Raw genomic sequence first — 230,686 nt, 5'->3', positions numbered from 1 at the left:
CCGCGCCAGCTCCTCATAATAGGCTTCCATGGTAATACTGGCGCCAAATGCCGGGTCGGTCAGTCGCTGATAGCGCCACTCCTCCCAGCGCTCCCGTTCCTCGTCATTCAGAGTCTCGGGGAAGTTCCGCGCCCGCAGGCGAAAGAGTAGTTCCGGCAGGCGTGAATCGGTAAATGTCACCTGCCCCGCCAGCGCCTCCGGGCCGCGACTGGCCAGGGCGTTGTGCAACTGTCGGCAGAGATCGCGATCGGCATCGTTCATAAAGCCGTCGTAGAGGCGCGCCTCGACATCTTTTGCCGGAAATTCACCGTCAAGAAATACCCGATGCAGTTTTTCTGTCAGGTCCAGCTCACGAAGCACCTGCCAGTTGGCCTCGCAGGCAGCCTTATCGATGCCGAGCTCTGCGGCGCGCTGGTCCGAAAGCATATTGGCCGGTGCCAGCACCGGGCAGCGGTTCAGGTGGATAAGCTTGAGTCCTGCGGGCAGTTCACCCTCACCCAGCTTGTCGCGAGCGGTGTAGAGGCGTTCGCGCAGGTTATCCGCATCCAGGTCGAGAATGGGCTGCGGGTCCATGCCGAGGTTTACACAGATGACCGCGTTGCGGTTTACCGGGTGCATCGCCAGCGGCAGCACATAGGTGAGGTGTCCCTGACTTGCGGGTACCTTGCCGGACACATGCAGCAGCGCCTTGCGCTCGCGAGGATTCAACAGTTTCGCCACTTCCTGCTTGCGGCGCAGATTGAAAACGTAGTCGTAGAGACGCGGCTGGCGGTCGCGGATCAGCCGCGCCATGTCGATGGTCGCGCGCACGTCCGAAAGCGCGTCGTGGGCGCCCTCGTGGCTGATACCATTAGCCGCGGTGAGCTCCTCCAGACGGAAGGACGGCACCCGCACCCCGTCCGCAACTTCGCGCTCGGGCCAAACGATACCCTCTGGGCGCAGTGCGTAGGTGAGACGTACCATATCGATGATGTCCCAGCGGCTGTTGCCCGAACGCCATTCCCGTTCATACGGATCCAGCAGGTTGCGGTAGAGTGTGTGGCGGGTGACCTCGTCGTCAAAACGCAGACTGTTGTAGCCCACACCACAGGTACCGGGCGCCCCCAGCTCATCGAGGATACGGCGGATAAATTCAATTTCCGGCAAACCTTCGGCAAAGGCTTTCTGCGGTGCCAGCCCGGTCACCAGCGCCGCCATTGGTTGCGGCAGGCAGTCGCTCGCGGGCCTGGCATAGATCATCAGTGGTTCACCGACGATATTGAGGTCTTCGTCGGTGCGGATACCGGCAAACTGGGAGGGCTTGTCTGCACCGGGATCCACCCCCCAGGTCTCGTAATCGTGCCAGTAAAGTGTGCTCCCCATGCTTCGCCACGCCCCCTTGCAATTCGAAAAAGTCAATTCGAGAAAGCCGCCATGGTAACCCAACTGGCGCACCTTCTGTCCGAACACCGGTTGCAAAGCCCCCACCGCCCATTAAAATCCCGCCTTCTTCTATATTGTCCAAGACTTCCAATCCGGATTGCGCTCACCTATGAACATTCGCCAGCAGCTCAACGACATCTTCCAGACCGCCATGACCGCCGCGGGTATCCCCGCCGAGTGCAGCCCGGCGGTGGCACCTGCCAAGAAGGCCGGCTTTGGTGACTACCAGGCCAATGGCGCTATGGCCGCAGCCAAGAAGGTGGGAACCAATCCCCGCGAGCTGGCGGCGAAGATCGTCGACAATCTGGGCGAGCGGCCGATGATCGAGAAAGTCGAGATCGCCGGTCCCGGCTTTATCAACATCCACCTGAGTGATACCTGGCTGGCGGGCACCCTCGCCGCCTCCCGCACCGACGAGCGCCTGAATATCGCCAAAGTGGCCGAGCCCCAGACCGCGGTGCTGGACTACTCCCACCCCAACCTCGCCAAAGAAATGCACGTGGGCCACCTGCGCACCACCATCATCGGCGACGCCCTCGCCCGCCTGCTGGAGTTCCAGGGCCACAAGGTGATTCGTCAGAACCATATGGGCGACTGGGGCACCCAGTTCGGCATGCTGCTCGCACACCTGGCGGATCAGATGGAAAATCAGGATGCTGAGGTGGCGCTGGCGGATCTGGAAGTGTTCTACCGTGAAGCCAAAGTCCGCTTCGACGAGGAAGAAGGCTTCGCCGACCGCGCCCGCGAATACGTAGTGAAACTGCAGGGAGGCGATGCAGACTGCCTGAAGCTGTGGCAGCGTTTTATCGACATTTCCATCAGTCACGCCGAGGAAATCTACGAAAAGCTGGACGTCACCCTGCAGCGCAAGGATGTGTACGCTGAGAGCCAGTACAACGACGACCTGCCGGTACTGGTGAAAGACCTGATGGACCGCGGGATCGCGGTAGAAGACCAGGGCGCAATTGTCGCCTTCCTGCCGGAAATGGCGGACAAGGAAGGCAACCCCAGTGTCGTGATCATCCAGAAACGAGGCGGCGGCTACCTCTACGCCACTACCGACCTGGCCGCGATCCGCTATCGCGCCAACGTACTGAAAGCCGACCGTATTCTGTATGTTGTCGACGCGCGCCAGTCGCTGCACCTGCAACAGGCATTCACCGTAGCCCGCAAAGCCGGCTATATCGCCGACGACCAGACCCTCGAGCACTGCGCCTTTGGCACCATGATGGGCGACGACGGCAAGCCGTTCAAAACCCGCAGCGGCGGTACTGTGAAACTGGCAGCCCTGTTGGACGAGGCCGTTGAACGCGCCACCGCACTGGTAGCGGCAAAGAACCCGGAGTTGAGTGCTGAACAGCAGGCGGAAATCGGCCGCGTAGTAGGCATTGGTGCGGTGAAATACGCCGACCTCAGCAAAACCCGCACTAACGACTATGTGTTCAACTGGGAGTCCATGCTGGCATTTGAGGGCAACACGGCACCTTACCTGCAGTACGCCTACACCCGCGTTCGCAGTATTTTCCGCCGTGCCGGCATGGAGCCGTCAGCACTGACCGGAGCGATCCAACTCGGTACCGATGCTGAGCGTGCCCTCGCGATCAAATTGAATCAGTTTGGCGAAGTGCTGGATCAGGTGACCAAAGACACCTTCCCTCATGTTCTGTGTACTTACCTGTACGAACTGGCCAGCGCCTACATGGGCTTCTACGAAGCCTGTCCGGTATTGAAAGAGGGAGTCTCGGAAGAAGATAAGCTGAGCCGACTGCAGCTGTGTGACCTGGTGGCCCGCACTTTGGCTACCGGCCTAGGCCTGCTGGGTATTGAAGTACTGGAGCAGATGTAAAAGCCATCTGCAAACGCAGAATTAGCAGGTTATCGAATATAGCTTAACGATCGGCGCTTTCCGGCATTATCCGGGAAGTGCCTGCCGCAGCTCCTGCTCCAGCAGCTGCCGGGCTTTGGCCAGATCCGAGTCCCGAATCAGCCACAGCTCGGAGTTCCAGGCCAGCTCGATTTCGATTTTCTGACCAGACCATTCCCGCACTTCGCTTTCCGGTTCGTCACCGTGCCTTTTTTCAGTCGCTTCCGCACGAATTTTCTGGGTCAACACGGAACAGCCCGCAGACTCCAGAAGATTTCGTAAATAGCTGCCAAGCAGCTGATCGTTCGTCGTAAAAATTTTGCTCGCCATTGTGCGAATGGTTAACCGCTCCACGCCGGGGCTTGTGCCTCGACGCTCTCTTTCCGTTGATCAAGTATTCAGCTCCACTAGCGTCACCGTGACATCAGTGGCGGCCGGGAACAAAACAAAAGGGTTACTTAAAACATAGACCAGCACCTGGGCGGGCGGAGGTCTGGGCGAGAACGGCAGGAATAAGACGCGCCAGTTCTTTTCTTTTGCGGGCTGGTGCCACCAAGGTTAGCAGAGACTCAGGCTAGCGGGGTTTGACCAGCTCCAGCGGTAGCGGCGGACCCTTCTTCCTGGTGTTTGCGGGGTCTGAAGAAGCACTGTCGGCGGTGGAAAGCGGTGGCAGGGAATCCGTATACAGCTGGAATTTATTTTTACCGTGACGCTTGGCGTGGTACATCGCCATATCCGCCTTCTGCAAGATGGCTTCCAGGGTATCTCCCTGCTCATTGACGGCCACAACCCCCACACTCATGGTCACAGACACCAGGTGCTCGTCGATTTTCACCGGCTGCGCCACCGTATTGAGCATTTTTTCCGCCAGTATGCGGTAAGCATCGGGGTCCTTGAGATCCCGCACGAACACACAGAATTCGTCGCCACCAAGGCGCGCGACAATATCGCCGCAGCGCATGGCGCTAAGTAAACGCCGGGCGATCACACACAACAGCTCATCCCCCCCCTGGTGTCCGAGGCTGTCGTTGACCTGCTTGAAGTCATCCAGATCAATAAAAAACAGATAGCCCCGTTCGCTCACCGACGCAGGCTGATAGCGGCATAACTCCAGATAAAACTCCAGCTGCTCGAGCAGACTGTAGCGATTGTCCAGCCCGGTGAGACTGTCGTGCATGGCGATCCGCTCCAGCTGTGCAGTCTTGCGGCTCACCATATCGTTCATATCTTCCAGCTGGTCACATACGGTCAGCCCGGTGTTGTCCAGTACGTCCAGCTCATCGTATCGATCCAGCGGCTTGTGCACCGGGCGGATCAACTGGCGGGCATCGCTGAAGCGACCGTTGGTCAGCAGTGGCAGGGCCTCTGCCAGGCGCCGCAGGCGCACGATCGGTCGCCACAATGCACCAGCCACCGCGGCACTGAAGATCAGCGCTCCCAGGACCGAAAACAGCAACAATAACTGCACGGATTCTTCGATGTGCGATACCTGACTGGAGACATCCTCCACAAACACAAACTGAGCCCCGTCCTCGTCCACATCCACACTCATGGTCCGGATATCAAACTGGCGGTTATCGAATTCGAATGCCCGCGCGTGTTTCAGGCCAGCGAGTTCGCCCATCTCCGCAGCCAACCGATTCAACAGCGGCAAGGTGCGCTCGCGGGAAGTCAGCGCCAGCACATCCCGCCGCCAGTTGCCGAGATAGCGAGCGTCTGGCTCCGGGGGCGCCTCCGCGCGAACAGCGGACAATATGCCTATATCCGAACCGGTCATTTCCCGGAAGCGTCGCATCTGCCGGGACAGGGTGCGATCCACCTGCAACACGTAATCTCCACCACGTGCGCGCATAGGCACGGACAAGCTCTGCACACAGATGAGATCACAGCGCATCAGCTCAAGAGACTGGCCACTGAGGAGTACCTGACTCAGCTGTTCCGCCGTTAAATTGCCGTGAGGGGACCCCCAACTCAGCACAGGTTCTTCCGCGGCATCGTAAATTTTGAGGGAGTGCAGGTCCCAGCTCTGTTGCAACAACTCCCACTGCCGGTCCAGAGCACTGCTCAACTCATCGCGGGAAGACAGGCGACCGCGAGGGCTAAGGGCAATCAACTCCGCCAACCGCGACAGCTCCTGGCGCGACTCCTGCAGCAGCCCGGATACCTGAAACTGGAAATTGAGATGGCGATGCTCGCGATTTTTCGCCAGCAGGGACTGCAGGCTGCCATTGCCCAGCAGAATGAAAAACAGGCAGATGGCCACCACAAGCAGCAGGGAAAAAAGACAGGCTTTGAAGCGCAGGGTATTCAGATTTGCCAATGGCAACACGATCGGACCCCCATCCTTAGGGTTTGATACGGCCGGGTCAGGCTCCTTGTCACAGGGTGCGACGACCTTTTGCGACTGCGTTGCCGCTACGTTGCAGCTACATTACTACTAGCATGGCGGCCCGCCGCACGATATCCGCGACGCTATTCTGGTAAGACTTCAGTGACAGACTTCCAGTACAGAAGAGCCACCGGCTACACCTTTAATTATCCAGTCATTATGGCGCACATCTGCCGCGGCGCCGGGGTTTCTGCCGCCTACCAGAACAAAATAACGCCAAATGCACCAAAACAGGATATCTGTCACAAATATGCCGCTCCTCCAGCACACCTTTAACCTGCCTGGCCACCAATTGCTCGTAAACACTCTCGTTGCTAAGATGCGCGCCGGCCACAGCCCCGTAACAGCGGGACGCTGCGCTGGCTGATCAGCAATTGGGCAGTAAAAGTCTGCCACACCAGAATTGCCGGATACCGCCTACAGGAACTTCCGGTGACTGGAACCAACAGTCAGGAATGAGACGGATCGATACACCTGATCCGCTTTGCTATTTTTTACCGGTACTTTTCCCGGCAGCCAGTGGTCAAGACTTTCGGCATGGACCACCAGGCGCCGGCAACACATTCAGTGTTTACAGGAATCCACCCATCATGACCCAGCCTTCCCTCAAGCAGTTGGAACAGCACGACGCCTTTATCCGCCGCCACATCGGCCCGGACGCCGCGCAAACCCAGGCCATGCTCGACACCCTCGGTGTTGCTACCCTGGATGAACTGATTGAAAAGACCGTTCCCGCCGCCATCCGCAAGTCAGACGCACTGAACCTGGCGGAGGCCGTGGACGAGCAGGAAGCGCTGGCGGAACTGAAAGCACTGGCCAGTCGCAACAAGATTTTCCGCACCTTTATTGGTATGGGCTACCACGACACCATCACCCCCAACGTGATCCTGCGTAACGTGCTGGAAAACCCGGGCTGGTATACCGCCTACACCCCCTACCAGCCGGAAATCGCACAGGGCCGCCTCGAAGGCCTGCTGAACTTCCAGCAGATGATCATGGACCTGACCGGCATGGAACTGGCCAACGCCTCCATGCTGGACGAAGGCACCGCCGCTGCCGAAGCCATGGCGATGTGTAAGCGCCAGGTCAAACGCAACAAATCCAATACCTTCTTTGTCGATGAAGACTGCCACCCGCAGACTATCGCCGTGGTAAAAACCCGCGCAGAGCACTTCGGCTTTGACGTACTGGTAGGCAACCCGGAAACCGACCTGCCGGAAGAATTGTTTGGCGCCCTGTTCCAGTACCCCGGCTCCACCGGCGTGGTGCGCGACCTCACCGACCTCATCGCCAAGGTCCACGCTGCGGACGCACTGGTGACCGTGGCCGCTGACCTGATGAGCCTGGTTGCCCTGAAAGCGCCGGGTGAAATGGGCGCAGACGTGGTGGTCGGCTGCAACCAGCGCTTCGGTATCCCCATGGGCTACGGCGGCCCGCACGCCGGTTTCTTCGCCTTCCGCGAAGCTTACAAGCGCTCCGCCCCCGGCCGTATCATCGGTGTTTCCGTGGACAGCAAGGGCAAGCGCGCCCTGCGTATGGCCATGCAGACCCGCGAGCAGCACATCCGCCGCGAAAAGGCCAACTCCAACATCTGTACCTCCCAGGTACTGCTGGCAGTAATGAGTGCCTTCTACGCGATCTACCACGGTCCCGAAGGTCTGAAGACCATCGCCGCGCGTATCCAGCGCCTGACCGACATCCTGGCCGCAGGCCTGCAGCAGTCCGGTTTCAACCTGACCCATGACAGCTGGTTCGATACCCTGGCCATCAACGTGGGCGACAAACAATCTGAAATCTTCGCGCGCGCCATCGCCGCCGAGATCAACCTGCGCAAGGTCGGGAACGACGCGCTGGGTGTAAGCCTGAACGAAACCACCAAGCTGGCGGACATATCCGAGCTGCTCGCCGTATTTATCGGTGGTGACCACAACCTGGACCTGGGCAAGATCGACAGCGATCTGGTCGCCAAAGGTGTTGCCGGTGTTCCTTCCGCCCTGCAGCGTACCAGCGACTTCCTGACCCACCCGGTCTTCAATACGCACCACTCGGAGACCGAGATGCTGCGCTACCTGAAGACTCTGGAGTCCAAAGATATCGCCCTCAACCACAGCATGATTCCGCTGGGTTCCTGCACCATGAAGCTGAACGCCACCGCGGAAATGATCCCGGTGACCTGGCCGGAATTCGGCAAGCTGCACCCGTTTGCCCCGGCAGACCAGGCCGAAGGCTACCGCGAAATGTTCACTCAGCTGGAAGCCATGCTGGCGGAATGTACCGGTTACGACGCGGTGAGCCTGCAGCCGAACGCCGGCTCCCAGGGTGAATACGCCGGACTCGTTGCGATCAAGAAATACCTGGAAGCCAAGGGCGAAACCCAGCGCGACATCTGCCTGATCCCGGCGTCCGCGCACGGTACCAACCCAGCTTCCGCCATGATGGTCAGCATGAAGGTGGTCGTGGTTGCCTGTGACAACAAGGGCAACGTGGACATCGCCGACCTGAAGGCGAAAGTAGAAGAGCACGGCGACCGTATCGCCGCACTGATGGTCACTTACCCGTCCACTCACGGTGTATTCGAGGAAGGCATTCGCGAGATTTGCGAGCTGATCCACAATGCCGGCGGCCAGGTATACATCGACGGCGCCAACATGAACGCCCTGATCGGTGTAGCGGCTCCGGGCAAGTTCGGTGGTGACGTATCCCACCTGAACCTGCACAAAACCTTCTGTATCCCCCACGGTGGTGGCGGCCCCGGCATGGGCCCGATCGCCGTTGGTGAGCACCTGAAACCTTATCTTGCCGGCCACCCGGTAACCGAGGTTCCGGGCAATGATCCGGTGAACGGCACCATTTCTGCCGCGCCCTGGGGCTCCGCGAGTATTCTGCCAATCAGCTGGATGTATATCCGCATGATGGGTAAAACCGGCATGAAGCTGGCGACCGAGACCGCGATCCTGAACGCCAACTACGTGGCCAAGAAGCTCAGCGCCCACTACCCGCTGCTGTACAAAGGCAGCAACGGTTTCGTGGCTCACGAGTGTCTGATCGACCTGCGCCCGCTGAAGGAAGCCAGTGGCATCACCGAAGAAGATATCGCCAAGCGTCTGATGGACTTCGGTTTCCACGCGCCCACCATGTCCTTCCCGGTTGCCGGCACTCTGATGATCGAGCCGACCGAATCCGAAGCCCAGGAAGAGCTGGATCGCTTCGTGGAAGCGATGGCGATCATCCGCCAGGAAGCGGAAGACGTGGCCAGCGGTAAGTACACCGCGGAAGACAATCCGCTGCACAACGCACCGCACACTCAGGACGACATCATGGCCGACGAGTGGGCTCACGCCTACAGCCGCGAAGTAGCCGGTCGCCCGGCGGCCTGGCTGAAGCACCACAAGGTGTGGCCGGCCTCCAACCGGATCGACAACGTATACGGAGACAGAAACCTGATCTGCTCCTGCCCGCCGGTTGAGAGCTATATGGACTAAGAGCTATATGGACTAATTGTCCCAACAAAAAAAACCGGAGCACTGCTCCGGTTTTTTTATGCAACCTACACCGGTATGCAACTTACGCCGAAAAGAGTCAGCTCGCAAAAACCGGGCGCTTGCGGTACCAGCGCGCCACACCAATCGCAAGTACCAGCACACTCAACACCACCACACCGGCGAAAATTTCCACCGAAGTCTCACTTACACTACCCGCCCAACCCGCTTCCGGCATGACACCGGTCATCCGGTAACTGATCGCCGCCATACCGGTGTAGTGCATACCGCACACAGCCACCCCCATCACCAGTGCACTCGCAAATTTTTGCAACCCGCCCTGCATATTGAAGGCCATCCACAGTGCTGCAAACGAGGCCACTACGGCAATGATTACGGAGATAAGGATAATATTCAGGTTGTAACTGACTTCCGCCGGCATCAGCATGGCAGCCATTCCGTAGTAGTGCATACCAGCGACACCGGCTCCCATAAACACCGCGGCGGGCAACAGGCGATCGATACTGAATCGGCCTGAACCGCAAACCCACATACCGAAGGTGCAAGCCGCAATCGCAATCACCAGAGACACCGCTGTACCCCAGACGTCATAGGCCATTCTCATTTCCGTCTGCAGTGCCAGCATACCCACAAAGTGCATCGACCAGATGGCACCACCGCCCAGTGCCAGCCCGGCGCAAAGTATCGCGGTGCGCCGCTGCGCCCGGGTCGCCGCTGCCGGGATCGCCGTCACCAGCTGTAGTGCTGCGAAAGATCCCAAAACAGAAATGACATAAGAAACGAAAACAATCGAAAGATTGTATTGAGAGAGCATGACTGGATTCTCCGAAAACACCTGAGAGTAATATGAGGATAAGAGACGCAGAAGATCAGCTGCGCGGAATGACTAGTTTACGCAGAGAAACACGAAACAGATTACCGGCGACATCATATCAAGAGGGAGCCGCCATAGCGCTGCTGTTGCCAACAAGTAAATCAAATTGCCTGTAGCGATTGCACGTTGACTGGAAAGGGAAACACAAATCGCAAAAGCCAATCACTCCCGGCTCAGCGCATCACGACACTCGCCACGCACCTCCCCACCCTGCCGCGAGACAACCCGGTCAATGACGAAATAACCATCCCGGCAAAAGCGCGTCTCCTTCAGTTTCAAATCCAGCGCGTGATCGAAATCCAGCATCTGCCGCCGCTGCCCGTGAGCCATTCCGACACCGCTCGGCATATTGCCCCCCATTGACGGGCGCTCGGTAAATGGCCCGGGAATGGCCGGTATTGCCGATTCCAGTGAATAGGTAAAGCGCTTGGATCCATTGGCAGAAATTTCGGTGTGGAAGGATTCTTTCAGTCCGGGGTTTGGGGCAGATGGTTTACTGGCACAGCCTGTCAGAGCCAATAAAGCAGAAATGGTGGCGATATAACGGATAAACATTCATTCCCCTTTTGTAGCTTCTTGTAGCTTCTTATTTTGTCACCCCGACCCCGAGCCGGGATCCGACGGTCACAATACTTGGGCCGGTTTAGTTCCGCAGGAGCCTGCCTGCAGGCGAACAGTACCGAGCGCTGGGGCATTCGCCTGCAAGCAAGCTCCTACAGTCTAGTGCGGGTAACCGGGTTATTTAAATACCACGGTACGGTTGCCGTGGATAAACACCCGCTCTTCCAGAACCAGCTGCAGCGCGCGACTCAGCACCTGCTTTTCCACATCGCGCCCGGCGCTGGCCATGGATTCCGCGGAATAACCGTGGTCCACATGAATCACGTCCTGCTCGATGATCGGCCCTTCATCAAGGTCATCGGTAACAAAATGCGCAGTGGCACCGATGATCTTAACGCCCCGCTCGAAAGCCTGCTGATAGGGCTTGGCGCCGATAAATGCGGGCAAAAATGAATGATGGATATTGATGATGCGGTTTTTATAGTGGGCCACAAACTCGGGAGTGAGCACTCGCATATATTTGGCGAGAATCAGATAGTCCGGCTGGAAGCTGTCCACCAGTTCGGCGACCTGCTCTTCGTGCTGCGTGCGTTCCAGGTCCTCCGCTGGCAGCCAGTAAAAAGGAATATCAAATTTTTCCACCAGTGACTGCAAGTTGTTGTGGTTGCCGATCACCGCTGCGATCTCCACATCCAGCGCCCCGGAATAACACTTCATCAGAATATCACCCAGGCAGTGCGACTCCTTGGTGACCATCAGTACCACGCGCTTGCGGCCGCTGGCCACCAGCTTGCGCACGGCCCCGGTTGGCAGTGCCAGATCCAGGTCTTCCAGCAGCGTGGTATCGTTGAAATTCCCCTCCAGCGCCGTGCGCATAAAGAAGCGTCCCTGGGCGCGGTCGACGAACTCGTCGTTCTTGGTGACGTTCAACTGGTGCTTGTAACAGATGTTGGTGATCTTGGCGATCAGCCCTTTGGCATCCGGGCAGTCCGTTAGCAGTATCTTCTTTTCCATGGGCAAAAATCAGACTAATTATTCAGACTGCTGACTATACACTATGTGCATTCGTGCACCTGCCTCGCAGGTTATTAATCGATCATTTTGGGGAGAAAACCGGAACATTTATGGACAAGCAACTCTTCGGCGAGCACCTGGCCACACTGCGCAAGCGCTACGATGAGATTCTCGAACAGTGCGGTTTCGAGACCCTTAACGTTTTCAGTGGCGCGCCCTCGGTGCAGTTTCTGGATGACAATTACTACCCGTTCCGGGTCAACCCCCAGTTCAAGGCCTTGGTACCGATTACCGACAACCCGCACAGCTGGGTGATCTATCGCCGCGGGCAAAAGCCCAAGCTGCTGTTCTATCGCCCGGTGGATTTCTGGCACTATGTGCCGCCGGCCCCCCAGACCTTCTGGAGCGACGAATACGATATCGAGCTTCTGGCCAAGCCCGATGAAGCAAAAGTATTTCTGAGCGGAGAAAACGCTGCGTTTATTGGTGAAACCGGCAAACTGGAAGGCTGGGACATCGGCGAGCGCAACCCGCAGCATCTGATCGATCGCCTGCACTGGGCCCGGGCCTACAAGACGCCGTACGAATTCGCCTGCCTGCGGGAAGCCAACCGCATCGCCGTGCGCGCGCACAACGCCGCGGAAGACGCCTTCCGTGCGGGGGCGTGTGAGTTTGAAATCAACCTCGCCTATATGAAGGCCGCCGGCCAGGGTGAAGGTCGCCTACCCTACGGCAATATCGTAGGTCTGAACGAGCACGGTGCAATTCTGCACTACACGCACCTCGGCACCGAGCCACTGCCGGAAAGCGAGCGCCGCAGCTTCCTGATCGACGCCGGCGCAGACTGCAACGGCTACGCGGCAGATATCACCCGCACCTATGCCTACCGCGACGGAGTATTCGCAGAGCTGGTTGCGGCAATGGACGAGAAAGAACAGCAACTGGTAGCGGGGCTGAAGCCGGGCACCTCCTACGTGGACCTCCACCGCGAGTGCCACCTCAAGATTGGCCAGCTGTTGCAGCAATTCGGGATCATCAAAACCGCCCCGGAAAGCGCCGTAGAGTCCGGCCTCACCAACACCTTCATGCCCCATGGCCTCGGCCATTTCCTCGGCCTGCAGGTACACGATGTCGGTGGCCACCAGACAGGGCCAGAAGGTGGCAAGATACCGCCACCGGCGGAATACCCCTTCCTGCGCACCACCCGCACGATTGAAGAAAACCAGGTTTTCACCATCGAACCCGGCCTCTACTTCATCGAGAGCTTGCTGGCAGACCTGAAAGAATCCCAGCTCGCGGATGAAGTGAACTGGGACAAGGTGGAAAAGCTGCGCCCGTTCGGTGGCGTGCGCATTGAAGACAACGTCATCGTGCATGCAGATAGCATTGAGAACATGACGCGGGATTGCTATTAAAAAATTGTGAACCGCCCTGCAGGAGCCTGCCCACAGGCGAACATGTCCGGAGCTGCGGACGGTTCGCCTGCAGGCAGGCTCCTACGATTCGAGGGGTATCAGTAATCGAGAGGTATCACGCGATTTCGGCGCGCACGGTGCGGGTGGCTTCCACCATATTCAACAGCGCCGCCCCCACTTCCGACCAGCTACGGGTCTTCAAGCCACAATCCGGGTTCACCCACAATTTTTCCTGCGGAATCACCTCCAGCAACTGCCGCAGACGGCTTACCAACTCCGGGCGCTCCGGCACATTGGGCGAGTGGATATCGTAAATTCCCGGACCTATTTCATTCGGATAGCCGCCCTGATTGTCTAACGCGGAACCTCCGGCAAACGCCTGCAGCAAACGCAAATCCGATCGCGCAGACTCGATGGTGATCACATCTGCATCCAGCGCCACAATCGCATCCAGGATCGCGTTGAAGTTGGAATAGCACATGTGCGTGTGGATCTGGGTTTCCGCCTGAACTTCACTGCAGCAATAACGGAAACAACCCACCGCCCAATCGAAATATTCCCGGTGCTCGGATTCCCGCAGCGGTACCCCTTCGCGCAGAGCCGGCTCGTCGATCTGGATGATGCCAATACCCGCCGCTTCCAGATCCTGCACTTCCTGACGCAGCGCCCGGGCAATCTGTAAACAGCTTTCCGCGCGGGGAATATCTTCCCGTGGGAAAGACCAGTTCAGGATGGTTACCGGGCCAGTGAGCATACCTTTTACCGGCTTCTTACTCAGGCTCTGTGCATACTGACTCCACTGCACCGTCATCGGATTTGGACGGGAAATATCGCCGGCAATAATCGGCGGTTTCACACACCGGGATCCATAGCTCTGCACCCAGCCATTACCGGTATGGATAAATCCGTCCAGTTGTTCGCCAAAATACTCCACCATATCGTTGCGCTCGGCTTCGCCGTGAACCAGTACATCCAGCCCCAGAATTTCCTGGCGACGAATGGCCTCGGCAATTTCCGCGCGCAGATGATCGTGGTAGTCCTGCGCAGAAATTTCCCGATTGCGAAACTGCTTGCGCACCAAGCGCAATACATCGGTCTGCGGGAAAGAGCCTATGGTGGTTGTCGGCAACGGCGGCAACTGCCAACGGTGTTTCTGCACTTCGGCCCGCTCCGGATATTTCTGCGCGCGCCAGGTATCGGCAAGCTCCGCCACAATCTCGGCCTGCGGGCGGCTCTCGGTAGCCGTAACCGCCTCCAGTCGCCCGGCACCCGGCTGCAACGCCTGCTGCAGGCTACCCAGTTCGGTCAGCTTCTGACGGCTGTAGGCGAGCCTGGTTTTTTGCGCTGCCGGCAATGTGGTTTCGGTTTCCAGATCAACCGGCGTATGCAACAACGAGCAGCTGGCAGAAAGCCACAGGCGGTCGCCGAGCTTTTCCGCCACTGGCTGCAACTGCTGTTGCCAGCGCGCGAGATCCGTTCGCCATACATTGCGGCCGTTAATTACACCAACGGAGAGTACCTGGTTGTCGCGCAGCGCTTTTACCGCAGGCACCAGTTCTGCCGGCGCCCGCACCGCATCAATATGCACACCATCCACCGGCAGGTCGAACGCCAACGGCAGGTTTTCCCGCAGGGGAGAAAAATAGGTCGCCAGTAGTAACTTGCTGCCCGAGGCTTTGCCGAGCACCTCATATGTGGGCGCGAATGCGTCGCGCCACTGGACGGGCAGATCCAGCCCCAGAATCGGCTCGTCGATCTGCACCCACTGCGCAGCTGCGCTTGCCAGCTTCGCCAGTAATTCCTGGTAACGGGGCAGCAGTCTGGGCAGCAGGCTCAGAGCATTATCCACTCCCCGCCCCAACCACAGGTATGTCAGCGGGCCAATGATCACCGGCTTGACGTTGTGACCCAGCTGTTGCGCTTCCCGCACCTCTGCCAGCAGCCATTCCGGGTCAAGGGTGAACTCCTGATCGGCAGTAAATTCCGGTACCAGGTAGTGGTAATTGGTATCAAACCATTTGGTCATGGCGCTCGCTGCCACCGGCTCACCGGAGGGGGCTCGGCCACGGGCCAGCCGGAAGTACTGGTCCAGCTTGTTGTCTGCCGCTCCCCTGGCAAAGCGCTCTGGCACCACACCGAACAACAAGGAGTGGTTGAGTACCTGGTCGTACCAGGCAAAGTCCCCCACAGTGGTCAGCGCCAATCCCGCACTTTGCTGGGCCCGCCAGTTCTGGCTGCGCACCTGCGAGCCAACCGCCAGCAGTGCCTGCTGGTCGATACTGCCTTTCCAGTAGGCTTCCTGTGCCCTTTTCAGCTCACGCCGGGCACCGATACGTGGGTAGCCGAGGATATGTGTTTGAGCCATTTGTTGTCCCTTCTTACTTCCGTTGATGATTTATCTGCGGGGGAGCGCTGGACGCCGGCATGACGAGCACCCCTAAATTCGGAGTTGATTCTGCAGCCGGGATCATATTCAATCAATTTCATATTTTTTGCTAAAAACATGAAAAAATCTAAACATGATCGAACTGAGGCACCTGAAAACGCTTACCACCCTGCGCGAGACCGGCAGCATGGTGCGTGCGGCGGAACGCCTGCACCTAACCCAGTCCGCCCTTTCCCACCTGTTCCGGGAAATGGAAGACCGCCACGGGCAAGCGCTGTTCATACGCAAGTCGCGCCCCTTGCGCTTTACCAGTGCGGGCCTGCGATTGCTGCAACTGGCGGATGATGTGTTGCCAAGGGTAGCCGTCGCGCAACGGGATATTGCGCGGTTGGCGTCCGGGCAGGCCGGGCGATTGAACATTGCGATCGAGTGTCACAGCTGTTACCAGTGGCTGATGCCCACCCTTGATGCCTATCGCGACGACTGGCCCGAGGTGGAACTGGACCTCTCCAGTGGCTTCCACTTCGCCCCCCTGCCCGCACTGATGCGCGGTGACCTGGATCTGGTGGTTACCAGCAATCCCGATCCTTCGTTGAAGGGGGTGCATTACGAGCCGCTGTTCAGCTTTGAAATGTGCCTGGCGGTCAGCCGCAAACACGCACTGGCGGAACGGAAATGGGTAAGCCCGGAAGACCTCACCAATGAAGTACAGATCACTTACCCGGTGGAGCGGGAGCGGCTGGATATTTTCCAGCACTTTCTGGAGCCGGCCGGCATCGAACCGGCCGCGGTGCGAACCGTAGAGCTGACGGTTATGATGGTGCAGCTGGTCGTCAGCGGCCGAGGCGTCTGTGCACTGCCAAACTGGGCGCTTTACGAATATTTACAGAAAGGACTGGTGAATCAACTTAGACTGGGAAAAAACGGTCTCTGGAGTACACTCTACGCCGCGGTGCGGGAAGAAATGCTGGAACAGGCATTTCTGCGAGATTTTTTCGAAACCGCACGAACCACCTGTTTTAATACATTGAACGGTGTACGCGCAGCCGGCTGATACCCCGCACGGCTGTCAAAAATAACCAATAAGGAACACTAGGGAACTACCATGGCTTCTACCCCCAACAGCTGGAGTCCAGCCATCAAAACGCTGCACTGGACCATCGCCTTCTTTATTCTTTTCGCCTGGGGCTCCGTCGAGCTGCACGAGTTTTACGAGCGGGACGACCCGATGCGCGGCTGGTGGATGGTGTTGCACTTCTCTCTCGGTTTCTCGGTACTTTTCCTCGGCCTGCTGCGCCTTTACTGGCGCGCGACCCACGGCCGCCCGACCCTGTATGGCAGTGGCTTCCAGAAACCGATTTCGTTGCTGGTACAGAGCCTGATGTACGTCATCATCATTGGCATGCCCCTGACCGGCCTACTGATGCGTCAGTTTGCCGGAAGAGACACCACCTTGTTCTGGCTGTTCGAATTGCCCTCCTTCGTGACAAAAAATGTCGACCTCGCCAAGCAGCTCGGTTTTATACACAAGGAATTTTTGTGGAATGCGCTGCTGGTGTTGCTGGTACTGCATATCGGCGGTGCGCTGTGGCATCACCTGTTCACCAAGGACAACACGCTGCGGCAGATGTTGCCGTTTGGGAAAGTGAAATAAAACGTGACGTAAATCGTAAGGAGTGTTGGGCACGCCGCTCAACTACCGGGAAAAAAAGTAAAAAAAAGCCGCCCAATGGGGCGGCTTTTTTCATTCGGGATGATCAATCCCGCGGCATCTTCGGCTTGCGTTTTTTAGGAGCAAACTTCGGCTTGCTGCCCGTTCCAGCCTCTTCCTCAAAACGGGTAATATTCATCGGACGGCCATTCACTCGCACCTTTTTCAGATGAGTGAAAATCTCCTTCGGCATCCCTTCAGGCAAATCCACGGTGGTGTAGTCCGGATAAATCTCGATACGCCCGATGTAGGAGCTATCCAGATCCACCTCATTGGCGATAGCGCCAACCACACTGCCCGGACGTACGCCGTGCTCACGTCCCACTTCGATGCGGTAACGTTCCTTGCCCTCATCCGGCCCCGGAATCTTGCGGCTGTCCTTGTCGAACCCTTCGCGCTTTTCACGCTTGTTGCGCTTGCGGCTATCAAAGTCATCGTCGGAATCGCGACGCTTGCGCTCGCGAGGCGCGGGCTCGCGCTCGTCCAGCAGCAACGGCTGGTCACCCTGAGCCATCGCGGCCAGAGCGGCAGCTACATCCAGGGGGTCCACATCGTTAGCAGACAAGTACTGATCCACCAGATCGCGGAACGGTGCCAGATCACGGCGGCCAGCCAGGGTGTAAGTAATTTTCTGCTGGAATTTTTCCATACGGGAAGCATTCACCGCAGCCGCCGTCGGCAGATCGAGACGCTCGATCGGCTTCTTGGTGGCGCGCTCGATGGTGCGGAGCATACGCTGCTCGCGGGGTGCGACGAACAGGATCGCATCACCCTCGCGCCCGGCACGACCGGTACGGCCAATACGGTGGATGTAGGCTTCGGTGTCGTAGGGAATGTCGTAGTTGATCACGTGACTGATACGCTTCACATCCAGGCCACGCGCCGCAACGTCCGTCGCCACAACGATATCCAGCTTGCCCGCCTTGAGCTTTTCAATCACCTGCTCACGCATCCCCTGCGCCATGTCCCCGTTCAGGGCAGCGCTGGCGAAACCGCGCGCGGCAAGCTTGTCGGCAATCTCGACAGTCGCGTTTTTGGTGCGCACGAAAATGATAGTGGCGTCCACCGGCTCGGCTTCGAGAATCCGGGTGAGTGCGTCCATCTTGTGCAGACCACCCACCGGCCAGTAACGCTGGCGGATGGTTTCGGCGGTCTCGGTTTTGACCTTGATCTTTACGTCCACCGGGTCACGCAAGTGATCGCGGGCAATACGCGCGATTTCGCGGGGCATGGTGGCGGAGAAGAGGGCAATCTGGCGCTCTTCCGGAATCTGTTCCAGCACCCACTGCACGTCATCGATAAAGCCCATGCGCAGCATTTCGTCGGCTTCGTCCAGCACCAGAGTCTTCAGGTTAGACAGATCCAGGGTGCCCTTGCGCATATGGTCCATCACCCGGCCCGGGGTACCCACGATCAGCTGCACGCCGCGCTTGAGCTGCTGGATCTGGCCGCGGTAGTCAGCACCGCCATAGATAGGTGCAACGTGAAAGCCTTTGAGATTGGCGGCATAAGACTGGCAGGCCTCGGCCACCTGAATGGCCAGCTCGCGAGTCGGCGCCAGTACCAGTGCCTGGGGGCGCTTGCTTTTCAGATCCAGGTTCGCCAGCAGCGGCAGCGCAAAGGCCGCGGTCTTGCCGGTACCGGTTTGCGCCTGACCCAGTACATCGCGCCCTTCCAGCAGTGACGGAATAGTCATCGCCTGGATGGGAGACGGAGTTTCGTATCCCAGCTTGGTAACAGCGTCGAGAATTTCAGTAGGCAGGCCCAGCTGGTCAAAACCAGTTGGCATTGAATTGTCGGTCATTTTGAAATCACTTGAATATATAGAGAGCCGGACCGGAGCATCGGTACCATGAACCCAATAGGACCCAATGAGGTAACCATAGCGCACGATCGAAAATTGCTGGGCAAGGCGAAGAAGCCTATTAATAGCACCGCTATTTCAAGCTCATTCAACTCAAAGACAGGGGCCTGTGGCGAGGAGGTCTGCTACCCATGATGACTAATGTCCCCTTCGGGGCCGCACTTTGGGCAGGGACAAGAGGCGCGCAGTCTACCAGTTTGGCGCAAGAGTGCCAGTTTAATTTTTGAGCGGACGTTGCCAGCGAGATGAATAGGAGCCCTAACTGTTGGGCGCGTCGCTTCGCTTCTTTGCCCAACCTACATGGAAGTGTGCCACTACAACGTAGCTACGCAGGTTGGGCAAAGCGCAGCGTGCCCAACAAGCCGAACCTGGATTACGACACTTTGCAGGAACCTGCCCCCAGGCAGGCACCTACAAAGAATTTAGTTGAGTGTGGCGAATGGACAAGGTCACAGCTATTCGCCAGCTAACAGACTCGCGCAAATACGAATCCCGTTATGCAACTACCGCAGTTTTAGAGCTTTGGATCTGGAGAAATTCTTTCAGGTCACTGCCAATTTCATTGTGATGCATGCCGTATTCAAATTGAGCTTTCATATAACCGAACTTGTTACCGCAATCATGGCTATGGCCTACGATGCGGTACGCTTCTACGGTCTGCTTTTTGAGTAACTTATCGATGGCATCGGTCAACTGAATTTCACCACCGGCACCAGGCATGGTGTTTTCCAGCAGGTTCCAGATTTCTGCAGACAGGACATAGCGCCCTACTACGGCCATATTGGAGGGCGCAGCGTCGACTTCCGGCTTTTCCACCATGCCATCGATCTTGGCTGTGCCACCAACTTGCAGGTCGGCGCCAAGACAATCGACTACACCGTATTTACTAACCTGGCTCCACTCTACCGGCTCCACCATGATCTGGCTGGCCTCAGTGGACTCAAAGTTTTTCACCATATCCGCCAGATTACTGACACTCAGGTCGGCAGCGTACTTGTCGATAAGCACATCCGGTAGAAGAACAGCAAACGCGTTATCCCCTACAACCGGGCGCGCGCAGCTGATTGCATGCCCCAGACCTTTAGCCTCGGCCTGACGCACAGAAATCACGGTTACATCTTTGGGGACGATAGAACGCACTTCTTCGAGCAACTGGCGCTTCAGGCGGTTTTCCAGCTGGGCTTCCAGTTCGAAGGAAGTATCAAAGTGGTTTTCAATGGCGTTTTTACTCGCGTGAGTCACGAGTACGATTTCCTTGATTCCTGCGGCAACCGCCTCGTTGACCACATACTGGATCAGCGGCTTGTCCACAATCGGCAGCATTTCTTTAGGGATAGCTTTAGTGGCCGGGAGCATGCGGGTACCCAAGCCCGCGACAGGAATTACTGCCTTTTTAACACTTTGCATTTTCTTCTTTCCTATTAACGCTAAAACTGATTCGGCAGAGTACGAGTACCAACCAACACAAACCGCAACAAAGCAGGCAAATGCAGTAGAAAGGAAAACAGGTGAGAAACTGCAAGATACGCAGTGTTAACCGCTACCGGATAAACCGGGTACCTCTACTCTTTTACCAAGCCTCTCTGCCCCAAGCGACGTTGATCACTTTTTGGACAAATTCAATTCCTTTGATGCGCCTTGCAGGCTTGCCTTAATCCCCAGGACGGCCCCGGTTATACCGGGCTTATTGGATTACCCCAAGTACTCACAATAAAATTCTTCAATACTTTTGTGGTCATTTTTCACCCAGCACAAGCGCTTATCACTGTGTGACTGGCTTCACACTTTAGCAGTAATTTATGACAATTCAAGGATGCGTAGGCACAACCTAAATACAGCCCAAATGACCCAGCACAAAAAAGCTGCCCACTAAAATTAATCGCAAGATATATACCAACTGACCAATTGCAGTGATATCCAGGGAGAGGGGGTTACACGCTGAATAGCCACGTTAAGCCGCGAGATAATCCTCTTTACGCTCTTCGGCAGACTCGAACGCAGAAGCTTCCGCGACTTTTGTAGCAATCACAATACGTCGCACCGCAGCCTCGACCGTTTCATCCATGAGTTTGTAAAAACTACCGTCCAGCTGGGTCCGCTCGTAAAGATAAGTCCGAAAAGCATTGAACAGGGCACTATTGACCGGTGTCGGCTGCTGCCAGAATGTATCCAGCTCGCCCTGATGGGTCATTTCCGGCATGTCGTACATCGCGCGCCCAAGAGTAACGGTCGGCACCCGGTGAAGCAGTGAAGAAATACCAACCGTGCTGTTAATCGTAACTACGCCCTTGGCGTGGTCCAGTAGGGTCGGCAAGTGCAGATCATGGCAATAGACCACACGCCCACTTATTTTGAGGTCATGGGCAAGCTTGCGGATCAATCGCCCATAGTGGCAAAAACCGCGATCCATCGGATGATGCTTGATTACCAGCAATTCATGAGCCTGTGCGTTCGCTGTGAAGGAGGCCATTACCTGCTGGATAGATTCTTCGATTGACGCAAAATCCGAGTGTTCACGGATCTGAAAATCATCTGCCGTTTGCAGTGGGTAGAGGAAGTACTCCCCACTGTGGTTTTGCACCAGAGACTCGGTGTAATTACGCTGGGTAATTTTGTACAAGCCCTTGCGGTAAAGACTGCGCAGCCAACAACCAGCCTCCTGCCAACAGGACCTGGGACGATGGTGAAGGTACGAAGGGAAGTGCCTGCTGGTGAGGCAAGTAACCATGTAATAAAGGCTGGCATACACCGCCCGCTGCCAAAAAGTTGGCCCTACATGCAACGAAGACTTACGGCCTCTTGGACGATAGGCCTTGACGGCCCGTTGCGACCAGTCCAGGGGGGAAAATGCGTTGACGCCATCAGACTCCATGGTCACGAAATCCGGCCGCAGGTATCCCTCTTCAAAGGCCCAGAACTTAATGCCCAACTCATCACACACCGCACGGGCTTCGCGATGATAGAAGCGACAATCCCCGTAGACAACGACCGTGCGAATCCCATTCCGGCGGATATAACCGTACAGATACTCAGGCCAGCCAGCCGGGCCACCGGAGTAATCCACCATTTCATCCGCCCAGCCGAAGACGCGGTCGCCACCGTTGAAATTTATTTTGTGGGTTTTTGTACCCTGTGCAGACAATTGGCGCGCGCAACGGGCAAAAAATGGCCCAAGCGGCCCCTGTAAAAACAAGACCCCAGACATGCTCCCCCACATAGCCCCATAGCGCTATATCAGCCGCTCCCCCGGGACCTACCTGATATTCTTGTCAATTAATAAATGCCAGCCCCAAAACGATGCAGGCAAAAATAGATCCCAGGCCCCCAAACGACCAATTGCGACAAACTGTGCAAAAATGACGCAAAATTTTACACATTTTGCGCGACCCTGTCGCGCCCTATTTTGAGGCGCCCCTCACGTTCTGGTGAATTTCCCGCCAAACTTGTGCTGTTCACCACTGGCCATTCTCGGCCCATCCAATCGCGCCAAAACACGCTCCCAGACAGATTCAAATACTCTGGCCGTTGGCTTTGGCCAAAAAGTAAACAGTGGATTGAACGGGTTATCCCGAGCCTGCATCCAAACCGTCATCCGGTAGGATTTATCGATCGCTTCACCGCGCCGATGAAATCCATGGACATTGGCCACGACCAGAGTGTTCCTGGGCACGCAGAATTTTTTCGGTGCAAACCCCATTTCTGCCAAGTCGGTCTCACTCACTCGGAATGATCCATCCCAATAACGCCCTGGCTGCCTTTCGTCTCCGAGCTTACAGGCTTCAAGGCTCTGCCGATATTCCCACTTTAATCTCCGCCAACTGAGACGGTGGGAACCCGGTGCATAAATAAAGGGCCCATTGGAATCATCCACATCATCCAGGTATAACCAGCCTTTCACACAGGGGTGGAAAGTATCCGCATGCATATCCCGCTGCGGATCTGCTCTGGGCGTTACATTGGCCCGATTACACAGGTTCTCTACATAAAAGAGCGGCGGCCGATTTTTGGAAGAGCAGTAGCGCATCAGCTTGTCCAGCGCCGGCATTTCCGCAAATGCCCGCATCGCGGGCAATTTTGTGCGTACTGGTCCGGTCATAAATGCCCGCTGGGTGAGAGTCGTCCCCTCTACGGTTTGCCGTATTTCACCATAAAATTGTTGCAATTCACGGGCCAGCTCCTGAAATTCGTCTTCAGGCAAGAAGTTGTGCTTGAGTATATAGCCCTGCCGAACAAACTGAGCACGGTCCTCCGCCGGTACCAGCGGAGACAGCAGTGAAAGGCGAAAGCGAAATAACAGATGCGCAAGCACCACCCGGATAACATGCAAGCCACAGAGATTCAGCCAGTAGCAGCCAATAATCGGGTTGTTCTTGAAGCTCTTACCCCAGGACAGCAACTCAAGCAGCCACTGAGGTAACAGGTAGATTTTTTTGAAAAATCTGGAATTCACACAAATCTCGATCGCTAAACTTTCTTCAAGCCCGAAACTGCAAATCCCCGCTATACGGACACGTGCCGATATTCAGCACTGAGGAGCATCTATACATGGATCCCGGACTAAGTCAGGGATGATGCGATGATGAAGGGCTAACTGCTGCCCGGTAGGACCTTGCCTGCAAGCGAATAAATTGGAACCTGGAAAGGTTCGCCTGTAGGCAGGCTCCCACAAAAGAAGTCTTATAGGTTGGGCAAAGCACCGCGTGCCCAACACTCCAAGACCAAACAACTACTTCCTGAAAAACCGATTCCGCACCACCCGGTACATGGATCGGCGCCATCCTGCCGCGCTTCGCGCTTTAACCAAGGCCTCTCGCTGCCCCCGCAGTATTCCTACCGCGGTCTCAACATCCACAATATCCCCGCTTTGCGGGTCTACATAGGTCGGGTACAGAATCAACGTCGCAGCAACTAACTCGCTCAGTGACAACTTCCTGCCCCGTTTCTTGCGACAACGACCAACAGCAGCCAGTTCCTGCAGCGCCTCCGGTCCACGCTCTCCACTACGCCCTAACAGGCGGTCATCCGTAAGACCCCACCCCGCATAAAACGGCAGGCCGTAAGTAACGACCTTTACCCCACGTAACAGAGCCTCGAAACCAGTGAGCGAGCACAACGTATGCACTTCATCCACCTGCTCCAGCAGCACCGGCATCGGCAACTCGGTCACCAGGCAATCGAACAATCCGTCCGCTTTTTCCTCCAGTGCGCCAACACGCCCGCCAGCCAGCACATCCGGGTGTGGCTTGTAAATCACGTATGCCTCGGGGTTTGCTCGACGCACTTCTACCAGCAACTGGCGATTGGTTTTTAGCCATGGTGATCCATGGGCAATAGACGCGTCCGACTCCACCTGGCCCGGCACCAGTATGGTGACCCTGTCTCCAGGTAGCGTGAGAGCCCGCCCTTCCGCCTGGGTACCAACGTTGTACTTGCTTAGCTGCTGCTCGACCAGCTGATCGCGTAGCCGCCCCGCTCGATCCAACAAATCCGGGCAGAATTCCACTTCACTGAGGATCTTCTCCAGATCAGAACGCGAGGTCGCATCGTAATAAATACCACCGGCATCCAATACTAGCGAAAGTGGACGCACCAAATCGGACCCAAGTCCCACCGATCGCAAAAAACCATCTTCCAGACGCCACAACCGCAACCTTTTTTTCTTGCAGGTTTCTGCGATGGCCCCGGGAAGGCTACTCGCCCAGACAGCGACCTGAGAGTCACTCGCGCGGCCTTCAAGCGCCTTTTTACTTCGCTCGGCGAACGCCATACCTGAAGGCCGCCCCAAAAAGTCAGGCACAAATCTGCGCTTCCACGGTGAAAACCCAAGAGCCAGCCAGTTGCCTTGCAACCGTTGATACTGAACTTTCTGCTCCGCAATCAGACGCATCGTGTCTTCGAGTTCGCAACGCTGCCCGGTATAAGGATTTACATACCGGCAGTAACGCAAATATGCCGCAGCAAATACTTGCTGTAGGGTCCGGCTATGCCCTCGACGCGGACAGGTTTGCCTATCCTCGGTCAGCCCCCAGCCCGCATAAAACGGCAAGCCGAAACAATGCACCGGCTTGCCCGCGAGAAGTGCGTCGAACCCCATCTGACTGGTGACCACATAAACGCGCTCCACGGCATGCAACAACGACCAGGTGCAGATATCCTCAGACCAGAGCCTACAATTGTATCTCTCCGCTGCCTCCAGCAAATAGCCCCGCTTCTTGCCAGCAATCACATCAGGATGAACCTTAACAACAACTTCGGCGGTCGGGTTATCACGAACCGCACGGTCGAGCATGGCCAAAAACGCCTGCTCGTCGGCACCACCATAGGTGACTGAAGCGTCGCCAAAAGTCTGGTCCACCACCAGTACCCGTGGCCGCGAATCTGGCCAGGCCACTTCCCTTACCGGCCCGTGGCTGTATTTGGAAAGGCGATATTGTCGGAGCAGACCCATACAGTGGTCAGCTCGCACAAGTTCCCGGTCAGAGAAATGCGATTCAATGATCAGGGATTCAAGGTCACTCGGGGTCGTCGCGTCGTAATAAATACCAGAGTAATCTACGGCAAGGCTATGCAGCGGCGCGCCGTCTACGCCCAGACCATATGACCGCAGAAAACCATCCTCAATCTGGATCAGAGGCAAGCCAGCGCGACGAGCAATTCGACGCGCGCGATCTGCACTGGGTTTGCGGCCCCAGGCAACGATCCTGGAAATCTCCCGTCCCGGACGCAGCCAGAAATAACGGCAAGGTGACTCCAAAAGCACACTCAAATAAGGAAGCCGGCGCATCCCCCCCGAGCAGAAACCGATTACAGACACTTTCGCGCCTCTTCCAGTAAGCGAGTCCGGAGGTCACCGTCTCTCGCAAGCCGCAAAACCCCATCCACCCAGGCACCTTGCTCCATCGGCAAAAGCAGGCCATTGCTCTCATGCGTAACTGCAGATCCGTACACTGGCCCCTGCGCGTAAATTCCAACGGCACCAGAAAGGGTGATATCCAGAAACTTGGTGTGCGCGCGGGCGCGATTAAACGGGGTATCCAGCAGTGGCGCGAGTCCGATGGTTCGGCCAGGACGCTTGATCAAAGCCTGATAGCTGGGCCACTTCATGGGGTGCAGTACATGTACCCGCTGCACTCCGCGAAACAATCGATTGACCGCGCTATCGCCAATCACCTCAAATACCAGCCGCTCGTCACGCTCCAGTATCTCGGCAATGACTGGCCGTAACCATTCCAGATCCGCCCCATGGGATGCGGAACCATGGTAGAAAAGCGTAATCGGCCCATCTAGCATGTCCGTCTCATCATCTCGGTGCACCAATGACAACAATGCCTCCGGTACCTGCGGCGAAAGTAGTTGTGGTTGCCACTGTGCATAGCGTTCTTGGAGATAAGACGTAGAAACCAGCAGTTTCGCCCCCAATGAGCGCAGCCAGCGCTGATGTCGCCAAGTAAAACGCAACAATTTCCATTGATAACGCAAAGGCATACGAGCAAAAGACCGCCAGCTGAACAGATCGTCGTCCATAAAGAAATACACCCCCGCGAGCTGATCACGACATACGGTGATCAGGCGACGCCAAGCCGCAGGGATATAGCGAACGAACAGTACGTTAGTACCATGTAACTGGTCTGCGGCGGGAAGATCGACAAACTGGCGACGCTCAACGATTTGGCCCATGGACTGTAGGTAGGGCAGCACGAAGTAATCGGAAGACGGGTTCGCATTTTCCTCCACAAGGATCCACCGACCGAGAGATGAGGATTTGGCTTCCGCGATCAATGATTTATCAGGAGCTATCAAATTGATAATTCTTCTATTAGGTACAAATCATCATCCCGCTTGCGGAGAATGCAAAGCCTTCAGAATGAAAGGGAGCTAATTCTCCGCTTAATGCGGCAGGAATAAAAATTCTGTTGGCGAGCTAGGATAAAAGGGATATTGCTTTATTGAAGGCCTCCGTTGTCTCCGCAGCCTTATGGCCTTCGCCGTGAGAAAAAAACACCTCTGAAAATCGCTTGTCACTATATTCGGAACTGGTAGTTAACGCGTCCCTGAATAACTTGAAGTGAATTTCATAGTGGTCCTCATCTAGAACATTCTGAACATATATAATCCGATTCTTGGCCAGCTTATCAATATTTTCGATAAGGTTAATCCTGTCCGGGTAAAGTTCCAGGGCTTCCGCTCTATCCTCAAGCTCCAAACAAGTTCTCAAATATCTCTCGACAAGATTTTTCCCGTACTTGGTGATATCTACCTGAGGATTAATACAAATAGTAGATATCTCTGGCAGAAACAAGCCCAGTCGCAAAGCTGCAAAACCGCCGCCACTGGAGCCATAAGAAACCAATTGATTGGAATCCAAGTCGAGTTGTGTGCAAATTTTCCCCAAGATCTCGGCAATGTTAACCATTGGATCATGGTTCTTGGTGCCTGCATACCAAGCTAATCCCAACTTTGGACTAAGGTACAAAGAGGGATCAGAAAAATAGACGACGTGCCCGGGAAAATGATCAGCCCAGCTCCAGCGCTGGAAGACCGGCGGATCATTCTTGCTGCGCAGTGCATCACCGGAGAAAAGAACAAACAGTCGATCCTGCGTACTTTTCTTTGGTTTCCAAAAAAAGTCGTAATTAAACCCATCAATTTCAGTGGTATAAAGACCCTCATTGAACTCATCTAACAAAACGCCTTCAAATGTATGACGGGTCACTTCCGCAAGATCTTTAACCCCCGTTTTACCCATAGTTTTAGGGACACTTACAACTTCTGCCAATTCGCCAGTCATACTTAACCCCAAAATTTTTTTTAGTTTCAAACGGAATACGGGAAAAAAACGATAAAAAACTTCAACATTCATTCTGATTCAAAACATAGTTACTTACTGGTATTGGAAGCAGCAGACACCTCGACTTCTCCCACTCTCTAAGAGAGAGGAAATACCAGCGGCAACATCACCAACACGGTTATGGAGTATGCGATGGTCAATGGCAGACCAGCGCGTATAAAGTCTTTCAGGTGGTACCCACCAAGGTTCTGCACCATCAGATTGGTCTGATAACCGAAAGGCGTAAGGAAACTGGCACTGGCTCCGTAAGCCACCGCCATCACAAAAGGCGTCCAACTAACGCCGAAACTCTCAGCCAAACTCCAAGCCAGGGGGAAGGCCAGCGCAGCAGCGGCATTATTTGTCATCAACTCCGTCAGAGCCAAAGTCAAAATAAACACCCCGATCAACGCCAAATAGGGACCACCACCCTGTACCAGACCCCGGAGCCCCTCGGCCAGTGCTGTAGCAAGGCCACTACTGGAAAATGCGTCCGCCAGCACCAGCGCGCTGGCGATAATGAGCCAGATCTGGAACGGGAAGCGGCGCTGCAATTCTGTAGTACTCACAATACCGAGACCGATCATTCCACCCAGCAGTAAAACCAGTCCTTTCAATAACGGGAAAATACCAAATGCGGCGCCTGCCACTACCGTGGTAAAACCAATGGCCAGCAGCCAGCTGTCCCGGCGCGAGAGTTGCCGCTGCACACCATTGCCGCTTACCACGTAAAAGTTCTTATCAATATTCCGGTGGTGCTTGAAGTCAGGCCCCACAGCGAGCAGCAAGGCATCGCCTGCTCGCAGTTCAATTTCCCCTAACTTACCTGAAAGTCGCTCACCACCCCGGCGCATGGCTACGACTGCCGCATCAAATCGGGTACGAAACTGGCTACTTTTCAGGGTCTCTCCCAGAATACTGGAGCTGGGAGTCAGGACGACCTCGAGCAGATCAAGCTCAAGCTTCTCATCTTCCAGACCAAAATGATGCAGTCCTGGAATATCCTGCAGCCGCCCCATATCGCGCACATCGCCACTGAATATTAACTTGTCGCCAGACTTGATAATCTCAGTGGGAGCCACGGGCGTAATCGTGCGGCCGCCGCGTACGATCTCTACCAGATAAAGGGTTTCAAGCTGACGCAGTCCGTTTTGCTCAACCGTTTTTCCATCCAGAGGGGAATCATCGGTCACCTCAGCTTCCAGCAAGTACTCGGTAACCACCTCCTGACCACCTCGCCCCCGCGGCAACAGGTGGTTGCAAAGCATCAACACAACAAGACCGACTATCGCTGCGGCCAACCCTACCGGCAAAAATGAAAAGAAGCCCAATCCCGGTTGCCCGCGATCAATCACGAAGCTGTTGACGATCAGGTTCGTAGACGTGCCTATCAGAGTAAGCGTCCCCCCGAGAATAGCCGCATAGGACAGCGGCAGCAGCAGCTTGCCCGCCGGATGCCGTCGCTGGCTCTTGACCGTCGACGCCAGGGCAGCGACAACCGCCGTATTGTTCAGAAAGGCAGAACTTACCGCTGTTGCACCGACAAGACGTAACAGGCTGAGCCTGAGAGAGCCGTTGATTAAACGATCAGAGATCACTCGGAGCCATCGGGCCTTTTCCAAGCCTATGGACACAAGCATCAGTGCGACCAGAGTGACCAGACCGGGGTTTACAGCCTTATGAAGCACTGATTCCGCCGGTACCAGCCCGGTTACAAAGCAGACTGCCGCCCCCGAAGCAAAAATCAACGCCGGCCGAAAACGGGTAAATATAAGTGCAGCAATTACCAAGGCAAAAATGCCGGCAACGACGGTCTGAATCAAAGTCATACGAATTCACAGACGGTAAGTCGGAACAAAGAAAATATTTTTATACAGGCCAATATTTAAATACGATTCCCCGCGCGACGTAGCCACATGAAGCTTGCTCTCCAGTCTGCCAGATCGCGGCGCTCACAGCTAACTTCGCGGTATTGGTCCAAACCAACCCTCTACGCCCCATAATAGAAAGCAAATGGCTATCGAACCAGCGGTACATCCCGCCTCTCGTTCAAGCCGAGAGAAAAGTCTTCTCGGGTGTAAGTCAGGAACGGGCTGTAACAGGGATCCAGGCCTAGTTTTTCCACCCATTTCTCACGCAAATAGCGTGCCTCCCGGTCAAAACGGTTACGTTTTTCTCTGGTGTTATCAATCCCACGACTGATAGATTCGTGATGATACAACTCAGCCCAGGGCGTCCACACATTGCGATATCCTGCCTGGCCAACTTTCAGACAGAAGTCCACGTCGTTGAACGCTACTTTCAGGTCCTTTTCGTTGAGACCGCCAACATCTTCGAATATTTTTTTGCGCACCAGAAGGCAGGCTGCTGTCACAGCGGAAAAATTCTGGGTACTCACCAGTCTATTCATGTAGCCAGTGGAGCCGCGATGGTGAAACTTGTGAATGTGTCCAGCAAGACCACCAAGCCCAACCACAACGCCCGCGTGCTGTATGCGCCCATCGCCATAGCAAAGCTTGGCCCCAACACAGCCAACTTCCGGCCTGACCACATGGCCAACCATTTCGGAAAGCCACTCCCGGCTAATGACTTCAACATCATTATTGATCAGGCCAATGATATCGCCCCGCGCATGCCGAGCTCCGAAATTGTTGATCGCAGAATAATTGAACGGCTCGTTAAATGGCAGAACCCGCACATTCGGAACGGATTCCAGCTGTGCAAAATACTCGAGCGTCTCGGCTTCCTCGCTCTGGTTGTCGAGGATCAGGATTTCATAATTGGAATACGTGGTTTTTTCCAGAATGCTGTCTATACATAACCGAAGTACCGAGAGCTTGTCTCTGGTCGGTACCAGCAGTGAAACCAGAGGCTCCGGCTGCGGCACCGGCCATGTAACCTTCACCACGTCTGCATGGTCTGGAACTTCCAGCGTTACACCCGGAATACCTGTTTGCTTAAAGCGACTATCCAGGACCCGCCGACTACTTTCCGCATAACTACGGGAGCCTGGTGCGGCAAAACGGTGAAGAAGCACCCTTGGAACATGTGCGACCTCAGCCTCGGGATCCTCGAGAGATCCGACAACAGCCAGCAAAAGATCAAGATCCCAAGCCAATTCACTGGCAAAGCTGGGCGTCCCGGCACTTTTAAGTACACCGGGGCTGTAAACCACAAACTCTCCGATATAGTTCTGAGAAAATAACAGCTCTGGGTTCCAGGCCGGCTTGAATACCGGATCTACCCGGCGACCGGATTCGTGCAACCAATCTTCATCGGAATAAAAGACACGAGCATGAGGGCGAAGCTGAACCGCTCGCACCAGGGTATCCAGCGCCCTGGACGCCAATTGCGCTCTAGGGGGGCAAATCAGGTGGTAGTTATTGGGCTCAGCCTCTAGAACCGAGAGCCAATTTGCAACACTCTCCACCTGCACCCGTTCATCCGAGCGCGCGAAGGATTGCAGGAATTCCCGGTCAGCGACCGACAAGGAAGACGGCAGGAATAGCCAGGCTCGCCAATGGCTCCAGGTCTGATCTTTGAGAGAGGTAAGCAAGCGCGTGACAGCCTGGGATGTATCTCCCTCACCCACAGGAATCAATAGCGAAAGCTTCGGTTTCGCCCCAAGCCCGAATTGCCGAATCTTGAGCAACCTCGGCTCAACGTTCGCCATCCAGTCCCGATAAGAAACACGGGCGCCATTCGGCGCAAAGGTCGCATTGTAGCGAACCCAACGGTCAGCCATCCGTTGAGGTACCGTCAGCAACCGGCGAGACAATCGCACTTTCATTCTGTCCAGTGCGAAGACAGCAGAGACTCTGATCAGGCTTAATTTCTTCAGGCGATATTTACCCGCACAGGCGGCCGGGGAGAACAGCAGTTGCTCCCCACCTCTGGCAGACCAAATCAGACGCTTGGCAATACGTCCACTACGGGTGGGAAGCCGGAGATTTAACGCCTTACGCCCGTCCTCACGAACAAGCGTAAAACTTGCATCCAGATAGCTGTGCTCGGACTCGGCCAACAGCTCGACCATATACCAGCCACGACCAAGACGCAGGCCGTCAGCTACTACAACAGAACATTTCGTATCCGAGGTGCAGACAACCTCGCCAGAATCACGCTGGACAGTGGAAGACGGAGATTCAGGGCTCAACAGCGGTAACAGGTTATATCTTGATAGATGTGGGACCATGTATCTAGGACGCTTAGCCCCCATAAACTACCTCTCTAGCGACCAATCACACGCGGCAGCCGTAGACCGACCGCGCTTTCAATACAACCCCCGTTTCAAGGGCCCAGGGCCGATGTACGACTACAAGCCGACATCGAGCAAACCGCCGAGTATAGCAAAACTCGGCAGAACTGAGCCCAATTCACTCCTCAAAAAATTGGTCTGCCCGCGAGCGAAGAAACCGCTCTAGGTATTGACAATTGTTATCCTAACCCCAACTTTTCCCCGCACTTTCGGAACAGGCGTACCAGTTGCCGTGCCACCCCCTGGGACGCCGGGGCAGAAAACATCTTCAACATGTACTGAGATCCCTGCTCACCTGGGAGTGACTCACACTCCTCCAGCTCCCAGTCCTCAAAGTCGTAGCCCATGGATTCCATATAAGGCTTGAAAATCGGCCGAAAAAACTGAACATCCTCTGCCGTAAACCAGCGCCTCCAATTTCCATGCGCCTTCGTTCTCACCACGCGTTTCAATCCCGACGATACAGATACATTGGTAGCGACTGGCATACCGAGATATTCTTCGAGGCGACTCAGGTTGCCATCGACCAGATCCTCATAGCGGAATATCAGCCAATCATCTCCGGCTGCGTCAACGAATTCCGTCACAGCCCTGTAGGCAGCCTTCATACGGTAGGGAACCCCCTGAAAAGCTCCGGGATTCTGGTGCAACAGGAAAGAGACCGGCAAATCTCGCGGATGCTTTTCCTTATGCAGGGTCAGGCGCAGCACACGGGAAAAGCGCTCCGGATCGGGGGAGTGCGATGCATTCCACCTGTAGAACAAATGACTCAGAAGACGGTCGCGAGGATCCCGTGTTATAAAAATTTTCTTGTCGAAATACTTCTGATGCTCCAGCACCTGCTCCGGGGGAACTCCGGAATCAAACAAGGTCTTGACAACTTCTGTGTCTGTGGAAACAGCCATGCAATTCCCGCCCTTATCGAGATAGCAAAGCTCGCCACCCTCTTCTGACAGGGCCTTGGGTTCAAAGACTTCACCGCTCGCCTTTCCCAGTCGACGCTCCAAAGACGCCTTCACTATCGCCGCCAGGAAGGTTGTACCCGACTTGCTCAAGCCATAAATCAGAACACGCATATTTTCACTACCACAGCGACCTCAAACTGCATTGGGTCGGAATTACAATTCAAAACAACCTGATCGCCGTTAACAATAATTCCGTTGTCGCACACTGAACCATCGCGATCGAACATTGACAGACTCTCAATCGACCCCAGGTGCCAACTGCTCCAGTACCTGTCGAAGACTGGCCACCAGATTCGCCTCACCGAATGCAACCTGCACACGCTGGCGACCGGCCTCACCCATTCGTTGACGAAGTTTTTCTGTCTCGACCAGCGTCATTACACAATCCGCAGCGACGTCAACATTCCCGTAGGGTGCCAGGAAGCCCGTTACCCCATTTTCAACCAGTTCTGGGATCGCTCCCCAGTCATACGCAACAACAGGCAATCCGGCTGCCATTGCCTCCAGAACCGTTCGCCCGAATGACTCCTGAAATCGGGAGAAATTAACCACAATATCAAGACTACCAAGGGCATCCTGGGGAGAGCCGACATATCCGGCAAACACAAGATTTGTTGGTAAATCTCCCACGGATACCCTCTCCCGCAGCTCTCGGATCAGCTGAGTGTCCGGGCCAAATAGCCAAAACTCTAACTTGGCACCAGATAGCTGAAGGCGGGCCGCCACGGCTACAAAATCGGCGAGCCCCTTTTTAGGAAGATTACTGCTAAGCATCCCCACCCTGACTACCCGGGACTCCACGTCAGGTCCACACCTCCGCGGCAAGTCAGCGAAGCTATCCACATCGACGATATTGGGTACAACAATCGCGCTCTCGGCACTAAACGACTGCGCCACAAAAGCCGAGTTCACGACCAGAATATCGGCCAATTGCCTGACGCGTTGCACCAGCTCCGGCGCACCGCTTCCGAGTGCTGTACACAATGCCTCGTCCTGTGCGGGCAGCTCCCGGACATGGACCACCGCAGGCACATGCAATGCTCTCGCCGCCAGCAGGGGCTCGTCCAGAACCAGGGTATTTGCGTATAGCGCCGACGCACTGTACTGCACAAGAATTCGCGAAAAATGGTCAACTGTTTCCTGACAGGAACCTCGCGATGCATTCCACCACCGGTAGGGTACCACCTCAAGTATCTGGACGTACTCACGAAGTACCTCAAGATACTCTCGGTTAACCGCGCAGGGGACAACTGCCACCAGGTTGACACCAAGCTTGCAGAGCCCCCGCAACACATCCACTAGACTGCGCTCGGCCCCATACAGATACTCTCCGGCTTGGTGTGCACACACTACCAGTGTCGGCGTATCTGAGCGCCACTCGCGCACGCCTTCTGTACCAGCCAGCGCCTCGACGCCGCTCGACCGACCGACAGAGATATAGTGCCCAAGAGCGGGCAGTCCAATTTCCTTGGCCGCAGGATACCGGTAAAAATAGCCGGAAGTACTGAAGCCCGGACCGGGGTCGCGGCCCTCTGCACTTCCAACATCCCAAAAATGATCAAAGAGATCGGTTACCGTTCCCTGCAAGTCGGGATACTGCTCCAGATACCAGAGGTAATCAAAATAGCCGGACTGCCGCACCCGATCTTTCAAGCATCCGGACTGATTGGCGCCGTCACCAATACACATCTCAGCTGGCGCAGGGAAAGGGCGCGAGTCAATCTCCGCCCCCATATACAACCCGCCATCCCTGTGCCACTGCCGGGAGGCTTCCAGATATGACTTTCGGTGTCCCCTTAGTGGCGGGACCAGGTCGCTACGGGATGGTGCATCGCTGACCTGCCGCAAGAGCAAGGGCACTTTCGCCAACACCGCCTCCACAGAGGCTTCACCATAGCGACACAATATACGCTCTAGGTATTCGCGATACCCACCGGATTTAACCGGATCCAGGTAGCCGATCCTGGAGACCGCTGAGCGTCGAAACATCAGCGACGATGGATCGCTTCTGATCCAGGTATCTTCAAGCCACCCATAACCGAAAGCCAGATCAGCAGTAGCCAGCGTACTGTGACAAACACTTCCGATAGAGGATTTTTGCCCAAGAATTGCGTGAATCTGCAGTTCGAACCGTCGCGGATGCGACCAGTCACCGGGCTCCAGGAATGTGACGAATGCCCCCTTGGCCTGCTCAAGCCCGGTATTACAGGCAGCGTACTTGCCCCGGGCACCATCGTGGCGATACAGACGAATAGGCGCAGCTGTCTGACCAGCCATCTCCGTAACAAGCCGCTCCAGCCCCGCCCGACTGGCCTCACAACTGCCGTCGTCGACAACAATGATTTCCATATTCGGCCAGGTCTGCCGCAGGATACCCCTCAAATCCTGCTCAGCCTGCCCTTCGTTATTGCAGGCAGGGATAACCACAGACAGTAGTGGAGCATTTTTCCCCGGTGCGGCATTTTCGCGCGCACCGGCAGCCAGAGACTGAAGGCCCCGAACTTCTCCATCGACAACATTGTCGACAACAGTGGTAACGCCCAGCGATGAATACAGCCTACCCAGAGCACTGACCCGCTGCGCCTGCTCCATGCCACCAATACGCAACAAATCAAAGTCCGCGCAATTCGAGAACCGGCTCATTGCGCACTGCAGTACCTTCTCCGCCTCTGCGCTTCTATCGCAGTGCTGTAGAGCAGCCACATAAAGAAGCCAGGGACCGGGATACCCGGGTGCACTTTCCGCCTCGGCAATGGCACCCTCAAGCCATGAAACAGCTTGCGTCCAGTTTCCCTCTGACGCGAACCAGCGCCCCAGTGCCCAGGCAGCGCGATAACGCTCAGCACTGGCGGACTCTGTATCGACAGCCAACCGCTCCAGCCTCGGCAGCATCATGGCTTCGCCACCACGCCACAAGTGGTAGTCAAAGGCTACCGCTCTGTTCGCACTGGGGATCCTGGCCTCCTTACGGCCACGCTGAAGAAAATGCAGCCATGGGGATACGCCGGCGGCAGCGACATCCGGGTAAGTCTTGAGGTACCAGGCAGGATCAAATTCCTGCGCCGTGATACCCGCCGAAAAAGTATCAAAAAAGCCAGGTTCGCAAGCCCGCTTGCGCTGAAATAAAAGCCGCTTTATTCCGGCAAGCACAAACGATCACTCCTTGTATTCAGGTAATGGCTGGCAAACATTAAATGACCCAATTATCTTTAACCCGGTTACTCAACCGGGAAATTCAGCAGCTCTGGTCTGAAGTGCCTGATTGCATCCTTGAACGCCTGCCTCTGGAAACGCTCCTCAATCGGCATACGCAGAAAAGCCTTGTACAGACGACGAGAATTGTAGCCAGCGAACGTAGTAGCCATGGCATCGGTCTCAGCAATAGACTGAGAGCCCCACCCGCTCATCCGGTGCTCCCAGTAGAACAGATCGTTCAGGTCAACTCCCTGAACCTCGCTGAAATCGGAACTATCAATAAAATGCTGGAAAGCGGCACGGACAAAAGGTGAACCCTGTAACACGCCATAGGCTCGCGAGAAATCTTCCGTACGAGCAGCACTAATTTCTCCTGCACGTCCCTGGTAAAACCCTCTCAAAATTTCACCGCCAAAGCCCCGCGAATAGCTCAAGCGCTTACCAGGAAACATTTGAGAAAACGCATCAAGTAGCTGGGTGTGGGAAAACGGGCTATTCAAGCGTGAAAAACCGGTATTCTGGCGAATAGCCTGGAAGGACTCCGAGAAATATTGTTCCTTCATCTGATCAAATTTGATTTTAACGGTTACATGCTCAAGTCCCTGGGAGCTGGCAATATCGCGGGCCAATGCAATGTCCTTGGAGTTGCCGCCATTCTGATCTCCACGATACATGGTAAATGGCGTCATCGACATACCCTTTGCTGCAAGGGCCGCGAACAGAGTTCGGCTGTCTAGACCTCCAGTCAATCCGAAAAGCTCATGATCGAATGCAGACTTGATATAGTCACCGTACCCGTCGAGATACTGGATAAACAGTTTGGATGGCGCGATATATTCGTGGCTTTCCGGTCGCGGCCAATAGCGCTCCGTGCGCCCTTGGAAAACGTTCAGACGGTGGTTGGCCGGGCAGTAAAAGATATTTTCATAGATCGTACGGAGGCCAGGCAAATACTTCACATCCCGTTTCCGGTAGGCGTCGCTGAACATGAAGTACATGGTGTTGAAGTCAACAGGCTCTGCGGTAACTTCTCCGAGCAGGCAGGAGTGTGACGCGATCACCCCGGGCATCTGGGCATTGTAATATATCGACCTGGCGCCGAAGGCATCGTGATAAACAAACCACTCCCTGCCATGCTTGACCAAAATCAGGAAACGACCGGAAAGATTATCGAGCCGCTCCAAAAAGGCCGACTCATCGGCCGCGAGAGCGCAAAGGTCATCTGCGATTTGCTGGGCATCAAACTCCTTCAGAAACGGGTCGAAAACCTCACCGATGAGCATGAGCTGGCTTCCGGAAACCGATGAGGAAACCTTCCCCACTTTCGGGTCATGAGCAACGACCCAATCATCCCAATGGCTTGTATCCCAACCAGAGATCGATTTCAGCTGGCTGATATTGGGCTCGGCTGTGCCCTTGATACACGCAATAAATCCGAATTTATACAAGTATTGAGACGCATGTACCCCGGTAAAAAAACCACCATCGGACCTATTGGGATACAACGGTACAGCATCAACGCTAAATCTGGGGTCAACCGAAGTTGGCTTTCTGCGAAGCCGCCCCTGAATCCAATCAAACATCTGAAGAACCTTAAATGTTTAGGCGTCCATGACTCCGCCATTATTAAAATAGGTCTTTATTTCCGCCTGTTCACCGAATAATTCACCGGCGGCGTCCTCCACCTTTTCCAATCCATCAACCTCTACAGCATGGGTTGGAGGGTATTCCCACAAACTGCCATCCATCATAACGACAAGCGGCGCTGAAATCCGAAGCCCAACATGCGCGAAGGCAATATCGAACTCATGACACAGGGAAAATACCTCATCCACAATGGACGCCCCATGCCACCCAACGTAATTCGGCCAATGGAAGAGTACTACACGCTCCCCGCACTCGACCCGGGACCGGATAGCATCAAGCAGGCTATGAAGCTTTTTGCCTCGAACAGAAAAATCAGCAACAAGCAGAACATCAAATTCTCTGGGCGTACCCCTACAAATTGCGAGCGGTATTGGGAAGTCGCGCCCGGCACTGGATCCCGACACAGGCTTGCCGTCATTCTGACGATGCCACCAACGGGCAGACTCCCGGTATACCCGACGCAAGCCGTAGTGGATGGTTTTGACATGTGTAGCCTTGGTGCGCGTGAGCGTGGTGTCATCAGAGAGCGCAAAAGACAAGGGCGTGCTGGGCAATACACTTACTATGGCATCATGGCCGTAGTGGTGCTCAAGCCGCCACAAGAACTCAGTATCCGCAGCAACATTCACAGCGTCCCACATACCAACCATATCCAGCGCCGACTTGCGAATCAGAGCCGATGAATGATTTTTTTCTACGAAGTTCTCATCCAACAACCAGGGGCCAACAAACGTCATATCACCCAGAACACGTACCCAACTACTGAACGAAGCGACCTTTTCCGGGTTGTGGAGCAATGGCTGAAGCTGGCGCTCGAGCTTTTGCGGATGGGACCAGTCGTCACTATCGTGTACCGTCACAAACTCACCGCGCGCCAACTTCATACCTTCATTACGCGTCGGATAAGCGCCCATATTCACGGAATTTGCCACATACCTCACACGAGGATCGCGTTCTGTATAAGCTATCGCGACCTGAGCCGTGTTATCACTACTGCCGTCGTCGACGATAATGACTTCCAGCGACTTGAGTGACTGCTCCAGCAGACCATCCAGAGCAATTTGCAATGTAGCGCTGGCGTTATATACCGGCATAATCACACTGACCAACGGCTTATCACCTGCCGAAGTGTGATCAACAAATGCTGGCACTGCCGCTTCACTGGAAAGGTTGTCAAGCGCGAGATCTCTGCTCTCATCCTTCAACCGGGCGCCAGCCAGACCTACGCGATAGAAAATCTCATTGAGCGCACTGAGGCGTTGCGATAACTGATCGTTAGCCCGAAGAGCATTCGAACGAACAAAAGGCAGGGTAGAACCAAAGCCCAGAGAATAATTTTTGTCTTCAAGCAGTGGCAGTATTGCGCCAAACTCCCCGAGCAAAGAGTAACATTTAGCCAAACCGACCAAGGTGCGGCGGCTTGCGCCCTTCCCCGAGATCGAGATTGACTCTTCTACTCGCGGCAGCGCCTCCTCGATGTCGCCATGGGCAAACAACCATGCCGCCATATGCCAGGCCGCCATGCTGTCGCCTTTCTGCTCGACACGACGCTCCAACTCAGGCCATGCCAAGTGATAGAAACCGCCCCACATTCTGGACTTAAGGGCAGACGAGGAAACAGGCTTACCCTCGGCTATGGATTCCACATTTGCCCCGTGATAGGGCAACCGACCTTCGCTCTTTCCATACTGGACATAGTGCAACAGGGGGTTGACCTTGGCAGACTTTACATCCGGATTGGCACTCAAATACCAATCCGAGTCGAAGTCCGCACTGGGATCACGTCCTACGAAGCCGCCAACCAAGATATAGTCCTGGATAAGCTCCTCAGGCGATTTGAATTGAACAGCCGTAAAACTGCATTGACTACGATAGAATGGCTCATCAAATAAGCCACTATCTCTTATCAGTTCAACCTCACCATGGCCGACCGGCACGCCCTTTTTTTCAAAGACAGAACCAAGCCCCTTTACGACATCCTTGAAAATTGACCGACTTTCGGCTTCAGAGCTTTCCGACCAAAATTTTTCCAACTCGGAAAGCCGCGCACGCTGCCTAGCCATCTCAGTTCTCAGGCGTTCAATCACCTCGAGCGCCTCCAAAAAATTTTTGGGTTGTTCGAACTCTTGCATCAGCTAGTCTCTGCGTGAAACTGGTTAAATCAGCTTGATTACTTAATCTTTATGAAGTTTTTTGCGCCGGTACTAGGCTCTACCGTACCGGTCTTCCATTCTGACGATATCGTCTTCCCCAAGATAGGAACCACTTTGCACTTCGATCAAATCGAGGGGTATCTTTCCTGGGTTTTCTAGGGAATGGACATGTCCAATCGGGATATACACTGACTCGTTTTCAGACACGAGCTTGCTAACCCCTTCAATCGTTACCTTCGCCGTTCCAGCAACAACGATCCAATGCTCTGCACGGTGATGATGCATCTGGACTGACAGTTTTTCTCCTGGCTTTACCGTGATTCGCTTTACCTGGTACCGGTCACCACTATCGACGGAGTCATATTTACCCCAAGGACGATAAACTTCTCTATGCAGGTTATGCTCATTACGACCGCCATCCTTGATACGTGCCACAAGATGTTTGACATCCTGAACCTTCCCTTTGTCCGCAACGAGAATCGCATCCTTGGTTTGAACGATCACAAGATCATTAACACCTAAAGTGGCAACTAATTGGGATTCAGAATATACGTATGTATCAGAACTCTGCTCCAGAATAACATCACCAGAAACCACATTTCCGAAGCTGTCTTTCTCACCGATTTCCCACAGGGCCGACCATGAACCAACATCACTCCAGCCCGCACTCATTGGAACAACAACGGCAGAATTTGTCTTCTCCATAACCGCATAATCGATAGAATCCGATGGACAGCGAGAAAATTCATCGGCGCCGATACGCACGAAATCCAAATCCTCATTGATATTCTGAAAAGCCGCATCGCAAGCAGAATAGATTTCGGGGCTGTATTCGCGAAGTTCCTCAAGGTAGCGACTAGCTTTGAACATGAACATTCCGCTGTTCCAATAGTGTTCCCCACCCTCCAAGTAACACTCTGCAGTCTCTAAATCCGGCTTCTCAACAAAGTCAGCCACACGGAAAGCATCAATTGAGAGGCTATCACCGCGACGAATGTATCCATATCCGGTTTCAGGTGCGGTGGGCACAACCCCAAACGTCACAAGATACCCGTCATTTGCGAGTGCCTCTGCGGCAGAAATCGCACGGTGAAACTCAGAGCAGTCATCTATCACGTGATCTGCAGCCATAACCAACAATACCGCATCACTATTCGACTGCATGGCCTTCATAGCAGCAACAGCAATGGCCGGAGCGGTATTTTTCCCTATGGGCTCAAGAATAATATTGTGATCAAGATGTCCCATCTGACGCAGCTGTTCGGCAGCAATAAATCGATGCTCTTCACTACAGATCATCATTACCTCAGCTGCATCAAGCCCATCGAGACGAGTGAGGGTTTCCTGCAGCATCGTTCTCTCACTGGAAAAGCTGAGAAACTGCTTCGGAAACATCTTCCGTGACAACGGCCACAAACGAGTGCCGCTTCCGCCGGCCAAAATAGTTGGATAAATCATTTATAAGCCTGAAAAAAAACAATAACTTTGGAAGTTGGTTATAACTCTCAAGACATCAGCACAACAATCACATTCACTCTAACGAATGAAATATTGACTTAGCTGATCGAACCCTGCTTTTCACATTTACACAATTCCCAAGCGAATCGAAGCTACAAATATAGAACGAAACACAATTCCCACAAGAATCAAGTGCGTATGCTACTTACAACAGCAACGCAACAACCAAACTTACATTCAAAAACAGTAAAACCGAACATTTAACAAGATCGATTCCCACGCGTACAGGAAAAGAAGTCATCCAAAGCTTCTCGTGCTTCTTGAGCGTTTGGCACGAGATCATACAAGCTACTACTTCCCTGCGAACCCTTTAGAATTCTCTCGCTTAGAACGGTGTCATTTTCCAAATCAACATTAGACAAACCAACGAAGTCAAAAACAGAATTAACTTTCCTGCTTTTTTCGGACATATCACCTACGTAGAGATCCTCAAAGTAGACAATTTTATAGTTCATTGATTCGGACTGCATTTTTTTTAGCAACCAATCCAGATACATTGCGCAGTGCGCGCCGTGCTTAATCATCTGGTCAACTGGAAAATCATTAAGTGTTTGTTGGCCACTCGCAAATTTTTCATACCCACCACTTTTTGCTTTCCCCTTACCCCAAACATCAGTCTGCTTTGCCAAAAACAGCGAAAACAATCGAGAAACCTCGTCCTTTCTAACCAAAACGATGTGTCGGTAATCACGCAAATGACTTAACTTCAAAACCAACTCGTTGTTAAAAGAAAAATCATGCAACTCGAAACAATGCTTGATCAAAGGACGTTTTTCGAGCACACGGTCAAGCATTTTTCCTGCCTGCTCGACGTTTTTTCGTCTAAAGTTTTTAGTAATTTCACCAAGTGACCGTTCGCCATTAAACGGTTCATGATCGATAGCTTGGAACTTTGACTCATCAAATAAGGCTGTGGCTAAAGAGGTACCACCAGTCCGCTGGAAGGTCCAAATGAAAAAAGGGTTAGACATAACATCTCCATAAACAGCTGGCTGCCCACAGCCAAAAAAAACTAAAAAAATAGATCTGGAAAACGCCTACACGGAAACTAAAGCAATGAATACCGAAGAATCTGGGAGACTGACGAAGCCACATACGACAACCGTCACCTAATTAAATATACATTAACCAAAAATGAATCCGGATAGGCGAATCTGGCAAGCATCGGGCAACTAAACCTCATTTGAAACTAAGATAACTCATCGCTTCTCTAGCCAAGCCAGCATTCTTTAACGCCTCGTAGAATTCATCCCAATTAGCAATTTTATCTTCTGTAGCTGAGTCATCTTGTCTTCCAATAAGGCTCTGCTCGTCGACTAAAGTGGCATCAAAACCAGCATCGGTATTGAGCTCAGATTCATGCTCAGCAGCGCCAACCCAGGATTTCAATAAATCACGCCAATGAATTGCGCAAGCCTCATTCCCGATATCAATGTCGTCTTCATAGGTTACCTGGTGAACTTTTAAGCCCTTTTTTGACATCACGCTATAAACGAGCGAATACCAATCCAATCTTGGCTGTCTCCAACGCATATATTGATCAACATTAAGAGCAGGCTTTACACCTGTAGTTCTGTTCTGAACGTAAGACTTAGTAATTTTAGCTTTACGAAAAGAGATAAAGCTGTCCACACACCGACGTTGCAAAATAACAGGAGTAAATCCCGGAATAGTAGCAAGAGCCTCCAACCCCTCTTTAACGCCTATTAAATGATCGTTAAATATCTTCAGGTACACAGCTTTCTTACCAGCCAACCGAGCAAAATCGACCAGAGCCAAGACAGTTTCTTTAGGATGAGATCGAATCCAGCTAGAAAACTCAGCATCATCGGGCTTAGAAAGGTCCCGAGCGCCAGTTTTGTGCCTATCATTTATGAAACGGCAAGTCTCTTCAGACACAGAGAAGGCCTGCTCTGGGTGAAAAATCTCGGCGTAGACATCAACCTCCGGCAAGTTGCGCAAAACATTCGCCAGGTAATTTGACCCCGTTCTAGAAATTGAAAACAGGCAAACTACCTTTACGTCAGAACACAAAGAATTCATAGCTTTTCTCGATCACTCAATATCATCAAACTAAATTTAGGAAATAGGAGCTTGAAACAACCTTCTATGTGAGAATTATCATGCAACTTTACCGAATAGAGGAAATATTCTTTCAGGCAATTTACAATCTAGGAAATCACACAGCTCTACAAAACCATCTCCTTTATATAGGTCAAAATACAGGAGGTCATCAGACCTTCCATCAGCAGAAAACCACTGCTTTACACGCTTTAGATGGTTATACTTTTCTTTCAGCCACTTTTCTCGTTCTACATTAACAAATGAACCCACATAGTCGCCACTTTCAAGCGCACTCTTATTTCTGCCAACGTGCCTCTCCCGATCCCGCAACCATTCCTCGTCATCTCGGCAAGTGTAAATAAATTTGCTTCCCGGGTAAGCGCTGTAAAAATATTCAAAATATTGAATTATTGGCCATACATCACTAAATACATCAAAGTACGAAGCGTCACCTAAAGGATCTCTCTTTCCCGCCTCAATTGCATTCAGAAGTGAAAACTGGAACTTTTTTGCCTCCTCCATCCTTGACTTAAGGGATCCAACCTCTGGAGCCCAATGTAAGGAATTAAGCCCCATAACTTGGAATGCTCGATGCAATATCGAGGTGCCAGTAGCATTCATGCCTATAACAAATATTTTACCGTCGCTCATATTACCCCCGTAACCCCACTAAAATCTGCTGCTATTAATTTAGATTGAGAAGCTAGTCAAACCTGAATCTTCGATCTTGTACTTCGAGAATGGGGTATTGCGTAAAATATAGTTACAAGCATCCTGAAATGATGCCGCAAAAATGTGATCCCCCTTCACCTCCAGTTTATCCGCCGAAATAAATTTAATTACATTCCCCCTATCCCAATGATTAACCTCTGGAGTTTTTCCAAGGCTATCAACATTAACCAGCAGCAGTTTTTTATTTGTTGGTGTCGGAATTAAGTAAGGAGACGAAAACTTGTACGAGTAAGGATTGTAAATACATGTACGTATGATTTTATTAAGGCTTCCCAGCATCCGAGTAAGATTAATCTTTGTTTCACTATGGTACTGGTCAACAGATTTTTCATTGGCGCCTATACTTTGCTGAGCAAGCGAGTATATTTTGTAGTGCCGAATTGGCAACAAAAACTCACACTCCAAATCTTTTGGAGTTCGTTTAACGCCATCAATAATTAAATCGTGGAACCCCTGGTTCAGGTGCATCTTTTCACGCCACCTGACCAATGGAAATTTTCGAAGACTATCGAGTGAACCGTTACAGCGATAACGTATATCCAGAGAGTATGCCCACGAAGAATGCTCCCCATAACTCCACACTGCTGTGTTATGTTGAACATATCGATGCTGTAAGTTTGCAGGCCGAAATTGATAATATTTACAATCATCCAAAGTAATATTATTTGCCTGTAAACCACTTCCTACGTATTCACTACCGCCGGGGTAAAGGTCCAATAAATAGCCAGAAAAATACTCCCGCCCATGGCCAGCCACGAATTCTAATGTTTTATTTCTTGATTCCGAACCAGCGCTGACCAACTCGACATACTCGTCGCTATCAACAATATATGTCCACCGACTCTGGCAATACGAGTTCAGTAGAATCTCCATCCAAAGTGTCTTAGCAAACTTAAACTGACCAACGACTGGCGACCAAACAAATACGTCATCACAATCTTTAAAGGTTTCAGAAACAGGTTCAACCGAGCCATCGTCTATCAGGAAAAATGAATCAACTCCAATAGACTTGTAGTATTCGTACCACTCCTTCAAGTTTGGCTCATTTTTTATGCACGAAACCAGACACACCGCACCAACTTTAGAGGTGTTTGGCTGATTTGACTCACATTTTAGATACCACTTCCTTAGAGTTTCAACGTCAATGGAGGAAACGATTTCCTTCTGACAATTTGAAATCTCAGAAATGTACTTATCCTTTAAATCATGGGATGACGTATTTTTTATATACGACAACAAATGGTTGTACACTGAAGCCAAACGCAATTTGGCATCGTCTTGCACGTAGTTGGAATTATGTTCACCTACCGCCGCGCGATCACTTTCAAACCGGTTCGCGCCTGTATCCTCAAGCTCGATCTGTTCAATACTGATTGAGCTCTCTTCAAGAAAACGCCGGAACGGATGGCTCTTCTTGATAATGTTTTTACCTTCGCCTTTATAACAGATATATTTTGTGCCAGGCTGGTTCACCAGGACACTGAGCATTGCGTCCATTTCATCCCACTGACGAGGTAAAAAGTCTTCGTCATACCCCCACTGCAGGTAGTCTTCCATCCTTATGGAAATACGCCCACAAGTTCCATCACCCCAGTCTCCCTGGAACTGGTGAAAAATACACTTGTATTGATACCGCTGGAAAATATCCAGAATATGTCGCCCACCCCGATAACCGGTAAAGTTATCGCCATCGAGGCTCGCGTAAATTTTCCCACTTACATAGGGTTTAAAGGCATTTTTCGCCTTACCGAAGTGCCAGAATTCCAGATCTTTCAGGTGATAGAATTTGAGGTATCCAGTTGCCAATTCATTTTGGAACTCGCTTTCCACCCACTTTGCAGTGCCGTCGTCATGATCAAATGATATGACGATAAACTCAACGATATCGCAATCCTCGCGGTTATCCTCAAGGTTTTTCCTCAAGGTCGACTGGATATCACCCAGGCGATTCATAACCGGGATACAGAAAGAAACTTCTATTGCGCTATTTTCAATTTTTCTGTCCATAGACACCTCAGAGTCCCTCGACTACTTTGTAAAATCCACTCGAAAAGCTTTCGGCTGTATGCTGGCAACCGTTATGAGCCAGCCTTCCCATTCTCTGTAGCTCAGACGCACTTTTACCATATGCGGTCTTCAGCGAACCTATCAGGCCCGCGATACTTCCGTCGTAAAGAAGCCCGTTATCACCGTCGACAATTTTTTCCTGGAACATTCCTATCCGCGGTGCGATACATGCTTTCTTGTGAGTAGCTGCCATGTAGTAACTACCTGAAATCAGAATCTTTTTATACGTCAGCACGCTAAACTCGCAGCTCTTGTAGAGAAAGTTCACTTCTGCATCAGATAGATTTCGGGAGATATAGAGGAAATTGTCCGGGTAGCATTTAGTCAGAACTTTCGCCTTTTCCGTAACCTCTGGATCCATCGGGCGACCAGCTACAACAAGCCGAGCATTCTTATCACCAGAAGACAAGATTGCGCTGAATGCATCCAGCAGGTCTGCAACCCCCTTGTATGGACGAATCATTCCCAAAGATAGCGCAAAGGACTTTCCTCGACCTGACCATGCGGAAAACTCAGAAGGCTCCTTTAGATCTTCACTACCCTCGACAGGATCTGGATAAAGAGGGTGCTCGAGAACTACGGCCTTTCTCTTTATTTCGACACCGAGATAAGCTTCCATGATTTCGATCGTATTGTTTGTATGCACCAACACACAGTCACAAAGCTCAACAAGCGCCTTCATCAACTCAATCAATAATGGCGAGATATGCTCAGGTTGGTCATGATCAATTTGATTATGGATAGTCCACAAGATCTTCACACCGAGGCACTTGTAGAGCTTCAGTGTTCCGAGATAATTTCGCAGTTTGATTTTTGCTTCTTGAGAATTTTCAGCGCCAGCAAATACCTCTTTAAGCCAATGGACGTGGTACACGCGATTTTCGGCGGCAAGGAAATCCAGGCTATTTTTGTATGCATCGGAGGAGGACGGCTCATATTTCGAGCTCTCGGGCTGGCTAGAGCCATACAGTATTCCCTGATAGGGGTTTCCCCGGTAATCGGGATAAAACTTGACCATCAGTTTTTGGTCTTTTCTACCGCCAGAAAAGCCTGTTTTTTCATTCAGCTGCTCGGAACGAAGCTGCTCGAGCAGGAGCCACCATTGCCCCTGATCAGTTTTATATGCAGATGAGAACTGCTTCGCAGCTTCCGCATATTTTTTATTATAAAAATAATCCCTGGCTAAGCTTAGATTTTCAGTCGACATCTTCTAACTCACGAAATACAAATTGTTTGTTGTTACGACCACACGCCGCAATCCGTCACGCGGCTCCTGGCAGCATTCTCGAATCCCAACCAGGTTCGAAATGCCCTCCCCGGACTCAAGGTCTTCCCCAATAGAACGGCCTCTCCTGGCAATGAAGATGCTCGTCATATGAGGGGATCCCCTACTTTTAAACCTCGAATCCTTATACGACCACAACGCCCCCTACATACCCCAAAACCAATCCCAATAAAACTGCGACGAAAGCACTAAAACCGCGCTCATTCACCAGTACTTTAAGCAACCTAAAGTTGAAGCAGTCAGTGCAACAGCCTAATTTGCCTTCCGGAGCGAAGTCATTCGCTTGGTATCTCGCTTGATCGAGATATAGTGGAACAGCGGATTAACTCCAGCCTCAACCACCTCAGGATGTAATTTTTTATACCAGCTAGTTGAAAATACACTGTTAGGATCTCTATCTTCATCGGCACCATGCCGTACATAGTGCTCTACCGGATCCAAGCCATCTTCGGCGACATCAGGGTACTCATTCAGGTACCAGTCATCATCGAATAACATGGATTCTTTGATGACCCTAATAACCTTTTTGATCGCATGCTTTTCCCTTCTCTGCGACGATGAGATTTGCTTCAGCGGTGAGATCACCCTCCAGGCACCACTGCTCCTCATCTGCTCTATTTCATCCTGCAAAGAGTTCAATTTTTCCCGGGCGGCTTCCAATTCCTCAATTAGTGATACGTTCTCTGCCAAAAGTGCCTTTTTGGCGTTACTCAGCTTCTGGAGTTTTAGATTTTTCTCTTCGATCTTTTCTTGTAAGACATCTGCTTTATCCTCACTCTCCAGTTCCGCGAGCTTTTCCTTTGCCATACTGAGCTCAGCATTTGCTTTGCTGAGCTCATTATTTGCATTACTCAGCTCAGCATTCGCGCCCTGTAGATCAGCTTCAACAAGCTTCTTGCGACGGCTCAGGCCCAACAGCTTAGCGTTCTTTTCTTTTATCAAGTCGCTCATAGTCTGAACGTCGCTATTTTCGTATTCCATCAGCTGGTGATAATAATGCTCGAGCTCTTCCTGAGTGTGGTGGAGCTGCTGCGTAAGTAAATTGACTTCCGCTTCCATCAGTTTAAGCTGATTGCTGGTATCGACCGTTACCTCCAGGCTGCCAGGCAGTTGGCCACCTTTCCGCAGGTTATCCAGTTCACTGTGTGCCGCCTGAAGACTACTGGTTAATTGCTCAATCTGCGCAGCTTGCTCTGACAGTCTGAGGAGTAATGGGCGTCCGGAGTCGCTTCCATAAACGTTTAGCTGTTGATAATAAAACTCAAGTTCTTCCTGGGTATGATGCAGCTGCTTATTTAGCAGCTCGATTTCCTGATCACGCAGGTAAAGATTACCTTCGAGCTCCATGATTTCTTTCTTCGCGAGCCCTCCAGCTCCTATAGAGCTCAGTGAGTCGTAAATGGCATCCACATCAAGGCTGTCCATAGAACGACCACGACGCCCCTTAAGAGAAGTGCGGAGTTCCAACTCCCGGAGTACCGGAATCAATCTATCAGTACATGCCACCTTATGGGCAGCCAGTAGATTGTTCAGCTCTGTACTCTCAACCCCTTTAAGTAGTGCAACAGAGGGCAATGCGATAGAACGTTGAAAGCGTGTTTCAAGCAGCACCTTCACATCTTCTTGGTCAGATTTAACGATGGACAGGTCCAGTAAAACTGAATTACGGCTGGATTTTTTATAAAGCTCCAGCAACAAGCCAATACCCTGCTCCCAGGCTTCAAGCGCGTCTTCCGGTCGAACGCCCAGATCCATAGCCGCCGCCAATGCACTTTCTGCGTTTTCATAAATCAGCAGGGTCGTAGCTCCGTCCTTTGACGTATTGCAACCAATAAAACACGACGGAGGCTCTTCAAAAAATGGTCCATTCTGGTTTGAAGCAATGCCCAGGGATTCGGCCAGTGCCTTTACATAAGGCAATCTTGTCGCCGGGACTGCATTAACGATCAAGCTGATTTCTGAGTCGCTCATATCCGATCTTTTCGTTATCAAATTTTATATATTCATGGCCGAGCGTTCCTCGGCACGCTTAATTAATCTGTACCGAACAGGTCTCGTGTATAGACTTTTTCACCGACACTTTTAAGGTTGTCAGTTAAACGATTAGCCAATATCACATCTGATTCTTTCTTGAATACCTCAAGGTCATTCACCACTCGCGAACCGAAGAACTCCTCTGCTTCAAGCACTGGTTCATACACAATAACTTCGATCCCCTTCGCCTTGATTCGCTTCATAACGCCCTGCATCGCACTCGCCCTGAAATTATCAGAGCCAGCTTTCATAATCAGTCGATATACCCCGACAACTTTCGGCTTGCGCTTAATGATGCTATTAGCGATAAAGTCTTTTCGCGTTGTATTTGCATCTACAATCGCCTGAATCAGGTTATTGGGCACATCCTCATAATTTGCGAGAAGCTGTTTAGTATCTTTCGGCAAGCAATAACCACCGTAACCAAAGGAAGGGTTGTGGTAATGCTGCCCGATTCTCGGGTCGAGCCCTACGCCCTGGATGATCTGGCGTGCATTCAAACCGTGGGTTTCCGCATAGGTGTCCAGCTCATTAAAATACGCTACCCGCATTGCCAAGTAGGTATTCGAGAACAACTTGATCGCCTCCGCTTCAGTACTATCTGCGAACAGGATTGGCACATCTTTCTTGATAGCTCCCTGTTGCAACAGCCCTGCGAACTGTTCTGCACGAGCGGACCGCTCACCTACAACGATGCGCGACGGGTGCAGGTTGTCGTATAGCGCCTTTCCTTCACGCAGGAATTCAGGTGAAAAAATGATGTTATCCGACTCGAACTGCTCACGGATTCGCTGGGTATAGCCTACCGGGATCGTTGACTTGATCACCATTACCGCTTGAGGATTAATATCAAGAACATCGCGAATTACCGATTCAACACTTTTTGTATTGAAGTAGTTTGTTTCAGGATCGTAATCCGTCGGCGTTGCAATAATGACAAAATCAGCACCATCGTAGGCGCTATATTTATCGAGCGTGGCGGAAAAATTCAGATCGTTCCGCCCCAAGAACTCATGCACCTCCGCATCTTCGATGGGAGACTCATTTTGGTTCAGCATTTCTACCTTTTTTGCATCAACATCCAATGCAACAACTTCGTTGTGTTGCGCCAGGAGGAGAGCATTTGAAAGGCCAACGTAGCCAGTACCTGCAACTGCAATTTTCATGAATTAATAATTTCTATATTTAGTCAATTTATACGATTGCCCATGGTCACGGTGATCAGAAAGACAGCACCGCCGCTGTGCCCACCGCAATCCGGTAAAGGATCTCGGTTATATCCTTGGTAACCTGAATCTCGCTGGACTTGATCTTGGGCATAATCATGATTTCATCACCCGCGCGCAGCGTTCCGCGGAGCCGGTTGTCAAAATCGTTGTCTTCAATGCGGCTGATGGTTCCGTCCAGGTGCAGGATGACCAGCTCGTCCTGATTGGCGTTGTTAGTAAATCCACCGGCCAGCTCAACATAGTCTTCCAGGGTACGCTTTTCGTTAAACACCAGAGAGGTCGGGAATACCACCTCGCCAACGATGGAGATCGTCGAACTCTTCGATGGCACCACCAGCTCGTCACCGTCTTCAAGGAGCATTGCATTGGCGTTAGAGGTATTGGCCAATACCACCTGGCCACGCGGCTGAGCCTTTCTGGCCTTGGCGATGAAGTTCTGAATCATCGTTGCGGTTTCTTTTTGTGCGCCCCGTTCTTCAGAAGTTGCCGGTTGCCTTGTCAGAGCTTCCATCTGCAGTGCATCAAGAGAACGCTGCAGCGCCGCTTTTTGTCGCTCTGCGACACTTTTTCTGTACAGCTGTACCGAGAATGGGTCAGCGTTGGATCGGAACTTCAACTGGACCATCAAGTCGTCCAGTGTCGCGCCGTAGGGAAGAACAAATGTCGCTGGGCCGTCCAGCTCGCCACTCACTTTGATGGAAATAGATTCGATATCGCTGTCTTTTACCAGTTCAACTACAGCGCCGGAGTACAAAGGTGCCGACAGCGCGTCCTCCAACGGCATATAACTTGCCTGTTGACGGTCATCGACGACCTGAGTGATCCGGGCAAAATTGGCGAGTGGATCAGGCTTGGCGATCAACAACATTTCGCCAAGCTGCGTACTGGGGCCTTTAAACTCGATCTGAGCGGGTGTCTGTACCGCTCCTTCTATGGTAATGCTGCCGTTGCGCGGACCGACAACAATAGAGTCTCCATTGCGTAACTGGAGTGCAGGCATGGTTCCCGCCACCAGAAAGTTATATAGATTGATGTTTTGTATTAACTGGTTATTTCGCAGTACGTTTACATCAATAAAACTACCACTTTCCTGAGCGATACCACCGGCACTATCGATGTAGTAAAGAATCGAGTCCGAGGAGTAGCCGTTATATAAGCCGGGGCGATCGACAAAGCCGGTCACGAAGACTTTTACCGGCTGGCTGGCTTCGAGATTTACATACGCCTGTACGTTACTTTTGAATACCCGCTTTACATGTCGCAGGACGAAGCTGTTGAGCTCACTGTTCTCAACGCCCGCTACATGCACCGGCCCAACTTCAGGGATAAAGATATTGCCCTGAGGATCTACCGGTAATGTAGCGCTAAACGTGTAGGCACCCCATAGCTGCAGGTTGATCTGGTCACCCACCGCGATACGATATGAAGGGTTGAAGCCGGTAAATGGTTGATCCTTGAACGCCCCCTGGAACAGGGTCGCACCAAAAACAGGAGCGGTAGCTTCTAGAGCAAACGCTTCCTCTTCCTTCTCCAGTTGCTGTGTTTCGAGCGCATAGACTGCGGGGGCCAGCAGGGCAGCTCCCGCCAGAAGGGTCATAATGATTTTTTTTGATGCCATTTTCATTTTTCCAACAGCTTCCCAAGGCCTGTATCGATGGGAGCCAATTCCCTTGTCGATCATCAAATTAGAAAAACCAGAAGCCACAGATTAAATCCTGTGATCCCTGATACTAGCCACGAGCATTTTTCCAATCCCGTATAGAAGCAACAAGACAACTGCCAAGCTGATCAGGTTATACAGCTTACGGGGAAATTCAGCCTCTTCCGGCAACGACGGGCTAGTCACCGTCATCAAATGTTTCAGGTTATTTGAGGCTTCCATTCGCGCAGTTTCCAGGCCTTTTAGCGCCGTCTGATAGGCATCCATGGCAAATTGCATTTCCAGCTGCAAATTCTGGAACTCCGCACTGAGGCTATTCAAGCGCTCACCTTCGTTCTCTACCGGCTCCTGAACTTCACCGACAAGGCGAACTTTTTCCTGCTCAATTTGCGACTCTAACGCTTCTATCTCGGTTTGGATGGAAACAACTTTCGACGAGTCAGAGTTAAGGTATGCCTTGGACGCGGTTAACTGTGTTCGAAGTCCGGACAATCTCGCTTCCATTCCCTGGATAATACCGCTGACCCCCTGAGCCGCAGCTTCTGGGCTTACCATCTGGTGACGGTTCTGGAAACTGAGTACCTGTTCCTTAGCCGTCCTTAATTTATCTTTTGCCCGATCCAGCTCCTTGCGGACAAACTCGACCTGCTTGAATGCCAGCTGGTTACTCAACTCATTCACAAAGTCTTCCGACTGGCTCTTTAGCAGTTCAACCTGGCGGCGTGCAAATTCTGGCTCGAAGGCCTGTGCCGAGATGGTGATAATTCCAGTTTTTTCGTCGAAGGTTGCGCTGACGTGCTCCCGGTAATACTTAAGAAAATCTTCCTGGGAAGCATCTCCAGCCAAACGCGAAAAGAAGTCGTACTGGTCACTTTTGTAGTAACTGCCCAGTTCTAGCTTTTTATCAAGCGCCAAAGCCATGTCCAGTGACTGAACATAATTGACCACTAGATAGGCGTCCTGGCTCTCGCTAATCCCGCCCGGAACGAGGAACCCCAAAGAAGAAGAAATGGTTTCTTCAGAGCCGTTTTCCTTGACGATGATCTGGGTAGTGCTGACAAAGCGCTCAGACACCCAAAACAGGTAATATCCCCCGACCAGCAGTAATGGCACCAACACAAACAAGATCAACCCTTGCCAGCGCCGCCAACCCTGCCTCGAAGCTTTTTTCTCAGTGCCGACGGTTGGCTCGTTTTGCGCAATCCGCGCGAATACGCCCTTAACTGTATTCGCCGCATGTTTCAGCTTTGGTAGCGACCGGTTTTGCGGTGGCTGAACTGAGGCAGATTCCCCTGACTTCATTGTGTGCTCTTGCATTTTTTAACGTTTCACGTTTTCTGGGCTTAATTAGCCTTAGCAGGCGATACCCCAGCCAGGTAAAGTTCGATTGCCTCCTCGAGGTTCTCGTATACTTTCAAACCGGTGTCCCCGAGGAATATCCCCACTTCGCAATTTTCTTTCAGGGTACTCATGCTGTGGGCCACGATAATAAAGTTGGCGCTCTTGCGCTTCTCCGCAATCACCTCGCGGCATTTTTGCTTGAAGTGCGCATCTCCAACAGACATCACCTCATCTACGAGGTAACAATCAAACTCCACCGCGATACTGAGCCCGAACGCCAAGCGCGAGCGCATACCAGATGAATAAGATTTGACCGGGGAATCAAAATAGTTGCCGATCTCCGCAAACTCCTGAACCTGATCCAGTACTTTGCGCTTACTCTGCCCCCAGATGCCGTGCAACCCACAGATAAACGCTGCATTCTCGCGGCCAGTCATACTGCCCTGAAAGCCACCAGACAACCCCATTGGCCAGGAAATACGCTGGTCAGTCACAACACGGCCGGAATCGGGGTAGTCAATTCCGCCCATAATACGCAGCAATGTTGATTTCCCCGCGCCGTTGCGCCCGAGAATGCCGATATTCTTCCCTTCCGGAAAGCATGCATTTACGTCCCGAAACAGGAACTTTCGGCCATTCGAGGTACGGAATGACTTGGTCAGATTGCGCAACTCGATCATTGGCTACGCACCAAATCTCGCCACTGCGTCCGGTAGACAAGCAAGCCAAATGCCAGGCTACTGATGGATATCATTGCCAGGTATTTCACATCGCCAAACAAGCCGTGATAGCTGGTGAACAGCCCTTCCCTTGTCAATTCCACCATGTGCAGTACGGGATTCCAAACGAGATAGGCATGGTACTCTTCTGGAATCTGCTCGAGAGAGAAGAAGATCCCAGACAAGAAATACATGGGCCGCTGGATCATGGGCGCGAACTTTGCAGCCTCCGGGTACTTTTCACCAACCACACACAAAGTGAGACTGAGCCCCAGGCAAAAGGCCAAAAACAGAAGGTTGATCACAACCAGTAGAAGAAAGCTGTTGAACGTGGTCGAAATACCAAACCACGCGAAACCACCGAGCAACACAGCGAAGCTGCCGATGTAAATAACAAACTCCAGCAACACCCGCGTGACCACTGCGTCAAAAGGTCTTAACTGACGATAATTGAATAAACCGCGATTTGACTGAACGGCAGTCAGCCCTTTGCCGAAACAATGAGAAAAAAACAGAAAAGGGGCGATACCGCCCAGCATGAAGAGTGCCGTCGGAATGCCGGGGTAGAACTCCCGACCACGAAAACTGAAGACCGCAGCCAGAACCAGGATGTGCATCGCCGGCTCCAGCAGTACCCACGCGTAACCGAGACGCCACTTGCCAAAGCGGGTCTTCATCTCGCGAATCAGAAGCGCAAACATGACGTCGCGCTGGATCTGCCAAGGGTTGCGGCGGATGGTTGGATGCATTGTTGTAAGGTACGTTCTTCGGATTCTTATCAAATTGTCGCCGTTGATTCCCCCAAGGCGACCCCCGGTTCTCCGGGAAAGCTTGCTCTAGAGATCCGTCTCTCTGCTTCCAAGCCACAATTTAAAATTGTGACCCACATCCTTTTAAGTAAGCGCGGAATTCTACTCGAACTACCCCCCTAAATCACCCGCCAAGCAATTACAGATCATTACACTTGAACTGTATTTGCGACTGGCCAGTACGGCAGCGTCATAAGCTGAAGACCACATGCGAAAGCATTTGCAAGATTCCGACCACAATGGCGTGAAATAATTCACCAACCCACCAGCAAAACGTCATCGACAAAAACAAAAAAGCCGCATCCTTTCGGATGCGGCTTTTCGTATTTGGTGGAGCTAAGCGGGATCGAACCGCTGACCTCAACACTGCCAGTGTTGCGCTCTCCCAGCTGAGCTATAGCCCCAAATTCGGGTTGCTTTCGCGTTGCGTTTCCGTCGAAAGCGGGCGCATTTTAACAATGCATCGATCGGTGTCAACAAGAAAAACAACTTTTTAATCAATTAGTTAGGTGACTGTTGGTTTTTGGTGTTTAGGAGCCTACCCCGTCGTCCCGGCGGAGGCTGGCATTCTGTTGCGGGATGAGACTCCGCGGTTCGCCTGCGAGGCAGGCTCCTACAGATCTTCCGTTCTTCGTCATCCCGGCAAAGGCCGGGATCCAGCTGTGTGTCAGGGTGCCGGCCTCCCCGCCCGGCACCATAAGGATCAAGGTCAAAGCCCGGCGTACTCTTTCTCCCAGCGCTTCAACACTTTCTTGCCCGCGCCGCCGAGGACGTCGATGGCCTGCCGCAGGCGGGCGCGGCTGAGGTCTGGGCCCAGGAGATCCATGGCGTCCATCACGGAGAAAGAGGCCGTGGTGCCACTGATGGCGACGAACAGGGGCGCATTGAAATCCTTGAGCTTGACGCCCATCTGGGTGGACAGCTCTTTCATCGCCGCGAAGATGTTGTCTTTGCTCCAGCTGCGCAGCGCTTCCAGACGCCAGAGGGCGAACTGCAGGACCTTCTTCTGCTCTTCCAGCTCCAGTTTGCTATCGGCAAAGCTGGCTTCGGTGAGTGACAGCTTACCGGCGGCGAGGAAGCTGACCAGGGGGGCGAAGTCACCGAAGGTTTCCATACGGCCCTTGGCGTGAGGCAATACCTTCATCAGGTTATCGCGGTTCAGCAGCCAGCTCTGCAGACGGTCAGCCAGGGCCTCATCTTCCAGCTCGCGAATCCACAGGCCGTTGAGCCAGCTCAGTTTCTCCACATCAAATACCGGGCCGCCGAGGGAGACACGCTGGATGTCGAACTGCTCGAGCATTTCCGCCAGGGTGAACTTCTCACGCTCGTCAGGCATGGACCAACCCATACGGCCGAGGTAGTTCAGTAGCGCTTCAGGCATAAAACCGGCGCGCTGGTAATAAAGGATGGATGTAGGGTTCTTGCGCTTTGACAGTTTGGTCTTATCCGGATTGCGCAGAAGCGGCAGATGACACAGCATCGGCATTTCCCAGCCAAAGTATTCGTACAGCAGCTTGTGCTTGGGCGCGGAGTTGATCCACTCCTCACCGCGCAGTACGTGGGTGATTTCCATCAGGTGATCGTCAACCACATTGGCCAGGTGGTAGGTGGGCATGCCGTCGGACTTGAGCAGAACCTGGGCATCGACCTGGGCCCAGTCAATCTCGATAGGACCGCGCAACAGGTCTTCCACGACACAGGTACCGGATTCCGGGACGCTCATACGCACAACAAAGGGCTCGCCGGCCGCTTTGCGCTTTTCCACCTCTTCTGCTGGCAGCGCCAGGTCGCTGGGCTTGAGGGTTACCTTGCCGGTTTCCTGCAACTGAGCGCGCAGCTGCTCCAGCTCTTCCGCGGTGCGGTAGCAGTGGAAAGCGTGCCCCTTTGCCACCAGCTCATCACAGTACTTTTTATAGATATCGCCGCGCTCACTCTGGCGGTAGGGACCGTGTGGGCCGCCCACATCCGGGCCTTCCTGCCAGTCCAATCCCAGCCAACGCAGACTGTCGAGAATCGCCTGCTCGGATTCCGGGGTGCTGCGCACCTGGTCGGTGTCTTCAATGCGCAGAATAAACTGGCCACCTTGAGCCTGGGCGAAGCACTGGTTGAACAGGGCGATGTAGGCGGTTCCTACGTGGGGATCACCGGTGGGAGAAGGAGCAATGCGGGTTCTTACGGTCATGTTTCGCCTGATTGGGTTGATTGGAATCACGTTGGCTGATTTGAAGGCGCGGCATTATATCGTTGCGCTCTCAGGTCGCACAGGGGATCTGCCGCTTCCGCACACATCCAAAGCAAATAACACGATTCCTGCCTGCCCTATAGCCATGTAGCACCCGGGGTGTAGCGCCTGGTGCTCACCGCCCCGCCAGCAATACGTGGCTTAGAAGCAAATATCCCGTTGCAGGCGATCTCCCCATCTGCAAGTCGAGTCCCCAAGTGCGCCAATTCGCGCTTGCAACAGGCCGCCGAACAACTATTTTTCTTGTAGAGATTTTGCAGTTTCTCCCTTCCCCTTCCACACAATAAGGCCAGTCCTACGGGAACCCACATCCATGCTCATTGCGCACTCAGGCGACAAAATTCACCACCCGGAAAATACCCTGGCAGCATTCGAGGCTGCCCATGGTCTTGGCGCCTGCGCAATTGCTACCGAAGTCCAATTCAGCAAGGAACTCACACCCTGGTGCTGCGCCGGCGATGGGCTTGAATTTGTGTCTGCTGGGATTTCTGCACCACTGCACTGCCTCAAGGACAAGGATCTGAAAACCCTGCCACTCAGCAGCTTCCAGCAACTGGTGGACTGGGCCGGTCGGCACCGGCACCTGGAATGGTTTGTGGAACTGGGACCTGCCACCCTGCAGAAGGTCGGTGCGGAGGCCGCTATCCAGCGCTTACTCGATGAAATCCCCGACAGCGCGGACGCCTATGTGCTGCTGACCTCAGACCTGCGCAGCCTTCGTCTGGCGCGCAACTTGGGTTTTGACCAGGTTGCGCTGCGTATCCCGAATGTGGCTCGCTGCCTGTCGGTGGAAGTGGTGACTCTGGCACCGGATTATCTGCTGATCGACCAGCAGGCAGTAGACCGCCAGGAGTTGCCTCCCGGCCCCTGGCAATGGGTGGTGCACGAGATCAATACCACTCAGGGCGCCGTACATTGGCATCACCGCGGCGCCCACCATATTCTCACTGGCAATATACCCCTGCTGATGCGCTCGCGGGAGGCCAGCAATGTCTACGGAATATGACGTGCTGGTGGTCGGCGCCGGTATTCAGGGCGCCGGCGTGGCGGAGGCTCTGACCAGCGCCGGTTACCGGGTGGCCGTACTGGAGCAGGAATCAGTGGCGTACGGGACCTCGTCCCGCTCCTCCAAACTGATACACGGCGGGTTGCGCTACCTGGAGAGCGGACAATTCTCACTGGTGCGCGAGTGCCTGAAGGAACGCAAGTGGCTGTTGTCGCACAAGCCGGACCTTGTGCACATGGTGCCGTTCCTGATTCCGGTATACCGCCACAGCCGACGTCCACCGTGGAAGATCCGCCTGGGTCTCAGCTGCTATGCGCTGTTGGCGGGACTGCTTTCCTCTCACGCCCGCTTCGGCTCCGTTGATCTGCAGGATTACGATGCCCTCAGTGGACTGAACAGCGATGACCTGCTGGCGGTTTACCGCTATTACGACGCCCAGACCGATGACGCCGCACTCACCCGGGAGGTCATCCGCACTGCCACTCGTGGTGGCGCGGAATTGATCTGCCCCGCCAGTCTGGTCGGCGCAGAAGTGACAGACAAGTTCGTGCGTGTGGACTATTTCCACGAGGGTCAACTAAACACCCTGCACTGCCGGGCGCTGGTCAACTGTTCCGGCCCGTGGATCGAGGAGACCAACAGCAAATGCACCCCCAGCGCGAAATTGCCGCCCCTGGAACTGGTGGCGGGCACCCATATCCAGGTGCCACTGAAACTGGCCAACAAGATCTTTTATGTTGAAGCAGAAGACGGCCGCGCCGTGTTCGTGATGCCCTGGCAAGGGGAAACCCTGGTCGGCACCACCGAGCGCCCCTACCATGGCAACCCCTCCGAAGTCGCACCGACACTGGAGGAAAAGGCCTATCTGCTGCGCACGCTGAAGCAGTACTTCCCGGAAACCCGCCCGCTGCAACTGAGCGAACTGAGCGACAGCTTTGCCGGCCTGCGGGTGCTGCCACTCGCCACTAGCAATCCCTTCTCCCGCAGTCGCGAAACCATGATCTGCTGCAATAACGAAAAAATACCCCGCATCGTTGCGGTGGCCGGCGGCAAACTGACCAGTTACCGTGCCACTGCACGCAGGGTACTGAAAAAACTGCGCCCCGTTCTGGACACCCAGGACCAGTGGGCACCGCCGGCAACTGCGCACACCGAGGATGCGCGACTGAGTGCCAAAGAGCGCAACACCTGAGCACCACCCACTTGCCCCGTCAGGTCGCCATGCGGCGGTGATCAGCGCCGGAGCCGGGCTTTGTTATACTGCGCCCAGTTTTACCGCTTGAACGCTGATTTATGTCCCAGAGTCCACAAACCCCTTCAACAGCCGCACCCCAGAAACACACCCCGGCTACCGCTGGCACAGCGATGGCTGTCTCACACCGCTTCTGTACTGCACCTTTGATGGATTGGAGCGATCGCCATTGTCGCTATATGTGGCGACTGCTGAGTAAACATGCCCTGCTGTATACGGAAATGGTCACCACCGGTGCCATTCTGTTCGGTGATCAGGCACATCACCTGGACTTTGACGCCGCCGAACAACCGCTGGCACTGCAACTCGGTGGCAGCGACCCGGAAGATCTGGCGCGCTGTACGGAAATTGCCGAGCAATGGGGCTACAGCGAGGTGAACCTGAATTGCGGCTGCCCCAGTGACCGGGTCAAGAAAGGTCGCTTCGGCGCCTGCCTGATGGCGGAACCGGATCTCGTGGCCGAATGCCTCGCAGCCATGCGCAGCGCAGCCTCCATTCCCATTACGGTAAAGCACCGTATCGGGATCGACGATATGGAAGACTATCCGGGACTGACCCGTTTTGTGGAAGCCCAGGCCAAAGTGGGTATCACCACATTTATCGTGCATGCCCGCAAAGCGTGGCTGAACGGCCTTAGCCCGAAAGAAAACCGCGAAGTACCGCCGCTCAAATACGAGATGGTCTACCAGCTGAAACAGGATTATCCGGAACTCGAAATCGTACTGAACGGCGGCATCAACTCCATCGACGAGTGCAAACAGCATCTGCAGCAACTGGATGGTGTTATGCTCGGGCGTGCCGCTTACCAGACCCCGGGAATACTGGCGGAAGTGGACCAGGCCCTGTTCGGCGGCGACCCGGGCCCCACACCCGCTGCGGTGATCCGCGAAATGTTGCCCTACATCGAAGGGGAACTGGGCAAAGGGCAGAGACTAAGCCACATCACCCGGCATATGATGGGACTGTTTCAGGGGGTGCCCGGTGCCCGGCGCTTCCGCCGCCACCTGAGTGAGCACGCGATCAAGACGGGCGCAGGACCTGAGGTACTGGAACAGGCTCTGGCACTGGTGACCGACGCCGCCTGAGTAATACGCAAACTGACGAGAAATAAGGAAGTGAGGGGAGTTATGAATAAACTGGAACAACTGAAACAACGCAGCATGGTGGTAGCCGACACCGGCGATATCGAGGCGATCCGCCGCTATCACCCCCAGGATGCTACAACCAACCCCTCACTACTGTACAAGGCCGCACAACTTCCCCAGTACCAACAGCACCTGAAAGATGCTCTCGGCTGGGCGGAGAAAAGCGGCGGCGATGTGATTACCCTTGCCTCGATGAAACTGGCCGTGTCCATTGGGCAGGAAATACTGCAGCTGATACCCGGTGTTGTCTCTACCGAAGTCGACGCGCGACTCTCGTTCGATACCCGCGCCAGTATCGAATACGCGCGCAAACTGATTGCCATGTACAAAGACGCCGGCATCGAGCGCGAACGGGTGCTGATCAAACTGGCCTCTACCTGGGAAGGCATCACCGCCGCCTCGATACTGGAGCGCGAAGGTATCCACTGCAACCTGACACTGCTGTTCAGCCAATGCCAGGCCGTGGCCTGTGCGGAAGCCGGGGTAACGCTGATTTCCCCCTTCGTCGGCCGCATTCTGGACTGGTACAAGGCCAGCACCGGGCGCGATGACTACACTGCAGAAGACGACCCCGGTGTGCTCTCGGTAGCCCAGATTTACGAATACTACAAATCCCGTGAGTACCCCACGATCGTGATGGGGGCGAGTTTCCGCAATACCGGTGAGATTGAAGCCCTCGCGGGCTGCGACAAACTCACCATCAGTCCGCAACTGCTACAGGAGTTGCATGACGACCAGGGCCAGCTGGCCGCCGGACTCGGCAGCGAGTTCCCACCGCAGCCCGCGCCCAGCGAAAAACTGCAGGAAGCCGAATTCCGCCACCAGCTGAACGCCGACGCCATGGCGACGGAAAAGCTGGCCGAAGGCATACGCAACTTCGAGGCAGACCAGCTCAAGCTGGAAGCGCTGCTGCAACAGGCTCGTTAAGGTTGCCGGTCTTAGGCGACGACCACCGAAGTGACCACCGTAGAAGGAACCACAGCCCATGCTGCAACAGATTCGCAAACTGTTTGACCAGATCGGTCGCGGGCAAAGTGTGGAAGTGCACCCGGAAAAAGACGTGCGCATGATCAGCGCGGCCCTGCTCGCGGAAATTGCCACCGCTGACCACAAGGTGGATGAACGTGAAACGGTTGCACTTAAAAACCTGCTGCAGGCGCACTACCAACTGGACAGTGCGTCGGCGCAGGAGTTGGTGGAGCGGGCACTGGCAGAGCGCCAGGAAGCCACCTCCCTGTATGAGTTTACCCAGACGGTAAACAGCAACTTCAGTGAGCGAGACAAATATCTGCTGGTGAAGCAGATGTGGCAGGTGGCGTATGCCGACGGTGAGATTGACGCTTTCGAGGAACACCTGATACGGCGGGTGGCGGATTTGATCTACCTGCCCCACGGGTTGTTCACCCGCGCACGCGCCGAGGCCCGGGACGAAAGCGAATAAAGGGAAAGTGTTAAACGAACAATCGTAAATGGAAGGAACGGGAGCGGAAAATCGGAAGCGTAAATATGAGGCGAATCGTCTAAAGCCGGATTAGCGAGCCAGCACGCTCTTGCCACCCAGCGCCGCCTGCTCCACTTCCAGTGCCTGCACCAAATCGCGGAAAGTGGCTTCATTCTGCTCATTCATACTCATGAGCACACGGTGCGCTTCCAGCACCATTTCTCTTGCAGTGTGCTCATCCGGGGTATTGCATTTCAGCGGAGCCGGTTCCGCCTGGTAGGCATCATTGTCGGCGTCGCCAGTGATATCCATCAACGCATCGAAGCCCATTTTATCCAGCAGATGCCGCAGGCCGGCGTTATCGCACAGGACCAGCGGCTTGCTCACACCGCGCTCTTTGACGCGCATGGCAATTTTCGCCATCAACCCCAGGGTAGTACTGTCTATTCCCTTAGCCTGGTACAGGTCGAACACCACACCGCGGAAATCACCGTGAGAAAACATCTTGTCGATAAATTTATCGAAAGATGTACAAAGATTGAGGCGCACATCGCCCACCAGCTTCACGACATAAATGCCCTGGTGGTCACCAACCATTATCTGCCCGGACTGCATAGTAACCTCAAACACATCCCAAGCTATTCCTGAGCCAGGACGCGAGATTGAAAAATTGCGGCGTTTCGCCGCAGCACAGATCCTTGTGCAAACCCAATTCAACGGACGAAGGCATTCCGTCCCCGTCGATTGTCCAGAATTCGGGCGGAGCTTACTCCTGCCCGACTACGCTGACAAGGGCGTTACTAGCGGGCAATCAGGTATGACCCGAAAGTCCGGAACTTTATCGCTCCAGATTTCCCCTTGCCCCCCAATCATCCTGCCCGAGCGCCCGGTATCAGCTAATCACCATGTACCCGGAGCGAAACTCTGGACTGACCATGTCACTGAAACCGGCCCTGCTGAGGCTTTTCTGCAAACTGCCAACGGTTTATTTGAGTATTGAACTCGCTCGCGAGGTAAAACCGAGCGTGCCTATATAAGCGTGCCTAATAAAAGCAAGAAGAGAAAAGCAAGAATCGGGCCGTTATGACCGTTCATCCTGTCGCAGGGTGAGTATAGTTATATCGTCAGGGTAGGATTCGACGCCATTTACCTTCAATGCGCCACACAAACTGGTGAGATCACCACGGCTGTGCTCAATTTTTGCGAGCAATTCGGCCTCGCGCTGCAGCAGATCGCCGGGCAGCAGCTCCAGCACACCATCGGAACAGGCCACAAGACGCCAGCTGGCGGGCAAGCTGCAATGACACACTTCCCAACCGCCCTGCTGGAACAGGCCCAGGGGACGACCTTTACCCGTTAGCCATTGGGCGCCATCACTGGTCACCAGCGCCGGCATCGGCACCTGTCCCGCTACCGCGTAGTGCAACTGGCGGGCGCGACTGTCCACCACACCTACAAACATACTCGCGTGCTTATCCAGGTGTGTGGAGAGCAGCTCCCGATTGATCATCTCGAGGATATCGGTGATGTCCTTGTCGATGGTATCCAGCTGACTGAACAGCGGACGCTCCCTCAGCATGTGCATGATGCTGTGCTTGATCAATGCCGTTACCAGTGCGGAGGACACACCGTGGCCGGAAACATCGACCAGATAGAAAGCCACAAAGCGCTCGCCAAACAGACCGTAATCGATAAAGTCGCCGCTGAGGTAGAGTGAAGGCAACAGCCGGTAAGCGGCTTCGATACCCGCAGGATATTGGTAGGGTGTACGCGGCAATAAATGCTGCTGGAGCTGTCGCCCCGCCTCGTGATCCCTTTGCAGCAGTGCAATGTGATCGCGCAATTCCCGATTGCGTTCTTCCAGCTGCTCCCGGTATTCGCGATTCTGTTCCGCCAGCTGCCGGGCCTCGCAGATACGGGTCAGGGCGTGGTCAATGACCCCTTCATCGGCGATCGGCTTGAGCAGGTAATCACTCGCCCCCAAACGCAGTGCCTGCACCACATCATTGACCTCACTATTGGAGGCCAACACGACTACGGGTGTTTCCGGCGACAGCAACTTCACCTTGCGCAGCACATCCAGCCCGCCCATATCCGGCAGATGCAGGTCGGTGATCACCAATTCGTGTTTGGTTGGGGAAAAACAGCCGATGGCCTCAATGCCATTGTCCACCAGGTTCACCTGGTAACCGAGGCGGGCAAGCGCGGCGCGGACGAGATCGCGGGTGGGCTGGTCGGAGTCGGTCAGCAACAGGACCTGTCGCTGGTGGGCGTTTTCGGTATCCGCAGTGCTGTTCTGGGTGGCACCCTGCGCCGTTGCCAAATCGGGAGTCTGAGCGCTCATGGGTTAGCGCCCGTCAACACAGACAAAAAACCGGCGCGGATATCAATCAGCGCCGGTTTCAGTGTGAGGGCATCAGAAATCGTATTCATCCAGATCGCCGCCAAAGTCGTCTTCCTGTTCGCCGTCGTTGATCAGGAACTCCCGGCGTTGCAGATAGGCGTCCCGCATCAATACATAGCGATCCCCCTGCAATAAGGACTCCGCTTTTAGCAGGCTCGCGCGCGTCTGCAACAGATCCAGGACTTTCAGCGTGTATTCCACGGAGTTGTCATCGACATAAGTAAGCGGGTTGGTGTACCACTCCAGCACTTCTCCGGGCACATCGCGCACCGTAGATGGGCCCATGAAGGGTATCACCAGGTAGGGGCCTGAAGGCGCCCCCCAGACCGCCAGCGTCTGGCCAAAGTCCTCACCGTCACTGGGTTCCAGGCCCATATGCTGTGCCACATCAAACAGCCCCACCAGGCCTACGGTACTGTTGAGCAGGAAGCGGCCGGTGTCATTACCCGCCTGCCCCCACTTCCACTGCAGAATGTCGTTGAGGACATTGTTGATTTCGTGCAGGTTGGAAAAGAAGTTGGTCACTCCGGTCTGGACAAAAATCGGGGTGATCTGGCGGTAACTGGTCGCCGCCGGCTTCAGAAACCAGCGGTCGGCGGTGTCATTGAAACGGAACATGGCCCGGTTGAAGCCTTCCCAGGGGTCGCGGTCTTGCGGTTCTTCTTCGCTGGCGAATGCACCCGCGGGGTCGAAGCCGTACTCATCCTGCAGTTCCGAGCCGAAATCATCGGCTGCACCGTTACCGGTGCCTTCGCCCTCACCACTAGAAAATGGATCAGAGCCAAACGGGTCAGAACCAGAGGAATCGCTACCGCTGCTCTCAGTGTCCTCCCCGGACACGGGAGATCCTGATACAGGCTCTACCGGCGTTTCACTGGGGGATTCCGCGAAGGGATCGGAAGAATCAGACGCTTCCTGCGCCAGCGCCATGGGCGCCGACAGCAGTGCTGTCAGGGCCAAGGCGATTATGGGGGTACGCTCAAGCAATTCCCTGCTCCTTGCGTTGTCAGTTCTCAGTTTCAAACCAATGTCTTAGTTTCTGTTTGCGCGCGATTCTAACACTGGCCGCTAAGCCAGCATAGCAGCTGGCCGTTTTGGCTAATGGGATTGATCGACGCGGTAGTGCTTGCGGATCAGATACAGGGAGCAAACGGGAGCCAGCTATCAGCCGACAACCAACCTGTGTCTCACTTTGGCCTCAGCGAGGCCGATAGCCGGCGAGAATATGCAGGCTGAGCAGCTTCCTCAACAGTTCCACACCAAAGTCCAGCAGTTGCTCGGGAGCCGGATGCTGGATATCGGCCGCCAGTTGCAGCAATAGCTGACGGCCAGATTGAGGCCCGTCACCAGCGGATTCAATCAGCTGCAACAGATGTGACGTGACCGCATTTGCCTCGAGGAAGCCGACTGTATCTGCACGGTTCCGGTAGACAACCAGAAACGTCGGTGTTTGCGGCAGATCGTCGGGCTGATACGTCGGGCCGAGGCGATGTACGGGAAACTGATAGGTGAGATTCCAGGCCAGCGGGGACATGACAGGCACCCAATCCAACAGCTGTTCATCCAAGTATTCCCGCACCATTTCTCCGGGAATTTCGTCATCGCTGACGTCCAGCACCAGCTCTACCCACTCATAGTGCGCCAGTTCCAGCAGAAATGGCGGATCCTGTGTACTGCCCTCTGCGGTGCTGCGCTCATTTTGCAGGTAGTGCAGAAATTCTTCACTGATCTGTAAGAAGTAAGGACTTTGCGAGGCATGACGGGCGACAAAATCCCGCACCATTTCGTGCCAACGGTCGTCAGAATAGATACTGCGCAGTACCGGAAAGCCACTGGCAATAAAGGACTCAATATTGTTATAGATCAGGTCGCGATAAATGCCGAGGCGTCGGTCTTCGACATCCGCGGGCGCCACCACCTGCTCCGGGTTGCGCAAATGCGCCGCGAACTCATTTTGTACTCGCAAGAAAGCACCTTCCCGATCACTGTCCCTGTCAACGTTCGCATCTCCATTGTCCGGCGCCACCTTAACGGTCATGGAGTGCCTCCACGCCCGCCACTCGTCCGGACTCCGGTGGCGTATTTTGCACAGCAGTTGCCTGCAACTGATAGTCGCGAATACGGGCCACTTCCCCGAACAACTCCGGTAATGGCGGAATATTGAAGTCTCGTTCCAGCAGGGTGGGGATAGGGCCGAAACAGTCGTAAGCCTGCTGCAACAACTGCCACACCGGATCAATTACTGGCGCACCATGCGTGTCGATTTTCAGGTCGTCGGCTTCGTCAAAATGCCCTGCCACATGGGCGTAGCGGATACGGTGTGCGGGCAGGCTTTGCAGGAAGAGCAAAGGGTCATAACGATGGTTGATGGCGTTGACGTAGATATTGTTCACATCCAGCAACAGGTCACAATCCGCCTCCTCCAGTACCGCCAGCAGAAACGCCAGCTCACTCATTTCCTGCCCGGGAGCAGCATAGTAGGAGACGTTTTCCATGGCGATGCGCTGCTCGAGTATGTCCTGGACACGGCGAATTCGCGCAGCCACATAATGCACCGCCTCTTCTGTAAATGGGATGGGTAACAGGTCGTAGAGATGACCGTGATCCGAACAATAACTCAGGTGCTCACTATAGCAGTGGATATTGTGATCGCGGATGAACTGTTTGACGGAACGAACCAGTGTTTCATCCAGGGGAGCCGGGGCTCCGATGGACAATGACAGCCCGTGGGTTACAAATGGAAAGCGCTCGGTGTACTCGCGCAACCAGCGACCAAAGCGGCCACCAACACCAATCCAGTTTTCCGGTGCCACTTCAAGAAAGTCCACCTGATGCGGTGTAATGGTCTCCCCAATCATGGATCGCCGCAGCCCAAGGCCCGCGCCATGAACCGGAAATGGCTGCTTGTGCGTTTGCATCTTCACGACAGTTCTTGTTGAAAAGAAAAAATACCCGTTGCAACGATCCGGCTGGTTGCCGAACCGTTACAACAGCAGAGGTTCAGTCTGCAATCAGGTGCCGCACTTGCCCTCACCACATTTGCCTTCTTTCTTTTTGTCTTCTCCGCACTTACCTTCTTTCTTCTTACCCTCTCCGCACTTGCCCTCTTTTTCCTTGCCCTCGCCGCACTTACCCTCTTTTTGCTTGTCTTCGCCGCACTTGCCTTCTTTCTTCTTGTCGTCATCCGCCATTTTCAGGTTGTAGCCGGCGGACAGTTCGGTGGCACTAAAGGGGTTGGCCGCGGTGGATACACTCAGGGTGGCAGAAGCAATAAAGGCAGCGCCTACGGCCGCCGCAAGGGGCAGATTCTTCTTGTTCATGGCAGTTCTCCTGTTAAGACGTCATGGGATGTTTGGACTACTCGCGGACACGGCGCGAAAACCGCCGCCCCCGGATTATAGGCTGCCGGCAAGGAATTGGTTCAACAGTCAGACCAACGCTACCGGCGCCCTATTCTACGAGGCCTGGCATTCTGTGAACCCAGTTCACAGTACCATACTCCATAGATTGGTCGTCCCATGCACGCATTTCTTACACTGGCGAGAGAATTATTAGCGGACAATTACACAGCGCGCCCAAGACAGCCATGACAGCGCTGGCGCTTCAGGGTGTATGGTGTCCCCGCTCCAATTCAACTGGCAGCAATATCGGACCAGAACTTACGCAGCCGCTTGATGGAAACCGGCATCAGGGTTTTCAGGGTTTGCGCGAATAGCGATACCCGAAATTCCTCCAGCATCCAGCGATACTGCAGCAGCTCGGGATCCCCCGCCAGCAACAGCGGTTCGCGCTTGCTCGCTTCTGCCTGATAGGGCTCGTCAGCCTGCTGAAATTCGGCGCTAAGCTTGCGATCACGATTCGGGTCCAGCGCCGCCTTTTCCAGCCGCAGCTCTATCCCCTTCAGGTAACGGCCATACTGCCGCAACCATTCCAGCGGGGTTTGAAACAGAAAGCCGCGATAGAAGAGTCCCTGCAGCTGGCGATTAATATCCGCCACCGCCATGGCCACCGCCAGATTTTTTTGCTGTTTTATCAGTTTGCGCAGGGGCACCAGTTGTGCGAGTACTTTTACCAACACCTCACCAATTTCCTGGGCAACGCCCACCAGTTTTTCCCGTTGTTGCAACGCGTTCAGGAATTCAGCTTCGCTGCGCGGCCAGACTTCATCCGGCCAGAAACATTCGCGCACTGCAGCCATCAGAATATCGTCCGCCACCTCTTCCCGGCGCCCGAGATCTGCCGCACTCAATCCCAGCTCCTTGCCCTTAAGCAGCTCCTTGCGCAGGTACTTTACCGGCTCCGGCAGATGCAAAATGGCGAGGCGACAGATACCGGCGCGGGTTAGCTGGCGCGCTTCATCGGGATTGTCCATGAGCTTGAGATCGACACTGTCCTTTTGCGCTACCAGTGCCGGATAGGCCCGCACCTTGAGGCCACCCTGATCCAGCTGATGGGTTTGCGGGAGATCACCAAAATCCCAACTCGTAATACCCTCACGCTCGAAGTCATCGCCGGCACTGGCCAGCTCCTGCTGAACGCGATCGCGGTAGCGCGCTTGTAGCGCGGCGAGGTTCCGCCCCTGGTCCAGCAGTTTGCCCTTTTCATCCAGCACCTGGATATTGAAGCGATAAAAGTCTTCCACGCCCTGCTCCGCGGCTTCCCAGTCCGCATCAGGCAATGTGATCGCGGTCTGACGCTTCAGTTCATAGGCCAATGCCTGCCACAACGGAGTGTTATCGGCCTGCATACGCGGCAACGCCTTGTCCACCGCCGCCGGAACCGGCACAAAATGTTTGCGATGCTGTTTCGGCAGGTTTTTGATCAGCGCGATGCACTTGTCCCGCAGAATGCCCGGCACTACCCACTGTAGGCGCGCTGCAGGAACCTGGTGCAGGGCTCCGACTGGTACCTGGATACTTACCCCATCTTCCGGGGTGCCTGGCTCGAAGTGATAACTGAGCGGATATTCGATACCTCCGCTGATCAGGGAGTCCGGGAATTGCGCCTCACCCACATGGCCGGCGTCCTGCTGCATCATCAGTTCGCGGGGGATCAACAGCAATTGTGGATCTTGCTGCTCCGCCTGCTTGCGCCATTTTTCAAATCCGGCGAGGTTGACGATATCCTCGGGAATACGCTCATCGAAAAAGCGAAACACCACCTCGTCGTCCACCACGATATCCCGGCGGCGGGACTTGGCTTCCAGATCTTCAAGCTCTGCCAGCAGATCACCGTAGTGCCGGAAAAATTTCCCTTTGCCACGGTAGCGGCGCTCAACCAGAGCCTCGCGGATAAAGACTTCCCTCGCCACCACCGGATCCAGCTTGCCGTAGTGGATCCGCTGCTTGTCGACCAGCACCAGCCCGTAGAGCGTGACTTTTTCAAACGCCATTACCGCACCGGAGCGCGGATTGTAGTGGGGCTCGAAATAATTGCGTTTGACCAGGTGCTCAGAGCATGCCAGCACCCACTCGGGTTCGATTTTTGCCACCGTGTGGGCGAACAGGCGGCTGGTTTCCAGCAGCTGCGCGGCAACAACCCAGGGTGGTGGCTTTTTGAACTGACCGGACGCGGGGAAAATGTGAAAGCGGCGATTGCGGCAACCGACAAATTCCTTGTTTTCATCCCGCACACCGATATTGCCCAAGAGACCCGGCAAAATCGCCCTGTGCACACTGGCGTAATCCGCGGGCTCGCGATTCATTTTCAGGTCCAGATCGCGAATGGCCACACGCAGCTGGTGGTGGATGTCTCGCCATTCCCGCAGGCGTAGCCAGGACAGAAAGTTTTTCTGGCACCATTTACGCAACTGGTTCTGGCTCAGTTCCTGGCGCTGTGCCTCATAGCCATCCCACAGGTTCACCAGGGTCAGAAAATCCGATTGCTCATGCAACCACTGTTTGTGCTTTTCATCAGACGCCTGGCGTTTTTCCGCGGGTCGCTCGCGGGGGTCCTGCACCGCCAGCGCACTGACAATAATCAGTAATTCGCGCAGGCTATTGGCTGCGCCGGATTCCATCAGCATACGCCCCAGACGAGGGTCCAGGGGCAGACGTGACAGCGCGCGCCCAAGCTTGGTAACACCGCCTTTGCCATCCACCGCCTGCAGTTCCTGCAACAGGCTGTAACCGTCGTTGATCAGACGCTGATCCGGCGGATCCACGAACGGAAAATCGCGGATGTCACCGATGCGCAACTGCAGCATCTGGAGAATAACTGCGGCAAGGTTGGTGCGCAGGATTTCCGCATCGGTAAATTCCGGCCGCTGAAGAAAGTCGTTTTCCTCGTACAGGCGGATACACACGCCGGCACTGACCCGCCCACAGCGACCCGCACGCTGGTTGGCACTGGCCTGGGAAATGGCCTCCACCGGCAACCGCTGAATCTTGCTGCGATAGCTGTAGCGGCTGATGCGCGCAGTCCCAGGGTCGATCACATAGCGGATGCCGGGCACGGTAATCGAGGTTTCCGCCACGTTGGTGGCGAGTACGATTCTGCGGCCCTTGTGTGGTGCGAATACCCGACTCTGCTCTGCAAGGCTCAAACGCGCGTAGAGGGGAAGGACGTCGATATGCGCCAGCTCCGCGTCCCGCAATGCCTTGGCACATTCGCGGATTTCCCGTTCGCCGCTCATAAAAATCAGGATGTCGCCGCCGCGACGAGGGGAGGATTTTTCCTCCTGTAGCAGCTCTTCTACCGCTGTGATGATCTGCTCGTTGAGATCCGCATCACTGTCCGCCGGCGGGCGGTAGTGGATTTCCACCGGATAAGTGCGGCCCGATACCTCGATAATCGGCGCATCGTGGAAATGCCGGGAAAATTTCTCCAGATCGATGGTGGCCGAAGTAATGATCAACTTCAGATCCGGGCGTTTCGGCAGAATGGTTTTCAGGTAACCCAGCAGGAAGTCGATATTGAGGCTGCGCTCGTGGGCCTCATCGATGATCAGGGTATCGTAGTGACTGAGCAGCGGGTCCCGCTGGATTTCCGCCAGCAGAATACCGTCGGTCATCAATTTTACGTGGGTGTGCTCGGTGCTCTGATCGGTAAACCGCACCTGGTAACCCACCGAGTCCCCCAGCGGCTGCCCCAATTCTTCGGCAATGCGGTTGGCCACCGTGCGCGCGGCGATTCGGCGCGGCTGGGTGTGGCCGATCTGGCCGAATATACCGCGCCCGAGTTCCAGGCAGATTTTCGGCAGCTGCGTGGTTTTACCGGAACCGGTTTCACCGGCGACCACCACCACCTGGTTGGCCGCGATCAGCTCGGCGATCTCCTGTCGCCGCGCCACCACCGGTAGCTCTTCCGGCCACTCTACCCACGGCAATTTGCTCCGGCGCGCTTCTGCCAGTGCCTGCGAAGCCGTGATCTGTGCTTCCAATTGCTCCAGCATTCGGTCCGCCGGCTTGCCTTCTTGCAGTCGCCGGCGGGCATTGCTCAGGGTGCGCTGCAGGCGAAAGCGGTCTCGCCCCATGCACAGGGAGACACGTTGCTGCAGCTGCTGCAGTGCTTGCGGTGGGGTTGGGCGGGCGGAGTCTTGACTCATAAGTGACTGGCAATCCGGGAAAATACTGCAAACCAGCGATTATACCTGCTGGGGACCACCGGGGTCTGTCCCTACACTTGCGGGCGTTACGCCTGACCTATACTCAGGTCAGTGACGCGCATTACAACCCATCAATGTGGTATTTGCGCGCGACAATTTTCCAACGCCAGCACCTCAGGCCCGTCCAGCGGTCTGGTTTCACCAGCGTGAGGACTCTTAAAGGAGCATCCATGCAAGATCTCAAGCCAAAACCCCCGGCCACCGCTGGGGAAATGATGGGCCACCCGAAGGGGTTGTTCCTGCTGTTTGGAACCGAGATGTGGGAGCGCCTCAGCTACTACGGTATGCGCGGCATCTTTGTGTTTTACCTCACCTCGGCCGCCAGTGCGGCGGTATTTGGCTGGGAGGCACTCTCCGACACTGAACTGCAATCCAAGGCGCTGAGCTATCTCGGCTGGTACGCAATGCTGGTGTACCTGACCCCAATCATCGGCGGCTGGATGGCGGACAACAAGTGGGGGCAGCGTCGCTGCATCATGTTCGGTGGTGTGCTGATGATGCTTGGGCAATTCGCCCTTGGTTTTCCACACAAGTGGCTGCCAGATGGTACCGAAATCTACATGTTGTGGCTGGGGCTGGCGCTGATGATTATCGGCAACGGTTTTTTCAAACCCAATATCTCCACCATGGTCGGTGACCTCTACGAGGAAGGCGACAAACGCCGGGATACGGCGTTTACGATTTTCTATATGGGGATCAACCTGGGATCGATTCTCGGCTATCTGGTAATCGGCTGGATCGGTGAGAAAGTCGACTACCAACTGGCGTTTGTGGTGGCCGGTCTCGGCATGCTGCTGGGGCTGATTCTACAGCTGACCCAGGCGGATAAATTCCTCGGTGAAATCGGCAACCAGCCTTCGGCAAAACTCGGGCTGACGCCAAATCTGAGCAACCAGGACAAAAAGCGCCCACTCACGCTGGAAGAGCGCGACCGTATCAAGGTGATCCTGGTTTTGGGCCTGTTTACCGTCATTTTCTGGGCGGGATTTGAACAGGCAGCGGGCTCCATGAACCTGTTCGCCAAGTACAACACCGACCTGCATATTTTCGGTTTTGAGATTCCCGCCAGCTGGCTGCAGATGGTCAACCCGCTGTTTATCATCATCCTGGCACCGATCGTGGCGAGTATCTGGGTCGGACTGGGCTCCCACGAGCCGACCTCACCGGCCAAGTTCAGCCTGGGGCTGATTTTCCTCGGGCTGGGTTTTATTTCCATGGTGGGCGCGGCGCTGCAGATTGGCGATTCCGAAACGGCCAAGGCGAGCCCCTGGTGGTTGGTGGTGGCGTACATATTCCACACCATAGGTGAGTTGTGCCTGTCGCCCATCGGCCTGTCGATGGTGACCAAGCTCTCGCCCCTGCGTTACCTGTCGCTGATGATGGGCCTGTGGTTTGCGTTTATCGGTATTGCCAACAAAGGCGCTGCGGAAATCGGTAAGCTGGTTGGCGAGTCGGGTCCACTGGCGACCTTTGGCGGTGTTGCTGCAGCAGCGATTATTGCCGGTATTATTCTGTTCTTTATCCGCGAGAAACTGGTCGATTGGATGCACGGCGCCGAGGAAGACCACACCGTTGTGAAAGACACGACCAAAAAAGAATTCGGCATTACTGCCGACCACGATGTGGCACCTCAGAGGAAGTTTGGGGAGTGACGTCTGCACTTCGAATCTGCTTCGTAGCAGTGCCGCTACCGGGGGCGGGTTTTCAGGAGTGTCGCAAACAGGATGTTTGCGCCGCAACGCCCAGGGATGGGTTCACAGTGGTCCTGAAAAACCGCCCCCGGTGCCTTGCCGCCACCCTAGAAATACAGAGCACCAGTACCAAGGCCAAATAGCAACTACCTGCCTTTAACGAGATAAGCAATCGCCTTATCCAGACCTTCGATCGTCATTGGATACATCTGATCGCTCACCAGCTTCCGGGCCATGCCAATACTGGCAGTATAGGGCCAGTACTCTTCTGAAGTCGGATTCAGCCATACAAGCTTTTCGTAAGTGTCAGTTACCCGCTGCATCCAGGTCGCGCCGGATTCTTCGTTCATGTGTTCAACACTGCCAAATCGGCTGGTGATTTCGTAAGGGGCCATGGCGGCATCGCCGACGAAAATTACCCGGTAGTCTTTGCCATAGGTACGCAGAACTTCCACCAGCGGCGTGGATTCGCTATAGCGACGCTGGTTGTCTTTCCACACGTGTTCGTAAATAAAATTGTGGAAATAAAAGTATTCGAGGTGCTTGAATTCACTGCGACAGGCGGAAAACAGCTCCTCACATTGCTTGACGTAGGGATCCATGGAACCACCGACATCAAAAAAAATCAGAACTTTTACCGCATTGTGCCGCTCCGGCACCATCTTGATATCCAGCAGGCCCGCATTGCGTGCGGTGGAGCGGATGGTGTCATTGAGATCCAGCTCTTCCGCCGCACCAGTGCGGGCGAATTTGCGCAGTTTGCGCAGCGCGACCTGAATATTTCGGGTACCCAGGCTGATGCTATCATCCAGGTTTCGAAACTGGCGCTTCTCCCAGACCTTGGAGGCAGACTTGTTGCGACTCTGCCCACCCACGCGGATACCGCCAGGATGATAGCCACTGTTGCCAAACGGGCTGGTGCCGCCGGTGCCGATCCATTTGTTGCCGCCGCTGTGTCGTTCCTTCTGTTCTTCAAGGCGTTTCTTGAATTCTTCCAGCAGCTTTTCCAGCCCACCCATGGACTGGATTTTGGCCTTTTCCTCTTCCGATAACTGCTTCAGAAACTCAGCCCGCAACCAGTCCTCCGGGATCATCTGCTCGAGGAGATCGTCGAGCGTTTCAAGGTCCTTGAAATAGGCAGCGAAAGCGCGATCAAATTTATCGAAATGCTTTTCGTCTTTGATCATGCACGTGCGGGCGAGGAAATAGAATTCGTCCAGATTGGCATAGACCAGACGCTGCTGCAGGGCCTCCAGTAACGAGAGTAACTCGGTGATGGAAACCGGGAGCTGATAGCGGCGGAGATTCAGGAAAAATCCGATGAGCATTGGGCTTACCTGTTGGGCGGACTAAAGACCGAACGGGATGTTGGGCACGCTAGGCTTTGCCCAACAATCGGCTGTCAGCGGTTTTCTCTACGCGCCATAAACGCCAGCCGCTCCAGCATATGTACATCCTGCTCGTTCTTCAGCAACGCGCCGTAAAGCGGCGGAATGGCGGAGGTGGCGTCGCGGTTTTTCAGGACTTCTTCGGGAATATCGTCCGCCAGTAACAGTTTCAGCCAATCGATCAACTCAGAGGTGGAAGGCTTTTTCTTCAGGCCCGGCACGTCGCGGATCTGGAAGAAAATATCCATCGCCTCCGTCACCAGCTCTCGCTTGATATCCGGATAGTGGACATCCACGATTTTGTGCATGGTGGCGCGGTCCGGGAAGCCGATGTAGTGGAAAAAGCAGCGGCGCAGGAAGGCATCCGGCAATTCTTTTTCGTTGTTGGAAGTGATGATCACAATCGGGCGGTGCTTGGCCGTGATCGTCTCTCCGGTCTCGTAGACGAAGAATTGCATACGGTCGATTTCCACCAACAGGTCGTTGGGGAATTCGATATCCGCCTTGTCGATTTCATCAATCAGCAATACCACCCGCTCGTCGGCCGCGAAGGCCTCCCACAGTTTGCCCTTCTTGATGTAATTGCCAATATCGTGAACCCGATCCACCCCCAGTTGGGAATCCCGCAGGCGCGATACCGCATCGTATTCATACAGCCCCTGCTGGGCCTTGGTGGTGGATTTGATATGCCACTGAATCAGCTTCAGCCCCAGGCTACTGGCCACTTCTTCCGCCAGCAGTGTCTTGCCGGTGCCGGGCTCCCCCTTGATCAGCAGCGGGCGCTGCAGGGTTACTGCTGCATCCACCGCCATCTGCAGATCGTCGGTGGCGACATAATTGTCGGTTCCGGTGAATTTCATGGGTGCTCCGAGTACGCTTCGATCGAAAAACGCCCATGGTAAAGGAAGCGATCAACGGGGCCAAAGGCGGATTCTGTCAGATTGGGTGACGGCAGTGGCCGGGTGCCGGGGAAAGGTGACCAATGAATTACCAGTGGTCATGAAATAGAGAAGGCCGGGGAGTGCGATTGCGGAGCCGGAGCTCCGCGGTCTGTCGATCAGGCGACCTGGGCGCGACGGCGGCGGACGACCTGGCGACCCTTATCGGTAATGTACCAGCGAATTCCCAGGTGACTGTGTATCTTGCCCACCATTTCCAGTACCAGCAGGCTGTTCAGCGCACGGGCTACAGAGTTGGACTCCATATTTCCCTCCTGCACCATACCAGCCAGGGAGCGGAATACGCAGTCACCATTATTCAGCAGACCCAGCACCTGCAACGTGTTGTCGTCCAGTTTGCGAATCTGATTGAAGTCCAGCGTCGGCCCCTGATCCGGATCGCCTTCAATTTCATGCTCCAGCAGCGGCATCATCTCCAGCTGCATGGCGCGGATCTCCTGCTCCAGATTTTCTACCCGCGCGCGGGCAATGCTGGCATCCCGCAGCTGGCGGCGGGCGGCATTGAATACGAACATGCGCGAGGCGATAGCAGCGAGCAGGCAATAGCCGGTAAATATCAGCAGACGGGACGGGTCGCCCTGGATTTCGATCAGCAGGTCGCTCTGGGTGAATTTGAGGAAGATGGGCACCATCAGCGCACCGCACAGCCCCATGATCAGACAACGCGCGAGACCGGCTGGGTCCTCCTCGGTAAATAGCATCTGGTAGTAATTCACCAGGCCGCCAAGAATTCCGGAGACCAGCATGACCGCAGTCAGAATAAGCAGGTGGTCGAGCATCCCTGTCCCTTCGCCCAATACGCAGTTAACGACTTTTTGTGATTTGTCAGCTATGAAAGCGTGCGCCCAGGCTCATTGATGAGCCATTCGCCGCCACGCAATCGGTAGGCCCATCGGCGGGCGGGATTGTTGCCGGCACTCGTTGCGGGCACTATTAGATATAGCAGTTAGCGGGGTATTAGGCTGTAGCGCTGGGCCACAGCGGGAGGGGATTGGCGCCAGTTACCGCTCTGTCCGATAACCGGCGCACGTGAACTTCAGTATTGGTCATTTTCCGTCATGGGGCGGTCTTTGCGCCGGCGCATCATCAGCATAATGATGCCGACCACCAACATTACCGCAAAGGCGCCAGCAGCGGAAAACACCAGCGTTGCCGCCACTTCGGGAGACGCACCTTCATCCTCAAAAATTGTCTGATAGACGAACAGCGGCAATACCGGACTCAGAGGGCCATCGGCGGTAGTCCCCCGCGCCGGGACCAGCAGTAACGTGGCCGCCTCCAGTAAAAACAGATTGCGCAGCCAAGACCAGTTCCAGTTGCGCATAAACCACCAGCCTGCAGCCAGTAATACCACTACCCCACCGGCGTATACCGCCCAAGCCAATTTGAACTCTTCTGCCATCGTATTTTCTTTCTTCTGAATGTTGCGGTTGTTGGTTGATTTCGGTGAATCCTAGCCGACGTCATCGACCCAGATAACAATGTGATCCTGATAATCATCCGGATGCACTTCGGATTCACTGATCACCTTGTCCTGTACCGATATACCTGCCGCATGCACGGAAGCAGGATCCCCAGACACCAGCGGATGCCAGCTCGCCAGTGGTCGCCCTTCCGCCAGTGTGCGGTAGGCACAGGTGGCCGGCAGCCAGGTAAAACTGACCGCATCGGCCGGTGTCAGCTGGATACAGTCTGGCACCAGTTGTTTGCGCCGGGGGTAATCCGTGCACTGGCAACTATGGGTATCCAGCAATTTGCAGGACACACACGTGGTATAAACCTCACCTGTGTCTTCGTCTTCGAGCCGGTGCAGGCAGCAGCGGCCACAGCCATCGCACAGGGATTCCCATTCCGCCGGCGTCATATCCGCCAGGGTCTTGCGCTGCCAGAAAGGTCTTTGGCTTACCACAACGGCCTTCTCCCGCTCTGCCTCGACATGCTCACTTCGATACTGTCGCCTCAGCGACGGGGAAGCTTGCTGTTCTGCGCGGCAATCGCCCGTATTTCGTCATCGACCACCGGCGGCATCTGCAAATAGTAGCCCTGATCCTGCAGCGCGTTCATGACCTTTTCCACATCTGCACGTGCCAGCTTGCGCTCTGCGGTCAGCAGCATCGTGGTAACCAGTACCGGATTGCCAAACAGTGTTTGCAGTTTTTCCGGCACCGCCGCCATTCCCTGTTGCTTTTCCACATACAGGTACATTTCACTTTCCCGCGGGCTGCGGTAAATATCACACAGAATTTTCATCAGCTATGTCTCAGGGCATTCAGTTGTTGCAGTAGCGGCTCGCCCACGATCTCGCGGCGCCATCCTGTGAGACGGCCTTCCAGTTTGGGCTGCGGTGACTGAACCAGGGTTTCCAGCTCTTTTTTCCGCACCAGAATTTCAGCCGGCAGCCCCGCAGTTTCAGCCAGTTGCGCGACGCAGTTGCGCAGTGCCTTGAGCTGCTCGCCCTGCTCGCGGTTCAGTGGCGATGGCAGGCGCGGCGGCAGATCCGTGCGCTCACTGGCGCTGGTAATTGTCTGCAACAGTGTCTCGCCGTATTTGCGCAGTGTTTTGCCTTCCAGCCCCGGCTGCGCCAACGTGGCGAGGTATTTCGGCATCGCCTGGGCAAGACTCAGGCAGATATTTTCTTTCAGCAGGTGATTGCGCGGGACATCCTGCAAGCGCGCTTCCCGTTCGCGCCAGGCACAAAGGTCCTGCAATACCGCGAGCTGGTTGGCGCGCAGCCGCCAGGCGCCCTTGACCTTGAGGTAATAGAGCTCCGGCGGCTCAGTTTCGCGGGCCGCGCGCACAATAGACGCGCAGTCTTCCCGCAGCCACTCGAATCGGTCTTGCTCCCGCAGTTTCTTCAACAGCATGCCGTAGATCAGTGGCAGCCAGGCCACATCCAGCGCCGCATAATTTTTCTGGGATTCGCTCAGCGGCCGCTGCAACCAGTCAGAACGGGTTTCACTCTTGGGCAATTCAATCTGCAACATCTGCTGCACGGTTGCGGCGTAGCCGAGTCCCGCGCTCATTCCGCTAATTGCAGCGGCGACCTGAGTGTCAAAAATCGGTTCGGGAACCGCGCCCAGCAGTCGGCCCAGGGTTTCCAGATCTTCGCTGCAGGAATGCATGATCTTGACCACGCTGGTATCCAGAAGCAGCGCCTTTAGCGGCTCCAGATTGTCAATGGCGAGGTTATCGATCAGGTAACAGTGTTTGCCGTCGCCTACCTGCACCAGTGCCGGCAACGGGTAAAAGGTTCGGCTGCGCATAAACTCGGTATCCAGTGCCACCGCGCTCTGGGTGCGCCAGCGCGCGCAGAGTTCTGCCAGCTGCTCGCTGCTGTCGACCCAGATGGGCGTGGTGTCTACCAGATGCTTTTGCGGGCTGCTCGATTGTTCAGGCATTACAACACCGTCCGGCTGTTAAAGGCGTGCGCCAGGGTGCCGCCATCGATGTATTCCAGTTCGCCGCCAATAGGCACGCCATGGGCAATGCGGCTGACAGCCACACTGCGGGCCCGCGCACGCTCGGCGATAAATTGTGCCGTCGCTTCGCCTTCCACGGTGGGGTTGGTAGCAATAATCAGCTCGCGGATGCCGCCATTCTCCTGATCCCCCAAAAGCTCGCCGAGCAGATCCAGCCCCAGGTCTGCAGGACCGACGCCGTCGATAGGAGACAGGTGTCCATGCAGTACGAAATAGAGGCCGTGGTAATTGCCAGCCTGCTCAATGGCAAGTACATCCGCCGGGGTTTCCACTACACACAATAGCGAGTGATCGCGACGGCTGTTATTACACAGGGAACAGATATCCTGTTCTGTCAGCGTCCGACAGCGACTGCAGCGACCGACTTTTTCCACCGCCTGTTGCAGTGAGCTGGCCAGCAGGCCGGCAGCGTCGCGGTCTTTTTCCAGCAGGTACATGGCCATGCGCTGAGCAGACTTGGGGCCGACGCCCGGCAGGCAGCGCAGTGCACGGATAAGGTCTTCAATAAGGGGGCTGAACATAGCTTGCGTTCAATTAAAAAGGGCCCCTTCAGGGCCCTGAAATCAATAAAGGGCTTGGTAATTCTTCGTGACAATCAATTGGAGAAAGAGACCAATTAGCTAGAGGCCAACTAGCAGCCAATTTACGGCAAATCAACCGAACGGGAATTTGAATCCTTCCGGAAGATTCATACCGGCAGCCAGGCCGCCCATCTGATCTTTCTGCACTTTCTGCGCAGCCTCTTCCACTCGCCGCACGGTATCGTTGACGGCTGCGGCAAGCAAATCCTCGAGCATTTCCTTGTCTTCACCCAGCAGGCTCTGGTCGATGCTCACATCCACGACATCGTGGCGACCATTCATGGTGACTTTCACCATGCCGGCACCAGACTCGCCGGTAACCCGCAGATCGCTCAGTTCCTTCTGCATTTTTTCCATGCGTTCCTGCATGTCGGCCTGCATCTTCTGGGCCTGCTGCATTAAATCGCCCAAACCTTTCATCATCGGAATCACCTTCAATCAAACTTTTTAATCGGCGGTCTCAGGGCACAGCGATAACCCTGAGCGTCACCTGGTACTCAACCCGGGTACTCAACCCAGGTACTCGACCGAGTCCGGTATCAGCTGCGCACCGAGCTCAGCCTGCAAATCCTGCACCACAGGATCTCGGTTCAGGGCGTCCCGGGCAGAGAGCAACTGTGCTTCACGGGTAGCGGCGATCAGTCGCGCCGGGGTACCACCGTGGACTTGACCAACCTGGATCTGCACCGTCAGTGGCTGCCCGAAAAAGTCACTCAGCTGATCGCCCAGGCGGCGCTGGTGACCTTCGTCGTACAGGCTGCTGAACGACTCGTCGAGGGTAAATGACAGTATATTGTCCTGCCGCCCGATCAACTCCAGGTGCTGGGCAATGGAATGCAGTATGCCGGCCACCCCTACTTGCGGGTACATGGCCGGCCAGCTGCCCGGCGACAGGGCATCGAGCCTTGCCTCTGGCCTGGCCTGCCGGGATTGCGATACCGACCGGGGCTCCACCGCAACGGACTGGGGAACCGGGACGGATTGCACTTCAGCTACCTGCTGGCGCAATCGCTCGCGCATGGCTACCCGCTCATCCACCACGCTGTCATTTTCGGTGGCAATTGGAACCGGGACTTCAGCGCGCGACTCTGGTTCAGATGCCCAGGGCGGTGCCTCTTGCGCGGCCATCGATTGTTCCACTGATTGCGTCAAAGCTGCCTCCACCGCAATCGGTTGCGGCTCGCGATCAGCTATCGGCTTTTTTCCGCTTTCGCTCCAGACGGTATCTTGCCCTGGCTGCACCGATTGCGGTGCAGGCTCGGGCTCTGGCCGCGTGTCCGATTGCGGTTGTGCCTGGGGCACCGGCCGAGCTTCAGACGGGAAGGAGCGCTCGCTCGATGGTGATGACTGCGGCTCTTCCGACCAGGGGGGAGCATCATCCTGCACCGGCGGAGATATCGGTTCCTGCACGGTCTCTGGAGAATTCCATTGCGGTGGAGCCGCTTGCTCCATCGGAGGCGGAGACGGCTGTTCTGGCGCAGCTTGACCGGATGCTTCAATTTGTCGGGGCGCCTGCGCTATCTGTGAGGGTTCCGCTGCGGGCGTCGGTGCAGACGGCGCGACAGACTGCCCGGCCCCGGCGAGGCTCGCGGTGGGTATATTCGCGACCCCCTGGGGCTTGAATGCCAGCATGCGTAGCAGTGCCATTTCAAAACCGCCGCGGGGATCTGGAGCCAGCGGTAAATCGCGCCGGGCGAGAAGCGCCATCTGGTAAAACAATTGGATGTTTTCCCCAGGGATGGCGGCAGCGTGATTCGCCAGTAACTCGGCATCGCCCAGCGCGTTATCAACGGCCTGCGGCAGCACCTGGGCAATGGCAATCCGGTGCAGAATGGCCGCCAGCTCCGCCAACGCTGCACTGTAATCTGGTGCCTGCTGCGAGAGTTCGTTTACCGCGGCAAACAGCGCGGAAGGATCTTCGTCCGCCAGCGCCTGAACCAGCTTCCACACCAGGGTGCTGTCCAGGGTACCAAGCATGGCGCGCACTTCCGCCTCGCTGATCTTGCCACCACCAAAGGCAATGGCCTGATCCGTAAGGCTCATGGCGTCACGCATACTGCCATCGGCGGCACGCCCCAGATGCCAGAGTGCAGCTTCTTCAAAAGGCACCAGTTCTTTTTCCAGCACGAAACGCAGGTGTTCAACGACCCGTTCCGGGCTCATATTCTTGAGGTTGAACTGCAGACAGCGGGAAAGCACCGTCACTGGCAGCTTTTGCGGGTCTGTGGTGGCCAGCAGGAATTTGACGTGGGGAGGTGGCTCTTCCAGGGTTTTTAGCAGCGCATTGAACGAGCTGTTGGAGAGCATATGCACCTCATCGATGAGATACACCTTGTAGCGCCCTCTGGTAGGCGCGTATTGCACGTTCTCGAGCAGCTCACGGGTATCTTCTACCTTGGTGCGGGACGCCGCATCCACCTCGATCAGGTCAACAAAACGCCCATCCGCAATCTCCCGGCACACCGAGCATTGACCACAGGGCTCGGAGCTGACGCCGGTTTCACAGTTGAGACACTTGGCGAGAATCCGCGCGATGGTGGTTTTACCAACCCCGCGGGTACCGGCGAACAGATAAGCGTGGTGCAGGCGATTGTTGTCCAGGGCGTTGATCAGCGCCTGGAGCACATGCTCCTGCCCCACCATCTCCCGGAATAACCGCGGCCGCCACTTGCGTGCCAGTACTTGATAGCTCATTCGTACTCCGCACCCTCTGGTGCCTTGCTTTACTAATTTGAACAGCAATAAAGCCGGCAAATAGTGCCAGCGATTTAGGACAGACCAAAACCCCGACCGGGGTCGCAGGTCTGCGGGCCGCTATTGTTGATAAGCTGGCCATTATACCGGCATCATCGCGCAGGAATAGTGACCCGCCAAAAGTCACCGCCCACAGGGGACTCAGCAGTGCACGGAGGAAAAAGTCACCTTATCGTGACAAAACGACCACTCGTCGACAGCAAGTCACTGTGTTATAACTGCCGGCGCCTGCCTTATAACAATGTTGACTAGCGCTGTACGGGGACCCCGCTGACTAATGAATAAAGCCCGGAAGACACTTCTGGAGAAGCTTTTCGCCGATCACGGCCAGGCATTGGTGCGCTTTGTAACCCGCATTGTGCGCAGCACCGAAGACGCCGAAGATATTTGCCAGCATGCCTACCTTCGCCTACAGAAGCTCAGCAGTGAGAAGGATCTGGAAAACCCCCGCGCCTACCTGTTTCAGATCGCCAACAACCTGGCGGTAGATCAGCTGCGTCGCGGTAAGTTGCATTTTGACTACATCAGCCAGCAGCTGCCCGCCGAAGGCGCCACTGCTGCAGACGACGAGCATGCCGACCACCAGTCCCCTGAACGGGTGCTCGCTGCGCGCCAGCAGCTGCAGGCCATTCACGACGCTATGGACAGCCTGCCGCTCAAGTCCCGCCAGGCCTTCCTGCTACATCGCAATCGCGGCCTGTCTTACACCGAAATCGCTCAGGAAATGAACATATCCGTGAGCAGTGTCGAGAAGTACATACTGCAGGCATTAAAAGCCTGTAGACAGAAAGTAGGAAGCTATTCCTGAGCGGTGCCCCTCTCCTGTGCCAAACCCCAAAACACGTCATTTTTTGACGCTTCAGAATGGTCGCGACCACGCCGTGACCACATTTGGCACACCCGGAGAAAACGTGCACCGCAATACGGCACGAAATGAAAAATATTTTTGAGGGACTAGTGCGGTCGTTCGTCTTTCATATAAGCGGCGGTATCCGGACAAGAAACTACGGACTACGCGAGAAGATTGTGCTAAATTTTGCGGTGTTTTATCGCAGAAATTGCACAGGAAGATCAGGAACGTTGATTTGAGCGCCAACATTCAGCACCATTATGGTGCGTGACAGTGCAGTCGGAATTTAACGTGTTCCGAAATGTCCAAATTGCTCGATTGGCATCCCTGGCAGGCAAATATACAAGTTATTGGAAAGAAAAAAAGGTATTAGCGCGGTGATCCCCCAGGAAGTACAAAAAGTACTAGCGGAAGACAGGCTCGACCAGGCATGTACCTGGATTGCGCGCCTGCGCTCCGACGCGCTCAGCGATGCTGACCGCCGCGCTTTTACCGCGTGGATGTCTGAGTCCGCCGCGAACCGCCAGGCATTCGACGAAATGGCAGAACTCTGGGGTGACCTCGGGGTTCTCTCCCGCTTTCCTCTCGACGAACTTTACCCGGAGAGTGTACCCACCCGGAAGCGAGGCGTGTCGCCAGATAATGCGCCTTCGCGTCCATCCCCGCGCCATTCCTCACGCCCCACCCCCAGCGCACCGTCCGACTCAGAGACTTCCCGTTGGTATCTCCCCCAGTGGCTGCTGGGTGGCAGTGCCGTTGCGGCCTGCTTCGGTATTGCCCTGTGGGTCGGCAACCAATGGTTCGAGCAGGCCCCACTTCAGCAGCAGATGTACACCACCGCTATTGGCGAAACACGCACCGTTTCCCTGCCGGACGGCTCCGTGGTGCAACTGAACACCAATTCAGAGCTGATCATTAATTTCAGTCGTGAGCAACGCCGCACCCAGTTACTGCGTGGTGAGGCCTATTTCGACGTGGCCCGCCAGACCTCACGCCCCTTCACCGTGGCCGCAGGTACTGCCAACATTCGCGTACTGGGAACCCAATTCAATATCGAGCGCAACCCGGATAACACCAGAATTTCTGTGACCGAGGGTGTGGTTGCCGTAAGCGAAACCCACTCCGCCAGCGGCCTGCAGCCAGAAGCGGTCAAACTGACCCGCAACCAGAAAGTAAGTGTTTCCGGCAGTGGCCTTTCCGACGTGGCCCGCACTTCACCGGAAGAGGCCCTGGACTGGACCCGCGGACAGCTGGTGTTCGACGAAACCCCGCTCAACGAGGCTCTGGAAGAACTCAACCGCTACCTCAAGGTTCCCGCAGCGGCCGCCTCCGATGTACGGGAACAGACTCTGTCCGGCACTTTCGAACTGACCGACCCGGAAAATACCCTGTCGGCCATCGCCGCAGCCCTTGGTCTAACCCAGGACAACAGCGATCCCAACCTGACTCTCTTGTCACCCGCGTCTAACTAATATATAAAACTCGCTTCGCGCGATCGTATTTTTTTTGGCCACAAGCCTGCGATCCCTACACCACAACAATTCAAACAGAAAGAATAAGACGCACTCGGCCGCTGATCGCGCCGAATGCACGGGTGAAACGAGAGCAATGTATTTCCGGCACTGGGTAACTCTGTCGCTGACTGGACTGCTGGTACTCGCAGAGAGTACCGCCGCTGCCTGCCCAACATCGGGAGTCCAAATTCCTTCCGGCCCCCTGTCCCGCGCACTGATTTCCCTGGGCCGCCAATGCCGTATTTCGCTGGTAGTACAGGCCGACAACGCCGCCACCCTCGTTACCCCAAGCCTTAATATTGAAACACCGCACGGCAGTATCGCTCCCGCGCTGCATCAACTGCTCGACAATACGCCGCTGACGTTTACCCATACTGGCACCAACGCCATCGCGATCATCGCGAAGCCACAAGAGTCAGATAGGGTGACAACGGCAACCCATCCGTTACCCGCAGAGGAAGTCACGGTGACGGGACGCAGTCTCACCGGTACCCACCTGCGTCATCTCAAGCTGGACAGCTACGCACCTATCGACGTGCTGGCGCAACCAGAACTGGAAATTACCGGCGCCCAGACCGTGGCGGAACTGCTGAAATTCCTGCCTGCAGTATCCGGCAACTCCACCAGCACCTCTGTGACCAATGGCGGCAACGGTACCGCCACAGTGACCTTGCGCGGCCTGCCCGCCAGCAACACTCTGGTGCTGATCAACGGTCGACGCATTGTGAGCAACGGTTTTGGCGGCGAAGCGGCGGACCTGAATACCATCCCCCTGTCCGCGGTGGATCGCATCGAAGTTCTGAAAGATGGCGCTTCCGCGGTTTACGGTTCCGATGCCATTGCGGGAGTGGTGAATATCATCCTGCGGCGGGATTTTGACGGGCTGTCCGTCAATAGTTATTACGGCCAGGCAGAGCGCGGCGACCAGGACACCGGCTCCTATAGCCTTACCTGGGGTACCGGCAATGAACACAGCCACCTGATGTTCAGCCTGGCGCACTATTACCAGGATGAAATTCTCAGCCGCGACCGCGCGCTGTCAGCCTCCGCCGACAACCGCGCAAGGGGAGGCACGGATCTGCGATCATCCGCCTCTCCCCAGGCATACATCGCAGTTGCTGACGGCGTAGTGACCAATGCAGAAAACGGTTACCGCGACTGGACACAGGAAGACCTCTACAACTTCCGTGAATATACGTCAGCACTAGTGCCTTCGGAGCGCCAGTCCCTGTATATCGCCGGCAACCACACACTCAAAGAGGGTGTGGAGACTTACGCCGAACTCATGGCAATCACCACCCACTCCGATTCCACCCTGGCGCCGACACCTGTGTTTACCCGCTTCGACAATGGGGATCTGACGATTGCGGCCGATCAGGTGTATAACCCATTCGGTGAAGACATTACCGATGTGCGCAAACGGATCATAGAGCTCGGTCCCAGGGTCCAGAGCAACAGTACCGAAACCTGGCGCATGAACACGGGATTCCGTGGCTTGGTAGACGAATGGCAGTGGGAGCTAACCGCCGCTGCACACTACACCCGCGCCAAGGAAACCCTGAATAATCTGCTCGACCCCCATCGCTTGTCTGCTGCCCTCAAGGGCCCCGAGATATGTAGCGAAACAAACGGCTGCGTACCAGTGGACCTGCTTGGTGCCCCGGGCAGTATCGAGCAGGAGCAGCTCGACTACATTCTGAGCGAGAATCGGGTCAATGGCGCGAGTCGCATGAACTCGGTGACTTATATTGCTGACGGTCCACTGTGGGAAAGCGGCGCGGGCAGTGTACTCGCCGCAGCGGGTATCGAAGTCCGCCGTGAAGCCATTGATTTCAACTCCACCGACTCGGACGGATTATCCCTGATCGGTGGCGTCGCCTCCGGCGCGGCCAAGGGCGAACGTCTGATCGGCGAAGCATTTGCAGAACTTTCTGTGCCCCTGCGTGAGGACACCTTGTGGCTGGACAGCGCTGTTCGCTTTTCGGAGTACAGCGATTTTGGCAGCACCACCAACCCAAAAATCGCCATACGCTGGCGCCCCGTGCCGTCTTTGCTGCTGCGCGCCAGTTACGCCACCGGCTTCAAGGCGCCAACGCTGGTAGACATGAACCAGACCGGACACCAGAGCCAGGAATACCTGTTTGACCCCTGTACCAACAGTAACGCCGCAGACCTGCCAGGGTGTGTCGGCATTGCCGACCAGGATCGCATCCAGTACCTGACCGAATTCGGCGGCAACCCGGACCTGAAACCGGAAACCTCCGACAACCGTTCTCTCGGTCTGGTATGGACCCCCGGCGACGTTACCGGCTTCCATACCAGCATCGATCTGTTTGAAATTCGCCAGAACGACGTCATCGATACCAGCCCCCAGTATCTGATCAACGAAAATGCCATCAACGGGTTATTCAGTGATCGCGTTATCCGCGATGAGCGCGGCGATATCATCCGGGTAATAGCAACGCGACTGAATATTGGCGCGCGTGAAGTACGCGGCGTGGATTCCACACTGCGCTATCAACATCACAGTAAAAAACTCGGACTACTGCGCTGGTCGGTAAACAGCAGTTACCTACTGCAATACCTGAATCAGCTGGCCCCGGGCAGCCCGGTCGACGATCTGGCCGGGACCTTCATCGACCCCGCCAGCGGCGGCGCTGGATCACTGCCGGACTGGAAAGCCAATACCGGAATTTACTGGCAACGAGGGCGCTGGGAAGGCGGCTACACCGTCCATTACGTCGGCGATCTTATGGAGAGTTTCTCTCTTAATGATCAGGTGATCAGCCGCACCATTGACAGCTGGTCCACCCACGACCTGCAACTGGCTTACAGCGAGCCGCGCGGTTTCCGCTTCGCCGTGGGTATCGACAATCTGCTGGACGAGGCTCCGCCATTTGCCGCCTCGGCATTCAACGATAATTTTGACGGGCGCACTTACGAACTGACCGGGCGCTACTGGTATACCACCATTACCTTCAATATCTAACACAGTATCTAACGCAGCCAACACGCCGCGGTTTCGCATCCGATTTTCAGCGCTATGCTGTCATCAGACACCAGTGCCTCTCGCGCTATGGCTGTCACCCTGTCTCCACCTCACACTGAAAACTGACGCACACCGTATTCGTATTTTTCCCTCCGCATGACGCAACATTTGGCACCAACGTACCAAAGGCGCAATTTCATTCACGATAAACCTTGAATGAAGAAAAATTGTTCTAGGGTTTTAGCAAGCCTCTGTTGATAGAAGTAAGCAGTTGTCAGGGAGGGCGCGGCCAAATTCGGCGTACATTTGCGGTATCAGGAGAGGTATACCATGGACAAAACCCGTCTTTCTCGGGCAATTAAGGGCGCGATCGCAGCGGCAGCCGTTACATCCAGTTTTTCAAACGTATCCATTGCTCAGGATGTACAGGCAGAGGTTGAAGAAATTGTCGTAACCGGTTCTCGTATTCAACGTGCAACCGACGCCAATAGCGCCACCCCCATCAGCGTGTTTGACGCTGCGGCGCTGGAGCAATCCGGCCAGACAACACTGGAAGATTTCCTGCAGGATATTCCGTCCATGACCGGTGGCCAGTTGGGCTCGTCCGTGAACAACGGCAGTGCCGGTCTGGCGACGGTATCACTGCGCGGTCTGGGTGCCAGCCGTACGCTTGTACTCTTGAATGGCCGCCGCCTGAGCTCATCCGCCGGCGCCACCGGCGTGGTCGACCTCAACACCATTCCCACCTCGGTAATTGAGCGCGTGGAAATCCTGCGTGATGGTGCCTCCACTATTTATGGCTCCGACGCTATCGCTGGGGTTATCAACATCATCACCAAAAAGGGCTTTGAGGGCGCAGAGCTCACAGCCAACTACGGCTCATCCACCCACGGCGACGGCGATGAATACCTGGCAGCGATGACTATCGGCGCGGCAAATGATCGCGGCCACGTCATGCTCAATGCCCAGTACACCAAGCGCGACGATATCTTTCAATCACAGCGCCGGTTTTCCGAATGTCCACTGGCAGAAATTGGCGGCAACGTCGTGTGCTCGGGTAGCTCAACAACGACCCCCGCACGTTTCTCCCCGGTCGCCAACAGCGACCAGCTGATCGTCGACCCGGTAACCGGTCTGGTCCGGGATTTCGATTCGACCATCGACGCGTACAACTTTGCTGACGTCAGCTACCTGATCACGCCGCAGGAAGTGGCCTCAATGTACGGCTACGGAAGCTATGAGCTGTACGACTGGAAAGATGTCACCACCATCAACGCCTTTACCGAGCTGTCGTTCGTCAACCGCCGTTCCGATCAGCTGATGGCCGCCGAAGGTACTTTCTGGGGACCGGAAGTGCCGGTAACCAACCCCTACAACCCAATAGGTGAGCCGGTAAACATAGGCCGTCGTCTTGAAGAAACCGGTGGCCGTGCATTTACCCAGGACCTGAATACCTGGCGCGGCGTTGTCGGCTTTGAGGGCGAATGGTGTAACGAGTGGACCTGGGACCTCTCCTACAACTACGCCCGCTGGGTGGATGCGCAAATTGACCGCGGCCGCGGCAACACCGTGCGCTTCCAGAATCTGCTCGACCCGGATGCCTGTAACGCGGTGGATAGCGAAGGGGAATTTATCAATCCTGGCTGTGTTGAGGCCCTGGAAGCTTCTGGCGTAGAAGCATGGGATCCCTTCACCGAAGGAACCCTGACTCAGGAAATGCAGGACTATGCGCTCATCACCAACTCACCGGTTGAGCGCTCCACCCTGCGCAGCTTCCAGGCCAACCTGGTGGGCGACTTCGGCGACTGGTCTCTGTCCAGCGAAGCACCCCAGTGGGCGGTCGGCTATGAGCATCGCTCAGAAGATGTTGAAATCATTGCCGACGGCGCCGCCCAGATCGGACAAATCTATTTTGTCAGCGGCGATTCCTGGAGCGGCCGCTATAACGTCGACGAATTCTACGGCGAGGTGCGCATTCCCATTATGGAAGGCCGCCCTTGGGTTGAAGTCCTGGCCCTGGAAGCCTCTTTCCGCTATTCCGATTACAGCACCATCGGCGATGACACCACCTTCGGCGTGGTATTGGAATATGCGCCCCTGGAACAGTTGCGCTTCCGCGGCACCTACTCCGAAGGCTTCCGCGCACCGGGCCTCGACGACCTCTACCTGCCGCCTACCGTATCCGCAGAAACCTATGCAGATCCCTGTAATGACTACAGTCTGAATGACAACGCCAACTTAGTGGCCAACTGTCAGGCCGATGGCATTGCCCCCGGCACCACCATCACCACCCAGGCCACTGGTCTGTTTGGCGGTAACGCGGATCTGGAAGCGGAGAAATCCGAAAGCTACACCATCGGTATCGTGTGGACCCCCACCTTTACCGATGATATGGGCTTCACCCTGGACTACTTCAACATCAGTATCGACGACGCCATTGGCACTCTGACCACCAACACCATTGTGCAGGGATGCTACGAGAGCCCCAACTTCAGCTCCCCCCTGTGTGAACTGATCACCGGCGCTCCCGCAGTAGGCATCAGCCCCTCCTCCGCTGCACCGGACCATCGCGCCAATGACCTGACCATCGCCGGTCAATTATTAAACAGCCAGAACGTTGCCACCTTTGAAACCTCTGGTGTCGACATCGGCTTCGACTACAGCATGCCGGCCGGCCCCGGCGTGGTAACGATCAATGCCACCGCCACCTACCTGCATGAGTGGAAATACCGCGGCAGCTCCGAAGACCCCACCATCGACCTGGCGGGATACTTCGGCGCAGACCCGGTAACCACCGCAATCGTGGCCTTCCCGGAATGGAAGTTCTACGCAACCCTTGGCTATGAGTACGATTGCTGGACCGCAACCACTACCCTGCGCGTGGACGATGGGGTGAATGATTTTGATCCCAGTGAAGGCGATCTGGCCACGCATATTGATACCCACTGGTATCAGGACATGAACTTCTCCTACTACCGCTGGGAGAACTTCACCGTCTCCGCGGGTATCCGCAACATGTGGAACCAGCAGCCCCCCTACGTCACTAACTACGACGATATGAACACCCTGATGAGAAGCTACGACACCGTCGGCCGCTTCTTCTACGGCAGTGTCACGTTGAAATTCTGATTCCGTTCTCCTCTCCTTTCTCTGCCCCGCCCCTCCGGCGGGGCTTTCTTTTGCCTCCGCTCTTTTCCTACTCGACTCTCTTTACCCCACCCCGCCGCTGTACAAATTTTGTACCTGCCTGACGTGCCATTACGAGATTTGAAAAATTTGTGATTTTTTTTGAGGGGGTTCTCTTACAAACCGTTACATAAGTGTTGGGAAGGAAATGACCACTTGGGGGTAGTCATTTCCGTCAATCGCCAAAATCTGGCAACACACTATAAATCCAACGATCAAGAGAGGATTTACGATGAAAAAGAACCTCCTGTCTGTAGCCGTAGCCGCTACGATTCTGGTTCCCGCGCTGCCTGCGTTTGCGCAGGAAGATGCGAGCACGGTTGAAGAGGTTGTAGTTACCGGTTCGCGTATTCAGCGCGACGCAAACGAGACCAGTGTCAGCCCGGTTACCTCTGTTAATGCAGAGGACCTGAAAGCCACTGGTATGATCCGTGTTGAAGACCTGATCAACGACCTGCCGCAAGTAGCAGCAACTCAAACCGCTGGTCAGGCGAACGGCTCCACCGGTACAGCGACCGTTTCCCTGCGCGGCCTCGGCTCACAGCGTACCCTGGTGCTGATCGATGGTCGTCGTATGCCTGCCGGCTCTCCTTTGGCTGGTGGCTCCGGCGCTGACCTCAACCAGATTCCTGGCGCACTGGTAGAGCGCGTTGAAGTACTGACCGGTGGCTCTTCCGCTACTTACGGCTCTGATGCCATTGCCGGCGTTGTGAACTTCATCATGATGGACGACTTCGAAGGTGTTCGCTTCGACAGCCAGACCAGCGTTTATCAGCACAACAACGATAACGGCAAAATGCAGGACCTGGTGTCCTCTTATGGCTTCGACGTCGCTGACGGCAGCGTAAGCGACGGCGAGACCAACGATTTCTCCATGATCATGGGTGCCAACCTGGACGGCGGCCGCGGTAACGTTACCGCTTACGCCAACTATCGTAAAATTGATGCAGTTCTGCAGTCTGACCGCGACTACTCCGGTTGCTCCCTGGGCGGCAGCCCAGACAACTTCTCATGCGGCGGTTCCTCCACTGTGCCCTGGGGTCGATTCACCGACTTTGGCGCAAACTCTGGCGATACGACTGAAAGCTTTGACTACAGCGTCGACGGTACAGGCTTCACCGAATTCGGCCGCCTGTACAACTACGGCCCGCTGAACTACTTCCAGCGTCCTGACGAGCGCTGGACTATGGGCGCCTTCGGTCACTACGACATCAACGACAATGCCACTGCCTACGCTCAGCTGATGTACGCGGACGACCGCACCGTTGCCCAGATCGCGCCGTCCGGTGCTTTCTTCGTGACCAATGACCTGTTCTGTGGCAACCCCTTCCTGTCCGAAGAGCAGTACGATGCCATCTGTGGTGTTTATGGTCTGAGCAAAGACCAGTTCGTCAGCGATCTGGTTGTGGAAAACACCGACGCAGAAACCGGTGAGATTACTCGCACCCCCGGTGCCATCTATATTGGTCGCCGTAACGTTGAAGGCGGTCCTCGCCAAGACGACATGCGCCACACCACTTTCCGCGGTGTCTTCGGTGTTCGCGGTGACATCAATGACAACTGGTCTTACGACGTATACGGTCAGTACTCTGAAGTTAGCCTCGAGCAAACCTACCTGAACGATATGTCTTCCAGCCGTATTGGTCGCGCACTCGACGTGCGTGTCGATGCTGATGGCAACGCAGTGTGTCAGTCTGTCCTCGACGGTTCTGATCCTAACTGTGTGCCCTGGAACATATTCCAGGAAGGTGGCGTAACTCAGGAAGCCATCGATTACCTGGTACTGCCGCTGTTTGCCCGCGGTACTACCGATCAGGAAATAGTTTCCGGTTACGTAACTGGCGACCTGACCGACTACGGCGTGAAACTGCCCAGTGCTGACAGCGGTGTTGCCGTGGTTATGGGTCTGGAAAGCCGTCGTGAGTCACTGACTTACTCCCCGGACTCCGGCTTCCAGAATGGCGAAGGTGCTGGTCAGGGTGGCCCGACTCTGCCAGTAGATGGCAAGCTGTCCGTAAAAGAAATCTTCTCCGAAGCGAGCATTCCGCTGGTTAGCGGCAAGCCCGGTATGGAGTACCTGGGACTGGAGGTGGCTTACCGCTACTCCGACTACTCCACCGACGAGCAGACCAATACCTACAAGCTTGCTGCTGACTGGGCCCCCATGAACGACCTGCGCGTTCGTGCGAGCTTCCAGTCCGCAACTCGTCACGCCAACATCCGTGAACTGTACCGCGCCCAGTCTATCGGCCTGTTCGATATGACCTACGATCCCTGCGGTTCCCGCACCGATGCCGACGGCAACGTTGTAGGCCCGACCGCCACTCTGGAAGAGTGCATGAACTCCGGTATCACTGCCGCTACGTACGGTGGCGCCATTGACTCCCCGGCTGGTCAGTACAACTACATCGGTGGCGGTAACCCGGAACTTGCTCCGGAAGAATCCGAAACCCTGTCTTTCGGTTTCGTTTACACCCCGGAAATGATCGCCGGCCTGAGCCTGAGTGTTGACTACTTCAACATCCAGGTGACCGAAGCGATCGCCGGTATTAACCCGGAAACCATTCTGGACAAGTGTCTCGAAACCGGTGATGCCCTGTTCTGTGATTCCATTAGCCGTGGTGGCAACGGTAACCTGTGGATCGGCACCGCCGCTATTTCCGCAACCGACGTCAACATCGGCTTCTTTGAAACCGAAGGTGTTGACATCAATGCCAACTACGGTTTCGAAGTTGGTCAGTACGGTGGCGTTGATATGAACTTCATTGCTACCTACCTCACCAAGTGGGATCAGCAGGAGTTTGTTGGTCAGCCAGTTGAAGACTGTGTAGGCGTTTGGAATGGCTCTTGCGGTACTCCGACTCCGGAATTCGTAAGCACCCTGCGCGCAACTTGGTCGACTCCTTGGAGCGTAAATGTGACCGGTGCATGGCGTCACATCGGCGGTGTTGACGATCTGGGTGCGAATGGCGCAGATTTCGATGCATACAACTACTTCGATCTGTCCGGTTCCTGGGCTGCAAGTAACAGCATCACCATCCGCAGTGGTATCAACAATGTCTTCGACAAAGAACCACCGCTGACTGCAGACGCTGGCCCCAGCATCTACGGTAACGGCAACACCTTCCCAGGTATCTACGACGCCCTGGGTCGATACGCCTTCCTGGGGATTACCGCGGACTTCTAATTCTTCGAATTAGAACCCTGGTAATCAGGAAAAAGAAAAGGCGCGGTGGCAACCACCGCGCCTTTTTTAATTGCTTCCGTCCTTTTCCCGTTGTTTGCCCTCCCTCGAGAAAACGGCAGAAAACTAAGTGTTAAGCACCCAGCGTCTGAATAAATTTCTGGTAATGTCTGGAGCGCTCGCAAGAGCGTGTGTGCAGCCCCTCCCTGACCTGCCAAATACTGGCGGTTTTGACGTAGTTACTGCGCTCGGAAAAATTCAGGCACTCGGATTCGAAAGGTAGCGAGAGAAAATCCAGCACCTTGCGCAGCTCCAGCTCTGAAGCCGAGACCAGGCTTTCGTACTGTACACGACAGATACTACCTGGGAAGATTGACTCCCAGAAGGTCATCAATTTTTCCTGCTGATGATAGTAGTGAGCGATAGACTCCAATTCAGTCGAATATTTCATATCGCCACCCAGCTGCTGAAAATAAACCGACAGACAGTTATCCAGCAGTGATCTCCTTGTCCACAGAAATTTCGCCCGGGGAAACAGCTGCTTGATAAACCCCACATAAAGGAAATTATCGGGGCGCTTATCCAGTACCCCCTCGGAAACACCAAATCGATCGATGTTTTGCTGGCGGTACCTTTCCGCAAGTCTTTCTAGCTGATCCTGCTCCAGGTCTGATGACGACAGGGGATACTCTTCACCCCGCTCGCCGATGATCTTCGGGATGGTGTCAATTTCACCACCCGCAATCAATTGGCTGTGGCCACTCAAGATCTGTTCAAGTAATGTTGATCCAGATCGAAACATGCCACAAATAAATATAGGGCTATACGAGTCCGCCGCACTTCTGATTGGATAAGTCTCGCGGTACACGTCGATGATCTGTTGAATATCCGATGAATGTTTGTCGGGACAATAGACGCCAAGCCGCTTCTCCCCTAAGCGGTTAGCTTCAGTGAAAGCGACGAATGCCTCGTCATAACAGGCGCAGTCATCCAACACCTTGCCCAACGCAAAGCACAGCTCTTCTTTTTCCAATGCTGAACTTCGACCACTTTCAATCAAAGTACGCAAGCGCCCAGGGAGATCACTGCCACTGTGAGCGCGCTCAATGTGGGCAATTCGACAAAGTGCGGCGCTGTATTCTGGGTCGAGATCCAGAATCCGCTCATACAATTTACGCGCCTCGTCTTTTTCCCGCCGCTCTTCCATCAATCCACCAAGATTGAACAGCGCAGGAAGGTACCCGGAATTGATCGCCAGCGCCTCTTCAAGCAAGTATTCGGCCTGCTCTTCCCGTCGGAGGTCGGAACAGATAGCAGCCATATTGGTATACACCTCTTCAGGGGTAGTTACCCCAGTATCCAGAGCTAACTGATAACGGGTCAATGCGGCGTCCAGAAACCCCTTTTGCCTGAGCAACCAAGCCAGGTTGAAATGACTTTCCGCCTTGTCCGGCCATAGTTCCAGATATCGTTCATAAGCAGCGATACAAATATCAGGCTCACCAGCTTGCTTGGCCAATCGGATCAATTCCAGATGATAATCAGGAACTGCAGGGCCGATCACACACAAAATATTCAATGTGGCTAAAGCGTTACTTATATCGCCACTGGTCATGAATAGATGCAACAATTCCTGGTGAATAGCCTCATCTGCAAGCCCTGTTGCCAACAGCTTGCGATATGACATTTCTGCAGAAGTGTAATCACCACGTACAATCTGACTCCTTGCTTCCGCTACCTGGCGCAAAAAATCATCGGAAAGGTTCATGGGAGGCTCTGAGGGTATACAAATGAAAATGGGTGCAATGGGAAATTGAATGGACAGGACGTGCAGCGGGAAAGAACGCCTTCAATGCAACTCTGTATGCATTGAAGGCCACCGTTCAGAGAAACCTTTGGCGGTTAGTGATTAACCCCCATCCGGGTTACCCTGCATTCCACGTATATTGGAGTCGTTGATCATTCTGGAGGACTCTTCTGACATCCGCGCCCACTCTTCGGCCGTTGCACAAAGCTTTCTTTTAAATCGAGATCCCGTGATCGCTTCTGTTTTACAAATTTTTTCATCTTTTGCTGCGAGGCTCGTAATTTCTGCATCTTCGCTTTCAGCCACACTATCAGATGCGACTACTGCCTCGGCTTGATCACTCCCTGAGCCAGAAGTCGAAGCACACGCAGCCAGCAGGCATGAAATAAAAATCGTCATTAAAAGTTTATTAAAGCTCATAGCAACAGTATCTCCTGTTTATTACCTATATCAAAAGTTCAAATCCTTCCGTAATCCAACCTGATAGTACCCCGAGTGGAGTAACTAACCAAACTCACACTGTTTACATTGTGGTTCAAACGATCATCTACCCGCTACCAGCTTCCATGCCAGCGGCCAGTCGTGCTGATCTGAGACCAACGCCCCCGCTTCAAGAATCTCAAAACCATTCTCCCTGATCTGCTTCAAAAGCTGCTCGAACGCTCCCCGGTCTGCTGCCGCATCACACATAGACCCCATCCGTCCAGCAAACTCTGCTAACTCCCGATGAAGGCTTTGCAGCCATGCCAGAACTTCATCACGATCAAACTTTGGGAGGTTCGTATGGATGTGATCGACGTCTTTATAAACCTGGAGCAATAGGCCATTGGCAACGCTCATCCCTAGATTCGCCATTAGATCTTCGAGCTTTCGAAAAGCAGGGATGAGCGCCTTTGAACTTGCTTCATACGGCTCCCGAGGCCCGCCGCGCAAAACCTCAAAGGCGTCCCTGAACATAGCCAGCGATAATTCGATAAACCTGCACCGTTCAAGGCCGACGATACCCTGCAAATTTGCAGTACATTCGCGGTGTATGGCGCCATCGTGATAATGAAGGAGCATTGCTAGATGCCCTCCCGGGCGAACCGACAACCCCATATCCGAAACCGCCGCCAGTCCAGCGTACTCAACCCCAAACTGACTGACAATTACATCCATGCACTCTGGTATCAATGGCCAAGTTGCTGCATCGGCAACAATACCCTGAGTACCGATTGCCCGCTCACAAACACCCTTCACAGCACTGGCCGAGATATCCATACAAAAGGGGGAAACGTATTCGGGCGTCAGCCCATCCACTGCATATTTGAGGATGGCTCCCCCACCACTTGCCACATCGAGAACCCTGAGCGGGCTGGCTGGATCGACCAGTTTCTTACCTGCCAGCACGAAAAAATTATGCCAAAATTGCGAAACGGCGGACAAATCTGTCCCGTTGGCCACCTTATTCCCTGCTGCATAAGCGCCTCGCCAATAGTTTTGCCAGTTTTCAGCAGATTTTGAGCGCATAGTTTCTTCAATATCGATTTTAGGAATTGGACTTAAACCCTTTTGACCTACTCCAGCTACAGACTTTACAGGTCGACCAGCTATTAATTTTTGAAACGCCGTACTTTAATAAAGACGAACAACACCCCTCATCCCACAATCACCGGACAACCCACTTCTGATGGATACTTTGACCGCATTCCTCACCCTGCTTTTCGTCATGGACCCGCTGGGCAACATCCCTGTATTTCTGGCGGCACTGAAGAACGTACCGCAAAGGCGCCAGCTCTTCGTCATCATGCGTGAGCTGATTTTTGCGCTGATTGTGCTGCTGGTATTCCTGTATGGCGGGCGATTTGTGTTGGCCTGGTTGGGTTTGTCGCAGGAAGCCATTCGTATTGCCGGCGCGATCATTCTGTTTCTGATTGCGATCCGTATGGTGTTTCCCATGGAAGGCGGGATTATGGGGGAGCGATTGGAAGGTGAGCCCTTCTTCGTGCCGCTGGCAGTGCCACTGGTAGCCGGCCCGTCGACTATGGCTATCCTGATGCTGATGACCAATAGTGAGGGCGAGCAGCTGTGGAACTGGACCCTGGCATTGCTAGGCGCCTGGGCAGTGTCAGCGGTTATCTTACTGGCCTCTTCACCACTGGCTCGACTGCTGGGGAACCGCGGTCTGATCGCCGTTGAACGCTTGATGGGGATGGTACTGGTAATGCTGGCCGTGCAGTTGTTCCTGGATGGCATCAAGCAGAGCCTGAGTTGAGGGACTCTGGCAACTTACATCTGCCAGTAAGTCAGCAGCCAAATCCGTTTATTTGCTCCCGCACAAAGCAAAGCTACCAGAACATTCAATCACCAAACAATCAACAACCAAGATAAAGCTTCGAAAAATAGACACTCACGTCACTTCCGATCAATTTGCAGCCAGTCACTGTGATTGATCGGTTTTCGAGCGTCCTACCCGCACCCCCTACATAGCTACATCTATCCTATTTTTTATCCTAAAACGCAAATCTGTAATAAAAAATAAAAATATTTGTGAATCTTAACACTTTGTAACGTACGAAAAATAACCACAAAGTACAGAAAAAGATCAAATTTATAAAAAACATAAGTGTCACTAGTGACACGAAAGTTCCACAAATAAAAATCATCCCTTAAAGTCACGTCGCACTAAAAACTATCAATCCAACAAAAAGTGCCTCTAAGTACATAAAGGATGCAACTATGATCAAGACCAAGTTGAGCATTGCTATTGCGGCATTCAGCACTTTGGCTGCAGCTGCAGTTTCCGCCCAGGAAACCGCTGCAGGCCCGGTTGTTGAAGAGGTTATCGTCACCGGTTCTCGTATCGCGCGTGATCCACTGTCGACGACCGGCCCGATTACCATCGTAGATTCCGAAGCGATCAGCCGCTCCGGCGTCGGCACCATTGATGAGCTGCTGAACCAGCTGCCGTCCATGGGTACCACCGGTATCAATGCCAATGACAACAACGGTGGCCAGGGCCTGGCTTTCGTTGACCTGCGCAACCTCGGTTCTGCCCGTACTCTGGTGCTGGTAAATGGCCGTCGCTTCGTATCCTCCGCTTCCGGTGTGAGCTCCGCGGTGGATATGAACAACATCCCGGTTGAGATGATCGACCGCATCGAAGTACTCACCGATGGCGCTTCTGCAGTTTACGGTTCCGACGCCGTCGCTGGCGTTATCAACGTGGTCATGAAAGATTCCTTCGACGGCGTTCGCATCAACGCACGTGCGGGTGCCACCTCTGCAGGCGGCGGCGAGAATGGCGACCTGTCCATCACCTTCGGTAACGAAGCAGAGCGCGGCAGCTTTGTCGTCAACCTGAGCCACAGCCAGCGCGATGAAATCACCTACAACGATCGCGGTTGGGCAGGCCTGACCAGCTCCATGGGTCCGAACGGTAACATCTTCACCAATTACGGCAGCTTCAGTATCGCCGAAGATGGTGAAACCCTGGGCGCTTACTCTGGTTACGACATTGGCCAGCACATGTGGCTGTCTGGCGCCATGGAGCGTACTTCTGCTACCGCTTCCGGTAAGGTTTCCATCACCGACGCGGTAGAACTGTGGGGTGAAACAAGCTACACCACCAAAACCACCAATCAGCAGCTGGCAGCACAGCCGATGTACGCTGGTAACGGTTTTGTCCTGAATCCGGAAGAGCACCTGCCGGAAGCCATCAAGACCCAGCTGCAGGAAGCCTGGCAGAAAGCCGACGACGCTTACCAGATTGAGCTGGCTGCCTACAACGCGGCCAAAGCCGAGTGGGAAGCGCAGGGCAGCCCGGAAGATCTGGAGCCTGAAGCACCGGTTGCATCTCACGGTACCGATTGGGTCGACGGGTTCTCCGACTTCCGCATCCGTCCAGTCTCCGGCGGTACCCGCGCATACGAACAGACCACCGATACCTTCCGTATTGCCGGTGGCTTCCGCGGTGATTTCTCCAATGGTTGGAGCTGGGACACGTTCGCCAGCTACGGTAAGAACGAAGGCGATAACGTAACCCGCAACTCCTACAACAAAACCAAACTGGAAGAGATCTTCAGTGGTGAAGCGGGCCTGGCCTACGATTTCGCCGGCGGCATGAGCCCGGAAATCATGGATTACTTCCGCTACGACGACCGTGAGAACAATTCTTACGAGCTGCTGAACCTGGGCGCGTCGCTGTCTGGTGATATCGAAGCGATTGCCTTCCAGGGCGGTGCACTCGGCTTTGCGGCTGGTGTTGAATACCGTGAAGAGTCCGGTGAGTTCAACCCGTCTCCGGAAACCCAGAGTGGCGAAACCTTCGGTAACCAGCAAGACGCGACCGGCGGTGAGTACGACGTAACCGAGGTATTTGCAGAATTCAATCTGCCGATCCTGCAGGGTGCGCGCTTCGCAGAAGAGCTGACCGCAGACATCGCTGTGCGTTACTCTGACTTCAGCACTTTCGGTGGTCAAAGCACCGGTAAAGTGGGCCTGGTTTACGCACCGGTTGAAGACGTGCGTTTCCGTACCAGCTACTCCACATCTTTCCGTGCGCCCGGTATCTACGAGCTGTTCAGCGGTTCCGCTCAGAGCTATGAGTACCTGATCGACCCGTGTGACACCAGCGCGTCCAACAAGGAAGGCCAGGGCGATTACTGTGGTAGCGAAGTTGGCGCCGGCTTTACCCAGGCAGGCAACCAGGTTCCGACCAACATCGGTGGTAATGAAGAGCTGACACCGGAAGAAGCGAAAACCTTCACCGCCGGTATCGTGTGGACTCCGAGCTTCGTGGACGACCTGTCCATCACCCTGGACTACTACGACATCAGCATCGACGACGCGATCACTTCTCCGGACCTGCAGCGCATTCTGGATGACTGCTTCCGCGAAGGTATCGCAAGCGCCTGTACTTTCGTAACCCGTGGTGCCGGCGACCAGATCGTTGCACTCGAAGGTGCGAAGATGAACATCGGCAAGGTTGATACCCGCGGTGTCGACGTAGACATCGTCCACAACCTGCACTTCGATGCTGGCCGTCTGGGTCTGCGTGCTCAGGCTTCCCGCCTGCTCGAGTACAACGAGTTCAATGAACAGTCCGGCACCGAGTCTGACTACCTGGAATACGTTGGCACCACTGGTGGTCTGTACGTGAAATGGCGCGGCCTGGCCAGCGCTACCTGGTACGGAAACGACTGGGACCTGGGCGCTGAGATGCAGTACTTCGATGACGGCTACAGTGCGTACAAGCCGGTTAACTCCATGACTTACCTGAACCTGCGCGCAGGTTGGGATATCAACGAAGGTACTCGTCTGTCCGCAGGTATCGACAATGTTGCCGACAAGGCTCCAGAAGATACTTCCGGCTATGGCGACTGGAACAGCTTCTACGACTTCCAGGGTCGTTACTTCTGGGCTGGTGCTTCTTACCAGTTCTAAGAGCTGACTTCGGTCAAACTAAAAAGGGGGACGCCAATCGGCATCCCCCTTTTTTTTTGAAACACTCTCAACAAAGTCGTCAGTGAGCAATCACCATCTATCAAGCAGATTCGACGGGTTTACCGGCCTTGAGGTTCGCCACTGCACACGCGAGCGCTTATCCTGCTGCCCACCTAAACCCTGTTGATCCATCAGTTCCAACTTCCTTAGATACACGCCTCTGGCCGGGGAATTGTTTGCGTGGTGAAACGCTTCAAAAAAATGATCACGGGAATCCTGATAATCCCCCAGGCGAAAACTGGCCAACCCCATCAGAAAGTGGAATCGATGGTCGCCCTTATATTGCCAGATTGCTCTCTTCAGCTGTTTTTTGGCACTCAGGTAATCCCCGTGTTCATAGGCGTTTCGCGCCTGATAGTAGAGGTAATACGGATTGTGCTCGCGATGATAGCGGGCTCTTTCGGCATAATAGTCGGCCAGCGCAATACGCTCTCCTTTGCGGTAAAGCCTTTCCAGATTACTCATTGATATCGCGTGCTGAGTATCCAGCTGCAATGCCTGCAGATAACTCTGCTCTGCAGCATCAAATTTCTGATTCCGGCTGTACAGCGCCCCCAGGTTCGCCCACAAGTCCGCACTCCCCGGGTGCAACATTAGCGCCTTGCGCATATACCGGAATGCTTCGGCCTGACTCCCCTGGCGCATCCATTCAATTCCCCGATTGCTGTAATACTGGGCAAACGCTTCAGCATCCGACAACTCCCGCTGATCGTATATCGGATCGTAGGCCGCGAGATTGAAATCCACTACCCGACGGCCGCGTGCGCTCTCGGACACCATATTGATATGGCGATAAACGACAAAAGTCTGGGGTTCTTCATGCTCCCAAACCGGGGGTACCTCTACCTGATTGAAATACGCGTTTGCCCCCAACTCCCTTGCCATCGCCACCATCATCACGGTAAAGGCCATGCAGTTGCCTTTCTGTTGCCGATACGTCTCCTCGGCAGTCAACGTAGCCTGTGCATCGTACTCAACAGTAAATTCGCGGCGCTGAAAGGCTTTCAAGAGCGCCTGCAGTCGATTGTCCGGGCTTGCGCCCGGCGCCAATTGCGAGAGATAAGCCTGCATGTCCTCTGGCAGCGCAAGAATGGGATCATCCGGGAGGCTGGCGCGCTCCAGTGGCTCACCGAGTAATACCGCCCCAGATAATAACCACGACGTCTCGATGTGGGTCGTGGGCACAGGCGCAGAACTCGTGCACCCGGTCAACAATGCGAGGCCGAGTAGAACCCCACACAGAGGTCTGCCACTGGTTTGTGACCGGTTCGGCCAGCAATATGCAGAATTTTGCGGGGTTTTCATCGTTATTTTCCCCATATGATTTCCTGAAACACTAGTTTTCCACTATTCCTGTCGTAATGAAATCCTTTTTGCAGTTGCATTCCCTGTTTCATTTGTAACCATTCGCCTGAAGAAAATTCCGCTGTTAAACTCGGACAGTTAACCAAAGCTATAACAACTGGATACCCTGATATGTCGTCAAATACGCATCAGAATAGCGCCGGCTTCTTCGGCCATCCCAAGGGACTCTCTACGCTCTTCTTTACGGAAATGTGGGAGCGGATGAGTTACTACGGAATGCGGGCCCTGTTGGTCATGTTTATGACCGCTAGCCTGCAAAAAGAAGGTCTTGCCTTTACCGCAGCGGCTGCTGCCGCCATTTACGGCCTCTACACCGGTGCGGTGTATTTTCTGGGGCTTCCCGGTGGCTGGATCGCCGACCGGCTTTTAGGCGGCCAGCGTACCGTCTGGTACGGCGGCATCATCATCATGTGCGGGCACATCGTGTTGGCGATTCCCAGTCAGGGCACCTTCTTTGTCGGGTTGATTCTGGTCGCCACCGGTACCGGCCTGCTGAAACCCAATATCAGTGCGCTGGTCGGCCACCTGTACCAGCCCGATGACGTACGTCGCGACAGCGGCTATGCACTCTATTACATGGGTATCAACCTCGGCTCATTCATTGGCTACATGGTCGTTGGCACTCTGGGCGAGAAAGTGGGCTGGCACTGGGGCTTCGGCGCTGCTGCTGTGGGTATGGCCATCGGCCTGATCCAGTACCGCAAGACCATCGGCAACCTGGGTGACGCCAGCCTCCAGCCTGAGCATCCGATGTCCCCACAAGGCGCCAAGAAGGCGTGGGGTGTGATCTGGGCAATCGTCGCTACCGTTGCGGTTGTCGCTGCACTGTCCATTAGTGGTGTGATTACCATCAACCCGGTCGCGGTCGCTCAAAATACAGCGGTCATCTTTACCCTGATCTTCTTCGCCTACTACGCCTACATCTATTTCGGTGGCAATCTGAGCCAGATCGAAAAGCGTCGCATGTGGGCACTGTTCCTGGTGTGTTTGGCATCCGCGTGTTTCTGGTCCGGCTTCGAGCAGGCAGGCTCCTCCCTGACGCTGTTCACTCAGGATTTCACCAACCGTATGGTTGGCTCTTTTGAAATACCGGTAAGCTGGTTCCAGAACATTAACCCACTCACGATCATTATCCTTTCGCCGTTCTTTGCCGCATTGTGGATCAACCTCGGCAAGCGCATGATCACACCTTCTTACTCCCTGAAGTGTGCCATTGGCCTGATCATCATGGCTTCCGGCTTTATCGTGATGTTTTTCGCTGCCCAGCAGGCCGCAGCGGGTCTGAAAGTGGCCCCGTTCTGGCTGGTGGCTACTTACTTCCTGCATACGGTGGGTGAACTGTGCCTGAGTCCGGTGGCCCTGAGTGCGGTAAGCAAGCTCTCCCCACGCCGCTTCGCCGGTCAGATGATGGGTGTGTTTGTACTGACTTACTCTATCGGCAACATCATTGCCGGACTACTGGCAGGCAACTTCGATCCAAACAACGTTTCCGAACTGCCAAACCTGTACCTGCAGATTGCGATCTTCAGTATTGGTATCGGTGCCGTAATCGCGCTGATCAGTCTGAAATCCAAGTCCTGGGAAGGTCTTGGACAAGGCCATATCGAACCGGTTGAGCCGGCTGAGGCTTCTGCCAAGACTGCATAATCGGAAAACATTTCCGGTGTGAAAAGGCCGCTGCGGGGAACCGCAGCGGCCTTTTTTGTTGGCGAGGTGGCCGGTTTGTTGGGCACCTCGCTACGCGCCTTTGCCCAACCTATTTACCCGGTAACCACTCCGTAATTCAGCCAGATAAAACGCAGGCCAATAAAAAACAGTAACCCGGCAAAACAGTTTTTCAGCAACTGCGGTGAGAGTTTGTGGGCCAACAGGGCGCCAAGGCGCGCAAACCAGGTACTGGCAAGGACAATACCCAGAAACGCAGGCCAGTAGATATAGCCACTGCTCCACGCCGGCAACTGCGCATTCCCCCAGCCCTGCACCGCAAAACTTGCGGCACCGGCCACAGCGATCGGCAAGCCACAGGCGGCAGAGGTAGCCACCGCCCGCTGCATAACGACGTGGCAACGATTGAGAAAGGGTACGGTAAGTGAGCCCCCACCAATTCCGAATATCGCCGATACCCAACCGATAAACGCGCCCGCTGCCGTTAAGCCGGCCTTGCCTGGCAAGCGGCTGCCATCTGTGGGTATTGCTGTTTTACGCAGGCCATCCAGCCACATCTTGAGTGCGATACCCACCGCGAAAATTCCGATCAGGAATTGCAGCCAGGCGCCGCTCAGCCAATCTGCAGTCATACCGCCAATCCAGGATCCCAGCAAAATTCCCGGCGCCATTGCGACAACAATTTTCCAGTCCACTGCGCGCTTGCCGTGATGGGTACGAACGGAACTGATGGAGGTGATGACAATGGTAGCGAGCGATGTACCCACCGCCATGTGCGTGAGAATTTCAGGTGCGATACCCTGGGCGGCAAATACCAATACCAGTGCCGGGACAATAATCAGCCCCCCGCCGACGCCAAACAGGCCGGCGATGGTTCCTGCACCCATGCCTACCAACAAGTAGATCAATAACACTTCCACGACGTTTCCCCCACAAATTTATTGCAAAAAAAACGGTGGCCTATAGCCACCGTTTTCTATTGCCTACAAGAGGCTACTGAAGCGGGAGAGATTACTCCTCGCCAGTCGCCGCATCCGCCTGCTCGGCTTCGTCGGCTTTCGCTTCCTTGATGGACAGCTTGATACGGCCGCGCTGGTCTACGTCCAGCACCTTGACCTTAACAGTTTGCCCTTCGCTCAGGTAATCAGCAACGGCGTTAACACGCTCTTCGGCGATCTGGGAGATGTGTACCAGACCGTCTTTACCCGGCAGGAAGTTAACGAATGCACCGAAGTCCACGATGCGGACCACTTTACCCTCGTAGATAGCACCGATTTCGGCTTCCGCGGTGATTTCCTCGATGCGGGTAACGGCCGCTTCCAGGCTCTGACCGTCTTCACCGAATACCTTCACGGTACCGTCGTCTTCGATATCGATAGACGCACCGGTTTCTTCGGTGATGGAGCGGATGGTGGCACCGCCTTTACCGATAACATCGCGGATCTTATCCGGATGAATCTTCAGGGTCGCATAGCGCGGCGCGTTTTCGTTAACCGCTTCGCGGGAAGCACCGATCACCTTGTTCATTTCCGCGAGGATATGCAGACGGGCGTGCAGAGCCTGCTCGAGGGCAGTTTCCATGATCTCTTCGGTGATACCTTCGATCTTGATGTCCATCTGCAGCGCGGTCACACCAGAAGCGGTACCGGCTACCTTGAAGTCCATATCGCCCAGGTGGTCTTCGTCACCGAGGATGTCGGTCAGAACAGCAAAGCCGTCTTCTTCCTTCACCAGGCCCATGGCGATACCAGCAACCGGAGCCTTCAGCGGTACACCCGCATCCATCAGCGCCAGGCTGGAACCACACACGGAAGCCATGGAGCTGGAACCGTTGGATTCGGTGATCTCGGAAACCACACGCAGGGTGTAGGGGAAGGTTTCCGGGTTCGGCAGTACCGCAGCAATACCGCGACGGGCCAGACGGCCGTGGCCGATCTCGCGACGACCGGTAGCACCTACACGACCCGCTTCACCTACAGAGTAGGGAGGGAAGTTGTAGTGCAGCATGAAGTAGTCTTTGCGCTCGCCTTCCAGTGCATCGATGATCTGCGCATCGCGGGTAGCACCGAGGGTGGCAACAACCAGCGCCTGGGTTTCACCACGGGTGAACAGTGCGGAGCCGTGACCCTTCGGCAGTACACCGACTTCTACACTGATCGGGCGCACGGTTTTGGTGTCGCGACCGTCGATACGGGGCTCACCGCGGACCACGGCGCCACGTACGGTTTTCTTTTCCAGCTTGCCGAAGTAGCTCTTAACCATATCAGCAGACAGCTCTTCGGTAGCCAGGGCTTCAGCGGCTTCGCTGCGCAGTTCGCCCAGACGGGCGGTGCGCTGCTGCTTGTCGGTGATTTTGTAAGCTTCTGCCACTTTTTCGCTGAACTGGGCTTCCAGAGCGGACTTCAGTTCTTCGTTGACGGCTTCTGGCTGCCAGTCCCAGGTGGGCTTACCGGCTTCGGCTTTCAGCTCTTCACAGACTTTGACAACCGCCTGCATTTCCTGGTGCGCGAACAGTACCGCGCCCAACATGATGTCTTCCGGCAGCTCAGCAGCTTCGGATTCCACCATCAGAACCGCGTCTTTGGTACCCGCAACAACCATGTCCAGCTCGGACTCTTTCAGAGCTGCGTAGCCGGGATTCAGCAGGTAGCCGTCTTTTTCGGTGTAACCCACGCGCGCAGCGCCAATCGGGCCGCCGAAGGGGATACCGGATACGGACAGGGCTGCGGAGGTACCGATCATGCCGGCGATATCCGGATCCACGTCTTTTTCCGCGGACAGTACGGTGATCATCACCTGTACTTCGTTCATGAAGCCTTTCGGGAACAGCGGGCGGATCGGACGGTCGATCAGGCGGGAGGTCAGGGTTTCTTTCTCTGACGGGCGGCCTTCACGCTTGAAGAAGCCACCGGGAATCTTGCCGGCCGCGTAGGCCTTTTCCTGATAGTGCACGGACAGCGGGAAGAAGCCCTGATCAGGCTTGGCTTCCTTGGCACCAACTACGGTACACAGCACTACGGTTTCACCCATGGTGACCAGCGCAGCACCGGTAGCCTGGCGAGCGATACGGCCGGTCTCAATGGTGACCTGGTTTTTTCCGTACTGGAATGTTTTGGTTACTGGATTCACTAGTATCTTTCCTGTTTCCTTACGGCTGCTGGCCCATTCCAACAGCCCCTACATTGCTCGCCTGCGAGGCAGGCTCCTGCATTCATACATCACTTTGCAGGAGACTGCTTGCAGGCGAATTGCCGAGCGGAACCCTCAGCGGGCGAAATGCCACTCGGCGTTCCCAGGGAGGAGAGAACTTCTTTCACTCCCCTGCTCCCTGAAAATTCAGAATACAAAAAGAAGAATGCCCGCCATAAGGCGGGCATTCTCAGGGTCTTAGCGGCGCAGGCCGAGCTTGGCGATCAGCTGAGCGTAACGGTTCAGATCCTTGCGCTTCAGGTAGTCCAGCAGCTTACGACGCTGGTTTACCATGCGGATCAGACCACGACGGGAGTGGTGGTCTTGCTTGTGAGAAGCAAAGTGACCCTGAAGCTTGTTGATGTTGGCAGTCAGCAGGGCTACCTGGACTTCCGGAGAACCGGTGTCGCCTTCAGATTGGCCGTGCTCTTTCAGGATGGCTGCTTTTTCGTTTGCAGACAGTGCCATAACGAATTACCTCGTTCGTAACATGCTTTGAAAATTTGGCTGGCCCGTGCATGTTTACAGACCAGCTAATTGCGATTGCGGATAAACCCCGCGAGTGTAGTCCCTTTTCTTACGTCATTCCGGGCTTGACCCGGAATCCACTGGATACCGGCCTTCACCGGTATGACGAACAATAAAGAGCCTACTTTACCAACCGACGGGGTGCGACCCGTCCGTCATCAGTAATCTCACCAACGCCTAGAAATTCACCACTTTCCAGGAAGAGGCGCACCATATCACCTTCGTCGCCCAAACGATAGACCTGCAGATCCATTACCGGCTGGCCCTGACGCAGATAGTAACCCGTGTCGTCCGCCAGGATCAGCTTGGGCAGCGCCGAGGCGGGAGAATCCGCTGGCAGCAAATGGTGATCCAGTACTTCCGCGCGATCTTCACCGCGCTCTGCGGTCAATTCGTCCAGGGTAACCGCATCGTCCTCGTGGTAGGGACCAGCGGCACTGCGGTGCAATTTTTCCACAAAGGCACCGACGCCCAGGGCCTTGCCGAGATCTTCGGCCAGACTGCGCACATAGGTGCCCTTGGAGCAATGCACCTCGACTTCAGCCCGGGGCAGCTTGTCTGGAGAATCTGCACTGGAGATGAAATTGAGCAGTTCGTAGGAATATATATTCACTTCCCGCGCTTCCCGCTCCACCTCGATCCCCTGGCGCGCCAGCTTGTACAGGGGCTGACCATTGTGTTTCAGCGCCGAGTACATGGACGGTACCTGGCTGATGGTGCCACGGAAGGCTTCCATCGCCTTGCGCACCTGTGACTCGGTAATCCCGGAAGCGTCCGTGGTGGCAATCACATTGCCATCGGCGTCCCCGGTTTCAGTGGTCATCCCGAAGCAGAAGGTACTGCGGTAGCGTTTGTCCGCATCCAGCAGATACTGGGAAAATTTAGTCGCTTCGCCAAAGCATACCGGCAATACGCCAGTAGCCAGGGGGTCCAGCGCACCGGTGTGGCCGGCGCGGTTGGCGAAGAACAAGCGTTTGGCTTTTTGCAGGGCATCATTGGCGGAGATTCCGGCGGGCTTGTTCAGCAACAGCACACCGTCGACCTGCCGGCCCCATTTTGGTCTGCGGCCCATCAGTCGTTCTGTTCTTCCGAGTCGTCGTCAGACTTCTTCTGATCGGACTTCACTGCCTTATCGATGAGCGCCGAGAGGTGCTGACCGCGTACGGACGTTTCGTCATAGCGGAAATGCAGGCGCGGGATTGAACGCATCTGGATCTCTTTGGCGAGCTGAGTCCGCAGGAAACCCGCAGCCTTGTTCAGCGCTTCCATGGAGATATCGATCTTGCTGCGGTCATCTTCACCGACCAGGGTCACAAAAACCTTGGCGGTGGCGAGATCGCGGCTGACTTCCACGTCATTGACATTCACCATGCCAACGCGCGGGTCGCGCACTTCGTGCTGAATCAGACGGGCCAGCTCGCGACGCATGGCGTCGGCTACCCGGTCAGCACGGTGGAATTCTTTGGCCATCTTTTACCTATCTGAAATGGCTGAACCTGCTGGGCACACTGCACTTTGCCCAACCTACGATATCGGGGAATTTCTCCCTGCGTAGGTTGGGCAAAGTGCAGCGTGCCCGACAATTACCAGGTTACAGCTCGCGGGCTACCTTGACGATATCGAAGACCTCGATCTGGTCGCCGGGCTTGACGTCATTGTAGTCCTTAACCCCGATACCACATTCCATACCGTTGCGAACTTCCTGTACGTCATCTTTAAAGCGACGCAGGGATTCCAGCTCGCCCTGATAGATCACCACGTTGTCGCGCAGTACACGGATCGGCTTGTTGCGGTACACGGTACCCTCGGTGACCATACAGCCGGCAACAGCACCAAACTTCGGTGAGCGGAATACATCGCGCACCTCGGCGATACCTACAATATCCTCGCGCACTTCTGGGTCCAGCATGCCAGACAGGGCCTGCTTTACTTCGTCCAGAAGGTTGTAGATCACGCTGTAGTAACGGACCTCAACACTCTCGGTTTCTGCCAGCTTACGCGCGGCAACATCGGCACGGGTATTGAAGCCGATCACGATAGCACCGGAAGTCAGCGCCAGGTTGATGTCGTTCTCGGCGATACCGCCAACACCACTGGAGACCACGTTTACGGAAACTTCTTCGTTGCCGATATCTGCCAGTGCAGACTGGATCGCTTCCAGGGAGCCGCGGACGTCGGCCTTGACCACCACCGGCAGTACTTTGCGCTCGCCGGCTTCCATGTTCGCGAACATGTTTTCCAGCTTGGCGGCCTGCTGGCGCTGCTGGCGCTCGCTGCGCTCTTTTTCCGCGCGCTGCTCGGCCACTTCACGGGCCTTGCGCTCGTCGGCCACCACCAGGAACTCGTCACCGGCGTTGGGTGTAGCATCCAGACCCAGCAGCTCTACCGGGGTAGACGGGCCCGCTTCCTTGACGGATTTGCCCAGCTCATTGGTCATGGCACGCACACGGCCGTAACTCTGACCGGCAAGCACGATATCGCCGCGCTTCAGTTCGCCGCTCTGAACCAGCAAAGTGGCAACCACACCGCGGCCTTTTTCCAGGCGCGCTTCGATCACAACCCCGGTCGCCGGTACGCCGACCTTCGCTTTCAGTTCCAGCATTTCAGACTGCAGGGATACGGCTTCCAGCAGGTCGTCGATGCCCTGGCCGGTGTGGGCAGAAACTTCGATAAACTGGGTATCGCCGCCCCAGTCTTCCGGGATGACATCTTTTGCCGCCAGCTCGTTCTTTACGCGATCCGGATCAGCCGCTTCTTTGTCGCACTTGTTGATGGCAACAACCAGCGGTACGCCGGCAGCCTTGGCGTGCGCAATCGCTTCTTCGGTCTGCGGCATGACACCGTCGTCCGCGGCCACAACCAGAATAACAATGTCGGTTGCCTGGGCGCCGCGGGCGCGCATCGCGGTAAACGCCGCGTGCCCCGGGGTATCCAGGAAAGCGATCTCACCCTGGCTGGTCGGCACCCGGTAGGCACCAATGTGCTGGGTAATACCACCGGCCTCACCGGAAACCACTTTGGTGTTGCGGATGTAGTCCAGCAGAGAAGTCTTGCCGTGGTCGACGTGGCCCATCACGGTGACTACCGGTGCGCGGGAGACTTCTTCACCTTCCACTTCCTGAGACTGGGCAACCAGCTGTTCTTCCAGTGCATTCTCGGAGCGCAGAACCACTTTGTGGCCCAACTCTTCGACCAGCAGGCTCGCGGTATCGCGATCCAGGCTCTGGTTGATGGTGACCATCTCGCCCATTTTCATCAGGCGTTTAATCAGTTCGCCGGACTTGATATTCAACTGCTTGGCAAGATCGCCGACGGTGATCGTCTCGCCCAGCTGTACTTCGTACACTTGCTTTCCTGTCGGCCTTTTGAAGCCGTGTGTGTTCTTCACTTTCAGCGTGGGACGAGACAGGGAACGGGTGCTGCGCTTCTCGTCTTCATCGCTTTCGAAAACCTCCAGTGCGGCATCGTACAGAGAGGTTTTACTGGATTTTTTCGGGCCAGTCTTGCCACGACGGCCACCGCGACGCTTGCGTGGTTCGTCGTCATCACGCTCGACTTCGGTTTCCAGCTTGCGACGCAGGGCCGGCTTCTCGGCGGCCTCGGCAGCGGTCTTTTCCTTGGCTTTTTCCGCGCGCTCTTTCTGTTCCTGCTCCAGACGTGCACGCTCGGCTTCTACGCGGGCTTTCTTCTCTTCCAGCTCGGCAGCTTCGCGCTCGTCTTCTTTCTTACGGCGCTCAATTGCGGCAATACGCATGGCTTCGATGTCGTCCACATAGCTGGAACGAATCGGAGCAGGTTCGGGTTTCGGCGCTGGTTTGGGTTCAGGCTTCGGCTCGGGCTTTGTCGCCTGCTGCGCTTTTTCAGACTCAGCCTGAGCAGCGGCTTGTTCAGCGGCTTTGGCTTCTTCTGCGGCCTTTTCTTTGGCTTCGGCTTCCGCTTTAGCTTTGGCGTCGGCTTCTGCCTGAGCCCTGGCTTCGGCTTCTGCCGCTTCCTGTTCGGCGCGCGCGCGTTCGGCCGCGGCCTGTTCTGCAGCTGCCAGCTCTTCCTCAGCCTTTTTCAGCGCGGAAGTATCCAGTTCTGGTTGCTCGGACTCGGCTTCCGATTCCGCGCGCTTGACGTAAGTGCGCTTTTTGCGCACTTCCACATTCACCGTCTTACGGCCGGTGCCAGATCCGGTTTTCAGTGTGGTGGTGGTTTTGCGCTTGAGGGTGATTTTGCGAGGGGCTGCACTCTCTTCCCCGCCGTTGCTGCCGTGGCTGCTTTTCAGGAAGTTGAGCAGGACCTGTTTTTCTTCCGCAGACACTTTTGCATCCGCTGAAGTGTGGGGCAAACCCGCCTCCTGCATCTGCTTGAGCAGACGCTCTTCGGTGGCACCAACCGATTTGGCGAGTTCGCTAACTGTTACTTCGGCCATTCTCTCTCCTAAAAAGTCTCTTGGTGGCAGAGCAGCTTCAATGCATTTTACTGCTCCACCCTTCGCCTGCACGGCAGGCAATTCTTGACGCGCACCTTACTGCAGTGCGCTGGGCCGGACACCCGCCCGGCACGGGGGCATCAAGCCTATTGATCACTGTCTTCGGCGAACCAGGGTTCGCGGGCTTTCATGATCAGTGCGGCTGCCCGCTCTTCGTCCATGCCTTCGATATCCAGCAGATCGTCTACTGCCTGCTCGGCCAGGTCCTCCATGGAAGCCACACCGCGGCTCGCCAGCTGGAAGGCCAACTGGCGATCCATACCTTCCATATTCAGCAGGTCTTCCTGGGGCTCGGTGGCCTCCAGTTGCTCTTCCGAAGCCAGCGCTTGCGTCAGCAGAGCGTCTTTTGCACGCGCACGCAGCTCTTCGGCGATATCTTCGTCAAAGCCTTCGATTGCCAGCATTTCCTCGATCGGAACGTAGGCAACTTCTTCGAGGGTGGTAAAGCCTTCCTCAACCAGAACCCCGGCCACATCTTCATCGATATCCAGGCGCTCCATGAAGGTTTCCATGATGCCGCCGGATTCTGCTTCCTGCTTCGCCTGCCAGTCGTTAACGCTCATGACGTTAATCTGCCACTGGGTCAGCTCGGAGGCCAGACGCACGTTCTGTCCACTACGGCCGATGGCCATGGCGAGGTTTTCTTCCGCGACCGCCACATCCATAGAGCCGGTATCTTCGTCCACCACGATGGACTCGATATCTGCTGGAGCCATGGCATTAATCACGAACTGAGCGGCGTTATCGTCCCACAGCACGATATCCACACGCTCACCAGACAGTTCATTGGAGACTGCCTGAACCCGAGCGCCACGCATACCTACGCAGGCACCCACGGGATCAATGCGACCATCATTGGTGTTAACCGCAATCTTGGCACGCAGTCCGGGATCCCGGGCTGCGCCCTTGATTTCGATGACCTGCTCGGCAATTTCCGGCACTTCGATACGGAACAGCTCGATCAACATTTGCGGGCACGAGCGGCTCAGCATCAGCTGCGGGCCACGGGCCTCAGGCTGGATTTCCAGCAGAATGGCGCGAACACGATCACCCAGACGGAAGATTTCACGACCGACCAGTTGATCCCGGGGCAGGCGCGCTTCGGCGTTGTTACCGAGATCCACGGCGATAAAATCGCGGGTTACTTTCTTGACTGTGCCACTGACCAGCTCGCCTACGCGATCGCGATACTCATCCACGATCTTGGCGCGCTCGGCCTCGCGAACTTTCTGCACGATAACCTGCTTGGCAGTCTGCGCGGCGATACGACCGAACTCGACGTTTTCCACCTGCTCACGATAGATGTCACCGGCTTTCAGCTCTGGATCCTGCTCATGAGCTTCTTCCAGGGTGAATTGGGTGCCCAGCTCTGCGAGGGTGTCGTCGTCTACCACTTCCCAGCTGCGAAAGGTTTCGTAGTCACCAGTGCGGCGATCGATGACCACCTGAATAGTGGAGTCTTCGTCGTAGCGCTTCTTGGTGGCCGTTGCAAGGGCCGCCTCGATTGCCTGGAAAATAATATCCCGGTCAACGCCTTTCTCGTTGGAAACCGCTTCGGCTACCAGCAAGATTTCTTTGTTCATGCAGCTGCCTCTTCAAAAAGCTACGTGCTCAAAAATCAATGCTCAGGTAAACACCGCTACACCCGGCCTTACCCGCTACTTCTGCATTGCCCTTAACTTTTACCGGACATTCCCGCACTGGGACACCGGACTGAATAATGCGGCGAACCGCTTACTTTTTCTCTCCGCTCTCGAACTGCGGAATGATGTTCGCCTTTTCGATACTGTCGATCGGCAACAGATATTCATTTTCACTGTCGATACGCAGGACCACTTCGTCGCCCTCAACACCAGCCAGGAGACCGCGCCATTTGCGCTGACCGTCCAACGGCATACGCAGCCGCAGTTCCACCTGGGCACCAATAAAACGCTGGTACTGCTCCAGTTTGTAGAGCGGACGATCCATACCGGGGGAAGAAACTTCCAGGGTGTACTTGCTGCTGATAGGATCTTCCACATCCATTACCGCGCTCACCTGACGACTGACTTTCTCACAGTCTTCCACGGAAATACCGCGCTCGGCATCGATGTAGATACGCAGCATGGCGTTGCGACCATGGGTCTGATATTCGATCCCCCACAGTTCACAATCCAGCGACTCAATCACCGGAGTCAGAAGCTCTTCCAAAAGTTCGCGCTTGCTTGCCATATCACCACTTTGGCCCAGCGGCATGCCAGCAGTAATGCCGACCTACCTGGGGCGGATGCGCAACTGCACGGGGCAAGTTGCAGAAACAAAAAATGGGCAGCGGAGCTGACCCCACGGTCCGAATGAGAAACCGCGGCGCCGACTCCCGGCCCATTCGGATGGCAAACCAGGATAATCCCGCTTGCCGCAGATACGAAAAAGCCCCTAACAGGGGCTTCAACTGCGTACAACCAACTGTTAACCAATCAGTCATACAAGAATCTGGTAGCGAGACCAGGATCGAATCCCAAATCTTCGCCGGCCATGCCGCCAGAAGAAAAAGCGAGCCCTGCTGGGCATCTACTTTATAACCACTGACAGCGGAATTTGGTAGCGGGGGCAGGATTTGAACCTACGACCTTCGGGTTATGAGCCCGACGAGCTACCAGGCTGCTCCACCCCGCAACAACTCTAGGGTTAGTACAACCACTTACAACTTCGAAAGTATAAATGGAAATTTGGTAGCGGGGGCAGGATTTGAACCTACGACCTTCGGGTTATGAGCCCGACGAGCTACCAGGCTGCTCCACCCCGCACCAACAACCCTGAAAACCGACCTGGTAAGACTTCGGTTTCCTGCGGCGGGTAACCCCAACCGCTCAGAGGCTGCGCATTCTATTGACGCCCCCCCGGGGAGTCAAGTCACTTCTGGCATTAATTTCCCCGCCACCAATTTTCCGTCATTCCAACAACCGAAACCCGCCGGATCCAGGGTGCCGATAAACCACCAGTCAACCCCTTATAGAGATTGATAAAGATTCTCATTTTATTTAACATCGCCACCCAGATTCACTGGCTAGCGCGGCGTCGATATCGACAGATTCGCGACCGGATACTTACCGACTCCGCTACCCGCACTGCACCAGTTTCAATACCTAAATTTCAACGCGATAAAAATAGCGAACACTTCTCAAGGAGCCTTTGATGCGCAGCCTGCAAACTTCTCTTGCCCTGGCAATTACCGCAGCCGGCGGAGCCCTGTGCGCCACCAGCGTTTTCGCGCAAGATGCCACAAGAGAAAAAGACCAACGCAACCTGGAACAGGTGGTGGTCACCGCGAGCCGCACCGAGAAGCCACTGAGCGCTATCCCCAATACCGTCACCCTGATCGATCAGCAGGAGCTGAACAATCAGATGACCACCACCAGCGACCTGTCCACCATCCTCGGCAATCTGATCCCGAGCTTCGCTCCCAGCCGCCAGAAGATGACCAGCTCCGGTGAAAGCCTTCGCGGCCGCAAACCACTTTATCTGATCGATGGTGTACCCCAGTCCAACCCGCTGCGCGATGGCGGTCGCGACGGCCACACCATCGATCCGCTGGTACTGGAGCGGGTGGAAGTAATTCACGGCGCCAATGCCATCCACGGCATGGGCGCCTCCGGCGGCATCATCAATCTGGTAACCCGTACCCCCAGCGAAGAATTCCAGCAGAGCCTGCGAGTGGAATCCAACCTGCAGCCGGAAGAACTGAGCGATACCCTGGGTTACAACGGCAGCTACAGCCTTTCCGGCAAGGTAAACGACGTCGATGTACTGGCCAGCGTTACCTACCGCAATGCTGGGATCAGCTACGACGCCAATGGCGACATTGTCGGCTTCGACAATACCCAGGGCGACACCATGGACAGCGAAACCGTCAACGCCTTTGTCAAAACCGGCTACAGCTGGGACGACCAGCGCGTACAGCTGACTGTGAACCACTTCCTGGTAGAGGGTAATAACAACTGGCTGAGTGTCGACGGCAATATCAGTGCCGGTATTCCTACTACCGCTGAGAAAGGGGATGTGCCCGGCAAGTCTCCGTCCAACGACGTGACCACCATTAACCTGGAATACACCAAAGAAGATTTTTTCGGCCAGAAGCTGCGCACACAGGTATTTTCTCAGGATTTTGCCGGCACCTACGGGGCCACCGACAGCGGGACCTTTCAGGACGAAGCCACTTACGGACCGGACCTGTTTGACCAGTCCCAGAACAACTCGGAAAAACGCGGCCTGAAGCTGACCCTGATCAAAGACGATATCGCCGGAGCACCGGTAAGCCTGGCCTATGGTGTGGACCTGTTGCAGGACGAAACCTGGCAACAGCTGATCCTCACTGGCCGCGCCTGGGTACCGCCGACGAAATACAAAAATATCGCCCCCTATGCGCAGGCGGAGTTCAGCGGCATCGAGCGTATGACCATCACCGCCGGCGTTCGCCATGAAATTTCAGAACTGCAGGTGGACGACTTCACCACCCTCGCCTCCTACAATGGCGGCCAATTCGTAAAAGGTGGCAACCCGGAGTTCAGTGAAACCCTCGGCAATATCGGTGCAACCTACGCAATTGGTGGAGGCTGGCGGGTCTACGCCAACTATTCCGAAGGCTTTTCCATGCCGGACGTCGGCCGGGTTCTGCGCGGCATCGATGAAGCCGGGAAAGATGTGGAAAGCTTCCTCAATTTGCAGCCGATCCTGACCGAGAACCAGGAGCTTGGCCTCGACTTCAACACCGACGTGTTTGCCGCGCAATTTGCCTACTATTCTTCCGACTCCAACTACGGACAACGTCTGGCCTTGGGCGATGACGGCATCTACAGCGTCAGTCGCGAAAAAACCGATGTCGATGGTCTGGAGATGCGCTGGCAGTGGTTCGTCACTGAAGCTGCCACTCTGGAAGCCCGTTACGCCTACACCAAGGGCCGCTACGACTCGGACAAAGATGGCAAGGTCGACACCGATCTGGACGGTCGCAATATCGCTCCCAACCGCTTCAACCTGAGCTGGGCGCACAACTGGACCAACAACCTCAGCACGCGCCTGCAGGCCAACTGGTTGCTCGACCGTGACTTTGAAAACAAGGACGGTGTTGTTACCAGAGAGTTCGACGGTTACGCCATCATCGACGCCAGCGCGCAGCTGAAAGCACTCGATGGTGAGTTCGCGCTGGGTATCCAGAACCTTACCAATGAAGACTATTTCACTTACTACTCCCAGACCGCGGGCAACAATGTTCGCAACTTCAAGGGCCTGGGACGCAGTGTGAATCTGTCTTACTCGAAAGTGTTCTGATTATTAAATGGTAAATAAGTGGTTCGCCTGCAAGCAGGCTCCTACAGGTAGGGTTTCCTTGCTGATGTAGGAGCCTGCTTGCAGGCGAACCCGGTTAAACTCCCCCCATGCGCAAACCCCTTTTCATCCTGCACAAGTACGCCGGCCTCACTCTGGGGCTGCTACTCGCACTGATCGGACTCACCGGCAGCCTGCTGGTGTTCGATCACGCGCTGGATGAACAACTCGCACCGCAAACGGTGCACTTCAATCCCAGCGCCCAACCGGCGAGCTATGGCGATATCCTCAGCGCCGCACAGGCGGCGGTAACCGGTAATCCTGCGCCCACAAGGCTAATGACCCAGCGCCAGCCGGGCAGCCCCCACGTGGTGCGCTTTCCCACCCCTGACGGCGCACCGGGCCCGGTAGAAGTCAGTGTATCCCCCACCGATGCCCAGGTCCTCGCGGTACGTACCTGGGGCACGCCGGAATACACCATGACCTGGCTGTACCGTCTGCACTACACCCTGCTCGCCGGCAAAACCGGAAAAACTGTGGTGGGTTTTATGGGCCTGCTGCTGATGGTGTTCTGTATCACCGGCGCCGTATTGTGGTGGCCGAAGAAAAGAAAAGATGGCTCCAGAGGCAAGCAACCCTGGCGACGTGCGTTTAGCATTTCCCGCACGGGTAATCGCTTCCGTTTCTATTTTGATATTCACCGGGTCTTCGGCATTTATTTTCTGCCCTTATTACTGATGATCAGCTTTTCCGGCGTATCCCTGGTATTTCCCACCCAAGTGGAAGCGGTCGTCGGCACCCTGTTCAAGCTGGAACCCCGCCCCGCCCTGCCCGGCTCCCGGACAGAATCCGGCACCCCCATTTCGCCGGACCAGGCCGTTGCTATCGGTGAAACCGTATTCCCCGGCGGTGCACTGAAACGGATCTATCTACCCCGGGACAACAAGGACAGCTATGGCCTGACCTTCAGAGCAGCCGGCGAGGCCTGGTCCAATTACGGCGCCAGTATCGTCCGTGTCGACCAGTATTCCGGCGAGACATTGATGTCCCAGAATGTCACCGCAATCCCGCTCGGCAACAAAATCCTGCGCTGGCAGTTCCCCCTGCATAATGGCGACGCACTCGGAATGGTCGGTCGCTGGCTGGTACTGCTTGCCGGTCTTACTCCCACACTGTTGTTCGGCACCGGTCTGTATCTGTGGTGGCAGAAACGCAGACTCAAACGCGGCACAAAAAACCGCGCCCTCGCAAAAACACCAGATACCACATCGCCCAACCTTCCTGTGGAAGTCTGACTCAAATCACATTCAGCTCTGTACATCTCTACTAGACTGCGACCGCGTATGCAAAATCAGTGTTAAGCGGGGGCGCAATTTCTGGCGCAAATATTGAACCCCCGACACGGATCGACCCACGAACGGAAATGGAGTTTCTGTGTGAAAGCTGTCGGCCTTTTTCAATACCTGTCCATTGATTGCGAAGAATCCCTGCTGGACCTGCAGTTAGATCAACCGCAGCCCGGTTCGCGGGATCTTTTGGTCGCGGTCAAAGCCATCGCCGTGAACCCGGTAGACACCAAGGTCCGCGCCCCAAAACCCCATGCAGCGACCGAAACCTCCCCGAAAATTCTCGGCTGGGACGCGGCCGGCGAAGTGATCGCCGTTGGCAGTGCCGTGAAAAATTTTCAAATCGGCGACCAGATATATTACGCCGGCGATATCACCCGCCCCGGTTGCAACAGCGAATACCAGCTGGTGGATGAACGTATTGTTGCGCGTATACCCCGCACCCAGGACTACTTCACCTCCGCTGCCCTTCCCCTGACCAGCCTGACTGCATGGGAGGCGCTGTTTGACCGCTTGGGAATTTCCAGCATCGGCGCAGACGCCGGTAAATCCCTCCTGATAATTGGTGGCGCCGGCGGCGTCGGCTCCATCGCCATCCAGCTCGCCCGGTCGCTGGCGAGACTCAATGTCATCGCCACCGCTTCGCGTACCAAGTCCAGTGTGTGGGTAAAACAGATGGGCGCCAGCCACGTGGTCAACCACCGCAATCCACTGGATGAAGAATTGAAAGACATCGGCATTCCACAAGTGGATTACATTCTCTGCCTCGCGAATACCGATCAGCACTTTCCCGCCATGGCCAATGCCATCAAGCCCCAGGGGAAAATCTGCACCATCGTCGAAAACAGCGGCCCGCTTGAAATCGGACTCCTCAAATCAAAGAGCGCCACCTTTGTGTGGGAATTCATGTTCACCCGCGCCATGTTCCAGACCGAGGATATGGATCGCCAGGGCTGGATACTGGAGCGGATTGCGGAACTGGTGGATAACGAAACCCTGGTGACCACTGTGAGCGACACCGTGGAACCGATCAACGCAGCTAATTTACGCCTGGCGCATCAGCAACTGGAAACAGGGCATACGATAGGCAAAATTGTATTGGCGGGGTGGGGGTAGTGGAACTAACGTTGTAGGAGCCTGCTTGCAGGCGAACATTAAGGAGCTCTGTAGCTGTTCGCCTGCAAGCTACAGCCAGACAGCATCCCAAAGTGAATAGTAGCGCAGGGATTTAACCAAACCGGCTCGTAAGGGATTGGCTACCACATACCTTGCGACCGCCTGGATATCCTCTTCCCTGCGCAGTGCGTGATCGTGAAACCCTCGCTGCCAGACAGTACCGGGCCAACTCTTGCGAAGCGCCATGGTTGTCAACGACTTGGCCTTTTGTACGGCGTGCGAAAGGTCCGCTCCTTCGGCTAACTGTAAAAGCCAGTGAATATGATCTGGCATTACCACATAGCAAAGTGTATCGGCCTGCTTTACTTCCCTTATCGCATGCACAAACGCTCTGCCATTTTCCAAACTGCTGAATATGGTTTGTCGTTTGTGACAGACAGCGGTGATCAAATAAATACGGTGTGACTCGCTGACCCTACCGGAGCGGAGTTTGTGGCCCTGTGCAATCCGTTGCATCTGGAATTTCCATAGATTGTGAGACCTATTCGCCTGTAAGCAGGCTCCTACAGGGTACTTCGTAGGAGCCTGCTTGCAGGCGAACCGATCTTAGAACTTACCGACCATATTTATGAACACACCCTGACTGTCGTAATCCAGGTCCGTCAGGTCATCGGAAAAGTCGGTAAAGTTGTAACCGATGCCCGCCTTGAAATGACTTCCCATCTGGCGATACAGCGCCAGCAGCGCGCCGCTTCTGCGGTCGCCCGCTTCCGGCAGGTCGAGCACGCGGCCTTCCAGCAACAGATCCCATTTGTTCACGAAGTGCCAGTCGGCGCGCATCACGTACAGATGGGCGTTACTGTCAAAGAACTCGGGATTTTCACGGTCCATGCTCAATTGCCCCAGACGGTAGGCGTACTTGGCGCCCAGGGTCCAGCGCTGGGTCAGATCGTAGTTGGTGTCGACCGAGAAGATGTGGCTCTTCTGTACGAACTCCACCGCACTGCTGGTGCTGCTGGAGGTCACCAGCACCTGGTCGGTGGTGGGCACATTGTAGAAGTAGGTGTACTTCAGCAGCGTATTCCAGCGGTCGTTGTCTATCGGGCGGTAGGCATAGCCCATGACGCCCTCGGTGTACTTGCCGTCGTAGAACTGCCCGGCAGAGCTCTGACTGTCGGAGTAATTGAGCTTGCCCACCAAACGCCAGTCCGGGCTGATCTGGAAGCTCAGGGCATTTTTCATCAGCCATGTTTTGCGCTCGATTTCCAGTACCGTCTCAGGGTCGGTGAGCGTCTGCGTATTGTCGATGCGGTATTCCACCGCGCTCGACACACGCAGGTCGCCGTCGTTGAAGCCCATGCTGGCGCCCATGGCACGGCGCTCGGTTTCGGCTCCTGTGCGCGGATCCTCGAGGGTTCCCGCTTCGAGAGACGTACCGTAATTCCAGGTGTCGCTCGGTGCCAGATCCACACCCAGGGCGTGGGTGAGACCGGTGGACACATCGCCGTGGGTGTAACGCTCTTCGCCGTAAATACTCGTAGTGTCGGAGAAGCGACTGCGGAAACCGCTGTTCAGATTGCCCTTGCGCGCGCGCACACCGGTATCGGTGCGCTCGTTGTCGAGGGTGTAGTTCAGGTAGAGGTTGGTGCGGTCGGTCACCAGGAAGTCGGTGCCGAGACGCGCCGCGTTGCCGGTGTCACCACCGGAAAGTTCGCTGTCCACCGTCAGGCGGTCACTGACACGGTAGGCGCCACCGACGCCGACGCGATTGTTTTCATCACGGTTGCCGGACAACTCGGCAGTGCGCTGCACGAAACCGAACGCGTTCCAGTTGGCACCGGAATCGTAACCGGCCTGGATCGCCACATCGGTGCGATCGCCCTGCTTCTGGGTGACAGGTACTACCGCTGACAAATCCTCGCGGGAGTCCGAGCGGGCCGCGGCAGCCAGGCGCCAGCGCTCGCTCAGGCGATAACCCAGTTCCACATCGGTGGCGGAAGTCTGCAGCCCCTGCTGCTGTTCCTTGTTGTCCATTTTCAGGCCGACATCGAAACGCTCGCCAATGGGCAGGTTGACCACCGCACCGTATTGCTCGGTGTCATAGGTTGCGAGTTGTCCTGGCGCGGAGAAACCCGCATCCCGCTGCTGCGCATAGACGGACATGGAACCGCGCGCACCCTCGAAGAAATCCCCTATCTGGATCGCGGCTTCAACCTTGTTCGCAGCCGCCTTCGCATTGGGATCGATCGGCCCTCCCTGTTCAAAACTCCCCTGGCTGAAGCTGTAACCGCCATCGAGGGAAGACAGGCTTTCCAGGGTGTTGCCCTGGCTCTCCGCCACTTCCACTTTCATCCAGGTACCGGCACTCTTGCGCAATGTCAGGTCGACGCCGTTCAGTGATGACTCGTTGTCTTCCTCATCCTGCTGGCTCGCACTCACGCCGATGCGCACGTGATCACCCGCCCAATACTGGGCGCGACCACCTACCGCGAGGGTGTCGAGGTCGTCGAAGCCCGGGGTGTATTCGTAGCGGGCCACCAGGTACTGCGGATTGCCGTTGTAGGAGCCGTCCTGCACGATCAGGTTGTCGTTGGCGATGGCCGACAGCGGACGGTTCAGCAGCACGCGGCCCTGAATGTAATCCACATCGTAATCGATCACCGGCGTAAGGTTTTTTACCCCCAGCACCAGGCCGGAGTTCTTGTCCCGCACTTCCACCCGCAGGCGCTCGGAGCCGGTGAGAATATCCTGGTGACGCAGGTAGTAGAGAGAACCACCGGTGCCGCGGTACTCGTCGCGACCCGCAATGGTGCCGGGTTCCGCACTGAACGCATCCACTTCAAAACGCTTGTCGCCGAAGTCGGTGACATCGTCGGTCTCGAAATGGAAATTCGCCCCGTACAGCGCGCGGTCGATATGCGCCAGTTCGTTGTCGGTGTAGGACGCCTTGAAGTTACCCCACAGGCCGTAATCGTCGTAGTTTTCCAGTTTGATAAAAAACTTGCCGGAGGTGGGGGCATCTTCGACGACCGTCGAATCGTCACCGAAGGTCGGGTAGTAGAGATCGCTGTCCAGACGGCGGAACAATGCGTCCGGCGTTTTTTCCATAAAATTGGTGAACAGGTCGTCGATGGGGCCCTCTTCGGTGTCCGCGCTGGCCGACAGGCGCCAGCCGTCGCCAAAGCTGCCACTGGTGTAAAACGCCAGGCGGCCGTCGTAGCTCGCGGAATTGTCGTAGTGGGTCTGGTCACCGGTCACCAGCGCCGCCGGGCCATTGGTGTCATCGCGGGCGATGGTGACATCGGCGATACCCACACTGAACCAGTCGTCGCGATTGAATTCCAGGTCCCGCAGGAACAGTTCACCGTTGCCCTGCTCGTCCAGCACCGCCACTTCCACGGTGTGCAGGCCCTTGGCAAAAATTTCCTCGGCGACGAAATCTCCGCTGCTGCTCACGGGAATTTCGCGGCCCGCCAGCCACACGCTGTGGTTTGCCGGAATCTCCGCGCCATTCACCAGCACCGCATTGCCGCTTACCGGAATATTCTGCTCTGCCAGGCGGTTTTCACCGTAGCCGACCAGCAGTTCTTTTTCGGTGGTGGCTTCCTGCAGCTGCGGTTCGAAGTTATCCACAAGCCACAGGGTCTGCGGGCGGGTCTCGTCAAAACGCTGTTTCCAGTCGTATACCCTCAGCACGTATTTCAGTTTTTTCAGCGGTGCCTGGAAACTTTCGAATTCCGCCTCCCAGCTGCCCTCGCCGTTCTGGTCAAGGGTGACCACCGCCAAGGGTGCGTCGCGCAGGGATTGCTCTTCCTCGAAAATCCGCACTTCCGCGCGCGCAATAAACGAGGGGTAGTTGGTGTAGCGCTTGAACTGCACGCGGCTGTCCGCCAGCTCCGTTTGCGGATCGTCCGCATAGCGGATAGTGCTGGGGAAGGCGGTGACATTAAGACGCGGCTGCATCGACTGGTTGTCGAAGCGGAACTGGATATTGGCGTTTTCCAGGGCCACGTCGGTACAGCGCTGCAGGTCCGCGGAGTTCTTGTGCGGATCGTATTCCGGCGCACCGTCCACGGTAATGCGCATCAGGTTCAGGGCGTAAGGGTTGTGGGCCAGGGCCTCCTGCTGCAGGCGTTCGATTTCCAGGCGGTCCTGCTCTGCCAGCACCGCCAGCTCATCGTAGAGCACCTGCACTTCCACGCGGGCGCCGTCCATGTGGATAAATCCGGTCTGCACCACATCTTTGGACTCTACATAACCGCGGCCTTCAAACTCTACCTGGGTTGAGTCGAGGCCGAGCTGCTGCTGCACCACTTCCATGGTCTTTTTCGCGCGCGCGGACGACAGGCCCACGTCATCGCCATATACCATGGCTTCGCGGCGCTCCATGCGCTCATTGTCGCTATAGCCGACAAAGCTCAGGCGCACATTCTGCTTGCCCGCCACCTCTTCCATCAGGCGTTGCATCTGCCCCAGCTGTGCGCTGGAAATCTGCGGCTCGCCACTATCGAGGAAAATCGGTGGCACGTCGCCGGTGGGCGATTCGTGGGCGATGGTGATGGTTTCCGCCGCGGCAGATTCCGGGCACGCCTGCACGCCGTCGGCGGCGGTTTCCAGTAAATCGTCGTACCAGAATTCCACTTCCACACGGCGGTTCAGGGAACGGCCCTTCGCGGTGTCGTTGGCGGCGATGGGCTGGGTCGCCCCTTTGCCACTGCTGGTGACCATGTAGCCCGGCAGGCGCAGCTGATCCGCCACCGCCAGTGCCACCCGCCGCGCTTCCGCGCGCGACAGTGCCATCTGGTCGTCGTACAGTTCCGCCGGACCTTCTGGCAGCGGCGCGCCGTCAGTGTGGCCGACAAAATGAATGGCAAGATTGGGCTTGTCCAGCAGGGTATTGCGCACCTCCTGGATACGGCGCACGAACGCCTCCGGCAGGTCCACCTGCCCCGGCTGCAGACGCAGCGGCGACACCAGGTTTTTTAGCCGCGCGCGCTGGTCACTTCCGGCGGTATAGCGCAGCTTACACACGGTTTCCTGACGGCAGACTTTTACCCGGTTGAGCTGCAACGCCTCGGCACGGCGCTGGGCGTCGCGGGCTTCCTGATCCAGCTCGAAATAGCGCAGGGTCAGTTCTACGCGGCGGTTCAGCTCGCGGCCTTTTTCGGTGATGTTTTCCGTCAGCGGTTCGCTGTCACCGCGGCCTTCAAACACAATGGCATCTTCCGGCAGCTCCAGCGCGGTCTGGAAATACTCCGCTACCAGTTTGGCGCGCGCCTCGGTGAACGCGGATTTATCCGCGAATTCGGACTGCTGGTCTTCGCTCAGCGGATCGCTGTCGGTGTGGCCGATGAAAATCAGCCGCAGCTCATGCGCATCGCTCAGGGCGTCGAGCCTTTCCCGCAGCTGTGCAACCATCGCCGGATCGATTTCATCGTCCACCTCGCGATACACCAGCGGCGGCAGTGCATTGTTTTCCAGCACCGCCTCCTCGGGGGCGATAAAGGTTTCCGCATCCTGCACCCACAGTTGACCGGCCCTGGGAATCAGTGTGGTTTCGGTGTTGCTGCCCAGCGATTTTTCCGTGTAGTCACCGGTGGTTTCGATCTGCGGCGAGAGGCCGGGGATTTTCTGCCACCAGGAGGTTTCGGTTTTGCTTTCTTCCTGGGCGAGTGCCGAAGCACTCACAAGCGCCACCATGACAATCGCGATTTTATTTTTAGACGGACGGAACATCACCGGGCGCCTCCCTGATCATCACTTCCGATCATGCGGTTAACACTGCGTTTGAGCCCGTCCAGCACATTGCCACGCGCGGGCGGCGCGCCACGGCGCCAGAAAATTTCGGTTTCGATATTGAGTGGGTAGCAGCAATTCAGTGCTGCCCAGTCCTCGGCGATACGGGCCTTGATGGTGGCAAGGCGCGCGTCCACCAGCGACGGATCTTCGTTCTCCGCCAGGTAGGACAGGCGCAGTACCGACGGTGCCTCCTGCAGTCGCTCCAGCAACAGTTCGGTGCGCGAACGCCACTGCGGACGCAGCTCGCTGGTACCGGGTTCGAATACCGCTTCCGCCAGATCCAGGCGCACGACTCTATGCAGGCTGGTACCGAAGTTGAACTCCAGCATTTTGCCTCGGGTGGCGCGCTGAACCCGCGGGTTTTCCGTGGTCAGGCGGTAGCCGCTCGGCAGGCTGCGGTCGTCCAGTTTCAGCACGAAGTTGGAACCGCGATCCGGGTTCGGCACCGCCGCACAGGTGATATGGAATCGACCGTGCGCATCGGCGGTGGCCTTGAGACCGTTGGCTGTGACAACACGCGCACCGGGCACGCCGCCCTCACCGGGGTCTTGATAGCCATTCAGGTTCTTATCGTCGAACACCTTGCCGATCACATCGGTACAGTCGAAGGTCGGGTCCGGTACCACACGCACGGTGGCCGTAGCCTCACCAGAGGTCTGCTGGCCGGAGAGTTCGTTGAACATGCGCGCGCGGTTCACGTACTCGCCCTCGCCCACACCGGAGCCCACCACCAGCAGCAGTTTCATGCTGTGGGTCTGCTCCGGCTCGGCACGCAGATGCGGCCACTGCAGTTGCAGGCCGTTCACCACCGGCTCCACTTTCACCCCATCCAGGTTCGCGGAACCGGCCACATACTTGAAGCCCGCGGGGAAGTAATCCACCAGCTGCAGATCCGTCATCGGCACTGGCAGCGAGTTGCTGAAGGTGATGGTGTAGGGCACCAGCTGGCTGCGGGTTACATTCAACATGGCCGCGGTTTTGGTCAGCGCGAGCGCTCCCTCAAGTTGCGGGTCCAGTGCAATGTGGTTGTTGAACAGCTGGCTGCTGCCCGGCTGGTTGCTGTCATCCAGGTTTACACGCAGGTAGTAATCGGTCTCGCTGCTGCGCGCATCCATATCAATAGAAGGCGGCAATACAGACAGCTGCACCTCACAGTGGTCCGGCGTGCCCGGAATCATGTCCGCGGCGCTGCCGAGACATGCGGCGACGTCAAAGCTGCCGGTATCCACACCGGTCTGCGGCGGGATGATCTGGGACGGGCCGGACACGTAATCTTCGCTCGGCACATCCACTTCGATCAGGTAATCCGCATTCACCGCACAGGCCGCGCTGCTGAAGTTCACATCGAACTTGTAGAAGCCGCCGGTGAGGGTGACCTGGTTCTGCTGCTTGGGATCGTCAAAACAGCTGTCCGGCAGCGGCTGGCCACTGGACGCACCCAGCAAGCGTACACGGGCACCATTGACAGGAGCGCGCAGCACGGAATCGTAGATCACCCCGTTCGGCGTAATCGGCAGATTCAGGGTCTGCGGGTTACTGCCCGAATCGATATAGATATCGCGGATCTGCTGCGGACCATTGGTGTAGTCGGAACTGGTATTGCCGAGAGATGCGGTGGTACTCACCGCATTCGGGGCCAGGTAGCGCAGCTCGTAGCTGGCGCCGACCACATTGGCGCCGTCCATATTCGGTACCAGGCCCGCAAACTGGAAGTAGCCGTTCTCATCGCTCTGCACGGTTTCCAGCAGCGCGTTGTTCAAATACAGCTCCACGTTCCAGTTGGTGAGCAGTTGCTCCTCACTGTCGGCAGTCTCGCTGAAATTCACATCGTGCCAGAGGTAACCGGAGAGATTGGCAATGCCCGGGGTACCGCCGATATCGATGGTCACCGTAGCCTCGTTGTAGGCCGGCGGATCATTCCATTTCACCTGCGCGGTATTCACCACCGTGTAGCCCATGGCCAGGTTATCCCCTAGCTTGGCTTCGAAGCGCAGGGTGATGGTTTCACTCGGCTGCAGATCGCCGTAGACACTGCTGTAGTCCGCGGTGATCAGCGGGCCATCCACCATCACGCCATCCGCCAGGCCATTCAGGCGCGCAGAGTCCGCGACGTAAGTAAGCACACCTTCACCGGCCACCAGCAGGTCGTCGTAAATGGAGACCAGGCTCGCGGGCACCGCGCTGATGTTGGTTACGCGCACGATGTATTCCAGCACCTTGCCGGATTCCGCCGCGCCGCCACCGACAACCGCTACCTCTTTGGTGATGGACAGCTGCTGCGCATCGCCGACCACCACTTCCGTGGGCTGTGCACCGTTGCTGCTGTTGCCGTCCGCATCGGTCAGCGTGAGCGGCAACTCCAGGCTGTACACACTGCCCTGGTTGCTGATGATGGTGCCGCGCTCGGTGTCCACATTCACCACCACGTCAAACACGATGGTGGCGGTCTGCGCGGTAGTGAGTACACCCTCACCTTCCGCAGGCAGCGGCGGTGTCAGGTCGTCACTGCTTATGGCAATACCGGTGACCAGCGGGGAATCCACGCCGTTATCCGCAATCGCAATACCGTTCAGGGTAGTGCTGCCAGCCACGTAGGTGGTGTGCTCCGGCACCAGATCCACGAAGCGCGCTTCAGTTGCATCTTTGCCGCCCAGGTTGGTAACCGTGATGGTGTAGCGCAGTACGTCTTCCGGATCGACGATGCCGGTGGTCAGGTTATCCACAGCCAGCTGCACCGTTTTCTGCACACGCAGCAGCGGCACGTTACCGACGATATCAATGGTCGGGTCGTCGGCCACTTCGGTGGTGGGATCATCGGACGGCTTTTCCTCGAGCGGGATATTGCCGTTGCCAGCGCCCACACCATTGGCAAAGCCCTGGTTCGAAATCAGCGTGCCGTCTTTGACGTTGTTGATGGTCACATCGAAGGTGATGATCGCGGCCTGTGCACCGGATGCTGCCGGATCTGCCAGCAGCTCACCGGTCTCCGCACCCGGGGATTGGATCACCAGGGTCTGCGTCAGCGGGGTGGTGCCGTTCAGATCGTCCAGCGCAGCACCATTCAGTGTGGTAGAGCCGGCGACATAGGTGGTGTTGGCGGGCACCTGATCGCGCAGGCTCGCCTCCAGCATATTTTCGTTGCCGATGTTTTCCACGCGGATGGTGTAGCGCAGGGTGTCGCCCGGCATCAGGCTGTCCGGCTCGCCGGTGAGATCCTCGGAGATTTTCTCGACGTTCAGTACCGGCGCAGATTCGATAATCACGCGGGTGGGGTCTTCATCTCCGGCGACCTGCGGATCGGCAGCGCCATTAATGTTCGGGTCGTCACTGTCGATCAGCGCCTGCCCCGGCAACTGTAGCTGTGCTTGATTCAGTACCGCGGAGCCGCTGTCGATCACACCAATCAACTGTACCTGATACACCAGCTGCACTTCCTCGCTGCCGCTGCCGGCGGCGCCGAGGGTGAAGTTGCGTACATCCACCAGGCCAGTGCCGTTGGTGCCGCCAGTGGCACTGGTGGCACTGCTGTCACCGTCACTCGGCATGGCAATCAGCTGCAGGGTACCCGGCACGAAGTAAGCGGGACTGTTGAGGCGATCCAGCACGTCGGTGATCGCGACGTTTTCCACATCCACATCACTGAGGTTGCGCAGGGTCAGGGTGTACTGCAACACATCGCCGGGAGCAGCCAGGGTGGCCGGACCGTCACCGGAAGTAATGTTCGCCACCACTTTTTCAAACACCACACTCGGCACTGCCGCGGTTACGGTGAAGACATCTTCATGGTCCTCCACCCCGGGGGTACCGTCTGCGGGATCACTGGCGTAGCTGCGCTCGTAAATGCGCGCATCCGGACCGGTACTGTCCCAGCTGTACCACTGCTCCGCGCCTGCGACATTGTCGAGAGTGGCACCGTCGACAGTGTTTTCATCGAGCCAGGCGTCGTAGGCAAATTGCAGGTGATGATCCGCAGGCAGTGCCGCGTTCGCACCGCTGGTAGTAAAGATCAGCGTGCACTGCTCGGCATCAAACCCGGTGGTGAAATCCGAACCTTCACTCAGGGTCGCCACCACATTGCCGCCGGCATCCAGCACATTCACCGCAAAGTTGGCCGGTGGGGTTTCGCACATCCCGCCCTGATCACTAGACGGCAGGAAGTCCCGTACGGTGAGATCCCAGGCGGGACCGCTACCACGGTTGTGCACGTCGAGCAGGAAACGACCGGCAACACCGGACTGAATCTTGGCATCCCCGGATTTGGTCAGGACCAGCTCGTAGGGCTCGACAATTTCAATCGGTGCAGAGTACGCGCTGACTTCACCAGTGCCGCGACCGGCACTGGGGTCGTCGTTGGCATAGCTATAGCTGTAACCGGCACGGGCAGTGAAAGACTTGCCGAACTGGTTGAGGGTGGTATCCCGCAGATGCAGGGTGACATCAATCACCGCCTCATCACCGGCTTCGACATCGATACCGCTGTTGGCGTCTTCGATGGTCAACAGGCTACCGTCGACAGACCCCTGCGGGTTGAAGGCGATATTGCCGGATACCTGCTCAGCGCTGACAAAGGCCAGGTCCACCATATCCACACTGGAATCCGCCAGATCCATCTGGATGGCTACATCGTGCAGTGCGCCCACCGCAGGAATGGTCAGACGATAGACAAACGGCTCGCCGATGGAAGCCTGCTCACGAGTAACCGGCTCCACCGCAATCAGCAGTGGCTGTGCATCCGGCGTGCTGAACAGCACGCTCACCGCATCGCTGGGGCCGTAGGGCTGACGGTTATCCAGTACCGCGCCTTCGGGAATTTCACTCTCGCCGAAGGAGTAGTACCACTCGATGTAAGCGTTGTTGCCGATCTGCAGACCCGCGGCGATATCGCTGTCGACGGTGACCCGGTACACCACTTCCAGTGTTTCGCCCGCGGGAATTTCGTTACTGAAATTCCATACGACGTCACCGGTTGCGGCATCGAATAGCGGCTGCAACGGATCGGAGGTATTACCGTTGACGGAAACCGTTTCCACGCCGCCCTGACGCATGCCCACAGGAATCACATCCCGCAGAACGATATCGTAAGCCGGCGCGGTACCGTTGTTGCTGATGGTCGCCGTGAAGACAATTTCTTCGTCGGGCGAGAGCGCAGCACTGCCATCCGGTACCGCGGTAAGTGCGAAGGCGAGATCCGGCTGCAACAGGTTCATTGCCTGCTCTGCCAACAGCGGCTCACTGGGACCGGCCGCGGTATCAAACTGAAAGCTCGCCTGGTTGCGCAGCTCAATATTTACTGCGTTGAGCGGCAATACATCCCGCTGTACCCGGGCGCGGTAAGTAATGACCACCTCATCGCCACTGGTATTCAGCAAGGTGCCCAGATTCCAGGTTACCTCCCCCACGGAATCGGCAACCGGTTCCTGCGTGAAATCGTATTCCATACCCTCGGCAGCGATGGAAACCGTATCCACAAACACCATGCCCTCGGGCAGCGTATCGCTCACTACCGCATTGGGCAGAGTTCCCCGTTGCACGCCCAAACGCAGCTCGTAGGTCACCAGGTCACCGATGCGCAGCTCGCCGTCGTTCAGCGGTGCTGTTTCCGCGATGACATCTTTCGCCAGGGTGGCATTGTTGCCGATGGCAAGGACGGGCAACGATTGCGGGCCGAGGAAGTAATTATTCAGCGCCGCCGGATCTGGCATTCCGGATCCATCGCGCTCGACCTGCACCGGCGCGCCCGCCTGGCTGGTCCACTGCGCGGAGGTAGCAGCGGTCAGTTCCTGGCCGGCAAGAACACTGTCCAGTACCCGCACTTCGAATTCCAGGGTGCGGGTTTCACCCACGGGAATATCGGTGTTGGCGACGGCATTCCAGGCCAGGGTCTGGGCTGTGTCGATACCGTCACCATTGATGACAGGATCGGCAATCGCAACGCCATTGAACAGCGCGCTGCCGGGCTGATACGCCCAGCCGATGCCCAGTTCTTCCAGTACGGAGAGATCGTAAGCGGTGGAGCCGTTGGCCCCCTGCTCTGCGAGGGCCAGACTGAAGCGATAGAGATCGCCGGCAACCGGCTCGGTATTTCCGCTCTGGTTAATTGCAGACTGGGTCAGCGCCAGTTCCGGTTCGATGACGGTGATCGTTACGCTCTCGCCGCCCATCTCGGTAATTACACCGGCTTCGCTATAGGTGTAGGTAGCGCTGATATCAAACGTCTGCCCGGACTGGGCGTCTTCGTGATTGGCAACCCAACCACTGACGACAATTTCCCGCACCTCGTTGGGGGGAATATCGCCGACGTCGATGGTGAAGATTTCGCCATCGGCAACGGTTACCGGCTCACCGTCGATGGTGACGCTTTCCACGGCAATGGCCGTATCTCGGCCCAGCAGCGTATTTTCAACCTGCACGTCCGCCAGCGTAGAGCCGGCAATCGGGCTCGCGGGAACGGTGATGCGGTAGCTGACTGCCTGCCCGATGGGTGCACGGCCATCGCCGGGCTCAAGTAATTGCAGGGTAAGGTCTTCCGGGTCCGCCACCGGTGTCATCAGGGTAAAACAGCCGGTTCCCGTACCGGATTCACAGGCCGGTGCGCTGCCTTCATAGGCGCGTGCGGCAGCACCGTCGATGCCACTGGAAACGGAAATATCGCTGGAAACGTAGTTGGCGATATGGAAGCGGTTGTACCAGGTGTGGCCACTGGGGATCGCGGTGTTCAGACCCACCTGATAATCAATAAGGATTGCGGCACCTTCCGGTACCACATCAGACAGGGTGAATTCGATGATGCCGCCGTTGATGACGACTTCGTATTCCGCCGACTCGCCGGCGACCTGTACCTGCACGATGTTGATGGTGGAATCATCAAACTCCGGGTTTGCCGCGTCGATATTCAGGGTATCGGTAATCACCGCACCGTAAGCAGGAGCCCCACCGGTGTTGAGCGCCTGCAGACGGAAGTTCATTACTTCACTGGCGATATCCACCACGGTATAGGGGCTGGTTACCCCGCTGCGTGTATCACTTTTCACCAGGTCGGTGATATTCGGCTGCACTACCCAGATACTGGCCTGGCCCTGCAGAATTTCTGCGGCGCCGTCGTAATTGAATTGAGCGATGTTTTCGCGCTCGATTTCACCACTGCCTGCGGGGAATACCGCTTCATCGTCGAGCACCACTGCGGTGTAGACTATGGTGAACGGCGGTGTGGAATCACTCTCCGCAGTGATATCACCAAACTGCCACTGCAGGGTTCCAGTGGTGCCCGCAGGGAGTTCCGCCGGTGACTGCGAACACGCAAATCCTTTCACTCCACAGTCATAACTATCTACCGACACCAGCGCCAGTCCCGCTGGCAATTCATCGGTCACCACCGCATTGCGGGTGATACCGGGCTGGATACCCAGGTTCAGGGTGTACTGCACGGTATCGCCAATGCGCGCGCGATCCATTGCACCCCAGGCATCGGAAATAGCAGTCTTACTGAATTCGGTGCTGTCTTCCGTGGTTACCTGCGCACTGCTTTGCGTACAGTAATTATTCCAGGGTGTGTCGGTACTGATTGACGGACAACCCTGGCCATGGCGTTCGTAGTCGCCGGGATAAGTATCCTGTCCTGGCAACGCCCCGTGATTCAGCGACGTCCAGTCCACGTAAACGGTGTTTTCAATGTCACTGCCAAACGCCGACAGCACGGTGGTGGTGTACACCAGTGTGAGGGTCTGTCCCGGCGCGATATCGAGACTGTTGTCCTCGTTTTCCCGGCCCCAAACAAAACTACCGTCTGCACGCGTAGCGGGCATGTAGTCCACGCCATCGATGGTCGCGCTTTCCAGACGCAACTGCTCCGGCAGCAGGTCAGCGATATTGACGTCGTACGCGGTGGAGGCTCCCGAGCCATTGGTAATAGCGATGGTGTAGTCGACGGTGTCACCGCTGACCGCACTTGCCGCACTGGCGGTTTTGCTTACTGTCAGTGCCGATTCCGCTACTGTCAGTGAAGTTTCCCCGCTCAGGGTTTCCGGGGCATTTAAATAATTCAGCTCGGCGCTGTTTGTCAGCACCGAATCGGCAACGATGCCCTCGATATTCTCGATGCGCGCGACATAGTAAATACGAATAACCGGGTTAATCCCGTTGGTAGCGCTGACTCCCGTGTCGTCTTCAGTATGAGTAGTAACCTTACCGATATTCCAGGAGAGAACACCGGTGTCCCCGTGTTGCGGTAATACGCCGGCGAATTGACCGCAGGCCGAATCCGGGGTCTCGTCATTGATGGCCAGAATGGTGTCGTCATACTCACAGCGAATTTCATAGCCGTGATCCGGATTGGCGATGGCATAGCCGGTGGACAGGGTGTCGGTGACCGCGACATTTTCAGTCACGCCTTCCGGAAGAGAAATATCCAGACGGAAGGTGCGATGGGCTCCAATCGTGCGGGCTTCAGGGACGTCGCCATTTTCGGTGATATCCGTCTTGGCAAACAACAGACCGCCGACGCTGACGGAATCCTCAGCGACGGTTTCGTAATCGTTGATATCCGGCTGGGGATCGCTGTCGGTGCTAAACCAGCCGTTGCGCATGCCGTCATCCATACCATCCGCGCCGATGGCACCACCGCTGGATAGAGGATCAATATTCAGGTTCAGGTTTTGGTTGGGCAGCGACTGCCAGATAGCTTCAATCGTATTTGCCAGGGTTTCATGGGGAGATACAAATACATCGTCACCCGCTTCATTGGCCTCGCCCACCACGCGTAGCTGGAAGCTGAATTCCACGAATTCACCTTCGGCAATGGCATAGGGCGCCGCCCAGCTGGTTCCGGCAATGGCATCCGGGCTGGGATCATCCCAGTAAAACACCGGCGCATCGGTATCGCCGTCGACAAAACGCACCTGGGGTGTAGGCGTGCCGTTGATACCCAACGGACTCCCCGGTACGTAGCGGTATTTGGTATCGCGCAGGTCATCGAGTATCTGCAGGTTGTACGCGGTAGCGCTGGTCGGGATACCTGGGGTACCCGTGTTGCTCGCCTTTACGGTTACGGTAATGACGTCATCACCGTCGACGGTGACCAGGCTATCGTCAAAGCTTTTTTCCAGGGCAATACGCGGACCGTTCACATGCACGGTAATCGGCGGCGGTACAAACACACTGCGTTCACTGCTGGATGCACCGGGCGGAAGATAGGACATATAGGAGTCCCCGCCGCCATTGATCACCAGATTTTCATCGTGGCCGGTGAAGTTGTTGTTCTCCACCCGCACCACAAAGGTGACCTGTACGGTAATCAGTCCCTCCGGTCCGAGCAGGTGCTGGTCGCCATATTCCCAGCGCACAAAACTGCCATCGCCGCCTGCGCTTTCGCAACCGCTGATGGTCGGTACAAGGGGCTCGCTGTTGTCACCCGGGAACCAGACAGATCCCGGTATTGTGCGCAGGTCTTTTTCTTCCGCGGCAATACAGCGCAGCCCTTCGGGAAGCTCCGCGTGGAAGGTGAAATCCCCCAGTTGCGAGGCCGGCACCTGGCCGGTGAGACGCAGACGAATTTCCTCACCAACCACGGCATCCACGTCACCCTGGCGTGGAGCGTATTCACCCAGGGTCGACTGCCCCAGAGCCTCGATGGGTTCAACCTCCACCTCGTAAATCGTGATTATGGTGTTGGCGGATTTACAGTACTCGCTCTCGTCATCGGCGTTGCTACAGTAAATGCGCGCCCCGCCAGAACGCGGAGTGTCCGGCGCTGCCGGCAGCTCACTGCCGTCACCCAGCGGGTGGTTCTGGTTGGCGACGGGCGCTACGGTCTGCTGGCCAGCATCGCTGACCAGGCTGTCGTAACGAAAAATATCCGCGACATCATTAAATGGCTGGCCCGGAGCAACCGTTCGATGGGGGCTGACCCGGTACTGCAGCACTACCTCGGCGTCCGGGTCGATCTGCTTCAATTTGCTCGACTGCTGAAAAGAAAAAGTGACATGCGCCGGACTGCCGCCATCGAGACAGTGCGGTGATGCTTCCGGATCGCGGTAATCGTAGCTGTAGTCGCTCAGACCGATGGCGGTGCCTACCTGGCCGGCGTCGGGATTGCTATCACCGGGAATATTTTCAATACCGTCGTCGGTATCGAAGGCGCCGTTGACCGCCCACACACACATCTGGCCGCGGTCATCGAGCACATCGGTGATCACCACGTCGTAGGCCGGCGCGCGGCTGACGCCTTCCGCTGCGGCCTCGTTTTTAACGGTCAGACGATATACGAAATCATCGAATTTACTGCCGACGGCCTGATCGGCCCAGCTACAGCTGGCAACGTCACCAGTGGCGGCACTCAGGTTACAGACCTGCTTGGTAATTTCCAGGCGTGGCTCTACCACCTGGGATTGTGCCGTCCACTCCTGCCACTGGGGGTAACCGGGATAGTCAGGGTTACACGGGCTGGGATTACTGCTGCTGTAATCCGCGGCATCCCAGCTGTCCCCCGATTTAAAACAGGCGCCAGCGCCACCGCTGCCGTCATTGGCGACAGTTTCCGCGAAAATTGGTATTCCGGTGTTTTCCGCAAACTCAACCCGGAAACTGCTGCGGCCGTAATCAACGCTGATATCACTGTGCAGGTTGGGTGCGCTGACTGAATCCTCGCCCTCATTGCGCAGGCGGGTCGTCATATTTGCGAGAAACCAGCGGTCCTTGGTGATGACTTCAACACCGCCGAACAGCCAGCTCAGATCACCGCCGCCCAGTACCGCATCCGGGGTGAAATTGTTTGCGGACACCACGCCGCGACAAACCGAGTTCGGCGAGCCAGGCAGGCCGCCGCTGGTAGAGCAGAGAGCAGGCAATTCTTGCTGCTGGACAAAATGCTGAGTACCAGTGGCACTGTCGTCACCGCCGGCGTGGGCTGGCAAGGCATCGCCGACACTGAGTGGCTCGACAGTAATATTCCAGCCGGGGGTATCAAATCCGAACCAGCCACCGGCATAGATTTCGTAATCACACTCTTCGCCGATCAGAATCTGCGGCGGGTTTGCACGACCATCGCCATCACCGCTACCGCGATAATCTGCTTCTTTACAGCTACCGGGTACATAGCGCTTGAGCAGGTTGAAGCCCAGCGCGCGGGCACGCACCGTATCCAGGGTGTAATTGTTTGCCAGCTGCTGTGACGGGGTAGTGCCACCGACCAGGTTCGCCGGCGTCGGGTAGACCAGAGCCTCGTCGCTGTTGCGCCAGTCCGCGGGTATGGAAAGCGCACCCGGACTTGCGGCAGTGTAGGTCCGGCTGTCGTCCGCGAGGGTGATCATGCCTACCACATCGGCGCGCATACTCAGGTCGTCAGCGGCGGACTGATCGTGGTTTTTACGAACCTCGAATTCCAGGCTCCCGCTACCGCCACCGGAGATCGCCCCCAGGTCGCAGCGGTAAACAATGGCATTGGTGGGCAACGGATTGCCGTCACCATTGGGATCGCTGTCACCGCGCCATGCGGGTGTATTCCACAGCGGTATCTGTGCGCCGGCCGCGCCGGGCACATTGAACGTACCGGGCAGTGAGGGGGGATTGCCATCGGCAAAATCACATTGCGTCGGCACTCCTTCGACGATAATTGCCTGACCGAAGGTAACGTAGAAGAGATAATCACTAGCGGTATGTCCGCCGCTGTTCCAGATATTCACGGTGATTGGCGTGGTGCCTTCATCGCGAATGATATACAGCGGGTGCGGGATATCGACGTTGAGGTTTTCCGGGTCCGGTGCAAATGGTGTGGTCAGCGGCGCATCTTCGGCATGGGTGAGGCCGTTATTGGAACAGAAATCTTCCCACGCAATATGCAGCCGGTTGCTCAACCCGGTCATGGCCGGCGGATCAATGCGACTGCCGTCGCGCTCACCGCTCTCATCCTGGTCATCCAGGTTTGCCATCCGATCGTAATAGGTGAGGGAGCCATCCTGGTTCACCTGCACAATACGAAAGGTGACCGTGGCCTCGTCGCCGTGGCGCAACAGGTCTACCTGATCGTCCGCATCGGCCACCCCATCATCGCTGTCGACATAGCCCGGGTTGGCATTTTCACCGTCACTGGTCAGGTGAAAAATCGGGGTTTTCAGATCGGTATTGCCGAGGTAACTCTGGTCACCGGTAACCGGGACACGGTTGACCCAGTCGATGGAGGAAACGCGGCCCGCGTAATCGTTGTAATTGCCATCGAAAGAAGTGATGGTCAGCTGCGGTTCAAAATTCGGATCGAGAATATAGCCCTCGGGCAGAGTATCCGTCAGCACCACGTTTTTGACGGTGCCGCCAGTGAGGTTCTGGACCCGAATACGCACCATACCGCGCATACCCACCGGGTCGCCCTGCACCAGGCCCGAGTACTCCACCTGGTAATTCAGAGAGCCCTCGTTTCCCAGGCCTTCGCTCAGCGTCGCTGCCGCCAGCGCGCTGAAGGAAGCCTCACTGCCGTCGCCGTTCTGATAGCTCGGAAGGCCATTCAACACCGCGTCCGCGATACCACCGTGGCCGTTTTCCGGGGTACCGTTATTGTTAAAGCAGCCCCACAGTACATTGCTGACGGTATTGACCTGGCCAACACAGGAATTGCGCAATGTCCCTGCGAGGAACATTACCGCTTGTTCGCCGTCTTCGAGGACGTTCCAGCCTGAATTGAAATCGGACAGCGGTCGACCGACGATTTCGTCACCACTGATCGCGGTACAGGAGGGAGGGATTGCTCCTCCATTGGCCACCACTTCCGCGTTCCCCTCGTCCAGACACAGCGCTCGAATATCCATATTCGCGGCGCCACCTGGACTCATGCTGTCATCGAAGATGACGTCGTACATGGGTGCATTGCCGCCGTTGGCGATGTTGACCCGCCAGATAATACCGTCGCCTTCGTGACCGTAGGTGATATCGCCATTCGGCACCGTCTGGTCGGAGAAATCCGGCATGCCGGCATCGATATTGCGCACCGCCTTGGTCACCACGGGACCGGGCTCGCGGATATCCAGATTACTGGTGCCAGTATCTGACTCACTGGACGGGCTTCCCTGTCCCGGCAGATTCTGCCAATCGCCCCAATTGCCACTGAAACTGCCGCAGCCACCACCGCCGTTGTTCTGGCACTGCCGGTACTCCTCGCCACCGCAATTGTCGTAACTGTACGTGGCGGAAGCGGTGATTTCCTGGCGAGAGAAAACGTTGACCAGCTGCTCCCGTACCCCGTTTTCCGCGGTCAGGGTAAAACTGCGGGAAACACTCGTGCCCCGCGGGATGCTCGCAATATTGAAGGTGTACTGGCTCGCGTCATATACCGTTTCCAGTCCGCCCAGATCCACGGTCACCTGCACATTGGTGAAATCCCGGTTCTCATCGCGATACTGAATTCTATTGGTGTTACCCGGCTGGCCAGCGGTGTTATTGGTGAGCGTCAGGGTCACTTCACCACCGCCACACAATTCACAGTAGCCGGTAATCTGGATGTCGAGCGCGGCGGCGGGACAGCTCTGCTGCGCCCAGGCAGCAGGCAAACCCAGCAGCATTCCAAAGCAGCCGAAAACAAAGCCAACCAGTGCTTGCTTTAAAGATTTTTGTCTTTCTACTTCAGACGTCATTACGTTCCGCTGCCAGTCAAAAATTGAGTTTGCCAGCCACCGCACAGGCGGCAGCACCGGGGGAAGGAACCGGTCGCGGAACTTTATGGGATGGGGGTAGCTGGCACCGTGAAACAAGTCAAACTTGAAGCGCCTTTGCGGGAACTTTTTCTACGTTTGCCAAACAGTTCTCAGGTAAAGTTCAGGTAGTTTGTGAACTTTATGGAACCAGAACTCAACCACTTCAACGAGTCGAAGTGGTTGCGCTGGTTGCGGAGCTGGGGCTCCGCGTTCCCGGCAGTGTATTTTGGAATGCGGAGCCGGAGCTCCGCACTCCCTGGTCAGGCGGCGGGAAGGAAGTCGATCGGGTAGAGGATAGTGATGGTTGGCACCCCGGCTTTTTCACCAAAGTTGAACCGTTTCACCCGCGCAACGATCTCCGAGTTGAGCGCCGGCGAATCCATATCGCTGCTCTCGACTTTTGCCAGAGATACGGAGCCGTCTGGCTGAATGGTAATACGCAGTACCATCTTGCCCTGCAGTGCCGGATTATTGCGCAACTCCCGGTTATAGATCCGGTACAGTGCCGCCTTGTAACGATCGAAGACAATCTGGATTTCTTCATCGGTACGTGACGGTCCTACACCTTCGCTGAGCGGCCGCTCTTCACCGGCGAAGTCACCCTCGGTGCCGATACCGCTGGATACCCGCGAGAAACTGACCCCTTCCAGCGCCGTACCCACACCACCGGCATTGCGGCTGAGCGCGGCGGTATTGATACCGTCGGAACCGGATTTTGCCGCGGCGGTAATCAGGGAGCGCTGACTGCGGTTCTCCTTCTTGCCCGCTGTACTGAGCTGAGTCTGCTGACCGAGGCGCTTATCCAGGTCATCCTGAATCAGATCCTGGAAGTTGTCCTTGAACGCCAGTACCCCGGCGCGCTCGACTTTCTTGCTCACCTGCTTTTTCTCAACATTGGATGGCTTGGGTTCTTCCTTCGCCACTTCCTGCTTGGGTTTTTCAGGCTCTTTCTTTTTCTCCTCCGGCTTTTTCACCACCTGCTCCGGTGGTGGTTTCGGCTTGGTTTTCTTTTCCAGAACCAGTTTGGCCAGGCGCTCGGGTACTTCCACCACTTCGCTTTCATCTGGCTCGGGCAGTTGCCAGATGTGCACGCCGAAACCGAGGAAGCACGCCAGCAACAGACACGCGAGTACGCTGACGCGGAAGCGGCGTTCGTCGTCTCCATTGTTGTTCCACGGCATGATGGCGTCACGGAAAGCGGAATTACCGATTTCACGCGTGACTTCATACTCGTAGTGAACATCTTCTTCCGCCTGGCGAATTTCGCGGAACTCCGCATCCAACTCGAACAGGTCATCGCGACAGTCTTCCATCTGATCCTGCAATTTGCGCTTGCGCTCATGCAGCAGGTTCAAATTGGCATGATAGATACTGACGGTTTTCTGCAGGCGATGGATCAGCGCTTTGGAAGCATCCTGCTTGTAGTGCTCAGCCCAGAACAGATCACCGGCACCGGCCTCTTCGAGCTTGCCGAGACGATCGGAAATTTCGTCCAGCAACTGATGCTTGGCCTCATCCCGACGCAGTGTATCCAGCCGGCCATCAATCTGGCTGTGCTCGCTCTCGAGTACAGCCAGCTGCTGGCGAACAACTTTCTGCTTCGCTGTCAGTGCCTGTTTTTGTTGATGAAAATTATTCACAAACGCTCACTAACTCTGAGATGCTTTTTGGATGACCGCGAGGGAAATACGGGTATAGCCGGCGTTGGTGCAGCTGGACATGACTTTTTTCAGCACACTGAACGGCACGGTGCGGTCCGCCAGAATATTCACTTCCGGCGGTTCCGCCAGTAGTTCCGCGGCTTCGGCACTGACGTCTTCACCGGCGGCGGCGCGCTCGGCCAGTGCGGCCTTGGCCTCTTCCAGCTCATCGCCGGCGACCGTCATGGCTTTGCCCACTTCGCGAATCATCGCCTGCTGAATCGCCTCGATCACCAACTCTTCACTCTGGAACAGTTGCTCGGTGGTCATCACCGGCTTGGCTTCGATCAATACCTCGTCGTGGGTGACCATCAAGGTGACGGTTTCACGCGGTTTCGACTCCACCACCGAGTCCGGCAGGGTAATGACCTTGGGCGCCTCGATGGCTTCGTTGCTGGAACTGTTGGTCAGCAGGAAGAACACCAGAATGGTGAACACGTCCATCAGCGAGGTGAGGTTCATGCCCGGCGTTTTGCGCTTGCGGCTGCGCGCCATGCGCTTCATACGTCTGCTTTCACGTTTCACGGCGCGTCTCCCAGGGATATATCGGGAAAGAGTTCCATTGTCTCTGACTTCGCTTCCGGATCCGCTGCTGCACCTTCTTCCGGTGTCGGCAACACTTGCGCGCTGCGCACGGTATCCATGATGCCGACAAGATGCTCATAGGCCACTTCCGGCTCCATCAGCAGGGTGGTATCGGTTTTATCGGGGTAGCTCTGCTTAATACGGATCAGGTATTCCCGAAGTTTGCTGAGGTCATACACTTCCGCGGTGGGCGCAACAACGGGTATGCCGTTTTCGTCCACCGTAGTTTGCGCGCCCGCTCCCGAATCTTCACTCGCGACGGATTGCGCACCGTCCTCCCCCTGGTTCAGGTTGGGAAAGCGGGCGATGACTTTGTCGCCGTCGCTGATTTCGAGTACGTCCTTACGCACCACGACTTCCAGGGTTACTCCCGGATCTTCCGCTCCGCCACCGGCACCGCTGGGCATATTCAGTTCGAGAATAGTGACCCGGGAAAATACTGCGGAAACCAGCAGAAAAGGCACCAGTACCACCATCAGGTTGAGGAAGGCGGTGATGTCCAGCTCGGGCGCTTCTTTGGCTCTGCTATGACGCCTGCTTCTCATTACGCGGATTCCGGTTTGGGGTTCTCGTCAGTTTTTTTCGAAGCGGACTGTTGCTGTGCCTGCTGAGTTTTCTGGATGTCCGGGTTCACGGTTTTGCCACTCGCCGGTGCACGCTCTTCCTGGCCGGCTTCGCTGCGACGGCGAGTGCCGGAGGACATGATGTTGAGTGCTTTGACGGAGACCATTTCGAGGCTATCGACGATCTGTCCGGTAAGGGAATTCAACAGAGCGTGTACGATCAGCAGTGCGATACCGACCATGAGGCCGAAGGCGGTGGTGTTCATCGCCACGGAGATACTGGCGGACAGCAGGTCAGCCTTTTCTGCGGGGTTAGCGTTGGCTACGGCGGTGAAGGCTTCGATGAGGCCCATGATGGTGCCGAGCAGGCCGAGCAGGGTGGCGATGTTGGAGCCGAGCGCAACGTAGGGGGTACGTTTTTCCAGTTGCGGGATGGTCTCCATGATGCTTTCTTCCATGGCGATTTCGATGTCTTCACGGCGGCGTACGGCGCCCTGACGTTCGAGGCCCATGGCGAGCAGCCGGCCTACGCCGGTGTTGTCGTCTTTGACGAGGTTGCGGGCGCGGTCAAAATCGCCGGCATTGAGTACTGGCTGTAGCTTTTCCCACGCGGCGCGGTTGGTGTGGCGCTCGTAGACGAGGCGGATATAGCGTTCGATTGCTACCGCGGCGCCGAGCGCGAATACCACCAAAATGGGGTACATGAACGCACCACCAGTCTGAAAAAACGCGACTACGCTGTTCAAGAAATCCATCATTTGCCCTCTTGGTTTTCTTTCTCGGGTCCGCGGTTTTTTCCGCTTTGCCTAGTTTTGACCTGTTGTGGTCGTTTTTTGGTTAGTTACTTCGTAGCTCTGTTTGATAGCGCTCTGTTTGGAGCCCTTTGGCGGCGGGCCACCGGGGGCGAGTTTTCAAAACCGCTGTAAATACATCCCTGTACGCTGCGTCGGCAACTTCCCTGTTGCCGACGCTTTTGAAAACTCGCCCCCGGCGCCCCTCCTTCAATTTGCAGTTTTATGCTTCGTCAGTATTTGTTTTTCAGTCATCTGTAAGACTGAGCTGGTAGAACTCAAGCTCTCGAGAAAACACTTCTTTGTCCAGCGGCTGCAGCCTGGGGTCCAGCAGGCTGGAACTGAGTCCGCTTTCCACGCCCACTTCCGAGCTTTTCCAGGGAACGATGTAAAGTGACTTTGGAGCCTCTTTGTTACCGATAATGGAAATACCGGAAAGCTCCTTAACATCCGTATCCACTTTGTTTTCTTTTTGTTCGTCCTGTGCGCCAGCACTGGAGGCGATCAACAGCAGGAAAAGTACTGTCAGTTTCTGGAATTGGCTTGCCATCAGTTGGCCCTCCGTTTGAGATCGGTTACCCAGATGGCGACTTTGGCATCGTCGGGTTGATAGTTCAGGTACTGCTCGAATTGTGCGAGTGCACAATTCACATCCTGAAGATAGAGGTCGCACAGAATGCCGAGGTTTTTGATCAGCGGCAGGTTTTCCGGGTGCAGCTGTAGCGACTCTGCGTAGATACTTCTGGCATCCTCGAAGCGGCCCTGGTGGCGGTAGAGGACGGCGAGTTCGTTGCTGGCTACCGGGTCAAATGGCGCTGCGCGCAGGGCCTGGCGAAAGGATTCTTCCGCATGTTGTTCGTCGTCCGTTTTTACGTAGGCGATACCGAGATTGACGTAAGGCGCGGAGAGGCGTTGTTCCCGCTCGACCACACTTTGCAGCAGTTCGATGGCTTCGGGGTAGCGCTCGCCCTGCATATATTCCACGGCCTGCAGGAAGTCGCGATTGACACCGCCCGCAACCTTTACGCTCATGGGATCAACCGGGCGGCTGGAGGTCTGGGGGCCGCTGACGCAGGCGCTGAGTAGCAGCACCAGTGCGCACAGGGAAGCGCGCAGCAGAGAGGTTTGTGTGAGGATACGGTTCATCAGCCCTGGTCCTCGCCGGTGTTGTTTTCCGCAATGATGGTGGTTTCAGATTCAGCGGGTGCTTTCGCTTGCTGTTTTTCAGACTGCTTTGTTTCAATCTGTTGTGCTTGCGTCAGCTGCTCCTCCGGCAATTGCGGAACCGGCACGATGGTCATGACGATATTCCCGGCATCTTCCTCGCGCTCGTATCGCGCGGGCACCAGGCCGGCCAGTTGTCCAATACTTTTCGCGACCCAATCGTTGTAAATTCCGGCGGCCATCAGGTCGATGTTTTTCTCGTGTACGGAAATGGCGCGCTCTTCGAACGGGTAGATCTGCTCTTCCAGTGCTAGTTCGTATTCCTCCAGTTCCATCGCATCCAGACTGTTGGGACGTTCGGACTCTTTGAGGGCGCGGCTGAAGTGGAGGTAGATTTCACCGAGATAGAAGGTCGCGGCCGCAGTAACGTCGGCCACCTGATAGTCGATCAGGTCACTGAAGGCTTTGGTGGCAGCCTGCATACGGGTGCGTTTGGTTTTGAGGTTGCGCTCAAGCGGCGCCATCAGGGCAATTTCCGCAAAGGCGTCGTAACGGGGTTCCGCCAGTTTCAGGGCGGCGTTACCGGCGAGGTAGCGGGTGCGTTCATTGCGTTCGTTAGCACCGCGCAATTCAATGCGCACCATGTCATCCAGGGTATTGAAATAGGCCTTCTGGTTGCCGCTGTGGAAGTGGATGTCGGCCATTTTTTGCCGAACTTCCAGCGCGGGCTCCATGGGCTGCGGAAAGAGTTTTACGTAGCGATTGAGCGCCGCCAGTGCGCGCTCGGGGCTGCTGGCTGCGCTGTACAGTTCGGCGGCCTGGGTAAGTGCTTCGCGGCGAACGTCTTCGTCTTCGGTTTCCCGTTCGATACGCTCGAATTCCGCCGCCGCCAACAGCAGCTGGCCGCCCTCCTGGTATACCACGGCGAGTTTTTTGGTGACTTCTTTCTGCAGCTCGTGCTCTGGATGGTTGCTGCGGAAGGCCTTGAGCACGCTGGCGGCACGATCCCAGCTCTGCAGCTGGATCAGCGCCGCCGCCGCATCGTACTCGGCGGTGGCGAGAATGGAGGCACCGGGAGCGGCATTGCGAATACGCAGGAAATGTTCCGCCGCGGCCAGGTGATCTTCCGCCTTGCGGGCAAGGTCACCCTGCTGATAGATGGCACCGGCGAGATTGTCCACCAGATCGGCGCGATCTTTGGCATCCGCGGCGGTGAGTGACAGTGCCTGGCGATAGCCGACTTCCGCATCGGCATACAGTGCGGTGTCAAACGAGGCGTGCGCAACCAGCAGCCATGCAGAGCGCAGAATCTGAGTTTCTGCTGCGGGGAATTTTTCCAGCAGCAGGCGACCATTGAGGATGGTTTCCGGGAAGCTCTTCAGCGTGTACAGATCGCCCACCGCGCCAAGCAATATCTGCGGGGCTTTGCCGTGCTCGGGGAAGGTTTCCGCGAAGGTGAGAGACGAGCGGATGATCTCTTTCTGCACTGCGGTTCTCTCCGCCAGTGCATCTATCCCGAGGTCGTTTTTCAGGTGCTCGCGGTAGGCAAACACCGCGGCGTAGCCTGCCTCGCTGGCATTTTTATTTTCGCTGTGGCCCGGGTACTGATACGCAGTGCGCTCGTATTCCACCGCGGCGTTGCGGAAATCCCGGTTTTCCAGCATCAGCCCCGCCAGCTGGTAGTTAATGCCCGGCGCCTTGGGTTGATCCGCAAAAGATGTGAGATAACGGCGATACCAGTGAATGGCTTCGCGGTAGTTTTCGCTGCGTTTTTTCGCGAACTCCTGATCCTTGGGTTTTACGCCCTGATAGGCGGCGTGGTAGTGGCTCGCCAGATCAATCAGGTTGGCCTGCTGGAATTCCACCACGCTGGCGTATTCGCTGATATCAAATACGGTCCAGTAGCGGGCATCCAGGGCGTAGGTATTGGCGAAGGTTTTCTTCGCCTCCAGCACCAGCCGCGGGAAGCCACCTTTCTGATAAATTTCGATGACGCGGATAGAGAATGCCGGGGCCACCTTGTGTAACGGATTGCGCTCGACGAAGGCGTTGTAGGCCAATGCCGCGTCCTGATAGCGACGCTTGTCCAGGTAGTATTCACCCAGATGACTGTAGACGTAGGATTCGTAATCGCGTGCGCCCTTGCGACTAAAGTAATCCACAATGGATTCGGCACCACCGAGGTAAGAAAAGCTCAGGCTGATGACCCGGAAGGTGTCTTCGATATGCTTGCGCTCGGTGGCGTTATCCTGCTGCTCGAAGTCATAACCCGCAGCCACTTTAACATCGAGCATGCGTACGAAATCGTCGAGCGCCATCTCGTACATATCCTGCTTGAACAGGGCCCAGCCGCGCTTGTAGATGGCGATTTCGTAGAAGCTGGACACCTGCCCCATATCGACCACTCGGCCGTAGGATTCCTCCGCATCCAGATACTTCTTGCGCGTGAAATAATATTCACCAAGACGGAAGTAAGCTTCGTCGACATGTCGCGAGGCCGGGAATTTTGCTACCAGCTGACGCAGGATATTGACTGCTTCCTCGATTTCGCCGGTCTCTTCGTAGGCGCGAGAGAGCTGGTACATCACCTGGTCGTTGCGCTCGTACAGTGGGTACTGCGCCAACAGTTTCTGGTACAGGGCAATGGCTTCCCGCGCATTGGCGGCGAGCAGTGCATCGGCGTTATCTCCGGGCAGCACGGCATCGCTGCCAGTGTTGGCAACAGCAACTTCGCCCGCGGCGCGCGCCTCGAAATCTTCGCGGCTCTCACGATTGACACCATTAACACCGGCAATACCGTTTGCCGCGTTAACACCCGCTGGGCTGGCAGCAATGGCAACAGCTTGAAGAGCTTCCATATTCGCCGGCAAGGCAGCGGTTTTTACCGATGCCGGTGCAGACGCCGCCTTTTGGTTCGCCGCCACAAGCTCGTCCTCAGAAACAAGGCGGGTTTCCGTGGAACGCGACGTTTGCCCCGCGTTCAAGCCTTCTTCTGCGCGATAGGCCTGCTTGATTTTCAGGTCGGCGATACGGCGGATCGCTTCCGGAGTCAGTGCTGTTTCCGGGGTTTCCTGCAGATATTTCTGGTAACTGGCCAGGGCTTTTTCCAGGCTGCCGTCAATTCGGGTTTCCGCGATTTCGATGTCGACGTTTTGCAGGCTGCCGATGGTATTGCCACTGTTGCCGGCACAGGCGGCGAGCAACAGCGCCGCAGACGCGGCAGTGACCAGCCGGAAGTGCGCCCTGGGGAAGAACGGGGAGAAAGTCGCGCACCGCAGATGCTTATTCATCGCCAACCACCTCTTCACTGCCAGGTGCTTCCTGCGCGGGCGGGTTTTCGCCGGATGGCGTTTCATGGTCCGGCTCGGACTGCTTCAGCGCTTGCACCTGCTGTTGGTACTCCGCGACCTTGCGCACATCTGTGCGCTGCTCCTGCAATTCGTTGGCGCGGTCATAACTGTCTGCCAGGGCGAAGCGGGCCTTGATCTGATAACTCTCCAGTTGCGCGCGGCGCTGATCCAGCTCGTCGATGGCAAGCTGTTCCAGCATACGGCCCTGACGGGCCATCAGCTGCTCAATACGATTCTGGGCACGGTTGAGTCCGGCCCGCAGTGTGGCAATCTGGTCGCGGTAACCCTGATAACTGTGGGTAGCGGCCTGGCGTCTGCGCACATAGTGTTGGTAGGTTTCCTGCAGGGTCGCGATGACACCATCCAGCGCCTGCAGGTGCCGGTAGGCTTCGGTCAGGCGATCGTCAAATTCCCGGGACAGACGGAAATTCAGTACGCCTTCAAGGCGCGCAACCCGCGCTTCCGTTTCGCCGCTGTTCAGGCTCGGATTATGCGCAAGGATTTCGCGGATACGCTCGAGAATCAGGCGAGACTCGGTTTCCTCGCTTTTTGCCAGCAGTTGCGGGTGGCGATTCACCAACAGGTTGTCGATACGCGCGGCGAGGCGTTGGCGCTGCTCAAGACGCATTTTGATACGTGCATCGATCTGGCGGAACTCGACGTCGAGCCCCGGTAAAATCGGCTCGTAGTAACCTCGGCGCACCGCGATGATTTCTTCAAACGCATCGAGACTCTGCAACCAGGTCTGGTTGCGCTCCAGCAGGTCGTTCAGGTCCTGATAATTGCGCAGGAATTCCTGGAAGTCATTGGAGGCCATCAGATCCAGCAGGTAATGGGTTTCCGGGGCATCCGGCAGTTTGCGCAACGCCACCACCCAGTTCTTTACCTGACTCGCTTCTTTGCGGCGCAGCGCCTCCAGTAACTTGCCTTCCCGGATACTGTTGATGGAATCGGTGAGTACATCCACCTGGCTTCCAAACAGTTCGAGCGCCTGACCGTAGTTCACCGCCGCGGTGCTGTGAACATCGAGTTTTCCGTAGGCGTAGGGCACGGCGAGCATGGCTTCCTGTACCGCCGCGTTGGTGTTCTGGCGCTGGCTCAGCAATCGCCAGGGCACCAGTGCACGATCGTAGCGGCCAGCGTTGGCCTCTACCCAGCCAGCCCCCAGCAGTGCCTGATTGGAGAAAGGGCCGCTCAACTGCACCCGGTCAAAATAAGTGCGTGCGCGCTGATACTCTTGCGCCTCCATCAGCTGGTAACCGAGCAGCAGGTTGGTTTTATCCTGCAGCGCCGCTGTGGCCTCGCTGCGACCGGCATTGCGGCCCAGGCTGTCCAGCTCCACTACACCTTTTTCGATTTCTCCCAGCTTGAGCAGGGCGATACCCAGGTTGTACTCCACAAACCCGGCAAGGGATTCTGCCTTTGTATCGCCCTTTAGCTCCTTGAGTAGCGCCACCGCTTCCTCAAAGCGCCCCAGCTGCATATACACCCGCGCGCGCAGGAACTGTTCGTCCGCACGCACCCGCTCAGGCACCCGTCCCTCGATCAGCTCAAGGGCGTGCAGGGCATTGGCGGGCTGCTGTTTGTGATAGTGGATTTTTGCCAGTCGATAAGCGGCTTCATTCTTGATCGGCTGCGGTACGTCGCCATTGATCACCGCCTCCATAGCCCGGCCAGCTTCCCGGTGCATACGGTAGGACAGTTCCAGGTCCCCCACGGCAAACTCCGCCTGGCCAAAATGCAGACTGAAGGGATCCAGCTCGGGGTCGTCCAGAAGGCGGAATTGCTTCAGCTCGGTATCGAGCCCGGCGATCGCATCGAGATATTTGTCCTGATGGGCATTGAACAGCGCCTCACCGAAGAACAGATCGCGCAGCTCTTCGGTGTGCAGGGCCGTCGGATCAACGGAAGTTTTGGCCGCAGCGGGCACGGCGCACAGCGCAGCCAGCGCCGCACCGGCAATCCCGTTGCGCAGACGGAATCTCATGTTCACCAGTCCTGGAAGTCGATGGCTGACTGGTTGGCGGCGATTTTAATCTCGACAAATTTCGGCCCTACCGCCTTATCCACGCTGTAGCTGGCGGTCCCGCGATACTCTTTGCCGGATTTGGATTTACCGAAATAGCTGACTTCCAGGGGGTGGGCACCGGTCTGGACATTGGCGGTATAAATACGCTGAACACCGCCCTTTTGCAGCGCTTCAATTTCCCGGAAAGTGTAGAGGTGGTGGGCGACTACCTGATTGTTCAGTTTCAACTCAACCGATTCGAGACTGAATTCATCACTGGCCGCAAGCGAGATAAAAAATGCGGCCTGGGTATTGGAGGGAAACAGGAGCTTTTCTTCCAGACGGTTCAGCTCGGATGTGAGACTGATCACATCCTGCTTCACATCCTGGATCTGCTCATCGAGGCCACGGATTTCTTCGCGGCTCACATTCTGGCCACTGGCCGTTGCCGCCAGTACCAGCAAAGCGGTTGCCATCAGTACTCTGTACATATCCCGTTACCCCGAACCGACCCATAAGTTTTGGTCACAAAAAAACGCAGCAAAAATTCGGCTGCGAATCCTCAGCGGTGCTGATTGTATTTCAAGGAAGGTGGCGGGATATGTGAGGCGCTTCAAAACTCGCGCAGGGGATCAGCGAGGAATTTTTGTTTAAATTCAATGTGCTCGCTGCCAAACCTCGAAAGTGTGACAGGTTTCACTGGCAATGGATGACGAACCTGTGTGGACCACTTCACATGCAGAACAATTAAAGGAACCCGGTCATGTTTTGAAAGCTGACTGTCGCACACTGCAGACTAAAAAAAGGAATTTTTCACTTTGAGGGAAATCGCCAACATTCTTGTTCGCGCCGGTGTGACGGCTTCACCATTTTTTCAGGGCATCTTCATCGCTGCTGCGCGCTTCAACCCAGCTGCCGCTGTCTGTGCCTTCCCCTACTTCCCGCTTCCAGAACGGAGCGCGACTTTTAAGAAAGTCCATAATAAATGCACAGGCATCCAGCGCGGCCTGGCGATGGGTGGAGGTGGTTCCCACGAAAACAATTTCATCACCGGCGTCGAGCGGACCGTAGCGATGGATCACCCGCACTCGCCCGAGGGGCCAGCGCTCGGCGGCCTGACGGGCGATATCCCCAAGCGCGGATTCGGCCATACCCGGGTAGTGTTCCAGTTCCAGTACCGTGACCGACTTGCGCTCTCCAGTTTCACTGGGGGAGAAATCCCGCACATTGCCGACAAACATGGCGGTGGCACCGTCGGCAAAGTTTTGCTCACGGAGTCGGTTGTATTCGGCTCCGGGGTCGAATCCCTGCGCCTGCACGGAGATGGAAATCTCTACAGCCATGCTCAAGTTCCTGTGGCCAGTTGCAACAAGGTTTAGCCTCCGGTTACCGGCGGAAAGAACGCAACTTCATCACCGTCTGCGACGTTGGCATCCAGGGTGGAAAGTTGTTGATTGAGCGCTACCTGCAACCGCTCGTCGGTGAGTGCGGACTTCCAGGCCTCGCCATTTTCACTGAGTTTTGCGCGCAGCTCGGCAATATTCGTCACGCCGCCTGCTTCGGCTTCGGTGCCGTCGCATCCCAACTGTTCCCGCAGGCTGGCAAAGAAGAGTACTTTAATCACGCTTCTTCTCCATCGCCGGCGCTCCAGTGCCCGCGTTTGCCACCGGTTTTTTCCTGCAGTTTTGTCGGGCCAATTACCATGGCAGGGTCCACGGCTTTGCACATGTCGTAGATGGTCAGTGCAGCGACACTGGCTGCGGTAAGCGCTTCCATTTCGACACCGGTGCGTCCGGCGAGGCGGCAGAAGCTGGATATGTGGATAGTTTTGGTCACTTCATCCAGTGCGAAGTCCACTTGTACTTTGGTGAGTGCCAGTGGGTGGCACAGGGGGATGAGGTCGGCGGTTTTCTTGGCGGCCTGGATTCCGGCGATGCGGGCGGTGGCGAGTACATCGCCTTTTTTGTTGTTGCCGGCCTGTAGCTGGGCGAAGGCTTCCGCAGACATGGCGACGGCGGACTGGGCGCGCGCGGAACGGTCGGTGATGTCTTTGTCGGTGACATCGACCATGCTGGCTTCGCCCTGCTGGTTGAGGTGTGTAAGGGTCATTGTGTTTTTACGTTCGGTTTTTGGGTCGCAGCGGTAATTGCGTTACTTGGTTAAATAGCCAACGAAGTTGCAGGGCATGTGGGAGGCTGTTAGCTGTTCTTGCAGCAGTTTGGTCCAGCCAGTTTTGCAGGCGCCGGTGGAACCGGGCAGGCAGGCGATAAGGGTGCGATTGGCGAGTCCGGCGAGGGCGCGGGACTGGATGGTAGAAGAACCGATTTCTTCGTAGCTGACGGCGCGGAAAATTTCGCCGAAGCCGTCGATATGTTTATCGAACAGGGGGGCGAGAGCTTCGGGGGTGGAGTCGCGCCCGGCAAAGCCGGTGCCGCCGGTGGTGAGGATGACCTGAATTTCCGGGTCGGCGATCCAGGCGGAGACTTTGGCGCGCAGTAAATATTTATCGTCGATGACAATGGCTTTGTCGGCGAGGTTGTGGCCGTCGGCTTGCAGTGCTTCTACCAGGTATTTTCCGGAAGTGTCGTTTTCTTCGGTTCTGGTGTCGGACACGGTTAGGACTGCGATATTGAGTTTCTGGTTTTTATCTACTGGGGCGTGGGACATTTTTGTACTCCGTAGCTTTTAACGTGCTTTGGTTGTAGTCCGTTGCGACCGGGCACCGGGTGTGGGTTTTCAGGACCGCTGTGAACCCATCCCTGGGCGCTTCGGCGCAAACATCCTGTTTGCGACGATCCCGAAAACCCACACCCGGTACCCGGCCTTCGATTTGTATTTCTTTACTTCGTAAGCGTGAAAAATTAGAGATTAACCGCCTATTATCGAAAGGTTTTGCGTACCGCCGGTATTGCCTTGCTGCAGGTAATGACTGACTTCTTTGTTGCCAATCAAGGCTTTCACTTTTTCTGCCAACACGTCGGCATCCCCCTTGCGAATGGTTTCCCTAAGGTCGAGTCCGGCATCGGTAAACAGGCATAGGTGCAGTTTGCCCTGGGCAGAAATACGCAGGCGGTTGCAGCTATCGCAAAAGTCTTTGCTGTAGGGCGTGATCAGACCGATGCGGCCGGCGTAGTCCGGGTGAACGTATTCTCTTGCCGGTCCCGCATCCAGGGCCCGCGGCAGCAATTGCCAGCCGTTTTCGATTAACTGCTTTTCAATTTCTTCGCCGCGCAGATGGTTGCTGGCGAAGTAGTCGCGGTTGTCGCCGGTTTGCATCAGTTCGATAAAGCGCAGGGTTACCGGGGTTGTTTTCAGCCAGCTTAAAAACTGTTGCAGGCGGGCGGTGGCACCGTCGCTCAGCAGCACGGCGTTGACTTTGGTCTGGATGCCGAGCTCGAGGGCGCGGTCGATACCGGTGAGGATTTTGGGCAGGCAGTCGTGGCCGGTAATGCGGGCAAATTCGTCGGCGTTGAGGCTGTCGATGCTGATGTTCAGCTGGTCGAGGCCGTTTTGTTGCCAGGTGTCGATGACGCTCGGCAGTTTATAGCCGTTGCTGGTGATCGCGACGCGACGGATGCCGGGGGTGGTTTTGGCGGCGTGGATGATTTCCGGCAGGTCTTTGCGCAGGGACGGTTCGCCACCGCTCAGGCGTACTTTGCGGGTGCCGAGGCGGGCGAACGCCCCTATGACGGTGCGGGTTTCCGCTACGGTGAGTTCTGGTTGCCGGTGGGTGGCCTGGTAACCGTCGGGCAGGCAGTAGTCGCAACGGAAGTTGCACACGTCTGTAACGGACAGGCGCAGGTAATAGAACCGCCGCCCGTGGCCGTCTTGCAATATCTCTTGTTGTTTCATCACCTTTCCAAATGCGGGAGGCCGGTCGGTTTCCCTTGCGACCCTGGCGGACAGAATTTCTGCCTGCGGCCATGGGCTCATATCCAGTGGACTTAGAACACATGGCTCGGTGTTACGGTTTTATCCGTTCAAATACTTCAGCTACGAAGTATAAAACTCTGATGCGAAGGCATAACTATTTAAGAATAGCCAGCAACCTTATGCCGGCAGCCGTGATGGCGGGCAATGCAGCCCTCGAATCAGGTGCCCGCCAGTGTATACGATCCGGCCAGCGGAATGTAATTACTCCAGTACGTCGAGGATTTTCAGGGTGTTGGTGCCGCCGTGGGATTGCATCAGGTCGCCGCGGATCAGTATCACCTGATCGCCGGTTTCAACGATACCCCTGTCCTTCAGTTCCTCAAGAGCGCGTTGATTCAGTTCTCTGTCGCCTTCTTCCGCGCCCGGTACAAAGAGTATCGAGATCACCCCCCGATACAGGGCCATACGCCGCTGGGCTATGGGGTCGTGGGCGAGGCCGACGATGGGCAGGCCGGAGCGGATGCGGGAGGCGATGAGGGGGGTGTAGCCGGTCTGGGTCATGCAGGCAATGGCGGTCACACCGGCCAGGTGATTGGCGGCGTACATGGCGGACAGGGAGATGGTCTCGTCGATGCGGGTGAAGCCCTGATGCATGCGGTGGCCGGATTCCTGCGCGGAGCGCTCACGTTCAGCGCCCAGGCAAAGGCGATGCATGGCTTCCACGGCTTCTACCGGGAAATTGCCGGCGGCAGTCTCGGCGGACAGCATCACCGCATCGGTGCCGTCCAGCACCGCGTTGGCCACATCGAATACCTCCGCTCGGGTGGGCAGCGGTGCGGTGATCATGGTTTCCAGCATCTGGGTGGCGGTAATGACCGCGCGATTCAGCTGGCGTGCGCGCTTGATCATGCGCTTCTGTACACCGATCAGCGCGGCGTCGCCAATTTCCACCCCCAGGTCACCCCGCGCCACCATCACCGCCTCCGAGGCCTGGATAATCTCATCCAGGGTTTCCTCGTCGGCCACAGCCTCGGCGCGCTCCACCTTGGCCACCAGACCGATATGCGCACCGGTCTCTCCCAGTAGTGCCCGCGCTTCGCGCATATCGTCGGCGCCGCGGGGAAAGGAGACCGCCAGGTAGTCCACACCAATATCGATGGCGGTTTTGAGGTCGGCTTTGTCCTTGTCAGTGAGCGCTGCCGCTGACAGACCGCCCCCCTGCTTGTTGATGCCTTTGTTGTTGGAAAGACGGCCGCCAACCGTCACCCTGGTGTGCACCGCGGTATCGTCGACGGAATCCACCTGCAGTACCACGCGGCCGTCATCCAGCAACAGCACGTCGCCGGCGGCAACATCGTCAACCAGCGCCTTGTAATCGCACCCTACCCGCCGCTCGTCACCGGCGTCGGTATCCAGTGCCATATCCAGTACAAATTCCTGCCCCTCCTGCAGGGTCACGGCACTGTCGCGGAAGCGCGCGATACGGATTTTCGGTCCCTGCAGGTCCCCCAGGGCGGCGACAGTCCTGCCCAGGCGCTCGGCGACCTCACGCACCTGCTGCAGTCGACGGCGGTGATCGTCGGCGGTGCCGTGGGAAAAATTCAGCCGCACCACGTCCACCCCGGCCTTCAGCAATTTTTCCAGTACGCCGTTTTGGTCACTGGCGGGCCCCAGGGTGGCGACGATTTTCGTGCGGCGGATGGGTTTGGCGGTGCGCTGGCTGGCGGGGATCTGGGTCATGGGGAACTCATCATTTGTCGGTACTTGGCAGCCCGCTGGCGGCGATGCTATCGGGTAGACCTTTGTGAGACACGCCGTGCACCCATCCCTGGGGGCTCTGCGAAAACATCCCTGTTTTCGAAGGTCTCACAAAGGTCTACCCGACAGTACCGCCTTCTCGGCAAGTGCAAACTGACTTTCTGGGTCCGCTACACATTCATTGCCCGCCGACGAACCTATACGGTAGAGGGCAACACCAGTATGGCGCGGAAGTCATTGACGTTGGTCCGCGTAGGACCGGTCACAATCAGATTTTCCAGTTCTGCAAAGAAACTATAGGCATCGTTGTTGGCGAGGTATTTCTGCGGGTCCAGTCCCTGCTCCCGCATTCGGGCCCAGTCTTCCGGCGCAAAAAAGGCGCCGGCATTATCTTCCGAGCCATCGATGCCGTCGGTATCAATGGCCAGCCCGCAGATTCCCGGAGCTCCGGCCAGTGCGGAGAAGAGACCCAGCAGATATTCCACATTGCGCCCGCCGCGGCCGTTACCAGTGACGGTGACGCTGGTTTCGCCGCCGGAGAGGATCAGCAGCGGTGCCTGAATTTCGCTCTGGGATTTAATCGCCAGCTGCGCGTGCTCCGCGCCCAGTTCCCGCGCCTCGCCTTCCAGATCATCGCCCAGCAGCATTACCTCAACACCGGCGGCTGTGGCCGCGGCGCTGGCAGCCTCCAGGGCATCGCTGGCTTTGGCCAATAGCAGTGCACTATCCAGAGAAAAATCTCGATCGTCCGCATGGGGGGCACTTTTTTCGCTCTGCAGGTGAGCGCGCACCGCGTCATCGATCGCGATGTCATAGCGCTCAAGGATTTCCAGTGCATCTGCGGGGGTCGAGTTATCCGGCAGTGTGGGGCCGGAGGCGATCAGGGTCGGGTCGTCGCCGGGCACGTCGGAAATCAGGTAGGTAATCACTTTCGCCGGGTGTGCGGCGGCGGCCAGGCGACCGCCCTTGATGGCGGAGAGGTGCCGGCGCACGGTGTTGATTTCGCGGATGGGTGCGCCCGAGCGCAGCAGGGCCTTGTTGATAACCTGTTTCTGTTCCAGGCTAAGGCCCGGTGCCGGCAGGGTCATCAGGGCGGAACCGCCGCCGGAAATCAGGGCGATAACCAGGTCGTTTTCGCCCAGGTCCTGCACTGCCGCAAGCATGCGCCCGGCCGCGACTTCGCCCATGTTGTCGGGCATGGGGTGGGAAGCTTCGAGCACTTCGATGTATTTGCACTCGGCACCGTGGCCGTAGCGGGTGACAACGACACCTTTGATGGGATGACCCTGATAGGTGCTGGTCCAGGTTTGTTCGAGCGCTGCCGCCATGGCGGCAGCCGCCTTGCCGGCGCCGATGACGAGCGTGCGGCCGGAAGGAGGTTCCGGCAGGACCGCCGGTAACAGCTGGTCCGGATGCACCGAGGCCACCGCCAGCGCGGCCAGTCCCTGCAGCCACCCGACAAAATCCCCGGTATTCTGGCAAGTGGTTACGGGTGGCAGCTTCTGCATGCTGAGCGCTCCTGTCGTCATTATTTCTGTGTTTATTTCTGGGTTTATTGCTATGTGTATACGCGGTTTCCGGCCAGGGAAACCGCAACCGCCAATGGGACCCTTGCCTCAATTAAGGGCGCCGGTCCCGGCGCCGCTATCTTCGCACTACAGATGCGCGCTACAGAAAGGCAAACTTCAAAATAAAGATCACGCTCAGCACATAGAGGCTGGTGGAGACCTCTTCATATTTTCCGGTAAATACCTTCAATACCGTGTAAGTGACAAACCCCAGCGCTATGCCGTTGGCGATGGAAAAGGTCAGGGGCATCATGACCACGGTGACAATGGCGGCAATGGTGTCGATCTGGTCCTTCCAGTCGATATGCGCCAGTGTTCCCATCATCAGCATGGCCACGTAAATCAGCGCGCCGGCACTGGCGTAGCCAGGAATCATCGCCGCCAGCGGGGTAAAGAAAATCGCCAGTACAAACAGTCCGCCAACCACCACCGCGGTAAGCCCGGTGCGGCCGCCTACGGCGACACCGGCGGCACTCTCCAGATAACTGGTCACCGGCGGGCACCCGAACAGGGAACCGATTACACTGGAACTGCTATCCGCCTTGAGTGCTTTGGGCAGATTTTCAATATTGCCTTCTTTGTCGATCAAATTGGCCCGGTGTGCCACCCCCATCAGGGTCCCGGCGGTGTCAAACAGGTTCACAAACAGGAACGCAAGAATGACGCTGACCATGCCCACATCCAGTGCCCCGGCGATGTCCATCGCCAGCCAGGTGGGCGCGAGGCTGGGCGGCGCAGAAACGATCCCCTGGTACTCCACCAGTCCCATCCCCCAGCCGATGGCAGTTACCAGCGCCATACTCAGGAGAATTGCCCCGAACACGTTTTTCAGGCTCAGAACTGCTATCAGCAGAAAACACACCGCCGCCAGCAGCGGCTCAGGTTCTCGAAACGACCCCAGGCTGACCAGGGTCGCCTCATTTGGAACGACAATACCGGCGGTTTTGAGGCCGATCAGCCCCAGAAACAACCCCACCCCGGCGCCCATGGCGAAGCGCAGACTGAGCGGAATGGCTCCCAACAGCCAGGCGCGAATACGCGAAAAACTCAGGATGGTAAACAGGATTCCGGACAAAAATACCGCGCCCAGCGCCACCTGCCAGTCGTACCCCATCTCCCCCACCACGGTGTAGGCGAAGAAGGCGTTCAGCCCCATTCCAGGTGCCAGCCCCACGGGCCAGTTGGCATAAAGCCCCATCAGGAAACACGCAATTGCCGCGCCAACACAGGTCGCCACAAACGAAGCACCGTGATCCATACCGGTACTGGCCATCATGTTTGGCGTCACAAATATCACGTAGGCCATGGTGACAAATGTCGTAATGCCGGCCACCAGCTCCTGCTTGACCGAGGTATTGTGCTTGTCCAGCCTGAAAAACCGCTGTAAAAAACCGGTTTTATTCTGCTTCACCTGTCACTCCGTACGTAAAAAAAGCACTGCTTGCGCTTCCGTTAACCATAGACCGGGATCACCCTCGCCGGAACTGCAGGGGTTTCCCCGGGTTATCAGTGTATATCTTTGCCGGAACACGACACCTGCTGCGATTCGCGTTGGGCGCCGATGGCGTGGATTTGAAAACAGGGAGAAGAGAAGATGACCGGCCTGTGGCCGGTCATCTATCACGAGAGCATCGTTTACTCGACAAGATCAATCGCGGTCAGCGCTGTTCCCGCAATATACAGAACCCCTTCATCACTCAAACTGAGTTTGCCGGAAGCCGCGTGGCTCCATACCGCGCTTCTGCTGCCCTTATCAATGGCAAAGGTGGTAGTGGCACCGCCCACAAAGATATGGGTTCTGGTGACCACAATATTGGAAGTCAGCGGTTCACTGGCTTCATAACTCCACAGTATCTCCCCGCTGGACTCGTCCAGTACTTTGAGAATTCCCGACTCCAGCACAAAGATTTGCCCGAGGTGCGAGGAAGGCTGGCCGCGGTAACCGCCCCACTTCGCCCACAATACCGACTTGTTCGCCAGATCGAATACCATCAGGCCGCCGCTTTGCGTTGCGGTTGCCACCGCATTGCCCAGACCCGTCAGCACAGTGGCGAGATTAACGTCGTAACTGAAGTAATCGATGGCAGGAACGTCTATCCGGTACGCCAGTTCACCGCTCGGGCGGTGGTATGCCGCCAAATCATTGATAAACACGTATACATACTCTTCGTCCACCGCCGGTGTAAACCCGTCGTTTTGCGTGGTATTGGTGAACCAGTTGAGTTCACCGCTCTCGCCGTTGTGGGAGTACATGCCGCCGTAATAGCCGCCCGCCATATACAACTGGCCATCGAATACTGTCGGCGCCAGATAGTTGGACCACTGGTTTGAATAACTGCTGGCAAATACCAGCGCCCCGGTCGCGGCATCTAGGCCGCGAATAAATGAGTCTTCGTGCCCACCACTCTGGAAATACACCTTGCCACTAGCAAAGGAAGGCGGGTTCAGGCTGTGGATTTCGTCGTAGGCCTTTTCCCAGAGAATATCGCCGCTGGCGGCGTCCAGGCCGTAAATGCGCTGGTTGCCAAAGTAACTGTCACTGGAGACAAAAACCCGCCCGTCGCCGGCCGCCGCCGGGTGCAATCGCTGGACATCGGCAAACGTCTTGCTCCAGCGCAACGCAAAGTTCGCCGCGTCGAGATCCCACGGGGTGTAGCCGGTGTGATCCGGTCCGCCCTGGGCATTGCCCCACTCCACAGGCTGCGGGAAGTCGCTGCCATCGGCAGGCGAAGTGTGGGCGACGAACTCCTCCAGAGTACTGAAGCCATCTGCATCCGGGTCACCGGCGGCATCTGCGGGATCGTTCGGATCCAGGCCTGCGGCAATTTCCCAGTCATCACGCAATACGTCGCCGTCGCTGTCCTTGCGCAGTGGTGAGGTCTTGTGTACCGCATATTCCTGGTAATCACTCAGGGTATCGCCATCGGTATCCAGCAGTCGCGGTGAACTACCGAGGATAGATTCCTCCAGGTTTGTCAGGCCATCGCCGTCCGCATCGCTTCCGGCATCGTCGTTCAGAGCGTCCAGTCCGTAAGCAGTCTCGAAACTGTCCGCCATCCCGTCGCCGTCGGTGTCACTACTCAGGGGATTGGTGAAGTAAACGTTCGCTTCCTCCCTATCTCCCAGGCCATCACCATCGGAATCGACATTTCCGGGATCGGTGCCAAGCGCAAGCTCTTCCCCGTCCTTCAGACCGTCGCCGTCGGAATCCGGGTTCAGCGGATCGGTGCCGTGCACCAGTACCTCATCCCCATCGGTAACAGCGTCGCCGTCGGTGTCGGCATTGTTCGCGCGGGTACTCAGCACAAATTCTTCCGCAGCGGTCAGGTTGTCGCCGTCGGTGTCGCTGTCAGCATCATCCGCAGAATGGGCGTCCAGCCCGTTAGCCACTTCCCACCAGTCCGGCAGGCCGTCGTTGTCACTGTCCCGGTAAGGGGTGAAATCCACAAACTCCGCATAGGCCCCGAGGGAAACAAAGTCCGTCAAGGCTTCACTGGTCATGACCAGATCATTGATGCGCGAAGACAGCAGTATCTCGCCATTTTTACGCAGGGAAATATCGTAGAAGCTGCCGCCGATATCCAGACTCGCCAGCTGATTGCCAAAGGGATCGTATTTTCTGACCACCCCATCCCAGTCTGCCGCATAGGTCTCGCCAGCGGCGTTGACCGCGACAGCGCGCGCACCGGAAATGGTGATGGTCGACAGCACGGTTAGACTGTCCGGATCGAACTTGTCAACGGTCGAACCGGAGAGAGCGTACAGGTAACCGTCTTCACCGACGGTGAGATCGATATATTCATCGCCGTCGACAAACTCGAAGGTACCTATTGCCAGGTCGAACACCACCAGCCCCTGAGCGGGACTGCCGGCAGTACCCATATTGGTGACGAAGACCCGCTCGCCAATGGCGTCGATACCACCGAAGGTGCCATTGTTGACGATGGACCAGCCCGGCGCGGCAAAGTGCTGCCACAGGTGCTGCCGGGGCGAGTAGATACTCAGTACTGGCTCAAAGGTGCCGTTGAATACCGCCACGCGTCCGTCATCCAGAATCGCCAGGTCCCTTGCGGACTCGACGTACTCCGCATTCGCCGGTATGGCCGCCTCCTGCAGCAGATTCATTTCATGATCGTAGAACTGCACCTTGTTATCGAACTCCGCAACAAAGCTGGCCCCCATGTCGAACGCGTCCTGCAGCGGACGTGCAGAAAAATTATCGAGATAAAGGGCGCAGCTTGTGTCGCTGCTGTCGATGACAATCATCAGTTCCCTGTCACCGGCAGCCATCAGGAGTCTGTGCGTCCCCCACTTCGACTGCGGTGGATAACCGGAGAATACTTGCTCGCCATCCAAATACACTGTCACGTCTTTGCTGTAATTCTGGTAGCAGTCAGAAACCAGATCGAAAGACAGCTCTACCGGGGCAAAGGTTCGCTGCCAGGTAATCACGGAATCGCCACTCAGGGACAGGCTGTAACTGCCGTCACTGGCGTAGGCGGACGAAATGGCAATTTGTTCCGCATTTGCATAAACCTTCAGCTCCGGCGGAACTTCACCGTTTTCGAAGGAGATATAAGCCCGGCTCTCTCCCGCCGGCACAGATGCAGCATCCGCGGCATCGGAACCATTGACGAATTCCACATAATTCGAAAATCCGTCTCCATCCAGGTCACCTGCCATATCCTCCATGTTCAACGGATCGCTTCCGGTTTCCAGTTCCCAAAAATCCGGCAGGAAATCCCCATCGCTGTCCACAGACACCGGGTTGGTTTCAAACAGGGAAACTTCGTCATTATCCGTGAGGCCATCGCCATCGCTATCGGCGAGAAGGGGCGATGTGGATGCAGAGAATTCATTCAGGTTACTGAGGCCATCCGCATCCGTATCCTCTACGGCATCCGCTGGATTTTCATCGTCCAGGGCATATTGAAGTTCCCACCACAGCGGAAGGCCATCGCTGTCGGCATCCGCAAGCAGTGGCAGTGTCTGGTAGCTCATCCCCGCCCCGGCAGCAGCCGTCAGGTAAACCAGCCCCTGCTCGTACTGCAATACGTGGCGGGCATCCAGCTGTCCAAGGTCCATGGTAAACAGTGGTGTCTTCAGTTCCGGGTCATAGGCCACCGCCCACAGGTTTGACTGACGCTGAAAAACCACCACCGCCATGGATTCCCACCAGTAAGCCGCCAGCGGATACAGTTGCTGGCTTACCGCGGGCCAGCCTTCCGGCAGCGGCAGTCTGTTCTCAAATGGCGACTGCTGCAGACTGCGAACAATGGTGTCCCCACCGACCAGCACGCGATCTCCTTTGCCGGATACGGAAATAAACATGGGCAATCCGGAAGCATCGTAGTCATAGCTTCTGGAATCATCGAGATAGCCGTTTTCGGGTGTGATGACACCGCTGCGCAAGTTGCCGCCGTAGTACTCCTGGTTCCAGAAAATGCGGTCGCTCTCGGCGTGGTAGATCAACTGCGTATTTTCGCCATACACAGAAAAATAGTAGGTCGACTCAAACCCGGTATTGAGGAAAGTGAACTTGCGATAATTATTGTCGGTGGTCTCACCGACAACCAGCTCATCATCGGTGGAGACCAGCGCAATGTTTTCACCGGCAATCCTGTACACCAGCTCAGATTGCAGCGGCACAAAGCCACTGAACCGGTACACCCGGCCCTCATCGGTACCAATCATCAACTCGCCCGAGGTGGAAATGGCCATCGACACCGGACGTTCAGTGGCAAGGTCATTGGCAAGCAGCACCGGATTAAGTGGTTTTTCCGCGGCAATATCCCAGCGAAAGACGGTCTTCTCTGACATCGACAGGGAATACACAACGCCATTGTGGACAAGCGACATATCGGCGCCGCTCACCACAAGACTGTTTGCCACATCGCACATCCCGTCGACACCGTCTTGTGTTTCCTGACAGGCAGAGTCCTGCGGGTAAGCATCCAGTGCGAGGTTGGATGTAGAGTCTTCAGCGGTGGCGCCGGAATTCCATGCATCCGGCCAACCATCGCCATCACTATCTACGGACGCGGCGGGATCGGTCGGGAAGTGATCGGCGGTATTTTCAATACCGTCGTCATCCAGGTCGCGATCCGGTGCAAATCGATGGAATCGGTATTTGCCCCCGGCCGTTCTGGTGATCAGATAAAATTCCTGGCTGCCTTTTACCAACGCTTGGGGAGCTCCCGGGAATCCTAAGGCCTGAAACGGCTCCATGGCAGAAGTGTAGGCCGTCACCTCAGCCTCACCATCGGCGTTACTCGCCACCGTGACCAGGTCGCTGCCGTCGTAGATCCCGAGGCTGAACTCTCCAATAAAGGATGACACCTGGGTAAGTGTATTGAGTAAATACTGGGTGCCGGACCCGCTCACCAGTCGGTTGGCATTGTCGAGGAGCACCAACGCACCATCGGGATAAAAATCATAGTTGTAGGGGTACATACCCCGCGCGCCGATTTCACCGCTGCTCTGGTCGACATCCAGATAGCCCAGACGATATGGCGCCGAGTACCCGTAAAGGAAGTAGAGACGTTCCCGGCCCGCCGACCAGGCGAAAGTATCGGAGCTGTCCCCGTAATCTTTCCGGTCCAGAATCTGCCCGGTTTTGGATAACGTCAGGTTTGTGGTGCCCATGTCATCGTCACCCAGCACGAACAGGTAATTGCCTGCGCTGGTCAGGTGCTCAAGGGGAAACCCGATATCGGTCAGGACGATGAGTTGCTGTGGATCCTCACTGTCGAGATAGCGGATTTCGCCAGAGGCATAGGCCACATAAATACGCTGGTGGCCCTCGTGATACACCACCGCCTGCGGCATATTGCCGGCGACCGCCAGATCGATTTTCCGATCGATCTGCTGCGACGCGAAATCCCAGCGAAACATCGCCGATACCTGGTCGCCGCTGGCAACCAGATACATGCTGGTACCCTCACCCGCAATGGCCTCGACCAGATCCAGCCGGTCGAGTTTGGTCAGGTAACACTCGCCACCGTCTCCGTGTTCGACAAGGGAGCACTTGGAATCATAGGGGAAGGCGTCGCTGTTATTGCCCACCCCATCATCGTCGCTGTCCAGGGTCTCGGTGGGATCCCGCGGAAAAGCATCCGCGATATTCAGCACCATATCGCCATCAATATCCTTGTCCACCGTATCGGGTCGACCATCTCCGTCGAGGTCGGGGCCGATGGCACTGATGGTGACATAGCCGGGAAGCTCTTCCAGTGCGGTCATATCCGCTGCGATGGCAGTCTCCGCAGATTCCGCCAGTAGCAGCTGCACTGTCTCGCCAACCCGGAAATCGCCCTCGCCCGGCTCCCGTTTGTTGCTGCTCTGGGGAATCGGCAGGTCAGCAATCACCTGTTGCGCGGCCAACTCGAAAACCGTCTGGCTTCCGCTCTGCAGGTCCGTATTGGTCAGGCTCGTCAGGCCATCAAATTCGCCATCCAGCAGGTCCGCGGCGAGCAGTTCGATCACCCGCGCAACCGGCAAACCGGATTCTTCCGCAAGCTCCCAGATCAGCGCCGCCTGCGCCTCCAGCACCGTGCGGTGATTAAGTGTCGCCATGGACGCCGGCGCTGTGTCGGTGACCATCGGTGAATCGTGGAACAGGCTGATGTTCTCGAGCAGTTCGAATCCGAGAGACGTGACAACGACCCCCTCATAGGCTGCCAGGCGCGACGCCAGCTGGGCGGCGTCATTGGCACCTCCCTGCAAGCGCAGCATTTCTACGATCAGCGTGGTACTCACCGTGGCATATACCGGCTGCTCATTGCCCAGCGCGTCCCTGGATACCAGGGTCTTCAGGCTACTGATGATGGGCGGCGCCCCGGTTGAAATATCTGTGGTCTCCGCGCCCGCGATCACCTCCACCAGAAAATATTCGGAACCGTCGTCTTCAAACTCGGTATCGGAGAAGTCGCCAATGGCACCGGTAGTGGTGTTTACCAGCAAAGCGCCTTTCAACTCGGAATTGCTGAACTGAACGGAATAGACCCCGACTTGTGCGCTACTCAGGGGGCCCTTCACCGCATACCCGGTCAGGCTGAGTATCTGGGGCTCGGGGGGCGGGGGCGGGGGCGGATTGGGATTGGAGTCTGAGCTACCGCCACCACCGCCGCCACAGGCGGAAAGGACAGTACAGAGAGCGGTAAAGGACAACAGCAACAGGCTGCGCTTCAGAAAAAATCTACTAATCAACGCCATTATTTAATCCAGCTTATTTTTATTGAGTGCCCGCCCCCGGCTGCACCGCCCCGAAAGAAACCCCAAAACACACCGGGGTAAACTACGCCAAAGCAACGGCATCGCGCAATGACAGGCAATACCCGCCGACACCAGAAATTTCACAAGTGGCACTGAAAGTGCTTTACGTGTCCGGAGAATAAATGATACCAATCACCCCTATAAGGATGAATAATTTAGTATTGATGACTGAGAACAATAAGATCACTGAAAATTAATCGGGTACTTTCCGATGGAATTGCCATTTAGCGGGCTCGACTGGAGCATCCTTGTAATTTACCTGTCTATACTGGCAGGTTCTGGCTGGTGGTTCAGTCGGAATCGATCCAACAACAGCCGCGATTACTTTCTCGCGCGCAATACCATGCCCATGTGGATGGTGGCAGTTTCCACGCTTGCCACCACCCAGTCTGCAGCCACCTTTCTCGGTGGCCCCGACCTGGGTTACCGCGGCGACCTCACCTACCTGTTCACCAATCTCGGCGCTGCGATCGCCGCACTGATCGTGGCCCGTCTATTAGTGCCACGCTTTTACGCGAACCGGGTCACCACGGTGTATGAGTTGCTGCAATTCCGTTTCGGGGACGCAGCGAAAAGCCGCGCGGGCCTTGTGTATCTGGTCGGGCGGGTCTTTGCCAGCGGCGCACGCCTGTATATGGCGGCCATCGCGGTGTCGATGATCCTGTTTAACGACATCGCCGCCGCTCATGTGGTGACGGCGGTGCTACTACTCGCCGCCGCCGGCCTGGTGCAGACTCTGGTGGGCGGAGTGCGCTCGGTCATCCACAGCGACGTATTGCAGTGCGCGGTGTACGTAAGCGCGGCGCTCGCGGTGATGGCAATACTGCTGTGGCAGATACCCGCGGATCTGGGACAAATCCACGCCGCGCTCAGCAACCCCGCAGACGGCAGCAGTTCCAAACTGGCTATTGTGGATACCCGCTGGGACCTGAGTGACCCGTTCAACCTGTGGTCGACCTTTACCGGCTTCGTACTGTTGAATATCGCTGCCTTCGGTCTCGACCAGGATGTAACCCAGCGCCTGCTCACCTGCAAAACCCCCCGCGATGGCGCCCGCGCAGTACTCTACTCGGTCATCATGGTGGCGCCGGTGATGGCGCTGTTCATGGGTATCGGCCTGCTGTTGTACGTCTTTTACCAGAGTCCCCAGCTGATGGCTGGCGCGACCGTGTCAGTACCCGCAGGCGGTGACGTAACCGTGTTTATGCACTATGTGCTGCACGAAATGCCCGCGGGCCTGCGCGGACTGGTGACCATCGGCGTAATCGCAGCCGCCCTGTCCACGCTCAATTCCAGTCTCAACTCCATGGCCAGCGTGCTCACCGAAGACCTGTACAGAAACTGGCTGACGCGTCGCGGTATCCACAAACCGCCGCTGCATTTTGTTAGCGCCGGGCGCTACAGCATGGCCCTCGTGGCCGGCACCCTATCCGCCATGGCGACCCTGTGCTTCTTCTGGCAACAGTTCAGTGACCTGCCACTGATTAACTTTGCCCTCTCGGTGATGGTGTTCGCCTATTCCGGTCTACTCGGTGTGTTCTTTACCGCACTGTTTACCGGGCGCGGCAACGCCCGCAGCGTCGGCTGGGCCCTGGCCGCTGGCTTCCTCGCAACCCTGGCCCAGCAACCCTGGATGATTACCCTGATCAGCGGCAATAAAGACCCGGTTGCCATCGCCTTCACCTGGCAGCTCTGCCTCGGCACCCTGGTTTCATTTGCGGTGTGCAATCTGGGCAAGCCGGTCACAGCAGAAGCAGACAAGGAAAATTCCACGCCTAGAAAAGATGAATCTGAAACTCTCACGAAGACATTGGAGTCGTACAAGCCGTGAACCAACAACTTATTCAGGAACTGGCGCTGCTCACCAGCGAAGCGCGCAACCCGGAAAGCTGGGACATCGACCTGTTGCCTACCGAGGATATACTGCGAAAAATTAATGGCGCCGACCGCGAAGTACCCGTGGCGGTAGAGCGGGAAATACCTCACATCAGTCAGGCGGTGGATGCCATCGTCGCGGCGTTCGGGCAGGGTGGCCGCCTGATCTATATGGGCGCGGGTACCAGTGGGCGTCTGGGAATTCTGGATGCTGTGGAGTGCCCTCCCACCTATGGGATCACCGAGGATATGGTCGTGGCACTCATTGCTGGCGGCGGCGACGCGATTTACCGGGCACAGGAAGGGGCGGAAGACAGCCTCGAACTCGGTGCCACCGACCTGAAAAAGATTTCCCTGAGTGCAGCAGACGTGGTGGTCGGCATTGCCGCCAGCGGCCGCACCCCCTATGTCATCGGCGGCCTGCGCTACGCCCGCACACTGGGCTGCACCACGGTGGCTCTTGCCTGCAACAAATCTGCAGTCATCGCCGAAGAAGCGGACATTGCCATACTGCCGGAGGTGGGCCCGGAAATTCTCACTGGCTCCACCCGAATGAAAGCCGGCACCGCGCAAAAACTGGTGTTGAACATGTTGACCACCGCCAGCATGATCCGCCTCGGCAAGAGTTTCTACAACCTGATGGTGGATGTAAAAGCCACCAACGAAAAGCTGGTCAGCCGCACCCGGCGTATCGTAATGGAGGCCACCGGCGTACAACTGGAAGAGGCCGACCGGGTTTTGCAAAAATGTGGGCACAATGCCAAACTCGCGATCATGATGATCCTCAGTGGTCTCGGACGGGAGGCAGCGGAAACGGCACTACACAGTGCCAATGGGTTTTTGCGGCGCGCTTTGCAAGGCTGTCACAAATCCCCCGCAACCGTGTGCGGCACAGAGAAAAAAGCCGCGGTGGAAAAATCCCTGAGCTGAGCGCTACAGAAATAACCATCGACATAACCGCTGGCACAACAATAATTGGCCAACAGGAAGGCCCTTGATTACCGTCACCAACCTGACCAGACACTACGGTGAAGGCGATGCCCGGGTAACGGCACTGGCCGGGGTATCACTGGAAATCCGTCGCAACGAATTTGTTGCCGTCATGGGCTCGTCCGGCTCGGGCAAATCCACCCTGATGAATATTCTCGGCTGCCTCGACCAACAGAATTCCGGCGAGTATCTGCTGGACGGGCGCTCCATTGGCAGCCTCGACGACGATGCCCTGTCAGCCCTGCGCAATCGCCATATCGGTTTTATTTTTCAGACCTTCCACCTGTTGCCGCGCCTCAGCGCACTGCGCAATGTGATGTTGCCGCTGCGCTACAGCGACGTCGACGAACAGACCGCGCAACAACGAGCGCAAGAGCTGCTGCAACGGGTGGGGCTCGGCCACCGCCTACAGCACAAACCCTTTGAAATGTCCGGCGGCCAGCGCCAAAGGGTCGCCATCGCCCGCGCCCTGGTCAACAATCCCAAGGTCATTTTCGCCGATGAACCAACGGGGAATCTCGACAGTAAAACTTCCGGAGAAATTCTCGAACTATTGAATGGCCTGCACCGTGAAGGGCAGACCATCGTCATGGTCACCCACGAAGCGGAAATCGCCGCGCACGCACAGCGCATTATCCGCATGAGCGACGGCAAGGTGGTGGAGGATGCGCAGTGCAACGCGTGAACCGACATTACCTGGCTATCGCAGTTAGCCTGCTACTTCTGCCACTCTCTCCTTCGGCAGTTTTTGCCGCTGACCTGCCGCTGCTGCTTTCCGGCGAAGTGCGCGCCCGCAACAGCCAGCCCTTTCTCGCGCCCCTGACCGACAACTGGCGGGTGGAACTGCAGTGGCTGATGCCGGAGGGACAGGTTGCCGAGCCGGGCGAGATCGTTGCGGTATTCGACGGCGCCTCCCTACAGGGCAGTATCGATACCGAAACAGTGTCCCTCACAACTGCACAGGAAAAACTCGAGCAGGAAACCAGCCAGCACGGGGAAATCGTACTTACCCAGCAATACACGCTCAAAAAAGAACTCTTGCTGCTGAAAAAAGCGCAGATCGATGCCGCAATTCCCGCAAAGTACCTGAGTACCGTGGACTACGACTCCTACCAGGTCAGTGTCGTCGAAGCCCAGACCAGCGTGAACAAGGCTAAAGAAGCCCTCGCCCAGGCAGAACTCGCGCGGGATGTTGCGTTGACCAAACAGCGCATCAATATTCGGCGCTCCGCAGCAAAACTGGCGCTGCTGGAAGAGCGGCTGGCGCAAATGAGCGTGCGCGCCGAGCGCCGCGGCCCGGTGGTATACGGCAAACATCCCTGGACCGGCGAGCGGGTTTTTGTCGGTATGACAGCACAACCCAACTGGGTCATTGCAGAAATTCCCGCACTGCAAGATCTTTACGTGGAAGCCTGGCTGCATGAGGTGGACACCGACAGAGTAACGTCCGACATGCCCGCCGTACTGGTCTTCGATGCTTACCAGGACTCACCGCTTCAGGTAACCGTTAGCGAGATGGCAACACAACCGGAAAAACGCAAAGAGCTGGGACCCGCACTGTTTTACCGGCTGGCATTCAGCTTCGAGGAATCGCCGACGTTCGAATTACTGCCGGGAATGGGCGCGAGAATCGAGATAGGGGGAACACCGTGATCTCTCCCTTTATCGCCAACCAGTTGCGCAGCTCGATCTCTCTATCGCACATAATTCTTGCTCTTTGCGTGTTGTGTACAGCCTGCAGCAAAGCCCCTGAACATAACCACGCGGGAAAAGCCCGTCCGGGAAACGCCTCAACACCGGTAGCTGAACGCCCTACATTCACCGGTGAACTGGAATCCAAACAGGCTGTGCAGTTAGCCCCACCGTTTATCGCCCGCATGTGGAACTACAACATAAAAACCCTGACGGCGGAAAACAGCCACGTTAAAAAAGGGGAGCTGGTTGTATCTTTCGATGACAAAGCCATCAGCGAACGATTGCAGGACAGACTCGCAGAGCTGCAACAGGCGCGCAGCGAACAGGAGAACAGACTCCAGCAGGAAACCCGCAGTGAGCGCGAGGATGCACTGGCCATCGAGGAAAAACGGGCAGAGTACGAAAAGGCACGCCGGCGCGCGGAAATTCTCGATCACTCCATGTCCCGCAACGAGCGCGAAAAAGCCCAGATCGACTTCGAGATCGCCAGCAACGAACTGGAGCTCGCGCACGCACTGGCCAAACTGCACCGTAAAACCGGTGCCCTGAACACCTCCCTGGCGGAGCGCAAGGTGCAGCGGCTGGAAAGCGAGACCCAGACCCTGCAGGGAGAAGCGGACAAACTGCAGCTTTACTCGCCCATCGACGGCCTGGTGCAATACATCCCGAACTGGGATGGCGAAAAACCGTCGCAGGGGGACTCGGTACGTTTCGGCCAACCGATTATTCAAATATCCAACCTGAGCCGCCTGCATGTGCGCGCCGTGGCCGATGAGGTCGACAAGACACTGCTTACCGAAGGCACACCGGTGAACATCAGCATCGATGGTGCCCACACACGTTCACTGCGTGGCCATATCAGTGAGCTCGGTCGTGTGGTGCGGGACCGGGCCCGCGGCGACCGTCGCCGGGTGATCGACCTACTGGTAGACCTGGAACCCGGCGAAACCGGGCTGCGCCCGGGGATGATGGTCGCAATGACCCTGACCGACACCTCCACCGAGCTCGATACCATCGAGGATACCGCTCATGCCCGCGACGATGGCGCGACGGCGGCAGTGGCATCGCCAGAGTCCGCTGAAAACACGGGCAAGGCGCCATGACCCGCCAAACTAGGGGACACAAGCCCCCGTGCGCGCTACTCCAGCTGTTTGCGTTGTGCGGTGTATTACTCAGCGCCTGCACAGAAGCCCCACAAGAGCAATTGCTCTACCGGGTGGAACCCCGTAGTGAGGCGGCACTGGTCTCCGCACAGGGTGAGCTGGAAGCCGCCGTGTCCACCGCCATTGTTGCCCCGGTATCCGGGCCGCCGAAATTTATCGCCTGGCTGGCTCCGGAATTCTCACGAGTGCGCAAAGGCGAGGTCATCGTCCGCTTCGGTGGCGAGCAGATGCGTACCGAGCGCCGCTGGACGGAGGACGACCTCGCGCTATCACAAGAGGACCTGCGAGAAAAACGCGGCGCGGTCACTACCGAGCAGAGCGCCGTATTGAAAGATATGCAGCAGGTTTCCGCGGAAAAGCAGTTTGCGGAAAAATTTGCCACCGACGATCAGCGCCTGAAATCCCGCCTGGAAATTCTCGACGACCAGCTGGATACACGCTTTCTCGGCGCCAAGCTGGAATTTCTCGACTGGCAGCGTAAGCGTTTTTCCGAAACCGCAGAGCGGGAAATCGATGTACTCGCGGTACAGGAAACCAAGCACACGGAAAAACTCGCCCGCCTGGATGAGGGGCTCTCGGCGCTGGAAATAACCGCTCCTCACGACGGACTGTTAACCTATGAAGCGAATTGGCGGGGTGAAAAACCCCAGCCCGGCAAACAGGTCTGGCCCGGGCATAAAGTGGCTAATTTACCGGACGTCCACACCATGCAGGCACGCTTGTATGTATCCGATCGCGACGCTCGTGGGCTGAGTAAAGGTCAACCGGTCACTCTGCGGCTCACCACCATGCCCGACCATCAGTTTGCGGCATCGGTAAAAAGCGTCAGCCCTGCCCCCAGCAATATCGAAAAGGGCAACCCGCAGAAATTTTATGAAATCGTGGCCGAACTGGAACAGCAGCAGCCGGAGCTGTACAAACTCGGCCGCGCCGTGCGCGCGCAGATCCAGGTGCGACCCGCCGAGCCCCGTATCGAAATCCCCCTGCAGAGCCTGTTTCAGGACGACCGGGGAACCTTCGTCTATCGCTATCAAAATACGCAGTTTGAACGCCAGCCGGTCACCACCGGAGCCGCCACCCCAGACCATATCGAAATCCTCCACGGGCTGGCCAAGGGAGACAGGGTCGCGCTCTTTCCGGTAACGCCGGCACAGGTACCAGACAGCAACGGGAGCACACCGTGAGCGATAAGACCAGCAACGGGACAGCCCTCGCTCACAGACCCGAAGAAACCTCAACGGGCTTACCCCACTTGCGTGATGGAATCCGGGCTTTATTGATCACTTTCCGCGAAGCCCTGGCTGAATTGTCGCAACACAAGTTGCGCACCCTGCTCACACTGCTCGGTATGATTTTCGGCGTGGGTGCGGTGATCGCGATGCTGAACATCGGCAAGGGCGCCGAACAGGAAGCCCTGCGCATGATCGAAACCATGGGGCTCAACAATCTGATCGTTTCGAGCAGGGTCCCGGCAAAGGATGAGCTGTATGAACAGCGCAAACAATCCGCAGGTCTGAGTCTACGCGACGGTGAGGCGACCCTGGCGACACTGCCATTTATCCGCACGTTTTCGGCTCAGAAAACCGTCGACACCTATACCCTGCTAAGCGCTCATGGAAAAAGTGACGCGGCGGCGATCGGCGTCAATCCCGGATATTTCACCCTGTCCCCCTACCGACTCGATGCCGGACGTCTGCTCTCTGCGGAGGATGAAAGCAGCCTCGCCCAGGTCGCCGTGCTCGGGGAGGAAGTGGCAAAGCAGTTGTTCCCCGCAGAAAACCCCATCGGCGGCCGGGTGAAGATCAATCACCTGTGGTTTGAAGTGGTCGGAGTCCTGGACTCTCCCTTTATCGAGGACACCGAATTCGAGGGGGTGCGCCTGGGGGCGGACAAAGACCAGATTTTTATCCCTTTCGCCACCGCGATGCAGAGATTCACTCACGCCATGCTGGCGCCAGAGGTCAGTGAAATCAAATTCCAGCTGGTCACGGATACCGATGCCAACCAGGCCGCGCGGGCCATCGCGCACCTGTTGGAGCGCCGACACAACGGCGTACAGGATTACACCCTGGTGGTACCCGCGGCGCTGATGGCCCAGAAAATGGAAACCCAGACCATTTTCAATATTGTGATGTCCTGTGTTGCGGGTATTTCACTGCTGGTCGGGGGCATCGGCATTATGAACATCATGCTCGCCACGGTGCTCGAACGCACCCGCGAGATCGGCCTGATGCGTGCCGTGGGCGCAACGCAGAAAGACATTCGCAATCAGTACCTGGTGGAGAGTTTTACCATTGCGATACTCGGCGGCCTGATCGGCGTGCTGTTCGGATTGATACTGTCAGAAATTATCGCACTCTACGCCGGTTGGGCAATCGCCTGGTCCCTGCGGGCCATTCTGCTGTCGTTCACCGTGTGCGCGCTGATCGGCCTGCTGTTCGGGGTCTATCCCGCCATCAAGGCATCGAAACTGAATCCCATAGATGCGCTGCAGAGTGACTGACACCGAGCACAGCCAGCTGCCGCAGATTACTTAACAAGTCCAGTGGCGGCACCGCTACCGGGTACGGACTTGCTGCCTTCGCCCATAACACGGCTGAATTAAACAGAGTTCAGCCCGTCGCAGATGAATTTATTTTTCCGGATACAACAGGTAAGGCTGGCGGCGCTGTTGGAAGGCCGTAAGTTGCGGCTGCCACATGGCCCGGATTTCTTCCGCGCTATTCCCGGCAAGCACTGCCTTGCGCAGTTTGTCGGTTCCCGCCAGCTTGTCAAAAAATGCCGCGCGCGCAAAAAAATCCTCGGGCTTTTCCCCCGTGCGCCCCGCCCAGTCCAGCAGTGGAATCAAACTGAACCGGCTGCGCGGATCCGCATCACGCAGATCATCGCCATGCAGCTCGCTGCCGTTGTGCTTGGGGTTTTCACTGGCGCCCGGTAGCGGTCGCGGCGTAAATACAAAACTACCCTTCACATCCGCCGGATGCCCCAGCGCCTGGAATGGGAAGCCGGTACCGCGACCCACACTGACACTGGTGCCTTCAAAAAGGCCCAGAGAGGGATACAGGCGGATAGACAGATCGTTGGGCAGGTTCGGTGACGGCCGCACCGGCAGACTGTACGCCATCTGCTTGTGGTAACCGGCTACCGGTATCACCGTCAGCTCGCAGCGCTTGTTGCCATCCAGCCAGCCTTCACCATTGATCATCTGCGCCAGCTCGCCCACCGTCATGCCGTGCACCAACGGTATCGGGTGCATGCCGACAAAACTCTTGAACGGCGCTTCCAGCACCGGGCCGTCCATGTAGTCGCCATTGGGATTGGGGCGGTCGAGCACCATCAGTGGCAGCCGGTGATCGGCACAGGCCTGCATCAGGTAATGCAGGGAGCTGATATAGGTATAAAAGCGCACGCCGACGTCCTGAATGTCGAACAGCAACCAGTCCAGATCCGCGAGCTGTTCGGCACTGGGCGCGTAGTTTCCGCCGTAAAGGGAGGTGATGGGTAAACCACTGGGGCCATCCACTCCGTCTGCCACCTTGCCCCCGTTTTCCACATCGCCGCGCACCCCGTGTTCCAGGGCAAATATACGTTTTAACGGCACACTCTTATGACGCAGGTAATCAATCAGATGGGTGTCACCGACGCGGGAAGTCTGGTTGACCACAAGACCCACCTGTTGTCCCCGCAGCAGCGGTAAATACTGCTCCGGCTGCTCCGCACCGGTACGGATTTCCGCAGGCGTGACATTGGCAGGCCGCCCGGCAGTTTCGCTATCTGAACCCTGTCCACAGGCCACCAGTGCGCAGAGCGCAATCAACAGCAATGGAGAAAAAAAAGCTTTCACGCCCATGCCTGCCAGGCCTCTGTGGATTCAGAATCCTGAGCCACCCGCAACTCGGCAACTGCGGCAGTCGCTTCGCACTCGGTGAGCACACGCAGAGCGGGCAGCGCCCCCACTCTGCGCAGGCCATGCATTTCCAGATCTGCACGTTCGCTGGTGAAGGCAATGATCGCATCGAGAATTTCCGCACTGATCCGCTGCCCGGGAACCAGCAGCGGAATACCCGGCGGGTATGGCACCACTTCGTCGCAGGCGATACGACCGATCAGCGCCGCCCGTCCCTCGCCCTGCCAGGTCAGCTTTTCACCGCGGGCAAAGTAAGCCCGGCGCGGCAGTGCATCGATACTGCTCAGTGGCGGCAGTTTCTGACCCCGCTGGGAGATGACATACGCGGTAGCATCCGCTTGTCCCGCGTCTTCCGACAAACGCCGCAGTGCCTGTTTCAGGCGCAATACCTTGCTCTCGGTGGTACCGATGGTGACCAGGAAAGACAGGGTATTGTGGGTATTCTTTTCTACCTGAATTCCGAATTCGGCAAACAGGCGGGCTTGCGCTGCGGGCGCGGATACACCCGCGCAACCGACATCGATAGTGACCTTGGTGGGGTCGAGGCGAATACCGTCGGCGGCGAGATCCGGCCCGCACAGATCCTCCGCATTCAGGCTGCGAAAGGCCGTACTGTCATCCACAAAACGGCGAATTTCGTCGGCAAACGCCAGAGTGCGGCTCAACACCGAATAGCCTTCAATACTCATCTGTTTGCGCGCCACATCCAGGCTGGCAATCATGCCGTACTGCGGGCTGGTGGAGGTGTGCATATTGATATCTTCACGGAACCCGGCAGTGTCAAATACCGATGCTTCGGCGCTTTGGTGACTGCCGCCGTCGCGCTTGCGCCAGGAAAAATCGCCCACGTGAATCATGCTTGCCTGGGAAAATGCCGACAGCATTTTATGGGTGGACTGGGTAACAAAATCTGCTCCGCATTCCAGTGCCGTGGGGCGCAGTTCCGGATGGAAGCGCCCGTGGGCATACCAGGCCTCATCAATCAGTACGAAAATTCCCGCGGCGTGGGCGCGATCGATAATCGGCTTGAGGTCATAGCGCAGGCCGTCATAAGTGCAGGATGTCAGGACCAGCAAGCGCGCGCCGGGGTTGGCGTCGATCGCCGAGAAAATTTCCGCCTTTGGCACCGGCCCGTAAATACCGTACTGCTGGTTAACCGATGACTCCAGATACACCGGCAGCGCGCCACTGATAATCATCGCGTGGTGCACAGACTTGTGACAGTTGCGGTCGACGATCACGCGATCACCGGCGCGCAACAGATGCTGCAGCACTATCTTGTTCGAGGTGGAAGTGCCATTGGTGACGAAATAACTGTGTGCCGCGCCGAAGGTTCGCGCGGTACTCTGCTGTGCCTGGTGGATCACACTGATGGGATCCATCAGTGAATCCAGCATTTTTACACTGACCGACAAATCGGTATTGAAAATATGCTCGCCCATAAAGCGGTAAAAATCGGCAATCCACGGGCTGGTGCTGAGACTGTCGCCGCTGGAATGTCCCGGGGTATGCCAGGAATCCCTGGCCGCGTACACATATTCCCGCAGGGCGTCGGCGAACGGCGTGCTGATTCGCTCCAGCAGAATCCGCCGCAAGGTGCGGTACACCACGCCGTAATTGGACTCGGCGCGGGAGATGACACACTCGAAGTTATCCGCCCGGGGCGAATCGGCATCGGTCAACAGCACGCAATCAATTTCCGCACGCTGCCGCTGCAGCGTCTGTCGTGTCGACTCGATGGCTTCACTGCTTGCGCCAGTGTCGTCCACCACCACCACCTGGGTTTCGCCGCAGCGAAGATGATCTGCGAGCCCTTCGCTGTCGGTATGGTGAAAGGACAGCGCCAGCGGCGCATCGGCGTCATTGTCAGCCAGAGGCTTGAGCTCCGCTACCCAGCGATCGCCAAATTGGGCATCCGCGGTGAATAGCAGCACCCGGCATTGATTATTTTTCAAGGCTTTCTCCCGCTCACAACATCAGGTAGCCGAGGGCAATAAAGCCAACGGCACTGATCGCACCGGCACGCAACGCATAGGGCAATTGCGTGCGCACGTGCTCGATATGCTCGGTACCCGCCGCCAGTGAAGACACAATGGTGGTGTCGGAAATGGGCGAGCTGTGATCACCGAAAATCCCCCCGGAGAGCACCGCGGCAACAAACAGTACCGGGTCCGCACCGAGAGCCGCAGCCACCGGAATGGCAATGGGCAGCATGATCGAAAAAGTGCCCCAGCTGGAGCCGACGGAAAACGCAATCAGACCGGAAACCACAAACAGCACCACCGGCAGCAGCGCAACGGGAATAGAATCCCCCACCAGTCCCGCCACATACTGGCCCGTGCCCAGAGCTTTGGAAACGGCTCCCAGCGCCAGCGCCAGGGTCAGAATGATCGCCAGCGGCAACATACGTCCCGCACCTTCCATCCAGGTATGACTGAGTTCATCCAGGGTCATACTGCGCTGCAACAGCACCAGGATCGACACCGTGGCCAACGCCATCAGCGACGCCCACAGCACCGAGGTGGAGCCGGAGCCCTTGAAGATTTCCCCATCGCCGGTAATCCACAGACTCAACGGCATGGCCAGAATCAGTACCACCACCGGCAGAAACATGTTCAGTGCGCGGGGTTTGATATGGCTTTTCTCCCCCATGCTGGCAAGGATATCAATACCGTCGGCGTCACCACTGCTGGTGCGCGCCTGTACCTCAGCCATAGGCCCGGGGTTGTAGTCGCGGGCGATGGTGTACGCGGTCAGCGCCACCGCGGTAATCGCGTAGAGATTGAGGGGAATACTGGCAAGCAGCACTTTCAGTGGATCATCCACCCCCAGCCCATCGAGCAGACCGAGGTTGAACGCGCCCCAGGCATTGAGAGGAATCAGCATGCAAATCGGCGCGGACGTGGAATCAATAATGTAGGCGAGCTTCTCCCGCGCAACGCGGAAGCGGTCGAACAGCGGCCGCGATACGGTGCCCGCCACCAGCACGGTGATGTTGGATTCGATAAAAATCACAATCCCCACCAGCCACGCCATCCACTGCGCGCGCTTGCCGTTGGTAACCCAGCGAATACGCTCGAGGAAATGCACGAATCCGCTGACCGCACCACAGCGCTCCAGGGTGACAATAAAGGCACCGATCACCAGGGTAAACATGACCACGCGAGCATCCCCGGTGTTGGCGAGAATCGCCAGCACACCGTCCAGCGCTTCCGCCAGTGACGGGAAAATTCCGGAGCCATTGAGCAGGAAAAATCCCAGCCAGATACCCGCAAACAATGCCAGATATACCTGGCGGGTCAGAAGGGCAAGGCCGATGGCCACAAACGGTGGCAACAGAGTGAGCCAGGTGAGATCGGACATAAGTCAGTAATTCTTTTTAGGTTTTATATATTTTTATGAGTTCGAGCGCCTTTCCGTCAGCTCAGACGACAACCTGATCGCGCAGCACCAGGGTACCGGCGTCGCCGTCCAGTTCCGCCTCGGCGCCGACGGGCACGACGGTCTGGTCTTCCACATGGCCAAACATCAGGCCCCGCACCACGGGAATACCGAGATCCGCACAGCGCTCCCGCAGAACGTGTTCCATGCTGAAGGTGTTGCCGCTGGTCTCCGCCTCGGTGAACTTGCCAAAGGCGATGCCGGCCACCTGCTGCAGTTTTCCCGCCAACCACATCTGCGTCAGCATGCGATCCACCCGGTAAGGCGCCTCGCCCACATCTTCGAGAAACAGAATCTTGCCGCGGAAATCCGGGCAGTATGGCGTACCCAGCAGGCTCGACATCAGCGTGAGGTTGCCACCTATAAGACGGCCGCGGGCGCGACCACCGGAAAAACGGGTAATGCGGTTTTCCCGTTCCACCCGCCCGGGCGCCGCGTCCTCGAAGGGTGGCGGTGCGCCCAGGGGCACCGGGCGCTCGCCGTGGGCGAGGACTTTCTGGTATTCCGAGTAGGTGTAATCGGTAAAGTTCTGCGCGGCGATGGGACCGTGAAACGTAATGACGCCGCTGCGGTGATAGATGGCATTGAGCAGTGCGGTGATGTCGCTGTAACCCAGCAGCACTTTCGGATTGTTGCGGATAGCGGCGTAATCCAGCAGCGGCAGAATACGCGGGGTACCATAACCGCCGCGCAGGCAGAACACCGCATCCACTTCCGGGTCGGCAAACATGGCATTGAAATCCCGCGCGCGCGCCTCGTCAGGCCCTGCCAGATACTGGCTGCGCCGGTACAGATTCTCGCCCTCTTTCACCTGGAACCCGAGGGACTGCACCACCTCGCTGGCAAAACGGATGTCTTCGTCTTCCCACACATTGCTGGCCGGCGTAACCAGCCCCACAGTCATACCCTTTTGCAGGCGCCGGGGGCGCAGCAGGTCCTTGCCAAGGTTATCTGCACTGAACCCCGCTGCGGCCAGCTCGCTGCCGCCGCCCTGCGCTGCACTGGCATTCGAAGCGCCACCCGCCGCCGCCAACAGCGGTGCGGCCACCAGGGATTGAATCAAGTTGCGCCTGTGCATGGGAGACTCCTGTTCGTTCTCGTTATTTGTTATTCGATCTATTTGTTATTCAGTTTATTGGGCTCACTCGTTTAATGAACCGTGCTAACCCGTCAATGTTTTGCAGCTGATATTTCGTTTTCCGGGTCAACCCCGTAATCCCCCGCGCGGGATGGCTCGATCTGCGGCAACACTTTCTCAAAGCGCAGGTCATGGAAATCGTAACTGAAATCCACGCCACGGGATTTGGGCTGCATGGTCAGTACCAGGGTGCCCGATTCATCGCGCTCCGCCATCATCCAGGCATCCGCATTCAGGCTGCGGTCATCCCAGTGCAGGGCCCAGACACCATCGCCGGCACCGGTGAGGGTACCGCTCAGGCGGGGAGATTTCCGTGCGCGCCAGCGCAATGTGTCGCCCTCGCGCGCAACGCTCATATCGCCGAACCAGGGATCGCGGTAGTGCCCGGCAAGTTCCGCCGCGGACACCGCCGCATAGCCGGCGGGCGGGGCCAGTTCCTCGGCTTCAACCGCTTCCGCCGGCGCGCCGTAGAGGTCCTGGAAATACGCCAGCCAGTCCTGTTCTGGGGCACCCAGGTAGGGCTTCAGCAAACCGTAGATCAGCGCCTGACGGGCCGCGCCGGCACTGCGGTTCATCAAAACCACCAGCGCCAGATCCTCCTCCGGTACGACCGCCGCCCAGGCGTACATGCCGGACAGGGAACCGGTGTGGTGAATCACTTTTTTGCCGTGCATATCCTGTATCCGCCAGCCGAGGGCATAGGCATAAAAATGGCCACCGTCGCGCGCGGCGCGTTCGGCCGAAAACGGCATCAGGGTTTCCGGCTGCCACAAGCGGTCGCGGGTTTCAGTGCTGAACAGTTGCTCGCCGCCGGGCGTTTCCCCACCCGCCAGCAGTGTGCGCAACCAGGTGAGCATGTCGCCGGCACTACAGTGCATACCGCCGGCGGCGGCGAGGACGATGGGGTCGTAGCCGGCAAGGTTGGGGGTATCCACCACCAGTCCGGACGCCCCCCCGTCAATCGCTTCCAGACGGTGGGGATCGGCAAGATTGTTGCGGGCATCCGCGGGGACCGGGCCGGCATAGCAGTTATTCAGGCCCATGGGTGCCAGCAGCCGCTGCTGCACAAACTCTTCATAGCTCTGGCCGGATACTGCGGCGATCAGTTCGCCAGCGACGATATAGAGCAGATTGTCGTAGGCGTAATCCGCACGAAAACTGCCGGTGATGGGCAAATGGGCCAGTCCGGCGAGCACATCCTGGCGGGAATACGTATTGGGCTGCGGCCACAACATCAGATCGCCGGCACCGGGACCCAGCCCGGAGCGATGGGTTAACAGATCCACCACGCGAAATTCACCGCTAACCCAGGGGTCCCCGAGGCGAAATTCTGGCAAATAGTCCACCACACGCCCATCCCAATCCAGCTTGCCCTCTTCCACCAGTAACCCCAGGGCGGTGGTGGTAAAGGCTTTGCTGGTAGAGGCCAGCTTGAACAGAGTCTGACCATCCACCGGACGCGGACTGTCCACGTTGGTCACACCGAATCCGCGCAACAGAAGCGGTTCACCGCGGTACCAGATACCCACTGCGGCGCCGGGCACCTGCTCCTGCTCCAGAACCCGTTCGATATAGGCAGTGGCGCTGTCACTGTCCAGGGGCGGGCGATCGCACCCGGTCAGCATCAGCGCCGCAGCGGAACACGTGAGTACCGCGGCGGAAAATAATCGGGTGGCATGGGGGCGCATAGGTGAGTCCTCCGGCGCTTGCAAATACGGTGCACAATGAAACCCATTCGGGCTTGACGGGACGCAAACCCCAGAATAATTTATCAATCATGGTTTTTTAAGTAAAAAATAAATTATTCCGGGCATTTCTCGCTATCGCCCGCGTAAAACGGAGCTCCCGTGCACAATCCCCGCTCGCCAGTCAAAACCCTGATCGCACTGACCATCTTCTCAATGGGCGCCACGGCGCTGTCACCACCGATTTTCGCGGCAGATCTGAGCGAAATCCGGCAAAAAGTGGACCAGGGCCACTACCAACTGGCCAGGGCAGAAATTGAGGCCCTGCTGCAACAGGGAAGTAGCAATCAAAGGATGGAAACGGTGGGAAACGACACAGAAGATCGCAGCAGCACCACGGATAATCTGGCACTGGCATTCGAAGCGGAGCGCATGCGCCGCATTGAAATGGAGTTCACCATCAAACCGGAAGCATTGCTGGCTTCGATCCAGCGCTATATTCCCGATGCCAGTGAAGCCGACATCCAGTCCTGGAACGCCGCCGGACTGCTGGAATACAAGATCATCAACGGCGAGCGCCGCTACTTCAACAAGGCGGCCTACAACTTGGTGCATATCTCCGATACCGCGGCCAAGCGTAGCAACGACTACCGACGCTTTACCGACAAGGCGCCACTGTACCGCCTGCACCCACACCACTCCGCGGTGATCGGCGCGGAAACACCGCTGCGCCAGCGTATTGAAGTGGAGTACACACTGACGGTGGATGCTGATGCGGTACCCGCCGGAGAAACCCTGCGCGCCTGGCTGCCCTTCCCCCAGCAGCGCGAAGGCCTGCAGGAAAATGTTTCACTGCTCACCAGCACCCCGGAAACACACCGGCTGGCACCGGCCACCCAGCCCCAGCGCACTATCTATCTGGAAAAAACCGCGCAACAGGGCGAGCCCACCGAATTTCGCGTGCGCTACGCCTACGACAGCCTGTCTCGCTACACCGCAATCGACGCAGAGAAAGTGCAGCCGACAAGCGTCCCTGAAGTGGCAGAATTCCTCAGCGAGCGGGCGCCCCATATCCAGTTCACCCCCGCTCTGAAAGCGCTTTCCGAGCGCATCGTGGGAGACGAGCGCAACCCCTACCGTATCGCACAGAAACTGTTTGCCCATGTAGATCAAATTCCCTGGGCCGGCGCCCGCGAATATTCCACCATCCGCAATATCAGTGCGTACGCCGCCGAGGCCGGTCACGCGGATTGCGGCCAGCAGACGCTGCTGCTGATCACCCTGCTGCGGATGAACGGCATCCCGGCGCGCTGGCAGTCAGGCTGGGAGTTTTCCCCTGAAGGTTTCGACACCATGCACGACTGGGGGGAAATCTATCTGGCGCCTTACGGCTGGCTGCCGATGGATGTCACCCACGGCCTGCTGGACAGCGAAAAGGAGGCGGAGCGCTGGTTCTACCTCGGCGGAATCGACAGCTATCGCCTGATTTTCAACTCCGACTACAGCCGCCCGTTTGTGCCGGCAAAACAGCACTTCCGCTCGGAGACCGTGGACAGCCAGCGCGGCGAAGTGGAGTGGCGCGGCGGCAATCTGTACTTTGATCAGTGGGACTACGATATGCAGTGGAAACTGGTAGAACCGCAGCAGAACGCGCAGCGCTGACACAAGCCCGCAACCACAAAAAAGCCGCTGTACCACAAATCGGTACAGCGGCTTTTTTGGGGAAGATACATCCCGCCAGAAATACGCAGTGGTTAAAAATATTCAGTGATTACTGCGCAACAGGCCGCTGATCAGGCCTTCAATCACGTGCAACTGGGCCGAGCGGAATAGCAGGCGCTGCAGATCCTCGTCATCATCCGGGGGGACAACATACAGGCGGATATCCGAATGGATACTGGCCGCGTTGTAGTTGTAGCGGGTGAGACTGAGGACTTTGACTCCCTGCTCGCGGGCGCGGTTGGCCACTTCCACCAGAGACTCCTCACCACCGAAATCACACAGAATACACAACAGGTCTTCGTCCTGCAGGGAGCCGGCTATGCGCTGCTGTAGCTTGCCACCCTCATCGAACACCGCCCAGCACCCAAGCTCCAGTAATTGGTGGGTCAGGTAGCGCGCAACGGAAACAGAACCGGGACAGGCGGAAATCTGGATACAGCGGGCCGTGCGAATGGCTTCTACCGCCGCGGTGAGCTGCTCCACTTCATTGATGCTGACAGTATTCTCCAGCACTTCGAGCTTTTTCTGCCCCAGCTGGCTGAGCGGGCTGTCACTGGCACCAAAGGGACGCGCCCCATCCTCACCGCTGCCATTGGCCATGCCGGAACCGGCGTAGGACTCGTACACCGCAAGCTTGAGACTGGGATAACCGCGGTAACCGAGCTTCTGGGAAAATTTCACTACACTGGACTGGCTCACCCCCACCGCATCCGCGAGCTGGGAAGAAGAGTAGTCCCGCAACAGCTGGGTATTCTCCAGAATGAAGTCCGCCAGCTTGCGCTCGTTTACTGACATCTGGTCGCGCATCGCGCGCATTTTCAATAAGCAGGTCATGGTGTCCGTATCGCTCTGCAATGCCGGCGGGATTACGCCAGCAACTGCAGGCCCTCGATCCTTTCAATACCCAGGCCGGGCGTTTCGTTGAGAATGATATCCGCATCCTTATAGGTCGCGCCACCAACTACCGGGTCATGTACGCACAGGGATGGTACATCCAGATCCAGTTTCGATACGATCGGCGCTTTCGCCGCGGCCATATGCGCCGCAGCGGAAACACCGATGCTGGTTTCCAACATACAACCCACCATGCACTCCACATCGTAGAGCCCCGCCAGGTCAGCAATTTTCAGCGCGTTGGAGATACCCCCGGTTTTCATCAATTTGATATTGATGATGTCCGCCGCGTGCCGCTGGATCACATCCATGACTTCGTGGGGCCCGAAAATACTTTCATCCGCCATGATCGGCGTTTTCACCCGCTCGGAGATATAGCGCATACCCTCCAGGTTACTGGCTTTCACCGGCTGTTCCACCAATTCCAGCAGCACACCGGCTTCTTCCAGCCCGCGAATTGCCAGCACTGCCTGCTTGGGACTCCAGCCCTGGTTGGCATCCAGGCGCAGCAGCGCGCGCCCTTTCACCGCGGCGTACACCGCCTTGATACGCTCGATATCCAGGCCGATATCCTTGCCTACTTTCAGTTTGAGAATTTCAAAGCCGCGCTCGACCGCGCGCTCTGCATCCGCAACCATTTTGTCGATGTAGTCGACGCTGATGGTGATATCGGTGGTCAGACTGTTCTCGCCGCCGCCCAGAATCCGGTACAGCGGCGTTTTGTAGCTCTGCGCAAACAGATCGTAGAGGGCAATTTCCACCGCCGCCTTGGCACTGGTGTTGTTGATCATCGCCCCCTGGATCTGGCGTGTCAGGCTGTTGAGGTCCGCAACATTGCGGCCCAGCAGCAGTGGTGTGAATATCGTGCGCACCGCCTCGATCACCGAACCGTGAGTATCACCGGTAATCACCGCGGTGGCCGGCGCGTTGCCATAACCAATATGCCCGGTATCGGTTTCCAGCATCACAACCACGTCTTCCACACACTCAACGGTGCGCAGTGCGGTTTTGAATGGGGTCACCAGTGGAACCCGCAGCATACCCAGCTTTACGTCTACTATCTTCATGGTGATACCGCTCAAATTATGGATTTAATGGCATAGATACCATCGACAAAGCTCTTCTCCCGATTGAGATAGAGCGGGGTCAATGGGGTGACCGACACCCCGGATAACGTGCCGCGATAGAAAACCTTCTCAGCGTTGTCCGCACTTTCCCCAGTGCCGTGGGTATCACGGGTATCGCGAGTATCGAGAGTACCGCGGGTATCGTAGTAACTGAGACCCGTCACGTCGTGAATCACGTAGGGTTCGCCATCCACTTCGCCCAGATACATCATCACGTGCCCGGGAATGTAGATCAGGTCCCCTACCGAAAGCGAAGCCAGCGCTTCGCGCCGGGCCTGATCATCCCCCTCGGCAAAGGTACGGGTCGGAGCAAAGGCACTCTTGCCCTGCTGGCCGGAGTTGCGCGGCATTACGATACCGAAGGACTTGTACACCTCGCCGACAAAGCCGGTGCAGTCGCGACCGTTGTAATCGTGCCCCCAACCGTAACGCTCGCCGAGAAACTTGAACGCCTGTTGCAGCACCAGTGTCGGGTGATAGGACAGTGGCCCCGCATTAACATCCTGCCCGCGGGCAATCAGTGTGGGAACAAATTCCAGCGCGCCGCTCTCCCCACGCACCGGCAGGGAAACAATATGGCTCGCGTGGGGATTCTGTCCATTGACCTTGTGCCCGACTTCCTCCGCACTCATCAGCGGCAGGGTCACGCCCATATCCAGAGTGACCCGGGAGGTGCGGCGATCTTGTGGATTGAAATTGGTGTGCACCTGGGCGCCGGTCACGGTCAGGCGGGGCGTCTGGTGAAACCAGTTGTCAATCGCGTGTTTATCACCGAGCACTACTGCATCTTTCGGCAGCCACGCCGCGTAGTGGTAGTTCACAGCAAACCACCATTCGCCATCAGCGCTCTCATGCAGAATCGCCAGGCGCTGTCCGGGGAAAACGCCAGTTTCCTGAAAGCGGTCCAGATCCTGATCATCGACATTTTTAAAAACCCGGGTAAACGTAGGGTAACTGCGCATACTCGCCCGCGCCACCACCAGCCCCCAGCGCACCGCGACCTCCGCGGGCACCTGCTGCCGCTGTACCGCACTGTCCAGCGCAGCGTAATCCGCCTCGGTCACTGCACTGCCATCGGCAAAAAAACGTGGAGCCGACGCTGGACGACTGACGCCGTCAATCAACTCGATGACTTTCTGCTGCGACAGGTGCTGGGGAAATTCATCCAGGTTATTGAGGTAATCGCCACGGTTAAAATTGGTGGTGTTGAACTGCTGGATTTGCGAGAGGTTCATACGCAACGCGTCGTTTTGCACCCGCTGCTGCCAGAAACTGGCACTCAGCATGGCTTCCTCAATCAGGGGGACGTCGGTGACATATTCGATCGCGCTGGGCACGGCAGCTACACCGGTCTCCACACCGGTCTCCACACCGGTCTCCACACCGGACGCGGCGCCGTGCACACGAGCGTTTTGCGAGTGTTCACCACACCCACTCAATACCAGCCCTATCAGGCCGGCTATCAGAATTCCGTTCAGCCGCACCGGGACCTCCTTAGTTCGGTTGCCACCCGAATAGTAGCCGCCATCAACTTCGTTTTCTCTATTAACACCAACTATTAACGCCTGGCTCATCAATCGGACCCGTTACTCTGCAGCGGGATTTTTCCAATATTCGCTGAGACTTTCTCAACAGAGCTCATAATTTATAATCGAAAATAATTCCCAAGGAATAAGATATTCCAAAAACAGATTGTGCAAAAAAAAATCCAGATAATCGACCCCTTGCCGATAAAAAATACAAAAGGAATCGATAAATAAATCCGCTACTTACACAAACATACCGCGAATATAAAAATGCCCCGACAAAGCCGGGGCAAAACAGAGGTCCAAGGAAATTCCTAATGGACGATACTCAAGCTAAGCTACAAATCGCGAATCAGAGATCAAAACCGAACGACAGCTGAATACGGCGAGGATCATAGTAACTACGCGCCTCACCGAACTCCTCACTGCTAACGTACGGCGTCATGTTATAACCGGTCTGACGGTCGAACACGTTGAAAATATCCGCACGGAATTTCATGGTGTAATCACCAAACAGCTTGAAGTCCTGGGTGTAGTTCAAATCCATCTGCCAGTGGCTCGGGCTGCGACGACTACCAGCGCGCTCGGCATAACGAATGGTATCGGAACTACGTCCATAGATTGAGCCATCCCAAGCTTCCCAGGGCTGTCCGGACTGGAACGTGAAGAACGCGCCGACATTCGCTTTCCAGTCCAGGGTGTAATAACCGAAGACTTTCAACAAATGGGGCTTGTCACCACGCAGGGTACCGTCCTTGAGGTCCCAGGTGTACTGGCCATAGTCATCTGCATAATTGGAAGAACCAATAAACAGGTTGTCATCGTTGGCACCAGAGGTATTGTCCTGGTCAATGTTTCCTGTGTACTGGCTGTATACGTAGGACGCATTCAGGTAACTGTTATCGCCATACCACTCTGCTTCCAGAGCCAACTCCCAGTACTCGGTGTAAGCCCCGTCCATTTCCGCGATCACGTAACTGGATCCGTAGATTTCACCATCTCCGGTACCGGCGACACCATCCGCACCGTAACGATAGTTATTCAGGTCGGGAAGGTATGGACCAAGGGCTTCGATGTCCGCGGGCACACAATGCTCGTTTACACCATCACCATCGAAGTCGCCGTAACAGCCCTCATCGGAACGCGCCCAGTTCCAGGTATCTTCCCAGAAGTGAGATCCTTCGCGATAGCGTACATGGGCGCGGGTTGCGAGGCGCTCACCCCAGCCCTTGGTGGTACCAATGGTAAGTTCATCAACCCGGCGGGGCTGCAGACCTTCCTGAAACATTTTACCGGAGGAACCGCTGGCCGGCTCATAGCCCAGATAATTGCCGTCTGCATCCCAGGCAACCTCGAGCTGTTTCTGGGTGTTTCTGTCCCAGGAAGCCGCTCGGGCCAACGAGCTCGCCTGCGGATTGTATTGGGCGAAGTTGGCAAAGACAGTATCTTCACCGTTATACGCCCAGGTAACACCGAGGCGCGGCTGGATCATGTCTTTCCAATCGATATTGTGCATTTCGTACTTGTGACCCGGAGCCAGCTCAAACCCGGAATAGTTCGCGGAATTTTCCTTCAACCCCTGGCCGTAGTAAGTATCCTCACTTACCAGTATGCCAACATTAAAGGTCAAATCATTCCAGGTAATAACGTCGTTGATTTCGAAGTTATTGGCTTCGGTATAGGAAACAATGGATGAAACGGCGCTTCCGCTCTCATTCACAAAGCTCATCTGTTCGGTCTTGGAACGGAAATAGACGGCCTCGCCACCTTCGGTGAACTCCTCACCGCCCACATACTCAATCTGTCCCCAGCCATTGGAGCGGCGCCAGAGGTCTTCTTTACCTTCAGACCACTGATAACCGAGATGCAGCTCGTGACTGGTCGCACCGATCTCAAACCGATGCTCAAGGGCCATCTCGAAACCTTTGCGATAGAACCCCTGGGTACTTATATCCCGGTATCCGCCAACAGCACCGCCACCTACACGCTGCCCGTCGCTGATATAACCGTATTGGTCGATCAACTGTTGCGCCACCACGTTGTCATAATCGGCGTTGCCCAAATCCAGATTGGGAACATCGAAATATCCCATCTGATCCAGGTTTGCTATATCCAGAGCGCCTTCGTACTCAGGCTGAACGGCAAGCAGCGTATCCGGACGCCCGCCGGATTCCTGGGCGAAATCACTGTACTGGAAGGTAAATGTGGTGGCGTCACTGATAATCCAGGAACCATCAAAGGTGATGATATCCTGAGTTGCGCTCTCACCATTGGAAACAGAATCGTCTTCAAATTCACTAATCGAGACGCCTTTACCCAGGCGGTCAGAGGTGCGGTAACTGGCATTGAGAAGGATGTCTTCGGTAACCGCATACGTCAGCTTGCCGAAATATTCATCGCGCTCACTGCGATAATCCTTGGTCGGGCCGTACGCCGTTTCCTTGTTGTCGCGGGTTTCTCTGGGCCCATAGTAAGAACCGTAGAAAAACAGCGTATCTTCGATCAAAGGACCGCTGACATTGGCGGTAAGCCAGCTGTATTCGGTGTCTTCCTGGATACCATCTTCTTCGGGCTCGGAAAGACTGGAAGGCTGAATTCTGTAGTTAAAGCTGCTCTTGTATTCATTGGTACCGGACTTGGATTTGGTATCAACGCTGACACCACCGGCGCGGTTAAAACCGACCGCGCGGGCACCACCGCGATCTACCGAAACCTGTTCGATATCCTGGCTCGACGGTTCGGCGGAAAGGGTACCGAACATTGGCAGGGTTACATTAACGCCGTCGAAAGCGTAAGTGTTGTCCTGGCCACTACCACCCGCATTGGGGCCGCGGGTGGCGTCTGCGGTAAGCTGAACGCCCGGGAGCAGCTTCATCACATCGCGGTAGCTCTGGCCAACGGGCAGTGCGTCGATGACATCCGCCCCAAAGGCATTGGAGAGAGACGCACCCCCACCAACCATTTCGATCTTCTCACCGAGAACGGCCACTTCTTCCAACTGGCCGGCATCGCCATCCATCATTACGACGGAAATATTCGAGCGCTGATCCAGCAGCACCCGGGCCTGCACTTTACGGGTAATTCCGTCTTCGGTAGTAAAAGTCAGGGTATAGGTACCCGGAATCAGCGCCGGCAACCGGAAGTCACCGTCAGCATCGGTCTGCACTGTTCGGCTTTTTGGCATCACCGGGCTGGTGGCGGTTACTGTTACACCTGCCGCTTCTACCTTGTCATCGAGATAAACCGTTCCCTCGATACTTCCTGACTGCTGAGCGGCAACAGATACTGAAAACAACACGCCGGCCACGGCCGCGGCGGTACGTGACAGCGTCGTCGATGTCGCCCTCTGGAGCGAGGAGCTCAATTTCGTTTTCTGGAACATGGATGGCCTCCCAGGCAATTATTTTTTATGGCTTTCTCCGGGTGTGGAGCGTCCGATCACAGATCGAAGGTTCCTCTCTCAACGCTCTCTTGGCAGTGTCTGTTTTTTGTAAATATTAAGGCGACGTGGCGACCAAAGTGATAAACCTGTCACACTGCACTACCAATCAGGAATAAGATATTCCAAGCCTGATTCTGCTGAAAAAATTCGTCAGATGCGATATAGGAATGATAAAAAATTCAGAAAAATATACAAGAAAGTCACAAATTGCGCGAATGAATGGCTAAATTCGGCCAGATTTTTATAACAACAGCCGTAGGTCTATCACTTTGATGCCGAAATAACATAACCTCACGAATAACCCGAATTGGAAAAATCAGCAACGAAAACGGGCCTCACACCGTCGATGGCGTCATATTATTCGTATAAAAATTGAATTCAGAAAGTGAAAGAAGGGCAATATATGTCGGGATCAACAACAGGAATTCCACTGAAATCCGCACTGATTTCGGCGGCCTGCGCACTTCCCATTGCACTCAGTGGCTGCGTTACTGGCGGTGGACTGAATCACCAGAGTGACACCTACCGCATTGAAATCGTGGAATCCGAGAACGCCAGTGAGCGGGTGCGCTTTCTGGTGATGCATTTTACAACCATCGATTTCGAAACATCTCTGCAGGTACTGACCCAGCCCAGCTCCCGACCAGTGAGCTCCCACTACCTGATCCCGGAAGGCAATGATCCCAGTTATCCACACGATGACCTGCGGGTATATCAGTTGGTGGATGAACACCGCCGCGCTTGGCATGCCGGCACCAGTATCTGGGAAGACCGCAGCCAGCTGAACGATCACTCCATCGGAATTGAAATCGTCAACAAAAGCTACTGCCAGCCTCCGCCGGAATCGACGCCGGGCGCCGAGCCCGAAGCGGTGTGTTTTTTCCCGGAATTTGACCCGGAGCAGATCGACCTGGTGATCGCCCTGTCCCGGGATATTCTCGCTCGCTATCCCGATATCACCCCCACGCGCGTGGTCGGGCACGGCGATATCATTCCGCATTACAAGATAGATCCCGGCCCCAAATTCCCCTGGCAGCAACTGGCAGAAGCCGGTATTGGTGCCTGGTATGAAGACGCCTCGGTTCAGCGCCATCTGGAATATCTGGGCGGCAATACCTCCAGCGACCGCGATGCAGTGCGCCGCCGGTTTGCCTATTGGCTGCGGGATTATGGTTATGGCATCGACCCGGAAACTGCCAGCGATGATGAGATCAGCCTCTATACCCGCGCTTTTCAATACCACTTCCGCCCCTGGCTGGCAGATGGGGAAGTGGACGATCAATCGCGGGCGATTCTGCTGGCGCTGCTGGAAAAATATTTTCCGGACAAGTTGAGTGGTTATCAGGAGATCAACCCGGAGGCACTCGCCATCTCCAAGTAACGCCTATCCACTACTGCGCCGCCGCCGGCGCCGGTCGGTCGATCGGTGTCGACGCCGGTACAGTCCCTGGTACAGGATCAGACTCCAACACAGAAACGACGTCGGTAACCGGCGCAGTTGACAGAGCAGGAGCTCGCACAGTTACCGGCAAGTCGCCCCCCGGCACTGTGCCGCTGACCAGGGCTCTGGCCAGTGCATGATATATCGGGCCCTGCAGCTTCCGCCCGGGCCCGATAAACCCCTTGTAATCAAAACTCGCCAGATACACATCCGCCAGCCCGTGAAAGTCCGCGCTTTCGTAGGGTGATCGCATGCTGACGAATACGGTTTTACTACCCTGCGCACGCGCGGCCACGAGACTCTGCCGATAAATATCGTAAAGCGCTTTCTGGTCCGGACGCCGGTACGGCATCTTTGCCAGATCTTCCGCTCCCCCCATTTCCACCGCGCTCTCTGAGGGAACCACACTGGCCACGATCAGCGCATCCGCGGGGGACGCCACGATCGCGTCCAGTGCGGAATCCGTCTCCAGGATTTCGATGTCCGCCCCCGTCACCGCCGCAAGCGCGATGCGGAAGGCTTCCCCAATAGCACTATTTGGGGATAAAACCTGCACCCGTCTCGTGTTCTTGTGGATAACCGGTAGCGCGGAATCCACTGGCGTAAACACACTGGTCAAGGCTGCCGACGCCAACTGACTTGCCAGCTCACGATGCGCGGGTGACGCCAGTACCGACTGCGCCGCATGCACGGCCTCCTTTTCACCCTGCTGCAACCAGAGGGGATCGGTTACTCGCTGTTTTAATTGCAAGATCCGCGCGACCGAAGATTCCAGTTCATCGACGTCAAGAGATCCGTCGGCAACCGCAGCGGCAACCGCGTCAATCAGCGTGTCTACTTTTGCCAGATCTTCCGGATAGCGAATTTTGACCGGCATCAATGCGATATCCGCACCGGCGGCAAAGGTATGCACGACCGCCTGCTCCGGTGTGAAATAGTGACTGATGCCCGCCATATCCAGGGCGTCGGTGACGATGACGCCCTCGTACCCCATTTCACCGCGCAAAATTCCGCTGAGAATTTTGCGCGACAGGGTAGCCGGCACCAGTATTTCCTCACCGGATCTAGCCTGCAGTATCGTATCGTCCAGGGCTGGATACTGGATATGTGCCGTCATGATCAGCGCTGGCTGCGCCCGTTCAATAACTCGGGAGAACGGCAACAGGTCGACGGCCCAGGCAGCGTCCCGGGCGCGCGCAACCCGCGGCAACCCGGTATGGCTGTCGACACTGGTATCGCCATGTCCCGGAAAATGCTTCACCGTGGCGGCAATGCCCTTCTGCTGAAAAGCCTCAACACTTGCCGCGCCCAGCTCCGCCACCATCTGCGGCGACTCCCCGTAGGAGCGGACATTGATGACCGGATTTTCCGGATTGCTGTTGACGTCCAGGGTGGGAGCAAAGTTGACGTTAAACCCCAGGGCTTTGAGCTGCTCGGCCATCGCCCCGGCGGTTTCGCGGGCAAAGTGGTCGCCGCGACGGGTATAAGTGGCACCGATCGCCATGTTCCCGGCGAAGGCCGCAGCCTCATCCCTCGGCAAACGGTTCACTCGCCCTCCCTCCTGATCCACGCCGACAAGAAGTGGAAGGCCGCTTTTGGACTCGAGTGCCGCCCGCCGTAAATCCCGATTCAGGCGCACCATCTGCGCGCTGTCTGCGAGGTTATCTGCAAACAGAATAATGCCGCCGACGTCGCTCTCGCTGATCATCTTTCGCAGATCATCGGGCAGTACCGTTACCGGCGTCTCACAGCGCGGCGCCGCGCCATCATCCGGCGTTTGGCGCTGTTCGTCGGAGCAATAATAACGAACATCCAGCATCAGCTTCTGGGCGATTTTCTGTCGCAAGCTGAGTTCGGGACTTACGCGGTCGGCGGACTCGCTACAGCCCGTAAAAAAGATAGCGGCAGTCAACAGGGCGCGCTGGGCAAGCGCGGGAAACGGGAAATTCGTAACCGGCATAAACAGGCTGTTCCGTAACCAGGAATGGCATTTTGAGAATAAATTATTCTTGTCGATTCACTCCGCTTTGGCAACCGCAGACCAATACAAAGACTGCGTACCAGAGCACACTATTCCCGAAAGCAGGTTACGGATTACAGCTGGAAATTCTGGTCACGGAGACCAGCGTGAACGGGTGCGGATGCCAGTTGTCGGATTCCCGCGAATTTCACTGGGGGAAATAAAAAAGGGGGGCATTGCCCCCCCCCAAATGCAACATTTCACACAGTCAATTGCAAGAGAAACTCTGTCTTGTTTAGCTATAGTAAGGATCTTTCATCGGCCCGATTGAACGCGAGCGAACTGGCTGTAGAGGTACCGGTGCCTCGGTGTGCGGGTATTCCGGTCCCCAGTTGACGGGATCCCCATGCATTTCCATACGTGCATTGTCGGTATACCAATCTACCAGGTCGCCATCACAGCGCAGGATCCATACAGTGCCCTCAGGCCCCGCTGTGAAGTCACCGTGACGCACCAGCGCCGGACGGAAGAAATACGTACCCGGCTCCATCTCACCAAAGTTGAAATTGAATGAGCCTTCCAGGGTGTAGGCCTCTTCAAACACCGGATGGTGCGCCAAAGGGTGTTCACGCCAGTTCGGCTTGGCTTTGATCAGGCGAGTGTAAAAGCCGGTTTCCTTGTCGCGATACAACATTTTGATATACAGACCCGGCACCGGGGTACCGCCCAGGTCAAAGCGCATGGGGCTGCCATCCACAACGTCGATCCAGTCCATTTCATTACTGCGCTTGATCACCAGTTCCTGATCAGGACGCACGAAATCCGCGTTCTTGTCGGCTTCTGTAAACTGCCAGTCGCCATACTCGCGGAAGAGGAGAATTACCGTTCCGGCTTTTGCTTCCAGTGGCGGACACAGCACGCCCTTTGGAGTACACCAGTAACCGCCTTCCTTCAGGACTTCGTCACCAATTTTTACTTCACCTTCGAGCACATACCATTCGGTCTGTGCGGTGTGGATACCCGCAGGGCGGCTCCAATCAGTATCAAAGTGCACCTTGAGGGAAGCCGATCCGTCTTCCTCGTCATAGCTGAGGTTGCGCTGGCGCGCGGTGCCGGTTCCGCCCATCAATTCGGCAGTGTGAAATATCAGATCTTTCTCGTCGATCAATTCTACATGGGGTCGCATACGGCCTCCTGAATGCAGTTATCGTGGGGTCCTGAAGCAAAGACTACGCCCAGGAAAACAATGGATTCAAATAAATACTCTTGAATCGTGAGTTGGCTTTTTATCTATATTTATCGGACAGCGAAATTCCCTCGCCACACCGAGCGCTAGTACTCTTCCAGTAGCCGCCCGCAACCCGCCATGCGGTCCTTGATACCGTACGCACGCAGTGCATGCCAGTAAGTGGCAGCATTGATGGCAATCACCGGTTTGGCGAGTGTCAGCTCCAGTTGCGCAGCAAGCTTCACCATCGACAGGTTGGTGCCCACCTGTACGATTGCATCTACATCATCGCCATCAATTTCTTTCACGGCTTCGCGGATGGTGTGCGGCTGCACCTGGGCAATGGCCTGCCAGCTGGGGCAACGCAACGGTATGTCGCGCACTGTTTCAAAACCGTGGTCGCTCAGGAATCGCGCCACCTCGGCGTTGGCAACAGGGTAATAGGGAGACAGGACTGCAACCTTGCGAATACCACCCAGGGTTTTCAGGGCCGCGACCACTGACTCTGAGCCGGTTGAGATTTTCAGCCCGGCAATTTCCTCAATGTTGCGTTTCCATCCCGCAGCACCCTCAGCACCGCCGTAAAAGGTTACTGCGGACATCCCCATGACCAGGTAATCCGGCGCGCAGGTAAGCACGCCCTTTACCGCATCTTCAGTGCAGCGATCAATTTCCAGCGTTCCCTGCATAAAGGTTTCATCGGAGATCGCCGCGGCGTTCTGAATAATGATGCGGCTGTAATGGTTGGTCACACCCGCCGGGCGCAGATCGTCAAAATCCGGCTGCACGATGGTATTGGTAGACGGACCAAGCACGCCGAATTTAGCGCGATAACCCAGTGCATCAGTCATGGCATTTACTCCTGAATTGCGGCTTTGGATTCTTCCAAGCTTTCAAACATGGCCTGGCGACGCAGGAACGCCCGTCGGCGCACCGGATCATTGCGGATATCTTTCATTTCCTGCAGGCGCTGCGCGTGGTTTTCTTCCGGGCTGTGTTCCAGCATTTTTTTGTTCTGCATGGTCTGCGCCTGGATAAAGCGATGGGTCACCGGGCGGCGCTCGGCATCGAAGGCTTCGAAGCGCGTGTCGTCGTGGCCCTTGTCCAGATTGGCTTTGATCTTGTCGCACAGACACCAGGCATCGTGGATACCACTGTTCATACCGAATCCACCCAGAGGGTTGTTCAGGTGCGCGGCATCGCCAACAAGACCGATACGTCCGTGGTCGAATCGCGTTGCTACCCGCTGGTGTACCCGGTATATGGTGCGGTGGCCGGTTTCCACGTCTTCGCGCCCGATGAGCTTGCGGAATACCTCGTTTTTCTTTTCGTCGGATACCAGCCACTCATCCGGCTGATCCTCTTTCGCCGGCACCAGAATGCGCCAGGCGCTGGGAACTCGCAGTAAAACAAGCCATTCCTGCGGGTCGGAAACGTAGTTCACGCAGGCGAGGTTTTCGATGTAGTCCCTGAGCTCCACCTTGGTCGACAGCGTCAGGAATCGCTCCGGATAGGTAAACCCCTCGAAGTCGACGCCCAGCCACTTGCGCACAATGGAATTACCGCCATCCGCAGCCACCAGGTATTTCGCGCGTACCTTTTCAATCGCAAAAGGGCCTTCCAGGGCGACTTCCACCCCGTTTTCATCCTGGGTAAAAGACACCAGCCGGTGATTGAACCGCACTTCCGCCCGCGGATGATTGTCGAGCTTTTTGGCCACCATGCTGGCCAGCACATACTGTTCACATTGCAGGCGGTAGGGAAAACGGGTTTCATCGGCCAGCTCGGACAGGTCGAAGGAAACCAGCTCCCCCGTAGCGCGCTCGCGAAAATGATATTCCGGCGCTTTCAGCCCCCGGGCAATCAGGGTCTCCGCCATGCCAAGTTCATCGAGCATTTCCAGGGTCGGCGGGTGAAAAGTGGAGGCGCGCAGATCAATGGCACAGTCGCGGCCCGCCTCTACCAGCAATACGTCAATACCCATACTCGCCAGCCGGTACGCAGCGACCGTACCCACCGGTCCGGCGCCGACAACGATCACCTGTGGATCTGTCATAACAATCTATCCCCTGAAACAGTGTGGCTATGCCCGGATTTAAAAAGAAGGCAACGCCGGGCTCCATGACATTCATCAAACTGCAGGTACAGAACTTGTATGGAGACAAACGGACAGTGCGTGAGAAAAGATAAAAAACGGAAGAAAACTGACGGGACACTTAGGTCCCGTCCTGCACGTCAGGTGTTCTGAAACCCTCGGGGCAACCCGGCTTCCGGGGTAAATCCGAAAATTTCCACGCCGGGTAGAGCCCCTGCAAGATAATTGCGTGCACGTAACAGACCGTCAAAATCGATACCGGTGCGCAGCCCCATCGCTTCCACCAAAAACACCAGATCCTCGGTGACGATATTACCGGAGGCGCCCGGAGCAAACGGGCAACCGCCGATACCTCCCATGGAAGCATCCACCGTGGTAATGCCGATATCCATTGCCGCCAGCGCATTGGCGAGCCCCTGGCCCCGGGTGTTGTGAAGGTGCACCCCGTTGAGACGTTCGCGCCCGACCGCATCCCAGACTTTTTTTACCAGACGCCTTACCTGGGCGGGATTGGCATAGCCGGTAGTATCCGAAAGACCGACTTCAGCAGCCCCCGCTTCAATCGCCAATACCGCCAGCCGCACAACCAGCTCCTCGGAGACTGGCCCCTCAAGAGTGCAGCCGAATGCGGTCGATAACCCCACTTCAAAATACGGGCGGCGCTCTGCAGGCTGTGCCGCAATCAGCTCTGCTATGGAATGGATTTCCTCCAGCATCTGCGTGTGGCTGCGGCGCACGTTCTTCAGACTGTGGGTCTCGCTGACAGACAGGGGAATACTGATTTTGTCCGCCCCCGCCTTCACCGCGTTCTCCGCCCCCCGCAGGTTTGGCACCAGCACGGCGACGTCCAGCCCCGGAATGGTTTTCGCATGGGCCACGACTTCCGCCGTGTCCGCCATCTGCGGCAGCACACTCGCCGGCACGAAGGACCCCACCTCTACCTCACGCACACCAGCTGCAGCCAGCAGGGAGATCCATTCACACTTTGCCGCAGTCGGCATGATCTGTTGCAGGCTCTGCAAACCGTCCCGAGGCCCAACTTCACTTACCAGAATATCGATCTGTTCCAACCTTGCACCTCTCTTCGCTGCCGGACCATTCACCTTGCAATACTGTGACATTAAGCTCATCATTAACCCTAATGTTATATTGTTATACCAAATTAACCAGCATTATTCACAGTACTGCGCAAACCCGTTTATCACCGGCATTCCGACAGAGGCGACATGGCAACAAATACACTTCCCCTGAAGAACATCAAAGTGGTCGAGTTGAGCCACATGGTCATGGGCCCTGCCACCGGGGTAATCCTTGCGGACCTCGGTGCCGAAGTCATCAAAGTCGAACCTCTCAAGGGCGACAACACGCGCCGGCTGAAGGGCTCCGGATCCGGTTATTTCACCATGTATAACCGTAACAAGCGCAGCCTCTGCCTCGACCTCAAATCCGAGCGCGGGCGCGAAGTCGTACTGGAATTGATTGCCCAGGCGGATATCGTGATCGAGAATTTCCGCCCCGGTGCCCTGCAAGCTTTGGGACTGGATTATGAAACCCTGTCCAAAGCACACCCGCGACTGATTTACTGCTCCCTGAAAGGTTTCCTGAGTGGCCCTTACGAGCACCGCACGGCGCTGGATGAAGTCGCGCAGATGATGGGAGGCCTGGCTTACATGACCGGGCTGCCAGATCGTCCGATGCGGGCGGGGTCATCGGTCATCGATATTTCCGGGGCCATGTTCGGTGTTATCGGCATTCTCGCCGCGCTCGAGGAGCGCCACCACAGCGGCCTGGGCAAACAGGTAACCAGCGCGCTGTTCGAAACCACTGCATTTATGGTTGGCCAGCATATGGCGCAGTGCGCGATCACCGGCGAAGCACCGCCCCCCATGTCAGTGCGCCGCTCCGCCTGGGGGGTCTACGATACTTTCGAGACCGCAGATAACGACAAAATTTTTGTCGCTGTCGTCAGCGATACCCAGTGGCGGCTGCTGTGCAAGACATTCATGCTCGAGGAATTCGCCAACGACACCTCCCTCGATGCCAACAGTGGCCGTTTCGAACAACGCGACCGCATCATCCCCGCCCTGAGCGAAGTCTTTAGACACCTGTCCACGCAGGAACTCACCGACAAGCTGGACAGCACCGGCCTGCCCTACGCGCCGATCAACCGTCCCCAGGACCTGTTTGACGATCCACAGCTCAACGCCAATGGTCTGCTGGAACTGACCCTGCCCGGCGGCACCCGCGCCAAGGTACCGGCACTACCGATCGAAATTGGAGGACACAAATTCGGCCTGCGCAGCGATCCCCCCCGGGAAGCCGATCACACCCGCGACACCCTTCGCAATGCGGGTTTCACCGATACCGCAATCGACGAACTGGTTGCTGCGGGCGTGCTGCGGGATGAAGACTGATTCGGCACAGGCTTTGCAGATTCAATACCTGTTACCAAGAGCGATTTAACACCAGATACGGCCTGTAATAACTACTGACGGCAATAAATCCAGGCAGTAAAAAACGGACAGCGCGCATGAATACCACTACGGTTCTGATTACTCTGATTGCGTACAAAACCCTGCTTATCGTCATTGGTATCTGGGCCCAGCGCCGCACGCATACCAGCGAAGATTATTTTTTGGGTGGACGCAATCTGGGGCCAGTGGTGGCGGCTATCAGCTATTCCGCCAGCGCCACATCGGCTTGGACACTATTGGGCGTGAGCGGTATTGCCTATGTCGCCGGCCTGTCGACACTGTGGATCGCCGCCGGGGCCATCGTAGGTTGTGCCGTCGCCTGGCTGTGGGTGGCCCCACGCATGATGCGCTTCAGCCGCACCCACAACATCATCACTCTCACCGAATTTCTCGCCCACGACAGCGACGCCCGCAACCAAAAGCGAATCACAATTTTTGCTTCCGCAGTGATCGTCCTGTCGTTTGTGGTTTATATCTCTTCCCAGTTTCAGGGGGCCGGCAATACCTTCAGCAGCACCTTCGACCTGGGTCGCTCCGAGAGCATTTTGATCGGTGCAACCATCATCATGATTTATACACTGCTGGGCGGCTTCTGGGCCGTTTCCCTGACGGATACCCTGCAAGGAATGTTGATGGCAGTTGCAGCCATTCTGCTGCCGGTTGCTGCCTGGGTGGCGGTAGGTGGCTGGGAGGGGTTCAGCAGCGGACTGGTTGCAGTGAGCAGTCCGCAGCAGCTCAGTCTGAGTGGTGGCAATATCGGCCTCGGCATACTCGGTTTTATCGCCGGCAACCTCGCTATCGGTATCGGCACCTTCGGCCAACCTCACCTGCTCACCCGTTTTATGGCCCTGCGCGACGAACGCGCGCTCAAGCAGGCGCGCTGGATCGCCATCGGCTGGTATACGCTGGTATTTTCCGGGATGTGTTTTCTCGGTCTCGCGGGACACATCCTCTTACCGCAGTCACCTACTCCGGAAACTATTTTCTTCGACCTCACCGGGCTGCTTTTTTCACCGGTGGTAAGCGGCCTTCTGCTGGCGGCGGTGCTGTCGGCCATCATGTCGACTGCTGACAGTTTGCTGTTGGTGTGCGCCTCCAGCCTGTCCTGGGATCTCGGTCTGGGTAAACGTTTTGCCGAGCGCCCGCTGCTGGTATCCCGCGCCGCCATCGTCGCAATCTGCGCACTTTCTGCATGGGTTGCACTGGCGCTGCCGGCCACTATTTTCGAACGTGTGCTGTTCGCCTGGGTTGCCATCGGCTCGGCTTTTGGTCCGCTGGTATTTGTGCGCCTGGCCGGTATCCGCGTGCGCTCTCCCGGTACCTTGCTGTCCATGGTCACGGGGTTTGTGCTGGCGGTTGCACTGTATCTAGCGCCGAACACTTTGGGACAGGCCTTCGAGCGCTTGATTCCGTTTACTTGCGGACTTGTTTTGCTACTGGTATTCCGGATACGGGCCGGTGCTGTTAGCACTGCCAATACCGAGAACCCTTCTGCAACCGGATACTCCCAACAGCAGCCCTGATCCGATTCGAAACCGGCTGAGTAGCGCAGACATAGAACATCAACAGGGGTTTGAGGTTAAGTGGCCTTCGCCGCGTGGCCTCAATGTTCTATATGCTATAACATTATGACTAATATTCCTGAGTACAGTCCCAGAGCAATGAGTACCATCGACAAACTGATCAGCCCCCGCCAGCGCAAAGCCCTCGATCCTAGCAGCCACTCCCCGCTTTACTACCAGCTCTACAGCCTGCTGAAAAACCTGATTCTCAACGGCACCCTTGCCAACGGTGCCCTGATGCCCACCGAGCAACAACTTTCGGAAGCCTTCGACGTATCGCGTATCACCGCCAAGCGCGCCATGGATGAACTGGCGGCGGAGAATCTGGTAGAGCGACGCCGGGGCAAGGGTTCCCACGTGATTTTCAAATACACACCGGGGCCGGTAAAAGCTCCGCTGGTGGGTATGCTGCAGGAAATTGAAAGCATGGCGCGGCAGACGGAGGTACGCCTGCTGGAACTGGACAAATTAAAACCGCCGGCAGAAGTGCGTGAAGAATTCGCGCTGGACGCGGGAGATACCGCACTGCGCATGGTGCGCGTGCGCTCGCGGGATGGAGAGCCCTTTGGTTACTACGACAGCTGGACCGTGGGCCTGCAGAAAAAGCCGACGGCACGCCAGCTCACCTCAACTCCAAGGCTGGAAATCTTCCGCACACAGGGTCTGAACATCACCCATGTAAAGCAGACCCTGAGTGCCGTTTCGGCGCCGGAAGACGTTGCCGCTGCCCTGAATATCAAACCCGGCACACCACTATTGAGCATGGTGAGACGCTCTTACGATGCCAAGGAACAACTGCGGGACCTGATGCATGTGCTCTACAATCCAGAGCATTTCCAGTACCAGATGGATTTGACCATTGATGAAATCTGAGCTGACCCGCACCGATGCGGGTCAGCCGGTTCGCGGCGTTGTGTCTTTAAAACTCGAACAGCCAGGGACGACGCGCGCGCAGTTTTTCTTCGAACTTTTCAATCGCTTCCAACCGGTTCAAGGTCAGGCCAATCTGATCCAGTCCGTTCAGCAACATCTCGCGGCTTGAACGGGCAATCTCGAATCGATGCTGCCTTCCCCGTGGGTCGAGCAGCTGCTGATGCTCCAGATCGATGGTGACCTGACACTGCTGAGGGTCTTCCTCCACCTGCTCGGCAATGGAACGCACTACCGCTTCATCCAGCACGACCGGTAAAATACCGTTGCGCTCGCAGTTGCCCTGAAAAATTACCCCGAAGCTCGGTGCTACGATGGCCCGGATACCGAATTCCGACAGTGCCCATACCGCGTGCTCACGGGAAGAGCCACAACCAAAATTTGGTCCCGAAAGTAAAATACTGGCCCCGACGTATTCGGGCCGGTTCAAGACAAAATCCGCAGTTGGCGTACGGCCACCCACTTCCGTGTAACGCCAGCCGGCGAACAGGCCTTCACTGAGTCCTTTTTTGGAGACCAATTTCATTTCGCGGGATGGAATGATCGCGTCGGTGTCCACATTCACTCGCAGCAGGGGCGCAGCCACGCCACGATGGATCTGAAATTTCTTCACGCCGGCTTTCCTTCTAAATAGTCCCTCGGATCCGCCAGGTGGCCGGCGATCGCCGATGCCGCCACTGTGGCCGGGCTCGCCAGATGCGAGCGGGATTCCGGCCCCTGGCGCCCCTCGAAATTGCGGTTGGTGCTGGTGGCAATTCGCTGGCGAAAACCGAAACTTTCACCACCGGCAAAAAAGCACATGGAACAGCCAGGCTCACGCCATTCAAATCCCGCGTCCATAAAAATGCGGTCCAGTCCCTCCGCTTCCGCCTGGCGCTTGACCCCCTGGGAACCAGGAACACAGATCGCACGCACGCCTTCTGCCACCCGGCGACCGCTCAACACCGCAGCCGCTTGCCGCAGGTCGCTGATACGGCTGTTGGTACAGGAGCCGATAAACGCGGCGTCGATGGCCAGAGACCGCAGTGGCTGCCCCGCCTGCACCCCCATGTACTCGTAGGCGCGACGCCATGTTGCATGATCGGTATCACCGGCTCCGGGGGCGATATCCGGCACCTTCCCGGTAATTTCACAGGCGTGTTGCGGACTGGTACCCCAGGTCACACAGGGCGCAAGCTCGCTGCAGTCGATGTCGATTTCCCGATCGAAAGTGGCTCCAGGATCGGAGTGCAGACTGCACCAGTAATCCAGCGCAGCACCCCAGTTATCACCACTCGGCGCATAGCGCCGTCCCTGCAGATAGTCGATGGTTTTCTGATCCGGAGCGATCACGGCGGTAAATGCGGAAAACTCGACCGCCATATTGCACAGCGTCAGGCGAGCCTCGACGTCCAGATTGCGAATCACCTCACCGGCAAATTCAATCGCGTAACCGGAACCACCCGCCGCGCCATAACGCGCGATCAGGTGCAGGATCAGATCCTTGGCGGTCACCCCCGGCGACAGTGTTCCATGGAAGTTAACCCGCATACTGCGCGGCTTTTTTACCACCAGCGTATTGGTGGCCATCGCATGTTCCGCCTGACTGGAACCGATACCCCAGGCCAACGCACCCAACGCCCCCTGGGAACAGGTATGACTGTCCGGGCAGACCAGTGTGCATCCCGGCTGGACGATGCCCAGCTCCGGCGAAATGACGTGCACGATGCCCTGATCGAAATCATTGACATCAAACAGGTGAATACCGGCCTGGCGCGATGCCTGACGCGTAGACTGGATAAACGCCTTGCCCGCCGGCACCAGAGTGTCGTCCCCTCGCCCCGGCAGGGTGTCGACAATATGGTCCATACTGCAGAACACACGCCCTGGGGTTCTTACTGCGCGACCATCGCTGGACAGACTTTCCAGGGCCACCGAGCCAGTGCGCTCATGCAGGAACACCCGATCGATATAAATCAGTGAATCGCCGTCTTCCAACTGCTGGATTTCATGATCGGACCACAACTTTTCAAACAGTGTTTTCGCCATTTTGCGCACTCTACTCCCGCCAGTATGCCTTGAGGCCCGAACCGCCAGCCATCACAACCATCACGCGACACCAACGGCCAATCGGCGCCTCTCCAGCCAGGGTTTCAACCAGCTTTTGGCGCGGCCACCGGGCGCGGTGCCGGTGAGGACTTCAGACAATTCTGACGCGCGCATCAGGGCGTCGAGATCAATTCCCGTGCTCACCCCCATCTGCTCCAACATCATTACGACATCTTCCGTAGCCACATTTCCCGTTGCTCCCGGCGCGAAAGGACAGCCGCCCAGGCCGCCAATGGACGCATCGAAATAACGCACACCGGATTCCAGTGCGGCGAATACATTGGCCAGCCCCATGGCCCGGGTATCGTGAAAGTGGCAACCGAGGCGCTCGGCTCCCAGGCTCGCCACCAGTGGATCCATTAACTGGCGTACCTGCAGCGGATTGCCGGCACCGATGGAATCCGCAATCACCACCCGTTCGGCCCCCTGCGCGACAAAACGCTGGGCAATATCCCGCACCACCAGAGGATCGGTGGGACCATCAAAGGGACAGGAAAACGCCACCGCGATGGTGGCGATCACCCGCGCACCGTCTTCCGCCGCACGGGCAATGATGGTCGCGGCATCCGCTTCCGCCTCCGCCCGGGTCATTTTCACATTGCGCTGCGCCATGCCATCACTGGCGTACAACACCATGGCAACGGTCTCCACACCGGCGGCGCGCGCCAGTTCATAGCCGCGCAGGTTGGGAATCAGGGCACTCAGAGAAATACCCTGCAGGGATGACAGCGCGGTCATCACTTGGTCTGTACCGGCCATCGCCGGCACCGCCTTCGGTGACACAAATGCACCGACCTCAATATGATTCACCCCTGCCGCCGCAAGCGCCTCCACCAACTGCACACGTTCGGCGACGCTGAGTATTTTGGGCTGGTTCTGCAGACCGTCCCGCGGACCAACCTCGTTGACAATAACCTTCCCATCCATCAGGCAATGACTCCATCACGCTGCATTTGTGCAACTTCTTCCTCGCTGTAGCCCAGCAGGGAAGTGAATACTTCGCAGGTATGCTGCCCCAACAGCGGTGCCGGGCTGTACTCGTCGTCACCGGTGCGCGAAAGCTTGATCGGGTTGCCCGGTCCGCGGGTACTCGTGCCATCCGGGTGCTTCAGGTCCACCACCATTTTGCGGTGCAATACCTGGGGATCCGACAGTGCCTGACTGAAACTATTGACCGGTGCACAGGGAATGCGTTTTTGCTCCAGTAGCGCCAGCCAGTACTCGCAGGTGTTGGTGCTGAGAATCTCGTTCAGTTTCTGGTTGATCATGTCCCGCGCGGCCCAACGGCCGGGCTGCCCATCAAGGGCGGGATCGTCAAATTCCGCACAGGGCACCACTTCTTTCAGGTTTTGCCAGAAGTTATCGGTAATCACCGCGATGACGACAAACCCGTCGGCGCAGCGGAAGGTGTTGTAAGGCACGTGTACGAAGTGCGAGTTGCCGATCGGGTGCGGATTCTCCCCGGACAGGAAATGCATGGTGGCCATGTAGTTCAGCAGGGAAATCTGGCAATCGAGCATGGAGATATCCACATGCTGGCCGCGACCGCTGCGCTCGCGCTCGTACAGCGCGGCGAGAATCCCCATTACTCCAAACATGCCGCCGCCGAGGTCGCCAATGGGAATGCCCGCGCGCACCGGATGCTCCGGATCGGTACCGGTAATGGACATGCCTCCACCAGACGCCTGAGCCACCTGATCAAAGGCCGGGCGCTTATGGCCGGGGCCATCCGAGCCGAAGCCGGACACGGTACAGGTGATGATGCGGGGATTGACCTTGCACAGGGTGTCGTAATCGATACCAAGGCGCTCGGGCACGCCGGCACCGAAGTTGCTGAGTACGATATCCGACACCTCCACCAGTTTGTAGAACTGGGCGAGACCAGCCTCGGTCTTGAGGTCAATGGCGACACTTTTCTTGTTACGGTTAAGCGTGATGAAATAGGCCCCCATGCCGCCGAGAGAATTCGAAGGGTCTGTCGCCAGCAACTTGCGGGTACCCTCCCCATGCAGAGGTTCGACCTTGATGGTTTCCGCACCCAGATCCGCCAGGATCATGCCCCCGTAGGGACCAGACAGCATGTGCGTGAGATCGAGGATTCGCACCCCCTGGAGCGTATTGTTCATTTTCGTGCGCCACTTACGTACTGTTGACAGGAAAGCCGGGACAGCCGGAACCAAGGGTCCGCTTGCCGATGCCGGCAGAATTGTTTTATTGTTATACTTATATATCAAATGAATGGCAAGAGCGAATGGAGATCGTCCAGTTGCGCCTGCCGACAGCAGGGCCATCCAGGAAAACAACGAAAAGAAAAACGCAAGAAGAAAACGCAAAAAACCGCAAGAAAAAGCAAACAAGAAAACCAAAAGAAAGACACAAAAAAACACAAGGGGAGCCACCATGGAAAGCAGCAACAAGACGGCCCGCGAGATCTATGCCGAACTGAAAGCCAACCCGAGCCGGGCCCGCTTCGGTTTTGGTGACAAGGCCGTCCTGGTCAACGTCGACCCACAAAAAGCCTACACCCGCACCGACCTGTTCAAGACCGCCTACGAAACCGATCCGCGCCAGATGGAATACGTGGATACCCTGGCGAAAAAATTCCGCGCGCTGGGCTGGCCGGTGGTCTGGACCCACGTCGCCTATATGGAATCTGGCGAAGACTGCGGTATCTGGGGCACCCGCACTGACACCCCCGATTCCCTGCAAAACATCAAGTTCGGCTCCGAACGCAGCGAATTCGACGATCGCCTGCACATCGATCGCGAGCGCGACGTGATTTACTGCAAGAAAATGCCCTCAGCATTTTTTGAAACCCAGCTGCAGTCCCTGTGTGTGTGGCACAAGGTAGACACGGTAATCATCACCGGCGGCTCCACCTCCGGCTGCATCCGCGCCACCGCGGTGGACTCCCTGTCCCGTGGCTATCGCACCATCGTTCCGGAAGAGTGCGTCGCAGACAAACACGAGTCCTATCACTTCGCGAATCTCACCGATCTCGCAATCAAATATGCGGACGTGCTGGAAGTGCGGGAAGTGTTCGACTGGCTCGACAGCCACAAAGCGAACCTCGAGGAAGCGCTGGCGGAGACCACCGTATGAAAGCCGACCCCGGACTCTACGATTACTGGCCCTGGGAAGGCCGCCCCAAAATCACCTGGCCGAACGGCGCTCGCGTGGCCTTCTGGGTCGCGCCCAATATCGAATTTTACGAACTGAACCCACCTGCGAATCCACACCGCAAGGCCTGGCCACAACCCTATCCCGCCACACAGGGATACAGCATCCGCGACTACGGCAACCGCGTCGGCCATGTGCGCCAGATGGAAGTACTGGATCGCTACGGGGTGCGCGGTTCGATTTCCCTGTCCACTGCCCTGTGCGAACACCACCCGGAAATCATCGCCATGTGCGCGGAACGGGACTGGGAATTTTTCAGCCACGGTATTTACAACACCCGCTACACCTACGGCCTGTCGGAAGCGCAGGAACTGGAGATGATCCAGGACTCGGTACACACCATCGAACAATATACTGGCCGCAAACCGGCGGGCTACCTGGCACCGGCCCTGTCCCACTCCGAACACACCATCGACCTGTTCGCCGAAGCCGGCGGTATTTATACCTGCGACCTGTTTCACGACGATCAGCCCACCCCGATCAATGTTCGCAGCGGCAAACGTTTTGTCTCGGTGCCCTACTCCCTGGAGATGAATGACACCATCGCCTATGTGGTAAACAAGGTGGAACCCCGACGCTACGGGCAGATACTCAAGGACAACTTTGACCGCCTGTATCAGGAAGGTGCCGAGAATGGCACCGTCATGTGCATTCCCACCCACAACTATCAGGTGAGCTGCCCCCATCGCCTCAAGGCCTTTGAGGAAGCCCTGGAATACATCACCGGGCACGCCGACGTGTGGGTGACCACCGGGCGGGAAATTGCCGAGTATTACCTCGAGCACCACTACGACAACGCTGTGGCGGCCATCGCCGCACAGGAGGGCTGAGGCCATGGCACTGGATAGAGAACACCTAGAATATCCCCGCCGCAGCTACGGCATGGACCACGATCGCTACGACTGGTCGATGCTCACCGATCGCCCTGCCGTGCAGTGGCCGGACGGCAAGCGCCTGGCCCTGTGGGTCAACGTGTGCCTGCAATTCTTCCCCCTCAACCAGCAGGGCAAACCTTTTGCAGCGCCCGGCGGTATGACCATGCCCTACCCGGACCTGCGCCACTTCAGTCTGCGCGACTACGGCAACCGGGTCGGGATTTACCGTTTCCTCAAAGCCTTCGACAGCTACGGCATAAAGCCCAGCTTTGCGATCAACTCGGCACTGGCGGAGCGCGCTCCGGCGCTGCTGCGCACCATTGCCAACCGCGGCGATGAGATACTGGCCCATGGCATACACATGGACGCCCTGCACTACGGCGGCCAGGATGAAGCCGAAGAGCGCGCGCTGGTGGCCGAGTGCCTCAGTACCCTGCGTGAAGCCAGTGGCCAGCCGGTTACCGGTTGGCTGAGCCCCGCCCGCAACGAAAGCGAGCGCACCCCCGAACTGCTCGTCGAGCACGGAGTAGAGTACTTCTGCGACTGGGTGAACGACGACATGCCCTACCGCTTCCACACCGACAACGGCGGACTCTGGGCGATGCCGCTATCGAACGAACTGGAAGACCACTTCGTCATCATGAACAACCAGCACTCGGAACAGTCGTGGCTGGAACAGGTGTGCGACGCCTGCGACTTTCTACTGAAAGAAGCGGAGCAGACCGGTGGTGGGCGTATTCTGGCGCTGAACCTGCACCCCTGGATGCTCGGTCAGCCCCACCGTATCGCCAAACTGGAGCAGGCACTGGAATACATTACGCGCCAGCAGGGGGTGTGGTCAGTATCGCCAGGGAAAATTCTCTCCACGTTTACTTGCAGTGAAGGCTGAAGCTGGAAGTCGCTATACAGCCGACGGCTGGTTTAGCCATTGTCCTATCGGCAACACAAGCAATCCGAACGAAAAAGGGCCTGATAATTATCAGGCCCTTTTTCGTACATTAAGCTTGCAGGGAGACCCACAACCTCTCGATGCCCATTGGCAAAAATCAGCGGTTCGCCATCAATCCGGCATACTTGCTCGTTACTTCCATCCGATCTTTCCATGGATCGGTACCATGGACAGCTTCGGCGTCCATGGTAATGTCCAGGATATTATTTTGACTCGGATCAAATGCCTTCCATTGCCGCAGGCCGGTTCCATTCGGGTTACCCGTCTTGATGAAGTTAACTACATAGCTAAAAGGTAACTCGGCGGCCGTCTTATCTTTTTCCGTCAGGCTATCGTATTTTTTGTCGATGGTTTTAAAGAAGAACGGAATTTCACTTGCATGCTGTGCGCCCTGGCCGTCACGAATAGACTCCGCCACATAGGAGAACCGATAAACATAGGCCTCCTGTCCGAGCCCAGTCATTTTTCCTGCGAAATATTGCGCAGGCTCTTGCATACCACGATCCTGGCCTACCATGAAATTCAGTATTTGCAGGGGAAGGGAATCATTGGGGTCATAGGCCAGTCTTGCCTCCTCTGCGTAGGGCCCGAAAGCGCCGAATAGCGTCTCTTTATCCGGAGCCATGCCGAATCCAATATCCTGGCTGGTGGTGCCAACCAGGACCGGAACTTTTGCGACCTGGCCACTTTCCACCATGGCCTGAGTACTTCCGAGCACAATTTTGCCATCTGCCAAGGGACCACCAACATAGGTCTGCTTCCCTTTCGATGGCATAAACAGCGCCGTCAGATTCAATCCATCAAGTACATCGTTGGCGGACAGGGCTCGCATTTGCGCCAGTGTTTCCGGGCCAGTTCCTTCAATTCCATGCTCTTCAGCGAAGTTCAACCCGATCTGCTCAGCAGATGGATGCTGTTCCGTGCCTTCTGTCAGACTGCGCTCTCCCATCAGAGAGCGACCGCCACCTGACATGATGATGGCTCCCTGAATGAGATCTTTGCTGGCAGGCGCTTGCATCAGTGTGTGCACCGACCCACCTCCCGCCGACTCCCCCATAATAGTGATACGGTGCGGATCACCATTAAACGCCGCGATGTTATTTTTCACCCATTTAACCGCGGCTATCTGATCCATAAAGGCATAGTTGCCAATCTGTCCCTCATCCGCTGCACTAAGTGCCGGGTGGGCAAAAAAACCGAAGCGACCCAATCGATAATTAAAACTAACAAACACAACACCGGATTTTGCAAACTCGGCGCCGTCATAAACTGCCGGAGACGCCCCGCCATTCACATAACCGCCCCCATGTATCCATATAACCACGGGCGCCGGTTCTTCCTGGCTCTCTGGGGCCCACACATTCAGGTACAGGCAGTCTTCCGCAGGGATTTCCCCCAGTGGCGCAGCATCACTCGGAAACGGCTTTTGCATGCAGTCATGGCCAAAGGTTTTAGCGTCGCGAACACCATCCCAGGTGAATGACTGCGGCTCACGCCAGCGATTTTCGCCTACCGGGGGCGCCGCATAAGGTATCCCCTTGAACACCTGAATGCCGTCGGTCATCGCACCCTGTAATTCACCACCGCTAACAGTAACAAGCGGTCCATTATTAGTTGCCTCCGACGCGGTAACATTGCCTATTTTTTGGGCGCATCCAGTGCTGAAAAATACTGTAACCAGCGCTGCAGCAAGCACTTTTATTCCAATGTTCAATTTAGCGTTCATAACCTGTAGTCCCCATCAACGCGCAAAGTATTGGTTTTTTTCTAAATAAATGGGTGCACTTGCCACCACATCCCGGCTCAGACAGCGTGCTAACCATAAAGGCCATGCTACGGAAAACGTGACCGTCAATTCAATATCCGCTGAACGCCAGCAATCTGTTCCCCACCTGCCTGAATGAAATACTCCCATATTCTCAGGCGCCCGGAGCTGAGGTCCTGAGGGCAATTTACCCAGACATACCAGAAAGCGCCCACTGTCGCCAAAAACATTGAAGCAAATTGCGCTGCCTAGGCCGTCCCCATTAAAATCGCCCCCTATCTTTGATACCGGAGCATTACCCCATGGGCAGAGCCTATCAGAACCGCAAAGACTCAATGGCCAAGACCTCGAACATGAAAGCCCGGGTCTACAGCCGCTACGGCCGCGAGATTTACGTGACCGCGAAGTCTGGAGGTATCGACCCCAACGGCAACCTGGCCCTGCGCAGCCTGATTGAACGCGCCAAGAAAGAGCAGGTCCCCACCCACGTGATCGAAAAGGCGATCGACAAGGCCAAGGGCGGTGCCGGCGAAGACTTCTCCCGCGCCCGCTACGAAGGTTTCGGCCCCGGCGGCTGCATGGCCATCATCGAATGCCTGACCGACAACCCCAACCGCACCTTCGGCGACGTGCGCCAGGCCTTCACCAAAACCAAAACCAAGATCGGAACCGAAGGCTCCGTCAGCCACAGCTTCGATCACCTGGCGATCCTGGTGTTCCAGCACGACGATGAAGAAGCCGTGCTGGAAGCGCTGATGGAAGCGGATGTGGATGTCACCGATATCGAAAACGAAGACGGCAAACTCTCCGTATTCGCCCCACACACCGATTACTTCAAAGCCAAGCAGGCGCTGATCGAAGCGTTTGGCGAGATCGACTTTGAAGTGGATGAGATTCAGTTTGTACCGCAAACGTATACCGAGATCTCCGGTGACGATGTGGCACTGTTTGAGAAGTTTATAAATATGCTGGAAGACCTGGAGGATGTGCAGGCGGTTTATCACAATGTGGAGAATGTGTAATTGATACTCGACTGATCAGTATCCGCCGGGGAATCGAATGGACCGTCTCCCAAGGTTAGGCTATTTTAAACAGAACGTATAACAAATCAGATAAGGCCCCAAAGGGGCCTTAATTTTAGAAGCCGGGACCAAGAATTTTACTTCAAGATTTCACCATTACCGTCTGGAAAGCCTTAAGAAACTTTCAGCCGATTTCCAAGATTTTCGGGGTATTCAGCTTCTCGATTACATCCGAAATATCTCTAATTTCTGGATGTATTCTCCAGCTAATCGGCCCACCCTCTACATACTCAAACGCGCCTATACGCTCAAGAACCACTCCCAGGTAACTCGAACCCTGAGCAAATTTCGTATCTTTCTTAACCAGATAGAGCGACTTTCCAAGGCCATTCCTTTCTTCGCCTTTGGGCAACTTTGCCACATTATTGGCAAGCGGGAATGCCTCAAAGCCAAACTTACCTACTAACCATCCGATGGCTGCTAAAATTTCACAATAAGAATATCTATGCTCTATTTCTGATTCAGATAAAATCTTTACTTCACCTTCGCCGATTCGGCAAGAAAACTCTCTGGCGTTACCGCCACCTCTCGTAGTATCAGAAAAATTTAGCACCATAAGCATCCCCCGTAACACATTTTTTAATAAAATTAGCCACTAAATTATGCCAGCGCAAACTCATTATTACACTCGAAACATCTCAGGTCATAACCGATCATAAAAAGAGCAGCTTCAAAGCCATGACATCTTGCTCTGAGATCATTTTCGCCAGAAAACCAATTACATCGAGTCAAAGTCTCCCGGATAATCCATCCCAACTTGAGCTGCCATTGCGCCCAACTTTCATCAGTTACATCGGTGGTAAAAAACTGAGGAGCATACTGATAGCCTAGGGCTGCTGGGTTTCTAATTTGGTCACCTCTCGCACTACCTGAGGGGAAACATAGAAGTTCAGGATCGGAATCGCGGTCACTGCAATATAGTGCGTATAACATTGCCATTGCAGCACCAACCCGGCTATCGTAAATTGGTGAACCAGTCTTATCGAGCAACGAATGGATTTTTGTCAACCCAGCATCGAAACGTAGTACGTTTTCAGAGTTTAACGCGGTGTAGCTCTGATGCCCCGTCAAATCGAATAACGGCACCAATTCAGAAAAATATTTAATCAAATCACCATTCTCATACAGCCCCTTTAGGAACGGTTTGGCTCCCCTGACTCCGCCCCATTGAAGAATGGCTAGACAGGCTAAGTAGCAGGAATGATCATCATCTTGCTCAACAGCCATCTGCATCCACTGACTAAGCCTTTCAAGAGAACTACGAGTACTTTTCCAATCCGAAGAGCGAACACGCTCCCCGCCTTCAGCGTCCCAGTAAGCAGACCAACAGTAATTGGATAAAACTTCTTCGAGCCCCAATACCGTCATATTCAACCCACTTGGTACGTACCTGCTTTGTGCGAAATTTAACTCAAATTCCAGTGTTGGCACCTTTTCAATCAACCAAGAAATGAAATCATCTACACAGAGAGAACTTAAAAACTCGTTTCTATTCATGTTTTCCAGAATTTAACCAAATCGACTTCAAACAAACTTCTACTAACCCAAAGCCAACGACGGCCAGCTAGAGGTATAGATCCGCCACTAAAAATTATTACTCAGCCATCGTGATAAATATATCCATAGGCAGATGTCGCACGAATATCCCAAAGGAAGTCACAGTGAAAGGATTTCCCTTTTCTCACATAATGAAACTGCTCTTTACAATAGATACTGGCGGTCGGTGGATTTGAGTAGCCTTCGTCGTCATACCAGAGCCCGATCTGTTTATAGATACGAACCGTTTCTGGTTTTTTATTCGGACACCAGGGGACAGCCAAAGGTCGAGTTTCTTCTGAGCTAATAGTTGGTATCAATAAAACCTCTTCCCCTTCGACAAAATCATCAAAAACAGGGAGGTTCCGATGCCCTCTGGTAGATACGCCCCGGTATGAGGCATCAACACCATTAAAAATCAGCTCGAATGTCAGCTCATTTTCACTAGAAATTGGCAATGGACTATTTCCGTTGAGAATACAATTCTCCGGCCGTGCGTACACAATCACCTCCAGGCTATCGTCCTTTCGCCAATACTCTGCTGCGACCGCCTCCCGGATAGTTATACTCTGGAAAATAAAGGCCTCCGGAATCAGAGGCTTTTGGTCAACGCCTGGCATGGGCAACCTCCTTATCTTCAGAAGAGGCGTATCGATTGCGATCTCGGGCATTTTTCTTCTGCAAGTTACGCAGCAGAGCTTCTGATAGATCGATTTCTTGCTGATTGGCAATACACGTAAGAACAAACATGACGTCTGCCAGCTCATCTGCGAGAGCGCGCTGAAAGTTCTCAGGCTCTTCCCCACTCTTATAGCGTTGCTGTCCAAACTGTCGACAAAGCAATCTATTTACCTCTCCGACCTCTTCCGAGAGCATGCAGCCATTGGTAAGCGGTTCAAAATAGTCGCTTCCAACACCCTCTATCCATTTGTCTACTGCTTGTTGATAACTATCTAAGCTCATGACGTCGCTCATTCTGCCTCTCCTTATTATCGATAAAACAAACTGCTGAGGTGGTTCCCCTGCCCCAAGGGTCGCCCGTGACTATCGAACGTTCGCCCGCCCGGCCCAAAATTGGGTATATACCATCCCAATACATTGCCACCTGCTCGGTAAGCCAGCAGATACCCACTTGAGGCTTCACGCTCTATCCAGCCCAGTAGCTGGCCTTTGGGGTCACGTAGAAGTTGTCGAGCCATATGTCATCTCCCTGTTTGACCCCGCCAGTATCCGCGGATAACCTACGGACATCATCGTAGGTTTTGGGGGCAGCATGTATCTGAGGGCAGAATTTGATAACGAGGCAAAGTACATGCTCCTGTGGGAGCTATACCGGGCCGATGACGACATCGGGATACGCCTCAACCAAGCACTGAAAAAAATCATCCAGAAATCCAGCCTGTCCCAGCACCCCCGTAGATTCAAAGACCAGGCAGAAACCTTTGTGCGGCGATACAACAGTGAGCACGGCGGTGTCTGGCATGTGGACAGCAGCAAACCAATCGGGAAACGTTGTGTTGATATCGAATCCGACACGCCACCAAATGGCACCGCTCGCCGATATACGCTGAAAGAAGAACCGCGCCTGGTGAACCCCCGCAGCAAACGCTTCCACTTATTATTGGTAGACAAATTCAACCGATTCTTTTTGCCTCGTTTCGAGCAAGAGGCGCTAGAAAAACAAATCATGCCCAGCCAATCCGACCAGACCCTAGATACGCTGGTTGACCGATTGAAATTTGTGCCGCGCTATCCGGGTATCTACCCCAATGCCAGCCCTGAGAGGATGCGACTTGTGGAACTGTTGGCCATACGTGCCCTGGAGGAAGGTCGAGGGTTCGCCGCCAATTACCAAACCCGCCCAGAAGAGGTTTATTTCCCTGTATGGATGATACGCCGCGAACAGGTGAGCTATTTAACATGTGCTACGGCCAGCAATCCCGACTGTTATGAAGAAATGGCACTTCATCGCTTTCAAGTTGATATTAAAAGCGCTGGTGACATAGACAGTCACCCGTTGGTAGAGCCAAAATTTCAGCTCCAGTATCAAAGCCCCAATGTCGCTCCTCGTATTCCCGGAAACTGGGGCAGGCTAAGTCAGTTGGAGCTAGTTATAGAAGGACCCGTTGCAATTCATCTCTCGGAGATGCGTTTTCACAGGGAAGAAGATAAGCAATCACTTACCGTGCACACATTCTTGCAGCATACACCTGTTCCAATACTGCACATCCTAATCCGGGAGCTGCCTTACACTTACGAATTCAAAACCTGGCTATTGGGACTCGGGCCGGCACTCAAATCACTCAAGGCAGAACCTGCGAAAGGCTACGAGCTCGTAGACCCAATGGCAGACTTGACACGAGACCTAAACGCTTTAACTACCAACCTGCTGTCATTCTCCGATGCGGGCAAATGAAGATATTGAAATCTGTAGAGCACTATCGGCGTCGGCATTATGCCGTAGCCTCTAAATTTCTGGCCTTCGCGAACTCAGCTTCGCTATCGAATAACAGCCAATGTATAGCTTGTCGAGCGACAGCTACTGCATCGTTTTCATCACAGCATTTCAGGCAACCGACTTGGTGCGTGTTGATATATTCAAATTTCGCAAGCAAGCCGGCCTCATGCACTTGAGGAGCAAGTAATAGTGAATATATCGGCGCTGCCCCATATAGCTTGAGTGAATCCCGATAAATATGAGCGGAGCTCATAGAAGCCAGCAGCCCACCTTTTGAGGCTGTATATTTACTATCAAGACAGATGAAGCGTGAGTGATTACCATAGCGATATTCCAGCACCAAATCCGGGCGACGTTCCTGGCTGATGGAGCAGTAGCCGAGATTATTTTCTCGCGCTAATGAAGGGCACCGAAGTTGTGTGTATAGTCGTAATTTTTCGTTCTCTCTTTCGCCTTCCAGAAAAATTCCAACAGAGCTTACATTTCTCCGCTTAGTCCAGGAAAAATCGGGAAGTAATTTTTCCAGCGCCTGAGCGAGAGACACGAAACACCAGGACTCATATATTTCCCAGGTTGGCGGTAAGTAATGACGTTCGTCCTGCTGCAAATCGGATACGCCATCCCTCAGTAAACGAATACCCAATCGATGGGCACGGTTGTACTCAGGGTTACCGGCAATGGCGTTGATACCTGCAACACCGGGATCTCTGCTGCTGACTACGGAGAAAGGTTCCCTGCGGGATAGTCTGACAAGGTGCTTCCGCACTGATTCCAGATAAACAAGCCGCCTGGGCAATCTCGCAGAGATATCGGTCTCCGTTTCCGAGGATACACTGCTGCCCTGTTTGGAGAACTCAGAAATCAGCCAGGATACCTGCCGCAAAACAGCCTTTAGCTGGCGAGCAATCACCCGGGTGGCGGGGTGATCCAAATTGGTTTCATAAAAAGGCACATTGAGGCGATTATCCGGTAATCGCTCAGTTGTCCCCTCGGCACCAGCAGTACCTTTATGGCTTAAAGCTCGGAAAAGCTCACCGTTACTCGCCAGTTGGCGCACGGTAGCCACATCCACTCTGCGCGCCATATGAACTGGAAGTTGCTCCCTGCGATAGCTGTTCCACTGCATTGGGTTGTCACAGATCAGTCGCAACGTGTCAACAAAAGGGTTCAGGAAGCTCTTAAGGCGCGCGTAGCGAATCCAGGCGCAGGGCGGTGATGAAGATTTCCCTCCCAGTGCGTGTGTTGCCGGCTCGGTACCTGTAACCATCTCGGGAGCATAAGCAATAATATCGTCAATATACTGGAAGAATTGTTCACGCCCCGATTTATGATTTGCCGCTGACACATCCGCGCGGAAGGTACCTTTTACGCTACCGCTCTTACCTTCCAGCTCCAGCAGAACCTCTCCAGAGAAAAAGCCGGGAGACCACATCCAGTAGCGTCCCTGAGGATCTAGCGGTAAAGGCGCATCATCCACATATAGTTGATCGCCGAATTCGGGAATTTCGATAAGGTAATTCCGACCTTCCTCGAAACCGCTGAGCGCAGTCCCCTTGGAGAAAGTCCCAATCTGAACTGCACGGCCATTCTGATCCCCGAAGACCTCCAGGCCTTTACTCAACGCCAAAACCTCATCATGCCAGTATCCATCAGATCACGCTGGAGCGAGCGCACCTTGTCACAACAACGGCGCAAGCCGAGGCGAGCAAGTTCCGTGACCAGGGCATCCAGGGTACTTTGCAGACGCTGGCTTTCTGATCCACGTAGCTTGGGTAGTATGCGTGCGTAGATCACGTTATCGAGCTCGGAAACCAGATCAAATTCGCGGTGCCTGGCTGCCAATTCCAGATACGACAGCACATCTTCCACCGTGCGCCAACCAAAGTGCATCCGCTCTGGTGACAATACCGTCATCAAACTACCCAAGCACTCCTTTGCTCGCGATACATCGGTTTCCGATAAATTGAAGGCGTTCCAATTGGGGTATTCATCGAGATTGATCTGCCAGAACTCCAGAGTGTAGGCCCGGTCCAGCACCTTGTCGGAAATACCATGAGTGGTTTCATCCATGTTGACAGTGCCGATAAAGGCCATATTGGATGGATAGGTAATTTGAGCCGGTACACCATCAAATACATCGCCCTCATTGTGCAGGCGCAAGTGATCACCAGACTCCATAGCCGACAACACCGGCGCGAAGTACTGCTCCGGGTGTGACAGATTCATTTCGTCCAGAATTACGGTAAACGGCTGATCAGGGTTGCGACTGGCCCTCAGAAAAAAATCGAGCAAGGGTGGGCGGACATAACTGTCGGCCATTAGCGGATTAACATAGCCAAATAACGGCGATGGGTCATACCAGCCCGGTTGCACCGGTAAGATATACACGTTTTTTTCCGGTGTTGAGGTGAAGTCCTGGGCCAGAGCCTTGGCATAACGCTGGGCCAGGAAGGTTTTTCCCGATCCTGACAGGCCCGCCATAATCGCAAAATGACGCTGCTTGTGGGACCAAAGGCCCAGGTGAAGCTGTCTTACCTGGCTGGAAGAAATAGCCGTATCGCCAATAACCCGCGCCAGTAAATCAGCCTGGTCGAGCTTGTGAATATCCAGCCCGGTGATACCTGTATCGAGCTTCTCCTCAAACTCCTGCTCCACCCGAAGTTTTTCCGGCTCCCAGTCAATCACTTTTACCCAGGACTGGCCAGACTCAGTGAGTGCCAACGATCGATCATCGGTGATGCTGAGTAGATCAAAATCACGCAACCACTTCAGAATCACTCCCGGGGCATAGTTGGTAGTCCAACCAGAGTTAACCTGTTTAAGCTGCTCGATCAAATCCATCCAGCGTAAGGGGCCGTGCTCCAGTGCCTTAATGACATGATCTACGCCCAATACCCTGGTAAGCAGTAGCGGGATCAGCTCCTGGGGATCTTCATTTTCGAGAAAACTCACTCCACGCGAAGTTGGCTTCAGTATGCCACCCTTCTCTTCAACGACATGAAATTCATTTTTCAATACATTGATGATGACCCGGAGAGAATTTTCTTTGTAGTCTGGGAATTCCGATCTCAAATGATCAATCAGTTCTTCGCGCGTCACTTCATTTTCAACGAAACTGAGCGCACTGGAGATAGCACCCACGCCGCCGCCAATTGCCGTAAGCCCCTTGCGACGCTGTGCAGCAGGTAGAGGATGCAACTTTAGTGTTCCGGACGTAACTGATTCGCTTACCTCTTCGTCAGCAGATTCGGCCAACACATTGTTTTCATACAATATCCAGGCATACGTCATCCGTCTCGCCAGAGCTTTTGGCGAAGAGTCCGTTTCACCAATCAGACCATCAATACGCTGGCGAACGTCCCAATGTCTTTTCACCGCTCCGGGTTTTTTTAATTTTCCGAACATGACCCGGTGAAACGCCAATGCCTTCCCGAGGTCTGCGATCGTGGTAAAGTGACGAGGAAATAGCAACGCAAGAACGCGCATAATTTTCAACAGAGGCCTTCGACCGGAAAACGCCAATATTTCCTTGGTTAACTCTTCGTAAAAATCAGAAATAGCGACCGTCCCGTCCTCTTCGACCCTTTTCTGAACCTGTAGTGACCTACTGGCAAACCAGCGTCGAAAAGACTCGTTCTCAATGGCTCCCCTAACGTTAACCGTACCCATACCAACGTCACTTACCGGGTTTTCTTCCCAGATATGTTGGTGAAAGGCTTCTGAACTACGCTCTGCCTCGTCCGCCTCTTGAACATAGGCAATAGAATGTTCAAGGCTTCTCAGCCAGTCAGGGCTTCGCTTGAATGGATCGATGGCAGCAATTGCCAGTTTCAGTTGCTCATCATTCGTCAGGTCAAACAAAGCGAATATTCCTTATGATTCTTATAGATAATTGAAACAACGGCGTAGTCTACTCCTCGCCATTAGTAAATCTCTTTCCGTCAAGTACTCCATCTCTCAGACAACACTTCAGCCTGCTTCAACACCAAATCCACGGCCTCTTCCTGCTTATCCGGTGGATATTTGTATTTTTTCAGGATACGTTTCACCAGAATGCGCAAACGGGCGCGCACCGACTCGCGCACTTGCCAGTCCACGGTGGTGCTGTTGCGCAGGCGCAGGGTGAGTTCGATGGCGATGGTGCGCAGAATTTCCTCGCCGAGTTCCCGCACCGACGCCTCGTTGGCTTCCAGTGCTTCGTAGAATGCCAGTTCGTCGTCGCTCAGGCGCAGCTGCTCACCGCGGTTGGCGGCAGCGCGGAAGTCCTTGGCCATGGCGATCAGTTCTTCGATCACCTGAGCGGTTTGCACGGAACGATTCTGGTATTTCACCAAAGTGTCTTTAAGACGGTCGGAGTATTTCTTGGCCTGAACAACATTGGAAGCGCTGCGGGATTTAATCTCTCCTATTAGCAGGCGTTCTAGGATTTCCACCGCCAGATTGCGGTGCTCCATCCCCGCCACTTCCTGCATAAATTCATCGGAGAGAATGGCGATGTTCGGCTTATCCAGGCCCACAGCCTCAAAGATATCCACAACCCGATCGGATACGATGGCGTTACTCAATACCTGACGCATACGCGCCTGCTTTTCGGTGTCGGTGAGCTTCCTCTCAGTTTGACTGCGCTTGGTTAAAGCCGCGCGTATCGCCTGCAGGAAGGCCACCTCCTCTTTTAGCACGGCCGCCTCGTCCAAGGTGCCACACAGGGCATAAGCCTTGCTGATTGCGAGGACCGTGTCGCAATAGCGCTGCTTGCCGTCTTCCTGGCCCAGTACAAAGTCCATTACCGGCGCCATCAGCTCCAGCGGACGGGTCGCGAATTCGGAGTAATCACAGCCGTGCAGTAATGCACGCGCCACTTCCAGCTTCTCCAGCAGTACCGCCAGTGCTTCATGCACGTCGATGGTGGGGCGGCCGCGACCGTGGCTGGCGGTATAGGTCTTCAGTGCAGCTTTCAACTCGTCCGCGATACCGATGTAGTCCACCACCAGACCGCCGGGCTTGTCGCCGAACACGCGGTTCACTCGAGCGATGGCCTGCATCAGATTGTGCCCCTTCATGGGCTTGTCGATATACAAAGTATGGAGACATGGTGCGTCGAAGCCGGTGAGCCACATATCCCGCACAATCACCAGTTGCAGAGAGTCGTCCGGATCCCGCACCCGCCCTTCCAGGTCCTTGAGTACGTCCTTGCTGTAGAGATGGGGCTGAAAGCCGGCAGGATCGGAAGCGGAGCCGGTCATCACCACCTTGATAGCGCCGTTGTCCGGGTCTTTGTGATGCCACTCCGGGCGCAGTGCGGTGATGGCGTTGTACATGTCCACGCAGATTGCGCGGCTCATACATACGATCATGCCTTTACCGGGGAGCGCGGCCTGGCGGTTCTCAAAGTGGGTGACCAGGTCCTGCGCCACCTGCTTGATACGCGGCTCGGCGCCCACCACCGAGGCTAGTGCCGCCCATTGGCTTTTAAAGCGCTCGCCGGCTGCCTCTTCGTCTCCCTCGGTGATTTCGTCGACTACCGCATCGATCTGCGGCAACTGATCCTCCCGCAGTTCGACTTTCGCCAGGCGGGACTCGTAGTGGATCGGCACCGTCGCGCCGTCTTTTACCGCCTGCTCGACGTCGTACACATGAATGTAATCGCCAAACACCGCGCGGGTATCTTTGTCTTCCGTTTCAATGGGTGTGCCGGTGAAGCCCACAAAGGCCGCGTTGGGCAGGGCATCGCGCAGGTGTTTGGCATAGCCGTACTGGTATTTTCCGGATTCGGTTAACTTGGCTTTTAGACCGTACTGGCTGCGGTGGGCCTCGTCGCTCATGACCAGGATATTATTGCGCTCACTCAGCACCGGGTGAGTGCTCTCCCCATCCAGCAGGGCGAACTTTTGAATGGTGGTGAAGATGATGCCGCCGGATGCACGGGAGGAAAGCAGACTGCGCAGTTTGTCGCGGCTGTCCGCCTGTACCGGGGTCTGCGTCAGCAGCGACTTGGCAGCACTGAAGGTCTGGAAGAGCTGACCATCCAGGTCGTTGCGATCGGTGACCACCACCAGGGTGGGGTTATCCAGCTCCGGGCGCCCCGCCAGCTTGGCGGCAAAGCAGCACATGGAAATACTCTTGCCGGAACCCTGGGTGTGCCACACCACACCGCCCTGGTTGCTGTGCTGTTGATGGGCCTCGATCGCTTTAACCACCGCCGCGCGCACGGCGAAGAACTGGTGATAGCCGGCGATCTTTTTGATGATCTTACCCTTGTGCTCCTCAAAGATGGCGAAGTGGCGCAGGTAGTCCAACCAGTGTTCTTTGCAGAACAGGCCGCGCACCAGCACTTCCAACTCCAGCTTGCCGACATCCTCATCCCGCGCACCGGTAATACTCCGCCAGGGTAAATAGCGCTCCTCGTTGGCGGTGAGCGAGCCCATGCGCGCTTCCTGGCCATCGGAAATGACCGACGTCACATTGGGCACGAACAGGTCGCGGATCTGCGCCTTGTAGGTTTCAATCTGGTTATAGGCCGCCCAGATATCGGTCTTTTCGTCGGCGGGGTTTTTGAGCTCAATGACCGCCAGAGGCAGGCCGTTAACAAACACCACCATATCCGGGCGGCGGGTACGGTCACCCTTTACGGTGAACTGGCGTACCACCAGCCAGTCGTTGTTTTCCGGGTTTTCGAAGTCCAACAGACGCACAAAGACGCCCTCGGTCACCTCTTTGCCCGCCATATCCAGGTTTACGCCCTTCACCAACAGTTCGTGAAAGCCGCGGTTGGCGGACGCCAGTAGCGGCGCGTCGTGGTTGGTGACGATATGAAACGCCTCTTCCCGCGCGGTCTCCGGCAGGTAGGTGTTGAGGCGCGCGATGGCATCGCGCAGGCGCGGGCGCAGAATCACCTGCTGCCAGTCGTCGCGCTCCGGCGCATCGCTGTCCGGGGCAATAACTTCGTTGTTGATTACCCGGTAGCCGATATCTTCGAACCAGGACTGGCAGAGGTTTTCTAGCTGATCTTCACTAATCATGACAACACCGTACGACTATCTTGTTGTTTTTTTGGCTGCGTGGATCAAAACGCGATATTCACACCAATATTTCTTAGCTCCGGCTCAGCCGCCGCGACTAATTTGCGCAAGGTTTCGAGTAGCCACGTGTTTATTCCCTCCCACTCACTTTCTTCAAAGCCATCTACCGGTTCGACAATAACGAACTGATAAAAATTATCATTAAGCTGCTTCTCCTCATATTGCATTCCCAGACTTTGAGAGAAAGCTAGCTTGTCGAAATGCCGAAAGGTCTCCATCCCCGCCTTCCCTTTAAACTCCAGCTTGACGCGCACCTCAACTTTCCGTAACTCCAACACCACCTTGACGCCGCCCTGGCTGCAGTGGTGTATAAGAAACGCCGATACACTCGGTTCAACGGAGGTAAACACGGGTAGTTCTGCTGCCTTAACCATCGGCACAAACTGGTCCCAAAACCTTTTACGCACAACCTCGCGATTTGCCTGTTGCCTACCTTCCACCCGAATTTCATCCGACTTTTCTCGGATACCAATCATATATTCCTCGGCTTCTTTAACCGGAATAATCTGATCGAGATTCAACAGCAGCTGGTCGCCCATGGCGAAGGGTACTGCCTTGATGCACTGGATGCGGATGCGGTGGTCCATCAGCCACAGGGCGGTGGAGGTGACTTCGCGGCGGAAGTTGGCGGCAACAAAAATGATGCGCTGGTCGGAGCCGGGGTTGAGAGTGAGCTCATCGAATTCGATATCGTCGAAGAAATCCGTCAGCCGCTGCTGGGCGCTGTCGCCCTGCTCGTACTTGTCCAGGTACTGCTGGTAGATGGCGACGATCTGGCTTTTGGTAAGCCCCGCGCAGTAGGAGGCGTATTTGAGGGCCTGCCAGGTGACGTCGCGGCCGGAGTCGTCCAGCTTGTTTTCGATCACCACCAGATGGCCCTGCTTGTCCAGCGCCAGCAGGTCGAGGCGCTCGCGGGTTTCGTCGAAGCCGTCGAACTCCTTTTGAATAATCAGCAATTCTTCCCCAAGCACTTCCGGGTTGGCGGCGATCCACTCCTGCAGATGCTCGCGCTCGCGGAAGCCCAGTTCGGAAAATTTCTTTTCCTGTAACGGGGAGATACGATTGGCGGTTTTGTCGATTTGGTACATTAGCTGGCCTTTTGTGGGGCTTCTTGGTTTAGTTGGATTTCGCCGGAAAGGAGTTTTGGAAGCAATAAATCCCTCAGTTCAGCAAGGGTTTTCGAGGATTGATTGTTTGTGTCTATCCTCTCGAACATTGGACTAATAAGTGCACTAAAGCGTTCGGCGACTGAATCAGGTGGGATAATTAATTCTGCATCTACGACTACATTGGGTTTAACTGCGGGGTAAGCACCGCCATCGGCCAAATGCGCTAACCTTTCAATTGCCTCATCACATGTCGCTGCTACATACAAAAACTCTACCCAATGTGGAGCCTTTGGAGTCAATACAGCAAAGCCGGTACTACCAGTTAACCCAGTATTATAACGTCCAATCCTGGCATAGGAGCGATTCCCTGGCCGGACAGTTCCGACGATTGTATCCCCTGGGTTAAGAACACGCCTTGCTCGGCTCGGAGCATCTTCCCAATTGAAATTCTCAACCCGATGTATTTCACCATTCTTTGTATTCGCGAGATCTACATAGCAAATTTGATTTGGAGCATTTTTCTTAGTCCAAGATGTCGAGTTAAGGGAGCAAACTTCAGACAAGTATCCCCAACTCCAGCCTTCGGGATATTCGTCCTTACCAGGCTCCATTATTTTTCCAGAAAAAAGCGCAGCAGTTTCCATTAGCTGCTTCCGCTGCTCCACCTCCAATCCCGCCAGCTTGGATTCCAGCAACTTGCGAGTGCCGTCAATATCGGCGGGATCGAAGGTGAGTCCGGCGATGGTGGCGGCGGCGGCGTTGTTTTGGGCTTTTTCGAGGTCGGCCGAGGACGGCATTGGCTCGCCCTGCTCCGCAGCGCACCGCTCGAAATACTCGCGCACCGCCACCTTGGCGCGCACCGGATCGAAGTCTACAAACCAGCTTTTAAATAGGGTTTGGGCTATTTGTTCTAGAGTTTGATTTGTGCGGCGGTTGAGCGATATCTTCGAATTTAACTGCCCAATCGTGGCAGCAACTTCCTCTTGAATTTCTAATGGGGGCAGTCTGAGCTTAATACTCTTCAAAGAAGATAATGGCTGACCTATTCCCGGAGTCCCAACTTGGGAAGCGTTTTTTAAAAGTTCGTAACGGCCAATCCGGCTTTTGAAAAAATAATATATAAACTGTGGATTAGCCAACTCAAGATTACACGTGAGCTTCATTAAGCTTGAAGATAAAACGTATCTACTTTTATCGGAAACAATACCCACTTCACCAATAGCCCCACGATGCGGGAAGACTAAATCTCCCTCATACACATTGCAGCCAACGAGTTCATCAGCTTTCTCTTCCGTGATATAAACGAAATCGCCCACGAACTCTGGGTCAGTTGACAAATTCGTTCCACGGATTACTGCAACTCCGCTTTCGACATAGCAGTCGCTTTTCATTCTGGAGCCGAATGGACCAATTGCGATAGCATTTTTCGAATTCGCTTTAATGTCATCGATACTCACGAGCGGCCATTCACAGCTCATAACCTAGCCCCTCAAGTTTTTCCTCTATTTCTCGCTGAAGCAACGTGCTATCGGAAAATTGCTTCTTCAGTCTTGAGGTCAATGTAGCCATCTTTTCTGCAAACGGCACCCCATCATCCTCCTCATCCGCAGCCCCCACATAGCGCCCCGGCGTAAGCACATGCTCGTGCCCGCGAATCTCTTCCACCGTCGCGCGTTTCACAAAGCCGGGCACATCCACATAGGCCTCATCGCCATTGCGCCACTGGTGGTACACCTCGGCGATCGCGGTGATATCGTCATCGGAAAAGGTCTTGAGCACGCGGCTGGCCATTTGCCCCTTGTTACGCGCGTCGATAAACAACACTTCGCCCTTACGCGGTTTGTTGCGGGCGAGGAACCAGATACAGGCGGGGATCTGGGTGTTGGTGAACAGCTGGCCCGGCAGCGCCACCATGCACTCCACCAGGTCTGCCTCCACCAGCGCTTTGCGGATGGTGCCCTCGTTATTGGTATTGGAACTCATGGAGCCGTTGGCAAGCACGATACCGGCGCGGCCGTTGGGCGCCAGGTGGTGCAGCATATGCTGTACCCAGGCGAAGTTGGCGTTGCCCGCGGGCGGCGTGCCGAACTGCCAGCGCTTGTCGCCCTGCAACTGGTCGCCGCCCCAGTCGGAGATATTGAACGGGGGGTTGGCCATCACATAGTCGGCGCGCAGGTCCGGGTGCTGGTTGTTGTGAAAGCTGTCGGCGGGCTCTTTGCCGAAGTTGAAATCCATGCCGCGGATGGCCATGTTCATGGCCGCCAGCCGCCAGGTGGTGGGGTTGGACTCCTGGCCGTAGATGGAGATATCCCCCAGCTTGCCGCCGTGGGATTCGATAAATTTCTCCGAGGACACAAAGAAGCCGCCGGAGCCCATGGCCGGGTCGAACACGCGGCCCTTGTAGGGTTCGAGCATTTCCACCATCAGGCTGACGATGGACTTGGGGGTATAGAACTGGCCGCCCTTCTTGCCCTCGGCACTGGCGAACTGGCCGAGAAAGTATTCGTACACATGGCCGAGCACGTCTTTGGCCCGGTGCTCGGTGTCGTTGAAGCCGATGGTGGCGATGAGGTCGATCAGCTCGCCCAAACGCACCTGTTTCATACGCTCGCGGCCGTATTCGCGATTGAGGATGCCCTTGAGGCTGGAATTCTCCTTTTCGATTGCGGCCATGGCGTTGTCGATGGTGCGGCCGATATCCGCCTCGCGGGCGCGGGACTGAATGGCGCCCCAGCGGGATTCTGCGGGCACCCAGAATACGTTGGCGGCCAGGTAGTGATCGAGGTCCTCCAGTTCGCCTTCGATATCCTCTGCGCTGGCATCTTCCCAGTAGAGTTCATCTTTGGGGTCCTGAATCCGCTGGGTGAGCTCGCGGCGGAACTCGTCGAAGCTGTCGGAGATGTATTTGAGGAAGATCAGGCCGAGCACCACGTGTTTGTACTCGGCGGCATCCATATTGGCGCGCAGCTTGTCGGCGGCGGCCCACAGGGTTTTCTCGATATTGGCGAGGGTGTTTTCTCCCTGCGCTTTCTTCTCAGTTTTTGCTTTTCCGGCCATGGTGGCGGTTACCTCGGTTTTTGCTGTCGTGCGTTACGTGGGACGCACGGACACGTAGTTGTCTTTGCTCAGGGTTTGCTCACCGTTGAAACGGTAGGCGACCAGTTGACGTTCCCCCTCGCTCGCGGCGACCGAATAGTCCAGGCAGGCCACATTGGTGGCCTGGGGTGCGGGAGTACCTTTCAGCCAGTAGTGGCCGATAAAGCAGGGGGCGCTGTGTTCGGGATAGTAGGGAATACCCTGCTCTACCGGCAAATTGGCGGCCTCGCCGATATCCACGCCCAGGGGCAGCGCGATCTCGCCCAAGCTGGTGGCAGCGGGGTTCCACCACTGTACCCGCACCTCTCTGCGCGGGTGACCGCTTTTGTCTTTGAACGTCACGCCGTTCGGCAGTGGTACTTCCACACCTTTGAGGAGGGTTTCTACGGCCAAATACAGGTCTGTTCCTTTGGTGGTGGCCTCCTCCATCAATTCGGGAGTCAGGTATGCGCCGTTGATTTTGTCTTCGAGCCGTTCAATCAGGCTTGCATCCCAACAGGCATGCACTGCGCGCAGGTCGCCAAGATCCAGCCACATGGGCAGGGTGTAGAAGAAGTCCAGCACCTCGGCCCGGGCTTCCGGGTCGTTGTCGTATTCGTTGAGAAACGCTTGATGCTGTTTGGTGTTTTTTTCGATATGTGGACGCAGTGGCTGGCCATTTACGTGAGTGTGATAGGCAAGCGCATTGAATTCGTGATTGCCCATAATAGCCTTGGCGTGGCCATTTCTGACCATTTTCATGACGATGTTCAGCAGCTTGCGGTGCTGGGCGAGCTGTTCGCCTCGGTCGATAAAGTCGCCCAGGAACAACACCTTGCGCTCGGAGTGGGCATAGCCGGTTTCAGTTTCTGAATAGCCGAGCTTTTCCAGCAGTTCGATCAACGCATCAGCGTGGCCGTGGATATCGCCGATAATGTCGTACTTGTTACTTGCCATTCTTGTTATTTTCCTTATCGCTTGATGTTCAAATGCTCGTCGGCGGGTTCGGCCTTTGCGTAAAACAGGTGTCGTTCGTAAATTAAAAAGATTACGGGGCCAAATAAAATAATGATTAAGCGCCAGATTAATGGCGTTTCATCCAGGCAGGTAATGCCATCAAAATCTTCGGTATTGCGAATGGCGAGGATGCCTACGGTCAGCCAGAGAATGGCGAGAGCAATGTAAATAAATGTCACGGTGTAAATCTCTCAGGATGGTCAGATCTTAAACTTCGCTGGATTGTCGATGGCACCATAGCCACCGATAAAATCGTCCACTGCCTCTTCTGCGACGTGGTCGACGATAGTGAAGGTAAAGGAGCAGCCAGATCCCTGCCCGATAACAAATATTTTCACTTCTGTGCCAAAGGCGCTTTCGCTGCGTTGGATGCCTTCATAGCGCGGTTTTTCATACATGAGCCAGAGATACCATTGCTGCATAAGGTATTGCAGCCCCTCTCTGCGGGTTTTTCCCGGCAGCAGGCGCAGCTTGCAGGTAAGCATGCTTTCCGATACCTCCGGTATATTTCGCAGGTCCGAAAGTTTTTCATCAAACGGCGTACCGGGCTCGAACAGGGTGTTGGCGATTTCGTGAACAAAGGCAAGTGACGTTGCTTCCAATTCCGAAACGTCATCGACACCAAAGTCTTTCAGTAATTGCGCGAATTCCATGATTGCGTGAAGGCTTCCTGTTTGGGTGATTTTTATTCAATTATTGAGGTGGCTACATGCGCGGCGAAAGCGCGAACTGCATCACAAACCCGGGCAAACAAGCTACCGAACTTGAGTGCGGTTGTCATGTATTTCTACATGCATGCGGTGATGTGTCATGCAAGGCGATCACATCGTCGCTTTAGCGGCTTGCGGCAGCTTGACCTCTACCAACCCGCCAGTGATTGCGAAGTGAATCCAGCAGCCGAGCACTGGTTTCTCGGTGGCTGCCAAGAGTGCCTGTCGGTAAACATCCAGCTGACCGGAATACTTCAAAGCCTCAGGCTCCCACTCGCTGCGAGCGCGGGGGGAGCTCTTGTGGTCAATTACGATCCAACCTTGTTCCGTTTCCAGCAGCAGGTCGATAAAGCCCTGCAGTTGCTGGCCATCGCTATTGGTGTACTGGATTGGCACCTCGGCCCAACACTGCTCGGGTTGGAACTGCTCCTGAATGCGCGCGAGGAATTTCGCTACCATCGCATCGACTTCCGGTACGGTGATGAATTCACGCATGCCGTAATCGGCCAGTACACGCTCAGTCATTTCGACGGAGGTCGCACCACAGGTAACCGCTGATGCGATGACCGCGTGTACGGCTTCACCTAGGCGGGTGATATCCGGGCCATTGTGCAGGGCAATACGCTCGCCGATTTGCAGGCTGTCACCGATGCTCGCCTGCGCCAGGGGTTCTGCGGCGGAAGGCGTCAGGTAACGGGGAAAATAGGTCGCAGTTTGCACCTTCCGGCCAGCGCCCAGCCAGTGGAGCGGCTCCTGTGTGGGTATGAAAGGACTCTCTGCCTCTGGTTGAGACGCAAACTTAGTCGCCACTGTCTTGCCTTTTGGCAGGGTCACGGAATCGGATTCCGGCAGCAGTAAACGGGTATCGACGCAGTCCCACCAATAGCCATAGTCCGATTTGGTGGGGCTT

General features: G+C 56.0%; 155 protein-coding genes, 3 tRNA genes and 1 riboswitch (2 of these 159 only partly in view). Of the genes, 39 read left to right on the top strand and 119 right to left on the bottom strand.

The features are described 5' to 3' along the window. Positions 1–1,362, bottom strand: partial view of an exodeoxyribonuclease I gene (gene sbcB / locus PVT68_RS16845; RefSeq protein WP_280320131.1) — the 5' portion only. It extends 75 nt beyond the left edge of the window; only the first 1,362 of its 1,437 coding nucleotides appear in the window; it begins with the start codon at positions 1,360–1,362; the stop codon falls past the left edge of the window. Positions 1,363–1,531: 169 nt separating this feature from the next. Here sbcB and argS point away from each other — a divergent pair, with 169 nt between their 5' ends. Next, positions 1,532–3,268, top strand: a complete 1,737-nt coding sequence (argS, locus tag PVT68_RS16840; RefSeq protein ID WP_280320129.1) for an arginine--tRNA ligase — start codon at positions 1,532–1,534, stop codon at positions 3,266–3,268. 66 nt (positions 3,269–3,334) lie between these two features. Here argS and PVT68_RS16835 read toward each other — a convergent pair whose 3' ends face one another. Beyond that, complete coding sequence (locus tag PVT68_RS16835) at positions 3,335–3,535, bottom strand: hypothetical protein (RefSeq protein ID WP_280320128.1); 201 nt, start codon at positions 3,533–3,535, stop codon at positions 3,335–3,337. A gap of 325 nt (positions 3,536–3,860) precedes the next feature. Then, positions 3,861–5,615 (bottom strand): diguanylate cyclase domain-containing protein, encoded by a 1,755-nt coding sequence (locus tag PVT68_RS16830; RefSeq protein ID WP_280320126.1) that lies wholly within the window; start codon positions 5,613–5,615, stop codon positions 3,861–3,863. A gap of 650 nt (positions 5,616–6,265) precedes the next feature. Between PVT68_RS16830 and gcvP the strand changes: the two genes are divergently transcribed. Further along, positions 6,266–9,157, top strand: a complete 2,892-nt coding sequence (gene gcvP, locus PVT68_RS16825; protein WP_280320124.1) for an aminomethyl-transferring glycine dehydrogenase — start codon at positions 6,266–6,268, stop codon at positions 9,155–9,157. Positions 9,158–9,254: 97 nt separating this feature from the next. On the opposite strand, the gene PVT68_RS16820 is transcribed toward gcvP, so the two are convergent. From PVT68_RS16820 to purU, 3 genes are all read right to left on the bottom strand, one after another. Beyond that, positions 9,255–9,989 carry an MHYT domain-containing protein gene (locus PVT68_RS16820; RefSeq protein ID WP_280320122.1) on the bottom strand — a complete coding sequence of 245 codons (735 nt, stop codon included), beginning with the start codon at positions 9,987–9,989 and terminating at the stop codon, positions 9,255–9,257. 222 nt (positions 9,990–10,211) lie between these two features. Beyond that, on the bottom strand, positions 10,212–10,604 hold the full coding sequence (locus PVT68_RS16815; protein ID WP_280320121.1) for a hypothetical protein: 393 nt from the start codon (positions 10,602–10,604) through the stop codon (positions 10,212–10,214). Between the two features lie 183 nt (positions 10,605–10,787). Beyond that, positions 10,788–11,624, bottom strand: a complete 837-nt coding sequence (gene purU, locus PVT68_RS16810) for a formyltetrahydrofolate deformylase (protein WP_280320119.1) — start codon at positions 11,622–11,624, stop codon at positions 10,788–10,790. Positions 11,625–11,734: 110 nt separating this feature from the next. Between purU and pepQ the strand changes: the two genes are divergently transcribed. Next, positions 11,735–13,039, top strand: a complete 1,305-nt coding sequence (gene pepQ / locus PVT68_RS16805) for a Xaa-Pro dipeptidase (RefSeq protein ID WP_280320117.1) — start codon at positions 11,735–11,737, stop codon at positions 13,037–13,039. Between the two features lie 115 nt (positions 13,040–13,154). On the opposite strand, the gene metE is transcribed toward pepQ, so the two are convergent. After that, a complete protein-coding gene (gene metE, locus PVT68_RS16800) occupies positions 13,155–15,404 on the bottom strand; it encodes a 5-methyltetrahydropteroyltriglutamate--homocysteine S-methyltransferase (protein ID WP_280320115.1) in 2,250 nt (749 codons plus the stop codon). A gap of 154 nt (positions 15,405–15,558) precedes the next feature. On the opposite strand from metE, the gene PVT68_RS16795 reads away from it, so the two are divergent. Further along, the gene (locus PVT68_RS16795; RefSeq protein WP_280320113.1) at positions 15,559–16,479 is read left to right on the top strand and encodes a LysR family transcriptional regulator; all 921 of its coding nucleotides are present in this window, start codon (positions 15,559–15,561) and stop codon (positions 16,477–16,479) included. 51 nt (positions 16,480–16,530) lie between these two features. Continuing rightward, positions 16,531–17,079 carry a cytochrome b gene (locus tag PVT68_RS16790; protein ID WP_280320111.1) on the top strand — a complete coding sequence of 183 codons (549 nt, stop codon included), beginning with the start codon at positions 16,531–16,533 and terminating at the stop codon, positions 17,077–17,079. Between the two features lie 103 nt (positions 17,080–17,182). Here PVT68_RS16790 and PVT68_RS16785 read toward each other — a convergent pair whose 3' ends face one another. From PVT68_RS16785 to gltX, 27 genes are all read right to left on the bottom strand, one after another. Beyond that, entirely contained in the window at positions 17,183–18,940 is a 1,758-nt protein-coding gene (locus PVT68_RS16785) for a DEAD/DEAH box helicase (RefSeq protein ID WP_280320109.1), read from the bottom strand. 555 nt (positions 18,941–19,495) lie between these two features. Then, positions 19,496–20,407, bottom strand: a complete 912-nt coding sequence (gene galU, locus PVT68_RS16780) for a UTP--glucose-1-phosphate uridylyltransferase GalU (protein ID WP_280320107.1) — start codon at positions 20,405–20,407, stop codon at positions 19,496–19,498. A gap of 544 nt (positions 20,408–20,951) precedes the next feature. After that, on the bottom strand, positions 20,952–22,205 hold the full coding sequence (locus PVT68_RS16775) for a capsule biosynthesis protein (RefSeq protein ID WP_280320105.1): 1,254 nt from the start codon (positions 22,203–22,205) through the stop codon (positions 20,952–20,954). A 210-nt stretch (positions 22,206–22,415) separates the two neighbouring features. Then, complete coding sequence (locus PVT68_RS16770) at positions 22,416–23,450, bottom strand: phytanoyl-CoA dioxygenase family protein (RefSeq protein WP_280320103.1); 1,035 nt, start codon at positions 23,448–23,450, stop codon at positions 22,416–22,418. A 276-nt stretch (positions 23,451–23,726) separates the two neighbouring features. Next, positions 23,727–25,814 carry a capsular polysaccharide biosynthesis protein gene (locus PVT68_RS16765; protein ID WP_280320102.1) on the bottom strand — a complete coding sequence of 696 codons (2,088 nt, stop codon included), beginning with the start codon at positions 25,812–25,814 and terminating at the stop codon, positions 23,727–23,729. Next, entirely contained in the window at positions 25,805–26,734 is a 930-nt protein-coding gene (locus PVT68_RS16760) for a glycosyltransferase family protein (RefSeq protein ID WP_280320100.1), read from the bottom strand. The genes PVT68_RS16765 and PVT68_RS16760 overlap by 10 nt, the downstream gene beginning before the upstream one ends. A 187-nt stretch (positions 26,735–26,921) precedes the next feature. Then, a complete protein-coding gene (locus PVT68_RS16755; protein WP_280320098.1) occupies positions 26,922–27,860 on the bottom strand; it encodes a hypothetical protein in 939 nt (312 codons plus the stop codon). Positions 27,861–27,925: 65 nt separating this feature from the next. Next, entirely contained in the window at positions 27,926–29,656 is a 1,731-nt protein-coding gene (locus PVT68_RS16750; protein ID WP_280320096.1) for an SLC13 family permease, read from the bottom strand. A gap of 188 nt (positions 29,657–29,844) precedes the next feature. Then, positions 29,845–31,863 (bottom strand): glycosyltransferase family 2 protein, encoded by a 2,019-nt coding sequence (locus PVT68_RS16745; protein WP_280320094.1) that lies wholly within the window; start codon positions 31,861–31,863, stop codon positions 29,845–29,847. Between the two features lie 401 nt (positions 31,864–32,264). Further along, on the bottom strand, positions 32,265–33,161 hold the full coding sequence (locus PVT68_RS16740; protein ID WP_280320093.1) for a sulfotransferase domain-containing protein: 897 nt from the start codon (positions 33,159–33,161) through the stop codon (positions 32,265–32,267). Between the two features lie 126 nt (positions 33,162–33,287). After that, a complete protein-coding gene (locus PVT68_RS16735; RefSeq protein WP_280320091.1) occupies positions 33,288–36,200 on the bottom strand; it encodes a glycosyltransferase in 2,913 nt (970 codons plus the stop codon). Positions 36,201–36,268: 68 nt separating this feature from the next. Next, a complete protein-coding gene (locus tag PVT68_RS16730; RefSeq protein WP_280320089.1) occupies positions 36,269–37,828 on the bottom strand; it encodes an asparagine synthetase B family protein in 1,560 nt (519 codons plus the stop codon). 18 nt (positions 37,829–37,846) lie between these two features. Further along, a complete protein-coding gene (locus tag PVT68_RS16725; protein ID WP_280320087.1) occupies positions 37,847–40,024 on the bottom strand; it encodes a glycosyltransferase family 2 protein in 2,178 nt (725 codons plus the stop codon). Positions 40,025–40,096: 72 nt separating this feature from the next. Continuing rightward, positions 40,097–41,503 (bottom strand): mannose-1-phosphate guanylyltransferase/mannose-6-phosphate isomerase, encoded by a 1,407-nt coding sequence (locus PVT68_RS16720; RefSeq protein ID WP_280320084.1) that lies wholly within the window; start codon positions 41,501–41,503, stop codon positions 40,097–40,099. Between the two features lie 260 nt (positions 41,504–41,763). Further along, positions 41,764–42,534: a hypothetical protein gene (locus PVT68_RS16715; protein WP_280320082.1), complete on the bottom strand. Its 771-nt coding sequence runs from the start codon at positions 42,532–42,534 to the stop codon at positions 41,764–41,766. A 208-nt stretch (positions 42,535–42,742) separates the two neighbouring features. After that, positions 42,743–43,606 (bottom strand): hypothetical protein, encoded by an 864-nt coding sequence (locus PVT68_RS16710; RefSeq protein WP_280320080.1) that lies wholly within the window; start codon positions 43,604–43,606, stop codon positions 42,743–42,745. Between the two features lie 78 nt (positions 43,607–43,684). Then, the gene (locus PVT68_RS16705; protein ID WP_280320078.1) at positions 43,685–44,278 is read right to left on the bottom strand and encodes a sulfotransferase; all 594 of its coding nucleotides are present in this window, start codon (positions 44,276–44,278) and stop codon (positions 43,685–43,687) included. A gap of 39 nt (positions 44,279–44,317) precedes the next feature. Then, complete coding sequence (locus tag PVT68_RS16700) at positions 44,318–46,366, bottom strand: glycosyltransferase family 2 protein (RefSeq protein WP_280320076.1); 2,049 nt, start codon at positions 46,364–46,366, stop codon at positions 44,318–44,320. A gap of 7 nt (positions 46,367–46,373) precedes the next feature. Then, on the bottom strand, positions 46,374–47,633 hold the full coding sequence (locus tag PVT68_RS16695) for a glycosyltransferase family 4 protein (RefSeq protein ID WP_280320075.1): 1,260 nt from the start codon (positions 47,631–47,633) through the stop codon (positions 46,374–46,376). Between the two features lie 330 nt (positions 47,634–47,963). Next, on the bottom strand, positions 47,964–49,682 hold the full coding sequence (locus PVT68_RS16690; protein WP_280320073.1) for a hypothetical protein: 1,719 nt from the start codon (positions 49,680–49,682) through the stop codon (positions 47,964–47,966). A 62-nt stretch (positions 49,683–49,744) separates the two neighbouring features. Next, positions 49,745–50,911, bottom strand: coding sequence for a nucleotide sugar dehydrogenase (locus PVT68_RS16685; protein ID WP_280320071.1), 1,167 nt, complete (start codon positions 50,909–50,911; stop codon positions 49,745–49,747). Positions 50,912–50,966: 55 nt separating this feature from the next. Continuing rightward, a complete protein-coding gene (locus tag PVT68_RS16680; RefSeq protein ID WP_280320069.1) occupies positions 50,967–52,679 on the bottom strand; it encodes a polysaccharide biosynthesis/export family protein in 1,713 nt (570 codons plus the stop codon). A 3-nt stretch (positions 52,680–52,682) separates the two neighbouring features. After that, positions 52,683–53,936 carry a hypothetical protein gene (locus PVT68_RS16675; RefSeq protein WP_280320067.1) on the bottom strand — a complete coding sequence of 418 codons (1,254 nt, stop codon included), beginning with the start codon at positions 53,934–53,936 and terminating at the stop codon, positions 52,683–52,685. 41 nt (positions 53,937–53,977) lie between these two features. Next, positions 53,978–54,655, bottom strand: coding sequence for an ABC transporter ATP-binding protein (locus tag PVT68_RS16670; protein WP_280320065.1), 678 nt, complete (start codon positions 54,653–54,655; stop codon positions 53,978–53,980). Beyond that, entirely contained in the window at positions 54,652–55,443 is a 792-nt protein-coding gene (locus PVT68_RS16665; protein ID WP_280320063.1) for an ABC transporter permease, read from the bottom strand. The genes PVT68_RS16670 and PVT68_RS16665 overlap by 4 nt, the downstream gene beginning before the upstream one ends. Positions 55,444–55,831: 388 nt before the next feature. Then, positions 55,832–55,907, bottom strand: a tRNA-Ala gene (locus PVT68_RS16660). A gap of 305 nt (positions 55,908–56,212) precedes the next feature. Continuing rightward, on the bottom strand, positions 56,213–57,685 hold the full coding sequence (gene gltX / locus PVT68_RS16655) for a glutamate--tRNA ligase (protein WP_280320061.1): 1,473 nt from the start codon (positions 57,683–57,685) through the stop codon (positions 56,213–56,215). Between the two features lie 373 nt (positions 57,686–58,058). Between gltX and PVT68_RS16650 the strand changes: the two genes are divergently transcribed. The 5 genes from PVT68_RS16650 (at position 58,059) to PVT68_RS16630 (ending at position 62,589) form a co-directional block, all read left to right on the top strand. Further along, positions 58,059–58,751, top strand: a complete 693-nt coding sequence (locus tag PVT68_RS16650) for a glycerophosphodiester phosphodiesterase family protein (protein WP_280320059.1) — start codon at positions 58,059–58,061, stop codon at positions 58,749–58,751. After that, a complete protein-coding gene (locus PVT68_RS16645; protein ID WP_280320057.1) occupies positions 58,735–59,943 on the top strand; it encodes a glycerol-3-phosphate dehydrogenase/oxidase in 1,209 nt (402 codons plus the stop codon). Before PVT68_RS16650 ends, PVT68_RS16645 begins: the two co-directional genes overlap by 17 nt. Positions 59,944–60,116: 173 nt before the next feature. Continuing rightward, complete coding sequence (dusA, locus tag PVT68_RS16640) at positions 60,117–61,088, top strand: tRNA dihydrouridine(20/20a) synthase DusA (RefSeq protein WP_407666106.1); 972 nt, start codon at positions 60,117–60,119, stop codon at positions 61,086–61,088. A 42-nt stretch (positions 61,089–61,130) separates the two neighbouring features. Next, positions 61,131–62,075, top strand: coding sequence for a transaldolase (tal, locus tag PVT68_RS16635; RefSeq protein WP_280320055.1), 945 nt, complete (start codon positions 61,131–61,133; stop codon positions 62,073–62,075). Positions 62,076–62,133: 58 nt separating this feature from the next. Then, the gene (locus PVT68_RS16630; protein ID WP_280320053.1) at positions 62,134–62,589 is read left to right on the top strand and encodes a tellurite resistance TerB family protein; all 456 of its coding nucleotides are present in this window, start codon (positions 62,134–62,136) and stop codon (positions 62,587–62,589) included. A gap of 90 nt (positions 62,590–62,679) precedes the next feature. On the opposite strand, the gene PVT68_RS16625 is transcribed toward PVT68_RS16630, so the two are convergent. The 7 genes from PVT68_RS16625 to hrpA all read right to left on the bottom strand — a co-directional run bounded on the left by PVT68_RS16625 (position 62,680) and on the right by hrpA (position 72,539). Next, entirely contained in the window at positions 62,680–63,219 is a 540-nt protein-coding gene (locus PVT68_RS16625) for an STAS domain-containing protein (protein WP_280320051.1), read from the bottom strand. Between the two features lie 451 nt (positions 63,220–63,670). Next, a complete protein-coding gene (locus tag PVT68_RS16620) occupies positions 63,671–64,933 on the bottom strand; it encodes a PP2C family protein-serine/threonine phosphatase (RefSeq protein ID WP_280320050.1) in 1,263 nt (420 codons plus the stop codon). Between the two features lie 72 nt (positions 64,934–65,005). Beyond that, on the bottom strand, positions 65,006–65,980 hold the full coding sequence (locus PVT68_RS16615; protein ID WP_280320048.1) for an MlaA family lipoprotein: 975 nt from the start codon (positions 65,978–65,980) through the stop codon (positions 65,006–65,008). Positions 65,981–66,191: 211 nt separating this feature from the next. Then, on the bottom strand, positions 66,192–67,031 hold the full coding sequence (locus PVT68_RS16610; protein ID WP_280320046.1) for an HvfC family RiPP maturation protein: 840 nt from the start codon (positions 67,029–67,031) through the stop codon (positions 66,192–66,194). Further along, complete coding sequence (locus PVT68_RS16605; RefSeq protein WP_280322548.1) at positions 67,021–67,911, bottom strand: HvfB family MNIO-type RiPP peptide maturase; 891 nt, start codon at positions 67,909–67,911, stop codon at positions 67,021–67,023. Before PVT68_RS16605 ends, PVT68_RS16610 begins: the two co-directional genes overlap by 11 nt. A 93-nt stretch (positions 67,912–68,004) precedes the next feature. Then, positions 68,005–68,313, bottom strand: coding sequence for an HvfA family oxazolone/thioamide-modified RiPP metallophore (locus PVT68_RS16600; RefSeq protein WP_280320044.1), 309 nt, complete (start codon positions 68,311–68,313; stop codon positions 68,005–68,007). A gap of 311 nt (positions 68,314–68,624) precedes the next feature. Beyond that, on the bottom strand, positions 68,625–72,539 hold the full coding sequence (gene hrpA, locus PVT68_RS16595; RefSeq protein ID WP_280320042.1) for an ATP-dependent RNA helicase HrpA: 3,915 nt from the start codon (positions 72,537–72,539) through the stop codon (positions 68,625–68,627). Positions 72,540–72,769: 230 nt separating this feature from the next. Here hrpA and PVT68_RS16590 point away from each other — a divergent pair, with 230 nt between their 5' ends. Beyond that, positions 72,770–74,251, top strand: coding sequence for a peptide MFS transporter (locus PVT68_RS16590; protein ID WP_280320040.1), 1,482 nt, complete (start codon positions 72,770–72,772; stop codon positions 74,249–74,251). 185 nt (positions 74,252–74,436) lie between these two features. On the opposite strand, the gene PVT68_RS16585 is transcribed toward PVT68_RS16590, so the two are convergent. From PVT68_RS16585 to dnaX, 10 genes are all read right to left on the bottom strand, one after another. Next, positions 74,437–75,618 (bottom strand): vWA domain-containing protein, encoded by a 1,182-nt coding sequence (locus PVT68_RS16585; protein ID WP_280320038.1) that lies wholly within the window; start codon positions 75,616–75,618, stop codon positions 74,437–74,439. A gap of 74 nt (positions 75,619–75,692) precedes the next feature. Then, positions 75,693–76,538: an AAA family ATPase gene (locus PVT68_RS16580; RefSeq protein ID WP_280320036.1), complete on the bottom strand. Its 846-nt coding sequence runs from the start codon at positions 76,536–76,538 to the stop codon at positions 75,693–75,695. A gap of 197 nt (positions 76,539–76,735) precedes the next feature. Beyond that, positions 76,736–77,416, bottom strand: coding sequence for a YEATS-associated helix-containing protein (locus PVT68_RS16575; RefSeq protein WP_280320034.1), 681 nt, complete (start codon positions 77,414–77,416; stop codon positions 76,736–76,738). Positions 77,417–77,673: 257 nt separating this feature from the next. Beyond that, complete coding sequence (locus tag PVT68_RS16570) at positions 77,674–78,039, bottom strand: hypothetical protein (RefSeq protein WP_280320032.1); 366 nt, start codon at positions 78,037–78,039, stop codon at positions 77,674–77,676. A gap of 51 nt (positions 78,040–78,090) precedes the next feature. Continuing rightward, positions 78,091–78,546: a YcgN family cysteine cluster protein gene (locus PVT68_RS16565; protein WP_280320029.1), complete on the bottom strand. Its 456-nt coding sequence runs from the start codon at positions 78,544–78,546 to the stop codon at positions 78,091–78,093. Between the two features lie 50 nt (positions 78,547–78,596). Further along, a complete protein-coding gene (locus PVT68_RS16560; RefSeq protein ID WP_280320027.1) occupies positions 78,597–78,887 on the bottom strand; it encodes a YcgL domain-containing protein in 291 nt (96 codons plus the stop codon). Beyond that, entirely contained in the window at positions 78,887–80,035 is a 1,149-nt protein-coding gene (gene rnd, locus PVT68_RS16555; protein ID WP_280320026.1) for a ribonuclease D, read from the bottom strand. Before rnd ends, PVT68_RS16560 begins: the two co-directional genes overlap by 1 nt. Next, a complete protein-coding gene (gene recR, locus PVT68_RS16550; RefSeq protein WP_280320024.1) occupies positions 80,035–80,637 on the bottom strand; it encodes a recombination mediator RecR in 603 nt (200 codons plus the stop codon). Before recR ends, rnd begins: the two co-directional genes overlap by 1 nt. Positions 80,638–80,769: 132 nt before the next feature. Further along, positions 80,770–81,117 (bottom strand): YbaB/EbfC family nucleoid-associated protein, encoded by a 348-nt coding sequence (locus tag PVT68_RS16545; protein ID WP_280322547.1) that lies wholly within the window; start codon positions 81,115–81,117, stop codon positions 80,770–80,772. 90 nt (positions 81,118–81,207) lie between these two features. Continuing rightward, positions 81,208–83,391, bottom strand: a complete 2,184-nt coding sequence (gene dnaX / locus PVT68_RS16540) for a DNA polymerase III subunit gamma/tau (protein ID WP_280320021.1) — start codon at positions 83,389–83,391, stop codon at positions 81,208–81,210. Positions 83,392–83,728: 337 nt separating this feature from the next. Here dnaX and PVT68_RS16535 point away from each other — a divergent pair, with 337 nt between their 5' ends. The 5 genes from PVT68_RS16535 (at position 83,729) to PVT68_RS16515 (ending at position 95,177) form a co-directional block, all read left to right on the top strand. After that, positions 83,729–84,259 (top strand): RNA polymerase sigma factor, encoded by a 531-nt coding sequence (locus PVT68_RS16535; RefSeq protein ID WP_280320019.1) that lies wholly within the window; start codon positions 83,729–83,731, stop codon positions 84,257–84,259. A gap of 419 nt (positions 84,260–84,678) precedes the next feature. Further along, positions 84,679–85,773, top strand: a complete 1,095-nt coding sequence (locus tag PVT68_RS16530; RefSeq protein ID WP_280320017.1) for a FecR family protein — start codon at positions 84,679–84,681, stop codon at positions 85,771–85,773. A 136-nt stretch (positions 85,774–85,909) separates the two neighbouring features. Beyond that, positions 85,910–88,804, top strand: coding sequence for a TonB-dependent receptor (locus PVT68_RS16525; protein WP_280320015.1), 2,895 nt, complete (start codon positions 85,910–85,912; stop codon positions 88,802–88,804). A gap of 330 nt (positions 88,805–89,134) precedes the next feature. Further along, positions 89,135–91,933 (top strand): TonB-dependent receptor plug domain-containing protein, encoded by a 2,799-nt coding sequence (locus PVT68_RS16520; protein WP_280320013.1) that lies wholly within the window; start codon positions 89,135–89,137, stop codon positions 91,931–91,933. A gap of 289 nt (positions 91,934–92,222) precedes the next feature. Beyond that, positions 92,223–95,177: a TonB-dependent receptor domain-containing protein gene (locus PVT68_RS16515; RefSeq protein ID WP_280320011.1), complete on the top strand. Its 2,955-nt coding sequence runs from the start codon at positions 92,223–92,225 to the stop codon at positions 95,175–95,177. 130 nt (positions 95,178–95,307) lie between these two features. Here PVT68_RS16515 and PVT68_RS16510 read toward each other — a convergent pair whose 3' ends face one another. The 3 genes from PVT68_RS16510 to PVT68_RS16500 form a co-directional block, all read right to left on the bottom strand. Continuing rightward, entirely contained in the window at positions 95,308–96,942 is a 1,635-nt protein-coding gene (locus tag PVT68_RS16510) for a tetratricopeptide repeat-containing sulfotransferase family protein (protein ID WP_280320008.1), read from the bottom strand. A 141-nt stretch (positions 96,943–97,083) separates the two neighbouring features. Further along, positions 97,084–97,401: a hypothetical protein gene (locus tag PVT68_RS16505; protein WP_280320005.1), complete on the bottom strand. Its 318-nt coding sequence runs from the start codon at positions 97,399–97,401 to the stop codon at positions 97,084–97,086. A gap of 123 nt (positions 97,402–97,524) precedes the next feature. Beyond that, positions 97,525–98,490, bottom strand: a complete 966-nt coding sequence (locus PVT68_RS16500; protein WP_280320003.1) for a class I SAM-dependent methyltransferase — start codon at positions 98,488–98,490, stop codon at positions 97,525–97,527. A gap of 160 nt (positions 98,491–98,650) precedes the next feature. Between PVT68_RS16500 and PVT68_RS16495 the strand changes: the two genes are divergently transcribed. Then, the gene (locus PVT68_RS16495) at positions 98,651–99,235 is read left to right on the top strand and encodes a MarC family protein (protein WP_280320000.1); all 585 of its coding nucleotides are present in this window, start codon (positions 98,651–98,653) and stop codon (positions 99,233–99,235) included. A gap of 464 nt (positions 99,236–99,699) precedes the next feature. After that, positions 99,700–102,405, top strand: coding sequence for a TonB-dependent receptor plug domain-containing protein (locus PVT68_RS16490; RefSeq protein WP_280319998.1), 2,706 nt, complete (start codon positions 99,700–99,702; stop codon positions 102,403–102,405). A 90-nt stretch (positions 102,406–102,495) separates the two neighbouring features. Here the strand turns inward: PVT68_RS16490 and PVT68_RS16485 are convergent, their stop codons facing one another. Next, entirely contained in the window at positions 102,496–103,650 is a 1,155-nt protein-coding gene (locus PVT68_RS16485; protein WP_280319996.1) for a tetratricopeptide repeat protein, read from the bottom strand. Positions 103,651–103,941: 291 nt separating this feature from the next. On the opposite strand from PVT68_RS16485, the gene PVT68_RS16480 reads away from it, so the two are divergent. Continuing rightward, complete coding sequence (locus PVT68_RS16480; protein WP_280319992.1) at positions 103,942–105,477, top strand: peptide MFS transporter; 1,536 nt, start codon at positions 103,942–103,944, stop codon at positions 105,475–105,477. Between the two features lie 113 nt (positions 105,478–105,590). Here the strand turns inward: PVT68_RS16480 and PVT68_RS16475 are convergent, their stop codons facing one another. The 10 genes from PVT68_RS16475 to PVT68_RS16430 all read right to left on the bottom strand — a co-directional run bounded on the left by PVT68_RS16475 (position 105,591) and on the right by PVT68_RS16430 (position 116,472). Next, positions 105,591–106,415 carry a sulfite exporter TauE/SafE family protein gene (locus tag PVT68_RS16475; protein ID WP_280319989.1) on the bottom strand — a complete coding sequence of 275 codons (825 nt, stop codon included), beginning with the start codon at positions 106,413–106,415 and terminating at the stop codon, positions 105,591–105,593. Between the two features lie 91 nt (positions 106,416–106,506). Further along, the gene (gene pnp / locus PVT68_RS16470) at positions 106,507–108,624 is read right to left on the bottom strand and encodes a polyribonucleotide nucleotidyltransferase (RefSeq protein ID WP_280319986.1); all 2,118 of its coding nucleotides are present in this window, start codon (positions 108,622–108,624) and stop codon (positions 106,507–106,509) included. Between the two features lie 258 nt (positions 108,625–108,882). Further along, positions 108,883–109,152 carry a 30S ribosomal protein S15 gene (gene rpsO, locus PVT68_RS16465; protein ID WP_066966910.1) on the bottom strand — a complete coding sequence of 90 codons (270 nt, stop codon included), beginning with the start codon at positions 109,150–109,152 and terminating at the stop codon, positions 108,883–108,885. Positions 109,153–109,333: 181 nt separating this feature from the next. Further along, entirely contained in the window at positions 109,334–110,284 is a 951-nt protein-coding gene (truB, locus tag PVT68_RS16460) for a tRNA pseudouridine(55) synthase TruB (RefSeq protein WP_280319979.1), read from the bottom strand. After that, on the bottom strand, positions 110,284–110,682 hold the full coding sequence (gene rbfA / locus PVT68_RS16455) for a 30S ribosome-binding factor RbfA (protein ID WP_280319977.1): 399 nt from the start codon (positions 110,680–110,682) through the stop codon (positions 110,284–110,286). Before rbfA ends, truB begins: the two co-directional genes overlap by 1 nt. 121 nt (positions 110,683–110,803) lie before the next feature. Beyond that, positions 110,804–113,626, bottom strand: a complete 2,823-nt coding sequence (gene infB, locus PVT68_RS16450) for a translation initiation factor IF-2 (protein ID WP_280319975.1) — start codon at positions 113,624–113,626, stop codon at positions 110,804–110,806. 146 nt (positions 113,627–113,772) lie between these two features. Next, positions 113,773–115,269 carry a transcription termination factor NusA gene (gene nusA / locus PVT68_RS16445; RefSeq protein ID WP_280319974.1) on the bottom strand — a complete coding sequence of 499 codons (1,497 nt, stop codon included), beginning with the start codon at positions 115,267–115,269 and terminating at the stop codon, positions 113,773–113,775. A gap of 151 nt (positions 115,270–115,420) precedes the next feature. Beyond that, positions 115,421–115,897 carry a ribosome maturation factor RimP gene (gene rimP / locus PVT68_RS16440; protein WP_280319972.1) on the bottom strand — a complete coding sequence of 159 codons (477 nt, stop codon included), beginning with the start codon at positions 115,895–115,897 and terminating at the stop codon, positions 115,421–115,423. 367 nt (positions 115,898–116,264) lie between these two features. Beyond that, positions 116,265–116,341: transfer RNA gene (locus tag PVT68_RS16435), tRNA-Met, on the bottom strand. A gap of 54 nt (positions 116,342–116,395) precedes the next feature. Continuing rightward, positions 116,396–116,472: transfer RNA gene (locus PVT68_RS16430), tRNA-Met, on the bottom strand. Positions 116,473–116,860: 388 nt separating this feature from the next. On the opposite strand from PVT68_RS16430, the gene PVT68_RS16425 reads away from it, so the two are divergent. The 3 genes from PVT68_RS16425 (at position 116,861) to PVT68_RS16415 (ending at position 121,452) form a co-directional block, all read left to right on the top strand. Continuing rightward, on the top strand, positions 116,861–118,993 hold the full coding sequence (locus PVT68_RS16425) for a TonB-dependent receptor (protein WP_280319970.1): 2,133 nt from the start codon (positions 116,861–116,863) through the stop codon (positions 118,991–118,993). Positions 118,994–119,100: 107 nt separating this feature from the next. Next, positions 119,101–120,285, top strand: a complete 1,185-nt coding sequence (locus PVT68_RS16420; protein WP_280319968.1) for a PepSY-associated TM helix domain-containing protein — start codon at positions 119,101–119,103, stop codon at positions 120,283–120,285. 141 nt (positions 120,286–120,426) lie between these two features. Continuing rightward, entirely contained in the window at positions 120,427–121,452 is a 1,026-nt protein-coding gene (locus PVT68_RS16415; RefSeq protein WP_280319966.1) for a zinc-binding alcohol dehydrogenase family protein, read from the top strand. A 69-nt stretch (positions 121,453–121,521) separates the two neighbouring features. Here PVT68_RS16415 and PVT68_RS16410 read toward each other — a convergent pair whose 3' ends face one another. The 21 genes from PVT68_RS16410 to PVT68_RS16310 form a co-directional block, all read right to left on the bottom strand. Further along, positions 121,522–121,968, bottom strand: coding sequence for an REP-associated tyrosine transposase (locus PVT68_RS16410; protein ID WP_280319964.1), 447 nt, complete (start codon positions 121,966–121,968; stop codon positions 121,522–121,524). Positions 121,969–122,058: 90 nt separating this feature from the next. Then, positions 122,059–127,188 (bottom strand): OmpA family protein, encoded by a 5,130-nt coding sequence (locus tag PVT68_RS16405; RefSeq protein ID WP_280319961.1) that lies wholly within the window; start codon positions 127,186–127,188, stop codon positions 122,059–122,061. After that, on the bottom strand, positions 127,188–140,864 hold the full coding sequence (locus PVT68_RS16400; protein WP_280319959.1) for a hypothetical protein: 13,677 nt from the start codon (positions 140,862–140,864) through the stop codon (positions 127,188–127,190). The genes PVT68_RS16405 and PVT68_RS16400 overlap by 1 nt, the downstream gene beginning before the upstream one ends. A 320-nt stretch (positions 140,865–141,184) precedes the next feature. Beyond that, positions 141,185–142,564, bottom strand: a complete 1,380-nt coding sequence (locus PVT68_RS16395; RefSeq protein ID WP_280319957.1) for an AgmX/PglI C-terminal domain-containing protein — start codon at positions 142,562–142,564, stop codon at positions 141,185–141,187. Between the two features lie 9 nt (positions 142,565–142,573). Then, positions 142,574–143,149 carry an ExbD/TolR family protein gene (locus PVT68_RS16390; RefSeq protein WP_280319955.1) on the bottom strand — a complete coding sequence of 192 codons (576 nt, stop codon included), beginning with the start codon at positions 143,147–143,149 and terminating at the stop codon, positions 142,574–142,576. Further along, positions 143,146–143,754 (bottom strand): ExbD/TolR family protein, encoded by a 609-nt coding sequence (locus tag PVT68_RS16385; RefSeq protein ID WP_280319953.1) that lies wholly within the window; start codon positions 143,752–143,754, stop codon positions 143,146–143,148. The genes PVT68_RS16390 and PVT68_RS16385 overlap by 4 nt, the downstream gene beginning before the upstream one ends. Then, a complete protein-coding gene (locus PVT68_RS16380) occupies positions 143,754–144,530 on the bottom strand; it encodes a MotA/TolQ/ExbB proton channel family protein (RefSeq protein ID WP_280319951.1) in 777 nt (258 codons plus the stop codon). The genes PVT68_RS16385 and PVT68_RS16380 overlap by 1 nt, the downstream gene beginning before the upstream one ends. A 280-nt stretch (positions 144,531–144,810) precedes the next feature. Beyond that, on the bottom strand, positions 144,811–145,113 hold the full coding sequence (locus PVT68_RS16375) for a hypothetical protein (RefSeq protein ID WP_280319949.1): 303 nt from the start codon (positions 145,111–145,113) through the stop codon (positions 144,811–144,813). Then, the gene (locus tag PVT68_RS16370; protein ID WP_280319947.1) at positions 145,113–145,709 is read right to left on the bottom strand and encodes a tetratricopeptide repeat protein; all 597 of its coding nucleotides are present in this window, start codon (positions 145,707–145,709) and stop codon (positions 145,113–145,115) included. Before PVT68_RS16370 ends, PVT68_RS16375 begins: the two co-directional genes overlap by 1 nt. After that, positions 145,709–149,017 carry a tetratricopeptide repeat protein gene (locus PVT68_RS16365; protein WP_280319946.1) on the bottom strand — a complete coding sequence of 1,103 codons (3,309 nt, stop codon included), beginning with the start codon at positions 149,015–149,017 and terminating at the stop codon, positions 145,709–145,711. The genes PVT68_RS16370 and PVT68_RS16365 overlap by 1 nt, the downstream gene beginning before the upstream one ends. Then, positions 149,010–151,064 (bottom strand): tetratricopeptide repeat protein, encoded by a 2,055-nt coding sequence (locus tag PVT68_RS16360; protein WP_280319944.1) that lies wholly within the window; start codon positions 151,062–151,064, stop codon positions 149,010–149,012. The genes PVT68_RS16365 and PVT68_RS16360 overlap by 8 nt, the downstream gene beginning before the upstream one ends. Positions 151,065–151,066: 2 nt before the next feature. Next, positions 151,067–151,576: a hypothetical protein gene (locus tag PVT68_RS16355; RefSeq protein ID WP_280319942.1), complete on the bottom strand. Its 510-nt coding sequence runs from the start codon at positions 151,574–151,576 to the stop codon at positions 151,067–151,069. 372 nt (positions 151,577–151,948) lie between these two features. Then, positions 151,949–152,428: a molybdenum cofactor biosynthesis protein MoaE gene (locus PVT68_RS16350; RefSeq protein WP_280319940.1), complete on the bottom strand. Its 480-nt coding sequence runs from the start codon at positions 152,426–152,428 to the stop codon at positions 151,949–151,951. A gap of 32 nt (positions 152,429–152,460) precedes the next feature. Continuing rightward, positions 152,461–152,709, bottom strand: a complete 249-nt coding sequence (gene moaD, locus PVT68_RS16345) for a molybdopterin converting factor subunit 1 (RefSeq protein WP_280319939.1) — start codon at positions 152,707–152,709, stop codon at positions 152,461–152,463. Continuing rightward, on the bottom strand, positions 152,706–153,194 hold the full coding sequence (gene moaC, locus PVT68_RS16340; RefSeq protein ID WP_280319937.1) for a cyclic pyranopterin monophosphate synthase MoaC: 489 nt from the start codon (positions 153,192–153,194) through the stop codon (positions 152,706–152,708). Before moaC ends, moaD begins: the two co-directional genes overlap by 4 nt. 42 nt (positions 153,195–153,236) lie before the next feature. After that, a complete protein-coding gene (gene moaB / locus PVT68_RS16335; RefSeq protein WP_280319935.1) occupies positions 153,237–153,752 on the bottom strand; it encodes a molybdenum cofactor biosynthesis protein B in 516 nt (171 codons plus the stop codon). 201 nt (positions 153,753–153,953) lie between these two features. Continuing rightward, entirely contained in the window at positions 153,954–154,937 is a 984-nt protein-coding gene (gene moaA, locus PVT68_RS16330) for a GTP 3',8-cyclase MoaA (protein ID WP_280319933.1), read from the bottom strand. Further along, a riboswitch (molybdenum cofactor riboswitch) is annotated at positions 154,922–155,061 on the bottom strand. (Overlaps the previous gene by 16 nt.) A gap of 158 nt (positions 155,062–155,219) precedes the next feature. After that, positions 155,220–156,698: a pyruvate kinase gene (gene pyk, locus PVT68_RS16325; protein WP_280319931.1), complete on the bottom strand. Its 1,479-nt coding sequence runs from the start codon at positions 156,696–156,698 to the stop codon at positions 155,220–155,222. Between the two features lie 215 nt (positions 156,699–156,913). Then, on the bottom strand, positions 156,914–158,224 hold the full coding sequence (locus tag PVT68_RS16320) for a glycerate kinase type-2 family protein (RefSeq protein ID WP_280319930.1): 1,311 nt from the start codon (positions 158,222–158,224) through the stop codon (positions 156,914–156,916). Between the two features lie 160 nt (positions 158,225–158,384). Then, entirely contained in the window at positions 158,385–159,695 is a 1,311-nt protein-coding gene (locus PVT68_RS16315; protein WP_280319928.1) for an NCS2 family permease, read from the bottom strand. Between the two features lie 224 nt (positions 159,696–159,919). Further along, positions 159,920–166,498, bottom strand: a complete 6,579-nt coding sequence (locus PVT68_RS16310) for an outer membrane protein assembly factor BamB family protein (RefSeq protein WP_280319926.1) — start codon at positions 166,496–166,498, stop codon at positions 159,920–159,922. A gap of 271 nt (positions 166,499–166,769) precedes the next feature. Between PVT68_RS16310 and PVT68_RS16305 the strand changes: the two genes are divergently transcribed. The 7 genes from PVT68_RS16305 to PVT68_RS16275 all read left to right on the top strand — a co-directional run bounded on the left by PVT68_RS16305 (position 166,770) and on the right by PVT68_RS16275 (position 174,784). Then, positions 166,770–168,389 carry a sodium:solute symporter gene (locus tag PVT68_RS16305; protein WP_280319924.1) on the top strand — a complete coding sequence of 540 codons (1,620 nt, stop codon included), beginning with the start codon at positions 166,770–166,772 and terminating at the stop codon, positions 168,387–168,389. Next, entirely contained in the window at positions 168,386–169,363 is a 978-nt protein-coding gene (murQ, locus tag PVT68_RS16300; RefSeq protein ID WP_280319922.1) for an N-acetylmuramic acid 6-phosphate etherase, read from the top strand. The genes PVT68_RS16305 and murQ overlap by 4 nt, the downstream gene beginning before the upstream one ends. 64 nt (positions 169,364–169,427) lie before the next feature. Then, complete coding sequence (locus PVT68_RS16295) at positions 169,428–170,108, top strand: ABC transporter ATP-binding protein (RefSeq protein ID WP_280319920.1); 681 nt, start codon at positions 169,428–169,430, stop codon at positions 170,106–170,108. Then, positions 170,096–171,076: an HlyD family secretion protein gene (locus PVT68_RS16290; protein WP_280319918.1), complete on the top strand. Its 981-nt coding sequence runs from the start codon at positions 170,096–170,098 to the stop codon at positions 171,074–171,076. Before PVT68_RS16295 ends, PVT68_RS16290 begins: the two co-directional genes overlap by 13 nt. A 194-nt stretch (positions 171,077–171,270) precedes the next feature. Further along, the gene (locus PVT68_RS16285) at positions 171,271–172,221 is read left to right on the top strand and encodes an HlyD family secretion protein (protein WP_280319916.1); all 951 of its coding nucleotides are present in this window, start codon (positions 171,271–171,273) and stop codon (positions 172,219–172,221) included. Next, positions 172,218–173,465, top strand: coding sequence for an efflux RND transporter periplasmic adaptor subunit (locus PVT68_RS16280; protein ID WP_280319914.1), 1,248 nt, complete (start codon positions 172,218–172,220; stop codon positions 173,463–173,465). The genes PVT68_RS16285 and PVT68_RS16280 overlap by 4 nt, the downstream gene beginning before the upstream one ends. Positions 173,466–173,557: 92 nt before the next feature. Continuing rightward, positions 173,558–174,784, top strand: coding sequence for an ABC transporter permease (locus PVT68_RS16275; RefSeq protein WP_280319911.1), 1,227 nt, complete (start codon positions 173,558–173,560; stop codon positions 174,782–174,784). A gap of 129 nt (positions 174,785–174,913) precedes the next feature. Here the strand turns inward: PVT68_RS16275 and PVT68_RS16270 are convergent, their stop codons facing one another. From PVT68_RS16270 to PVT68_RS16250, 5 genes are all read right to left on the bottom strand, one after another. Continuing rightward, positions 174,914–176,125 carry an exo-beta-N-acetylmuramidase NamZ family protein gene (locus tag PVT68_RS16270; RefSeq protein ID WP_280319908.1) on the bottom strand — a complete coding sequence of 404 codons (1,212 nt, stop codon included), beginning with the start codon at positions 176,123–176,125 and terminating at the stop codon, positions 174,914–174,916. Beyond that, entirely contained in the window at positions 176,122–178,143 is a 2,022-nt protein-coding gene (locus tag PVT68_RS16265; protein WP_280319905.1) for an aminotransferase class I/II-fold pyridoxal phosphate-dependent enzyme, read from the bottom strand. The genes PVT68_RS16270 and PVT68_RS16265 overlap by 4 nt, the downstream gene beginning before the upstream one ends. Before the next feature lie 13 nt (positions 178,144–178,156). Then, the gene (locus tag PVT68_RS16260; protein WP_280319902.1) at positions 178,157–179,551 is read right to left on the bottom strand and encodes a Na+/H+ antiporter NhaC family protein; all 1,395 of its coding nucleotides are present in this window, start codon (positions 179,549–179,551) and stop codon (positions 178,157–178,159) included. Between the two features lie 61 nt (positions 179,552–179,612). Further along, the gene (locus PVT68_RS16255) at positions 179,613–180,707 is read right to left on the bottom strand and encodes a S66 peptidase family protein (RefSeq protein WP_280319899.1); all 1,095 of its coding nucleotides are present in this window, start codon (positions 180,705–180,707) and stop codon (positions 179,613–179,615) included. A 92-nt stretch (positions 180,708–180,799) separates the two neighbouring features. Next, positions 180,800–182,455 (bottom strand): serine hydrolase, encoded by a 1,656-nt coding sequence (locus PVT68_RS16250; RefSeq protein ID WP_280319897.1) that lies wholly within the window; start codon positions 182,453–182,455, stop codon positions 180,800–180,802. 159 nt (positions 182,456–182,614) lie between these two features. Here PVT68_RS16250 and PVT68_RS16245 point away from each other — a divergent pair, with 159 nt between their 5' ends. Continuing rightward, positions 182,615–184,114: a transglutaminase-like domain-containing protein gene (locus PVT68_RS16245; RefSeq protein ID WP_280319894.1), complete on the top strand. Its 1,500-nt coding sequence runs from the start codon at positions 182,615–182,617 to the stop codon at positions 184,112–184,114. 102 nt (positions 184,115–184,216) lie between these two features. Here the strand turns inward: PVT68_RS16245 and PVT68_RS16240 are convergent, their stop codons facing one another. The 4 genes from PVT68_RS16240 to PVT68_RS16225 all read right to left on the bottom strand — a co-directional run bounded on the left by PVT68_RS16240 (position 184,217) and on the right by PVT68_RS16225 (position 191,103). Next, the gene (locus tag PVT68_RS16240) at positions 184,217–185,008 is read right to left on the bottom strand and encodes a MurR/RpiR family transcriptional regulator (RefSeq protein ID WP_280319892.1); all 792 of its coding nucleotides are present in this window, start codon (positions 185,006–185,008) and stop codon (positions 184,217–184,219) included. 32 nt (positions 185,009–185,040) lie between these two features. After that, on the bottom strand, positions 185,041–186,135 hold the full coding sequence (locus PVT68_RS16235; protein WP_280319889.1) for a dipeptide epimerase: 1,095 nt from the start codon (positions 186,133–186,135) through the stop codon (positions 185,041–185,043). An 11-nt stretch (positions 186,136–186,146) separates the two neighbouring features. Next, positions 186,147–187,679, bottom strand: coding sequence for an SH3 domain-containing protein (locus tag PVT68_RS16230; RefSeq protein ID WP_280319887.1), 1,533 nt, complete (start codon positions 187,677–187,679; stop codon positions 186,147–186,149). Between the two features lie 394 nt (positions 187,680–188,073). Continuing rightward, complete coding sequence (locus PVT68_RS16225) at positions 188,074–191,103, bottom strand: TonB-dependent receptor (RefSeq protein ID WP_280319884.1); 3,030 nt, start codon at positions 191,101–191,103, stop codon at positions 188,074–188,076. Between the two features lie 463 nt (positions 191,104–191,566). Here PVT68_RS16225 and PVT68_RS16220 point away from each other — a divergent pair, with 463 nt between their 5' ends. Then, positions 191,567–192,544: an N-acetylmuramoyl-L-alanine amidase gene (locus PVT68_RS16220; RefSeq protein ID WP_280319881.1), complete on the top strand. Its 978-nt coding sequence runs from the start codon at positions 191,567–191,569 to the stop codon at positions 192,542–192,544. Between the two features lie 10 nt (positions 192,545–192,554). Here PVT68_RS16220 and PVT68_RS16215 read toward each other — a convergent pair whose 3' ends face one another. The 5 genes from PVT68_RS16215 to PVT68_RS16195 form a co-directional block, all read right to left on the bottom strand. Beyond that, positions 192,555–194,564 (bottom strand): glycoside hydrolase family 3 protein, encoded by a 2,010-nt coding sequence (locus tag PVT68_RS16215; protein ID WP_280319878.1) that lies wholly within the window; start codon positions 194,562–194,564, stop codon positions 192,555–192,557. 295 nt (positions 194,565–194,859) lie between these two features. Next, positions 194,860–195,750 (bottom strand): DUF4437 domain-containing protein, encoded by an 891-nt coding sequence (locus tag PVT68_RS16210; RefSeq protein ID WP_280319875.1) that lies wholly within the window; start codon positions 195,748–195,750, stop codon positions 194,860–194,862. A gap of 146 nt (positions 195,751–195,896) precedes the next feature. Then, positions 195,897–196,643, bottom strand: coding sequence for a maleate cis-trans isomerase family protein (locus PVT68_RS16205; protein ID WP_280319872.1), 747 nt, complete (start codon positions 196,641–196,643; stop codon positions 195,897–195,899). A gap of 5 nt (positions 196,644–196,648) precedes the next feature. Next, entirely contained in the window at positions 196,649–197,848 is a 1,200-nt protein-coding gene (locus tag PVT68_RS16200; RefSeq protein ID WP_280319869.1) for an FAD-dependent oxidoreductase, read from the bottom strand. Positions 197,849–198,027: 179 nt separating this feature from the next. Beyond that, positions 198,028–198,957: a hydroxymethylglutaryl-CoA lyase gene (locus PVT68_RS16195; RefSeq protein ID WP_280319867.1), complete on the bottom strand. Its 930-nt coding sequence runs from the start codon at positions 198,955–198,957 to the stop codon at positions 198,028–198,030. A gap of 156 nt (positions 198,958–199,113) precedes the next feature. Here PVT68_RS16195 and PVT68_RS16190 point away from each other — a divergent pair, with 156 nt between their 5' ends. From PVT68_RS16190 to PVT68_RS16180, 3 genes are all read left to right on the top strand, one after another. Continuing rightward, a complete protein-coding gene (locus tag PVT68_RS16190; RefSeq protein ID WP_280319864.1) occupies positions 199,114–200,301 on the top strand; it encodes a CaiB/BaiF CoA transferase family protein in 1,188 nt (395 codons plus the stop codon). A 116-nt stretch (positions 200,302–200,417) separates the two neighbouring features. Beyond that, positions 200,418–201,884, top strand: a complete 1,467-nt coding sequence (locus PVT68_RS16185; RefSeq protein WP_280319861.1) for a sodium/proline symporter — start codon at positions 200,418–200,420, stop codon at positions 201,882–201,884. A gap of 105 nt (positions 201,885–201,989) precedes the next feature. Next, positions 201,990–202,796, top strand: a complete 807-nt coding sequence (locus PVT68_RS16180; RefSeq protein ID WP_280319858.1) for a GntR family transcriptional regulator — start codon at positions 201,990–201,992, stop codon at positions 202,794–202,796. Between the two features lie 46 nt (positions 202,797–202,842). Here the strand turns inward: PVT68_RS16180 and leuD are convergent, their stop codons facing one another. Genes leuD through PVT68_RS16160 form a run of 4 tightly spaced genes read right to left on the bottom strand, consistent with a single transcriptional unit; the run spans position 202,843 to position 207,067 of the window. Next, positions 202,843–203,466 carry a 3-isopropylmalate dehydratase small subunit gene (leuD, locus tag PVT68_RS16175; RefSeq protein ID WP_280319855.1) on the bottom strand — a complete coding sequence of 208 codons (624 nt, stop codon included), beginning with the start codon at positions 203,464–203,466 and terminating at the stop codon, positions 202,843–202,845. Continuing rightward, entirely contained in the window at positions 203,463–204,881 is a 1,419-nt protein-coding gene (gene leuC, locus PVT68_RS16170) for a 3-isopropylmalate dehydratase large subunit (protein WP_280319852.1), read from the bottom strand. The genes leuD and leuC overlap by 4 nt, the downstream gene beginning before the upstream one ends. A gap of 60 nt (positions 204,882–204,941) precedes the next feature. Then, positions 204,942–205,868, bottom strand: coding sequence for a hydroxymethylglutaryl-CoA lyase (locus PVT68_RS16165; protein ID WP_280319849.1), 927 nt, complete (start codon positions 205,866–205,868; stop codon positions 204,942–204,944). Then, entirely contained in the window at positions 205,868–207,067 is a 1,200-nt protein-coding gene (locus tag PVT68_RS16160; RefSeq protein ID WP_280319846.1) for a CaiB/BaiF CoA transferase family protein, read from the bottom strand. The genes PVT68_RS16165 and PVT68_RS16160 overlap by 1 nt, the downstream gene beginning before the upstream one ends. 274 nt (positions 207,068–207,341) lie before the next feature. Here PVT68_RS16160 and PVT68_RS16155 point away from each other — a divergent pair, with 274 nt between their 5' ends. From PVT68_RS16155 to PVT68_RS16145, 3 genes are read left to right on the top strand one after another with little or no spacing between them, the layout of a single operon-like run. After that, a complete protein-coding gene (locus PVT68_RS16155) occupies positions 207,342–208,043 on the top strand; it encodes an isochorismatase family protein (protein WP_280319844.1) in 702 nt (233 codons plus the stop codon). Further along, positions 208,040–208,951: a polysaccharide deacetylase family protein gene (locus PVT68_RS16150; protein ID WP_280319841.1), complete on the top strand. Its 912-nt coding sequence runs from the start codon at positions 208,040–208,042 to the stop codon at positions 208,949–208,951. Before PVT68_RS16155 ends, PVT68_RS16150 begins: the two co-directional genes overlap by 4 nt. 4 nt (positions 208,952–208,955) lie before the next feature. Next, positions 208,956–209,885 (top strand): polysaccharide deacetylase family protein, encoded by a 930-nt coding sequence (locus tag PVT68_RS16145; RefSeq protein WP_280319839.1) that lies wholly within the window; start codon positions 208,956–208,958, stop codon positions 209,883–209,885. Positions 209,886–210,042: 157 nt separating this feature from the next. Here PVT68_RS16145 and PVT68_RS16140 read toward each other — a convergent pair whose 3' ends face one another. Further along, positions 210,043–211,671 carry a carboxylesterase/lipase family protein gene (locus PVT68_RS16140; protein ID WP_280319836.1) on the bottom strand — a complete coding sequence of 543 codons (1,629 nt, stop codon included), beginning with the start codon at positions 211,669–211,671 and terminating at the stop codon, positions 210,043–210,045. Positions 211,672–212,012: 341 nt separating this feature from the next. Between PVT68_RS16140 and PVT68_RS16135 the strand changes: the two genes are divergently transcribed. Further along, positions 212,013–212,732, top strand: a complete 720-nt coding sequence (locus tag PVT68_RS16135) for a YebC/PmpR family DNA-binding transcriptional regulator (protein WP_280319833.1) — start codon at positions 212,013–212,015, stop codon at positions 212,730–212,732. A 184-nt stretch (positions 212,733–212,916) separates the two neighbouring features. Here the strand turns inward: PVT68_RS16135 and PVT68_RS16130 are convergent, their stop codons facing one another. From PVT68_RS16130 to PVT68_RS16115, 4 genes are all read right to left on the bottom strand, one after another. Continuing rightward, positions 212,917–213,348, bottom strand: coding sequence for a hypothetical protein (locus PVT68_RS16130; protein ID WP_280319830.1), 432 nt, complete (start codon positions 213,346–213,348; stop codon positions 212,917–212,919). Positions 213,349–213,392: 44 nt separating this feature from the next. Then, complete coding sequence (locus PVT68_RS16125; RefSeq protein WP_280319827.1) at positions 213,393–214,289, bottom strand: hypothetical protein; 897 nt, start codon at positions 214,287–214,289, stop codon at positions 213,393–213,395. A 101-nt stretch (positions 214,290–214,390) separates the two neighbouring features. Continuing rightward, a complete protein-coding gene (locus PVT68_RS16120) occupies positions 214,391–214,948 on the bottom strand; it encodes a hypothetical protein (protein ID WP_280319824.1) in 558 nt (185 codons plus the stop codon). Next, positions 214,935–215,303 carry a nucleotide pyrophosphohydrolase gene (locus tag PVT68_RS16115; protein WP_280319821.1) on the bottom strand — a complete coding sequence of 123 codons (369 nt, stop codon included), beginning with the start codon at positions 215,301–215,303 and terminating at the stop codon, positions 214,935–214,937. The genes PVT68_RS16120 and PVT68_RS16115 overlap by 14 nt, the downstream gene beginning before the upstream one ends. 298 nt (positions 215,304–215,601) lie before the next feature. On the opposite strand from PVT68_RS16115, the gene PVT68_RS16110 reads away from it, so the two are divergent. Beyond that, positions 215,602–216,744: a hypothetical protein gene (locus PVT68_RS16110; protein ID WP_280319819.1), complete on the top strand. Its 1,143-nt coding sequence runs from the start codon at positions 215,602–215,604 to the stop codon at positions 216,742–216,744. Between the two features lie 37 nt (positions 216,745–216,781). On the opposite strand, the gene PVT68_RS16105 is transcribed toward PVT68_RS16110, so the two are convergent. The 10 genes from PVT68_RS16105 to PVT68_RS16060 form a co-directional block, all read right to left on the bottom strand. After that, a complete protein-coding gene (locus PVT68_RS16105; protein ID WP_280319816.1) occupies positions 216,782–218,407 on the bottom strand; it encodes a nuclease domain-containing protein in 1,626 nt (541 codons plus the stop codon). Next, the gene (locus tag PVT68_RS16100; RefSeq protein ID WP_280319813.1) at positions 218,404–220,647 is read right to left on the bottom strand and encodes an McrB family protein; all 2,244 of its coding nucleotides are present in this window, start codon (positions 220,645–220,647) and stop codon (positions 218,404–218,406) included. The genes PVT68_RS16105 and PVT68_RS16100 overlap by 4 nt, the downstream gene beginning before the upstream one ends. 80 nt (positions 220,648–220,727) lie before the next feature. Further along, positions 220,728–223,805 carry a type I restriction endonuclease subunit R gene (locus PVT68_RS16095; RefSeq protein ID WP_280319811.1) on the bottom strand — a complete coding sequence of 1,026 codons (3,078 nt, stop codon included), beginning with the start codon at positions 223,803–223,805 and terminating at the stop codon, positions 220,728–220,730. A gap of 44 nt (positions 223,806–223,849) precedes the next feature. After that, positions 223,850–224,953: a hypothetical protein gene (locus tag PVT68_RS16090; protein WP_280319808.1), complete on the bottom strand. Its 1,104-nt coding sequence runs from the start codon at positions 224,951–224,953 to the stop codon at positions 223,850–223,852. Further along, entirely contained in the window at positions 224,953–226,431 is a 1,479-nt protein-coding gene (locus tag PVT68_RS16085; RefSeq protein WP_280319805.1) for a restriction endonuclease subunit S, read from the bottom strand. The genes PVT68_RS16090 and PVT68_RS16085 overlap by 1 nt, the downstream gene beginning before the upstream one ends. Positions 226,432–226,441: 10 nt before the next feature. Continuing rightward, entirely contained in the window at positions 226,442–228,031 is a 1,590-nt protein-coding gene (locus PVT68_RS16080) for a class I SAM-dependent DNA methyltransferase (protein ID WP_280319802.1), read from the bottom strand. 33 nt (positions 228,032–228,064) lie between these two features. Continuing rightward, positions 228,065–229,006 (bottom strand): metallophosphoesterase, encoded by a 942-nt coding sequence (locus PVT68_RS16075; RefSeq protein WP_280319799.1) that lies wholly within the window; start codon positions 229,004–229,006, stop codon positions 228,065–228,067. Between the two features lie 14 nt (positions 229,007–229,020). Beyond that, positions 229,021–229,245 carry a hypothetical protein gene (locus PVT68_RS16070; RefSeq protein ID WP_280319796.1) on the bottom strand — a complete coding sequence of 75 codons (225 nt, stop codon included), beginning with the start codon at positions 229,243–229,245 and terminating at the stop codon, positions 229,021–229,023. Positions 229,246–229,266: 21 nt separating this feature from the next. Beyond that, positions 229,267–229,719 carry a hypothetical protein gene (locus tag PVT68_RS16065; protein ID WP_280319793.1) on the bottom strand — a complete coding sequence of 151 codons (453 nt, stop codon included), beginning with the start codon at positions 229,717–229,719 and terminating at the stop codon, positions 229,267–229,269. A 168-nt stretch (positions 229,720–229,887) separates the two neighbouring features. Next, positions 229,888–230,686: the end of a UvrD-helicase domain-containing protein gene (locus PVT68_RS16060; protein ID WP_280319790.1), read on the bottom strand. 2,402 nt of this gene lie beyond the right edge of the window; 799 of the gene's 3,201 nt are visible here — the last part of the coding sequence; its start codon lies beyond the right edge, outside the window — the gene reads right to left on this strand; its stop codon occupies positions 229,888–229,890.

It is taken from the genome of Microbulbifer bruguierae, assembly GCF_029869925.1.
GTDB lineage: Bacteria > Pseudomonadota > Gammaproteobacteria > Pseudomonadales > Cellvibrionaceae > Microbulbifer > Microbulbifer bruguierae.
The sequence above is the reverse complement of the archived record's forward strand: the minus strand, read 5'-3'. Positions and strand labels throughout refer to the sequence as shown.

Coding starts and splice junctions, on each gene's coding strand:
- metE (WP_280320115.1), bottom strand. CDS start 15,404: ATGGCTCAAACACATATCCTCGGCTACCCACGTATCGGTGCCCGGCGT.
- PVT68_RS16215 (WP_280319878.1), bottom strand. CDS start 194,564: ATGCCGGTTACGAATTTCCCGTTTCCCGCGCTTGCCCAGCGCGCCCTG.
- PVT68_RS16685 (WP_280320071.1), bottom strand. CDS start 50,911: ATGAAAATTGCAGTTGCAGGTACTGGCTACGTTGGCCTTTCAAATGCT.
- PVT68_RS16130 (WP_280319830.1), bottom strand. CDS start 213,348: ATGGTGCTAAATTTTTCTGATACTACGAGAGGTGGCGGTAACGCCAGA.
- leuC (WP_280319852.1), bottom strand. CDS start 204,881: ATGGCGAAAACACTGTTTGAAAAGTTGTGGTCCGATCATGAAATCCAG.
- PVT68_RS16590 (WP_280320040.1), top strand. CDS start 72,770: ATGCAAGATCTCAAGCCAAAACCCCCGGCCACCGCTGGGGAAATGATG.
- pepQ (WP_280320117.1), top strand. CDS start 11,735: ATGGACAAGCAACTCTTCGGCGAGCACCTGGCCACACTGCGCAAGCGC.
- PVT68_RS16360 (WP_280319944.1), bottom strand. CDS start 151,064: ATGAGATTCCGTCTGCGCAACGGGATTGCCGGTGCGGCGCTGGCTGCG.
- PVT68_RS16200 (WP_280319869.1), bottom strand. CDS start 197,848: ATGACAGATCCACAGGTGATCGTTGTCGGCGCCGGACCGGTGGGTACG.
- PVT68_RS16320 (WP_280319930.1), bottom strand. CDS start 158,224: ATGCAGAAGCTGCCACCCGTAACCACTTGCCAGAATACCGGGGATTTT.
- PVT68_RS16645 (WP_280320057.1), top strand. CDS start 58,735: ATGTCTACGGAATATGACGTGCTGGTGGTCGGCGCCGGTATTCAGGGC.
- PVT68_RS16135 (WP_280319833.1), top strand. CDS start 212,013: ATGGGCAGAGCCTATCAGAACCGCAAAGACTCAATGGCCAAGACCTCG.
- PVT68_RS16305 (WP_280319924.1), top strand. CDS start 166,770: ATGGAATTGCCATTTAGCGGGCTCGACTGGAGCATCCTTGTAATTTAC.
- PVT68_RS16515 (WP_280320011.1), top strand. CDS start 92,223: ATGAAAAAGAACCTCCTGTCTGTAGCCGTAGCCGCTACGATTCTGGTT.
- moaC (WP_280319937.1), bottom strand. CDS start 153,194: ATGACCCTTACACACCTCAACCAGCAGGGCGAAGCCAGCATGGTCGAT.
- PVT68_RS16240 (WP_280319892.1), bottom strand. CDS start 185,008: ATGACCTGCTTATTGAAAATGCGCGCGATGCGCGACCAGATGTCAGTA.
- PVT68_RS16280 (WP_280319914.1), top strand. CDS start 172,218: ATGACCCGCCAAACTAGGGGACACAAGCCCCCGTGCGCGCTACTCCAG.
- PVT68_RS16820 (WP_280320122.1), bottom strand. CDS start 9,989: ATGCTCTCTCAATACAATCTTTCGATTGTTTTCGTTTCTTATGTCATT.
- recR (WP_280320024.1), bottom strand. CDS start 80,637: ATGTTCAGCCCCCTTATTGAAGACCTTATCCGTGCACTGCGCTGCCTG.
- PVT68_RS16095 (WP_280319811.1), bottom strand. CDS start 223,805: ATGATTAGTGAAGATCAGCTAGAAAACCTCTGCCAGTCCTGGTTCGAA.
- infB (WP_280319975.1), bottom strand. CDS start 113,626: ATGGCCGAAGTAACAGTTAGCGAACTCGCCAAATCGGTTGGTGCCACC.
- PVT68_RS16630 (WP_280320053.1), top strand. CDS start 62,134: ATGCTGCAACAGATTCGCAAACTGTTTGACCAGATCGGTCGCGGGCAA.
- dusA (WP_407666106.1), top strand. CDS start 60,117: ATGGCTGTCTCACACCGCTTCTGTACTGCACCTTTGATGGATTGGAGC.
- PVT68_RS16720 (WP_280320084.1), bottom strand. CDS start 41,503: ATGATTTATCCAACTATTTTGGCCGGCGGAAGCGGCACTCGTTTGTGG.
- PVT68_RS16185 (WP_280319861.1), top strand. CDS start 200,418: ATGAATACCACTACGGTTCTGATTACTCTGATTGCGTACAAAACCCTG.
- PVT68_RS16385 (WP_280319953.1), bottom strand. CDS start 143,754: ATGAGAAGCAGGCGTCATAGCAGAGCCAAAGAAGCGCCCGAGCTGGAC.
- PVT68_RS16715 (WP_280320082.1), bottom strand. CDS start 42,534: ATGTCTAACCCTTTTTTCATTTGGACCTTCCAGCGGACTGGTGGTACC.
- PVT68_RS16740 (WP_280320093.1), bottom strand. CDS start 33,161: ATGCGTGTTCTGATTTATGGCTTGAGCAAGTCGGGTACAACCTTCCTG.
- PVT68_RS16365 (WP_280319946.1), bottom strand. CDS start 149,017: ATGAATAAGCATCTGCGGTGCGCGACTTTCTCCCCGTTCTTCCCCAGG.
- PVT68_RS16710 (WP_280320080.1), bottom strand. CDS start 43,606: ATGAATTCTTTGTGTTCTGACGTAAAGGTAGTTTGCCTGTTTTCAATT.
- PVT68_RS16610 (WP_280320046.1), bottom strand. CDS start 67,031: ATGACCGTTAAGGTGGCGCCGGACAATGGAGATGCGAACGTTGACAGG.
- PVT68_RS16730 (WP_280320089.1), bottom strand. CDS start 37,828: ATGTTTGATTGGATTCAGGGGCGGCTTCGCAGAAAGCCAACTTCGGTT.
- PVT68_RS16775 (WP_280320105.1), bottom strand. CDS start 22,205: ATGTCTGGGGTCTTGTTTTTACAGGGGCCGCTTGGGCCATTTTTTGCC.
- PVT68_RS16225 (WP_280319884.1), bottom strand. CDS start 191,103: ATGTTCCAGAAAACGAAATTGAGCTCCTCGCTCCAGAGGGCGACATCG.
- PVT68_RS16700 (WP_280320076.1), bottom strand. CDS start 46,366: ATGGACAGAAAAATTGAAAATAGCGCAATAGAAGTTTCTTTCTGTATC.
- PVT68_RS16495 (WP_280320000.1), top strand. CDS start 98,651: ATGGATACTTTGACCGCATTCCTCACCCTGCTTTTCGTCATGGACCCG.
- tal (WP_280320055.1), top strand. CDS start 61,131: ATGAATAAACTGGAACAACTGAAACAACGCAGCATGGTGGTAGCCGAC.
- dnaX (WP_280320021.1), bottom strand. CDS start 83,391: ATGAGCTATCAAGTACTGGCACGCAAGTGGCGGCCGCGGTTATTCCGG.
- PVT68_RS16090 (WP_280319808.1), bottom strand. CDS start 224,953: ATGTACCAAATCGACAAAACCGCCAATCGTATCTCCCCGTTACAGGAA.
- PVT68_RS16605 (WP_280322548.1), bottom strand. CDS start 67,911: ATGCAAACGCACAAGCAGCCATTTCCGGTTCATGGCGCGGGCCTTGGG.
- PVT68_RS16310 (WP_280319926.1), bottom strand. CDS start 166,498: ATGGCGTTGATTAGTAGATTTTTTCTGAAGCGCAGCCTGTTGCTGTTG.
- PVT68_RS16205 (WP_280319872.1), bottom strand. CDS start 196,643: ATGACTGATGCACTGGGTTATCGCGCTAAATTCGGCGTGCTTGGTCCG.
- PVT68_RS16155 (WP_280319844.1), top strand. CDS start 207,342: ATGGAAAGCAGCAACAAGACGGCCCGCGAGATCTATGCCGAACTGAAA.
- PVT68_RS16650 (WP_280320059.1), top strand. CDS start 58,059: ATGCTCATTGCGCACTCAGGCGACAAAATTCACCACCCGGAAAATACC.
- PVT68_RS16370 (WP_280319947.1), bottom strand. CDS start 145,709: ATGAACCGTATCCTCACACAAACCTCTCTGCTGCGCGCTTCCCTGTGC.
- PVT68_RS16505 (WP_280320005.1), bottom strand. CDS start 97,401: ATGAGCTTTAATAAACTTTTAATGACGATTTTTATTTCATGCCTGCTG.
- PVT68_RS16670 (WP_280320065.1), bottom strand. CDS start 54,655: ATGATCGAGTTGCGCAATCTGACCAAGTCATTCCGTACCTCGAATGGC.
- nusA (WP_280319974.1), bottom strand. CDS start 115,269: ATGAACAAAGAAATCTTGCTGGTAGCCGAAGCGGTTTCCAACGAGAAA.
- PVT68_RS16790 (WP_280320111.1), top strand. CDS start 16,531: ATGGCTTCTACCCCCAACAGCTGGAGTCCAGCCATCAAAACGCTGCAC.
- PVT68_RS16420 (WP_280319968.1), top strand. CDS start 119,101: ATGCGCAAACCCCTTTTCATCCTGCACAAGTACGCCGGCCTCACTCTG.
- PVT68_RS16620 (WP_280320050.1), bottom strand. CDS start 64,933: ATGAGCGCTCAGACTCCCGATTTGGCAACGGCGCAGGGTGCCACCCAG.
- PVT68_RS16725 (WP_280320087.1), bottom strand. CDS start 40,024: ATGCAAGAGTTCGAACAACCCAAAAATTTTTTGGAGGCGCTCGAGGTG.
- PVT68_RS16235 (WP_280319889.1), bottom strand. CDS start 186,135: ATGAAGATAGTAGACGTAAAGCTGGGTATGCTGCGGGTTCCACTGGTG.
- PVT68_RS16575 (WP_280320034.1), bottom strand. CDS start 77,416: ATGCTCGACCACCTGCTTATTCTGACTGCGGTCATGCTGGTCTCCGGA.
- PVT68_RS16525 (WP_280320015.1), top strand. CDS start 85,910: ATGTATTTCCGGCACTGGGTAACTCTGTCGCTGACTGGACTGCTGGTA.
- PVT68_RS16755 (WP_280320098.1), bottom strand. CDS start 27,860: ATGAATGTTGAAGTTTTTTATCGTTTTTTTCCCGTATTCCGTTTGAAA.
- PVT68_RS16080 (WP_280319802.1), bottom strand. CDS start 228,031: ATGGCCGGAAAAGCAAAAACTGAGAAGAAAGCGCAGGGAGAAAACACC.
- PVT68_RS16500 (WP_280320003.1), bottom strand. CDS start 98,490: ATGCGCTCAAAATCTGCTGAAAACTGGCAAAACTATTGGCGAGGCGCT.
- hrpA (WP_280320042.1), bottom strand. CDS start 72,539: ATGAGTCAAGACTCCGCCCGCCCAACCCCACCGCAAGCACTGCAGCAG.
- rbfA (WP_280319977.1), bottom strand. CDS start 110,682: ATGGCCAAAGAATTCCACCGTGCTGACCGGGTAGCCGACGCCATGCGT.
- PVT68_RS16120 (WP_280319824.1), bottom strand. CDS start 214,948: ATGCCAGGCGTTGACCAAAAGCCTCTGATTCCGGAGGCCTTTATTTTC.
- PVT68_RS16545 (WP_280322547.1), bottom strand. CDS start 81,117: ATGAAAGGTTTGGGCGATTTAATGCAGCAGGCCCAGAAGATGCAGGCC.
- PVT68_RS16125 (WP_280319827.1), bottom strand. CDS start 214,289: ATGAATAGAAACGAGTTTTTAAGTTCTCTCTGTGTAGATGATTTCATT.
- PVT68_RS16165 (WP_280319849.1), bottom strand. CDS start 205,868: ATGGATGGGAAGGTTATTGTCAACGAGGTTGGTCCGCGGGACGGTCTG.
- PVT68_RS16600 (WP_280320044.1), bottom strand. CDS start 68,313: ATGAACAAGAAGAATCTGCCCCTTGCGGCGGCCGTAGGCGCTGCCTTT.
- PVT68_RS16425 (WP_280319970.1), top strand. CDS start 116,861: ATGCGCAGCCTGCAAACTTCTCTTGCCCTGGCAATTACCGCAGCCGGC.
- PVT68_RS16690 (WP_280320073.1), bottom strand. CDS start 49,682: ATGAGCGACTCAGAAATCAGCTTGATCGTTAATGCAGTCCCGGCGACA.
- PVT68_RS16750 (WP_280320096.1), bottom strand. CDS start 29,656: ATGACTTTGATTCAGACCGTCGTTGCCGGCATTTTTGCCTTGGTAATT.
- PVT68_RS16410 (WP_280319964.1), bottom strand. CDS start 121,968: ATGCAACGGATTGCACAGGGCCACAAACTCCGCTCCGGTAGGGTCAGC.
- PVT68_RS16140 (WP_280319836.1), bottom strand. CDS start 211,671: ATGAACGCTAAATTGAACATTGGAATAAAAGTGCTTGCTGCAGCGCTG.
- rnd (WP_280320026.1), bottom strand. CDS start 80,035: ATGCCTGAACAATCGAGCAGCCCGCAAAAGCATCTGGTAGACACCACG.
- truB (WP_280319979.1), bottom strand. CDS start 110,284: ATGGGCCGCAGACCAAAATGGGGCCGGCAGGTCGACGGTGTGCTGTTG.
- PVT68_RS16510 (WP_280320008.1), bottom strand. CDS start 96,942: ATGAACCTTTCCGATGATTTTTTGCGCCAGGTAGCGGAAGCAAGGAGT.
- PVT68_RS16145 (WP_280319839.1), top strand. CDS start 208,956: ATGGCACTGGATAGAGAACACCTAGAATATCCCCGCCGCAGCTACGGC.
- PVT68_RS16815 (WP_280320121.1), bottom strand. CDS start 10,604: ATGTTTATCCGTTATATCGCCACCATTTCTGCTTTATTGGCTCTGACA.
- PVT68_RS16785 (WP_280320109.1), bottom strand. CDS start 18,940: ATGACCGACAATTCAATGCCAACTGGTTTTGACCAGCTGGGCCTGCCT.
- PVT68_RS16355 (WP_280319942.1), bottom strand. CDS start 151,576: ATGTACAGAGTACTGATGGCAACCGCTTTGCTGGTACTGGCGGCAACG.
- PVT68_RS16260 (WP_280319902.1), bottom strand. CDS start 179,551: ATGTCCGATCTCACCTGGCTCACTCTGTTGCCACCGTTTGTGGCCATC.
- pyk (WP_280319931.1), bottom strand. CDS start 156,698: ATGACCCAGATCCCCGCCAGCCAGCGCACCGCCAAACCCATCCGCCGC.
- PVT68_RS16375 (WP_280319949.1), bottom strand. CDS start 145,113: ATGGCAAGCCAATTCCAGAAACTGACAGTACTTTTCCTGCTGTTGATC.
- galU (WP_280320107.1), bottom strand. CDS start 20,407: ATGCAAAGTGTTAAAAAGGCAGTAATTCCTGTCGCGGGCTTGGGTACC.
- PVT68_RS16110 (WP_280319819.1), top strand. CDS start 215,602: ATGTATCTGAGGGCAGAATTTGATAACGAGGCAAAGTACATGCTCCTG.
- rpsO (WP_066966910.1), bottom strand. CDS start 109,152: ATGGCACTGTCTGCAAACGAAAAAGCAGCCATCCTGAAAGAGCACGGC.
- PVT68_RS16150 (WP_280319841.1), top strand. CDS start 208,040: ATGAAAGCCGACCCCGGACTCTACGATTACTGGCCCTGGGAAGGCCGC.
- PVT68_RS16220 (WP_280319881.1), top strand. CDS start 191,567: ATGTCGGGATCAACAACAGGAATTCCACTGAAATCCGCACTGATTTCG.
- moaA (WP_280319933.1), bottom strand. CDS start 154,937: ATGAAACAACAAGAGATATTGCAAGACGGCCACGGGCGGCGGTTCTAT.
- PVT68_RS16255 (WP_280319899.1), bottom strand. CDS start 180,707: ATGCACAGGCGCAACTTGATTCAATCCCTGGTGGCCGCACCGCTGTTG.
- rimP (WP_280319972.1), bottom strand. CDS start 115,897: ATGGCAAGCAAGCGCGAACTTTTGGAAGAGCTTCTGACTCCGGTGATT.
- PVT68_RS16180 (WP_280319858.1), top strand. CDS start 201,990: ATGACTAATATTCCTGAGTACAGTCCCAGAGCAATGAGTACCATCGAC.
- PVT68_RS16210 (WP_280319875.1), bottom strand. CDS start 195,750: ATGCGACCCCATGTAGAATTGATCGACGAGAAAGATCTGATATTTCAC.
- PVT68_RS16560 (WP_280320027.1), bottom strand. CDS start 78,887: ATGAAAATTCTGTGTGATATTTACCGCAGCCCGCGGGAAAGTGAAATG.
- PVT68_RS16535 (WP_280320019.1), top strand. CDS start 83,729: ATGAATAAAGCCCGGAAGACACTTCTGGAGAAGCTTTTCGCCGATCAC.
- PVT68_RS16380 (WP_280319951.1), bottom strand. CDS start 144,530: ATGATGGATTTCTTGAACAGCGTAGTCGCGTTTTTTCAGACTGGTGGT.
- PVT68_RS16745 (WP_280320094.1), bottom strand. CDS start 31,863: ATGGTCGAGCTGTTGGCCGAGTCCGAGCACAGCTATCTGGATGCAAGT.
- PVT68_RS16580 (WP_280320036.1), bottom strand. CDS start 76,538: ATGAAATTCACCGGAACCGACAATTATGTCGCCACCGACGATCTGCAG.
- PVT68_RS16570 (WP_280320032.1), bottom strand. CDS start 78,039: ATGGCAGAAGAGTTCAAATTGGCTTGGGCGGTATACGCCGGTGGGGTA.
- PVT68_RS16480 (WP_280319992.1), top strand. CDS start 103,942: ATGTCGTCAAATACGCATCAGAATAGCGCCGGCTTCTTCGGCCATCCC.
- PVT68_RS16665 (WP_280320063.1), bottom strand. CDS start 55,443: ATGCATCCAACCATCCGCCGCAACCCTTGGCAGATCCAGCGCGACGTC.
- PVT68_RS16160 (WP_280319846.1), bottom strand. CDS start 207,067: ATGAACAATACGCTCCAGGGGGTGCGAATCCTCGATCTCACGCACATG.
- gcvP (WP_280320124.1), top strand. CDS start 6,266: ATGACCCAGCCTTCCCTCAAGCAGTTGGAACAGCACGACGCCTTTATC.
- PVT68_RS16400 (WP_280319959.1), bottom strand. CDS start 140,864: ATGACGTCTGAAGTAGAAAGACAAAAATCTTTAAAGCAAGCACTGGTT.
- PVT68_RS16250 (WP_280319897.1), bottom strand. CDS start 182,455: ATGCGCCCCCATGCCACCCGATTATTTTCCGCCGCGGTACTCACGTGT.
- PVT68_RS16705 (WP_280320078.1), bottom strand. CDS start 44,278: ATGAGCGACGGTAAAATATTTGTTATAGGCATGAATGCTACTGGCACC.
- PVT68_RS16075 (WP_280319799.1), bottom strand. CDS start 229,006: ATGGCAAGTAACAAGTACGACATTATCGGCGATATCCACGGCCACGCT.
- moaB (WP_280319935.1), bottom strand. CDS start 153,752: ATGTCCCACGCCCCAGTAGATAAAAACCAGAAACTCAATATCGCAGTC.
- purU (WP_280320119.1), bottom strand. CDS start 11,624: ATGGAAAAGAAGATACTGCTAACGGACTGCCCGGATGCCAAAGGGCTG.
- PVT68_RS16675 (WP_280320067.1), bottom strand. CDS start 53,936: ATGAAGTCAGGGGAATCTGCCTCAGTTCAGCCACCGCAAAACCGGTCG.
- PVT68_RS16795 (WP_280320113.1), top strand. CDS start 15,559: ATGATCGAACTGAGGCACCTGAAAACGCTTACCACCCTGCGCGAGACC.
- PVT68_RS16695 (WP_280320075.1), bottom strand. CDS start 47,633: ATGTCGACTGAAAATCTAAGCTTAGCCAGGGATTATTTTTATAATAAA.
- PVT68_RS16405 (WP_280319961.1), bottom strand. CDS start 127,188: ATGTTCCGTCCGTCTAAAAATAAAATCGCGATTGTCATGGTGGCGCTT.
- gltX (WP_280320061.1), bottom strand. CDS start 57,685: ATGACCGTAAGAACCCGCATTGCTCCTTCTCCCACCGGTGATCCCCAC.
- PVT68_RS16190 (WP_280319864.1), top strand. CDS start 199,114: ATGGCAACAAATACACTTCCCCTGAAGAACATCAAAGTGGTCGAGTTG.
- PVT68_RS16065 (WP_280319793.1), bottom strand. CDS start 229,719: ATGGAATTCGCGCAATTACTGAAAGACTTTGGTGTCGATGACGTTTCG.
- argS (WP_280320129.1), top strand. CDS start 1,532: ATGAACATTCGCCAGCAGCTCAACGACATCTTCCAGACCGCCATGACC.
- PVT68_RS16520 (WP_280320013.1), top strand. CDS start 89,135: ATGGACAAAACCCGTCTTTCTCGGGCAATTAAGGGCGCGATCGCAGCG.
- PVT68_RS16115 (WP_280319821.1), bottom strand. CDS start 215,303: ATGAGCGACGTCATGAGCTTAGATAGTTATCAACAAGCAGTAGACAAA.
- PVT68_RS16350 (WP_280319940.1), bottom strand. CDS start 152,428: ATGGCTGTAGAGATTTCCATCTCCGTGCAGGCGCAGGGATTCGACCCC.
- PVT68_RS16490 (WP_280319998.1), top strand. CDS start 99,700: ATGATCAAGACCAAGTTGAGCATTGCTATTGCGGCATTCAGCACTTTG.
- PVT68_RS16585 (WP_280320038.1), bottom strand. CDS start 75,618: ATGCTCATCGGATTTTTCCTGAATCTCCGCCGCTATCAGCTCCCGGTT.